This window comes from Sphingomonas sp. (genome assembly GCA_019635535.1).
In the GTDB taxonomy this organism is placed as follows: domain Bacteria; phylum Pseudomonadota; class Alphaproteobacteria; order Sphingomonadales; family Sphingomonadaceae; genus Allosphingosinicella.
Window position 1 is genome coordinate 1 of sequence record JAHBZH010000001.1, and the last position, 224,171, is coordinate 224,171.

233 protein-coding genes, 3 tRNA genes and 1 other RNA gene (1 of these 237 running past the window's edge) are annotated in these 224,171 nt (G+C 67.9%); 131 read left to right on the forward strand and 106 right to left on the reverse strand.

Annotation, left to right across the window (positions count from 1 at the left end; genetic code table 11):
- From KF780_00005 to bfr, 4 genes are all read left to right on the forward strand, one after another.
- On the forward strand, positions 1–487 hold a 487-nt coding region (locus KF780_00005; GenBank protein MBX3560172.1), incomplete at its 5' end, for a hypothetical protein.
- A 47-nt stretch (positions 488–534) separates the two neighbouring features.
- The gene (locus KF780_00010) at positions 535–948 is read left to right on the forward strand and encodes a DUF3052 family protein (GenBank protein MBX3560173.1); all 414 of its coding nucleotides are present in this window, start codon (positions 535–537) and stop codon (positions 946–948) included.
- A gap of 44 nt (positions 949–992) precedes the next feature.
- On the forward strand, positions 993–1,163 hold the full coding sequence (locus KF780_00015; GenBank protein MBX3560174.1) for a (2Fe-2S)-binding protein: 171 nt from the start codon (positions 993–995) through the stop codon (positions 1,161–1,163).
- 185 nt (positions 1,164–1,348) lie between these two features.
- Positions 1,349–1,828, forward strand: a complete 480-nt coding sequence (gene bfr, locus KF780_00020) for a bacterioferritin (protein ID MBX3560175.1) — start codon at positions 1,349–1,351, stop codon at positions 1,826–1,828.
- A 148-nt stretch (positions 1,829–1,976) separates the two neighbouring features.
- On the opposite strand, the gene KF780_00025 is transcribed toward bfr, so the two are convergent.
- The 4 genes from KF780_00025 to KF780_00040 all read right to left on the reverse strand — a co-directional run bounded on the left by KF780_00025 (position 1,977) and on the right by KF780_00040 (position 6,123).
- The gene (locus KF780_00025; GenBank protein ID MBX3560176.1) at positions 1,977–4,433 is read right to left on the reverse strand and encodes a TonB-dependent receptor; all 2,457 of its coding nucleotides are present in this window, start codon (positions 4,431–4,433) and stop codon (positions 1,977–1,979) included.
- Positions 4,434–4,529: 96 nt separating this feature from the next.
- Positions 4,530–5,423, reverse strand: coding sequence for a hypothetical protein (locus KF780_00030; GenBank protein ID MBX3560177.1), 894 nt, complete (start codon positions 5,421–5,423; stop codon positions 4,530–4,532).
- 3 nt (positions 5,424–5,426) lie between these two features.
- Complete coding sequence (locus KF780_00035; GenBank protein ID MBX3560178.1) at positions 5,427–5,831, reverse strand: hypothetical protein; 405 nt, start codon at positions 5,829–5,831, stop codon at positions 5,427–5,429.
- Between the two features lie 115 nt (positions 5,832–5,946).
- A complete protein-coding gene (locus KF780_00040) occupies positions 5,947–6,123 on the reverse strand; it encodes a hypothetical protein (protein MBX3560179.1) in 177 nt (58 codons plus the stop codon).
- 596 nt (positions 6,124–6,719) lie between these two features.
- On the opposite strand from KF780_00040, the gene KF780_00045 reads away from it, so the two are divergent.
- Complete coding sequence (locus tag KF780_00045) at positions 6,720–7,787, forward strand: energy transducer TonB (protein ID MBX3560180.1); 1,068 nt, start codon at positions 6,720–6,722, stop codon at positions 7,785–7,787.
- A gap of 25 nt (positions 7,788–7,812) precedes the next feature.
- Positions 7,813–9,084, forward strand: coding sequence for a DUF418 domain-containing protein (locus tag KF780_00050; protein ID MBX3560181.1), 1,272 nt, complete (start codon positions 7,813–7,815; stop codon positions 9,082–9,084).
- Here KF780_00050 and KF780_00055 read toward each other — a convergent pair.
- From KF780_00055 to KF780_00090, 8 genes are all read right to left on the reverse strand, one after another.
- A complete protein-coding gene (locus KF780_00055; protein MBX3560182.1) occupies positions 9,078–9,827 on the reverse strand; it encodes a hypothetical protein in 750 nt (249 codons plus the stop codon). The genes KF780_00050 and KF780_00055 overlap by 7 nt on opposite strands.
- 49 nt (positions 9,828–9,876) lie before the next feature.
- Positions 9,877–10,305 (reverse strand): Hpt domain-containing protein, encoded by a 429-nt coding sequence (locus KF780_00060; GenBank protein MBX3560183.1) that lies wholly within the window; start codon positions 10,303–10,305, stop codon positions 9,877–9,879.
- A 73-nt stretch (positions 10,306–10,378) separates the two neighbouring features.
- A complete protein-coding gene (gene der, locus KF780_00065; GenBank protein MBX3560184.1) occupies positions 10,379–11,752 on the reverse strand; it encodes a ribosome biogenesis GTPase Der in 1,374 nt (457 codons plus the stop codon).
- 21 nt (positions 11,753–11,773) lie between these two features.
- On the reverse strand, positions 11,774–13,153 hold the full coding sequence (locus KF780_00070; GenBank protein ID MBX3560185.1) for a PQQ-binding-like beta-propeller repeat protein: 1,380 nt from the start codon (positions 13,151–13,153) through the stop codon (positions 11,774–11,776).
- The gene (locus tag KF780_00075) at positions 13,150–13,899 is read right to left on the reverse strand and encodes a tetratricopeptide repeat protein (GenBank protein MBX3560186.1); all 750 of its coding nucleotides are present in this window, start codon (positions 13,897–13,899) and stop codon (positions 13,150–13,152) included. The genes KF780_00070 and KF780_00075 overlap by 4 nt, the downstream gene beginning before the upstream one ends.
- Before the next feature lie 128 nt (positions 13,900–14,027).
- Positions 14,028–14,882 carry a 3-methyl-2-oxobutanoate hydroxymethyltransferase gene (gene panB / locus KF780_00080; protein ID MBX3560187.1) on the reverse strand — a complete coding sequence of 285 codons (855 nt, stop codon included), beginning with the start codon at positions 14,880–14,882 and terminating at the stop codon, positions 14,028–14,030.
- A gap of 35 nt (positions 14,883–14,917) precedes the next feature.
- Complete coding sequence (locus KF780_00085) at positions 14,918–15,562, reverse strand: cell wall hydrolase (GenBank protein ID MBX3560188.1); 645 nt, start codon at positions 15,560–15,562, stop codon at positions 14,918–14,920.
- 218 nt (positions 15,563–15,780) lie between these two features.
- Positions 15,781–16,299, reverse strand: a complete 519-nt coding sequence (locus KF780_00090) for a hypothetical protein (protein ID MBX3560189.1) — start codon at positions 16,297–16,299, stop codon at positions 15,781–15,783.
- A 73-nt stretch (positions 16,300–16,372) separates the two neighbouring features.
- On the opposite strand from KF780_00090, the gene KF780_00095 reads away from it, so the two are divergent.
- Both KF780_00095 and KF780_00100 read left to right on the forward strand, forming a co-directional pair.
- Complete coding sequence (locus KF780_00095) at positions 16,373–16,777, forward strand: EVE domain-containing protein (GenBank protein MBX3560190.1); 405 nt, start codon at positions 16,373–16,375, stop codon at positions 16,775–16,777.
- Between the two features lie 396 nt (positions 16,778–17,173).
- Positions 17,174–17,794, forward strand: a complete 621-nt coding sequence (locus tag KF780_00100) for a hypothetical protein (GenBank protein ID MBX3560191.1) — start codon at positions 17,174–17,176, stop codon at positions 17,792–17,794.
- A 14-nt stretch (positions 17,795–17,808) separates the two neighbouring features.
- Here KF780_00100 and KF780_00105 read toward each other — a convergent pair whose 3' ends face one another.
- The 3 genes from KF780_00105 to KF780_00115 all read right to left on the reverse strand — a co-directional run bounded on the left by KF780_00105 (position 17,809) and on the right by KF780_00115 (position 21,343).
- On the reverse strand, positions 17,809–18,582 hold the full coding sequence (locus KF780_00105) for an HNH endonuclease (protein ID MBX3560192.1): 774 nt from the start codon (positions 18,580–18,582) through the stop codon (positions 17,809–17,811).
- Positions 18,583–19,019: 437 nt separating this feature from the next.
- Positions 19,020–20,849, reverse strand: a complete 1,830-nt coding sequence (gene typA / locus KF780_00110; GenBank protein ID MBX3560193.1) for a translational GTPase TypA — start codon at positions 20,847–20,849, stop codon at positions 19,020–19,022.
- 68 nt (positions 20,850–20,917) lie between these two features.
- Entirely contained in the window at positions 20,918–21,343 is a 426-nt protein-coding gene (locus KF780_00115) for a MarR family transcriptional regulator (GenBank protein MBX3560194.1), read from the reverse strand.
- A 72-nt stretch (positions 21,344–21,415) separates the two neighbouring features.
- Between KF780_00115 and KF780_00120 the strand changes: the two genes are divergently transcribed.
- On the forward strand, positions 21,416–21,793 hold the full coding sequence (locus KF780_00120) for a VOC family protein (GenBank protein ID MBX3560195.1): 378 nt from the start codon (positions 21,416–21,418) through the stop codon (positions 21,791–21,793).
- A 3-nt stretch (positions 21,794–21,796) separates the two neighbouring features.
- Here the strand turns inward: KF780_00120 and KF780_00125 are convergent, their stop codons facing one another.
- Positions 21,797–22,990: a GNAT family N-acetyltransferase gene (locus KF780_00125; GenBank protein ID MBX3560196.1), complete on the reverse strand. Its 1,194-nt coding sequence runs from the start codon at positions 22,988–22,990 to the stop codon at positions 21,797–21,799.
- Between the two features lie 126 nt (positions 22,991–23,116).
- Between KF780_00125 and KF780_00130 the strand changes: the two genes are divergently transcribed.
- Positions 23,117–24,931 carry a DUF885 family protein gene (locus tag KF780_00130; GenBank protein MBX3560197.1) on the forward strand — a complete coding sequence of 605 codons (1,815 nt, stop codon included), beginning with the start codon at positions 23,117–23,119 and terminating at the stop codon, positions 24,929–24,931.
- A gap of 138 nt (positions 24,932–25,069) precedes the next feature.
- Here the strand turns inward: KF780_00130 and KF780_00135 are convergent, their stop codons facing one another.
- The 6 genes from KF780_00135 to soxR form a co-directional block, all read right to left on the reverse strand.
- Complete coding sequence (locus tag KF780_00135) at positions 25,070–26,809, reverse strand: tetratricopeptide repeat protein (GenBank protein ID MBX3560198.1); 1,740 nt, start codon at positions 26,807–26,809, stop codon at positions 25,070–25,072.
- 192 nt (positions 26,810–27,001) lie between these two features.
- The gene (gene cydB / locus KF780_00140) at positions 27,002–27,997 is read right to left on the reverse strand and encodes a cytochrome d ubiquinol oxidase subunit II (GenBank protein MBX3560199.1); all 996 of its coding nucleotides are present in this window, start codon (positions 27,995–27,997) and stop codon (positions 27,002–27,004) included.
- Positions 27,997–29,409 (reverse strand): cytochrome ubiquinol oxidase subunit I, encoded by a 1,413-nt coding sequence (locus KF780_00145; GenBank protein ID MBX3560200.1) that lies wholly within the window; start codon positions 29,407–29,409, stop codon positions 27,997–27,999. The genes cydB and KF780_00145 overlap by 1 nt, the downstream gene beginning before the upstream one ends.
- 99 nt (positions 29,410–29,508) lie before the next feature.
- Positions 29,509–30,426 carry a glutaminase gene (locus KF780_00150; GenBank protein MBX3560201.1) on the reverse strand — a complete coding sequence of 306 codons (918 nt, stop codon included), beginning with the start codon at positions 30,424–30,426 and terminating at the stop codon, positions 29,509–29,511.
- A gap of 139 nt (positions 30,427–30,565) precedes the next feature.
- The gene (locus tag KF780_00155) at positions 30,566–31,987 is read right to left on the reverse strand and encodes a phospholipase (GenBank protein ID MBX3560202.1); all 1,422 of its coding nucleotides are present in this window, start codon (positions 31,985–31,987) and stop codon (positions 30,566–30,568) included.
- A gap of 40 nt (positions 31,988–32,027) precedes the next feature.
- A complete protein-coding gene (gene soxR / locus KF780_00160) occupies positions 32,028–32,483 on the reverse strand; it encodes a redox-sensitive transcriptional activator SoxR (GenBank protein MBX3560203.1) in 456 nt (151 codons plus the stop codon).
- Positions 32,484–32,566: 83 nt separating this feature from the next.
- Between soxR and KF780_00165 the strand changes: the two genes are divergently transcribed.
- The 4 genes from KF780_00165 to KF780_00180 all read left to right on the forward strand — a co-directional run bounded on the left by KF780_00165 (position 32,567) and on the right by KF780_00180 (position 34,543).
- On the forward strand, positions 32,567–32,938 hold the full coding sequence (locus tag KF780_00165; GenBank protein MBX3560204.1) for a VOC family protein: 372 nt from the start codon (positions 32,567–32,569) through the stop codon (positions 32,936–32,938).
- A 68-nt stretch (positions 32,939–33,006) separates the two neighbouring features.
- Positions 33,007–33,702, forward strand: coding sequence for a helix-turn-helix transcriptional regulator (locus tag KF780_00170; protein MBX3560205.1), 696 nt, complete (start codon positions 33,007–33,009; stop codon positions 33,700–33,702).
- Positions 33,703–33,776: 74 nt separating this feature from the next.
- Entirely contained in the window at positions 33,777–34,133 is a 357-nt protein-coding gene (locus KF780_00175; GenBank protein MBX3560206.1) for an antibiotic biosynthesis monooxygenase, read from the forward strand.
- Complete coding sequence (locus KF780_00180; protein MBX3560207.1) at positions 34,130–34,543, forward strand: amino acid-binding protein; 414 nt, start codon at positions 34,130–34,132, stop codon at positions 34,541–34,543. Before KF780_00175 ends, KF780_00180 begins: the two co-directional genes overlap by 4 nt.
- Positions 34,544–34,581: 38 nt before the next feature.
- Here the strand turns inward: KF780_00180 and KF780_00185 are convergent.
- Positions 34,582–34,655, reverse strand: a tRNA-Gln gene (locus tag KF780_00185).
- A gap of 153 nt (positions 34,656–34,808) precedes the next feature.
- Between KF780_00185 and KF780_00190 the strand changes: the two genes are divergently transcribed.
- Both KF780_00190 and KF780_00195 read left to right on the forward strand, forming a co-directional pair.
- Positions 34,809–35,882 (forward strand): Ppx/GppA family phosphatase, encoded by a 1,074-nt coding sequence (locus KF780_00190; protein ID MBX3560208.1) that lies wholly within the window; start codon positions 34,809–34,811, stop codon positions 35,880–35,882.
- Positions 35,879–36,538, forward strand: a complete 660-nt coding sequence (locus KF780_00195) for an RlmE family RNA methyltransferase (protein MBX3560209.1) — start codon at positions 35,879–35,881, stop codon at positions 36,536–36,538. The genes KF780_00190 and KF780_00195 overlap by 4 nt, the downstream gene beginning before the upstream one ends.
- On the opposite strand, the gene KF780_00200 is transcribed toward KF780_00195, so the two are convergent.
- The 3 genes from KF780_00200 to KF780_00210 form a co-directional block, all read right to left on the reverse strand.
- Complete coding sequence (locus KF780_00200; protein ID MBX3560210.1) at positions 36,535–37,254, reverse strand: DsbA family protein; 720 nt, start codon at positions 37,252–37,254, stop codon at positions 36,535–36,537. The two genes, KF780_00195 and KF780_00200, sit on opposite strands and share 4 nt — an antisense overlap.
- Entirely contained in the window at positions 37,254–38,612 is a 1,359-nt protein-coding gene (locus tag KF780_00205; protein ID MBX3560211.1) for a M48 family metalloprotease, read from the reverse strand. Before KF780_00205 ends, KF780_00200 begins: the two co-directional genes overlap by 1 nt.
- A gap of 106 nt (positions 38,613–38,718) precedes the next feature.
- Positions 38,719–41,169, reverse strand: coding sequence for a ribonuclease E/G (locus KF780_00210; GenBank protein ID MBX3560212.1), 2,451 nt, complete (start codon positions 41,167–41,169; stop codon positions 38,719–38,721).
- A 407-nt stretch (positions 41,170–41,576) separates the two neighbouring features.
- Here KF780_00210 and KF780_00215 point away from each other — a divergent pair, with 407 nt between their 5' ends.
- The 4 genes from KF780_00215 to KF780_00230 all read left to right on the forward strand — a co-directional run bounded on the left by KF780_00215 (position 41,577) and on the right by KF780_00230 (position 46,911).
- Positions 41,577–42,422, forward strand: coding sequence for an N-acetylmuramoyl-L-alanine amidase (locus tag KF780_00215; protein MBX3560213.1), 846 nt, complete (start codon positions 41,577–41,579; stop codon positions 42,420–42,422).
- 48 nt (positions 42,423–42,470) lie between these two features.
- Positions 42,471–44,984: a PBP1A family penicillin-binding protein gene (locus KF780_00220; protein ID MBX3560214.1), complete on the forward strand. Its 2,514-nt coding sequence runs from the start codon at positions 42,471–42,473 to the stop codon at positions 44,982–44,984.
- 107 nt (positions 44,985–45,091) lie between these two features.
- Entirely contained in the window at positions 45,092–46,219 is a 1,128-nt protein-coding gene (gene prfB, locus KF780_00225; protein MBX3560215.1) for a peptide chain release factor 2, read from the forward strand.
- Positions 46,219–46,911 (forward strand): methyltransferase domain-containing protein, encoded by a 693-nt coding sequence (locus KF780_00230; protein ID MBX3560216.1) that lies wholly within the window; start codon positions 46,219–46,221, stop codon positions 46,909–46,911. The genes prfB and KF780_00230 overlap by 1 nt, the downstream gene beginning before the upstream one ends.
- Before the next feature lies 1 nt (position 46,912).
- On the opposite strand, the gene KF780_00235 is transcribed toward KF780_00230, so the two are convergent.
- Positions 46,913–47,287: a DNA repair protein gene (locus KF780_00235; GenBank protein ID MBX3560217.1), complete on the reverse strand. Its 375-nt coding sequence runs from the start codon at positions 47,285–47,287 to the stop codon at positions 46,913–46,915.
- Positions 47,288–47,392: 105 nt separating this feature from the next.
- Here KF780_00235 and KF780_00240 point away from each other — a divergent pair, with 105 nt between their 5' ends.
- The 6 genes from KF780_00240 to KF780_00265 are packed head-to-tail and all read left to right on the forward strand — an operon-like array spanning position 47,393 to position 53,613.
- Positions 47,393–48,187: a thymidylate synthase gene (locus KF780_00240; protein ID MBX3560218.1), complete on the forward strand. Its 795-nt coding sequence runs from the start codon at positions 47,393–47,395 to the stop codon at positions 48,185–48,187.
- Positions 48,184–48,675 (forward strand): dihydrofolate reductase, encoded by a 492-nt coding sequence (locus tag KF780_00245; GenBank protein ID MBX3560219.1) that lies wholly within the window; start codon positions 48,184–48,186, stop codon positions 48,673–48,675. The genes KF780_00240 and KF780_00245 overlap by 4 nt, the downstream gene beginning before the upstream one ends.
- Before the next feature lie 32 nt (positions 48,676–48,707).
- Positions 48,708–49,649, forward strand: coding sequence for a bifunctional riboflavin kinase/FAD synthetase (locus KF780_00250; protein MBX3560220.1), 942 nt, complete (start codon positions 48,708–48,710; stop codon positions 49,647–49,649).
- A gap of 11 nt (positions 49,650–49,660) precedes the next feature.
- Positions 49,661–52,624, forward strand: coding sequence for an isoleucine--tRNA ligase (gene ileS / locus KF780_00255; protein MBX3560221.1), 2,964 nt, complete (start codon positions 49,661–49,663; stop codon positions 52,622–52,624).
- Positions 52,617–53,198 carry a signal peptidase II gene (gene lspA / locus KF780_00260; GenBank protein MBX3560222.1) on the forward strand — a complete coding sequence of 194 codons (582 nt, stop codon included), beginning with the start codon at positions 52,617–52,619 and terminating at the stop codon, positions 53,196–53,198. Before ileS ends, lspA begins: the two co-directional genes overlap by 8 nt.
- Positions 53,199–53,202: 4 nt before the next feature.
- Positions 53,203–53,613: a DUF3035 domain-containing protein gene (locus KF780_00265; GenBank protein ID MBX3560223.1), complete on the forward strand. Its 411-nt coding sequence runs from the start codon at positions 53,203–53,205 to the stop codon at positions 53,611–53,613.
- Between the two features lie 7 nt (positions 53,614–53,620).
- Here KF780_00265 and KF780_00270 read toward each other — a convergent pair whose 3' ends face one another.
- On the reverse strand, positions 53,621–54,367 hold the full coding sequence (locus KF780_00270; GenBank protein MBX3560224.1) for a TorF family putative porin: 747 nt from the start codon (positions 54,365–54,367) through the stop codon (positions 53,621–53,623).
- An 85-nt stretch (positions 54,368–54,452) separates the two neighbouring features.
- Between KF780_00270 and KF780_00275 the strand changes: the two genes are divergently transcribed.
- Positions 54,453–54,809, forward strand: coding sequence for a hypothetical protein (locus KF780_00275; protein ID MBX3560225.1), 357 nt, complete (start codon positions 54,453–54,455; stop codon positions 54,807–54,809).
- Between the two features lie 3 nt (positions 54,810–54,812).
- Here KF780_00275 and metC read toward each other — a convergent pair whose 3' ends face one another.
- From metC to KF780_00295, 4 genes are read right to left on the reverse strand one after another with little or no spacing between them, the layout of a single operon-like run.
- The gene (metC, locus tag KF780_00280) at positions 54,813–56,039 is read right to left on the reverse strand and encodes a cystathionine beta-lyase (protein MBX3560226.1); all 1,227 of its coding nucleotides are present in this window, start codon (positions 56,037–56,039) and stop codon (positions 54,813–54,815) included.
- Entirely contained in the window at positions 55,994–56,836 is an 843-nt protein-coding gene (gene sseA / locus KF780_00285; protein MBX3560227.1) for a 3-mercaptopyruvate sulfurtransferase, read from the reverse strand. The genes metC and sseA overlap by 46 nt, the downstream gene beginning before the upstream one ends.
- Before the next feature lie 4 nt (positions 56,837–56,840).
- A complete protein-coding gene (locus tag KF780_00290; protein MBX3560228.1) occupies positions 56,841–58,331 on the reverse strand; it encodes a peptidase S10 in 1,491 nt (496 codons plus the stop codon).
- A gap of 45 nt (positions 58,332–58,376) precedes the next feature.
- Positions 58,377–59,441, reverse strand: coding sequence for an AI-2E family transporter (locus tag KF780_00295; protein MBX3560229.1), 1,065 nt, complete (start codon positions 59,439–59,441; stop codon positions 58,377–58,379).
- Positions 59,442–59,639: 198 nt separating this feature from the next.
- Between KF780_00295 and KF780_00300 the strand changes: the two genes are divergently transcribed.
- From KF780_00300 to KF780_00315, 4 genes are read left to right on the forward strand one after another with little or no spacing between them, the layout of a single operon-like run.
- Positions 59,640–60,251: a L,D-transpeptidase family protein gene (locus tag KF780_00300; protein ID MBX3560230.1), complete on the forward strand. Its 612-nt coding sequence runs from the start codon at positions 59,640–59,642 to the stop codon at positions 60,249–60,251.
- Between the two features lie 51 nt (positions 60,252–60,302).
- Entirely contained in the window at positions 60,303–60,569 is a 267-nt protein-coding gene (locus KF780_00305) for a zf-TFIIB domain-containing protein (protein ID MBX3560231.1), read from the forward strand.
- 36 nt (positions 60,570–60,605) lie between these two features.
- On the forward strand, positions 60,606–61,052 hold the full coding sequence (gene queF / locus KF780_00310) for a preQ(1) synthase (GenBank protein ID MBX3560232.1): 447 nt from the start codon (positions 60,606–60,608) through the stop codon (positions 61,050–61,052).
- On the forward strand, positions 61,045–62,097 hold the full coding sequence (locus KF780_00315) for a 2-dehydropantoate 2-reductase (GenBank protein ID MBX3560233.1): 1,053 nt from the start codon (positions 61,045–61,047) through the stop codon (positions 62,095–62,097). Before queF ends, KF780_00315 begins: the two co-directional genes overlap by 8 nt.
- Here KF780_00315 and KF780_00320 read toward each other — a convergent pair whose 3' ends face one another.
- The 4 genes from KF780_00320 to hflK form a co-directional block, all read right to left on the reverse strand.
- The gene (locus tag KF780_00320; protein MBX3560234.1) at positions 62,098–63,654 is read right to left on the reverse strand and encodes a DUF853 family protein; all 1,557 of its coding nucleotides are present in this window, start codon (positions 63,652–63,654) and stop codon (positions 62,098–62,100) included.
- A gap of 26 nt (positions 63,655–63,680) precedes the next feature.
- Positions 63,681–65,240 carry a Do family serine endopeptidase gene (locus KF780_00325; GenBank protein MBX3560235.1) on the reverse strand — a complete coding sequence of 520 codons (1,560 nt, stop codon included), beginning with the start codon at positions 65,238–65,240 and terminating at the stop codon, positions 63,681–63,683.
- A gap of 122 nt (positions 65,241–65,362) precedes the next feature.
- Complete coding sequence (locus tag KF780_00330) at positions 65,363–66,226, reverse strand: protease modulator HflC (protein MBX3560236.1); 864 nt, start codon at positions 66,224–66,226, stop codon at positions 65,363–65,365.
- Positions 66,223–67,335: an FtsH protease activity modulator HflK gene (gene hflK, locus KF780_00335; GenBank protein MBX3560237.1), complete on the reverse strand. Its 1,113-nt coding sequence runs from the start codon at positions 67,333–67,335 to the stop codon at positions 66,223–66,225. Before hflK ends, KF780_00330 begins: the two co-directional genes overlap by 4 nt.
- 70 nt (positions 67,336–67,405) lie before the next feature.
- Here hflK and KF780_00340 point away from each other — a divergent pair, with 70 nt between their 5' ends.
- Positions 67,406–68,389, forward strand: a complete 984-nt coding sequence (locus KF780_00340; GenBank protein MBX3560238.1) for an Mrp/NBP35 family ATP-binding protein — start codon at positions 67,406–67,408, stop codon at positions 68,387–68,389.
- Positions 68,390–68,399: 10 nt separating this feature from the next.
- Entirely contained in the window at positions 68,400–68,828 is a 429-nt protein-coding gene (locus tag KF780_00345) for a CoA-binding protein (GenBank protein ID MBX3560239.1), read from the forward strand.
- Positions 68,829–68,837: 9 nt separating this feature from the next.
- Here the strand turns inward: KF780_00345 and KF780_00350 are convergent, their stop codons facing one another.
- The 4 genes from KF780_00350 to ubiA form a co-directional block, all read right to left on the reverse strand.
- Positions 68,838–69,806, reverse strand: a complete 969-nt coding sequence (locus KF780_00350) for an aspartyl protease family protein (GenBank protein ID MBX3560240.1) — start codon at positions 69,804–69,806, stop codon at positions 68,838–68,840.
- 95 nt (positions 69,807–69,901) lie between these two features.
- On the reverse strand, positions 69,902–70,663 hold the full coding sequence (locus tag KF780_00355; protein MBX3560241.1) for a 3'(2'),5'-bisphosphate nucleotidase CysQ: 762 nt from the start codon (positions 70,661–70,663) through the stop codon (positions 69,902–69,904).
- A complete protein-coding gene (locus KF780_00360) occupies positions 70,656–72,002 on the reverse strand; it encodes a TldD/PmbA family protein (protein MBX3560242.1) in 1,347 nt (448 codons plus the stop codon). The genes KF780_00355 and KF780_00360 overlap by 8 nt, the downstream gene beginning before the upstream one ends.
- Before the next feature lie 37 nt (positions 72,003–72,039).
- Positions 72,040–72,978, reverse strand: a complete 939-nt coding sequence (gene ubiA, locus KF780_00365; GenBank protein MBX3560243.1) for a 4-hydroxybenzoate octaprenyltransferase — start codon at positions 72,976–72,978, stop codon at positions 72,040–72,042.
- 168 nt (positions 72,979–73,146) lie between these two features.
- On the opposite strand from ubiA, the gene KF780_00370 reads away from it, so the two are divergent.
- The 3 genes from KF780_00370 to KF780_00380 all read left to right on the forward strand — a co-directional run bounded on the left by KF780_00370 (position 73,147) and on the right by KF780_00380 (position 75,729).
- On the forward strand, positions 73,147–73,917 hold the full coding sequence (locus tag KF780_00370) for a 16S rRNA (uracil(1498)-N(3))-methyltransferase (protein MBX3560244.1): 771 nt from the start codon (positions 73,147–73,149) through the stop codon (positions 73,915–73,917).
- 26 nt (positions 73,918–73,943) lie between these two features.
- Positions 73,944–74,909 (forward strand): prolyl aminopeptidase, encoded by a 966-nt coding sequence (gene pip / locus KF780_00375; protein MBX3560245.1) that lies wholly within the window; start codon positions 73,944–73,946, stop codon positions 74,907–74,909.
- A gap of 85 nt (positions 74,910–74,994) precedes the next feature.
- Entirely contained in the window at positions 74,995–75,729 is a 735-nt protein-coding gene (locus tag KF780_00380) for a PPC domain-containing protein (protein MBX3560246.1), read from the forward strand.
- Positions 75,730–75,743: 14 nt separating this feature from the next.
- Here the strand turns inward: KF780_00380 and KF780_00385 are convergent, their stop codons facing one another.
- Positions 75,744–77,063, reverse strand: coding sequence for a protein-S-isoprenylcysteine methyltransferase (locus tag KF780_00385; GenBank protein MBX3560247.1), 1,320 nt, complete (start codon positions 77,061–77,063; stop codon positions 75,744–75,746).
- Between the two features lie 212 nt (positions 77,064–77,275).
- Between KF780_00385 and KF780_00390 the strand changes: the two genes are divergently transcribed.
- The 3 genes from KF780_00390 (at position 77,276) to pepN (ending at position 81,744) form a co-directional block, all read left to right on the forward strand.
- Positions 77,276–77,902, forward strand: a complete 627-nt coding sequence (locus tag KF780_00390) for a PilZ domain-containing protein (protein ID MBX3560248.1) — start codon at positions 77,276–77,278, stop codon at positions 77,900–77,902.
- A gap of 128 nt (positions 77,903–78,030) precedes the next feature.
- The gene (locus KF780_00395) at positions 78,031–78,693 is read left to right on the forward strand and encodes a transposase (GenBank protein MBX3560249.1); all 663 of its coding nucleotides are present in this window, start codon (positions 78,031–78,033) and stop codon (positions 78,691–78,693) included.
- Between the two features lie 468 nt (positions 78,694–79,161).
- Positions 79,162–81,744 carry an aminopeptidase N gene (gene pepN / locus KF780_00400; GenBank protein MBX3560250.1) on the forward strand — a complete coding sequence of 861 codons (2,583 nt, stop codon included), beginning with the start codon at positions 79,162–79,164 and terminating at the stop codon, positions 81,742–81,744.
- A gap of 9 nt (positions 81,745–81,753) precedes the next feature.
- Here the strand turns inward: pepN and KF780_00405 are convergent, their stop codons facing one another.
- The 4 genes from KF780_00405 to KF780_00420 are packed head-to-tail and all read right to left on the reverse strand — an operon-like array spanning position 81,754 to position 85,233.
- Positions 81,754–82,335: a membrane integrity-associated transporter subunit PqiC gene (locus KF780_00405; protein MBX3560251.1), complete on the reverse strand. Its 582-nt coding sequence runs from the start codon at positions 82,333–82,335 to the stop codon at positions 81,754–81,756.
- A 2-nt stretch (positions 82,336–82,337) separates the two neighbouring features.
- The gene (locus tag KF780_00410) at positions 82,338–83,330 is read right to left on the reverse strand and encodes an MCE family protein (GenBank protein ID MBX3560252.1); all 993 of its coding nucleotides are present in this window, start codon (positions 83,328–83,330) and stop codon (positions 82,338–82,340) included.
- Positions 83,330–84,124, reverse strand: coding sequence for an ABC transporter ATP-binding protein (locus tag KF780_00415; GenBank protein MBX3560253.1), 795 nt, complete (start codon positions 84,122–84,124; stop codon positions 83,330–83,332). The genes KF780_00410 and KF780_00415 overlap by 1 nt, the downstream gene beginning before the upstream one ends.
- Positions 84,124–85,233, reverse strand: coding sequence for an MlaE family lipid ABC transporter permease subunit (locus tag KF780_00420; protein ID MBX3560254.1), 1,110 nt, complete (start codon positions 85,231–85,233; stop codon positions 84,124–84,126). Before KF780_00420 ends, KF780_00415 begins: the two co-directional genes overlap by 1 nt.
- Before the next feature lie 79 nt (positions 85,234–85,312).
- On the opposite strand from KF780_00420, the gene KF780_00425 reads away from it, so the two are divergent.
- On the forward strand, positions 85,313–86,005 hold the full coding sequence (locus KF780_00425) for an HAD-IB family phosphatase (GenBank protein MBX3560255.1): 693 nt from the start codon (positions 85,313–85,315) through the stop codon (positions 86,003–86,005).
- A gap of 36 nt (positions 86,006–86,041) precedes the next feature.
- On the opposite strand, the gene KF780_00430 is transcribed toward KF780_00425, so the two are convergent.
- From KF780_00430 to lgt, 6 genes are all read right to left on the reverse strand, one after another.
- Positions 86,042–87,346 carry a cystathionine gamma-synthase family protein gene (locus tag KF780_00430; protein ID MBX3560256.1) on the reverse strand — a complete coding sequence of 435 codons (1,305 nt, stop codon included), beginning with the start codon at positions 87,344–87,346 and terminating at the stop codon, positions 86,042–86,044.
- Between the two features lie 144 nt (positions 87,347–87,490).
- Positions 87,491–88,258 carry a peptidoglycan editing factor PgeF gene (pgeF, locus tag KF780_00435; protein MBX3560257.1) on the reverse strand — a complete coding sequence of 256 codons (768 nt, stop codon included), beginning with the start codon at positions 88,256–88,258 and terminating at the stop codon, positions 87,491–87,493.
- Positions 88,255–88,767, reverse strand: a complete 513-nt coding sequence (locus tag KF780_00440; protein ID MBX3560258.1) for a GNAT family N-acetyltransferase — start codon at positions 88,765–88,767, stop codon at positions 88,255–88,257. The genes pgeF and KF780_00440 overlap by 4 nt, the downstream gene beginning before the upstream one ends.
- The gene (locus KF780_00445; GenBank protein ID MBX3560259.1) at positions 88,764–89,249 is read right to left on the reverse strand and encodes a GNAT family N-acetyltransferase; all 486 of its coding nucleotides are present in this window, start codon (positions 89,247–89,249) and stop codon (positions 88,764–88,766) included. The genes KF780_00440 and KF780_00445 overlap by 4 nt, the downstream gene beginning before the upstream one ends.
- 145 nt (positions 89,250–89,394) lie before the next feature.
- Entirely contained in the window at positions 89,395–90,303 is a 909-nt protein-coding gene (locus tag KF780_00450) for an SAM-dependent methyltransferase (protein ID MBX3560260.1), read from the reverse strand.
- A gap of 55 nt (positions 90,304–90,358) precedes the next feature.
- Positions 90,359–91,228 carry a prolipoprotein diacylglyceryl transferase gene (lgt, locus tag KF780_00455; GenBank protein MBX3560261.1) on the reverse strand — a complete coding sequence of 290 codons (870 nt, stop codon included), beginning with the start codon at positions 91,226–91,228 and terminating at the stop codon, positions 90,359–90,361.
- Positions 91,229–91,316: 88 nt separating this feature from the next.
- On the opposite strand from lgt, the gene KF780_00460 reads away from it, so the two are divergent.
- Genes KF780_00460 through KF780_00470 form a run of 3 tightly spaced genes read left to right on the forward strand, consistent with a single transcriptional unit; the run spans position 91,317 to position 93,800 of the window.
- A complete protein-coding gene (locus tag KF780_00460) occupies positions 91,317–92,984 on the forward strand; it encodes an acyl--CoA ligase (protein MBX3560262.1) in 1,668 nt (555 codons plus the stop codon).
- A 52-nt stretch (positions 92,985–93,036) separates the two neighbouring features.
- Positions 93,037–93,396: a hypothetical protein gene (locus KF780_00465; protein MBX3560263.1), complete on the forward strand. Its 360-nt coding sequence runs from the start codon at positions 93,037–93,039 to the stop codon at positions 93,394–93,396.
- Positions 93,393–93,800: a hypothetical protein gene (locus KF780_00470; protein ID MBX3560264.1), complete on the forward strand. Its 408-nt coding sequence runs from the start codon at positions 93,393–93,395 to the stop codon at positions 93,798–93,800. Before KF780_00465 ends, KF780_00470 begins: the two co-directional genes overlap by 4 nt.
- A 4-nt stretch (positions 93,801–93,804) precedes the next feature.
- Here the strand turns inward: KF780_00470 and KF780_00475 are convergent, their stop codons facing one another.
- Together KF780_00475 and rarD are read right to left on the reverse strand one after the other, a co-directional pair.
- Positions 93,805–94,398 (reverse strand): YdeI/OmpD-associated family protein, encoded by a 594-nt coding sequence (locus KF780_00475; protein ID MBX3560265.1) that lies wholly within the window; start codon positions 94,396–94,398, stop codon positions 93,805–93,807.
- 31 nt (positions 94,399–94,429) lie between these two features.
- The gene (rarD, locus tag KF780_00480) at positions 94,430–95,344 is read right to left on the reverse strand and encodes an EamA family transporter RarD (protein MBX3560266.1); all 915 of its coding nucleotides are present in this window, start codon (positions 95,342–95,344) and stop codon (positions 94,430–94,432) included.
- Between the two features lie 92 nt (positions 95,345–95,436).
- Here rarD and KF780_00485 point away from each other — a divergent pair, with 92 nt between their 5' ends.
- The 3 genes from KF780_00485 to KF780_00495 all read left to right on the forward strand — a co-directional run bounded on the left by KF780_00485 (position 95,437) and on the right by KF780_00495 (position 97,043).
- Positions 95,437–95,952, forward strand: a complete 516-nt coding sequence (locus KF780_00485) for a hypothetical protein (GenBank protein ID MBX3560267.1) — start codon at positions 95,437–95,439, stop codon at positions 95,950–95,952.
- Positions 95,953–95,979: 27 nt separating this feature from the next.
- Complete coding sequence (locus KF780_00490) at positions 95,980–96,366, forward strand: ribose-phosphate pyrophosphokinase (GenBank protein MBX3560268.1); 387 nt, start codon at positions 95,980–95,982, stop codon at positions 96,364–96,366.
- A gap of 68 nt (positions 96,367–96,434) precedes the next feature.
- Positions 96,435–97,043 (forward strand): hypothetical protein, encoded by a 609-nt coding sequence (locus KF780_00495; protein ID MBX3560269.1) that lies wholly within the window; start codon positions 96,435–96,437, stop codon positions 97,041–97,043.
- Between the two features lie 15 nt (positions 97,044–97,058).
- On the opposite strand, the gene KF780_00500 is transcribed toward KF780_00495, so the two are convergent.
- The gene (locus KF780_00500) at positions 97,059–97,469 is read right to left on the reverse strand and encodes a hypothetical protein (protein MBX3560270.1); all 411 of its coding nucleotides are present in this window, start codon (positions 97,467–97,469) and stop codon (positions 97,059–97,061) included.
- A 181-nt stretch (positions 97,470–97,650) separates the two neighbouring features.
- On the opposite strand from KF780_00500, the gene KF780_00505 reads away from it, so the two are divergent.
- The 9 genes from KF780_00505 to KF780_00545 all read left to right on the forward strand — a co-directional run bounded on the left by KF780_00505 (position 97,651) and on the right by KF780_00545 (position 103,376).
- Entirely contained in the window at positions 97,651–98,460 is an 810-nt protein-coding gene (locus tag KF780_00505; protein MBX3560271.1) for a hypothetical protein, read from the forward strand.
- Positions 98,460–99,011 carry a TIR domain-containing protein gene (locus KF780_00510; GenBank protein MBX3560272.1) on the forward strand — a complete coding sequence of 184 codons (552 nt, stop codon included), beginning with the start codon at positions 98,460–98,462 and terminating at the stop codon, positions 99,009–99,011. Before KF780_00505 ends, KF780_00510 begins: the two co-directional genes overlap by 1 nt.
- 45 nt (positions 99,012–99,056) lie before the next feature.
- A complete protein-coding gene (locus tag KF780_00515; GenBank protein ID MBX3560273.1) occupies positions 99,057–99,635 on the forward strand; it encodes a hypothetical protein in 579 nt (192 codons plus the stop codon).
- A gap of 125 nt (positions 99,636–99,760) precedes the next feature.
- On the forward strand, positions 99,761–100,138 hold the full coding sequence (gene crcB / locus KF780_00520) for a fluoride efflux transporter CrcB (protein ID MBX3560274.1): 378 nt from the start codon (positions 99,761–99,763) through the stop codon (positions 100,136–100,138).
- The gene (locus tag KF780_00525; protein MBX3560275.1) at positions 100,135–101,232 is read left to right on the forward strand and encodes an RluA family pseudouridine synthase; all 1,098 of its coding nucleotides are present in this window, start codon (positions 100,135–100,137) and stop codon (positions 101,230–101,232) included. The genes crcB and KF780_00525 overlap by 4 nt, the downstream gene beginning before the upstream one ends.
- Positions 101,232–101,819 carry an FMN-binding negative transcriptional regulator gene (locus tag KF780_00530; GenBank protein MBX3560276.1) on the forward strand — a complete coding sequence of 196 codons (588 nt, stop codon included), beginning with the start codon at positions 101,232–101,234 and terminating at the stop codon, positions 101,817–101,819. Before KF780_00525 ends, KF780_00530 begins: the two co-directional genes overlap by 1 nt.
- On the forward strand, positions 101,816–102,478 hold the full coding sequence (locus tag KF780_00535; protein MBX3560277.1) for an HAD-IA family hydrolase: 663 nt from the start codon (positions 101,816–101,818) through the stop codon (positions 102,476–102,478). The genes KF780_00530 and KF780_00535 overlap by 4 nt, the downstream gene beginning before the upstream one ends.
- The gene (locus KF780_00540) at positions 102,475–102,699 is read left to right on the forward strand and encodes a hypothetical protein (GenBank protein MBX3560278.1); all 225 of its coding nucleotides are present in this window, start codon (positions 102,475–102,477) and stop codon (positions 102,697–102,699) included. Before KF780_00535 ends, KF780_00540 begins: the two co-directional genes overlap by 4 nt.
- Positions 102,696–103,376: an ATPase gene (locus KF780_00545; GenBank protein MBX3560279.1), complete on the forward strand. Its 681-nt coding sequence runs from the start codon at positions 102,696–102,698 to the stop codon at positions 103,374–103,376. The genes KF780_00540 and KF780_00545 overlap by 4 nt, the downstream gene beginning before the upstream one ends.
- On the opposite strand, the gene KF780_00550 is transcribed toward KF780_00545, so the two are convergent.
- Together KF780_00550 and gmk are read right to left on the reverse strand one after the other, a co-directional pair.
- Entirely contained in the window at positions 103,373–103,942 is a 570-nt protein-coding gene (locus KF780_00550) for a hypothetical protein (protein ID MBX3560280.1), read from the reverse strand. The two genes, KF780_00545 and KF780_00550, sit on opposite strands and share 4 nt — an antisense overlap.
- Positions 103,943–104,013: 71 nt before the next feature.
- A complete protein-coding gene (gene gmk / locus KF780_00555) occupies positions 104,014–104,646 on the reverse strand; it encodes a guanylate kinase (GenBank protein ID MBX3560281.1) in 633 nt (210 codons plus the stop codon).
- 72 nt (positions 104,647–104,718) lie between these two features.
- Here gmk and KF780_00560 point away from each other — a divergent pair, with 72 nt between their 5' ends.
- Positions 104,719–105,255, forward strand: a complete 537-nt coding sequence (locus KF780_00560; GenBank protein MBX3560282.1) for a DUF1697 domain-containing protein — start codon at positions 104,719–104,721, stop codon at positions 105,253–105,255.
- A complete protein-coding gene (locus KF780_00565) occupies positions 105,252–105,824 on the forward strand; it encodes a DUF2585 domain-containing protein (protein MBX3560283.1) in 573 nt (190 codons plus the stop codon). The genes KF780_00560 and KF780_00565 overlap by 4 nt, the downstream gene beginning before the upstream one ends.
- Positions 105,825–105,831: 7 nt before the next feature.
- Here KF780_00565 and KF780_00570 read toward each other — a convergent pair whose 3' ends face one another.
- The 4 genes from KF780_00570 to KF780_00585 all read right to left on the reverse strand — a co-directional run bounded on the left by KF780_00570 (position 105,832) and on the right by KF780_00585 (position 109,037).
- Positions 105,832–106,257: a two pore domain potassium channel family protein gene (locus tag KF780_00570; GenBank protein ID MBX3560284.1), complete on the reverse strand. Its 426-nt coding sequence runs from the start codon at positions 106,255–106,257 to the stop codon at positions 105,832–105,834.
- Positions 106,258–106,264: 7 nt separating this feature from the next.
- A complete protein-coding gene (gene fumC, locus KF780_00575) occupies positions 106,265–107,662 on the reverse strand; it encodes a class II fumarate hydratase (GenBank protein MBX3560285.1) in 1,398 nt (465 codons plus the stop codon).
- A gap of 81 nt (positions 107,663–107,743) precedes the next feature.
- Positions 107,744–108,469, reverse strand: a complete 726-nt coding sequence (locus KF780_00580; GenBank protein ID MBX3560286.1) for a serine protease — start codon at positions 108,467–108,469, stop codon at positions 107,744–107,746.
- A gap of 85 nt (positions 108,470–108,554) precedes the next feature.
- Positions 108,555–109,037: a hypothetical protein gene (locus tag KF780_00585; GenBank protein MBX3560287.1), complete on the reverse strand. Its 483-nt coding sequence runs from the start codon at positions 109,035–109,037 to the stop codon at positions 108,555–108,557.
- 89 nt (positions 109,038–109,126) lie between these two features.
- Here KF780_00585 and KF780_00590 point away from each other — a divergent pair, with 89 nt between their 5' ends.
- On the forward strand, positions 109,127–109,504 hold the full coding sequence (locus tag KF780_00590; GenBank protein MBX3560288.1) for a histidine triad nucleotide-binding protein: 378 nt from the start codon (positions 109,127–109,129) through the stop codon (positions 109,502–109,504).
- 304 nt (positions 109,505–109,808) lie between these two features.
- Complete coding sequence (locus tag KF780_00595; GenBank protein MBX3560289.1) at positions 109,809–111,386, forward strand: amino acid permease; 1,578 nt, start codon at positions 109,809–109,811, stop codon at positions 111,384–111,386.
- A 72-nt stretch (positions 111,387–111,458) separates the two neighbouring features.
- Here KF780_00595 and KF780_00600 read toward each other — a convergent pair whose 3' ends face one another.
- Positions 111,459–112,454, reverse strand: a complete 996-nt coding sequence (locus KF780_00600; GenBank protein MBX3560290.1) for an adenosine kinase — start codon at positions 112,452–112,454, stop codon at positions 111,459–111,461.
- A gap of 178 nt (positions 112,455–112,632) precedes the next feature.
- Here KF780_00600 and KF780_00605 point away from each other — a divergent pair, with 178 nt between their 5' ends.
- The 3 genes from KF780_00605 (at position 112,633) to metK (ending at position 116,484) form a co-directional block, all read left to right on the forward strand.
- The gene (locus KF780_00605; protein MBX3560291.1) at positions 112,633–113,688 is read left to right on the forward strand and encodes a sterol desaturase family protein; all 1,056 of its coding nucleotides are present in this window, start codon (positions 112,633–112,635) and stop codon (positions 113,686–113,688) included.
- Positions 113,689–113,733: 45 nt separating this feature from the next.
- Positions 113,734–115,212, forward strand: coding sequence for an apolipoprotein N-acyltransferase (lnt, locus tag KF780_00610; protein ID MBX3560292.1), 1,479 nt, complete (start codon positions 113,734–113,736; stop codon positions 115,210–115,212).
- 69 nt (positions 115,213–115,281) lie between these two features.
- The gene (metK, locus tag KF780_00615; GenBank protein ID MBX3560293.1) at positions 115,282–116,484 is read left to right on the forward strand and encodes a methionine adenosyltransferase; all 1,203 of its coding nucleotides are present in this window, start codon (positions 115,282–115,284) and stop codon (positions 116,482–116,484) included.
- 251 nt (positions 116,485–116,735) lie between these two features.
- Here the strand turns inward: metK and KF780_00620 are convergent, their stop codons facing one another.
- The gene (locus KF780_00620; GenBank protein ID MBX3560294.1) at positions 116,736–116,891 is read right to left on the reverse strand and encodes a hypothetical protein; all 156 of its coding nucleotides are present in this window, start codon (positions 116,889–116,891) and stop codon (positions 116,736–116,738) included.
- Positions 116,892–116,977: 86 nt separating this feature from the next.
- On the opposite strand from KF780_00620, the gene KF780_00625 reads away from it, so the two are divergent.
- A complete protein-coding gene (locus tag KF780_00625; protein MBX3560295.1) occupies positions 116,978–118,378 on the forward strand; it encodes an AMP-binding protein in 1,401 nt (466 codons plus the stop codon).
- A gap of 133 nt (positions 118,379–118,511) precedes the next feature.
- On the opposite strand, the gene KF780_00630 is transcribed toward KF780_00625, so the two are convergent.
- Both KF780_00630 and KF780_00635 read right to left on the reverse strand, forming a co-directional pair.
- The gene (locus tag KF780_00630) at positions 118,512–119,732 is read right to left on the reverse strand and encodes a mechanosensitive ion channel (GenBank protein MBX3560296.1); all 1,221 of its coding nucleotides are present in this window, start codon (positions 119,730–119,732) and stop codon (positions 118,512–118,514) included.
- 98 nt (positions 119,733–119,830) lie between these two features.
- Entirely contained in the window at positions 119,831–120,205 is a 375-nt protein-coding gene (locus KF780_00635) for a hypothetical protein (protein ID MBX3560297.1), read from the reverse strand.
- A gap of 35 nt (positions 120,206–120,240) precedes the next feature.
- Between KF780_00635 and KF780_00640 the strand changes: the two genes are divergently transcribed.
- Both KF780_00640 and KF780_00645 read left to right on the forward strand, forming a co-directional pair.
- Complete coding sequence (locus KF780_00640) at positions 120,241–120,921, forward strand: tRNA (guanine(46)-N(7))-methyltransferase TrmB (protein ID MBX3560298.1); 681 nt, start codon at positions 120,241–120,243, stop codon at positions 120,919–120,921.
- Between the two features lie 39 nt (positions 120,922–120,960).
- Entirely contained in the window at positions 120,961–121,395 is a 435-nt protein-coding gene (locus KF780_00645) for a hypothetical protein (GenBank protein MBX3560299.1), read from the forward strand.
- Here KF780_00645 and KF780_00650 read toward each other — a convergent pair.
- A complete protein-coding gene (locus KF780_00650) occupies positions 121,370–122,521 on the reverse strand; it encodes a PQQ-dependent sugar dehydrogenase (GenBank protein ID MBX3560300.1) in 1,152 nt (383 codons plus the stop codon). The two genes, KF780_00645 and KF780_00650, sit on opposite strands and share 26 nt — an antisense overlap.
- Positions 122,522–122,628: 107 nt before the next feature.
- On the opposite strand from KF780_00650, the gene KF780_00655 reads away from it, so the two are divergent.
- Complete coding sequence (locus tag KF780_00655) at positions 122,629–123,219, forward strand: hypothetical protein (GenBank protein ID MBX3560301.1); 591 nt, start codon at positions 122,629–122,631, stop codon at positions 123,217–123,219.
- A gap of 9 nt (positions 123,220–123,228) precedes the next feature.
- Here the strand turns inward: KF780_00655 and KF780_00660 are convergent, their stop codons facing one another.
- Positions 123,229–123,969, reverse strand: a complete 741-nt coding sequence (locus KF780_00660) for a glutathione S-transferase family protein (protein ID MBX3560302.1) — start codon at positions 123,967–123,969, stop codon at positions 123,229–123,231.
- A 120-nt stretch (positions 123,970–124,089) separates the two neighbouring features.
- Here KF780_00660 and KF780_00665 point away from each other — a divergent pair, with 120 nt between their 5' ends.
- Entirely contained in the window at positions 124,090–125,694 is a 1,605-nt protein-coding gene (locus KF780_00665; protein MBX3560303.1) for a winged helix-turn-helix domain-containing protein, read from the forward strand.
- Positions 125,695–125,728: 34 nt separating this feature from the next.
- Here the strand turns inward: KF780_00665 and KF780_00670 are convergent, their stop codons facing one another.
- Complete coding sequence (locus KF780_00670) at positions 125,729–127,303, reverse strand: hypothetical protein (protein ID MBX3560304.1); 1,575 nt, start codon at positions 127,301–127,303, stop codon at positions 125,729–125,731.
- A gap of 288 nt (positions 127,304–127,591) precedes the next feature.
- Between KF780_00670 and rimP the strand changes: the two genes are divergently transcribed.
- The 17 genes from rimP to KF780_00755 all read left to right on the forward strand — a co-directional run bounded on the left by rimP (position 127,592) and on the right by KF780_00755 (position 141,157).
- Positions 127,592–128,146: a ribosome maturation protein RimP gene (rimP, locus tag KF780_00675; protein ID MBX3560305.1), complete on the forward strand. Its 555-nt coding sequence runs from the start codon at positions 127,592–127,594 to the stop codon at positions 128,144–128,146.
- Positions 128,147–128,150: 4 nt separating this feature from the next.
- The gene (nusA, locus tag KF780_00680; GenBank protein MBX3560306.1) at positions 128,151–129,773 is read left to right on the forward strand and encodes a transcription termination/antitermination protein NusA; all 1,623 of its coding nucleotides are present in this window, start codon (positions 128,151–128,153) and stop codon (positions 129,771–129,773) included.
- Positions 129,774–129,804: 31 nt separating this feature from the next.
- Positions 129,805–130,449, forward strand: a complete 645-nt coding sequence (locus KF780_00685) for a DUF448 domain-containing protein (GenBank protein ID MBX3560307.1) — start codon at positions 129,805–129,807, stop codon at positions 130,447–130,449.
- Positions 130,450–130,463: 14 nt separating this feature from the next.
- Entirely contained in the window at positions 130,464–132,980 is a 2,517-nt protein-coding gene (gene infB, locus KF780_00690) for a translation initiation factor IF-2 (protein ID MBX3560308.1), read from the forward strand.
- Positions 132,977–133,168 carry a hypothetical protein gene (locus KF780_00695; protein MBX3560309.1) on the forward strand — a complete coding sequence of 64 codons (192 nt, stop codon included), beginning with the start codon at positions 132,977–132,979 and terminating at the stop codon, positions 133,166–133,168. The genes infB and KF780_00695 overlap by 4 nt, the downstream gene beginning before the upstream one ends.
- A 9-nt stretch (positions 133,169–133,177) precedes the next feature.
- Positions 133,178–133,579, forward strand: a complete 402-nt coding sequence (rbfA, locus tag KF780_00700) for a 30S ribosome-binding factor RbfA (GenBank protein ID MBX3560310.1) — start codon at positions 133,178–133,180, stop codon at positions 133,577–133,579.
- Entirely contained in the window at positions 133,569–134,309 is a 741-nt protein-coding gene (locus KF780_00705; GenBank protein ID MBX3560311.1) for a hypothetical protein, read from the forward strand. The genes rbfA and KF780_00705 overlap by 11 nt, the downstream gene beginning before the upstream one ends.
- Entirely contained in the window at positions 134,306–134,869 is a 564-nt protein-coding gene (locus KF780_00710) for a GNAT family N-acetyltransferase (protein MBX3560312.1), read from the forward strand. The genes KF780_00705 and KF780_00710 overlap by 4 nt, the downstream gene beginning before the upstream one ends.
- Before the next feature lie 28 nt (positions 134,870–134,897).
- Positions 134,898–135,245, forward strand: coding sequence for a hypothetical protein (locus KF780_00715; GenBank protein ID MBX3560313.1), 348 nt, complete (start codon positions 134,898–134,900; stop codon positions 135,243–135,245).
- 42 nt (positions 135,246–135,287) lie between these two features.
- A complete protein-coding gene (locus KF780_00720) occupies positions 135,288–135,923 on the forward strand; it encodes a thymidine kinase (protein MBX3560314.1) in 636 nt (211 codons plus the stop codon).
- Positions 135,924–135,982: 59 nt separating this feature from the next.
- On the forward strand, positions 135,983–136,144 hold the full coding sequence (locus tag KF780_00725) for a hypothetical protein (GenBank protein MBX3560315.1): 162 nt from the start codon (positions 135,983–135,985) through the stop codon (positions 136,142–136,144).
- A gap of 31 nt (positions 136,145–136,175) precedes the next feature.
- Positions 136,176–137,057, forward strand: a complete 882-nt coding sequence (gene truB / locus KF780_00730; protein ID MBX3560316.1) for a tRNA pseudouridine(55) synthase TruB — start codon at positions 136,176–136,178, stop codon at positions 137,055–137,057.
- 15 nt (positions 137,058–137,072) lie between these two features.
- Positions 137,073–137,342 (forward strand): 30S ribosomal protein S15, encoded by a 270-nt coding sequence (rpsO, locus tag KF780_00735; GenBank protein MBX3560317.1) that lies wholly within the window; start codon positions 137,073–137,075, stop codon positions 137,340–137,342.
- Positions 137,343–137,493: 151 nt separating this feature from the next.
- Positions 137,494–139,824, forward strand: coding sequence for a polyribonucleotide nucleotidyltransferase (gene pnp, locus KF780_00740; GenBank protein ID MBX3560318.1), 2,331 nt, complete (start codon positions 137,494–137,496; stop codon positions 139,822–139,824).
- Between the two features lie 177 nt (positions 139,825–140,001).
- Positions 140,002–140,535, forward strand: coding sequence for a hypothetical protein (locus KF780_00745; protein ID MBX3560319.1), 534 nt, complete (start codon positions 140,002–140,004; stop codon positions 140,533–140,535).
- A 71-nt stretch (positions 140,536–140,606) separates the two neighbouring features.
- A complete protein-coding gene (locus KF780_00750) occupies positions 140,607–140,864 on the forward strand; it encodes a type II toxin-antitoxin system ParD family antitoxin (GenBank protein ID MBX3560320.1) in 258 nt (85 codons plus the stop codon).
- Positions 140,861–141,157: a type II toxin-antitoxin system RelE/ParE family toxin gene (locus KF780_00755; protein MBX3560321.1), complete on the forward strand. Its 297-nt coding sequence runs from the start codon at positions 140,861–140,863 to the stop codon at positions 141,155–141,157. The genes KF780_00750 and KF780_00755 overlap by 4 nt, the downstream gene beginning before the upstream one ends.
- On the opposite strand, the gene KF780_00760 is transcribed toward KF780_00755, so the two are convergent.
- The 5 genes from KF780_00760 to KF780_00780 form a co-directional block, all read right to left on the reverse strand.
- On the reverse strand, positions 141,158–142,450 hold the full coding sequence (locus KF780_00760) for an Nramp family divalent metal transporter (GenBank protein MBX3560322.1): 1,293 nt from the start codon (positions 142,448–142,450) through the stop codon (positions 141,158–141,160). It abuts the gene before it with no gap.
- 50 nt (positions 142,451–142,500) lie between these two features.
- Complete coding sequence (locus KF780_00765; protein ID MBX3560323.1) at positions 142,501–142,749, reverse strand: hypothetical protein; 249 nt, start codon at positions 142,747–142,749, stop codon at positions 142,501–142,503.
- A gap of 74 nt (positions 142,750–142,823) precedes the next feature.
- Positions 142,824–143,201: a transfer-messenger RNA gene (gene ssrA / locus KF780_00770) on the reverse strand.
- A 13-nt stretch (positions 143,202–143,214) separates the two neighbouring features.
- Positions 143,215–143,595, reverse strand: coding sequence for a nuclear transport factor 2 family protein (locus KF780_00775; protein MBX3560324.1), 381 nt, complete (start codon positions 143,593–143,595; stop codon positions 143,215–143,217).
- A complete protein-coding gene (locus tag KF780_00780) occupies positions 143,592–144,041 on the reverse strand; it encodes a VOC family protein (protein ID MBX3560325.1) in 450 nt (149 codons plus the stop codon). The genes KF780_00775 and KF780_00780 overlap by 4 nt, the downstream gene beginning before the upstream one ends.
- Before the next feature lie 48 nt (positions 144,042–144,089).
- On the opposite strand from KF780_00780, the gene KF780_00785 reads away from it, so the two are divergent.
- On the forward strand, positions 144,090–144,668 hold the full coding sequence (locus KF780_00785; protein MBX3560326.1) for a TetR/AcrR family transcriptional regulator: 579 nt from the start codon (positions 144,090–144,092) through the stop codon (positions 144,666–144,668).
- Positions 144,669–144,845: 177 nt separating this feature from the next.
- Here the strand turns inward: KF780_00785 and mscL are convergent, their stop codons facing one another.
- Complete coding sequence (mscL, locus tag KF780_00790) at positions 144,846–145,274, reverse strand: large conductance mechanosensitive channel protein MscL (GenBank protein ID MBX3560327.1); 429 nt, start codon at positions 145,272–145,274, stop codon at positions 144,846–144,848.
- Positions 145,275–145,348: 74 nt separating this feature from the next.
- Between mscL and KF780_00795 the strand changes: the two genes are divergently transcribed.
- The 5 genes from KF780_00795 (at position 145,349) to KF780_00815 (ending at position 148,708) form a co-directional block, all read left to right on the forward strand.
- Positions 145,349–145,933 carry a LemA family protein gene (locus KF780_00795; protein ID MBX3560328.1) on the forward strand — a complete coding sequence of 195 codons (585 nt, stop codon included), beginning with the start codon at positions 145,349–145,351 and terminating at the stop codon, positions 145,931–145,933.
- A 10-nt stretch (positions 145,934–145,943) separates the two neighbouring features.
- Positions 145,944–146,771, forward strand: a complete 828-nt coding sequence (locus KF780_00800; GenBank protein ID MBX3560329.1) for a TPM domain-containing protein — start codon at positions 145,944–145,946, stop codon at positions 146,769–146,771.
- The gene (locus tag KF780_00805; protein MBX3560330.1) at positions 146,771–147,451 is read left to right on the forward strand and encodes a hypothetical protein; all 681 of its coding nucleotides are present in this window, start codon (positions 146,771–146,773) and stop codon (positions 147,449–147,451) included. The genes KF780_00800 and KF780_00805 overlap by 1 nt, the downstream gene beginning before the upstream one ends.
- The gene (locus KF780_00810) at positions 147,448–147,975 is read left to right on the forward strand and encodes an NUDIX hydrolase (GenBank protein MBX3560331.1); all 528 of its coding nucleotides are present in this window, start codon (positions 147,448–147,450) and stop codon (positions 147,973–147,975) included. Before KF780_00805 ends, KF780_00810 begins: the two co-directional genes overlap by 4 nt.
- 187 nt (positions 147,976–148,162) lie before the next feature.
- A complete protein-coding gene (locus KF780_00815) occupies positions 148,163–148,708 on the forward strand; it encodes a DedA family protein (protein MBX3560332.1) in 546 nt (181 codons plus the stop codon).
- A gap of 98 nt (positions 148,709–148,806) precedes the next feature.
- Here KF780_00815 and KF780_00820 read toward each other — a convergent pair whose 3' ends face one another.
- Positions 148,807–149,085, reverse strand: a complete 279-nt coding sequence (locus KF780_00820; GenBank protein ID MBX3560333.1) for an ETC complex I subunit — start codon at positions 149,083–149,085, stop codon at positions 148,807–148,809.
- Between the two features lie 137 nt (positions 149,086–149,222).
- Between KF780_00820 and KF780_00825 the strand changes: the two genes are divergently transcribed.
- Genes KF780_00825 through KF780_00845 form a run of 5 tightly spaced genes read left to right on the forward strand, consistent with a single transcriptional unit; the run spans position 149,223 to position 154,251 of the window.
- On the forward strand, positions 149,223–151,451 hold the full coding sequence (locus KF780_00825; protein ID MBX3560334.1) for a xanthine dehydrogenase family protein molybdopterin-binding subunit: 2,229 nt from the start codon (positions 149,223–149,225) through the stop codon (positions 151,449–151,451).
- Entirely contained in the window at positions 151,448–152,419 is a 972-nt protein-coding gene (gene hemH, locus KF780_00830) for a ferrochelatase (protein MBX3560335.1), read from the forward strand. Before KF780_00825 ends, hemH begins: the two co-directional genes overlap by 4 nt.
- A gap of 35 nt (positions 152,420–152,454) precedes the next feature.
- Positions 152,455–153,177 carry an acetoacetyl-CoA reductase gene (gene phbB, locus KF780_00835; protein ID MBX3560336.1) on the forward strand — a complete coding sequence of 241 codons (723 nt, stop codon included), beginning with the start codon at positions 152,455–152,457 and terminating at the stop codon, positions 153,175–153,177.
- 26 nt (positions 153,178–153,203) lie between these two features.
- Complete coding sequence (locus KF780_00840) at positions 153,204–154,022, forward strand: hypothetical protein (GenBank protein MBX3560337.1); 819 nt, start codon at positions 153,204–153,206, stop codon at positions 154,020–154,022.
- Positions 154,023–154,026: 4 nt separating this feature from the next.
- Complete coding sequence (locus tag KF780_00845; protein ID MBX3560338.1) at positions 154,027–154,251, forward strand: ribbon-helix-helix domain-containing protein; 225 nt, start codon at positions 154,027–154,029, stop codon at positions 154,249–154,251.
- 109 nt (positions 154,252–154,360) lie between these two features.
- Here the strand turns inward: KF780_00845 and KF780_00850 are convergent, their stop codons facing one another.
- The 3 genes from KF780_00850 to KF780_00860 all read right to left on the reverse strand — a co-directional run bounded on the left by KF780_00850 (position 154,361) and on the right by KF780_00860 (position 160,841).
- The gene (locus KF780_00850) at positions 154,361–159,019 is read right to left on the reverse strand and encodes an NAD-glutamate dehydrogenase (GenBank protein ID MBX3560339.1); all 4,659 of its coding nucleotides are present in this window, start codon (positions 159,017–159,019) and stop codon (positions 154,361–154,363) included.
- A gap of 92 nt (positions 159,020–159,111) precedes the next feature.
- Positions 159,112–159,483, reverse strand: a complete 372-nt coding sequence (locus KF780_00855; GenBank protein ID MBX3560340.1) for a cupredoxin domain-containing protein — start codon at positions 159,481–159,483, stop codon at positions 159,112–159,114.
- Positions 159,484–159,551: 68 nt separating this feature from the next.
- Positions 159,552–160,841: a hypothetical protein gene (locus KF780_00860; protein ID MBX3560341.1), complete on the reverse strand. Its 1,290-nt coding sequence runs from the start codon at positions 160,839–160,841 to the stop codon at positions 159,552–159,554.
- A 139-nt stretch (positions 160,842–160,980) separates the two neighbouring features.
- On the opposite strand from KF780_00860, the gene KF780_00865 reads away from it, so the two are divergent.
- Positions 160,981–161,056: transfer RNA gene (locus KF780_00865), tRNA-Thr, on the forward strand.
- Between the two features lie 101 nt (positions 161,057–161,157).
- Here the strand turns inward: KF780_00865 and KF780_00870 are convergent.
- Positions 161,158–161,838, reverse strand: coding sequence for a TetR family transcriptional regulator (locus KF780_00870; protein ID MBX3560342.1), 681 nt, complete (start codon positions 161,836–161,838; stop codon positions 161,158–161,160).
- Between the two features lie 206 nt (positions 161,839–162,044).
- Here KF780_00870 and KF780_00875 point away from each other — a divergent pair, with 206 nt between their 5' ends.
- The 10 genes from KF780_00875 (at position 162,045) to KF780_00920 (ending at position 175,644) form a co-directional block, all read left to right on the forward strand.
- Entirely contained in the window at positions 162,045–164,312 is a 2,268-nt protein-coding gene (locus KF780_00875; protein ID MBX3560343.1) for a TonB-dependent receptor, read from the forward strand.
- A gap of 5 nt (positions 164,313–164,317) precedes the next feature.
- Complete coding sequence (locus KF780_00880; GenBank protein MBX3560344.1) at positions 164,318–165,283, forward strand: fumarylacetoacetate hydrolase family protein; 966 nt, start codon at positions 164,318–164,320, stop codon at positions 165,281–165,283.
- Positions 165,284–165,310: 27 nt separating this feature from the next.
- Positions 165,311–165,844, forward strand: coding sequence for a cupin domain-containing protein (locus tag KF780_00885; GenBank protein ID MBX3560345.1), 534 nt, complete (start codon positions 165,311–165,313; stop codon positions 165,842–165,844).
- 1 nt (position 165,845) lies between these two features.
- Positions 165,846–167,669 (forward strand): acyl-CoA synthetase, encoded by a 1,824-nt coding sequence (locus tag KF780_00890; GenBank protein ID MBX3560346.1) that lies wholly within the window; start codon positions 165,846–165,848, stop codon positions 167,667–167,669.
- A complete protein-coding gene (locus KF780_00895; protein MBX3560347.1) occupies positions 167,666–168,637 on the forward strand; it encodes an MBL fold metallo-hydrolase in 972 nt (323 codons plus the stop codon). Before KF780_00890 ends, KF780_00895 begins: the two co-directional genes overlap by 4 nt.
- A 344-nt stretch (positions 168,638–168,981) precedes the next feature.
- Positions 168,982–169,428: a nuclear transport factor 2 family protein gene (locus KF780_00900; GenBank protein MBX3560348.1), complete on the forward strand. Its 447-nt coding sequence runs from the start codon at positions 168,982–168,984 to the stop codon at positions 169,426–169,428.
- A gap of 543 nt (positions 169,429–169,971) precedes the next feature.
- Positions 169,972–171,090, forward strand: a complete 1,119-nt coding sequence (locus tag KF780_00905) for a histidine kinase (GenBank protein MBX3560349.1) — start codon at positions 169,972–169,974, stop codon at positions 171,088–171,090.
- Positions 171,087–171,890 carry a response regulator transcription factor gene (locus tag KF780_00910; GenBank protein ID MBX3560350.1) on the forward strand — a complete coding sequence of 268 codons (804 nt, stop codon included), beginning with the start codon at positions 171,087–171,089 and terminating at the stop codon, positions 171,888–171,890. Before KF780_00905 ends, KF780_00910 begins: the two co-directional genes overlap by 4 nt.
- Positions 171,891–171,975: 85 nt before the next feature.
- Positions 171,976–172,380, forward strand: a complete 405-nt coding sequence (locus KF780_00915; protein MBX3560351.1) for a hypothetical protein — start codon at positions 171,976–171,978, stop codon at positions 172,378–172,380.
- A gap of 273 nt (positions 172,381–172,653) precedes the next feature.
- Complete coding sequence (locus tag KF780_00920) at positions 172,654–175,644, forward strand: TonB-dependent receptor (protein ID MBX3560352.1); 2,991 nt, start codon at positions 172,654–172,656, stop codon at positions 175,642–175,644.
- A 66-nt stretch (positions 175,645–175,710) separates the two neighbouring features.
- On the opposite strand, the gene KF780_00925 is transcribed toward KF780_00920, so the two are convergent.
- Together KF780_00925 and KF780_00930 are read right to left on the reverse strand one after the other, a co-directional pair.
- A complete protein-coding gene (locus KF780_00925) occupies positions 175,711–176,256 on the reverse strand; it encodes a PadR family transcriptional regulator (protein MBX3560353.1) in 546 nt (181 codons plus the stop codon).
- Positions 176,257–176,350: 94 nt separating this feature from the next.
- Entirely contained in the window at positions 176,351–177,139 is a 789-nt protein-coding gene (locus KF780_00930) for a hypothetical protein (protein ID MBX3560354.1), read from the reverse strand.
- A gap of 277 nt (positions 177,140–177,416) precedes the next feature.
- On the opposite strand from KF780_00930, the gene KF780_00935 reads away from it, so the two are divergent.
- Positions 177,417–178,247 carry a helix-turn-helix transcriptional regulator gene (locus KF780_00935; protein ID MBX3560355.1) on the forward strand — a complete coding sequence of 277 codons (831 nt, stop codon included), beginning with the start codon at positions 177,417–177,419 and terminating at the stop codon, positions 178,245–178,247.
- Positions 178,248–178,253: 6 nt separating this feature from the next.
- Here KF780_00935 and KF780_00940 read toward each other — a convergent pair whose 3' ends face one another.
- Complete coding sequence (locus tag KF780_00940; protein ID MBX3560356.1) at positions 178,254–178,613, reverse strand: hypothetical protein; 360 nt, start codon at positions 178,611–178,613, stop codon at positions 178,254–178,256.
- A gap of 111 nt (positions 178,614–178,724) precedes the next feature.
- Here KF780_00940 and KF780_00945 point away from each other — a divergent pair, with 111 nt between their 5' ends.
- The 6 genes from KF780_00945 to KF780_00970 all read left to right on the forward strand — a co-directional run bounded on the left by KF780_00945 (position 178,725) and on the right by KF780_00970 (position 183,027).
- Positions 178,725–179,072 (forward strand): hypothetical protein, encoded by a 348-nt coding sequence (locus KF780_00945; GenBank protein ID MBX3560357.1) that lies wholly within the window; start codon positions 178,725–178,727, stop codon positions 179,070–179,072.
- A 39-nt stretch (positions 179,073–179,111) separates the two neighbouring features.
- Positions 179,112–179,396: a hypothetical protein gene (locus tag KF780_00950; GenBank protein MBX3560358.1), complete on the forward strand. Its 285-nt coding sequence runs from the start codon at positions 179,112–179,114 to the stop codon at positions 179,394–179,396.
- Positions 179,397–179,484: 88 nt separating this feature from the next.
- Positions 179,485–179,877, forward strand: a complete 393-nt coding sequence (locus KF780_00955; protein ID MBX3560359.1) for a MerR family transcriptional regulator — start codon at positions 179,485–179,487, stop codon at positions 179,875–179,877.
- Positions 179,874–181,550: a copper resistance system multicopper oxidase gene (locus tag KF780_00960; protein MBX3560360.1), complete on the forward strand. Its 1,677-nt coding sequence runs from the start codon at positions 179,874–179,876 to the stop codon at positions 181,548–181,550. The genes KF780_00955 and KF780_00960 overlap by 4 nt, the downstream gene beginning before the upstream one ends.
- Positions 181,547–182,581: a copper resistance protein B gene (locus tag KF780_00965; GenBank protein MBX3560361.1), complete on the forward strand. Its 1,035-nt coding sequence runs from the start codon at positions 181,547–181,549 to the stop codon at positions 182,579–182,581. Before KF780_00960 ends, KF780_00965 begins: the two co-directional genes overlap by 4 nt.
- The gene (locus KF780_00970) at positions 182,572–183,027 is read left to right on the forward strand and encodes a DUF411 domain-containing protein (protein ID MBX3560362.1); all 456 of its coding nucleotides are present in this window, start codon (positions 182,572–182,574) and stop codon (positions 183,025–183,027) included. The genes KF780_00965 and KF780_00970 overlap by 10 nt, the downstream gene beginning before the upstream one ends.
- Here the strand turns inward: KF780_00970 and KF780_00975 are convergent.
- Positions 182,987–183,736 carry a PepSY domain-containing protein gene (locus tag KF780_00975; protein MBX3560363.1) on the reverse strand — a complete coding sequence of 250 codons (750 nt, stop codon included), beginning with the start codon at positions 183,734–183,736 and terminating at the stop codon, positions 182,987–182,989. The two genes, KF780_00970 and KF780_00975, sit on opposite strands and share 41 nt — an antisense overlap.
- A gap of 40 nt (positions 183,737–183,776) precedes the next feature.
- On the opposite strand from KF780_00975, the gene maiA reads away from it, so the two are divergent.
- Entirely contained in the window at positions 183,777–184,424 is a 648-nt protein-coding gene (gene maiA, locus KF780_00980; GenBank protein MBX3560364.1) for a maleylacetoacetate isomerase, read from the forward strand.
- A gap of 56 nt (positions 184,425–184,480) precedes the next feature.
- Positions 184,481–185,269, forward strand: a complete 789-nt coding sequence (locus KF780_00985) for a class II aldolase/adducin family protein (protein ID MBX3560365.1) — start codon at positions 184,481–184,483, stop codon at positions 185,267–185,269.
- On the opposite strand, the gene KF780_00990 is transcribed toward KF780_00985, so the two are convergent.
- The 3 genes from KF780_00990 to KF780_01000 are packed head-to-tail and all read right to left on the reverse strand — an operon-like array spanning position 185,266 to position 189,747.
- Positions 185,266–186,543, reverse strand: coding sequence for an MFS transporter (locus KF780_00990; GenBank protein ID MBX3560366.1), 1,278 nt, complete (start codon positions 186,541–186,543; stop codon positions 185,266–185,268). The genes KF780_00985 and KF780_00990 overlap by 4 nt on opposite strands.
- Before the next feature lie 10 nt (positions 186,544–186,553).
- On the reverse strand, positions 186,554–188,884 hold the full coding sequence (locus tag KF780_00995; GenBank protein MBX3560367.1) for a TonB-dependent receptor: 2,331 nt from the start codon (positions 188,882–188,884) through the stop codon (positions 186,554–186,556).
- 11 nt (positions 188,885–188,895) lie between these two features.
- Positions 188,896–189,747 carry an alpha/beta hydrolase gene (locus KF780_01000; protein ID MBX3560368.1) on the reverse strand — a complete coding sequence of 284 codons (852 nt, stop codon included), beginning with the start codon at positions 189,745–189,747 and terminating at the stop codon, positions 188,896–188,898.
- Between the two features lie 388 nt (positions 189,748–190,135).
- On the opposite strand from KF780_01000, the gene KF780_01005 reads away from it, so the two are divergent.
- From KF780_01005 to KF780_01025, 5 genes are read left to right on the forward strand one after another with little or no spacing between them, the layout of a single operon-like run.
- Positions 190,136–190,759 carry a TetR/AcrR family transcriptional regulator gene (locus tag KF780_01005; GenBank protein ID MBX3560369.1) on the forward strand — a complete coding sequence of 208 codons (624 nt, stop codon included), beginning with the start codon at positions 190,136–190,138 and terminating at the stop codon, positions 190,757–190,759.
- Positions 190,756–192,237: an AMP-binding protein gene (locus KF780_01010; GenBank protein ID MBX3560370.1), complete on the forward strand. Its 1,482-nt coding sequence runs from the start codon at positions 190,756–190,758 to the stop codon at positions 192,235–192,237. Before KF780_01005 ends, KF780_01010 begins: the two co-directional genes overlap by 4 nt.
- Entirely contained in the window at positions 192,234–193,187 is a 954-nt protein-coding gene (locus tag KF780_01015; GenBank protein MBX3560371.1) for a 2OG-Fe(II) oxygenase, read from the forward strand. Before KF780_01010 ends, KF780_01015 begins: the two co-directional genes overlap by 4 nt.
- Positions 193,184–193,927 carry an NUDIX domain-containing protein gene (locus KF780_01020; GenBank protein ID MBX3560372.1) on the forward strand — a complete coding sequence of 248 codons (744 nt, stop codon included), beginning with the start codon at positions 193,184–193,186 and terminating at the stop codon, positions 193,925–193,927. Before KF780_01015 ends, KF780_01020 begins: the two co-directional genes overlap by 4 nt.
- A gap of 5 nt (positions 193,928–193,932) precedes the next feature.
- Entirely contained in the window at positions 193,933–194,664 is a 732-nt protein-coding gene (locus KF780_01025) for an extensin family protein (protein ID MBX3560373.1), read from the forward strand.
- Between the two features lie 6 nt (positions 194,665–194,670).
- On the opposite strand, the gene KF780_01030 is transcribed toward KF780_01025, so the two are convergent.
- Positions 194,671–194,745 (reverse strand) — tRNA-Glu (locus KF780_01030).
- 41 nt (positions 194,746–194,786) lie between these two features.
- Positions 194,787–196,562 carry a single-stranded-DNA-specific exonuclease RecJ gene (gene recJ / locus KF780_01035; GenBank protein ID MBX3560374.1) on the reverse strand — a complete coding sequence of 592 codons (1,776 nt, stop codon included), beginning with the start codon at positions 196,560–196,562 and terminating at the stop codon, positions 194,787–194,789.
- 85 nt (positions 196,563–196,647) lie between these two features.
- On the opposite strand from recJ, the gene KF780_01040 reads away from it, so the two are divergent.
- Both KF780_01040 and KF780_01045 read left to right on the forward strand, forming a co-directional pair.
- Positions 196,648–197,931 carry a type VI secretion protein ImpB gene (locus KF780_01040; protein ID MBX3560375.1) on the forward strand — a complete coding sequence of 428 codons (1,284 nt, stop codon included), beginning with the start codon at positions 196,648–196,650 and terminating at the stop codon, positions 197,929–197,931.
- Positions 197,932–198,030: 99 nt separating this feature from the next.
- Positions 198,031–198,435 (forward strand): hypothetical protein, encoded by a 405-nt coding sequence (locus tag KF780_01045; GenBank protein ID MBX3560376.1) that lies wholly within the window; start codon positions 198,031–198,033, stop codon positions 198,433–198,435.
- A gap of 33 nt (positions 198,436–198,468) precedes the next feature.
- Here KF780_01045 and glpX read toward each other — a convergent pair whose 3' ends face one another.
- The gene (glpX, locus tag KF780_01050; protein ID MBX3560377.1) at positions 198,469–199,455 is read right to left on the reverse strand and encodes a class II fructose-bisphosphatase; all 987 of its coding nucleotides are present in this window, start codon (positions 199,453–199,455) and stop codon (positions 198,469–198,471) included.
- Positions 199,456–199,538: 83 nt separating this feature from the next.
- Here glpX and KF780_01055 point away from each other — a divergent pair, with 83 nt between their 5' ends.
- The 4 genes from KF780_01055 (at position 199,539) to clpS (ending at position 203,179) form a co-directional block, all read left to right on the forward strand.
- Positions 199,539–199,892, forward strand: coding sequence for a hypothetical protein (locus KF780_01055; GenBank protein MBX3560378.1), 354 nt, complete (start codon positions 199,539–199,541; stop codon positions 199,890–199,892).
- A 56-nt stretch (positions 199,893–199,948) separates the two neighbouring features.
- Positions 199,949–201,757, forward strand: coding sequence for a class I poly(R)-hydroxyalkanoic acid synthase (gene phaC / locus KF780_01060; protein ID MBX3560379.1), 1,809 nt, complete (start codon positions 199,949–199,951; stop codon positions 201,755–201,757).
- Positions 201,758–201,897: 140 nt separating this feature from the next.
- Positions 201,898–202,644 carry a phasin family protein gene (locus tag KF780_01065; protein MBX3560380.1) on the forward strand — a complete coding sequence of 249 codons (747 nt, stop codon included), beginning with the start codon at positions 201,898–201,900 and terminating at the stop codon, positions 202,642–202,644.
- A 181-nt stretch (positions 202,645–202,825) separates the two neighbouring features.
- Complete coding sequence (clpS, locus tag KF780_01070) at positions 202,826–203,179, forward strand: ATP-dependent Clp protease adapter ClpS (GenBank protein ID MBX3560381.1); 354 nt, start codon at positions 202,826–202,828, stop codon at positions 203,177–203,179.
- 6 nt (positions 203,180–203,185) lie between these two features.
- On the opposite strand, the gene KF780_01075 is transcribed toward clpS, so the two are convergent.
- On the reverse strand, positions 203,186–203,923 hold the full coding sequence (locus tag KF780_01075) for a Crp/Fnr family transcriptional regulator (protein MBX3560382.1): 738 nt from the start codon (positions 203,921–203,923) through the stop codon (positions 203,186–203,188).
- 162 nt (positions 203,924–204,085) lie between these two features.
- On the opposite strand from KF780_01075, the gene murA reads away from it, so the two are divergent.
- On the forward strand, positions 204,086–205,369 hold the full coding sequence (gene murA, locus KF780_01080) for a UDP-N-acetylglucosamine 1-carboxyvinyltransferase (protein ID MBX3560383.1): 1,284 nt from the start codon (positions 204,086–204,088) through the stop codon (positions 205,367–205,369).
- Positions 205,370–205,379: 10 nt separating this feature from the next.
- Here the strand turns inward: murA and rnk are convergent, their stop codons facing one another.
- The 5 genes from rnk to KF780_01105 all read right to left on the reverse strand — a co-directional run bounded on the left by rnk (position 205,380) and on the right by KF780_01105 (position 213,209).
- Complete coding sequence (rnk, locus tag KF780_01085) at positions 205,380–205,787, reverse strand: nucleoside diphosphate kinase regulator (GenBank protein ID MBX3560384.1); 408 nt, start codon at positions 205,785–205,787, stop codon at positions 205,380–205,382.
- Positions 205,788–205,960: 173 nt separating this feature from the next.
- Positions 205,961–207,307, reverse strand: coding sequence for an amidohydrolase family protein (locus KF780_01090; GenBank protein ID MBX3560385.1), 1,347 nt, complete (start codon positions 207,305–207,307; stop codon positions 205,961–205,963).
- Between the two features lie 274 nt (positions 207,308–207,581).
- A complete protein-coding gene (locus KF780_01095) occupies positions 207,582–208,847 on the reverse strand; it encodes a DUF445 domain-containing protein (GenBank protein MBX3560386.1) in 1,266 nt (421 codons plus the stop codon).
- 45 nt (positions 208,848–208,892) lie between these two features.
- Positions 208,893–211,964, reverse strand: coding sequence for an efflux RND transporter permease subunit (locus KF780_01100; GenBank protein MBX3560387.1), 3,072 nt, complete (start codon positions 211,962–211,964; stop codon positions 208,893–208,895).
- Positions 211,965–212,009: 45 nt separating this feature from the next.
- Entirely contained in the window at positions 212,010–213,209 is a 1,200-nt protein-coding gene (locus KF780_01105; GenBank protein MBX3560388.1) for an efflux RND transporter periplasmic adaptor subunit, read from the reverse strand.
- A 209-nt stretch (positions 213,210–213,418) separates the two neighbouring features.
- Here KF780_01105 and KF780_01110 point away from each other — a divergent pair, with 209 nt between their 5' ends.
- Both KF780_01110 and KF780_01115 read left to right on the forward strand, forming a co-directional pair.
- Positions 213,419–213,682, forward strand: coding sequence for a GlsB/YeaQ/YmgE family stress response membrane protein (locus KF780_01110; protein MBX3560389.1), 264 nt, complete (start codon positions 213,419–213,421; stop codon positions 213,680–213,682).
- 96 nt (positions 213,683–213,778) lie between these two features.
- Positions 213,779–214,498, forward strand: coding sequence for an SIMPL domain-containing protein (locus KF780_01115; GenBank protein MBX3560390.1), 720 nt, complete (start codon positions 213,779–213,781; stop codon positions 214,496–214,498).
- A gap of 54 nt (positions 214,499–214,552) precedes the next feature.
- Here KF780_01115 and KF780_01120 read toward each other — a convergent pair whose 3' ends face one another.
- From KF780_01120 to KF780_01130, 3 genes are all read right to left on the reverse strand, one after another.
- Positions 214,553–214,813, reverse strand: a complete 261-nt coding sequence (locus tag KF780_01120) for a GlsB/YeaQ/YmgE family stress response membrane protein (GenBank protein ID MBX3560391.1) — start codon at positions 214,811–214,813, stop codon at positions 214,553–214,555.
- A gap of 156 nt (positions 214,814–214,969) precedes the next feature.
- On the reverse strand, positions 214,970–215,269 hold the full coding sequence (locus KF780_01125; GenBank protein MBX3560392.1) for a DUF1153 domain-containing protein: 300 nt from the start codon (positions 215,267–215,269) through the stop codon (positions 214,970–214,972).
- 148 nt (positions 215,270–215,417) lie between these two features.
- Positions 215,418–215,663: a hypothetical protein gene (locus tag KF780_01130; protein MBX3560393.1), complete on the reverse strand. Its 246-nt coding sequence runs from the start codon at positions 215,661–215,663 to the stop codon at positions 215,418–215,420.
- Positions 215,664–215,751: 88 nt separating this feature from the next.
- Between KF780_01130 and mnmA the strand changes: the two genes are divergently transcribed.
- A complete protein-coding gene (gene mnmA / locus KF780_01135; protein MBX3560394.1) occupies positions 215,752–216,858 on the forward strand; it encodes a tRNA 2-thiouridine(34) synthase MnmA in 1,107 nt (368 codons plus the stop codon).
- On the opposite strand, the gene KF780_01140 is transcribed toward mnmA, so the two are convergent.
- The 9 genes from KF780_01140 to KF780_01180 form a co-directional block, all read right to left on the reverse strand.
- Positions 216,831–218,114 (reverse strand): APC family permease, encoded by a 1,284-nt coding sequence (locus KF780_01140; GenBank protein MBX3560395.1) that lies wholly within the window; start codon positions 218,112–218,114, stop codon positions 216,831–216,833. The genes mnmA and KF780_01140 overlap by 28 nt on opposite strands.
- Positions 218,115–218,169: 55 nt before the next feature.
- Positions 218,170–218,658, reverse strand: a complete 489-nt coding sequence (locus tag KF780_01145; GenBank protein MBX3560396.1) for a hypothetical protein — start codon at positions 218,656–218,658, stop codon at positions 218,170–218,172.
- Positions 218,659–218,661: 3 nt separating this feature from the next.
- A complete protein-coding gene (locus tag KF780_01150) occupies positions 218,662–219,234 on the reverse strand; it encodes a demethoxyubiquinone hydroxylase family protein (protein ID MBX3560397.1) in 573 nt (190 codons plus the stop codon).
- Positions 219,198–219,716 carry a disulfide bond formation protein B gene (locus KF780_01155; GenBank protein ID MBX3560398.1) on the reverse strand — a complete coding sequence of 173 codons (519 nt, stop codon included), beginning with the start codon at positions 219,714–219,716 and terminating at the stop codon, positions 219,198–219,200. The genes KF780_01150 and KF780_01155 overlap by 37 nt, the downstream gene beginning before the upstream one ends.
- Before the next feature lie 8 nt (positions 219,717–219,724).
- A complete protein-coding gene (locus KF780_01160; protein MBX3560399.1) occupies positions 219,725–221,062 on the reverse strand; it encodes a S41 family peptidase in 1,338 nt (445 codons plus the stop codon).
- Positions 221,063–221,137: 75 nt separating this feature from the next.
- Positions 221,138–222,292: a peptidoglycan DD-metalloendopeptidase family protein gene (locus KF780_01165; GenBank protein ID MBX3560400.1), complete on the reverse strand. Its 1,155-nt coding sequence runs from the start codon at positions 222,290–222,292 to the stop codon at positions 221,138–221,140.
- Positions 222,293–222,295: 3 nt separating this feature from the next.
- The gene (locus KF780_01170; protein ID MBX3560401.1) at positions 222,296–222,718 is read right to left on the reverse strand and encodes a 23S rRNA (pseudouridine(1915)-N(3))-methyltransferase RlmH; all 423 of its coding nucleotides are present in this window, start codon (positions 222,716–222,718) and stop codon (positions 222,296–222,298) included.
- Between the two features lie 7 nt (positions 222,719–222,725).
- Entirely contained in the window at positions 222,726–223,121 is a 396-nt protein-coding gene (gene rsfS, locus KF780_01175; protein ID MBX3560402.1) for a ribosome silencing factor, read from the reverse strand.
- A complete protein-coding gene (locus tag KF780_01180; GenBank protein MBX3560403.1) occupies positions 223,111–223,785 on the reverse strand; it encodes a nicotinate-nucleotide adenylyltransferase in 675 nt (224 codons plus the stop codon). Before KF780_01180 ends, rsfS begins: the two co-directional genes overlap by 11 nt.
- 76 nt (positions 223,786–223,861) lie before the next feature.
- Between KF780_01180 and KF780_01185 the strand changes: the two genes are divergently transcribed.
- Positions 223,862–224,171, forward strand: the 5' end (the start) of a protein-coding gene (locus tag KF780_01185; GenBank protein ID MBX3560404.1) for a DUF3667 domain-containing protein. It continues 785 nt past the right edge of the window; only the first 310 of its 1,095 coding nucleotides appear in the window; its start codon is at positions 223,862–223,864; the stop codon falls past the right edge of the window.

Below are 224,171 nucleotides of genomic sequence, written 5' to 3' on the forward strand. Positions count from 1 at the left end.
CATCAGGGAAGGACCGTTCATGCTCCAAAGCCTCGCCAAACCCATCGCCCTCGCCACCCTTGTCGCCGGCGCGCTCGACATCGTCTTCGCCGCCGGGCTCACCCTCTATTACGGCCGCCCGGTGGCCGGGATGCTGCGCTTCGTCGCCTCCGGTCCCGTTCCGTCCGCGACCGAATGGGGCGCCGCCGGCGCCGCCTTGGGCCTCGCCGTCCACTTCGCGCTGATGGCCGCGATGGCCGCCGCCTACATGCTCGCCGCCGCGCGGCTGCCGTCGCTCGCCGACCGGCCGCTCATATGGGGCGTCGCCTACGGCCTCCTCACCTATGCGGTCATGAACCTGATCGTCGTGCCTTTGCGCTTCCCCGCCGCCTTTCCGCCCTCGCCGGTCTCGGTCGGCACCCAGCTCTTCGCCCATGTCGCGCTGGTCGGCCTGCCCATCGCGCTGATCGCCGCGCGCCATTTCGGGGGCCGCGTCCATCCGGCCTGACCGCGCGCCGCAAATCGGCTAATATGCGCGCCGGAGGAGTAAGGCCGATGACCACCGGCTATTCCGGCACGCCGCTGGCGCGCAAGCTGTCGCTGAAGGACGGGCTGCGCGTCTGGTGGGAGGATATGCCCTCCTCCGTCCGCGCCGAGATCGAGGAGCATGGCTACGAGCTCGTCCATCTCGTCTGGCCCGAGCCGCCGATCGAGGCCGGCCACATCTTCGTGAGCTGGCGCAGCGACCTGGAAACGGCGCTCGCCCGCCTGCGCCCGCTCCTCGCCTCGGACGGCTTCCTGTGGGTGAGCTGGCCGAAGCAGGCGGCGAAGCGCCCCGGCGACGTCACCGAGGACGCGATTCGCGAACTAGCGCTGCCGCTGGGCTTGATCGACGTGAAGGTCTGCGCGGTGGACGACATCTGGTCCGGCCTCAAGCTGATGATCCGCAAGGAATTGCGCGGGAATTGATCGTAACTATTGCGAACGTGTCGCATTATCGCTAGCTCGGCTCCATGATCGTCTGCGTCTGCAACGCGATTCGCGAAACCGAGGTGCGCCAGGCGGCGCGCGAGGGCGCGTCCTGCCCGACCAGCGCCTATCGCTGCTACGGCCGCAAGCCGCGCTGCGGCCAATGCTTCACCTTCGCGCGCGAGATCATCGACTCCGAACGCACCGCCGCCTGACGGCCGGCTGTTCCGCCTATCGAAAATGACTCGCGCTCGCGCCGCGCATCCCGGAATCGCGCGTCATCTACGAACGCGAACGCTTAGCAATATCGCGTAATTTTTCGCGGTTTTCCGCCATTTTTTGGTGCTTTTTAAGCCTTTGCGCGTTACACTGCGCGCGATCATCCATTGGAGGCTCACCCATGAAGGGCGACGAAAAGGTCATCGAGTTCCTGAACGAGACGCTCAAGAACGAGCTGACCGCGATCAACCAATATTGGCTGCATTACCGGATGCTCGACAATTGGGGCGTGAAGCGGCTCGCCGAGTACGAGCGGCACGAATCGATCGACGAGATGAAGCATGCCGACACGCTCGCCGAGCGCATCCTGTTCCTCGACGGCCTGCCCAATTTCCAGCTCCTCGGGCGCCTGCGCATCGGCGAGAATGTCGAGGAGATACTGAAGGCCGATCTCGATCTCGAGCACGAGGCGCGCGAGCAGCTGCGCGGCGCCGTCGCCCATTGCGAGAAGGTGCGCGACTATGTCAGCCGCGAGATATTCGAGCGCATCCTGGAAAGCGAGGAGGCGCATATCGACTTCCTCGAGACCCAGCTCGACATGATCGCGCGGATGGGTTTGCAGAACTATATCCAGCTGCAGAGCAAGCCGGCGGAGGACTGAACGGGGCGGATGGGCTCGGTTAATCGCCGTCCACACTAAGTCTGAAATTCAACTCCGGGTACCATAGCGTTCACCGGTCACCGCCGCGGGCTGGATAGTGGCCGGAACCGCACAAATGATAAACCGGGCCGGGGCAATAAGCGTAGATCTAGAAGACCTTGCGGAGGGTAACGCTGAGCAGCCTGCCAATGGGGTCGAGATAGGCGGGTTGATAGCTGAGCGGCGTTGATCCGATGGAGTCCCGAACCTGGAGGCGGCTGTCGAACAGGTTGGTGATGCCGAAGGTCAGTCGCAATCCCCTGAGCCATTGAGGTGCATTGGCGCCCCCGAAACGGTCCTGGAGGTTCGCGAAAAGGTTGATGTTCACAATGGCGAGATCGGAGAAGAACAAGTCGTTCGTCGAGGCCCCGCCACCTCCGCTGAGGCTTATGCCGCTTTGCCAATTGAACTCGACACGAGCGCCGAGGCCGCCTTTATAGACGCCCGCTTGCACTTCGATCTCGTGACGGCGTGTGCCGCCGCGCAGATCGATGGCGGCGCCGTCAAGCAGGTCGAGCGTTGGGCCGTCGAAACTGGGGACGATCTCGTCCTGAAATCGCCAGGTGTGGAAGATGCTGACGAACAACCGGCTGGCAAGGTTCTCGAAGCGTCGGGCGAGAGCGCTGCCCGGTTGGACCATCGTGACCATGCCTGCGGGTCCAGTCGCCGCGCGCGCCTCCGCCTCGCTCGCGTAGGTGCGCACCGGGGCGGCGCGCATCCATGGCTCGATCGTCCCGAGTGGCCGGACGAAGCTGAATCCCCAGCGCAGGCGTTGCTGGCGGGCACTATCGAAGTTCAGCGGACGGGCGTCAATCTGCACGAGCCGGCCGTCGGCGGCACGCGTGAAGCGGTCCGGGAAAGCGGTTTCGAGCTGCGGCGTCAGCAGCGGGAAGGGGGCGATCGGGTCGTTAATACGGGTCGCGACATAATCCGCGCTAATGGTAAGGTCGGTGGCGTGGAGCGGCCGGACGGTGAGACCGAGCCTGAAGACCCGGCGCTCCTCCGATCGAAGGGCCGGGTTACCACCGGTGATCCGGGTGATGTCGACGACCTCGCGCCGGGCGAGGTCGAAAGTGCGCAGGTTGGCGGTCGCGAGCAGCGGCGCGCCCAACTGTTCGAGCGTCGGTGCCGCCTCTCCGGTCGTGAAGGAGGCGATGAGGTTGATGGCGGCGATCGGGGACCAGTTGAGGCCCACGCCATGACCGTACAGCGTGTCGTAGTCCGACAGCCTCGTCACCTCGACGTTGGCATTGATGGACAGATCGCCGAGCGCTGCCGCGCCACGACCGCCCGCGCGGGCAATCGGCAGGTTGAGACTCACCTGAACCGCGCTGCTATCGCGGGACATATCCGCCCGCCGGTCGACCCCCTTTCGCAACGAAACGCTGCTGTAATCCCACCGCTCGAAACTGCCGCGAACGATCGTCGAGAGCGGACCGGCAGGCAGACGCAGCGGTGCGCCGCTCAGCAGCAGGGTGGCGTTCGCGGAGGCATTAGCCGAGTGGGCCTGGTCCCGCATGTTGGCCGCTGCACCGCTATCCGTGACGATGTCGGTCGCCAAGTGATTATAGCGGCCCGTGAAGGTCCACAGCCAACGGCCAATCTGTCCGTGCAGGGCGGTTCCCAATTCCACGGTGCGGGTGCCGGAGTCTCGTGTCAACGCGTCGCTGCCGATCCTGCCCAGCAGCGACTGGAAGCCGCTCGCTTCGAACCGGCCGGTCAACGTCGTCGCCACCGTGTCGAACAGCGTGCCGCCAACCAGACCGCTCACGCTGAGCCGCTCGGTTTCGGGCAGCAAGGTGCGGAACCGGCCAGCGTCCAGCGTGGCGTCGAGCTGCGCCACGTCGCGATCGCTCTCCAACAGCGCGGACGACCGGTTATAGTCAAAGCCGAAGTCGAGCCGGGTGTTTCCCCTGATCGCGAAATAATTGGCCCGGACGCTTCCCGCCGCATAGCCGCCCGCAGCCGAGGCGATCGCACCAAGCTGGCCGAGGTAGGAACGAAACCGTTCGTAGGTGACGATGTTGACGACCTTCTGGTCCGGCCGATACCCATATTGGAGAGCCAGTTCTTCAGGGAAAACCTCGACTCGTTCGATCGCCTCGCTGGGGATTTCGGCGATTTCGGAAAAGCTCGACACACGCCGCCCGTTCAGCAAAGTCACCGGTCCGCTCCCCTCCCGCCCGCCATTGCTGCGCATCTGAGGGTTCAGCGCCTGTAGGAGCTCTCCGACATTACCGGCACCATAGGCGTTGATCTCGAGCGCGCTGAAGGTTCGCTCCGGCGGGATGTCGCCGGTAACGGAGCCGCGCGGCCGCTGGCCCTCGACAACTATGGCGCCGTCGCCGGTCGACCGTGCGGGACTGACCGGCGTGGCAGGACGGTCGGGCGGCGAATGGCTCCTCAGCCGCTCCTGCAATTCCCGCTGCAGCTCTGGCGGCACCGGATTGCCGTCGCGATCGAGAATGACAGGCGGTGGTGGGGTCGTCGGGACAGGCGGGACGCTTTGCGTATCCGCGGGCGGCTGGGGCTGGGCTAGAGCCGGGTGCAAGAAGGGCGCGAACATTGGAGCGCTGACCATCAACGCCGTGACCGCGCGCCGCCTGATTCGTCCGGAATGCGATCGCTCCTGCAGGATTCTTTCTGAGCGCATCTTACTGCGTCATCGCGAGCAGGGTTCGTTCGTACGAGTGGCTCGCTGACCGGACGGACCGCCGTACCCGGCGCCCGAAGCGATCCAGTTCTGGAAATCGCGGTCCAGCGCATCGATTCCGCGCGCCGCGTCGGCATAGCCGGTGCGGGCGAGCAGCCATGGTTCGACCGGCTCCCCGCGACGTACCACCGCAGCCAGATCGGCGATGATGGCGGCATTTTCGGTGCGCGCGACCAGGAATTCATAGAAGGCGGCGGCCATGGCATAGAAGCTCGCGGTCTCATCGGACGCCGGGTCAAATGCGGCACCGAGCCGGCCGTCTGTATCTGGTATCGATCCCGCCGCCATTTCCGGATGGACCATGTTGAGGAATCGGTGCAGCGGGATCAGCTTCCCTTCCTGCGCGACGTGTACGATCGAGCGACGCCGCAGCGAGCGCAGCGGCTCGCCTTCGAACGCGATCGCTGCCATCTCGTCGAGCCAGTCGGGCGCATCGCCGCCATATTGGCTGGAGCCTGTGCTGGGCACGAGATAGCGGATGAACAAGTCGTGCCCGATCTCGTGGCGCAGCAGGTAAGCGGGCGGGGGCTGCGAACGTCCATCGGCACTTTGCCTGAACGGCCAGACGTAGGTCGGGACGCCTTCGGATGAGCGTTCGCCGAAACGCCTCGGCGAGTCCTGCGCCTCGACGATGTCAAACCGCACATCGGCAAGCCCGAGCACGGTGCGCGCGGTCACATGGGCGGCTTCCCCTTCCACGATCGCAGCAGCGACATCGGCGGCATCGACCTGTACATGGCCGAACGATGTCGGCGTCCTCGACAACACCGAAGCGGGCGACCTCTCAGGATCAATCAGAGCGGCGAAGAGCAGAAATGGGACAACCGCGATGGTCGGCCACATCGATCAGGGCGCCCGCGCCGCGGAGAACGGCACAACGCCAACACCATCGACCGTGGCCGTGCCGGACAGGCTTCGACCGTCGGCATTAAGCTCCAGCGCGAAAATGATTCTAGGGCTGGAGACGAAGCTGAACGACACCGCGCGCCCGGATACCATCAACTCGGTCAGTGCGTGCCAATCGCGTCCGTCGCTGCGCATATAGCGTCCCGACCAGCGGCCGTTCTGATGAGAGAATTCGAACGTCCAGTATCTCTGAAGGAAGCTACCCCTCCATGCGCCGGTCCCAATGGTCTGCTCGGACGTATCGGCCGCGGCTGATGTGGTCGTTTCGGCTATCCCCGATTCACTCGGCGCCGAGACCAGAACCATGGCTATAGCCATAGCAGCCGTACTCGACATCACGAACATTGATCCTCCTCTGGCGAGCGCTCCGGCCCGGCCTGAAGCAGCCAAGTATGATCGAACTTGCATTGGGGTCGGCGCCTATTCCTGACGCCGCCCCAAGATCGACGATTAGCTCGGATTAGAGCACACCGCCTTGCGGAATGCAAAGGAGCCCCACAACCTGTTCACCGTCAATTTCGATGATGATGGGGATGCAGACCGACTGCTTGGTTTCCACCGAAGCAGGTGTCGCTTGAACAGCAGCCGGGGCAAGCGCGCAAAACAACGCGGCCAACACGATAGACGTGCGCCTCATAGTAATCTCTCCTGTTGTTTAACGTTACACGCGATGACTCATTATCATCACGCCAGCCTATATTGGTGATTAGGAGACCTAGTGTCAATAAAGATTAATCCTCCACGACATTATTGATAAATCACGATATATACCTTTCGTAAGGGAGAATTAAACATCAACTAATGAAATAATTTTATTCATTGACGGTTTCGGCCACGCTTTACTCGACGCTTAACATGGCGCTGATCACAGGGGATATGGCGCGGCGTAGCTGATGCCACACGGCGAACGGCCGCTTTCGAGCAATCTGAAACCGGCCGGCAACGTCGTGGATGGGCGCATAGCCGTCGCTATGCCGATTCACCGCCGAACCGGGCGCCATCTTCTCGCCCCGCTTGCAAAGTAGGATTTCCTCTGCCTTATCCTGCGCGATGGGCGCAGTCCGCTGCCGACTCGTCACGTTCCCGCCGCGCGCCATGGCCCGCCGGCGGGGCGGTGGTCGGGGCGCGGAAACGGACTTGCCCCTGTAGGGCGTCAACTTCGTCAACTTCGCCGGCGCGCACCGGGTGCGATATGGGTGAAGTTGCTGAATTTCGGGCTGGGGGGTTCGCCGGATGACTGAAGCCGTATCGCCTGCTGTGCAGCCCGCCGCGCCGGCCCTTGCCGCCGCCACGCCGTCCGATCGCATCGCCACGCTCGATATCCTGCGCGGCATCGCGATGGTGGCCGTCCTGGCGGTTGCCGCACCCGCAATCGCGGCCGACGCGCAATCGGGCGGGGCTTCGGATCGGCCGGCTGTCGTCGCACCGCTTCCCGTGGCGCCGCCGGCGCCGGACCAGGCGATGCGCCGCTACCCGGTCGGCGACATTGCCAACGCGGAGCTTGCGGTGCAGCGATCGGGGGCGATCATCAGCGGCCCCGACTGGTCCGATTTCGGAATCTACCCGGCCGCCGCCTTGCGTCGCAATCAGGAGGGCGCTGTGTCCTTCTGGCTGCTGCTGGACGCGGCCGGGCGGCCCGCTGCCTGCGGCATCCGTCAGTCTTCCGGTTTCGTCGAGCTCGATGACGGGACCTGCGATCTCGCCATGCGGATTCGCTTCCGCGCGGCCGACGGCGCGACGAACGCGATCTATCGCGCGCGCGTCACATGGATGCTGGCCGATCCCACGCTGATGCCCCTGGCCAGCTCAGCGTCGCGCTCACGTTGCGCGCCGGGCGGGTTACGGACTGCCAGCTCAGCGAGCACGGCAGCGTGCCTCCGGAATGGAGCCGGGCAGCGTGCCGGATCATCGCGGGGGATCCGGGATATTTCCTGGCCGACAACCGCGCGCGGGCCAGGCGCGCGACCGTCGCCATCACGCTGCGCCCGGCGGGAGACGCCACCGATTGGCCGCGGCCGGCGGGGCGTCTCGTCGCCTCGCGCCGGACCGAGTTCATGCTGGTGGAGGACGGCAACCCCGAGGAGTGCCGCGCGACCCGCGATGACGGTTTCGGCCGTCGCTCCTTCGACTATTCCGGCCCCTGCGGGCTGTTCCTGTCGCAAACCTGGCTCGACAGGGGCGCCGGGGAGCTCGATTCCGCACCGTCCGCGGTCGAGATCGACGTTTTTGCCGTGCCCTGAGGAGGCGGGCCGCGCACAACGCCATTGCCAGGATATGCAAATGGGATATCTGGAAGCGTGAAGACCGTTCGGGAGGGGGATGCCGAATGACCGACGCCGTTCAGACCGACGATCCGGGCCCGCTTTTCGCTCCCCCCGATCGCATCGCCACGCTGGATATCCTGCGCGGCGTCGCCGTGATGGGCATCCTGGCGATGAACATCGTCGCCTTCGCCATGCCCTTCCAGGCCTATATGAACCCGCTCGCCTACGGGCTGGAGAGCCAGGCCGATCTCGCCTCCTGGCTGGTCAGCTTCATCCTGATCGACGGCAAGATGCGCGGCTTCTTCTCCTTCATGTTCGGCGCCTCGACCCTGCTGGTCATCGAAAGCGCGCAGGCGTCGGGCGGCTCGCCGGCGCGCGCCCATTATGCGCGGATGGGCTGGCTGCTCGTCTTCGGCCTGCTCCATTTCTACCTGATCTGGTTCGGCGACATCCTCGCCGCCTACGCCTTGTGCGGCCTGATCCTCTATGCCTTCCGCAACCTGTCGGTGCGGGCGTTGGTGATCTGGGGCATCGTGCTGGTGATCCTGCAGATGCTGCTGATGGGCTTCGCTTCGTTCGGCATCGCGATGCTCGCCGCCGCCGCCGCGATGCCGGACGCGAGCGCGGAAACGCTCCGGTCGTGGCACGATCTGCAGCGCGATTTCGGCGGCACCGAGGAAGCGATAGCGACCAGCCTCGCGCTCTATCAGGGCGGCTATGCGGGCATTGTCACAGAGCGGTTGACCAACATGGCGGCCACGCCGTTCGTGAACACCCTGTTCTTCGGCCTCGAGACGCTGGGCTACATGGTCCTCGGCATGGCCGCATTCAAATCCGGGTTCTTCCGCGGCGCATGGGACGAGACTCGCTACCGCAAATGGGCCGTCACCGGCTTTGCCATCGGGCTGCCCGTCTATGCGCTGTTCGCCTGGGCTTTGCTCAGCGACGGCTTTTCGGTGCCGATGGTGTTCGCGATCTCGATGACCGCGACCGGCCTCGTCCGCCCGCTCATGGTAATGGCATTGGCCGCGCTGGTGATCCTGCTGACCCGCAAGGGCGGCGCGCTGACGGATCGCATCGCCGCCGCCGGCCGCGCCGCCTTCACCAATTATCTCGGCACGTCGATCCTGATGACGACGCTCTTCTACGGCTACGGCTTCGGCCTGTTCGGCCATCTCAGCCGGATCGAGCTGTGGATCCCGGTAATCGCGGTCTGGGCGCTGATGCTGCTCTGGTCGAAGCCCTGGCTCGATCGCTTCCGCTACGGCCCGTTCGAATGGCTGTGGCGCAGCCTGGCGCGCTGGCAGCTCCAGCCGATGCGCAAGGCTCAGTAGATGGCGGGGCCCGGCTCGGGCCGGCCGCGCCAGACGAGCAGGGCCTCGATCGGGGCGGCGCGAACGATCCGCGACACGTCGTTCTCGCGTCCGGCGTCGATTTCCGGCAGCGTATAGCCGTCCTGGGTGAAGCTGCGCCCGCGATAGCCGTGCCGGCGATCGCCCTCATAACGCACGCAGATCGTCTCGTCCTCGGTGGCGAGAATGGTCATGCGAAACAGCGCCGGCAGCAACTCGTCGTCTTCACCTTCCGGAGAATCGGGGATTTCGTAGAGAATCGCCTGGTCGAGATTGCTGTAGCAGGCCGCGTCCCGGCGCCGCTCGACCCGGGATCGGGCGGCGAAGACATAGCGTGCGGACAAGTGGACGAAATCGACCTGCCCGCCCGGCAGCAGCGCGGCTTCGCGGCCATAGGTGTCTGCGATCCGCCAGTGACGCGGGACATATTCGCCGATCGGCCGGTCGGTGAGGATGCTGACGCTGTCGTCGGCGACGGAACTGGTCAGGAAATAATAATTGTCCGCGCCCATCGCGCGGAGGTCCGCATCGGGATCCACGCCGCCGACGTCCCAGCCTTCCACCCGTTCGCCCCGCCGCAGCATCAGCGCGCGCATTTCCGCGATCGCTGCCTGGAATTCCGCCAGCAGCTCCGCCTCGGTGGCCTCCTGCGCGACGACGGGCATGGCGACGACCGGCGCAATTACGAGCGCGGCGGCGAGAAGCAGGATGCGAAGACCGGGCATGGGCATAGCTAGGCGGGTCGCGACGGGCGAGGCAAATGGAATCTGGGGCTCAGAGCCGACCGAAATCCTGATTGCTCGCCGCGCGCCCGAAGGGCCGGCGGCGCTGAGCGAGCGGGTTTGTCTCGCGCTCCAGCAACTCGATCGTGCGCAGATAGAGCGGCCGCAGCTTCGCCACTTCGGGGACGATATGGTCTGGGAAGAGATGCGATTCGAGCGCGCGGCGCGCTGCCACCTCGATCTCCTCGGCGAGCATGCCCAGCTGTTCGGCGCCGAACTGGCGCGCTTCGGACTTCATCGTATGCGCAGGCAGGACCAGCGCGGCGACATTGCGCTCGTGCATCGCCTCCTCGATCCGTCCGACGGCCTTTTCGCCGTCCTCGCGAAAATAGCTGAGGATGCGCACGAAATTGGCGCCAAGCTCGGCGCGCGTACGTTGAAATTCCGTCCAGACGACGAGCTGTGCGGCAGCGTTTTCCAACGCGGTAAGTCCTTCCTGGTCCAACCCCGCCGTGATTCTAGCGCGCGCCAAGTAAATATGCGGTTGATGAAAATCAGTTTTTGAAACCGGCGCGGTCGAAGGGGTTGCGCGATGCGCGAACCTGGAGCCGTACCGGCACCGCGCCGAAGTCGAGCTCGCGGCGGATGCCGTTGACCAGGTAGCGCAGATAGGAATCGGGAAGTTGATCGACCCGCGTGCCGAACAGCACGAAACTGGGCGGGCGGGTGTTCACCTGGGTGATGTACCTTAGCTTGATCCGCTTGCCGCCCGGCGCGGGTGGCGGATTCTTCTCCACCGCGCTCTCGAACCAGCGGTTGAGCTGACCGGTCGAAACGCGCCGCGACCAGACCTCCCGCACTTCGAACGCGGCAGTTAGCAGCTGGTCGATGCCCTTGCCGGTCTTGCCCGACACGGTGAGCAAGGGCACGCCGCGCGCCTGCGAAAGCCCCTCGTCGAGCGCCGCCTTGATGCCGTTGAACAAGGCGCTGGCATTTTCCGCTACGTCCCATTTGTTGATCGCGACGATCAGCGCGCGGCCTTCCTGCAGCACATTGTCGGCGATCCGCAAATCCTGTGCCTCGAGCCCCCGCGTTCCATCCAGCAACAGCACGACGACCTCGGCGAAATCGACCGCGCGCCGCGCATCGGCGACGGACAGCTTCTCCAGCTTGTCCTCGACCTTCGCCTTCTTGCGCATGCCGGCGGTGTCGATCAGACGGACGGGGCGTCTTACCCCTTCCCTGTCCGCCCAGTCCCAGTCGATCGCGATCGAATCGCGGGTGATGCCGGCTTCCGGCCCGGTGATCAGCCGGTCCTGGCCCAGCATCCGGTTGATGAGAGTTGACTTGCCGGCATTGGGCCGTCCGACGATGGCGAGCTTCAGTGGTCCCTCGCCATCCTCTTCGTCCTCATCCGCGACCACGTCGCGCTCGACATGCGGGCGCAGCTGCTCGAACAGATCGACGACGCCCTCGCCATGCTCGGCGCTGATCGCGATCGGATCGCCCAGCCCCAGCGCATAGGCCTCAAACATGCCCGCCTCCGCGGCACGCCCCTCGGCCTTGTTGGCGGCGAGGATCACCGACGTCGATTCCGATCGCAGCCAGCGGGCGATTTCCTCATCCAGCGGTGTGACGCCGGCTCGCCCGTCGATCAGGAACAGTGCGGCATCCGCTTCGCGCACTGCGGCGATGGTCTGCGCGCGCATCCGCCCCGGCAGCGTTTCGGGGTCCTCGTCCTCATAACCGGCCGTGTCGATCACCCGGAATTCGAGACCGAGCAAAGTGGCGTCGCCCTCGCGCCGGTCGCGGGTCACGCCCGGCCGGTCGTCGACGAGCGCAAGCTTCTTGCCAACCAGCCGGTTGAACAAGGTGGACTTGCCGACGTTCGGACGTCCGACGATCGCGACGATGGGGAGTCTGGCCATAAGGCCAGCCGCCCTGCCCGCTTACCTCCAGGCGGTCAACCGCCCGCTGTCGTCCAGCAGGTAGAGCGTGTTGTTCGCCACCACCGGCGGGAGCGAGAAGCTGGTACGCGCATCGCTGATCGACAGGATCGATCCGTCGCGCGGCGAGACATAGGCGATTTGCCCTTGCGAACTCACCAGCACGAGCCGGTTGCCGGCGAGGACCGGGCCCCGCCAGAAGATCGGATCCTGCCCCGGCCGCACCCGAATCTGTCCGGTGGTGCGATCGGGACGCTCATCGCGCCGCTCCGGCCGGCGGAAAGCCGGAAGCTGCGCGATCCAGCGGATGCGGCCGGAGGCGCGGGCGACGGCGATCAGCTGGGCGCGATCGGTGACCACGAACACCCACTCGCCTGCCACCCAGGGGGTCGAGATGCCGGCGATGTTGAGCTCCCAGGCGCGCTGGCCGGTGATGAGCTCCACGGCGACCATGCGACCGCCCTGCCCGACCGCGAAGACGCGGCCATTGTCGATCACGGGATCGGCGTCGATGTCGGAAAGCTGGCCGACCTGGGTGGAAACGCCGGTACGGGCCAACGCATCCTGCCACACCACCTGGCCGTTCTCGTAGCGATAGGCGGTCAGCTCGCCGGACGAGAAGCCGGCGACGACCGTGCTCTGCGCGAAAGCGGGCGCGGCGGTGCCGAACACCCCGGCCAGCTCGAACGAGGCCGCCCCGCTCCAGCGCGTCGCGCCGGTATCGGGATTGAGCGCGTAAAGCTGATTGTCCTGGCTGATCGCATAGATCGCATCGGCAGCGATGGTCGGCGCGCCGCGCAGCGGACCGCCGGGCTTGGTCAGCCAGACCACTTCACCGTTGGCGGCGTTAAGCGCGGCGGCATCGCCCGCGCCGTTGGTCGCGTAGACGCGGCCATCTTCCGTCGATACGGCGACGCCGCCCCCGAACAGCGTTTCGCGCGGGCTGTTCTCGCCGCGCACCTGGCGCTCCCAGATCACGGCGCCGGTATCGGCGTTGAAGGCGCGCACCGTGGCCCGCGTGTCGATCGTATAGACCCGCCCGCCGGCGACGACCGGTTCGGCGGCGAGGCGGGCGCGGTTGCTGCCGCCCTCGCCGATGCTGACGCTCCAGGCCTGGCTCGGCGAATCGCCCAGCGCGACGTGGATCATGACCTTCTCGGCATTGCCGCCGGGCTGCGGCCAGTCAGGATTGGCGACCGCCATCGGCACGGTGACCGGAATGTCGGCCAGCGCCGGATCGGCCTCCACCTGCCCTTCGCGGCCGAGCACCGGGATGCGCTCGCCGACCGTCGGCGTGACGGGGCCGCGAGAATTGCCGCGGTTCAGGACGTTGCAACCGGCGAGCAGGCTCAGCGCGGTCAGCGCGAAAACGATACGCTTCATTCGGCAGATTCCCTGGCTGCGGGGGCGGCGGACGCCGCCTGATTCGCGCCCGCGTCCGCGCCGTCCGGCTCGTCGAGGGCATTGACGCCGAGCGACCCGGCCATCTGGATCGCACGGGTGCGGATCGACGGCGGAACGGCCTCGTCGCGGCCGATCTGGCCGAAAAGCTGGCCGGCAAGATCGGCGCGATTCATCTTGAGATGGGCGATGCCGACCAGCTCGCCGGCGCTGCCGAACCAGGGTTCGCCGGCACGGGCGAGCGGCCCGAGGCGTTGGATCACGGCCTGTGGCTGAAGCGTATCGAATTCGAGCGCGGTCTGCCGCACCAGGGCGGCGTTGCGATAGGTTTCGTCCAGCCCCTGATCCTCGGCGATGCTGCGCAACGTCGCGATCGCGGCCACATTGTTGTTGGCCTGCAATTCGGCATTTGCCCGCGCGAACAGGGCGGCGGCGCGATAGCCGGGGATGCGGCTCTCGGCGAGTTCGGCGATCTTGGGTTGTGCGTTGGCGGCACCGCCGCTTTCCAGTGCGTCGAGCGCTTCGAGCAGCGTCTCGCCCTGCGCGGAAGCGGCCTCCGCCTGGCGATGCTGCCACCACAGCCAGCCGCCGATCGAACCCAGCACGAGCACGACCGCAGCGATGATCGCCCATCCATAGCGCGCCACGAAAGTGTTTATCCGCTCCTTGCGCAGCTCCTCGTCGACTTCGCGCAGGAACACATCGCCATCGCTCGGCTTGATCGCCAATCTATATCTCCAAACTCATCGGGTGCCGTGCGGCGCCCGTCCCTTCCCACCTGAGCGGCGCCCGCCGGGCGCGCCGGCTGGCGCCCCCTGCCGCTCCTTACCGATGCCGGGCGCGAAGGAAAAGACCCTCACTTGGGGCGGTAGATCTGCTCGTCGGTCGGAAAGGCCCGGCTTTTCACGTCCGCCGCATAGGCCTCCGCCGCCTTGCCGACCTCGGCGGCGAGATCGCCGAACCGCTTCACGAAGCGCGGCGTCCGCTCGAACAGGCCCAGCATGTCCTCGGTTACGAGGATCTGGCCGTCGCAGCGCGCCGAGGCGCCGATGCCGATCGTCGGGCAGGCGACCAGCGCCGTCGCCTCGTCCGCGATCTCTTCCATCACGCCTTCCAGAACCAGCGCGAAGCAGCCCGCATCGGCCACCGCCCGGGCGTCGGCGAGGATCTTCGCCTTCTCCGCATCGTCCCGGCCGCGCGCGCGATAGCCGCCCAGCGCGTTCACCGCCTGCGGGGTCAGCCCGACATGGCCGATCACCGGAATGCCGCGCTGCACCAGAAAGGCGATGGTCTCCGCCATCGCCTCGCCGCCTTCCAGCTTCACCGCCGCCGCGCCGGTCTCCTTGAGGACGCGCGCGGCATTGTCGAACGCCTGCGCCGGGCTCGCCTCGTAGGAGCCGAACGGCATATCGACCGCGACCAAAGCGTGCCACGAACCGCGCACCACCGCCGCGCCGTGCGCGCACATCATGTCGAGGCTGACCGGAATGGTGGACGGCAGGCCGTAGATCACCTGGCCCAGGCTGTCGCCGACCAGCAGCAAGTCGCAATGCGGATCGAGCAACTGCGCCATGCGCATCGTGTAGGCGGTGAGCGCGACGATCGGCTCGCCACCCTTGCGCGCCATGATCGCCGGGGCGGTGAGCCGCTTCATCGGCGCCGGGCTCGGCGTCGCCCGGCTGGTCGCGGTGTCGATCGTGTAGGTGGACATGGAGCGAAGGCTTAGCCGATCCGCCCGGTCCCGCGCTAGCTGTAGAAGATGTGCGCGCCGATCCGCGTCGTGCGCGCCAGCCGCCGGCCCCAGGAGGGCGAGACGTAATGCGCGTGATACCAGAGCACGCCTTCGGAGAGCAGGCGCGGCTCGCCGATCTCGGCGATGCGCGCCACCGCGACGGCGCGGCGCCAGGCCGGCGAATTGCGATCGGCGCGCGGGATGACGCCGCCCCGGACGAAGGAGAATTGGGCGCGCTGGCGCACCACCGCGCAGATGCCGTCCGGATAGCGGCCGGAGCGGGTGCGGTTCAGCACCACTTCGGCGACCGCGAGCTGCCCCTCCAGCGACTCGCCGCGCGCCTCGAAATAGACGGCGCTGGCCAGGCAATGCTGCTCGGCATTGGCGGTCTCGCCGGTCGCCTTGCGCTCGACCAGGGTGGAGAGCGGCGGCGGGGGCGGCGCGACCGGCACCGGGTCCGGCTCCGGCGCGGCTTCCGGCAGCGTCTCGTTGAGGCCCAGATCGCCCACCTCCGCCGGTGCCGCGGCATGGGTCAGCCAGGAGGTGGCGGGCGTCGGAATGCCGTCGCCCTGCCAGGCGCTGAGCGGGCCGTCCCACAAGGTGGCCGCCGCAACGAAAGCGGCCGCGGCGAAGCCCGCGGCGCGAACCGTATGGAACATGAAGGAGACGTACCCAGTGCGGCGCCGCGATCCCGTCGGGCGCTCCCCGCGCCCGGTCCATCAACCTGCCGACTTGCTTGCGGCCGCCCGCGCTCATGCGCTTCGGCGGCCAAGCTCGTTGAACCGTTCCGGCCTCATTGTGCAGCGCAGCGAAACGAATCAAGCTTTATGCTGCAATGCAGCGACGAATCGAGCCCCGGGCGGGACGAACCGCGCAACTATTGCGCCGGCGCGTCTCCGGCGGAAAGCTGGTGCGGCACGCCGGAGACGAGCCGGACGAGATTGCTCGGCACCCAGCCGGCCGCGCACGGCCCTTCGTAATTGGCCCGCCGGCCGATCGGCGCGGAGACGCCGCAGCGCTCCGCCGCGACCCCGCCCGAATCATAGACGATGCCGAACCAGCGCTGGTCGTGGCTGCGCGAGCAGATGAAGAATTCCGCGCCGGCCGGCAGCCGGTCGATCTCCTCGGCCGGATCGAACGGCGCCGGGCGCACCGGCACGTGATCCGCACCGGCGCGCTCGCGCGTCGCGCCGCGCGCGTTGCAGGCGGCGAAATTGGGGCCGAGTTCGCCGATCCGCACCGGCGTCACCATCCCGCCCTGCAGCGGATCCTCCGCCTCGGCGCGGACATATTCCGGCGTGGAGGAGCCCTGCCCTTCCGGCAGCGGCGCGCGCTCCCCGCCGCAGCCGGCGAGAAACAGCGCGAGGGAGCAGGCGAGGATGCGTTGAGCCGTCATGCCTTATCCTCTAGGCGGACAATGACGAGGCGGCAACTTTCGGCCCGCCGTCCGCGCGAGGGAGCCCCGATCCATGGCCAAATGGCTGATGAAGTCCGAACCGCACGTCTACAGCTGGGACGATCTGGTCCGCGACGGCGAGACGGACTGGGACGGCGTGCGCAACAATGCCGCGCGCCTGCATCTGCGCGCCATGGAGCCGGGCGACGAGGCCTTCTTCTACCACAGCAATGAAGACAAGGCCGCGATCGGCATCATGCGGATCGCCGGCGCGCAGAAGCCGGACGGCGAGGACGGCGCGTGGGTGAAGGTCCCCGTGACGCCGGTGCGCAAGCTCGCCCGCCCGGTGACGCTCGCCGAGATCAAGGCCGAGCCAGCACTGGCGAAGATGGAACTGGTCCGCCAATCGCGCCTCTCCGTCGCCCCGGTGCGCGAGGAGGAATGGGCGCGGGTGCTGGCGATGAGCGCCCGAGCGTAGCGACGCCGGCCGCCCTGGCGCGGAAGTTGACGAACCTGACGCCCCGTGAGGAGGCATCGCCCCCTCGGCGATGCGGCGCCGCCGGGGCGCGCGGCGCACCGGGAGGCCGTGGCGGGACACCCGGATTTCGTTCCGGACTTGCCGAAGGGCGGCGTCTTTCCTGCGCATGATCTAGCCTCCTCAAGCCGGGGTGAACCGGCCAGCTTATGCCTTAAGGAGGGGGCTGTAGGAAAATAGTTTGTTTGCATTTTGTTCTTGCTCTCTGAGCCAAGCCCCTGACTGGACCCGCATCACACGAAGAATATTACCTGGTTTTCGTCCTGGTTTGTTTCTTTCCTGTTCTAGCTATGGGAGTTGATATGTAGTTCTCGACACGACTTCCGGGAGGGGACGAAATTGAGGATATTAGTTGCTTGCGAGTTCTCTGGTACCGTGCGCAACGCCTTTCTCGATCACGGCTATGATGCGTGGTCGTGCGATCTTTTACCTGCCGAGGATCGGAGCAACCGGCATATCACCGGTGACGCGCGCGACGTTCTTGATGATGGGTGGGACTTACTGATCGTTGCTCACCCGCCATGCACACGACTTTGCAACAGCGGGGTTCGCTGGCTGCATGTTCCCCCTCCCGGTCGAACGCTGGAGGAAATGTGGCGCGAGCTAGATGAGGGTGCTGAGTTGTTCTCAGCTTTCTGGAATGCTCCGATTGAGCGGATTTGCGTGGAGAATCCGGTAATGCATCGCCATGCCAAAGAGCGGATCGTCAACTATGTCGAGCCAGCGCAGAGCGTGCAGCCGTGGCAGTTCGGGCACGGTGAAACCAAGCGGACCTGCTTCTGGCTCAAAAATCTCCCGCCGCTCGCTCCAACGAACATCGTCGCCGGCCGTGAGCCGCGCGTTCACCATGCCTCCCCAAGTCCTGATCGTTGGAAAGAACGCAGCCGCTTTTTTACGGGAATCGCCGAGGCGATGGCGGATCAATGGGGCGACTATGCGATGGACAATCTCGCAGCTTGACCCCGCAAGACTGGTTAATCGAGCAGCCTTTGATTGTGCTGTCGGAGCAATGCTTCATCCAGTGCCACATGTGTGGCCATCCGAAGAGAACGCCCCTCGTATGGCGCAAAGAAGGCCTTAGTTTCCTTGCTCTTGCTCTGTAGAAGCTGCTTCGACAAACGGACTTTATGATCAGGCGTGACCGTCATTAGGCAACGATCAAAAGCTCGGTCGAACGTGGCAGAGAGGCACAGCCCGTTTCGTGGATTGTGACGGTTAGCAACATCCGTTGCCCACGGAGAGATGTGGCTGGCGTTGAGAAGACGGCGATCGGCAATGCCAGTGACACAACAGCTATCTTCGAAGTTCGCCATCACGGCCCGTCGAAAGAAAGCCTGACCAACCCTTTGCTCGATTTCTCTGGATTTGGCAGTCACCCCGTCGGGTGGTTCGTACCTGAAGTCAAAGGGCGCATCGCAGACCTTGTTCCGATCTGAGGGTTGCAGCACTCCCTCGCGCATACTGAGTTCCGTGACGAGTTTGGTCCAGTCGCTGTGAAACTCGTCCCAAACCTTGCGGTCGAGCGCAGACGCCCCTTCCAGCCCTTTCCGTCCACTTTCTACGATCTTCGGGTCGAGGCTCGCGAAATTAGCGAGCTTCATGGCCACCGACGAGGGCGTTCGATCCAATGCCGCAGCGAGCGCGATGATCTCAGGATTCCTCTGGTGCAACTTCCCAAAAGGAAGCTGGAAGTAGAGATAGAGCGCGCGCTTAGTCTGATCTTCTGTCCAGCGAACTGAGGTCGTCATTCCATCCCCCGACTAGAAGGCTGATATGTTATCGCTTCCTCAAACCGGAACAAGAGAGAAGCACCCCGACAGGTTTCTAAGATGCTCGGCAGATCTTCACCGATCTTATGGATTCCGGAGTCTCTTCATCACCGCGCGCCGTTGCTAGCGCGTCGTTCGACCGGCGCCAGTCTCTACACGCTGTGTCGGCCGCGTTCCACGTCGCCCCCTCCACCCCCTGCGGGTGGCCGTCCACGCCTCGATTTCGAAAAAAGGGGGGAGGAAATCATGCGGCGCGGTGGAAGCCTTTCACTCCAGCGGTTCTGCGGGGACGTCACGGGACCATTGTCCCGTGACGTCAGTCCTGTCGTCTCTGCGGACGCAGGCTGGCCGGCGCAAACTGTCTCTACGCGCTGCTCCGGCGGAGCGTGCCGCGCCGGCGTCGCTACGCTCGGCAGTTACGCGGCCTCCGCCTTCCGGCTCTGCCTCTTCCTTTCATGCGGGTCCAGATACCGCTTCCGGATCCGCACCACCTTCGGCGTCACCTCGACCAGCTCGTCGTCCTGGATGTAGGCGATCGCCTGTTCCAGCGTCATGCGGCGCGGCGGGGTGAGGCGGATGCCTTCGTCCTTGCCGCTGGCGCGGAAGTTGGTGAGCTGCTTGGACTTGAGCGGGTTCACCTCCAGGTCCTGCGGCTTGGCGTTTTCGCCGATCACCATGCCTTCGTAGAGCTTGTCGCCCGGCGAGATGAACATGATGCCGCGATCTTCGAGCGCGTTGAGGGCGTAGGCGACCGCCTCGCCCTGCTCCATCGAGATGAGGACGCCGTTCTGACGGCCCTCGATCCGGCCCTTGTAGGGGCCGTATTTCTCGAACAGGCGGTTCATGATGCCGGTGCCGCGCGTGTCGCTGAGGAACTCGCCATGATAGCCGATCAGGCCGCGCGAGGGGGCGGAGAAGGTGAGGCGCGTCTTGCCGCCGCCGCTGGGGCGCATGTCGGTCATCTCCGCCTTGCGCAGCGCCATCTTCTCGACGACCGTGCCCGAATGTTCGTCGTCCACGTCGATGACGACCGTCTCATAGGGCTCCTCACGCCCGTTGGGACCGTCGCGGAAGAGGACGCGGGGGCGGGAGATGGAGAGCTCGAAGCCCTCGCGCCGCATCGTCTCGATGAGGACGCCCAATTGAAGCTCGCCGCGGCCGGCGACCTCGAACGCGTCATTGTCGTGCGCGGCGGTGACGCGGATCGCGACGTTCGTTTCCGCCTCGCGCTCCAGCCGGTCGCGGATGACGCGGCTCTGCACCTTGTCGCCGTCCTTGCCCGCATAGGGGCTGTCATTGACCGCGAAGCTCATCGCCAGCGTCGGCGGATCGATCGGGCGGGCGGCGACCGGATCGGCGACGCCGGGCGCCGCGATCGTGTTGGAGACGGTCGCCCTGGTGAGGCCGGCGATCGCGATGATGTCGCCCGCCTGCGCGCTGTCGACCGGCACGCGCTCGAGGCCCCGGAAGGCGAACATCTTGGTGGCGCGGCCCGCCTCCACGGGATTGCCCTCCACGTCGATGGCGTGGATCGGGGCGTTGACGTCGAGGCGGCCGCTCTCGATCCGGCCGGTGAGGATGCGGCCGAGGAAGGGGTCGCGGTCGAGCAGGGTGGCGAGCATCCTGAACTCGCCCCCGGTGTCGAGGCCCGGGGCCGGAATGTGGCTGACGATGGTCTCGAAGAGCGGGGTCAGATCGCCGGAACGCACGTCGTCGGTGCGGCCGGCATAGCCGTTGCGGCCCGAGGCGTAGAGGGTCGGGAAATCGAGCTGCTCGTCATTGGCGTCGAGGCTGAGGAACAGCTCGAAACATTCGTCGAGCACCTCGGCGGCGCGGGCGTCCGGGCGATCGATCTTGTTGACGACGACGATCGGCTTCAGCCCGCGGGCGAGCGCCTTGCCGGTGACGAACTTGGTCTGCGGCATCGGGCCTTCCGCCGCGTCGACGAGCAGGATGACGCCGTCCACCATCGACAGGATCCGCTCCACCTCCGCGCCGAAATCGGCGTGGCCGGGCGTGTCGACGATGTTGATCCGGGTGGTCTCGCCGCCATGCTCCCACTCGACGCTGGTGCATTTGGCGAGGATGGTGATCCCGCGTTCCTTCTCCAGGTCGTTCGAATCCATCGCCCGCTCCTCCACGCGCTGATTGTCGCGGAAGGTGCCGGACTGGCGGAACAGCTGATCGACAAGGGTGGTCTTGCCGTGATCGACGTGGGCGATGATCGCCACGTTGCGAAGGCTCATCTTATATACTCTCGCGGGAGGAAATGTGGCGCGCACATAGCGGCTTCGCTGCGCCGCAACAAGGCGTCTTAGCGCGTGATCCGCTCCAGCAGCTCCGCGCCCCGGGCGAGCGCGCGGCGTTCATAGTCGGTGAGATCGCGCAGCCGCTCGACGAGCGCTCCCACCCGGCGGGCGCGGCCTTGGTCGAGCAGGCGGCGGCCCGGCTCGGTCGCGGCGATGCGGACGCCGCGACGGTCGTCGGGGTCGGGATCGCGTGTGACCAGGCCGGCCTTCACCAGCGCATCGACGATCCGGCTCATCGTCGGCGGGCGGACCTGCTCGGCCTCGGCCAAGGCGGCGAGCGAGAGCGGGCCGGCGAACACGATCACCGACAGGGCCGACAAACGCGGCGCGGTGAGGCCGCTGCCGTCATCCTCGCGCCGCAAAGTGCGCAGCAGCCGGATCGACGCCGAATGGAGCCGCCCGGCAATGTCGCGAATTTCGTCCTCGACCATGTTTACGCTCATACTTAGCTATGCTAATAATTGTTCGAATCGAATTGTTAGCATGAAGGGAGTCGGGACGCCATGCCGCTCAATCCATCGCATGTCGCGCAGGTCGCGATTCCCGTCCGCGACCTGGAGCGCGCCCGCGCCTTCTACCGCGACACGCTCGGCCTCGCGCATCTGTTCGACGCACCGCCGTCGCTGAGCTTCTTCCGGTGCGGCGAGACGCGGCTGATGCTGAGCCCGCCGGAAGGGCCGGAGACGGCGAGCGCCTCGATCCTCTATTATGCGGTGACGGACGCCCAGGCGGCGGAGGCCGAGCTGGCGGCGGCGGGCGCGGCGATCGAGCAGGAGGCGCATTTCATCGCGCGGGTCGCGGACCGGGACATCTGGCTCGCCATCGCCCGCGACAGCGAAGGCAATCTGATCGGCCTGATGAGCGAGCAACCGGTGGCTTGAGCCCTATTCGATGAAGGCGGCGGCGGCGGCGGCCATGCCGAGGCTGGCGATCAGCGCCTGTTCGGTGCGGCCCAGCCCTTCGACGGGCACGGCCGGATCGCCGTCGCCGGGCGGCAGCTTCCATTTGGTGCGCAGGATCGCGGCGAGCGCGCGGCCGCGCACGAACAGGCAATCGACGATCTCGGAGCCCGCCTCGGCGCCGATCTCGCGCTTGTAACCGCCGTCGCCCGCGCCCCAGTCCACCTGCGTCACGCCGCGCGCCAGGCTTTCGACCAGGTGGTGGTGGGTGACGATATGGCCGGGCGCGAAGGCCGACCAATCCGCGTCATAGGAACTGGCGATGCCATATTGCAGGGCACCGACGGTGAGATCGAAGGTGAAGGCGACCGGCTTGCCCGCGACATCGAGCACCACCGCCGAGAACATATCGGCCAGCACCGGATCGGCGAGCGCGCGACGCCAATAAGCGCGCTGGTCCTCGGTCAGGAACTTGGCGCCGCTGCCGTCGGTGGATTTGCCCACCCAGCTGCGCGCTTCGATGTCGCCAAGCTCTCCCAGCAGCGCATCGCTCCACGCCGCCCCGCGCACGAAGCGCAAGCCATACCCGCCCTGCGCGTCAAGCTTGTGCCGTGCCGCGCGCACCCTGCGCAGCTTCGACTTGCGCGGCCATTGGCCGGCGGCGCTCGCGGCGCCGATATCCTGCACGAAGGTGGTGCCCAGGCTGCGCTTCAGCACCGTCCACCCGGCCTTGCGCGCGGCCCTGACCAGTAATTTCGTCGCCGGATCGGCCCGATAGACCGGCCCGAGGCGCCAGACCCGCCCCAGCACGGCGCGCGCGGCATCGCAGGACAGCAGATCGGCCAGCTCCCCCTCCTCTGCATCCTCCGTGACGGGGAAGAAGCGATAGGGCCAATAGGCGCCCGGCACCGTCCGTGCCGCCGCGACCGCGGGGCCGACCGGCAGAGTCGGGATCGCCGCGAAGGCGGTGCCGTCCGCGCGCCGGCCGACCAGAGTGACCGCCCCCGCATCGCCCGAGCCGGCGAACCAGGCGCGGCGCAGGAAGCGACGGGCGGGCGCTGCCATCGCGGCCACGGCGTCGATCGCGTCCGGATAGCCCGGCAGGACATGCGCCATCGGCTCCGCCGTGGCGGAAATTGCCGAATCCGTTTCGATCGCCTGCGCGGCCACGCCCTTCAAACCGTACCTCCCCTTCGCCGCCCCCCTATCGGCGAAAAGCTACCATCGGGTTAGGGACGTGCGGTTGCGTCCGTCGGAGCCGGTCGTTACGCAGCTTTCCCAAATCAAATCAGGGAGGTTGCCACCATGCTCGATCGCCGCACATTCCTCGCCAGCTCCACCGCCATGGGCCTGCTGACGCTGACCGGCTCGGCCCGCGCACAGGGAACGGCGAATGCGCGCGATGGCGAATTGCACAATCTGCTGGAAGGCTGGTTCGAGCATGATCTCGACGAAGCGCCGACCTTCGCCACCAATCTCGGCCTCGACACGGGCGCGCGCGCGGCGCTGCGCGGCCAGCTTTCGGAAAGCTCGCTCGAGGAGGTGCGGCGTGACCGGGTCCGCGCGGTGGCGCGCGATCGCCAGCTCACGGAATTCGGCCGCGACGGCCTGTCGAGCGACGGGCAGCTCAATTACGACATCGCTGCCTTCCGCTGGTCGGTCTCGGCGCAGGGCGCCGGGTTCAATTATGGCGGCGCCGGCGGACGGCCCGCGCCCTATGTCGTCAGCCAGCTTGGCGGCGCTTATTATTCGATGCCGGATTTCCTCAACACCCAGCATCCGGTGCGCACGGCGGAGGATGCCGAGGCCTATCTCTCGCGCCTCGACGCCTTCGGCCGCAATCTTGAGCAGGAGGCGGAGCGCATCCGTCACGACGCGTCGGTCGGCGTCGTCCCGCCCGATTTCGTGATGGACAAGGCGATCGCCAACCTCGAGGCGCTGCGCGCCACGCCGATCGCGGAAAGCGGCCTAGTCCGCGCGCTGACCCGCCGGGCCAGTGAGGCTGGACTGGGCGATTACACGGCGCGCGCCTCGGCCATCGTCTCCGGCCGGATCGCCGCCGGGCTCGACCGCCAGCTCGCGGCGCTACGCGAAATCCGTCCGCAGGCGGTGCACGATGCCGGCTGCTGGCGCCTGCCGGACGGCGAGGCCTATTACGATTGGGGCATCCGCGCCAACACCACGACGACCATGTCCGGCGCGGAAATCCATCGTGTCGGCCTGGAGCAGGTCGCGGACCTGCAAAGCCGGATCGACGTGCTGCTGCGCGCGCAGGGCATGACGCAGGGCAGCGTCGGCGACCGGATCAACGCGATGAACCGCGATCCGGCGCGCAGCTTCCCGAACACGGACGAGGGTCGCGCCGAGCTGCTCGGCTGGCTTAACCGGCTCATGGCCGAATTGCAGCCGCTGCTGCCGCGCGTGTTCAACCGCATCCCCACCGCTCCGGTCGAAATCCGCCGGGTGCCGCCGGCGATCGAGGCGGGTGCGCCGGGCGGCTATTACCAGGCGGCCAGCCTCGACGGCTCGCGCCCCGGCGCCTATTACATCAATCTCGGCAACACGGCGGACTGGCCGCGTCATTCGCTGCCGACACTCACCTATCACGAAGCCTCGCCCGGCCATCATTTCCAGATCAGCCTGGCACGCGAGGCGGGCGAACTGCCGCTCTACCGCCGCACGACGGGCTTCTCCGCGTTCAGCGAGGGCTGGGCGCTCTATTCGGAGCGGGTGGCGGACGAGCTGGGCGTCTATGCGGACAATCCGTTCGGCAAGATCGGCTATCTCCAGGCCTATCTGTTCCGCGCCGTCCGGCTGGTCGTCGATTCCGGCCTGCACCATCATCGCTGGAGCCGCGAGCAGGCGATCCAATATATGGTGGAGAACAGCGCGCGGCCCGAAGGCTCCGCGATTCGCGAGATCGAGCGTTATGCGGTCTGGCCGGGCCAGGCCTGCGCCTACAAGATCGGCCAGACCGTGATCGGCAATCTGCGCGACGAGATCGAGCGCCGCCAGGGCGCGGCCTTCGACATCAAGGCGTTCCACGACACGGTCCTGCTGGGCGGCGCGATGCCGCTCAGCGTGCTGGAGCGCCGCGTGCGGGACTGGGCGGGGGCGTGAGGCGGGCGACCGGAGCAGGTTGAACCACATTCCGTTCGGGCTGAGCTTGTCGAAGTCCTGCCCTTCTCTTCTGCCTTAAGAAAAGACAGCCCTTCGACAGGCTCAGGGCGAACGGAGGGGGTGTTTACTCCACCTGTTCTAAAGCCGGTCCATCCTGAGCCAGCGCCGGTCGCCCAGCCAGGCGCGCTCGAGCGCCGCCTGCGCCGCCGCCGCTTCGGCGCGATGCCCGAGCGCGCGTTCGGTTTCGGCGAGGCCGTAAAGCGCCCAGCCATTGTTCGGCGCGCGCACCAGAGCGGCGCGGAACGCGGCGCGCGCCTCGTCCGGCCGGCCGGCCCGGAACAAGGCGGCGCCGAGCGACTGCTGGACCGGATAATACCAGAAAGGCGGCTCCATATAGGGAATCTCCGCCTCGACTTCCGCGGCCGCCGCGAAAGCCTGCGCCGCCGCATCGAAGCGGCCGGCGGCCAGCTCCCAGCGGCCGCGCGCCACCTGCTCGGCGATGGTCAGCAGATCGCGGGCCGGCACGTCCTGATCGACCAGCGCCTGTATGTCCGCGCCCTCGCGGATCGCGCGCAGGGCGGCCAGTTCGCGGTCGAACTCCGCGCGATCCCGCTGCGCCGCGCGGGCCACGGCGCGCGCATAATGGCGGATCGCGACGACATAGGGCAGGCGCGCGTCCGCCTCCGGCAGGGTCAGGATGCGCTCCGGCGCGCCGAACTGGGCATAGGCCATATAGGGCGCGGCCTGGACCGGCTGGAGCCAGCCGATCTGGGCGGAGACTTCGGGATTGAGAATGGCGGCGAGCCGGCGCGTCTCGCCGATCGCGGTCGCCATGTCGCCCGCCATCTGCGCCGAGGCGAGGATGAAGTGGACATTGTGCGGATAATAGCCGAACCGATAGGCCGGGTTCGGCCCGGCCGTCGCCAGATAGGCCTCGTCGGCGCGCGCCGCGGTCACATTGGCGCGGATCGAATCGGCGAAGCGGCCCAGCCGGAAATAGATATGCGCCGGCATGTGGACGAGATGGCCGGCGCTGCGGAGATCGGCGGCGGCCAGCCGATCGGCCGCGGCCTGAGCGCGGGCCGGATCGGCGCTCGCCTCCAGCAGGTGGATGTGGAGATGCTGCGCCTGCGGATGGCCGGGGCTGCGCGCCAGCACGGTCTCGATCAGGCCGATCGCCTCGCCGATCCGGGGCTGCGGCGTGCGCCCGTCCGCCTCCCAATAATCCCAGGGGCGCGTGTTCATCGCCGCTTCGGCCGCGATCACCGCGATATCGTCGTCGCCGGCGAAGCGCCGGGCGGCGGCGAGCATCGCGTCGGCATAGCCGGCTTCCGGCCCGGCGCGGTCGTCGCCGGCATAGCGGCCGGACAGCGCCTCGATCAGCGCCCGTTCCGCCGGCGACGCACCCTCGCGCAGCGCCATCGCCCGGGCGAGCGCGGCGCGCGCCTGGGGCAGCGCCTCCGGCGTCATCGGCGCGTTGATGTTCGGACCCAGCGCATAGGCCTCGCCCCAGAAGCAGAGCGCGCAGCCGGGATCGCGCCGCTGCGCCGCCTGAAACTCGGCGATCGCCGCCTCGTGATTGAAGCCGTAGGCGAGCAGCAGCCCGCGCCGGACATGGTCCCGAACCGCCGGATCGGCGCTCGTCACCGCCAGCCGGATCGCGTCCGGGACCGGCGTGGCCAAGGCGGGCGCGCTCGCCCCGCCTTGCGCGAACGCGGCGGCGAGGCGGAGCCGGGCCCGGAGCGCGCCATCGGCATTGCGCGAACCGCACATGGCGCCCGCCAGCCGCGTGGGATCGAGCATCGCGACCGTCTCGGGCGAAACGGCTTGCGCGGGCGCCTGCGTATCGCCCACGAGACCGGCCGCCGTGACGGCCATCAGAGGTGGCAGGATCAGCCTGTTCATCGTCGCTCCCCTCAGGCAACCGACTCAAACAAGAATAAACCTTTGCGCGCTCTAGGCCAAGGCGACCTCAGCCAAGCCACCAACGGATCACGAGCGCCACCGTCCCCACGCACGCCACGCCGGCCAGCCACAGGCCGACGAACCAGGCGAGCTGCCGCGCGCGGATCAATGATAGCCTTCCTCGTCCACCTTGCCGCGGAACACCCAATAGGCCCAGGCGGTGTAGCCGAGGATGACCGGCACGAGGATGCCGGCGCCGACCAGCATGAAGAGCTGGCTGTCATAAGGCGCGGCGGCCTCCCAGATCGTCACCCGGCCGGGAATCACGTCCGGCCAGATCGAGATGCCGAGGCCGACCATGGTCAGCGCGAACATGCCGAGCGACGCGGCGAAGGGCAGCCAGTCCTTGCCGCGCCTTATCCCCTCCCACGCCACCAGAGCGGTGAGGCCGAAGAAGAAGGGCATCAGGCCGGTGACGATCAGGCCCGGCCACTGGAACCAGCGCTGATGATATTGCTCCTCCAGGAAGGGCGTCGCCAGGCTGACCGCGCCCACCACAGCCAAGAAGGCCGGGAGCAGCCAGGTCGCATAGCGCCGTGCATCGTCGTGCAGCCGCCCTTGCGTCTTCCAGATCAGCCAGGTCGCGCCGAGCAGGGCATAGGCGACGACGAGGCTGGCGCCGGTCAGCAGGCTGAACGGGGTCAGCCAGTCCCACCAGCCGCCGGCATAGGCCCGCCCCTCGATCGCTATGCCCTGCAGCAGCGCGCCCAAGGTGATGCCTTGCGCGAAGGTGGCAATGAGCGAGCCGAGACAGAAGGCGACGTCCCACGCCTTGCGATGACCGGGGTCGCGCCAGCGGAATTCGAAGGCGACCCCCCGGAAGACGAGGCCGAGCAGCATCGCGATCAGCGGCGCGTAGAGCGCGGGCAGCACGATCGCGTAGGCGAGCGGAAAGGCCGCCATCAGCCCGCCGCCGCCCAGCACCAGCCAGGTCTCGTTGCCGTCCCAGACCGGCGCGATCGCATTCATCGCCTGATCGCGTTCCTTGCCGACCGTGAAGCCGGGGAAGAGGATGCCGATGCCGAGATCGAACCCGTCCATCAGCACGTACATGGCGACGGCGAAGGCGATGATGATCGCCCAGATGACGGTGAGGTCCATCACTCCCTCCCCTCGTCCGGCCGCTCCACCGCCGGCGCGGGCGTGATGCCGGCGGTGCGGATCGGCAGCTCGGGCGTGGCGCTCTCGCCCTCGGCCGGGGTCCGGCTCATCAGCCTGAGGATGTAGAGCGTGCCGGCGCCGAACACGATGAAATAGACGATGACGAAGGCGGTGAGCGACGTCGCCACCGCCGGGGCGTCGATCGGCGCCACCGCGTCGGCGGTGCGCAGCACATTGTAGATCACCCAGGGCTGGCGGCCGACCTCCGTCGTCACCCAGCCGGCGATCACCGCGACGAAGCCGGACGGGCCCATGACCAGCGCGTAGCGGTGCAACCAGCGCCAGTCATGCAGCCTGCCTCGCACGCGGGCGAGCAGGCTCAACAGGCCGAGCCCGAACATCAGGAAGCCGAGGCCGACCATGATCCGGAACGACCAGAAGACGATGCCGACCGGCGGCCGGTCCTCCGGCGGAACCGTGTCCAGCCCGTCCAGCGGCGCGTTGAGATCGTGCTTCAGGATCAGCGAGGAAAGCTTCGGGATTTCCACCGACCAGCGCACCGTCTCGGCCTCTGAATCGGGGATGCCGAACAGGATCAGCGGCGCGCCGTCCGGGTGGCTTTGATAATGGCCTTCCATCGCCATCACCTTGACGGGCTGATGCTCCAGCGTGTTGAGGCCGTGCAGGTCGCCGACGAAGATCTGCACCGGCGCGACGATCGCCAGCATCCACATCGCCATGGAGAACATCGTCTTCGTCTCGGCGGTCTTGCGCCCCTTCAGCAGGTGCCAGGCCCCCACTCCGCCGACGACGAGCGCGGTGGTCAGATAGGCGGCGATGACGGTGTGGACGAGGCGATAGGGGAAGCTGGGATTGAAGACGATGGCCCACCAGCCGTCCGCCGGCACGAACTGGCCGACATCGTTCAGCGCCCAGCCGACCGGCGTCTGCATCCACGAATTGACCGAAAGGATCCAGAAGGCCGAAATGAACGTGCCGATCGCCACCATGAGCGTCGCGGTGAAGTGGAGCCCCTTGCCCACCTTGTTCATGCCGAACAGCATGACGCCCAGGAACCCCGCCTCCAGGAAGAAGGCGGTGAGCACCTCATAGGCCATGAGCGGCCCGATCACCGGCCCGGCGCGGTCGGAGAAGACCGACCAGTTGGTGCCGAACTGGTAGGACATGACGATGCCGGAGACGACGCCCATCGCGAAGGCGAGCGCGAAGATCTTCAGCCAATATTTGAAGAGGTTGAGATATTTGTCGTCGCCGGTCTTCAGCCACAGCCCCTCGAGCACGGCGAGATAGGAGGCGAGCCCGATCGAGAAGGCCGGGAAGATGAAATGGAACGAGACCGTGAACGCGAACTGGATTCGCGCCAGCAGCAATGCGAGTTCGGCGTCGGCCACCCTGTCGCTCCTTTGCGGGGCCTCTAGCCGATCGTTTCGCGATCGTCATCCCCGACCGGATGCGGATCGGGTATCGACAAGTGCAATTTCTGCAATCGACTAGACGAACACCGACCAGCCGGTGCGCTGGACGAAATCCTCCAGCATCGCCGCGCCCGCCGCGCTGGTGCCGGCCGCGTTGAGGCCGGGCGACCAGACGGCCAGGCTGCCATGGCCAGGCGCCACGGCGAGGATGCCGCCGCCGACCCCGCTTTTGCCGGGCAGCCCGACGCGGAAGGCGAATTCGCCCGAATTGTCGTAATGGCCGCACAGCATCATCACGCTGTTGATCCGCCGCGCGCGATGGTTCGGGCAGACCTCCACGCCCGTCTCGGGATCGCGCCCGTCGAAGGCGAGGAACAGGCCGGCGCGGGCGAGCTGGCGGCAGCTCATCGCCACCGCGCATTGCCGGAAATAGGCGCCGAGCGCCTGCTCGACCGGATTGTCGAGCCGGCCGAAGCTCTTCATGAACCAGCCGAGGCTGCGGTTGCGCGCGCCGGTCTCGGCCTCGGACCCGGCGACCTCCTCGTCCACCGCCACGCGATCGTCGCCGGCCCGGGCGCGCAGGAAGGCGACCAGATCGTCCACCGCCGCGTCGGCCGGGCGATCGCCGATCAGCGCGTCGGTGACGACGATCGCGCCGGGATTGATCAACGGATTGCGCGGCTTGCCCCGCTCATGCTCGAGCTGGACGATCGAGTTGAACGGATCGCCCGACGGCTCACGCCCCACCCGGTCCCACAGCTGCACGCCGACCCGCTCCAGCGCGAGCGCCAGCATGAACACCTTGGAGATGGACTGGATCGAGAAAGGTTCGTCGCAATCGCCCGCGCCGTGGACCGCGCCGTCCGGCCCGGCGAAGGCGATGCCCATCCTGCCGGGATCGACCGCCGCCAGCGCGGGAATATAGTCGGCCACCTTGCCGCTGCCGCGATGCGGCTCGGCCGCCGCCAGCACCTCGGCGAGAATGCGGTCCATATGCCCTCCTCTTATCGCCCCGCTTCCTATCACCCAATTACGTCATTGCGAGTGTAGCGAAGCAATCCAGAGCGGTCTTCGAAGCCCGCTGGATTGCCGCGTCGCTACGCTCCTCGCAATGACGATTTGTGGCGGGGGCTCAGCGCCGCCGCAGCCCGGGGAAGCGGCGGAGCAGCTTGCCGCTCGAGAAAGGCTCGAACAATTCGTCGGGATTTTCCGGGTCGAGCGCCTGATTTTCGGCCAGCGCCTGTTCCACTTCGTTGAGCTCGGGCGGTTCATAGGCGCGCAGCGAGCGGCCCGGCCCCTGCAGCCGCGCGATCGTGTCGATCAGCGAGCCGGTTTCGGCGAACACGTTGGCGACGCGCTCCGCCGGGCAATTGAGATGCTCGGCCATCAGCCCACAGCGGATCGCGGCGATCTTCTCGCCCAGCGCCGGATCGTCGATCGTCACGTCGCATTCGGTGTCGAGCCGCAGCGAGCGGTTGTTCCAGTTGGACGAGCCGACGCGCAGCACCTCGTCGTCGACGATCATGATCTTGGCGTGGACGTAGACGGAATCGCCGGCGGCGGTGAACGGATGATAGATGCGGAAGCGTTGCCGCGCGTCGCATTTGCCGATCGCCTCCCAGAGCAAGGCGCGGGCATTGTCCATCGCCACCTGCTCCAGCCAGCCGTCCGCCTGCTCCGGCCCGACCAGCACGATCTCCGGCGGATCGGGCTCGGCCATGCGTTTCGCGATCGCCTCGCCGATCCGGCGCGAGGCGAAATACTGGTTTTCCGCATAGATGAAGCGCCGCGCCCGGGCGATGAAGGAGAGATAGAGGGATTCGATCTCGTGGACCGGGGTGAGTTCGGCATGGTCCGGCCGGGTGCGGGAGATGGCGACGTCGACATTCTCGAAATCCGGCACCAGGTCGCGCGGCCAGGGATCGCCCTCGCCATGCGCGGGCGCCAGCTCCTGCTCCGTCGCGCAGCGCCACCGCTCGCGCGCCAGCTCGCCGAGCGCCGTCGCGACGGGACCGGAGAGCGCCATGGTCGCGTCGTGCCAAGGCATGGTCGGCTTGCCGTTGGGGCCCATCCGGCGCGGATCGTTGTCGCGGTGGGCGCGCGTGTCCCAGCGCCCCTCCGTCATGTCGATGCCCCCGCAAAAGGCCATCTCGTCGTCGATCACGACGATCTTCTGATGGTGCGAGGCGCCGGGCGGATGCATCGCATCGAGCTGGACATGGATGCGATCGTGCCGCCACCAGCGCAGCAGGATGAAGGGCGTCGCACCGCGGAACATCGCCTTCACCGCGCCGAAATCCCAGCGCAGCAGGTAGACGTCCAGCTCGGGATTGCGCTTCACCAGCCACAGGATGAAATCGCCGACCCGCGCCGGCGCGCCGTCCCGCCCGTCGCCGATCCGGATGCGGGCGTCGAAATCCCAGCCGATCAGCATGATCCGCTTCTTCGCCGTCATCATCGCGGCGCGCACGGCGGCGAAATAATCGTCCGCATCGACGATCAGCCGCGCCCTGTCCGCCCGCTCGATCCGCCAGCAACCGTCCCCCGGGATCATGCACGCCCTTTCACCGAATCCGGCGCATCATAGCAGAGCGTCAGCCCTCGGCGACATCGCCGAGCAGCAGCCGGGCGCCCGGCCCCCGCGCGCGCAGCCGGTCGCCCGGATTGTAGAGCGCGCAGGTGCGCAGCGAGAGGCAGCCGCAGCCGATGCAGCCGTCGAGCCGATCGCGCATCCGCTCGATCATCTTCATCCGTTCGTCCAGCACCTCGCGGAAGGCGCGGCTGATCCGCGTCCAGTCCGCTTTGGTCGGCGTGCGCCCCTGCGGCAACGCGGCGAGCTGGGCGGCGATCTCCTCGATCGAGAAGCCGAGCTGCTGGGCGATGCGGATGAAGGAGAGGCGCCGGATGTCGGAGCGCAGGAAGCGCCGCTGCCCACCCGCGCTGCGCAGCGCGGAGACCAGCCCGCGCGTTTCGTAGAAACGGATCGCGGAGACCGACAGCCCGGTTCGCCGGGCGAGATCGCCGATCGCCATCAGCTCCGAACCGCGCATCGAAATTCCTCCTTGATCTCAACTTAAGGTGAGGAATTAGAGGAAGGGAATCAACCTTGAACCTGAGCGAAGGAAGATTCGAAATGAGCATCGGAACGCTGGAGCATGTGAACGTCACGGTCGCCGATCCGAAGCGCACCGCGCAGATGCTGTGCGACCTGTTCGGCTGGCACATCCGGTGGCAAGGGCCGGCCAAGGCGAACGGCTTCACCGTCCATGTCGGCGCCAACGACAATTATCTCGCCGTCTATGCCTATCCGCCCGGCGGTGCGCCGGCGCTGGACGGCGGCCGGCTCAACCATATCGGCGTGGTCGTCGACGATCTGGACGCGGCCGAGGCGAAGGTGGTCGCGGCCGGCTGCACCCCATTCAATCACCGCGATTACGGACCGTGCCGGAGCTTTTATTTCGAGGACGAGAACGGCATCGAGTTCGAGGTGGTGAGCTACGCCTGAGCATCATTTCCGCGACATTTCGGGTTTCGACGAATGATCTTCATTCATGGTTCGGCTATGATCGAACCATGAATGAAGGGCCGGATATCACCCGGATCGCCGCGCTGATCGGCGAGCGCGCGCGGGCGAGCATGCTGATGGCGCTGATCGGCGGCCGGGCCCTCACCGCCAGCGAGCTCGCGGCGGAAGCGGGAATCACGGCGCAGACCGCGAGCGGGCATCTGGCCAGGCTCCACGAAGGCGGACTGCTGCGGTCGCGCAGACAGGGGCGGCACAGATATTTCTCCCTCGCGTCGGCCGAAGTGGCGGAAACGCTCGAGGCGCTGATGGGATTGGCGGCGCGCAGCGGTCATCTGCGCAGCCGCCCCGGCCCGATGGACAAGGCGCTGAGGCAGGCCCGGCTCTGCTACAATCACCTGGCCGGGGAGCTTGGCGTGCGGATGTTCGACAGCCTGGTCTCCCGGGGCCGCCTGGCCTTCCGCGACGGAGATTTGACGCTGACCGGAGCCGGGCGTGCGTTCGCCGCGGATCTCGGCATAGATGTGGACGCCCTGAAGCGGCAGCGCGCGGCGCTGTGCCGCGAATGCCTCGACTGGAGCGAGCGTCGTTCGCATCTGGCCGGGAGCCTTGGGCGGGCGTTGCTGACCCGCTTCATTGAGCTGGGCTGGGCGCGGGCCGACAGGGCCACGCGCGTCGTGCGGATCACCGCGCCCGGCGCGCGTCGTTTTCAGGAGCTTTTCGGGCCGCCGGCGCCGGCCGATTGATCACGCTTCGGCCGATGCCGAAACATCCGGCTCGCCACGTCGATAGATCGTCCGGGTCCACAAGGGAGGACCAGATGATCGTGATGGTATTCGAATTCACCGTCGAACCGGCGGAATATGAGGCTTATCTGGAGGAATCGTCGGCGCTGCGCACGCAGCTCGCGCGAATCGACGGATTCATCTCGGTCGAGCGGTTCGCGAGCCACAGCGAGCCGGGCCGGTTCGTCGCGATCGGCTATTTCCGGGACGAGGAGGCCGTGCGCCGCTGGCGCAACCTGCCCGAGCACCGGCGGGCGCAGATGCTGGGCCGCGACCGGTTCTTCTCGGAATACCGGCTGGTGATGGCCGAAGCCTTGCGGGATTATTCCCGCCGGCGGCGCGACACCGCTCCCGAGGACAGCAATCGCGCGCACATTCCGGGAGACGCATGACCATGTTCGATCTTGAAATCCATCTCGACGACCAGCCCGGCGCGCTGGCCGCCATGGGGCGCGCCCTCGGCGCCGCGGGCGTGAGCGTCGAAGGCGGCGGCGCCTGGGTCGTGGACGGCAGGGGCATCGCGCATTTCCTGTTCCACGACGGCCGGGCCGCGCGGCGGGCGCTGGAGAACGCGGGCATCGCCGTCGCGGCCTGCCGCGCGACGGTCATGCTGCGGCTGAAGCAGGAAGTGCCCGGCCAGCTCGGCGAACTGACCGGACGCATGGCCGCGGCCGGCGTGAATATCGCGGTCCTCTACAGCGACCATGACCATCGGCTCGTCCTCGTCGTGGACCGACCGGATCGCGCCCGCGAGATCGCGCGGCAATGGGGCGGGCCAGAGAATCCGGACATGGGAGAATGATCGCGCGAAACGGAACGCGACTGTCGGCCGGAAGGGAGTGGATGCCCGACGAGGATTCGAACCTCGATTGACGGAGTCAGAGTCCGTAGTCTTACCATTAGACGATCGGGCAATCGGAAGGGCCGCGAGATAGGCAGGCGGGCGCGGCCTGTCAACGCCGCTCTGGGGGCGCCGCTTGCCGCCAAAACCCCCTTTGTGTACAACGGCATCAAGTCAAAGGGCGGTTTCGGCCGCCCGCAACGAGAAGATAAGAGAAGTGCGTTCGATGCCGCAGCAAGCCGCCTCGGCGCCGCAGGCGCCGACACCGGAAGCAACCCCAGAGGGGGACAGTCCCCTCAACGGTCGCGCCAATGGTCTTCCCCAGCGCCGCTGGACCTCCCGCCACACTTATGGCGCGATCGATCTCGGCACCAACAATTGCCGCCTCCTGATCGCGCGCCCGACCGAAGAGGGCTTCACCGTCATCGACGCATTTTCGCGCGTCGTCCGGCTCGGCGAGGGCATGGCGACCAGCGGCAAATTGTCCGATGCGGCGATGGACCGCGCCGTCTCGGCCCTGTCGGTCTGCGCCGAGAAGCTGAAGCGCCGTCATGTCAGCCTCGCCCGCTCGGTCGCCACCGAAGCCTGCCGCCGCGCCGTCAACGGCCGCCATTTCGTCGAGCGGGTGCGCCGCGAGACCGGCATCCGGCTCGAGATCATCGCGCCTGAGGAAGAGGCGCGGCTCGCGATGCTCGGCTGCCACCGGCTGCTCGAACCAGGCGACGGACCGGCGCTGATCTTCGACATCGGCGGCGGATCGACCGAATTGGTGTTGATCGACACCGACAGCGGCGAGCCCCGGATCAAATGCTGGTGGAGCGCACCCTGGGGCGTCTATTCGCTGACCGAGAGCGAAGGCCGCGATTTCGCCACCGCCGAGGAGCGGCTCGCCGCTTATGGCCGGATGCGCGAGCGCGTCCGCCATGCCTTCCGCCGCTTCACCGAGCTGCTCCCTTCGAACCGCGAGGGTATTCGCCTGATGGGGACGAGCGGAACGGTGACGACGCTGGCCAGCGTCCATCTGGCACTGCCCAGCTACGACCGGCGCGCAGTGGACGGCCTTCAGGTACCCATCGCCGCGATGCGCGAGATCAGCGAGACCATGTCGCGCCTCGACCGCGCCGGCCGCGCCGAATTCCCTTGCATCGGCCAGGAGCGGGCCGACCTGGTGGTCGCCGGCTGCGCGATTCTGGAGGCGATCATGGACATCTGGCCGGCCGAAACGCTGGGCATTGCTGATCGCGGCATCCGCGAGGGCATATTGCGCGCGCTGATGGCCAAGGACGGGCACCTGCTATGAGCCGGTCCGGCGGCGGGCCGCGCACGCGGGTCCGCACCGCCAAGGGCCGCCGGGTGAGCTCGACCCGCTGGCTGGAGCGGCAACTGAACGATCCCTATGTGAAGCGGGCGAAGGCAGAGGGCTATCGCAGTCGCGCCGCCTACAAGCTGATCGAGCTGGACGAAAGATTCGGCTTCCTGAAGGGCGCAAGGAAGGTCGTCGATCTCGGCATCGCGCCGGGCGGCTGGACCCAGGTGGTGCGCCAGCGATTGCCGCAGGCGGGCGTGGTCGGCATCGACCTGCTGCCGACCGATCCGATCGATGGCGCCATTATCCTGCAGATGGACTTCATGGACGATGCCGCACCCGACCTGCTCAAGGAGGCGCTGGGCGGCGAGGCCGATCTGGTGCTGTCCGACATGGCGGCCAACACGGTCGGCCACCCGCAAACCGATCACCTGCGCACGATGGGCCTGGTCGAAGCCGCGCTGCTGTTCGCGACCGAGATCCTGCGCCCCGGCGGTGCGTTCGTCGCCAAAGTGCTGGCCGGCGGCGCGGACGCGAACCTGGTCGCCGAGCTGAAGCGCCAGTTCACGTCCGTCAAGCACGCCAAGCCGCCGGCCAGCCGCAAGGGCTCGTCCGAATGGTATGTCGTGGCGCAGGGGTTCAAAGGCTAGGAAGACGACCGCGCCGCGCGGATCGCATCCCGCAACGCCTCGTAGCCAACCGCGCCCTCCAGCACGCGATCGCCGATCACGAAGGTCGGCGTGCCGGTGGCGCCGACGGCGCGGCCCAGCTCGAAATTGCGCTGCAATTCGGTGCGCGCTTCGACGTCGAGCGGGGCGGGCGCGAGGCCGAGCGAGCGGCCGGCGGCGGCGATCGTCGCCTCGCTCGGGCGGCCGGCGGCGAACATCCGGTCGTGAAAAGGCCGAAACTGGCCGGCGCGCGCCGCCGCGAGGCTGGCGGCGGCGGCGGCTTCGCTCGCCGGGCCGAGCACCGGATAATCGCGCCACACCACCTTCAGCCGCGGATCCTCGCGCAGCAGCCGTTCGATGTCCGGATTGGCGGCGCGGCAATAGCCGCAGGCATAATCGAAGAACTGGACGAGCACGACGTCGCCATCCTCGGCTCCGGCCCAGGCGCCATGATAGGGAGTCTCGAGCGCGGCCCGGTGCTGCGACACCGCCGCCGACGCCTGACGCTGGCGCAGCCGCTCCATCGCCTCCGGCAATATCTCGCCATTGTTCAGGATATAGTCGCGCACAATCCGCTCGGTGGCGACGCGATCGGGCTCGCGGAAGCCATACCAGCCGGCCACGGCGACCGCGCCGATCAGCAGCCCGGCCAGGCCACCGACCAGACCCTGCTTCCAGCCCCCCTCTTTGCCCGCCATCAGCGCCGATTCCGCCGCTGCCGTTCGACCGCGGTGCGCGACACCATCGCGATGTCCTGAGCGCGCAGCCAGTCGGACGTGCCGACCTGCAGGCCCATCATCGCCTGCTCGGCGTTGGGCAGGGCCAGCTGCGGCTGGCCGGTCAGGCTGTAACGCTCGGCGGTCGCCAGCGCGGCGCGCGGCTGATCGCCCTCACGGTCGTAGATGATGCCGAGCTGATACCAGGCGAAGGGGTTGGAATTGTCCCGCTGGACCGCGGCACGCAGCACGCGCTTGGCCTCTTCGAAATTCTGCGAATCCTCGGTCGCGATCAGGGCATGGCCGAGGAGCGAGCCGATCAGCGGCTGATCGGGCGCGCGCGCGACGGCCTCGCGCAACGAAGCGAGCGCTTCGAACGGGCGGCCGGATTCGAGCTGAATCTGCCCTCTCAGTTCCAGGAAATAGGGATCGTGCGGCGCGGCGACGAGCAGCGCATCGACTTCGTTCATCGCCCGGTCCGGATGCGCGGTGCGATGCAACGCATAAGCGCGGGCATAACGGGCCGGCACGCCCGTATCCCGCTCGGGATAGCGGTTGAACACCTGCCGCGGCTCGTCGATATAGCCGGACAGCTTCGCGCGGACCCGCTGGAAGCGCGCTTCCAGCTCGGGATCCGTGGGCCTATCCCAGGCCGGATCGGCCATATAGTTCGCTTCCAGGCGCGCGATGCGCTCGCCGGTCAGCGGGTGCGTGCGCGCATAGCCATTGTCCTGCGGGATGTTCAGCCGGAATTCGAGATTCTGGAGACGGCGGAAGAAGGCGAGGCTGCCGCGCCCGCTGATTCCGGCCCGCTGGAGATAGAGCGCGCCGGCCTGGTCGGCGCTGTTCTCCTGCACCCGGCTGAAGGCGAGGAACTGGCCCATCGCGGCCTGTTGCCCGGCGGCGAGCACGCCCATCCCCGCCTCTCCAGCGCCGGCGACGATCGCGGCCGCACCCAGCAGCAGCGACAGGATCATGATCCCGGTCGCCTGCTGGATGCCTTCCTGAAGGCGGATGATGTGGCCGCCGGTGACATGACCGAGCTCGTGGGCGATCACGCCCTGCACCTCGTTGGCATTGTCGGCGGACGTGATCAGGCCGGAATGAATGTACACGATCTGGCCGCCCGCGACGAAGGCGTTGATCTCCGGATTGCCGATGAGGACGATCTTGACGTCTTCCGGCCGCAGCCCCGCCGCCGTCACCAGCGGCCGCGACAGATCGTGGAGCAGCGCCTCGGTCTCGGCATCGCGCAGGATCATCTGCGCCTGCGCGGGCCGCGCCATGACCGTCATGCCGAGCGCGGCGATCATGATCAGCCGGACGACAAAGGCGGCCATTCCCCTGCGCATCGCGGATGTTTCAGCCATGGCGCCCTATCCGTCCCGTCGCCTGAACCCCGGATGAAATGTCGCGAGCTTCATCGCCGTGCCGCCGGCGCCCGGTTCAGGCGCCGAAGGTCCGCTGCCACCAGCCACGGCGCGGACCATCGCCTTCGTCGGCGCCATCGCCGGACGGTTCGGCAGCGTCCGCGGCCCGCTCCTCGGCCGATCTGGCATCCGTTTTCTTGCGGCGAGTCCGCTTCGGCCTTTCCGCCGGCGCGTCCGCCCCGGCATCGTTGGCCGCCGCCGGAGACGCTTCAGGCGCGTCCTGGGCATCGGCGCCCTTCTCGGCCGGCTCGGCATCCGCCTTCTTGCGGCGCGGCCGCTTCGGCTTTTCCGCCGGCGCGTCCGCCGCGACGGCGGGTTCGGGCGCCGACGCGGCCTCGGCGGGCTCGACCGCTTCGGTCACATCCACGGCTTCGTCGCGCTTGCGCGCACGGGGGCGGCGGCGGCTCTTGCGCGCCGGTGCTTCGTCCTCGGGGGCCGGCTCGGCATCCGCCGGCGCTTCGGCGTCCTGCGGGACCCTTTCGGCGTCGTCCTCGACCTCGCCCTCGGCGCGCTCGCGGCGGCGACCGCCCCGGCGACCGCGACGGCGGCGGCGGCGGCGGCCGTCGCCGCGCTCCTCGTCCTCGCCCTCGGCGCGCTCGCGGCGGCGTAGCGCGGCCCCTTCCCGTGTTTCCTCCTCTTCCTCTTCGATCTCCTCGTCATCGGCGACGATCTCGTCATCCTCGTCCTCGACGATCGGCGCGACCGGCGCGGCGCGCGGGCGCTCGGCCGGCGGCGGGCCGACCGATTCGACCGCCATGCGGGCGCCTTCGAACGCCTCCTCGATGATCACCTCGATCGCGACGCCGTAGCGCGCCTCGACCTCGCCGATCTCGGCGCGCTTCTTGTTGAGCAGATAGATCGCCGCTTCACGCCCGGCGCGCAGCACGATCCGGCTGCCCCGGCCCCGCGCGGCCTCGTCCTCCAGCATGCGCAGCGCCGACAGGCCCGCCGACGCGGCGGTGCGCATCAGCCCGGTGCCCTCGCAATGCGGGCAGGCGCGGGTCGAGGCTTCCAGCACGCCGGTGCGCAGCCGCTGGCGGCTCATCTCCATCAACCCGAACGAGCTGATCCGGCCGACCTGGATGCGGGCGCGGTCGTTCTTGAGCGCCTCCTTCATCGCCTTTTCGACCTTCCGGATATGGCCGTTCGATTCCATGTCGATGAAATCGATCACGACCAGGCCGGCCATGTCGCGCAGGCGCAGCTGGCGCGCGATCTCGTGCGCCGCCTCGATATTGGTCGAAAAAGCGGTCTGCTCGATATTGTGCTCGCGGGTCGATCGGCCCGAGTTGATGTCGATCGACACCAAAGCCTCGGTCGGATTGATGACGATATAACCGCCCGACTTCAACTGCACGAGCGGCTGGTACATCGCCGAAAGCTGGTCCTCGACGCCGTGCCGCTGGAAGAGCGGAACCGGATCGACATATTGCTTCACCCGCCGGACATGGCTGGGCATGAGCAGCTTCATGAAGCTGCGCGCGTCCTTGTAGCCGTCATCGCCCTCGACGATCACCTCGTCGATCTCGCGATTGTAGACGTCGCGGATCGCCCGCTTGATGAGATCGCTGTCCTGATGGACGAGCGATGGCGCGGAGGATTTGAGCGTGTTCTCGCGGATCTCGTCCCACAGGCGGGCGAGATAGTCGAAATCGCGTTTGATCTCGACCTTGGTGCGCTGGAGCCCGGCCGTCCGCACGATCAGGCCCATGCTGACCGGCAAGGCGAGGTCCGCCATGATCTGCTTGAGACGCTTGCGGTCGGAGCCGTTGGAAATCTTCCGGCTGATCCCGCCGCCATGCGACGTGTTGGGCATCAGCACGCAATAGCGGCCGGCGAGGGAAAGATAGGTGGTCAGCGCCGCGCCCTTGTTGCCGCGCTCCTCCTTCACGACCTGGACGAGCAGCACCTGCCGGCGGCGGATCACATCCTGGATCTTGTAGCGGCGGCGCAGATTCTGGCGCTTGCGGCGCAGATTCTCGGCGGCGCTCTCCTCGGAGCCGTTCTCGGCTTCCTCGGCCGGCGCGGGTGCGATCTCCTCGCCCTCCGCCTCGGCTTCCGCTTCCTCGTCGCTGTCGGCGGTCACCGTCTCCGCCTCGATCGGCTCGATATCGGCCTCGACGACCTCGGCCTCCTCGCGGTCGAACTCGGCGGCGCGCAGCCGCGCCTCCTCCTCGGCATGCTCCGCTTCCTCGCGCAGCAGCGCCTCGCGATCCTCTTTCGGGATCTGATAATAATCCGGGTGGATTTCGCTGAACGCCAGGAAGCCGTGGCGGTTGCCGCCATAATCGACGAATGCCGCCTGCAGCGACGGTTCGACGCGGGTTACCTTGGCGAGATAGATATTCCCCTTGAGCTGCTTGTGCTCGGCGGATTCGAAATCAAATTCCTCGATCCGGTTCCCTTTGATCACGGCCACCCGGGTCTCCTCCTGGTGGCGCGCGTCGATCAGCATGCGCATGGTCATTGATGTCACTCCACGCACGCGCCGCTGCCCTGAGGGCTGCGCGGCCCGCGCGCTCGAATATGGACGGCCGCGCGGGCCTGAAGAGCCGCGCGTCATATGTCCGGGTTGAAAGATAAGGTGTCGCGTCCGCCGCCTGCGGCAGGCCGGTCACAAGCGCCGGCCGGCGCAGCCCGCCAAGCACGCCGTCGCCCGAAGGGCGGCGCGTCGACTTGGGGGAGAAATACCACATTCGGCGTCAACCTGATTGGCCGGCGCGATGCCGGCAAAAGATCATATCCCACCGCCAAGGCGCGGATTCCCGCCTGTTTCGGTGCGATGACAGGCTGCTAGCACCGCCCGGGGCGAGCGGCAACCGCCGCGGGCCTTTTTTGCTGGACCGGTGTGGCGGCGAGACGGCAAGACAGGGCATGACATGGTTGCTGATGGTCGCCGCCGCGATCCTGCCCTTTCTCGGTGCGGACGAAAGCGGGACGGTGCAAGGCGTGACGATCCCGCTCGCGCCGCCTTCCGCCGATGCGCACGGCGCGCTGCCGCCGGTCACACGGGCGCGCGGCGAGGATCCGCCGCTTGTGGTGATCGATCCCGGCCATGGCGGGCGCGACGGCGGCGCTTCCTCCCCCTACAGCTCGATGCCGGAGAAGGACGTGACGCTGGCGCTGGCCCGCGCGATTCGCAACGCGCTGGCACGCACTGCCCGCGTCCGCGTCGCTTTGACCCGCGACGACGATACCTATCTCGTGCTGGAGGAACGCTACGAGATCGCCCGGCGGCTTGGGGCGGACCTCTTCATCTCGATCCATGCCGATGCCGCACCGTCCAATGACCAGGCGCATGGCGCGACCATCTACACCCTGTCCGAAGTCGCCTCGGACCGGGAGGCCGCCTTGCTCGCCCGGCGCGAAAATGCGGCGGGCCTGCTGCCGGCACAGATGAACCCCGACCCGAACGTGAACCTGATCCTGATCGACCTCGCCCAGCGCGAGAGCATGGACCGGTCGGCCGAGTTCGCGCGCCTGCTCTATCGCGAGGCGGGCACGACCTTCCCGTTCCGCCCCAACTGGCACCGCTTCGCCGCCTTCGTCGTGCTGAAGGCGCCCGACATTCCCTCGATCCTGTTCGAATCGGGCTATCTCACCAACGAGCGCGACGCCGCCTATCTCCAGTCCGAGCAGGGGCGCGGCCAGATCGCCGACGGCATGCGCCGCGCGATCGAGGCGCATTTCGCCCGGAGGTTTCTGGGTGCGGCGGGCTGAGCCCGCACCGGCTTCACGCTGCCCGGCCATTCGGCTAGACCGGCCGCGATGAGTGCCGATCAAGCCAGCGAGCGTATCGTCCTGAACCGCGGATCCGGGCGCTTCGACGCGCTTCGCGCTGCCGTCCGCGCCGCCTGGCGCAAGCGCTGGGTGAAGGCGGCGGCGATTCTCGCCGCCCTGCCGATCCTTGCCTATTTCATCCTGTGGCTGCTGTTCGCGCGCGGCCTGCCCTCGCCCGAATCGCTGCTCGTCTACGAGCCGGACCTGCCATCCTACGTCCGTGACGTGAACGGCGAGCCGGTGCAGACTTTCGCGCGCGAGCGGCGCGTCCAGCTCGCCTACAGCGAGTTCCCGCCGCAGCTCATCAACGCTTTCCTCGCCGCCGAAGACCGCACCTTCTTCAGCCATGGCGGGCTCGATTATCCCGGCGTGGTCGGCGCGATCTGGGACTATATCAGCAAGAGCGGCACCGGCGAACGGGCGCGCGGCGGATCGACCATCACCCAGCAGGTCGCCAAGATCTTCTTCGTCGGCGACGAATATTCGGTGACGCGCAAGATCCGCGAGGCCTTCCTCGCCCGGCGGATCGAGGCGACGCTGACCAAGCAGCAGATTCTGGAGCTCTATCTCAACCAGATCTTCCTGGGCCGGAACGCCTATGGCGTGCAGGCCGCGGCGCGCGCCTATTTCGGCAAGGACGTGGGCGATCTCACCGTCGCCGAATCCGCGATGCTTGCCGCCTTGCCGCGCAGCCCCAGCAATTACGATCCGGTGCGCCGGCCGGAACGCGCGTTGGGCCGGCGCAACTGGGTGCTGAGCGAGATGCTCCGCAACAATTTCATCACCCGCGCCGAGCATGACGCGGCGCGCGCCCAGCCGATCGCGACGGTGCGGGGCGTGCAGGACAATGTCCGCAATGTCGGCGGCTATTTCATGGAGGAGGTCCGCCGCGACCTCATCAACCGCTTCGGCGAGAATGCGGAAGCCGGGGCGAACAGCGTCTATGCCGGCGGCCTGTGGGTGCGCACCTCCTACGATCCCGCGATGCAGCAGGCGGCCGAGACCGCGCTGCGCGACGGGCTGATGCGCTACGAGCGCGGGCGCGGCTGGCGCGATCCCGGACTCAGCGTCGACATGTCGCGCGACTGGCGCTCGCAGCTTGCCGTCGCGCCGTTCGGCGCCGGCTACGACAATTGGCGCATCGCCGTGGTGATCTCGAAGGAGGGCGGCAGCGCGACCATCGGCTTCACCGACGGCTCGACCGGGACGATGCCCGCGTCGCTGGCCTCGATGCCGCGCCGGGGCTCCGGCGAGCCGGCCTTCGCGGCCTTGCGGCCCGGCGCGATCATCGCGGTCGAGCAGGAAGCAGGCGGCTGGGCGCTGCGCTCTATCCCGGAGATTTCCGGCGCGATCGTCGTCGAGGAAGTCGGCACGGGCCGCATCCGCGCGATGCAAGGCGGCTTCGATTCCCGCCTGTCGGATTTCAACCGCGCCACCCAGGCGCAGCGCCAGCCCGGCTCCTCGTTCAAGCCGGTCGTCTATGCTGCTGCGCTGGACGGCGGCATGACGCCGGCGACGATGATCGTCGACGGTCCGTTCTGCGTGAACCAGGGCCGGCCGGGCCAATATTGCTTCCGCAATTTCTCCGGCGGCTATGCCGGGCCGCAGACGATGCGCTGGGGGCTGGAGCAATCGCGCAACCTGATGACGGTCCATGCCGCCAATCAGGTCGGCATGGACCGGGTGATCCGCATGGCCCGCCAGCTCGGCGTCGGCGATTATTCGCGCACGCCCTATCTGCCGATCTCGCTCGGCGCCGGCGACACGACCGCCATGGCGCTCACCAACGCCTATGCGATCATGGCCAATCAGGGCCGCGCCGTGGAGCCGACCCTGATCGATTATGTCCAGGACCGGCGCGGCCGGGTGATCTGGCGCGCCGACACCCGGCCCTGCGAAGGCTGCAACGCGCCCGACTGGGACGGCCGGCCGATGCCGCGTCCGCCGCTGCGTACCCGCCAGGTGATGGACCCGATGACCGCCTATCAGGTCGTCCACATGCTGGAAGGTGTCGTCCAGCGCGGCACTGCGACCATCCTGCGCGACCTCAATCGCCCGCTGTTCGGCAAGACCGGCACGACCACCGGGCCGACCAATGTCTGGTTCGTCGGCGGCTCGCAGCAGATCGTCGCCGGCGTCTATATGGGCTTCGACCGGCCGCGGTCGATGGGCGGCTATGCTCAGGGCGGCACGCTCGCCGCGCCGATCTTCCGCCAGTTCGCGAGGGAAGCATTCGAAGGCATGCCCGTCCTCCCCTTCCGCGCGCCGCAGGGCATCCGCATGGTGCCGATCGACCGGCGCACCGGCCGGCGCGCCTTCGGCCTGTGGCCGGGCACCGATCCGCGCGCGGCGGTGATCTGGGAGGCGTTCAAGCCGGAGAGCGAGCCCCGCCGCACCGCGACCCGCGAGGAGATCACCGCGCCAACCGAGACGCGGCGGGCATCCAATGGCGGCGAACGGCGCGACAGCGATTTCTTGCAAAGCCAGGGCGGCATCTACTAGGTCGCAACCGACAGGTTGCGGCCGTGTCCCGGCGAAGGCCGGGATCCCGCGACAAGGGACTCCTGGACCCCGGCCTTCGCCGGGGAACAGTCAAAAAGGACTTATTGATGCGCGCCGAAGCGCAAGCCTCGATCGATCAGATCAATGCCGCCCTCGACCTGCTCCGCCGTTTCCTCGACTGGGACCGCGCGCTGAAGCGGCTCGGCGAGCTCAACGCGCGCGTCGAGGATCCGACCCTGTGGGACGATGCCAAGGCCGCGCAGGAGGTGATGCGTGAGCGCCGCCGGCTGGACGAGGCGATCGGCGCGACCCGCGCGATCGAGAAGGAGCTGGCCGACACCGCCGAACTGATGGAGATGGCCGAGGCGGAAGGCGACGAAAGCCTGGTCGACGATGCGGTGAAATCGCTCGCCGAGCTGGCCGAGCGCGCCGAGCGCGACAAGGTCGCCGCCCTGCTGGCCGGCGAGGCGGACGGCAACGACACCTATGTCGAGGTCAATGCCGGCGCCGGCGGCACCGAGAGCCAGGACTGGGCGGAGATGCTGCAGCGCATGTACACGCGCTGGGCCGAGCGGCACGGCATGAAGGTCGAGATCATCGATTATCATGCCGGCGAGCAGGCGGGGATCAAGTCCGCCACCCTGCTCATCAAGGGCGAGAACGCCTATGGCTATGCCAAGACCGAAAGCGGCGTGCACCGGCTCGTCCGCATCAGCCCCTACGATTCCAACGCGCGCCGCCACACCAGCTTTTCGAGCGTGTGGGTCTATCCGGTGGTCGACGACGACATCGACATCGAGGTGAATGACGGCGATCTCAAGATCGACACCTATCGCGCGTCCGGCGCGGGCGGGCAGCACGTCAACACCACCGACAGCGCGGTGCGGATCACGCACCTGCCCACCGGCATCATCGTCGCCTGCCAGAACCAGCGCAGCCAGCACAAGAACCGCGCCGAGGCGATGAAGCAGCTGAAGGCGCGCCTCTACGAGGCCGAATTGCAGAAGCGCGAGGCCGAGGCGATGGCCCAGCATGCCGCCAAGAGCGACATCGGCTGGGGCCATCAGATCCGCTCCTACGTCCTCCAGCCCTATCAGCTCGTGAAGGACCTGCGCACCGGCATGACCTCCACCGCCCCGTCCGACGTGCTCGACGGCGATCTCGACCGGTTCATGGCCGCGGCCCTGTCGCAGCGCGTGACCGGCGAGAAGGTGGACGTGGAGGACGTGGACTGATGCGCGCGGCGGTCGCTGCCCTGCTCGCGCTGGCGCTGCTCGGCGGCTGCCGCGAGCAGGAGGCGCAGAACGCCGCCTTCCCCGCGCCGCAGCGCCCGGTCGCGCCGATCACCTCGTCCGAATATCGCGACGAGGACGCCCGCGACAGCGTCGGCGAGTTCGAGACGGTGATGCGCCTTGCCGAGATCGGCGAGGGTATGTCGGTCGCCGATATCGGCGCCGGCCAGGGCTATTACACCGTCCGCCTGTCGCCGATCGTCGGTCCGCAGGGCCGGGTGCTGGCCGAGGACATCGTGCCGGAGACGATCCGCGCGCTCGCCCAGCGCGTGCAGAACGAGCGGCTCGACAATGTCGCGATCAAGCTGGGCGAGGCCAACGATCCGCAGCTTCCCGACCGGTCGTTCGATCGGATCCTGATGATCCACATGTATCACGAGATCGCCAGCCCCAGCGAGTTCCTTTGGCACCTGCGTGACGATCTCACACAGGGCGGCAAGATCATCGTCGTCGATGCCGACCGGACGACCGACCGTCACGGCACCCCGCCGCGCCTGCTGGTCTGCGAGTTCAGCGCGCTCGGCTACGAGCTGCGCCGCTTCGAGCGGCTGAGCGACAGCGAATCCTATTTCGCCTCGTTCGAACCGCGCGGCCCGCGCCCCGAGCCGGGTACGATCCGTCCCTGCGCGCTCTGAGCTAGAGCAACCCCAAAGCGCGGAAGCTGCGGCAGTCGCCGGCGGCGAAGATGAGGTGATCGTGCAGGCGGATGTCGAGCCGCTCCCCCGCCTCGGCCAGCCGGCGGGTGGCCGCGATGTCGGCCGGGCTGGGGCTGGGATCGCCGCTCGGGTGATTGTGCGCGATCACCAGCCCCGCCGCGTCCCGCGCCAAAGCGGCGGCGATGATGTCGCGCACCGGCAGCGCCATCGAATCCGCGCCGCGCGCCACCTCCTCGTCCAGCGCCAGCAGGCGCCGCCCGGCATCGAGATGCGCCACCGCCAGCTTCTCGCCCCGCGCGTCGGCGAAAAGCGGGCGCAGCAGATCGGCGGCGGCGCGGGCGGTGTCCACGATCATCGCCGCCTTCTGCCATCGCCGGCGCGTGCGATGGCGCACGAAAGACTCCGTTTCGGACGCCATTTTGGATTGGAAACGCCGCGCCGGACGGGCCATAGCATGGCCATGCGCGCCTATCTCGATCTCCTGAGCCTGATCCTCGACGAAGGCGTCGAACAGCAGGACCGCACCGGCACGGGCACCCGTTCGGTGTTCGGCCACCAGATGCGCTTCGATCTGTCGAAGGGCTTCCCGCTGCTCACCACCAAGAAACTGCACCTGCGCTCGATCATCGTCGAATTGCTCTGGTTCCTGCGCGGCGACACCAATGTGCGCTGGCTGCAGGACCGCCGTGTGAGCATCTGGGACGAATGGGCGGACGAAAGCGGCGAGCTCGGACCCGTTTACGGCAAGCAATGGCGGCATTGGGAAACGGCCGACGGGCGCGAGATCGACCAGATCGCGGGCCTGATCGACCTCATCAAGCGCGATCCCGCCTCGCGCCGCCAGATCGTCACTGCCTGGAATCCCGGCGATCTGCACCGGATGGCGCTGGCCCCCTGCCACTGCCTGTTCCAGACTCAGGTGGCCGGCGGCAAGCTCCACCTCCAGCTCTACCAGCGCAGCGCCGACGTCTTCCTCGGCGTCCCCTTCAACATCGCCAGCTATGCGCTGCTGACCCACATGCTCGCCCAGCAATGCTCCCTGGAGCCCGGCACCTTCGTGTGGACCGGCGGCGATTGCCACCTCTACGCCAACCATCTCGACCAGGCCCGCGAGCAGCTCGCCCGCGACCCGCGCCCGCTCCCCCGCCTCCACATCCTGCGCCAGCCGGACGCGATCGACGCCTACGAATATGAGGATTTCGAGATCGTGGATTACGATCCTCATCCACATATCAAGGCGGAGGTGGCGGTTTGACCCGACCGCAGATCACCCTCGTCGTCGCCCGCGCCGACAATGGGGTGATCGGGCGGGACGGCGGCCTACCCTGGCATCTGCCGGCGGACCTCAGGCGCTTCAAGCGGCTCACCATGGGCAATCCGATGATCATGGGCCGCCGCACCTTCGAAAGCCTGCCCGGCCTGCTTCCCGGCCGCCGCCATATCGTGCTGACCCGGGCCGCGGACTGGCGGCCGACAGGCGCCGAGATCGCACGCACGCCGGAGGAGGCACTTGCCCTGGCCGGCGGCGGCAAGGTTTCGGTCATCGGCGGGGCCGAAATCTTCGCCCTGTTCGCGCCGCGCGCCGATGCGGTGGAGCTGACCGAAGTGCATGGCGAGATCGCCGGCGACACGATCCTCCCGCCCTTCGATCCCGCAATCTGGCATGAAGTATCGCGCGAGGATCACCCGGCGCAAGGCGATGTCCCGGCGCACAGCTTCGTCCGGCTCGAACGCACGCGCTAGGCAGGGCGCGCGGCGCTTCCTATAGAAACGCCATGGAGCGCCTTGACGGGGGCTCGGCGGTCCCGGCCCCTTTGCGCGGCGGCATCGTCGCGCTCGGCAATTTCGACGGGTTTCACACGGGCCACCAAGCGGTGGTGGGCCGCGCCGTCGCGCGCGCCCGGGCCGAAGGGCGCCCGGCCTTGGTCGCGACCTTCGATCCGCATCCGGCGCGCTTCTTCAAGCCCGACCTGCCGCCTTTCCGCCTCACCACGCTCGACCAGCGCGAGCGGCTGTTCGCCGAAGCCGGGGCGGACGCGATGCTGGTCTTCCGGTTCGACGCCGATCTCGCGTCCGTCACCGCCGCCGATTTCGTCGCCGATCATCTCGCCAGCCGGATCGGCGCGGCGGGCGTCGTCACCGGCGAGGATTTCACCTTCGGCAAGGGCCGGGGCGGCGATGTCGATGTGCTGAAGCTGCTCGGCCAGGCGCAGCGCCTGTCGGTCGACGCGGTGGCACCGGTCTCTGACGAGGACGCGCCCGTCTCCTCCAGCCGCATCCGCGATGCGTTGGCGGCGGGCGATTGCGCCACCGCGACGCGCCTGCTCACCCGCCCGTTCGCGATCGAAGGCGTTGTGGAGCATGGCGACAAGCGCGGACGGGAGCTGGGTTTTCCGACCGCCAATGTCGGTCTCGGCAATTATCTGCGCCCGCGCTTCGGAATCTATGCGGTGCGCGGGCGGCTGCCGGAGGGACGGACAGTGGACGGCGTCGCCAATCTCGGCATCCGGCCGATGTTCGAGTCCGCAAAGGAACTGCTCGAGCCCTGGTTCTTCGATTTCGACGGCGATCTTTACGGCGCGACCATCGAGGTCGAGCTGATCGCCCATCTGCGCGACGAAGCCGCCTTCGACGGGCTCGACGCGCTGAAGGCCCAGATCCGCCGCGATGCGGCGGCGGCGAAGGCCGCGCTTGCCGCCGCCCCGCCCCTCGCCTAAGTCCGCCCGCAATGTCCGACAAACCCGATTACAGAGACACCGTCTTCCTGCCGAAGACGGACTTCCCGATGAAGGCCGGCCTCGCGCAGAAGGAGCCGGCCATCCTCGCGCGCTGGGAGGAGCAGAAGCTCTACGAACAGCTCCGCGCGGCGCGCAGGGACCGCAAGCGCTTCATCCTCCACGACGGCCCGCCCTACGCCAATGGCGACATCCATATGGGCCATGCGATGAACAAGATCCTGAAGGACATCATCGTCCGTTCGGCGACCCTGCGCGGCTTCGATGCGCCCTACATCCCCGGCTGGGACTGCCACGGCCTGCCGATCGAATGGAAGATCGAGGAGCAGTACCGCAAGAAGAAGCTCGACAAGGACGCGGTACCCAAGCCGCAATTCCGCGCCGAATGCCGCGCCTATGCGGACCGGTGGGTCGGCGTCCAGATGGCACAGTTCCAGCGCCTCGGCGTGATGGGCGAGTGGGACGATCCCTATCTCACCATGAAGTTCGAGGCGGAGGCGGCGATCGTCGCCGAGCTCTTGAAATTCGCCGAAAGCGGCCAGCTCTATCGCGGCGCCAAGCCGGTCATGTGGAGCCCGGTCGAGAAGACCGCCCTGGCCGAGGCCGAGGTGGAATATGAGGATATCGTCTCGACCCAGATCGACGTGGCGTTCGAGATCGTCGAAAGCCCGATCCCGGCGCTGGTCGGCGCCCATGCGGTGGTGTGGACGACGACGCCGTGGACGATCCCGGTCAACCAGGCTTTGGCTTATGGGCCGGAGATCGATTATCGTTTGGTCGAGTGGGCAGACAAAAAGCTTCTGATCGCTGACTCATTGGTTACGGCTGCATGGTATCGGTTCCGGGGTTCGAAAACGATCACAACCGTATCGGATGAGTCCGGGCCATACTTGGAAGTCGTGGAATACAATGACTCGGACCCGTTACCTCTCGGCCTAAAGATCAAAGGCTCCGACCTCGCCGGCACTATCGCCCGCCACCCGATGCACCATCTCGGCGGCTTCTTTGCCAGGCCCCGCCCCTTCCTGCCCGGCGAGTTCGTCACCACCGACACCGGCACCGGCCTCGTCCACATGGCGCCGGATCATGGCGAGGACGATTTCGAGCTGTGCAAGGCGCACGGCATCGATCCGGTCTTCGCGGTCGCGGACGACGGCAAGTATCGCGAGGACTGGGAATGGCTCGGCGGCTTGGGGTCCGTGATCAACGCGAAGTTCAACGCGCCGGACGGCCCGATCTGCTCGGACCTGCGCGAGGCCGGCGCCCTGCTCGCCGCCAGCGCGGATTACCAGCACAGCTATCCGCACAGCTGGCGCTCCAAGGCCAAGGTGATCTTCCGCTGCACGCCCCAGTGGTTCATCCCGATGGACAAAAACCCCTCTCCCCTTGCGGGAGAGGGACAGGCACGCGCAGCGGGCCAGGGTGAGGGAATGGCGGATGCCGCTCCCCCTCACCCCAACCCCTCTCCCGCAAGGGGAGAGGGGCTTAGGGCCACCGCCCTCGCCGCGATCGACGAGACGCGCTGGGTGCCGGAGAAATCGAAGAACCGCATCAAGTCGATGGTCGAAGGCCGCCCGGACTGGGTGATCTCCCGTCAGCGCGCCTGGGGCGTGCCGATCGCGCTCTATGTGGACCGCAAGACCGGCGCGTACCTCAACGATCCCGCCGTCAACGCCCGCATCGTCGCGGCCTTCCGCGCGGGCGGAGCCGACGCCTGGTTCGCGGCGGACCATCAGGCCCTGCTCGGCAACAGCTATCGCCTGGAGGATTACGAGCCGCAGCAGGACATCCTCGACGTCTGGTTCGATAGCGGCTCGACCCACGCTTATGTGATCGAGGCCCGCTACGGCGAGGGCGTCCGCGCCGATCTCTATCTCGAAGGCTCCGACCAGCATCGCGGCTGGTTCCAGTCCTCTCTGCTGGAATCGAGCGGCACGCGCGGCCGGGCGCCTTATGAGGGCGTGCTGACCCATGGTTTCGCGCTCGACCAGAACGGGCGCAAGATGTCGAAGAGCCTCGGCAATGTCGTCGATCCGCTCGCCATCATCCGCGACAACGGCGCGGACATATTGCGCCTCTGGGTCGCCTCGACCGACTATTTCGAGGATGTGCGGATCGGCAAGGAGGTGCTGGCCGGCACGTCCGACGCCTATCGCAAGCTCAGGAACACCTTCCGCTACCTGCTCGGCGCGCTCGACGGGTTCACCGAGGAAGAGCGCGTCGCGGACGTGGCGGCGATGCCGGAGCTGGAGCGCTGGGTGCTCCACCGCCTCGCCGCGCTCGACGCGGAGCTGCGCGAGGCGGCCGAGGGCTATGAGTTCAACCGCTACACGCGCGCGCTCATGGCCTTCGCCAATGACGATCTTTCCGCCTTCTTCTTCGATATCCGCAAGGACAGCCTCTATTGCGACGCGCCGGCCAGCCCCAAGCGCCGCGCCTATCGCACCGTCCTCGACCACATCTTCCACGCCCTCGTCCGCTGGGCGAGCCCGATCCTGTGCTTCACGGCGGAGGAGGTGTGGGGCACGCGCTATCCGGCGGCGGGAAGCGTGCATTTGCTGGACTGGCCGGAGGTGGAGGCCGGGTGGCGAGATGATGAGCTTGGCACGAAGTGGTCGCTAATCCATCGGGTTCGTTCGATAATCACGTTCAACCTCGAACGGCAGCGTAGAGATAAGGAAATTGGCTCCAGTCTGGAAGCAGCCCCTACCGTTCGCTGCTACAATCAAGCTGAGCACGCCGCAATTTCCAGTCTTGGAGAGGATGGATTTGCTGAGGTTTGCATTACTTCAGGTTCGACAATCCTGCCGTTCGTACCCGGTGCCGAGGAGGACGGGATTCATGTAAAAACGACGAGGGCATCTGGAAACAAATGCGGCCGCTGCTGGCGGCATCTGCCCGAAGTGACGGAAGACGGCGATCTCTGCGGTCGCTGCGACGAGGTGGTGAATGGCTGAAACCGAAACGCCCGCCGCCGAGCCGGCCCCGGCGCCTGTCGCGCCGCCCGCCGCACCGGACGACTGGAAACTGAAGCGCAACCGCTCGGTCGCCTTCGTCATCGCCTTCCTGGTCTTCGTCTTCGATCAGGCGGTGAAGTGGGTCGTCATCCATCCGCTGAACCTGCGGAACCAGCCCGACGGCGTGATCGGCCTTGTCTCCTTCTTCGATCTGCGCTGGGTGGAGAACCGGGGCGTCTCGCTCGGCCTCTTCTCGGCCGGGACGGACGGCGGACGCTGGCTGCTGGTCGCGCTCACCGCCGCGATCGCGATCTTCGTCGCCGTCTGGATGTGGAAGGAGAAGCGCCGCGACGATTCGGCGGCGCTCGCCCTCGTGCTCGGCGGCGCGCTGGGGAATATCCTGGATCGGGCACGCTTCGGCTATGTCGTCGACTATGCCGATCTGCATTTCGGCGAATGGCGGCCTTTTTTGGTCTTCAATGTCGCCGACGCCGCGATTACCATCGGTGTGCTGCTTTTGCTTGTCCGCGCGCTCCTGATGCGCGATGGCAAGGACAAGAAGAAGGAATCGTAAAGCCATGCGTCTCGCTCATCTCGTCCTGGCCGGCGGCGTCGCCGCGATGCTCGCCGGTTGCGCCGGCGGCGGTCCGTTCAACCGTAACCGCCCCGACGAATTCGCGGTGGCGCGCAATCCGCAGCTCGTCGTCCCGCCCGAATTCGCGCTGACCCCACCCCGTCCGGGCGAGGCCGATCAGGGGGCCGATCCGCGCGCCCAGGCGCTCCAGGCGCTGTTCGGCGGACCGCAGCCGCGCAGCGCGGTGGAGAACAATCTGCTCCAGCAGGCCGGCGTCGATCGTGCCGCGCTCGGCGCCCGCTCGGTCGCCGGCGATCCGCGGACCGCCGTGGTCAATCGCGGCGCGCTGGTCCAGACCATGCTCCAGCTGCCGCAGGGCGATGGCCAGGAAGCGGCGGTCAGCACCCCTCAATAAGCGGCGACTAGAACCGCAGCGACAGCGAGGCGACCAGTCCCGCATCCTGCCCGCGCGTCGCGGGCAGATCCGTATCCACATAGCTGAGGCCGATTTCGGCGGCGGGCAGGCCCAGCACGCTGAGCTGGTGCCGGACGCCCAGCGTCCAGTTCCAGTAGCTGCCGAACGCACCCCAGTCCTGCCGCCCGGCCTGCGCGGTGAAGCGCCACGGGCGGAAGGGCACGCTCACGTCCACCTGTCCGAACAGATAGAGCATGTCCTCGCCGCCCGTCCCATCCTGCGCGGGCGCATATTTGGCGCCGCCGGTGAGCTGGGCCGGGCCGATCAGCCAGGACAGCGACGCATAAGGCTCGACATGGTCGGTCGCCCCCTCGCCCCCGGCGAAGGCGTAGTAAAGCAGCCCCGCGTCGAGATCGAAGCCGCCGCCAAGGTCGGCGCGCCAGCCCGCATAGAGATCGAGCTGGACGTCGCCCAGATCGCCGAAACCCGGATCGCGGGCGCGGAACGGATCGGTCCCCTTCAGGGTGGTACCGCGCGCGCCGGCATACAAGCCGCGGTCGTGGGCGAGGGTGAAAGAGACCTGCGCCGCCGGATCCTCGTCCGACCGGGAAATGCCCCGAAAGCGATAATCGGTGACGACCAGGGCCTCCCCGGACAGGGCGAAACCGCCCGTCGATCCGGTCGGTTCCGCCTCCTGCGCGAAGGTGGGCACGGCGCCAAAAAAAAGGGCGGCGAAGGTGTAGGCGCGAAACATGACGAAAGTGCAGGTGCCTCAGCCGTGCTTCCCGCGCAATGGGCGTTAGGGCTTCGTTAGCGGTGCGCGGGTAGCCTGCCGGGTTATGACGCATCAGGCGCCTCTTCCTCCGGCCTCGCCCGGCGCCGGCCCCGGCGGCCAGGTCGCGCAGCTGCGCGAGGCGTTGCGGCTCGTCGAGCAGCTCGCCGATCGCCCGCCCTCGGGCGGGCAGGACGAAGCGCTCGACGAAGCGGCACGACTCAGCGCCGCTTATGACCGCGCCGCGCCCGTCGCCCGCCGCCGCTTCGACGCGCTGGCGGCGGAAACCTCGATCTGGGCGGCCGCCGGTGTGGAGGCGCTGCTCGCCGCCAATGACGCGGCCGAACCGCCCCGCCGCGCCGCAGGTCGCCTCGCCGAGGCGATCGAGGAAGCGCTGGGCGACCTGTCCGAATTGCTGGACTGAGGCTCAGCCCAGTCGCGCCAGACCCGCGGCGAGATCGGCGATCAGGTCGTCGGGATGCTCCAGCCCGATATGGAGCCGCACGATCGGCCCGGCCCAGTTGCGCGCGGACGCGGTCCGTTTCGGCGCAGCCGGGCAGACCAGGCTTTCATAGCCGCCCCAGCTATAGCCGATGCCGAACAGCTCCAGCCCGTCGATCAGCCGCGTCGCACCCGCCGCGTCGCCGCCGTCCAGCACGAAGGCGAACAGCCCGGTCGCGCCCTTGAAATCGCGCGCCCAATATTCGTGACCCGGACAATCCGGCAACGCCGGATGCAGCACCTGCGCGACCTGCGGCTGATCCTTCAGCCAGCGCGCGACCTTCAGTGCATTCTCCTCGTGCCGCCGCAGCCGCACGTCGAGCGTGCGCAGGCCGCGCAGCGCCAGCCAGGCATCGTCCGGGCTGGCCGCCTGCCCGAGCGCGCGGCTGCTCTTTGCCAGCCGGTCCGCGTAAGCCTCGCTTACCGTCACCGAGCCCAGCATCAGATCGGCATGGCCGCCGATATATTTGGTGCAGGCGAGGATGGAGACGTCCACGCCCGCCGCGATCGCCGGGAAGAAGAGCGGCGTCGCCCAGGTATTGTCGATGAGCGTGACGAGTCCGCGTTCCTTCGCCACCGCGCAGATCGCCGGCACGTTTTGCACCTCGAAGGTCAGCGAGCCCGGGCTTTCCAGGAAGATCGCCTTGGTCTTCTCGCCGATCAGGCCGGCGATATCGGCGCCGATCAGCGGATCGTAGTAGCGCGTCGTCACCCCGAAGCGCTTGAGCAGCGTGTCGCACAAATTCCGCGTCGGCCCATAGGCGCTGTCGACCATCAGCAGCTCGTCGCCCGCCTCCAGCACCGCGAGCAGCGCCGCCGCCACCGCTGCCGCGCCGGACGGATAAAGCTGGGTCGCCGCCGCGCCCGGCTCCAGCTCCGTCAGCGCCTCGCGCAGGGCCCAGGTCGTCGGCGTGCCGCTGCGGCCATATTGCAGCGTGCCGACGCGCGGCGGCTCAGCCGCCTGCATCTCCGCCACGCTGTCGAACAGGGTGGTGGAGGCGCGCCATACCGGCGGATTGACGATGCCGCCCTTCCCGCCCTCCAGATGCGTCCATTCCCGGCGGCGTCCCGCCTCGATCAGGCGCGTCTCGGGCCTGTGCTCGTCGTTCATGCCGCGCCTTTCGCCTTGGGGGTGTCGCGATCCGCCCCCCATTCCGACCAGCTTCCGTCATAGAGCGCCACGTCGCTCTTGCCGAGCAGCTGCGCGCCCAGCAGCAGCACGGCGGCGGTGACGCCGGAACCGCAGGTCGTCACCATCGGCTTGGTGAGGTCCACGCCCGCCGCGTCGAAAGCCGCCCGCAGCTCCGCGCCGCGCTTCATGCTGTTGTCGGCGTTGAACAGGCTGCCCTGCGGCAGGCTCCGCGACCCCGGAATATGGCCGGGCGTCACGCCGGGACGCGGTTCGATCCCCTCGCCCGCGAAGCGCGCCGCCGAACGGGCATCGACGATGACATGGCTCTCGACGCCGACGAGTCCCAGCACGTCCGCCTTGTCCTTGACTAGTGCCGCGTCGAGCACGGGCGTGAAATGGCCGCGCCGCGCTTCCGTCACGCCGGCCTCCACCGGCCGCCCCTCGGCCGTCCATTTCTGGAAACCCCCGTCCAGCACCGCGACATGGCGCGCGCCGAACGCTCTCAGCATCCACCAGGCCCGCGCGGCGCTGTGCAGCGGCGAATTGTCATAGACGACGATCCGGTCCCCATCGCCCAGCCCCAGCGCGCGCGCGCGGCTGGCGAAGAGATGCGCCGGGGGCAGCATGTGCGGCAGCGGGCTGTCCGGATCGGCGATCGCGTCGATGTCGAAGAACATCGCGCCGGGAATGTGCGCCGCTTCATATTCAGCCCGCGCGTCGCGCCCCGAACCGGGCAGGAAGAAGCTCGCGTCGAGCACGCGCAGGTCGGGCGCGCCCGATTCGGCCGCCAGCCGGTCGGTCGAGACGAGCGGGCCCATCGATTCAGCGCGCCCGGATGAAGGCCCGGATGTCGCGCGACAATTGCGCCCGGTCCTGCTCGCGGACGTACATCATGTGGCCGGATTCATAATAGGCGAACTGGATGCGGTCCTGCGGAATGCCGGTACGCGACAGCGCATATTCGGCGGCGTAGAAGGGCGTGGCGAAATCGTAATAGCCCTGACCGACGAAGACTCGCAGGCCGCTATTCTCCCGCATCGCGCGCCCGATATAGGGCGTGACGTTGAGATAGACGTCGTTGTCGCGGCCGCCGCCGATCCGCCAGTCCCAGGGCTGGACCGAGCCGATCGTCACATAGGAGCGGTCGGTGCGGTAGCCGAGAAACTCGCGGGCATGCTGGTTGATCGCCGCCGTATAGCCGGCATCGATGCCGAAGAAACTGGGGTCGTTGTCGGGCCGTTCGCCGGCATTGTCATAGTCGCGCCCGGTATAGCGACTGTCGAGCCGCCCGACGGTCAGTCCCCGGTCGCGCAGCAATTCCTTGTAGAAGCGCGATGGCAGGATGCGCAGGTCGGCATTTTCGATGAAGGTTTCGGAAAGGCCGGTGAAGCGCGCCAGCTCGCGACGCACCGACGCACGCTCCTCGGCGCCCAGCGCCTGGCCCTGGAGCAGGGCATGGGCATAGGGGCCCCGCGCAAAGCGCCGCGCTTCCTCGACGAAGGATGCGACCGAGCTCGCCTGCGCCTTGCCGTGATAGAGCGCCGTGGCAGCCATGGTCGGCAGGTTGAGGATGTGCGTGACCTCGTTGCCCGGCGTGTCCGCCCCCGCGCCGAAATCGAGGATGGTGGAGATGAGCAGCAGGCCGTTCAGCGACACGTCGTTATACGCGCCCTCGAGTTGGTTCACGACGGCGGCGGTGCGGGTCGTGCCATAGCTTTCGCCGCCCAGATATTTGGGCGAGTTCCAGCGGCCATTGTCGTTCAGCCACAGCCGGATGAACTGGGCGACCGACTGGGCATCGCGGGTGACGCCCCAGAAGTCCTGCGGGTTGGTGTCGCCCAGCGCGTGGGAGAAGCCGGTGCCGACCGGATCGATGAAGACCAGATCGGTGACGTCGAGCAGGCTGTGGGGATTGTCGACGATCGGATAAGGCGGCGCGCCGTCGTCGCTCCCATCCGAGGGAATCGCGACGTAGCGCGGGCCGAACGCGCCCATGTGCAGCCAGACCGAGCCGGAGCCGGGCCCGCCGTTGAACAGGAAGGTGACGGGCCGATTGGGATCGCGCGGCTCGCGGACATAGGAGGTGGAGAAGATCGCGGCGCGCGGCGTCCCGTCCTCGGCGCGCAGGAAGGTTTCGCCCGCCGTCGCGACATAGCTGATCCGCTGGCCGCCGAACGTGCCGGTGTGGCGCGTGACCGAGACATTGGGCTCGCGGTCGGCGGGCGGCCCCTTGGTCGCGGCGCGCGCTTCGCCCGAAGGCTGGGCGGCGACAGTGCCGGCGAGGCCGCCGGACAGGGCGAGGGCGGCGAGGATGGCGAAGCTGCGCTTGTTCAAAAGTCTCTCCCTGTTTTCGTCGGATCAGCGAGCCGGAATCCGGCCGGCCGGCCGCTTCATGTAGAATTCGCCGTAATAGGCTGCGGCGAAGGCTGCCGCCGGGGTCGCGACGATCGCGCCGATCAGCCCGAAGGCGAGCGCGAAGGCGAGCGTGAAGAAGATGATCAGCACCGGATGGACCTGCATCGTCGCGCCGCGAATCTTGGGCGCCACCACGCTACCGAGGATCTCGTTGCTGACCACGTAGAAGACCGCGATCCACACTGCCGTCATCGGCCCCTGGCCCAGCGCCAGCACGACCGGCGGGAAGGCCATCACATAGCCGCCGATGCGCGGTATGAAATCGGCGAAGAAGGCGAGCGCCGCCCAGACCAGCGCGCCGGGCACCTCCATCCAGGTGAGGAAGATCAGCACCGCGATCGCCTGCAGCGCGCCGACCACGAAGCTCGCCCGCGCCCAGCCGACCACCGAGCGCGCCGCGCGGCGATAGGCGCGCACGCCCGCCGCGCGATGCTCGACCGGCAGGCTGCCGATATAGGCTTTCACGATCGGCTCCGGGTCCAGCACGATATAGGCGATGGTGCTGAGGAAGATGATCGTCACCGCGATGCCGCCGACCAGCGAGAGCGAGAAGGTGCCGACGCCGGAGAAGATATTGAGCGCCGTGGGCACCAGATTGGCGCCGCTGCCGTCCAGCCGCGCGAAGCCCTGCAGGTCGGGATAATTGGCGAGCAGTCCGGCGATCTCGCGCTCAACCTCGCGGATCAGACCGGGCAGCCCGTTCACCAGCAGCACGACCTGCTCGACCAGGCGGGGAATGACCAGCCAACCCAGCAGCACCAGCGACCCGAAGAAGAGCAGCAGCACCAGCGGCGCGGCGAAATGGCGCGACATGCCCCGCCGCACGAACCAGTCGACCGGCGCGGCGAGCGCGATCGCGACCACGGCGGCGAAGAAGAGCAGCAGGATCGCCATCGCGATCTTGGCGAGGAACCACAGGACGACGACCGCCGCCGCGCCCGCCACCACCAGCCCCACCGCCGAGACGGCGGGGCGCTGCGCTATCGGTTCCGGCGGCGCTTTGGGCATGGCGATGGCTTAGGGTCCGCACTCGATATCCGCAATGGTCGTGATCGTCCCTCCGGCCGGGAAGATTTCGCCCCCGCCTGTCCCGATCGGGCACAGCCGGGACAAGGCGCTTGCCCCGGCGACTGAGGCGGCGTGAAAGTTGGCCGCATGACCAGCGCGCTGACGAGTCGGAATCTGTGGATCGCGGTGAAGCTCGCCATGTTCGCGGTGGGCGCCGCGCTCCTGTTCCAGTCCGCGCCGCAGCTCGTCTCCGCCACAAATCCCGCACCGCAGGCTGTCCCCGCACCGGCGCCGGCGCAGCATGTCCACACCGCGTCCGCAGAGACGCCCGCCGGCACGCCGCGCCTCACCGGCATCGACGTCCGGCAGGAGCTGGACGTGCCGCACTGGCTCGGTCCCGGCGAATATGTCTGGGCGGGGGAGACCGCGCCGGCCGAAGGCGAGACGATCGTCGTCGTCAACCTGCGCGCCCGGGTCCTCTCCGTGTATCGCGCCGGGGTCGAAATCGGCCGCTCCAGCCTGATCTACGGCGCCGACAACAAGCCGACGCCGACGGGCAGCTTCCCGATCCTGCAGAAGCGTGCCGATCACTGGTCCAACCTCTACGACGCGCCGATGCCGCATATGCTGCGCCTCACCTGGGACGGCGTCGCCGTCCACGGCTCGCCCGCGCTGGCCGACGACATGGCGACGCGCGGCTGCGTCGGCCTGCCGCGCGATTTCGCCCGGCTGCTGTTCGATGTCGTGAACGTGGGCGACCGCGTGGTGATCTGGGACGGCGAAACCGCGCTCGACGTGTCGCAGGCCTGATCCGGCGCGGGCCCGCTTGACAGTTTTCCGGCCTCTCTCCACATCCCGCGCATGACCAACGAACCGATGCTCTGCCCGCTCGATCGCACCCCGCTCACCATGTCGGAGCGGCAGGGGATCGAGATCGATTATTGCCCCACCTGCCGCGGCGTCTGGCTGGACCGGGGCGAGCTCGACAAGATCATCGAGCGCAGCAACGCGTCCCTCGCCCCGCCGCCGCGCCAGCCCGAGCCGCGCCACGGCCGCGACCCGTATCGCGACGACGACCGCCGCTATCCGAAGCGCCGCAAGTCCTTCCTCGAAGAGCTGTTCGACTAGGGTGCGTTTGGCACCGCGACGCTCTACAAGGCGGGCATGACGCTCACCCATCTCGGCCAGCACAGCCCGCTGCCCGCCTCGCCGGACGAGGCGGTGCTGGATTATGTGCCCAATCCCCGCGCGAACGCGCTGTATCTGGTGCGCTTCGCCGCGCCGGAATTCACCTCGCTCTGCCCGGTCACCGGCCAGCCCGATTTCGCCCATCTCGTCATCGATTACGCGCCCGGCGAGACGATCGTCGAATCCAAGTCGCTGAAGCTGTTCCTCGCCGCCTTCCGCAACCATGCCGGCTTCCACGAGGCGGTGACGGTCGGCATCGCCGAGCGGCTGGCGGCGGAGATGCGGCCGCGCTGGCTGCGCATCGGCGGCTATTGGTATCCGCGCGGCGGCATTCCGATCGACGTGTTCTGGCAGTCCGGCGCCGCGCCGGAGGGGCTGTGGGTGCCGGACCAGGGCGTCGCGCCCTATCGCGGACGTGGTTGAGCCTCCCGCCGATCCCCAGATCGTCGTCCACGGCGCCGGCTCGGTCGGCTGCTGGATCGGCGGTGCGTGGCTGGCCGCGGGCCTGCCCGTATCCTTCGTCGGCCGCCCAAGCGTCCGCGACGAGATCGCCGCCAACGGCCTGACCCTGACCGATACCGAGCGCCGCCGGATCGAGCTGCGCCCCGACGAGGTCGGTTTCGCGGTCAATCCCAAGGCGCTGCGCAAGGCCGACATCGTCGCGCTGTGCGTCAAGAGCAGCGGCACCCAGGCCGCGGCGAAGGAGATCGCCCGCCATGCCCGCAAGGGCATCACCGTCATCAGCTTCCAGAACGGCGTCAGCAATGCCGATACGCTGCGCGCCGCACTGCCCCATGCGAAGGTGTTGGCCGGGATGGTGCCGTTCAACGTCGCGCGAATGGGTAATGGCCGCTGGCACAAGGGCGTTGCCGGCGCGCTCTGGGCCGAGGAGCATGACGCGACGCGCGCGCTCAACGACCGGATCGGCGACAAGCCCGGCAAGATGATCCTGTCCGGCGACATGCCCGGCGTGATGTGGGGCAAGCTGCTCGTCAATCTCAACAATGCGGTGAACGCGCTGTCGGGCCGCCCGTTGCTCGAGGAGCTGGCGAACCGCGACTATCGCCGGGTCTGGGCCGCCGCGCAGATCGAGGGGCTGGAGCTGCTCAAGGCGGCGGGGATCGAGCCGGCCAAGCTGGGCCCCTTCCCGCCCCGCCTCTTCCCTCACATCGTCGGCGCGCCGGACTGGCTGTTCCGGTCGACGGTGCTGAAGCTCTACAGGATCGATGCCGACGCGCGCTCCTCGATGGCCGACGATTTCGCCGCCGGCCGGCCGACCGAGATCGACGCGCTCAACGGCGAGATCGTCGCGCTCGCCCGCAGGCTGGGGCGCAAGGCCCCGGTCAACGAAGCGATCGTCGCGCTGGTCCGCCAGGCCGAGGCCGGCGTCGAGCGCGCCTGGGATGGCAAGGACCTGCGCGACCACGTGCTGGCCGGTCATAGGAGCGCGGCCGGATTCGGCTACTGATCAACGCCCTCGGAACAGCCCGCCGAGCAGGCCGCGCACGATCGAACCGGCCATGCGGTTGACCACCTGGCGCTGGACTGTCTTGCCCAATTGCCGCGCCACCTGCTCGTGGATCGGCGGATTGCGGCGGCGCTCGCGCTCCAGCCGCGCCGCCTCGCGCTCCTCGGCGATGCGCGCTTTTTCCGCCGCTTTCTCCTCGGCGATCCGCGCTTTCTCCGCATCGGCCGCCGCCTGCGCCTCGGCGGCCTGGGTCGCCGCCTGCTCGGCGCGCGCCTTCAGTATCTCGAACGCGCTCTCGCGGTCCACGACAGTGTCATAGGCATCGCCGATCGGCGAGATCGACTGGATGATCGCCCGCTCCTTCGGTGTCAGCGGGCCGAGCCGCGAGCAGGGCGGGCGCACGAGCGTCCGCTCGACCGGGGTCGGCGCGCCTTTCTCGTCGAGCGTCGAGACCAGCGCCTCGCCGGTCTTCAATTCGGTGATGACGGTGCGGACATCGACGGCCGGATTGGTGCGGAACGTCTCCGCCGCCGCCTTGATCGCCCGCTCGTCCTTCGGCGTGAAGGCGCGCAGCGCGTGCTGGATGCGGTTGCCGAGCTGGCCGGCAATGTCATCCGGAATATCCACCGGATTCTGCGTCACGAAAAACACGCCGACGCCCTTCGAACGGATCAGCCGCACCACCTGCTCGATCTTGTCCTGCAGCGCCTTGGGCGCGTCGTCGAACAGCAGGTGGGCCTCGTCGAAGAAGAAGACGAGCTTGGGTTTCTCCGGATCGCCAACCTCGGGCAGCTCCTCGAACAGCTCGGAGAGCAGCCAGAGCAGGAAGGTGGCGTAGAGCCGGGGGCTCTGCATCAATTTGTCGGCGGCGAGGATGTTGACGGTGCCGCGCCCCTGATCGTCGGTCTTCAGGAAATCCGCGATGGTCAGCGCCGGCTCGCCGAAGAAATGGCCGCCGCCCTGCGAATCGAGCTGGAGGAGCTGGCGCTGGATCGTGCCGACGGAGGGCCGCGTGACATTGCCGTAGCGCGCCGAAAGATCGGCGGCATTCTCCGCGCAGAAGGCGAGCATCGACTGGAGATCGTCGAGATTGAGCAGCAGCAGTCCCTGCTCGTCGGCGACGCGGAAGGCGATCGAGAGCACGCCCTCCTGCGTCTCGTTGAGGCCCATCAGCCGGGCGAGCAGCAGCGGCCCCATTTCGGAGACGGTTGTACGCACCGGATGGCCCTGCTCGCCGAACAGGTCCCAGAACACGACCGGGAAATCGGCATAGGCGTAATCGGTCAGCCCGATCGCCTCGGCCCGCTCGATCAGCTTGGCATGGGCGGGCGCGCTCGCCGAGCCGGGCATCGCCATGCCGGCCAGATCGCCCTTCACGTCGGCCATGAACACCGGCACGCCGGCGCGCGACAGACCTTCGGCAAGGACCTGCAGCGTCACCGTCTTGCCGGTGCCGGTCGCCCCGGCGATCAGGCCGTGGCGGTTGGCGAGGCGGAGCAGCAGGTGCTGCGGCCCGCCTCCGCCCTGGCCGACGAAGATGCGGTCCGGCTGATCCATACGCCTACCCCCTGTTCATTCCGGCATCAGCGCGCCCGGACGAGATCGACCCCGACATAGAAAGGCGGCGCATTGCCGCGCCGCACGAGCAGCAGCACGGTGTTGCGACCGGCCCGGCGCGCGGCGGCGATGATGTCGTTCAACGGTTCGGTGGTCGGCGTCGCCGTCTGATTGACCGACAGGAGGATGTCGCCGGGGCGCAGCCCTTTCTGGCCGGCATCGCTGTTGGGATCGACTGCGGTAATCACCAGCCCGCGCACGCTGGCATCGGCGATCTGGAGCTGGCGGGCCAGCGCCGGCGTCAGCGGCTGGAGCGTGAGGCCCAGGCTGGCGCGCGCCGATTCCTGGCCGGCGCTGGGCCGGTTTTCATCTTCCTTGGTGGCGTCGTCGGCCTGCGCGTCCGGCTCGCCGCCGCCCAGCCGCGCCAGCTCCTCCTCGCTCGGCCGCTCGGCGATCTGCACGGTCGCGGTGCGCCGCTGACCGCCGCGAATATATTCGAACGGCACGCGGGCGCCGATCTGCTGCTGCGCGACGAGATAGCCCAGCGTCTGGTCCGGCGTCACAGGCTGCCCCCCCACCGAGACGATCACGTCGCCCTGGCGGATGCCGGCGCGTTCGGCCGGGCCGCCGGGCGACACGCTGCGGATCAGCGTGCCGCGATTGCGCTCGATGCCGAGCGCGGCGGCGACGCCTTCGTCCACGTCCTGCATGCCGATGCCGATATAGCCGCGCCGGACGCGCTCGCCGCGCCGCAGCGCCTCGACGATGGGGCGGACCTGCTCGGCCGGAATCGCGAAGCCGATGCCGACATTGCCGCCGGTCGGCGAGATCAAGGCGGTGTTGATGCCGATCACATTGCCGTTGACGTCGAACATCGGGCCGCCCGAATTGCCCGAATTGATCGAGGCGTCGGTCTGGATGTAGCGGTCGTAAAGGCCGGCATTGATGTTGCGGTGGAGCGCCGAAACGATGCCGGCGGTCACGGTACCGCCCAGGCCGAACGGATTGCCGATCGCGACCACCCAGTCGCCGACCCGGACCCGGTTCGAATCGCCGAAGCGCACGAAGGGCAGGGCGCCGCGCGGAATGACCTTCAGCACCGCGATATCGGCGACCTGGTCGCGCCCGACCACCTCCGCCTCATATTCGGTGCGGTCCGAAAGGGTGACCGTGATCTGCTCGACCACCGCGTCGGGCCGCGCGGGCGCGACGACATGGTTGTTGGTGACGATATAGCCGTCGGCCGAGATGATGAAGCCGGAGCCCAGCGATCCGCCGCGCTGCGTGATGGTGCCGCCGTCGCCGCCGCCTTCGGGGACCGGCGCGCCGAAGCGGCGGAAGAATTCCTCGAAGCCCGGCGGCATCTGGCGCTGGCGCACCTGGATGCTCTGGCGGGTGGAGATGTTGACCACCGCCGGCTGGAGCTGTTCGACCAGATCGGCGAAGCCGGGGGCGCCGCGCGCCGGCGGCGGCGTGATCGCCCCGGCCTGGTTCTGCGCGGTCTGCGCGCCGACCGGGTTGAGGGTCAGGGTCGCCGCGGCGCCGCCGAGCAATATGGCGGCGGAGATCCCATAGACGTAACGCACCTTAACGATCCTTCCTTGACTGTCGCCCGCCCAGTGGCGCGCGCGGCCCGGACGGGCCCGCGACGCTCACGCTAGGCGGTCCGGCTGAATGGAATTTGAATGACTGCGACAAATGTGGCGCATCAGCGCTGCCCCCGGAACTGCCGCAGATACTGGTTGTCGGGCGACAGGATCACGCTGGTCCGCCCGCGCGGATTATCCGCCGTGCCGCCAGCCGAGAAGCTCGCGTCGTAGGACTGCATCGCCCGATAGAAATCGTAGAAAGCGGGATCCTGGTTGAAGGCGCCGGCATAGGTCGCCGCCGCCTCGGCATCGGCCTCGGCGCGGATGATCTGCGCCTGCTTCAGCCCCTGCGCCTGGATCGAGCGGGCCTCCTGCTCGCGCGCGGTGCGCATCCGCTGATAGGCGGATTCGAGCGGGGTGCCGTCCGGCAGGTCGGCGCGTTTGATGCGCACATCGACGATCTGCGCGCCATATTGGATGGCGACGCGGTTGAGCGCGTTCTGGATATTGTCCATCATCTGCCCGCGCTCGGGGCTCAGCAAGGCCGCGAAGGGCCGCCGGCCGAGCTCGTTCCTCAGCGCGGAACCCAGAATGGGTCGCAGCGCGTCGGACACCCGCTCCTCCGTCTGCGCCGCCCGGTACATCTGCAGCGGATCGACGATCCGGTAGCGGGCATAGGCATCGACCTGGAGCCGGAGCTGATCGGTCGAGAGCACCTGCTGATTCTCCATGTCGATGGAGAGGATACGCTTGTCGATCCAGATGATCTGCTCGGCGAACGGGATACGCGCGGTGAGCCCGGCCCCGCTCTGCCCGAACGTCTCGTTCGGCCGGTAACGATTGATGATGCGGTCCGGTTCGCCGAAGCGGACGATCACCGCCTGCTTCGTCTCCGGCACGATCGCGAAGGTGCTGCCGACCACGACCAGCAGAATGATCGCGGCGAAGGCGAGCGCGAGGGGATTGCGGAAGAAGCGGGTCATCGGCCCTGCCCTCCCTGCTGCGCCTGCGGCTCGGGCGCGGCCTGGACCTGGCCCTGACGGCGCGCAACCTCCGGCAAGGCCAGATAGGGCGTGACGCCGGGCGCCTCGACGATGGTGGTGTCGACACGGCTCAAGATTCGCTCCATCGTCTCGTAATACATGCGCCGCCGCGTCACTTCGGGCGCGACGCGATATTCGGCATAGACCTTCTCGAACGCCGCCGCGTCGCCCTGCGCCTTGGCGGTGATCTGCAGCGCATAGGCGCGCGCGTCGTTCATGTAGCTCTGCGCCTGCTGCTGCGCGGCCGAGACCTGGAGAAAGGCCTCGTTGACCGCCGAGGGCGGCACCGACTGGTTGATCGCGACGCCCTGGATACGCACGCCCGCGCCGTAATCGTCGAGGATCTGCTGCATGATCTGCTCGACATTCTGCTCGATCTGGGAGCGGCCGGCGCCGATCGCGTCGTCGAGGCTGACCCGGGCGACGGCGGCGCGCATCGCGCTTTCCGCGACCTCGCGGATCGTCACTTCCGGCTCGGCGATCCTGAACAGGTAGAATGCCGGCTCCTTGATGTTCCAGCGCACCGAATAGGCCAGATCGATAACGTTCTGGTCGCCGGTGAGGATCAGATTCTCGCTGCCGGTCGCATCGGGAACGCTCGTGGTGCGGATATTCTCGATATCGATCTTCTGCACCCGGCCGATCGGCGCGGGCCAGGAAAAGCCGATGCCCGGCTGGATGGTGTAGGAATATTCGCCGAACACGGTAACGACGCCACGCTCCTGCGGGCTGACCCGGTGGACGCTGGTGAGCCCCAGCCACAACAAGGCGAAGACGATCAGGCCATAGAGCCAGTAGGGACGTCCGTCCGACGGCGGGAAGCGGCCGCCGAACCGGTCGCGGCTCTTCTTCAGGAAATCGTCGAGCGAAGTGATGTCACCCCCGCCGCCGGTCCTGCGCCGGCGCGGGCCCGGCCCGCTTTGGCCGCCCCAGGGGTTGCGCGGACCGCCGCCCCCCGAACCGCCATCGTCTCCTCCACCGCCGTTGCCGCCGCCCCAGGGGCCGCCGCCGCGATTGTCGCTCAATACCCAGCCGAATATGCGTCTCATGAGGCCCTTATAGGAAGCGTTTCGCGGAAAAACAGTGCCAAGCCTTGCCTGATTGCCTATCGGAACGGCGATGAGCGACCCGAACGACCCGATCGCCGCGGCGATCGCCGACATTCCCGACCCCGCCGGCCGGGGCAATCTCGCCGAATCCGGCCGCATCGCCATGACCCGGGTTAAGGACGGCAAGGCGACGATCGTGCTCGACGCGACCGGCCTCACCGCCGATCAGCGCGCCGGGCTCGAGCGGCGGGTCCGCGCCGCCACGGTCGCACTGCCCGGCGTCGATGAAACGCGGGTGGCGATGACGGCGGAGCGGCTGGAACGGACCATCGTCGCGGTCGGCAGCGGCAAGGGCGGCGTCGGCAAATCGACCGTCGCCGCCAATCTCGCCGTCGCGCTGGCCCGGCTGGGCAAGAAGGTCGGCCTGATCGACGGGGACATTTACGGCCCCTCCCAGCCGCGCATCATGGGCCAGGCGAACCGGCCGGAGATGATCGACGAACAGATCGTGCCGCTTCCCGCGCACGGCGTCCGGATGCTCTCGATGGGCCAGCTGATCGAGCCCGGCACCGCCGTCGCCTGGCGCGGGCCGATGACGGCCAGCGCCTTCACCAACCTGATGGAAGCCGACTGGGGCGATTGCGAGCTGCTGATCGTCGATCTGCCGCCCGGCACCGGCGACATCCAGATGACGCTGATCCAGAAGTTCCGGCCGGCGGGCGCGGTGATCGTCTCGACGCCGCAGGATCTGTCGCTGATCGACGCGACCCGCGCGATCGACATGTTCCGCAAGATGGACGTCGGCATATTCGGCCTCATTGAGAACATGGCCGGCTATGCCTGCCCCCATTGCGGCGAGATCAGCGATCCGTTCGGGACGGGCGGCGCCGAAGCGGCGGCGAAGACCATGGGCATCCCCTTCCTGGGCCGCATCCCGCTCACCATGTCGATCCGCAGCGATTCCGATGCCGGCCGCCCGCCCGCGGCGGGGGAAGGCGAGGAAGCCGCCACCTTCCGGGCGCTCGCGCTCCGGCTGCTGGAGCAGGTAAGATAGGAGTGAGGCCATGCCGCTGACCCGCGACGAGGACATTTACGCGCTGCTGGCCGATGCCCGCACGATGGCGATGATCGGCGCGTCCGACCGGCCCGACCGGCCGAGCTATGGGGTGATGAAGTTCCTCCAGGACCACGGCTACCGCGTCATCCCGGTCAATCCGCAGATCACCGGCGAGCATGTCCACGGCGAATATGTCTGGCGCGAGCTGGCCCAGATCGGCTTGGCCGTAGACATCGTCGACATCTTCCGCAACGCGGCGGCGGCCGGCGATGCGGTGGACGAGGCGATCGCGGCGGGCGCGAAGGCGGTGTGGATGCAATTGGGCGTGATCAACGAGGCGGCCGCCGCCCGCGCCGAGGCGGCCGGTCTCAAGGTGGTGATGGACCGCTGCCCGAAGATCGAGATCCGGCGCCTCGGCGTTCCGCCGGTCGGTTGAAGCCGAATCCTAGGGCGCGGCGGACGCCATCCGGATCGGCGGATCGAGGCGCGACGTCCCCGGCATCATCACCCGCACGCGCCGGTTCGCGAAATCGACCGAAACCCGGTCGAACAGCCGCAAGGCGTCCATGCCGAGCAGGATCGCCGGGCGATTCTCCAGCCGCAGCTGGCGGAAGGGATGCGCGTCGGCGAAAGCGATGGGCAGATCGACGATGTCCACTCCGCCGATCTTGATGCGCCGCGCGACGCTCGCCTCGGCGGTGAAGCGGGTGCCGGTGACGCTCAGCAGCGAGACCGGCATGATCGGCCCGAGCTGGTTGCGGCGGGCGAGCGCGCGGCGCAGCGCTCCGTTGCCGACCGTCATCTGTGCGCCGGTATCGATGATCACATGGACGCGCTGGCCATCGACCGAGGCATCGACCAGCACGAGCCGGCCGAACAGGCTGCGGCCGGTGATGACGATCGTGTCGCCGTCCCAGCGTTCCTCGCGCTGTCGCGACGGCGTGATCGTCATCACCTCACGCGCGAAATCGAAATCGACGCGCTGCGACTGGAGGCTGTCCACGCCGAGCATGCCGGCGGCGCCGAGATTGCGCCGGGCGAGCGCGGGCGCGTGGATGTCGTCCATCCGCCGCGCGCCGACCTGAAGGCCGGGCACGATCACCGTCGGAATCCGGCTCACCTCGGTCATGCTGTGCACCGTCGCGATCCGCCCCGCGCCGAGACCGAGCTCGCGCGCCAGCTCGTGCGAGATCACCGTGCGCTCCGATCCGGTATCGACGATGAAATCATAGGGCCCGCGCCCGGCGATGCTGACCGGCACGGTCATCCGCTGGGTGTCGTCGAGCAGATAGTCCAGCGTCTCCGCCTCGTCGGCCGGCGGCGGGGGCCCCGCATCCTGCGCCGGCAGCGGCGGCGCGAGCGCGATGGCCATCGCCAGACCGGCCGCGCGCAGGGTCGAAAAGCCCACCTGCATGTCGCTCTCCCGTTTGTTATCCGCGGGACAGGTAACGCAGACCGCCGCCAGGCGCGACGCCGCTTCGACGAACGTCACATATCGGGCCGCCAGCGTCAGACGACGGCGAGCGCGCGTTCCCGGAGCCGCTCGACGGCGGCGGCGTGGATGCCGGGCGTGGCGACGAGCACGCCGAACGCCTCGCCCGAGGCGGTGTTGAAGGCGAGCGGCTGGCCGAGCGCGCCGGTGACGGTGGCGCCCGCCTCCTCGGCGATCAGGGCGGCGGCCGCGATGTCCCATTCGAAGCCCCAGCGCAGGGTGGCGAGCAGGTCCGCCTCGCCGGCCGCGACCATCGCGATCCTGAGCGCGATCGAATTGGGCTTGGCGACGGCGGCCAGATCGGCATCGACCGTGGGCAGGCTGTCCGCCGGCACCCGCGCCCCGGCCAGCTTTGTGCGGGGGGCGACGCGCAGCCGCTGACCGTTGCGCCAGCTCCCCTGCCCGCGCGCGGCGGTCCACAACTCGCCGCGCATCGGCGCGGCCAGCGCGCCCAGCACCGGCACCCGATCCTCGACCAACGCGATCGAGACCGCCCAGCCCGGCCGCTCGCGAACATAATCGCGGGTGCCGTCGATCGGATCGACCACCCACAGTCGCCGTCGCTCGATCCGGTCGGACAGGTCCACCGTCTCCTCGGACAGCCAGCCCGCCTGCGGATCGAGCGCGGCCAATTGCGCGCGCAGATAGGCGTCGACCTCCAGGTCCACGTCGCAGACCGGCTGGCCGGGCACTTTCTCCCAGCGTCTGAAATCGGTGCCGAACCGGCCGGCGGCGATTCGTCCCGCGGCCTCGGCGATGGCGGCGACGTCCTCAAGCACCGGCGACCATCATCCCTTCGATGCGCAGGGTGGGAACATTGACGGCGCGGCGATGTTCCAGGTCGTTCGCGGGGACGAGCGCGCGGAACATGTCGATCAGGTTGCCGGCGATGGTGATCTCCGCCACCGGCGCGGCGATCTCGCCGTTCTCGATGAGGAAGCCGGATGCCCCCCGGCTGTAATCGCCGGTCACCGGATTGACGCCCTGGCCGATCAGCTCGGTCACATAGACGCCGCGCTTCACGTCCGCCATCAGCTCGGTCGGGCTCAGCGCGCCCGGCTCCAAATGGACGTTGGTCGCCCCCGCGCCCGGCGCGCCGCCGGTGCCGCGCACGGCATGGCCGGTCACGTCCAGCCCGAGCTGGCGCGCGGCGGCGGCGTTCATCAGCCAGCCGGTCATCCGCCCATTGTCGATCAGCCGGCGCGCGACGGTCGCCACGCCCTCGCCGTCGAACGGCTTGGATTTGAGCCCGCGCGGCCGGTGCGGATCGTCGACGATGACGATGCCGGGCGCGAACAGCGTCTCCTCTTCCCGCCCCAGCAGAAAGCTCGACTTGCGCGCCACGGACGGCCCGTTCAGCGCGCCGACCAGATGGCCGATCAGGCTGCCGCCGATGCGCGGATCGAAGATCACCGGCATCGCCCCGCTCGGCAGGCGCGCCGGATTGAGCCGCTTCACCGCCCGTTCGGCGGCCAGCCTGCCGATCGCCTCGGGCGCGTCGAGATCGACGAAATGGCGAACCGAGTGGCTGGCATGATCGCGCTGCATCCCCGCGCCCTCGCCGGCGATCACGCTCGCCCAGCCGCCATAGCCGCTGGTCGTATAGGCGCGCGCGAAGCCGTGGCTGGTGGCGAGCCCGACGACGGTGCGCCCGGCGCTCATCCCGCCGCCTTCGCTGTTGGTGATGCCCGGATGGGCACGCGCCGCATCCTCGGCGGCCAGCGCCAGCGCCTTCAATTCCACCGGCGAGGGATCGGCGCCGTCGTCCGCCTCGATCCCGGCCATCGCGCCGGTCAGCAGCCGTTCGGCCGGCGCGAGTCCGGCATAGGGATCCTCCGGCGCCTCGCGCGCCATCGCGGTGGCGCGCTCGACCAACGCGGTCATCGCATCGTCGGACAGATCGGAAGAGGAAACGCTCGCGGACCGGCTGCCCACGAACAGCCTGAGGCCGATCTCCTCGCCCTCGGCGCGGGTCACGTCTTCCAGCTCGCCCAGGCGCACCTGCACGCTGGTCGCGGCATCGCCGACATAGAGCGCATCGGCGGCATCGGCCCCGGCACGCATCGCGGCCTCGACGAGCGCGGCGGCACGCTGCTCGGCTTCATTGACACTAAGCATCAGGAGCACCTAGGGCCGCGCCCCCCAAAAGCAAGCCTCAAGCGGTCCCCACCACATAGCAGGCGGCGAACATCAGCAGGCCGGCGAAGCGGTTCGAGCGGAACCTGGCGAGCGCATCCTCCCCGTCGTCGATCCGCAAGGTCGCGACCTGCCAGCCGAGATGCGCCGCCATCGGCAGCAGCGCCAGCAGCGCGAACCATTCGATCCGCACCAGTTGCACCGCCGCCGCCCAGCAGGCGAGCGCGACGAGGTAGCAGACGGCCACCCCCATCTTGGCATGGCGCCCCAGCGCCCGCGCCGAGGATTTGACGCCGACCAGCGCGTCGTCCTCCTTGTCCTGCAGCGCGTAGATCGTGTCGTAGCCGATCGTCCAGAAGACCGACCCGGCATAGAGCAGCAGCCCCGGCACCGCGATCCCGCCCGTCACCGCCGGCCAGGCGACCAGCGCCGCCCAGGAGAAGACCAGCCCCAGCCAGGCCTGCGGCCACCAGGTGATCCGCTTCATGAAGGGATAGGCCGCGACCGGCGCGAGGCTGGCCAAAGCGATGCCCTGCGCCATCGGATCGAGCCGGAGCAGCACGACCAGCCCGATCAGGCTCATCGCCACCAGCAGCGCCCAGGCCGCCCTCAGCGACACCCGCCCGCTGGCCAGCGGGCGCAGCCGGGTGCGCGCCACCGCCTTGTCTAGGTCCTTGTCGACGATGTCGTTATAGACGCAGCCCGCCGATCGCATCGCGAAGGCGCCGAGCGCCAGCCAGCCGATCAGCGCCCAGCCCTGGGTCCCCGCGCCGCCGCCATTCATCCCCGCCAGCGCCACCGCCCACGCCCCCGGCCAGAAGAGCAGCCACGCGCCGATCGGCCGGTCCAGCCGGATCAGCGAGGCGAACGGCCGCACGGGCGCCGGCAACGCGCCGATCAGCCCGCGCCGCTCGCTGTCGGGAACGATGTCCGAAATATCCGATTTGTCGGCCAACATTTGGCTACACCTAACGACAGGTCGCGACTTGTCGAAGGCCATTTCCACCAGATTCTCGTCACCCCGGGCTTGACCCGGGGTCCACCTTTCAGCCTTTGCTTGTGCCGTAAGAAGGTGGATGCCGGGTCAAGCCCGGCATGACGTACAAGAATCGTCGAGGAGCTGACTATCCCCGCCACCCCCGCCTGGCCCCCGCAAAGCCTGCCGCGCCTGTTCGTCGAGACCGGGCTGGCCGAGGGCATGGCGCTCACCCTCGACGGCCCGCCCGCAAACTATCTCGCCAACGTCCTGCGCCTCGGCCCCGGCGCGCAGGTGAAATTGTTCGACGATGCGACCGGCGAATGGCTCGCCGAAATCGCCGAAGCCGGCCGCAAGCGCGTGACCCTTGCCGTCGGCCGGCAGCTCCGCCCCCGCGAAACCGTCCCCGATCTCTGGCTCCTCTTCGCCCCGATCAAGCGCGGGCGGATCGACTGGCTGGTCGAGAAGGCGACCGAGCTGGGCGTCGCCCGGCTCCGGCCCGTCCTCACCCGGCGCACCATCGTCGACAAGCTCAACCTCGAACGCCTGCGCGTCCACGCCATCGAGGCCGCCGAGCAATGCGAGCGCACCGCGCTCCCCGCGCTCGACGCCCCGGAGAAACTGGAGCGCCTGCTGCGTGACTGGCCCGCCGACCGCATCCTCTATTTCGCCGACGAGGCCGGCGGCACGCCGCTCGCCGAAGCCGCGACGCCCGGCCCCGCCGCCATCCTGATCGGCCCGGAGGGCGGCTTCACCGATGCCGAGCGCGCCGCGATCCGCACCGTGCCCCAGGCCCGCCCCATCGGCCTCGGCCCCCGCATCCTGCGCGCCGACACCGCCGCGCTCGCCGCGATCAGCCAGTGGATGGCGCTGGCCGGCGACCACGCCCTTCCCCCGCGCGCGCCGGCGTGCAAGGATTGACGCACACCGACAAGGAGACCCCCCGCATGGCCGAAGCGCCGATCGCCCAGCGCCGCACTCTTTACCCGCCGATCGAGCCTTATGAATCGGGCATGCTCGACGTCGGCGACGGCCACCGCCTCTATTGGGAGCGCTGCGGCACGCCGGGCGCCAAGCCGGTCGTCTTCCTCCATGGCGGGCCCGGGGCGGGGTGCAGCCCCGATCATCGCCGCCAATTCGATCCGGCGCGCTACGACATATTGCTGTTCGACCAGCGCGGCTGCGGCCGCTCCGAGCCCTATGCCAGCCTCGAGGCCAACACGACCTGGCACCTCGTCGCCGATATCGAGCGGCTGCGGGAGCTGGCGGGCGTCGACAAATGGATGGTCTATGGCGGCTCCTGGGGCTCGACGCTGGGCCTCGCTTACGCCCAGACCCATCCCGACCGCGTCACCGAGCTCGTCCTGCGCGGCATCTTCACCTTTCGCGAGAGCGAGCTGGACTGGCTCTACAAATGGGGCGCGTCCGAAATCTTCCCGGACAAATGGGAGGAGTTCCTCGGCCCCATTCCGGAGGCGGAGCGCGGCGATCTGGTCGCCGCCTATCACCGCCGCCTGACCGGCGACGACGAGGCCGAAAAGCTGACCGCCGCGAAGGCCTGGAGCAAATGGGAGGCGGAAACCGTCACCCTGCTGCCCGATCCCCATGTCATCGAATCCTTCACCAGCGACGAATTCGCCATCCCCATCGCCCGGATCGAAAATCACTACATGCTGGGCAGGGGCTGGCTCGAGGAAGGCCAGCTCATCGCGAACGCGGGCAGGCTGAAGGACATTCCCGGCGTCATCGTCCAGGGCCGCTACGATTGCTGCACGCCGCCGGCCACCGCCTGGGACCTCTCCAGGGCCTGGCCGGAGGCGAAGCTGGTCATCGTCCCGGACGGCGGCCACCTGTTCAACGAGCCGGGCGTGCTCGACGGCCTCATTCGCGCCACCGACGCCTTCGCCGCCTGATCCGACATCTGGGGGGCTGGCGCGCGCCACCGCGACACCGTAGCTTCGTTTCGAATGCGATCCTTTGCTTTGGGGAGTAACGATCATGCGCCTGGCTCTTCGCACTGTCCTCGCCGCCTCGGCCGCCGCCGCCATCCTCGCCACGCCGCTCGCCGCCCAGCCAGCTCCGGCGCCGAACCGGCCCTTCACCGCGACCGGCACGCTGCAGGGCTGCAACCCCCGGGCCGGCGATCATGCCGTCCGCCTCACCGCCGGCACGCGCTACACGATCCGGGCCGCGTCAGAGGATTTCGATACGATCCTCGCGCTCTACCGGACCGACAGCAACGAGCCGGTCGCCCAGAATGACGATGCGGACGGCAGCCTCAATTCGCGGATCGGCTACACGGCGAGCGAGACCGGCACCTATTGCCTGCGCGTCACCGGCTATGGCGGCGGCGCCGGCGGCAGCTACACGGTGAGCGCCGAGGTCGCGCCGCCCGCGCCGCCCGCCAATGCGACGCCGACCCGGACCGAATCGACCGAATGGCGCGTGTTCGACGGCGAGCTGGCCGGCGACGGCGCGCCGCGCGACTATGCGCTGACCCTGGCCGAGGGCCAGATCGCGATGATCAGCCTGGAATCCGACGCTTTCGATCCGGTCGTCGAGGTCCGCCGCGCCGACGATCCGGACGGCGATGCCATCGAGATGGACGACGATGGCGGCTCCGGCCTCAACTCCTTCCTCGTCTTCTCCGGCGAGGCGGGCGACTATCTGGTCCGGGTGCGCGCCTACAGCTCCAGCGGCGAAGGCGCCTACACGCTCAAGATCGGCCAGTAATCATTCGCCGATAATCATTCGGCCGCGACCGGGCCGGCCTCGCCGGCCCGGCCCGGCCTGAGCCGCCGGATCAGCCTTGGGATGGGACCGTTGCGGTCCATCCATTCGGCATAGTCGACATAGGCCGGGTCTTCGGAAAGGTGCTGCTCCTCGGTCTTCGCGCGCCAGTAATAGACGCCGCTGACCAAAGCGAGCACCGCCGTGTTGCGGATCATGTCGACCGGATTGCCGCTGGTCGCGAGGAAGGGCAGCACCGCGCACCACCAATAGAGGTTCTTGGCCACATAGGCCGGATGCTTGGTCCAGGCATAGGGTCCGTGGGTCAGGATGCCGCGATGGGTGAGGTTGGAGAAGCGCAGCCCGAACGCCACCGTCGCCCAGGCATAGACACCGGTCAGGAAGGCCAGCCACAGCCCCATCAGCGCCATGGCGAGCGGATGGTCCGCCAGCCAGTGTGTCCATTCGCCCGATCCCATATGATAATCGAGCGGCCCGCCCGGGTTCATCAGGATGAAGGGCGGATAGCAGATGAGCGCCGCCGTCCACCCCGCCGCATAGGGGTTCGCGGAGCGGATATGGGCGTCGAGCGGCTTCAGCGTCAGCACATAGCCGACGGTGGCGAAGGTCACGTCCACCAGGAACATCGCGCCGATCAGCCAGAGCGCGAGATTGACCGGGCTGGCCGCGATCCACGCGGAGTCCGCCGCGATCGTCACCTCCCAGTTTCCCGGCACGATCGAGATCATGAAGGCGAGGAAGAAGCCCTTCACCGCCCAGGCGCGCAGGAATTCGTGCACCTGTTCGCGCTCCGCCTCGCCTGGCCGGCCGATCAGCATCAGCCCGAAATGCCAGGCCCCGTCGCGCGGCTCGGCCAGCCGCCGGTCCAGCCAGATCACATAGGGGATCGAGGCGACGGCGAAGGGGATGATCGCCACCCCGATCACCTGCATGGCGAAGAGATAGGCGCCGTCCCAATACCAGCGCGCGATGCAGTAGCAGGCGCCGATCGCCGCCCAGATGCCCCACAGGCCGGCGATCTTGACGATGCTGATGTCGATGCTGTCCTTCAGCGGCCGGCACGGCATCGCCCAGTCGATCCCGGTCGTCGCCCTGCGATGCACCTTGTCGACGATCAGCGACCAGGCGACCATCGGCACCGCGCAGGCCAGCAGGGCGACGAGCGCCGCCAGCGGCCCGGCCAGGCCGAAGGCGCGCGCCGCCGCCACCCAGGCGACCAGCCCGGCCAGGCCGACCAGCCCGACCATCGTGCTCACCGCGGATTGCGGGCGCGGATCGTGGCGCGCGTCCGGCGCGATCTTCACCTCGGCATTCATCGCCGGCCGCTCTGGCACACAAGTCGTAAGCAAGCGGTGAAGAGGTGGGACGCATCGACATCAAATCCCCTCTCCCCGCCGGGGAGAGGGAGCATGGCACCGCCGCGATCTCGCCTTCCTGCGGCAATAACGGGGGCGCAAGTAAGGGATTCTTAAAGTTATTTCTGCGCAAATCATGTCCGGGGAAAGCCGTGTCGACGGCGGGGATGGTGATGTTTTTACAGGAAAACGTCGTGGAGACGAGCTTCTCCTTTTCCAGCCAGGTTCCGCAACCGCCCGAGCGGCGGCAGGCGGAGCGCCATATCAAGATCCTGCGCGTCGGCACGCTGGTGATCGACGGCCGGCGCGAGCTTTGCCTGATCCGCAACGTCTCGGCCGGCGGGCTGATGGCCCATGTCTACAGTCATGTCGCGCCCGGCCAGGCAGTGATCGTCGAGCTCAAAACCAATCAGCAGGTCGCCGGCCGCATCGCCTGGGTGCGCCAGTCCAATGCCGGCATCGCCTTCGACAACGAGGTCGATATCGAGGAATTGCTCGCCAATCCCCGCGTGCTCGACAATGGCTGGCAGGCTCGCGCCCCGCGCATCGAGGTGGACCGCGCCGCGGCCCTGCGCGCCGGCGCCCGCACGCACCGCACCCGCACGCTCGACATCTCCCAGAGCGGCATCAAGCTCGACACCGACGCGACGTTCGAGCCCGGCGACGAAGTGGTCGTCACCCCGGAGGATTTCCGCCCCCTCGCCGGCGTCGTCCGCTGGCAGAACGGCCGCCAGTGCGGCGTCGCCTTCAACCAGATCGTGCCGCTGTCGGAGCTGATCGGCTGGCTGAAGCGGCGCTGAGGCGGCGGGCGGCGATGCCCGCCATCGAAGTATCGGCACGCATGCTCACACGTCCCGCGCCGTCATGCCGACTTAAAATGGGGACAGTATATATTTAATTCCCAGTTCCGACCTGCTATCGCCCGCTCATGCCGCGCCTTGCCCGCCTCGTCGTCCCCGGCCTCCCGCACCATGTCACGCAGCGCGGCAATCGCCGCCAGCCGACCTTCTTCGGCGAGGAGGATTACGCGCTCTATCTCGATCTGCTGCGGCGCTGGTGCGCGAAGGCGGGCACGCGGATCTGGGCCTGGTGCCTGATGCCCAATCATGTCCACCTGATCCTCGTGCCGGCGCATGAGGACGGGCTGCGCGCCGCGCTCGGCGAGGCGCACCGGCGCTACACGGCGCACGTCAACGCGCGGGAGGGCTGGCGCGGCCATCTGTGGCAGAGCCGCTTCGCCTCCTTCCCGATGGACGAGGACTGGCTGATCGCCTGCGCGCGCTATGTCGAGCTCAATCCGGTCCGGGCGCGGCTGGCGAAGCGGCCGGAGGACTGGCGCTGGTCGAGCGCGCGGGCGCATCTCGCCCTGGCGCAGGACAATGTGACGGAGACGGCGCCGCTGCTGGAGCGGATCGGCGACTGGCGCGCGCTGCTCGACGGCGGGCTGGACGACGAGGCGCGCGAGGCGATCCGCAGGCGCGAGCGCAGCGGACACGCGCTCGGCGGCGACGCGTTTCTGGACGGTCTGGCGGCGATGCTGGGCCGCGAGGTCAGACCCCGCCCGCGCGGCCGCCCCCGGCGAAGCGAATAAATATATACTGTCCCGGTTTTTTCCGAGATCAGCAGCCAATAAGGCGTTCCCTCCCACGCGCGTCCCCCGGAGATTGCGGCCTCATGCCGCCCTCACAAGGCAACCGACGATCAGGGGTTTGCGCGCATGCCTCCTGACCCCATTAGGCCGATGCGCGATGGAGTGGGCGTCCGCAACAGGTCGGAAGTGATCCTCTGCCCCGCCCGCTTCCAATGTAGGAAATGCTCTGCCACGCTTGCCCCGACTCGGGGCCCATGCCCCGGTTCGCCGGCTCTTTGAATCGTCCGTTTCGCCCAAAAAATTTCGTAGGCACACCGTCGCGCATATGGGTGAAGATGCTGAAGTTTCGCGCTCTTGCCTTCCGCCCTTCGACCCCGCCAAAACACCCCTCACCCTGTCAACTTTGTCAACTTAACAGAGAGGGACGCCCTGATTGCGCGGCGGTGGCGGCGGGCCTAAATTCGCCCGATGCTCGACGCCCTCTCCGCACCCGCCGCGCCTCATGTGATCCGTCGCGAGGAGTATCGCGCGCCGGACTGGCTGGTGCCCGAAATCGCGCTCGAATTCGATCTGGACGCGGCGCGCACCATCGTCCGCGCCGCGCTGACCGTCGAGCGGTCGGGCGATCACAAGCTCCCCGTCCGGCTCGATGCCGAGAATCTGCGCCTGATCCGCGTCGCGGTGGATGGGCAACCGGTCAATTATTGGTTCGAAGGCGATGTGCTGAAGGTGCCGGTCGAGGGCGACCGCGCGGTGATCGAGACCGAGGTCGAGATCTCCCCGCGCGCCAACACCCAGCTCATGGGCCTCTACGAATCGGGCGGCCTGCTCTGCACCCAGTGCGAGGCCGAAGGCTTCCGCCGGATCACGCCCTTCCCGGACCGCCCCGACGTGCTCAGCCGCTACCGGGTCAAAATGACCGCCGACAAGGCGCTCTATCCGGTGCTGCTGTCCAACGGCGATCCGGTCGGCGCCGGCGAGCTGGACGGCGGCCGCCACTGGGCCGAATGGCGCGATCCCTTCCCCAAGCCCTGCTACCTCTTCGCCCTGGTCTCCGGCGATCTGGTCGCCAATCGCGACAGCTTCACCACCCGTTCGGGCCGCACGGTCGATCTCGGCATCTGGGTCCGCGACGGCGATGCCGAGCGCACCCGCCATGCGATGGACTCGCTCAAGGCGGCGATGAAGTGGGACGAGGAGGTGTTCGGCCGCGAATATGATCTCGATGCGTTCAACATCGTCGCGGTCGCCGATTTCAACTTCGGCGCGATGGAGAACAAGGGCCTCAACGTCTTCAACTCGCGCTACATCCTGGCCGATCCGGACACCGCGACCGACATGGATTACGACGCGATCGCCGGCGTCGTCGCCCACGAATATTTCCACAATTGGTCCGGCAATCGCGTCACCTGCCGCGACTGGTTCCAGCTCTCGCTAAAGGAGGGCTTCACGGTCTTCCGCGACCAGCAGTTCAGCGCCGACATGGGCAGCCGCGCGGTGAAGCGGATCGAGGATGTCCGGATGCTGCGCGCCGCCCAGTTCCCGGAGGATGCCGGTCCGCTCGCCCATCCGGTGCGCCCCGATTCCTATATCGAGATTTCGAACTTCTACACCGCGACCGTCTACAACAAGGGCGCCGAGCTGATCCGGATGATGCACACCATCCTCGGCCCCGAGCGGTTCCGCGCCGGCTGCGATCTCTATTTCGAGCGGCATGACGGCCAGGCCGTCACCTGCGAGGATTTCGTCAAGGCGATGGAGGAGGCGAGCGGCGCCGATCTCGGCCAGTTCCGCCTCTGGTACAGCCAGGCCGGCACGCCCAAGGTCACCGCCCGCCTCGCCCGCGACGGCGATGCGGTGACGCTGGAGCTGGCGCAGGAGGTGCCCGCCACGCCCGGCCAGCCGGCCAAGCAGCCCATGGCGATCCCCCTCAAGGTCGCCCTGCTCGACGAGGCGACCGGCAAGGCGGTGGACGAGCGGCTGGTGATCCTCGACGCCGGCCAAGCCAGCATCCCGCTGGCCGGCGCGCCCGTCAGGCCGGTCCTCTCGATCAATCGCGATTTCTCCGCGCCGGTGATCGTCGAGACCGACCGCGCCGCCGCCGATCTCGCCTTCCTCTCCGGCTGCGACGACGATCCCTTCGCCCGCTACGAGGCGATGCAGCAGTTGATGCTCGACACGCTGATCGCAGGCGTCACGTCCGGCGCGGGCGATCATGGCGCGGTGGTCGATGCCGTCCGCCGCACGCTGACTGACGAGGCGCTCGACCCCGCCTTCGTGGCCGAGACCGTCCTGCTCCCCAGCGAATCCTTCGTCGGCGACCGGATGGCGCAGGTCGATCCCGAAGCCATCCACCGCGCCCGCGAGGCGCTGCGCGCCGATCTCGGCGCGGCGCTCGACGACATCTGGCGCGGCGCCTATGCGGCCAGCGTCGCCAACCGATATGAATACAATCCCGCCGCCAAGGGCGCGCGGCGCCTGCGCACCATCGCGCTCGGCTATATCGCCGCAACCGGCGCCGCCGATGCCCCCGCTCTGGCCAAGCGCCAGTTCGACGAGGCGGACAACATGACCGACCGGCAGGGCGCGATGGGCGTCCTCGTCAACGGCGATGCGCCGGAGCGGGCGGCGGCGCTGGCCGCCTTCTATGATCGCTACCGCGACAACGCGCTGGTGATCGACAAATGGTTCACCACCCAGGCGCTCGCCACCCGCGCCGACACGCCCGCGCTGGTCGAGGAGCTGGCGAAGCACCCGGATTTCACCCTTGCCAATCCGAACCGGCTGCGTTCGCTGGTCGGCGCCTTCTCGGTCAACCAGCGCGCCTTCCACGACGCCTCGGGCCGCGGCTACCGCTTTCTCGCCGACATGATCCTGGCCGAGGACAGGCTCAATCCGCAGACCGCCGCCAAGCTGGTCCCGCCTTTGGGCCGCTGGCGCCGCTTCGACGAGGGCCGCGCCGCCCTGATGCGCGCCGAGCTGGAGCGGATCGTCGGGACGGACGGCCTCAGCAAGGACGTGTTCGAACAGGCCAGCAAGAGTCTGGCCTGAGGCGTCCCGTTACTGCCCGATCCAGGCGGCGACCTGATCGGCCACCTGGTTGGCGGCCTGGTTGAGCGCCGGCGCGACCGCCTCGGCCGTCGCCTCGGCGACCGGCACGCGCGCCTCGAAACGGTTGGCCGCGACGCTGCCGCCCGCCTGGGGAATCGTCGCGTCATAGACGACCACCGCCTCCATCGCATTGGGATCGAGCCCGAAGCGGGCGAGATGGCCGGTCACGCGGGTGCCGGGATCGCGGGCATATTGGGCGGGATCGAGCACCACCCGGCCGGTCCGGACCGCGATCGTCTCGCCGAGCAGGCGGGCGAAAAGCGGACCGGGATATTCGACCCAGGCGGCGCCGGTCAGATACTGGATCGTCGTTTCGTTCACATAGACCGGCACGCGCGCCGTGCGCAGCGCCTGCGGCACGGTGGGCTCGGCGACGGTGACGGCGGCGCCCTGCCCGGCGGTGCGCGGGCTCGCCGCCGGCCGCGTCTCGGCGGAGGTCAGGGTCAGCAGCCGGTCCGGCCCCTTCGACCCGCCGAAGCAGGCGGAGAGAGAAAGGGCTGCGGCCAAGGCGGCCAGGGCTTTCACGCGCATCGTCAATTCCCCCTTCCGGGCCGATAGTCTGGCAGGCGCTGCCCGCCGATCACGCCCCCGACGCCGCGCTGGTTGAGCCGGTCGGTGATCTCGCGCAGCGATTCCGAGGTCGCGCGCAGATCGCGGATGAGCTGACCGACCTCCGGGAGCGTCTGCGTCGAGAAGGCCTGGATGCCCGGCCGCGCATCGCCGATCGCGCCTTCGAGCTGGCGCATGCTCTGGTTCGCAGCGCGCAGGGTCTCGCGCAAGTCGGCGAGCAACGGGCGGCCATCCTGTTCGACCAGGTTGCCGGTCGTTTCGGCGAGCTGGCCGATCCGCTCCGCCGCCTGCCCCGCCTGTGCGATCGCGACCCGCGCCTCGGCCAAGGTCGCCGCGATCTCCGGCGAGCGCTCGTTGAGCGAGCGCGTCACGCCCTCGATATTGTCGAGGATCGCGGCGAAGCTCTCCTGGTTGCGGTCGGACAGCAATTCGGTCAGCCGCTCGGTCAAGGTCGTCACCCGCTCGAGCAGCTCCGGCGCGGTGTTGAGCAACTGGCCGAGCGCGCCTGGCCGGGTCGGGATCACCGGATAGCCATAAGGGCATTCGGATTCCGGGTTTCGCTCGGGGCAGCGTATCTCGGCCACCGGCTGCCGATCCCCCGCGCGTTGCTCAGGCGGATCGAGTTGTATCTGGGAGACGCCGGTGAAACCGACGCCCCGGATCGTCGCGGTCGTTCCCTCCAGTACAGGCGTGTTGTTGCTGACCGTGATCCGCACCCGGATGAATTGCGGGCTGCGCGGCTCCAGGTTGATCGAGTGGATCTGCCCCACGGGAACGCCCCGGAAGGTCACGCCCGATCCCTTGGCGAGACCCTCGACCGATTGCTGGAAGAAGACGTCGTAGGTCTTCTGCCCGCCTTCGCCGAACTGGCCGAGCCAGATGATGAACGCGATCATCGCCGCGACCAGGCCGAGCACCACGCTGCCGACGAGGATTTGGTTGGAACGTGTCTCCATCAGCTCCCGGCCTCTTCGCGTTCATTGATCGTCGCCGCCGCGCGCCCGCGCGGCCCCTTGAAGTAATCCTGAATCCACTGATGGTCCAAAGCCAATAATTCCGGAATCGTTCCGATGGCCACTACCTTGCGGTCGGCCAGCACCGCGACCCGGTCGCAAACCGCATAGAGCGTGTCCAGATCGTGCGTGATCAGGAAGACGGTGAGCCCGAGCGCGTGCCGCAACTCCTTGATGAGCTGATCGAACGCCGCCGCACCGATCGGGTCGAGTCCCGCCGTGGGCTCGTCCAGGAACAGCAATTCCGGATCGAGCGCCAGCGCGCGCGCCATGCCGGCGCGCTTCTTCATGCCGCCGGATAGCTCGGCCGGATAGCGCGTGGCGGCCAGGGCCGGCAAGCCGGTCATCGAAATCTTGTAGGCCGCGATCTCGTCGAGCAGGTCGCGATCGAGGCCGTGGAAGAATTCGCGGATCGGCACCTGGACATTCTCGGCGACGGTCAGCGTCGAGAAGAGTGCGCCGCCCTGGAACAGGACGCCCCAGCGGCGGCGGACATGCTTGGCCTCCTCCTCGTCGCGGCCGACCATCGGCTCGCCGAACACCTCGATCTCGCCGGCCTCCGGCGTCTGCAGGCCGATGATCGCGCGCATCAACACCGATTTGCCGGTGCCCGATCCGCCGACCACGCCCAATATCTCGCCGCGCCGGACGTCGAGGTCGAGCCCGTCATGGACCACCTGCTCGCCGAACGCGTTGCGCAGCCCCCGCACCGAGATGATCGGATCGGCGTGTTCCATCAGGTCCAGCCGATCGAGGTGAAGAAGACGGCGAAGAAGGCGTCGAGGACGATGACCAGGAAGATGCCCTGGACGACGGCGGTGGTGGTCCTGAGGCCGACCTCCTCGGCATTGCCGCGCACCTGGAGGCCCTGATAGCAGCCGGCCATGGCGACGATCATGCCGAAGACCGGCGCCTTTATCAGGGTGCGGTAGATGTCGGTCATCGGCACGATTTCCTGCACCCGCTGAAAGAAGGTGACCGGTGGAATGTCGAGCACGGTCCAGCAGAAGAACCCGCCGCCGACGATTGCGATGACGGCGGCATAGAAGCCCAGCAAAGGCATCATCAGCACCGTCGCCAGCACGCGCGGCAGCACCAGCGCCTCCATCGGCGAGACGCCGATGGTGCGCATTGCGTCCACCTCCTCATTGAGCTTCATCGAGCCGAGTTGCGCGGCGAAGGCGGAGCCCGAGCGCCCTGCGACCATGATCGCGGTCATGAGCACGCCCAATTCCATGAAGGCGGCGCGCGCGATCAGGTTGATCGTATAGACTTCCGCGCCGAACTGGCGGAGCTGCACCGCGCCCTGCTGGGCGATGACGATGCCGACCAGGAAGCTCATCAGGCCGATGATGCCCAAGGCGTTGACGCCGACCATCTCGAAACGCGTCACCACCGCATTGAAGCGGAAGCGGCGCGGATGCTTGATCAGGTGCCAGACCGAGATGCACAGCGCGCCGAAAAAGCCGAGCAGGCCGACCAGCGTGGTCAGCGCTGCCTTGGTTGCCGCGCCGACATCGGCGACCATGCCGAGCATCTGCGGCTCGGGCTCGGCGCGGACCTGCATCGGCTGGTCCGCCTTGGCGACCTGGTCGAGCAGCAATTGCTGCTCCTCGCTCACCCCTTCAATCCGCGCGCCGCGATCGCGCGCCAGCTTGTGGATCAGCCAGGCGCCGACCGTGTCCATCCGCTCGACGCCGGACAGGTCGACCAGAATGTCGTTGGCAGTGATCGCGTCCAGCTCCTCGGAGAGCTTGCGCAGCCGCAGCAAGGTGAGACTGCCGGTGAAGCGCAGGACGCACCGGCCATTCTCGACATTGCTGCTGAATTCGGCGGTGACGCTCATGCAAGGAGACTGCTTCAATTCCCGGGATGCGGCAAGCAACCATGGACAATGTTCAAGCTTTCATGTTCGAGGAGGTTCCATGACCGAGGCGCTCGCCATCTACGATATGGACAAGACGGTGACGCGACGGCCGACCTTCACGCCGTTCCTGATCCATGCCTGCGCGCGGCTCGCACCGTGGCGGGCGGTGCTGCTGCCGGTCGTCGCATTGACCGTGCTGGCCTATGGGATGCGGCTGATCGACCGAGGCCGGCTCAAGGAGCTGAACTACCGGCTGCTGATCGGCCGGCCGACGCCGGAGGCGCTGGAGCCCGTCATCCACAGCTTCGCCGACCGGCAGGTCGCGACCAACATCCTGCCCGGCGCGCGGACCCGCCTTGCCGAGGACAAGGCGGCCGGGCGTCGGCTGGTGATGGCGACCGCCTCCTACCGGCTCTACGCCGCTGCGATCGCCGCGCGGCTGGGCTTCGACGACGTGATCGCCACCGACACCCTGGCCGACCGCAAGGGGCGGATCGTCGCCCGGATCGACGGCGCCAATTGCTACGGCCTCGGCAAGCTCGACATGATCGAGGCCTGGCTCCAGCGCGAGGGGCTGGAGCGCGAGGCGGTCCATATCCGCTTCTATTCCGACCACATCTCCGATTCGCCGGTCCACGCCTGGTCGGATGAAGCCTTCGCCACCAACGCCCACGACCGGCTGGTGCGCCTGGCCACGGACGAAGGCTGGGAAGTGCTCGACTGGCGCGACCGGAAACGGGCGCGGCGCTAGTTTCCTCCCCGCGATTTCGCGAGGAGGAAAGGGGCTCTAAACCGCCTTCAGCGCCTGGTCGAAATCGGCGATCAGGTCGTCGGGGTCCTCCACCCCGATCGAGATGCGGACCAGATTGTCGGTGATGCCGAGCGCCGCCTTGCGCTCCGGCGGGACCGACAGGTGCGTCATCGCCGCCGGCGCGCTGGCCAGCGTCTCGGTGCCGCCGAGGCTGACCGCGAGATGGGCGATCTTCAGCGAATCGAGGAAGGCGAAGCTCTCCGTCTCGCCGCCCTTCAGGTAGAGCGAGAAGGTCGATCCCGCGCCGGTGCAGTGCCGGCGGTAGATGTCCGCCTGCCGCCCGTCCTTCAGGAAACCGAGATAGCCGACGCTCTCCACCTTCGGATGATCGCGCAGGAATTCGCACACCTTCTCGGCATTCTCGCCGGCGCGGGTCATGCGCAGCTCCAGTGTCTCGAGGCTCCTGAGCAGCATCCAGGCGGTGTTCGGATCGGTGATCGTGCCGATCGTGTTGCGGAGCATCCGGATCGTGTTGATGAGTTCCTTCGACCCCGTGATGCCGCCCGCGACCAGATCGCTGTGTCCGCCGGCATATTTGGTGAGGCTGTAGACGCTGAGGTCCGCGCCGTGGCGCAGCGGCTGCTGCCAGAGCGGGCCCAGGAAGGTGTTGTCGATCGCGATCGGCGGGCGCTCCCCTTGCGCGAACATCTCGTCGCGCACCTTGCGCACCGCCTGGATATCGACCAGCGCGTTGGTCGGATTGGCCGGGCTCTCCAGATAGATGAGCGGGACGCGGCCCTGCGCCTTCGCCTGCTCGACCACGGCGGCGATCTCCGCCTCGGTCGCGCCGGCGGGGAAATCGAGCCAGGCGACGCCGAAGCGGCCGAGGATGCGGCCGATCAAGGTCTCGGTCGCCGCGTAGAGCGGGCCGGAATGGACGACCACGTCGCCCGGCTGGACGAGCGCGAGCAGCAGGGTCGCGATCGCCGACATGCCGGAGGAGAAGGTGAGCGCGTCCTCGGCATCCTCCCAGAGGCCGAGCCGGTCCTCGAGAATCTCCTGATTCGGCCCGTTGAAGCGCGAATAGACCAGGCCCTCGGCGCCGCCGGGGCGCTTGCCGGTCACGCCTTCGAAATGGCGCTTGCCGGCCGCCGCATTCTCGAAGACGAAGGTGGAGGTGAGGAAGATCGGCGCCTTCAGCGAGCCTTCCGACAAGGCCGGATCGAAGCCATGGCCCATCATCAGCGTCGAAGGCTTCAGCTTGCGCCCGCCGATTTCGAGCACGTCGGGCTTGGGGCGGCGGCGCGGGGTCGCGCCCGTCAGTTCGGATTCGTCTGCCATTCTTCGTCTCCTTCCGCTGCACGCGGATGCTGTGTGGAGACCGAGCCTGTCGCGTCGGGACAGGCTCAAGGCCGGCTCGTCCGAGCGGCCCAGGGGTGAGGTCCGTTGCCCGCCGCTGCTCTAGCCGAACTTGGCGATGCGCCGCTAGCCCCGAAGCGCGATCAGCGAGAGCTGGCGGCCGTAATCGGGCAGCCCTTCATGGGTCGCGCGGCGGTAGCTGAAGAAACGGTCCGGCTGGGAATAGGTGTCGAGGCCCAGCGCTTCCACGCGCCCCACCCCGGCGGCGGCCAGCCGGGCGGCGGCATAGCCTTCCAGGTCGAACTGGTGGTAGCCGTCGCGCCCGGCGGTGAAGAAGCGGTCGTTCTCCGGATCGGCCTCGACGAAGCGGCGGTGGAAGCCATCGTCCACCTCATAGGATCTGCGGGCGATGGCCGGGCCGATCGCCGCGACGATGCCGCCGCGCGCCGCGCCCAGTTTCTCCATCGCCGCCAGCGTCGCTTCGATCACGCCGCCGAACGCGCCCTTCCACCCCGCATGGGCCGCGCCGATCACGCCCGCGCCCATGTCGGCGAACAAAACCGGTGCGCAATCGGCGGTGAGAATGCCGAGCGCAAGGCCTGGCCGGTTCGTCACCAGCGCGTCGGCATGGGGCCGCGCGTCGTCCGGCCAGGGCGCGGCGGCGAAGATCGCATGGGGCGAATGGACCTGGTGCACCGTTGCCAACCGCGCGCCCGGCGCCACAGCCGCAACCGCGCGGCGGCGATTCTCGGCGATCGCCTCCCGCTCGTCGTTCGAGCCGAAGCCGACATTGAGGCCGGCGCACGCGCCTTCGGAGACGCCGCCGCGCCGGCCGAGAAAGCCGTGCGGCAGGTCGCCCAGCACGGCGGCCCGGATCGCCTCGACCGCGCTCACAGGTCGCGCCGCATGACGGGATCGATCATGACCGACGCGCCGAGCGTGAAGGGCGCCGATCCCGCGATCTCGAAGCCATGCTTGCGATAGAAGGCGATTGCCCGCGCGCCCTTTTCCCAAACGCTCAGGAACAAAGCCGGCGCGCCGCGTTCGCGCGCGGCTCCGATCGCCCAGTCCATCAGCGCCGCCGCGATGCCCGCACCCTGCCAGGGCGTCAAAATATAGAGCTGCCTGATCTCCAGCGAACCTGTCGGATGATCGACCGGCAGACCCATCGGCATCAGCTTCAGGTAACCGGCAATCTCGCCGTCCGCCTCGGTCATCCACACGCGACAGGCGGGATCGTCGAGATCGGCGGGCAGGCCGCCGGGGCCGAAGCTGCGGTCGAGATGAAGCGCCATGTCGTCCGGCGCGAAATGGGGGCCGAAGGTTTCGGCGAAGCAAAGCCGGCCCACAGCGGCGAGCGCCTGGTCATCCGCCCGCGTGGCGAGACGATAAGTGACGCTCACAATTTCAGCCGCATGACGATGTCCTCGTCGGCATGGGTGCCGACCATGAAGTCGTAGCGCCCCACCGCCTCGAACCCATAGCGACCATAGAAGCGCCTGGCACGCGCATTGTCGATGAAGACGGAGAGATAGAGCTCGGCGGCGCCCTGCGCGCGCGCCCGATCCAGCACCCAGGCCATCAGCACCGGCGCGATGCCCTCACCGTGCCAGGGCTTCAGCACATAGAGCTGGCGCAACTCCGCGCTCGGCCCCTCCGGCTTGAACGGCAGCGAGGGCGGGCCGAGCTTGGCGAAGCCCGCCGCCTGCCCGTCCGCCTCGGCGATCCGGATCGCGTAACGCGGATCCTCAAGCTCGCGGCGCCAGGTCGCCTCGCTGTGATTTTCGAGGAAGGCGGCGAGATTCTCCGGCGTGTAGAGATGGCCGAACGTCTCGGTGAACGTACGAACGCCGAGCGCGGACATCAACGCCGCATCGTCGACCATGCCGTCGCGATAGGTGATGTGGGACATTCCGGTGCGCCGCCTTTTCCATAACCGTTCGGGCTGAGCCTGTCGAAGCCCTGCCCTTTCTTGCGCACTAAAGAGAAGAACAGGGCTTCGACAAGCTCAGCCCGAACGGGATTTTGGGTCACAATCCCGCAGGCCGCGGCCAGTTCGACGCCAGTACCGCCATCGCCTTGAACAATCGCCCCATCTGTTCCGGCGCGGTGAGGCGCAACCGGGCGGCCTCGATCTCCTCGGTGCGCGACGGCACGGCGCGGGCCAAGGCGGCGGCGCGCAGCGCGATGCCCATCGCGTCGAGCCAGTCGCCCTGCCCCACCGGTCCCGCGATCCGCGCGCCGCTTTGTCGCGCGGCGGCACCCAGCGCATGGAAATCGACATGGGCGGTGAGATCGCGCGTGCCCGGCGCCATCCACGGATCGGCATATTCATGCCCCGCCACCGCCTGGAGCGTGTCGCCCCGGCCGGGCCGGTCATGACCGTAATCGACGATCAGCATCGCTCCACCCTGCGTGGCGAGCCGTTCGGCCAGCGCGCGCACGATATCCAGCGAGGCGGGCGAGATCTCGGTTTCGACCGCGCCGTCCCGGGCAAAAGCGTCATCCGCCAACGCGACCCGAAGCTCGCGTCCATCGGCGGCGAACTGGCATATCGGCAGCGCATCGAAGAATTCGTTGGCGACGATCAGCAGCGGCCGGTCCGCCGGCAGGGTCGCGATATCGTCATGCCAGAGCGCACCGGGCACCCGCTCGGCCTGCGCGCCGCGCAGCAGCGGGCTCGTTTCGACGAAATGGACCGCAGGGGCGAGGCCCGCCGCCTTCATCGCCCGCAGCGCGTCGGCGGCGAGCGTGCCGCGACCCGGCCCCAATTCGACATAGGCGGCTTCGGCGGGCGCGCCGGCGCGGGTCCACAGGTCCGCCAGCCAGACGCCGATCAGCTCGCCGAACATCTGGCTGATCTCCGGCGCGGTGGTGAAATCGCCCTTCACACCGAGCGGATCGCGGGTCGCGTAATAATGCGCGTTGGCCGCCGCCATGTAATCGGCGACGCTGATCGGCCCTTCGCGCGCAATCCGGGCCCTCAGCGCCGCGTCAGGCGCCGGCATCGGCCGGGACCGGCCGCACCCGGTCGGCGCGCCGGCCGGCGGTCAGCACCAGATAGAGGCCGCCCAGGATCATCGGCAGCGATAGCCATTGGCCCATGTGAAGCTGACTTCTCTCGGCGAAATCCACGAGATGCGCGTCCGGCAGGCGGACGAACTCAACGGCGAAGCGGCTGAGGCCGTAGACGAGCAGGAAGACGCCGACGAGCATCCCGGGCCGGTAGCGGGCGCGGGTCTTCCAGAACATGACCGCCAGAATCAGGAAAAGCAGGATGCCTTCCAGCGCCGCTTCGTAAAGCTGGCTGGGATGGCGGGGCGGACCGAGCACCAGCATGCCGTCCACGACTTCCGGAAAACGCACCGCCCAGGGCACGTTCGTCACGGAGCCCCACAATTCGGCATTCACGAAATTGGCGAGGCGGCCCAGGAACAGGCCGGCGGGGATGCAGCAGGCGACATAATCGTGGATGCGCAGCCAATCGAGCCCCTGCCGCCACGCCATCCAGAAGATGCCGAGGCTGACGCCGATCACGCCGCCGTGGAACGACATGCCGCCGTCCCAGAGTTGCAATATCTCGATCGGGTGATGAAGATAATGAAGCGGTTTGTAGAAGAGGACATAGCCCAGCCGGCCGCCCAGGATGACGCCGAGCGTCGCATAGAAGACCAGATCGTCGGCATGGCGACGCGCCATCGGCGCGGCGGGCTGGGCGATAAGCTTCAGCAGATACCACCAGCCGAAGACGATGCCGGCCAGATAGGCCAGGCTGTACCAGCGGAGCTGGAACCAGCCGAGATCGAGCGCGATCGGGCTGAGGCCGAGATCGACATAGCTGATCGCCCCGCCATGTGCTGTCATTTGTGTAAATAGGGCGTCGATCAAGGCTTCCCCCTTCGGGCTTGCGCCTTCATAGTGGGGGCACAAGAAAAGGCAAAGAGGAGCGAGGATGCCCAGCGAGCTGGACCGACGATATGACGCGGCGCTGGCCGTGGTCACTGGCGAAGGCGGCAGGATCCAGGTCGGCCGCGACGAACAGGGCCGCGCCGTCGCCGCGCAGCTGCCGCCGACCCTTCCGCTGCTCTTCGATTTCTTCTGCATGCTCCACGCCGATGTCGAGGCGGTGGTCGCCGGCGACGAGCGGTTCACCTTCTCCCAATTGCATGGCCATGCCACCACGCTTGCCAGGGCGCTGGCCGGCGCCGGCATCGCCAAGGGCGACCGGGTGGGCATCGCGATGCGCAACTGCCCGGCCTGGATCGTTTCCTATATCGCGATCGCCAAGGCGGGCGGCGTCGCCGTGCTGCTCAACGGCTGGTGGGAAGCGGACGAGCTGCGCCATGCGCTGAATCTGGTCGCGCCGAAGCTGGTGATCGCCGATGCGGGCCGGGCCAGGCGCATCGCCGCGACCGGCCTCGGCCTCAACGTCACGACCCTGCCGGTCGACGCGCCGATCGCCGAGGCGATCGCGCCCTTGCTCGGGACCGAAGGCGAGCTGCCGCAGGTCGCGCCGAGCGACGACGCCACCATCCTCTTCACCTCGGGCTCCACCGGCCTCGCCAAGGGCGCGGTCTCGACCCACCGCGCCGTCACCACCGGCGTCTATGCCTATGCGACCGGCCTCGCCGTGCTGCGCGGCCTCCGGGAGGCGGCGGGCGAGACGGTTCCCGACCCGCGCACCCTGGTCAACGTGCCGCTCTTCCACGTCACCGGCGAGGTGCCGGTGATGCTCAACAGCTTCGTGATCGGGCGCGGCATGGTGCTGATGCCCAAATGGGACGCGGGCGAGGCGCTGCGGCTGATCGAGGCGGAGAAGATCACCTATTTCGTCGGCGTGCCGACGATGAGCCTGGAGCTGATGCAGCATCCGGACCGCGACAAATACGATCTTTCGACCATGACCGACATCGCCGCCGGCGGCGCGCCCCGCCCGGTCGCCCATGTCGAGCGGCTGGAAGATGCCTTCACGGGCGCGCAGCCGGCTTTGGGCTATGGCCTGACCGAGACCAACGCGGTCGGCTGCGGCAATTACTGGTCCAATTATCACGACAAGCCGGCCTCGACCGGCCGCGCCCAGGCGCCTTATGTCGAGCTCGCCATCATCGGCGAGAACGGCGCTCACCTGCCCACCGGCGAGGTGGGTGAGATCGCGATCCGCTCGGCGGCCAATATCCGCGGCTACTGGCGCGACGAGGCGGCGACCGCCGCCGCCTTCACTGCCGACGGCTATTTCAAGTCCGGCGACCTCGGCTATCTCGACGAGGCCGGCTATCTCTTCATCGTCGACCGCAAGAAGGACATCATCATCCGCGGCGGCGAGAACATCTCCGCGCAGGAGGTGGAGGCGGCGATCTACACCCATCCGGCGGTCTCGGAAGTCGCCGTGTTCGGCATAACCGACGAGCGCTTCGGCGAAGTGCCGGCGGCGGTCGTCTATTGCGAGGAGGGCGGGCTGGACGACGAAGGGCTGATCGCCTTCCTCGCCGGCCATCTCGCCCAGTTCAAGCTGCCGGCGCGCTGCTGGTTCGTCGATGCGCCGCTGCCCAAGCTCGGCACCGGCAAGATCGACAAGGTGGAGCTGCGGACGCGCTACCGGGCGCTTGCCGCGGCGGAATGATCGCGCAACCGATGGCCCGGCCGATCATTATAGCCGCGTAAGGAGAAGATCGATGCGCGCATCATTGATTCCGCTCGCGGCGCTGGCGCTCGCGGCCTGCCAGGGACAGGCTCCGGAGCCACATAACGAGGCCGCCGGGACCGCCGAAGCCACCGCGACGCAGAACCAGATCGAGGCGATGCCGGAAGGCCAGCGCAATGCGGTCTTCATCCGGGCCCTGCTCGATGCCCGGCAGGATTGCCAGCATGTCGATCAGTCCGTCCGGGCCGGCGATCATGAAGGCTTCCCGCTCTGGTCGGTACGCTGCGATAACGGGCGGGCCTATACGATCGCGATCGGCAATGGCGGCGAGGCGCAGATCATCGACAATCCGGTGGCCCAGCCCGGCACTGCTCCGGATTCTGGCCAATGAGAGCAGCTCTCGCGCTGGCATTCGGATGCGCCGCGCTGGCGCTCGCCGGCTGCGAGGACGGCCGGCCAGTCGAGAACCGTACGCAGATCAAGGTCGAAAATCCGCACCACGACCGGCTCGCCGCCTTGTCCGCTCCGATGCAGCGGCTCGGCATCATGCGCGCCATCCGCGACAGCGGCAGGCGCTGCACGCGGGTCGAGGCGACGGCGCACCAGGAGACCTATCGCGGCATGGAGATGTGGGTGGCGCTGTGCGACGACGGCCGCCACTGGGCCGTCTTCATCGCCCCCAACGGCGACATCCAGACGCGCAATTGCGACGAGCACGCCCAGCTCGACCTGCCCCAATGCCGCCCGGTGGCGCCGGCCGTGCCGGAATCGGACGGAAATGGCGTGACCTTCTAACCGCTCAGCAATTCTCGTATTTCCAGTTCCGCCGCTTGCCTTCCGCCAGCCATTCCACCGTCTGGGCCAGGCGCTTCGCGCGCGTCTCGTCGCGCTTCGCCTCGGTGACCCATTCGACATATTCGCGTTGACAGCTCGGCGGGAAGGCGTCGAACGTCGCCTTGGCGGCGGGGTCCGCGTCGATCCCGGCGCGCAGGTCTTGCGGCACGGTCAAGGGCGGCTTCTTCGCCGTCGCGCGCGGCGGCTTCGCGCCCGTTTCGATCAGCGCCATCGACTGGCGGGTGAGATCGATCAGGGTCGCGCGCGATGGCAGGTCGTCGATGCTCGTCAGCCGGCCGAACTGGCCCATCGCCGAACGGTTCTTCTCGTCCTGGCCCAGCATCGCGTCGTTCCAGTAGCCGAAGGTCGCATGCGCCTTGAACGCGGCCATGCCCGCCAGGATCTTCCCGCGCCACATGAAGCTCGGCATGCTCCACTTCAGCGTCTCCTCGGCCTCCGGACAGGCCTCGTGGATCATGGCGCGCAGATGCTCCAGGATCGGCCGGGCGAAATCCGCGCGCGCGGCGATATAGGCGTCGATTCTGGGATCGGTCTTCATGGCCGTTTCATCCTCCGGCCCCGGCAAGGCGTCAAGCGATCTCCGCGGCGGCGATCCGGGCGCGGTGCGCGGCGCGCAGCCCGTCGAAGGTGAACAGGGCCAGCGCCGTCCAGATCGCGCCGAAGCAGATCGCATGGGCGCGGGTCAGCGGCTCACCGAAGGCCAGCACCGCGAGCAGGAATTGCAGCGACGGCGCGAGATACTGGAGGAAGCCCAATGTGGAGTAAGGCAGCCGGCGCGCGGCGGCGGTGAACAGCAGCAACGGCACCGCCGTGACCGCGCCGCCCAAAGCGAGGAGGAGCGCGGTGGTCGGGCCGGCGGCAAGGAAGCTGCCCGTCCCGGCCTGCTGGAGCCACAGCACCCAGCCGAGCGCGAGCGGGGCGAGGATCACGGTTTCGATCGACAGACCCTCCAGCGCCTCGACCGGCGCGATCTTGCGGAGGAAGCCGTAGCTGGCGAAGCTGACCGCCAGCACCAGGCTGATCCACAGCCCCGATCCCGCCCCGGCGGCGAGCGCCACCACACCCGCTCCCGCGATCAGAGTCGCCGCGACCTGAAGCCGGCTCAGCCGCTCCTTCAGGATGACGACGCCGAGCAGGATGTTGACCAGCGGATTGAGATAATAGCCGAGGCTGCCCTCCAGCACATGGCCGCTGACCACGGCATAGATGTAGACCAGCCAGTTGACCGCGATCAGCACCGAGGTGACGGCGAGCAGCAGCATCGCCCGGCGATTGGCGAGCGCGGCGCGCACCGCCGGCCAGCGCCGCCACAGGGCGATCAGCGCGCCTAGGAAGACCAGCGACCAGAGGATGCGGTGCGCGACGATCTCGACCGGGCCGACATGGGTCAGCGCCTTGAAATAAAGGGGCATCACGCCCCACAGCAGATAGGCGCCCACGCCGAACATCAGCCCGGCGCGCCGCTGGCGTTGACCTTCATCCATGGCGCGCGCCTAGAGGAGCCGGGACGGCGCGGCAAGCGGCGCATTGTGTTATCTGTATAATACAGCTAAAACAGCCTGAAAGGAGAGCTTCGATGACCAAGGCCAGACTGATTCCGGCGATCGCCGCCGTCGCCTTGCTTGGCGCTTGCGAGGCGCGTTTCGGCAACGATGCCGCCCCGGTCGCCGAGAATGCGACGGCGGCAGGCCGCGCCGAACCGGGTCGCCTCACGATCGAGGCGCCGGGCTTCAATCTCCAGCTCGACATCCCGGAGTCGATCCTGAACCGCGCCGACATGGACGGCGACAATGCCCTGATCTACCCGGATTCGACGTTCGGCGGCATCCACGTCCAGGGCAATCGGCCGGAAAGCGACACTGACGAGGTCGAGCTGCGCTTCTCGACCGGCGACGAGATCGGCCGGGTCGCGGCCTGGTATCGCGATCCGGCGCGGCGCGGCTCCTTCACCATCGCCACCGACGCGGCCGAGGGCGCGGGCTTCGTGATCGCCGGCACCGGGCGGCGCGACGGCGAGCGGTTCACGCTGCGCATCGCCCCGCGCCAGGGCGGCGGCACCGAGGCCCGGCTGTTGTTGAGCGACACGAACTGATAGCCCTCCCGGCCGGGAGGGCATGTCGTGAGTCTGTTCGCCGATCCGAAGGAAGTACACGCTCATCTCGTCGCCGCGGCGAGGGCCGGGACGGCCTTGTCCTATGGCGAGCTGCTCGAGCATCTCGGCTACCGCTTCACCCGGCCCAAGATGCGCGCCTTGTGCGCCATGCTGGGCGAGATCGACCGGGACGCCGAGGCGCGCGGTGAGCCTGAGCTCGCGGTGCTGGTGGTGCGTGCCAGCGACGGAATACCCGGCCAAGGCTGGTGGGTTAGCGGCGGGGCGCGGTCGCGCGGCTATGGAGGGCCGTGGGAAGGCCCGGAAGCCGTGCATTTCATCCGCTCCGTGCAGGCCGAAACCTTCGCCTGGTGGCAGTCCCAAGACGGGACAGAGGGGCAAAGCGCCCCGGATTAACCATTTCATCTCACCCATAAGGGCGCGGAATCGGGCATAGCGGCGCGGACCCCGAAAGGACTCCGCGCATGCCGACCCGTCTCGCTTCCGCTCTTCGCGCCGCCCCGCTTGCCGGGCTGATGCTGCTCGCCGCCTGCTCCGGGCGGAACGAGGTGGCCGAGCTCGACAACGAATTGCTCGCCAATGGCGCGGACCCGGCGCTGACCAGCGCGCTGGAGGATCAGATCCTGGTCGATCCCAACCTGGTCCAGCAGGCCAATCCGAACAGCGCCCGCCGGCCCGAGACGCCGGTCCAGGCGCAATATCCCGCCGGCAGCGCCCAGAACGCCGCCGCGCGGATCGGCGCGGACCTGCAATATGGGCCGGAATGGGCGCAGCGCCTGCCGGCCGAGTTCACCCTGTATCCCGGCGCGCGGCTGACCGAGGCGGCGGGCAGCAACCGCGACGAGCGCCGGCTGCGTGTGGTCACCTTCCGCACGGGGGACCGCTACGAGCGGGTGATCGCCTATTACCGCGCCGCCGTGACCCGCGCCGGCTACAATGCCGAACAGCAAAGGCGCGGCGCCGATCATGTGCTGGGCGGCGTCAACGAGCAGAATGACGGCGCCTATTACCTGATCGTCACGCCGACCGATGCCGGCTCGGACGTCGCGCTGATCGTCAATAACGGGCGATAGCGGGCGACCCAAAAGTTAGGGAAAAGTTAGCCCAAGGAATTGTCCAGGCGGACGCGAATGTTCACGAATGTTCGCACTGGCCTGGCAGTTTTTCAGGCGCGCGATGCGGGTGCCGAAATCATCAAAGGCAAATGTGCGCGCGGAGGCGCGGAGGCGCTGGCGACGTGAAAGCCGTCCTGAGCCGAAGCCGCTCGACGCCCCAACCGGCACGAGTGGCACAATCGGCACGACTGGCACGAATGTCACATGGAATCGCAGGGGATCCTTGTCCCCGATGCGCCGCTGCCGGGGCGCGCCGGTATGCTCCGATTCGAGGATCGGGAGCGGATCGAGCAAACGATGCAAAGAGCCGTGCCCGGGGCCGAACCCCGAGTCGCGGCGCAGCATGACAGATTGCGGGCGTGTAGGAAAATGGGCATCAGCCACGCTGGGCTTTGGGGGGTAAGTAATTCGAGGCTTAAGCAACCTGTCGCCGCAGTCCGTCTCGCCTCTGTCGTTTCGCGAGAGGTTGCCATTGGCACGATGTAATGGCACCTTTCTCGATCGGGGCCGGGGATAGATGCTAAACGTATTAAAGTCGCTGAACGCAGGCGTCCGCCGCCGGTGGATGCCTGGCCTGCGCGCCGTACTCGGATCCCTTGGCGCTATCTGGCTACTAACTGAGATCGCCGACTTTCTATTCGAAGGCGCACAAGACTGGTTCAGGGCCCAAACCGCACTCTATATCGGGTCGATTTCCACCGTTGCTCTTCTGACATTCCTAGTCCGCGTGTATGAGCCTCGCTCGGTCCAGTTCGCTATCCCCACAACGAACACTCACCTGAACATCAAGTATGGCAATTTGTTTGATGAGCAGGCCGACCTGATTGTCGCAGTGAATGAGTTCTTTGATGGGGATATCGGTCAAGTTGTCTCGCCGGATTCCGTGCATGGACAATTCATAGCTCGATACTTTCAATCCCATGCCCCAACCTTTAGAGCGGTCGTGGACCCCTTGCTGGCCCTGCACCTCGGCGAGGATGTAACGCGCCCCAATCTGCCAGCCACGAAGTACCCGATAGGGACGACGCTGATGGTTCCGATCGGTGCTCAACATGCCTTTGTGGTGGCTCTCGCCACTACAGATATCCAGACGCACCGTGCATCCACCACGGTCGCCAATTTCTGGTTGGCGGTGACAAACGCGCTGGAAAGCGTCTATCACCTCAACAATGGTCGTCCCCTCGCGCTTCCCCTGATTGGCAATGGACGATCCAGCTTGAATCTGGAGCCCCAGCATCTCTTGCGGCTCCTTGTGCTGGCCATCATAGATACTGCAAGGAAGATGCAACTGCCTGAAAAGATTACGATAACACTGCCGGAAGCCTGCTTTGATAAGCTCGATCTTCGGGAGATCGCGGGTACTTGGAGAAAGTGATGGCCTATCGGAATGGAACTTATATCGCGTTCCACGCTGAGGGGATCACTGATCCAACGGCGTCTGATATCAAGTACTTCAACATAATGAAGGCTTGGCATGAGAATGATGATATCTCATTTCGATTTATTAATAGTCACGATAAGGTTTATGCTGTCAGAGACAGTAGCAAAATGGAGACTCTTAGAAGGAGTCTGGTAGAGCGGCTCAATAATTCAAAGAACATGGTGTTGATCGTCGGCCCGCGAACTAGATACGATTTGGACTGGGTTCCGTTCGAGATCAATTATGCGGTCGAAAAATGTGGGTTGCCGATTATAGTGACCTATCCCGGCTATACATCTATAATGAACCCGAAGGCCCTCTCCGAACTTTGGCCGAAAGCGCTTGCAAACCATATTGGAACCGGCGCTGTGCGCGCGATTCACGTGCCTTTCCAAAGGAACGCCATAGACGCAGCGATCCGCCAATATGACCTAAACAAAAAACCTGGCTCCAGCCTTGATTATTGGAGCGCTACGGCTCACCGAAGCTTTGGAATAAACGTGTAAGCGCTTTGAGGATTTCCACAAACCGACCGTCACACCGGAGGAAATATGCGGAGATCAAAACTTGTGGATGCCGCAGCAATTCTCTCGACGGCGGCAACATTCCCGGTTTCATCGGTGTCTTCACAGCAGCCAGGCAATACTGACAGCGTCCTGCGTGAGATCGGCGCCGAGTCCGTCCGCGAAATTAGCGCCGACATCGCTCTTCCTGCAACGGCTGAGGAGTATGAAGCACTCGGAAGGCACGCGATTATGATGGTGAGATCGTCGAGCGCGATCTCGACCGAACTTCCGCTGCGGTCAGTTTACGTGATGCATCGGAATGTTCGAATACCGCTCCATCGCATTCTTCTCCTGGACAAGCAGGTGGACGCCCCCAACTCCCGTGCCGTCCAAGTGTCATTCTACCTCATCCCCATCCAGTTAATGAAAGTCGACTCGCAGATCCTGGCCGATTTTAGCGGTGACCGCCGAGGGTTCAGTTTTTTGCGTTTTACGGAGGTGGAGGGCCTCGGCCCCGGCGCCCCGGCCTTCGCGCGACTTGACGCCTACGACACACCCACCGACCCTGACCCATCCGCGATAGCTGAGGTGCTTGCCCGCGAATTTCCTGGACAGTTCCGGTAGCGGTTAACTCCGGGCGACAAGTCCAACACTCGCTTCGTAAGTGCCTTGCAATTGAGGTGACAAGTATTGTCTGCGCGATCCCGGCCACTGGCGCCTCCCCGCCCCGCCCGCTAAACGCTCTCCCCATGCCTCATCTCCTCCTAGTCATGATCGGCGGCGCGCTGGGCGCGGGAGCGCGTTATGAGGTGGGGCGGTGGACGCTGCGGCACCTGGCGACGCCCTATCCCTGGGGGACGCTGACGGTGAACCTCGTCGGCGGGCTGCTGATGGGGCTGCTCGCGGGCTTCTTCTTCGGGCGCAATCCGGCGGACCAGACGCTGTGGCTGTTCCTTGGCGTCGGCGTGCTCGGCGGCTTCACCACCTTCTCGGCCTTCAGCTTCGACATGTTCGCGATGATCGAGCGCGGGCAGTGGGCGGGCGCCGCTTCCTACGCGCTCGTCTCGGTGATCGGCGCGCTGGCGCTCTTCTTCCTCGGCTTCTGGCTCGCGCGGCTGGCGGCATGAGCGCGGACGTCCGCCAGTTCACTGTTTCCGAGGAGGATGACGGCATCCGGCTCGACCGCTGGTTCAAGCGCAACCTGCCGGACGCCAGCTTCGGCCAGGTGTCGCGCTGGGCGCGCACCGGCCAGCTGCGCGTGAACGGCAAGCGCGCCACGCCCGGCGACCGGATCGAGGCTGGCCAGATCATCCGCGTGCCGCCGCAAGGCGAGGACGCCGCTCCGGCCGCCAGTACCCGGCCGCAGCGTCAGCGGGAAATCCTGAGCGAGGACGAGATCGAGTTCGTCCGCGCCATGGTCATCCAGTCCGATCCCGCCGGCATCGTGCTCAACAAGCCGCCGGGCCTCGCCACGCAGGGCGGGACCAGGACGAAGGACCATCTCGACCGCCTGCTCGAAGGCCTGGTCGACGTGGGCCAGCCGCGCCCGAAACTCGTGCACCGGCTCGACAAGGACACGTCCGGCGCCCTGCTCGTCGCCCGCACGCCGCGCGCGGCGGCGTTCTTCTCGAAGAGCTTCTCCGGGCGGACGGCGCGCAAGGTCTATTGGGCGCTGGTCACCGGCGTGCCTTCGGTCGAGGACGGGATGATCGACCTGCCGCTCGCCAAGCAGCCGGGCACGGGCGGCGAGAAGATGCATGTGGACGAGGCGGAAGGCCAGCCGGCGCGCACCCGCTACCGGGTGATCGAGCGGGCCGGCAACCGCGCCGCCTGGGTCGAATTGCAGCCGCTGACCGGGCGCACGCACCAGCTTCGCGTCCACATGCTGGCGATCGGCCATCCGATCGTCGGCGACGGCAAATATGGCGGGCAGGACGCCTTCCTGACCGGGACGATCAGCCGCAAGCTGCACCTCCACGCCCGGCGCCTGCGGATCGACCATCCCGACGGCGGGCGGATCGACGCCATCGCCGAATTGCCCGAGCATTTCGCGGCGAGCCTCGCCAGCCTCGGCTTCGATCCCGCGCTGGGCGACGCGCTGCCGCTCGACGAGGTGAAATATTCCGAGACGGCGGAGGGCAAGCGCAAGGCCGCGTCCGCCGCCGCCAAGGCGAAGCGCCGCGAGCGCAAGGGCGAGCGCCGCTCGCGCCGGCGCGGCTGATGCATCCGAACCGCGCCTTCGCCTGGGCTGACCGCGACGCGCTGCTCGCCTTCGTCGCCGACATCTCCTTCGCGACGATCGCGGTGGACGGGCCGTTCGTGGTCCACACGCCGGTCGTCGTCGCCGGGCCGAACCGGCTGCGTTTCCATGTCGCGCGCGGCAACCGGGCGGCGAAGGCGCTGGACGGCGCGCGCGCCCTTGCCTCTTTTCTCGGCCCCGACGCCTATATCAGCCCGGACTGGTACGGCACGCCGGATCAGGTGCCGACCTGGAATTATCTCGCGGTCGAGGCGGAAGGTCCGCTCAGGCGGCTCGACCCAGACGAGCTCGCCGACCTGCTCGACGATCTGAGCGCGGCGCATGAGGCCCGGCTCGCGCCCAAGCCGGCCTGGACCCGCGCCAAGATGGCGCCCGGCCGGTTCGAGGGGTTGCTGAAGGCGATTGTCGGCTACGAACTGCGGATCGAGGCGCTGCGCGGGACGCGCAAGCTCGGGCAACACAAGAACGAGACTGAGCGAGCCGGCGCGGCAGCTGGGCTGATACCCTACGCGCCGGAACTCGCCACGCTGATGCAGGGCCCGCAATAGTGACCCGCCTCGCCATCTTCGATTGCGACGGCACTCTGGTGGACAGCCAGCACAATATCTGTGCGGCGATGGCGTCCTGCTTCGCCGCGGCCGGGCTGGCGCCGCCGCCGCACGCGCAGACCCGCCGCGTCGTCGGTCTCAGCCTGGTCGAGGCGATGCGCGCGATGCTGCCCGAGGCGGAGCCGGATTTCCACGCCGCGCTCGCCGAGGATTACAAGCGCGCCTTCCAGGCGATGCGCGCGCGCGGGCTGGACGAGGAGCCGCTCTATGAAGGCATCGCCGGGCTGATCGATGCGCTCGAAGCGGACGGCTGGCTGCTCGCCGTCGCGACCGGCAAGTCGGACCGGGGGCTCAATCTCTGCCTGGAGCATCACGGGATCGCCGGCCGTTTCGTCAGCCTGCAGACCGCCGACCGCCACCCGTCCAAGCCGCACCCGTCGATGATCGAACAGGCGATGGCGGACGCGGGCGCCGTGCCCGAACGCACGGTGATGATCGGCGACACCAGCTACGACATGGCGATGGCGCGCGCCGCCGGGGTAAGCGCGATCGGCGTCGCCTGGGGCTATCACGACGCGTCCGAGCTAAGCCGCGCCGGCGCGCATCATGTCGCCGAGACACCCGGCGAGATCATCGCATATATGAGGACATGGGCATGACGGGACAGGACGATATCTGGCGCAACCGCTTCATCGCGATGAACCTGCTCAGGATCGGCGCGACCTTCGTCGTGCTGTTCGGCATCCTCTTGTGGCAGAGCGACGTGATCGTCGAGGGCGGCAATGTGATCGGCTTCCCGCTCGCCTTCATCGCGCTCGTCGTCAGCTTCTTCGGGCCCAAATGGCTGGCCGGGCGCTGGCAGCGGCCGCCCGACGCGTGAAACGCTTCTACCAAGAGGCCGCGGCGGCCGACGATCGCCGCATCCTGCTCGACGGCCGGCCGGTGCAGACGCCGGGGCGCGCCGATCTGGCGGCGCCCAGCGCCGCGCTCGCCGAGGCGATCGCGGACGAATGGAACGCGCAAGGCGAGACGATCGACCCGCGCGCCATGCCGCTCACCGGCCTCGCCAACGCCGCGATCGACCGGATCGCGCCGGACCGGGAGAACTTCGCGCGCGGCCTCGCCATTTATGGCGAAAGCGACCTCACCTGTTATCGCGCCGAGGGACCGGCCGGTCTCGTCTTGTGCCAGTCGGAACGGTGGGACCCGATCCTCGCCTGGGCGCGCCGCCGCTACGACGTGGACTTCGAGATCGCCACCGGCGTCATCCACAAGGCCCAGCCGGCGCACACGATCGCGCGGCTCGCGCACGCGGTCGCGGTGCGCGATCACTTCCAGCTCGCCGGGCTGTCGCCGCTGGTGACGGTGTCCGGCTCGCTGCTGATCGCGCTGGCGCTCGCCGAGAACGCGTTCGACCTGGAGACGGCCTGGGCCGCCGCCTCGCTGGACGAGGAATGGCAGGCCGAGAAATGGGGCGAGGACGCGGAGGCCGCCAGGGCGCTCGCCAACCGGCGGGCCGACTTCGAAGCGGCCTATCGATTCCTGAACCTGATCTAGACGTCGGTCGGCATGTCGGCCGGAGCCCCGCGCACGCTGGGCAGGAACCAGGCGAGGATCAGCCCCGCGACGACCAGCATCGTCGTGTCGGCGACGAAGGCATAGACCGCGTTCGCCCAGTCGTGGTGATAATAGACCGGCCGGCCAAGATGCCCGAAAATGGTTGCTCCCAGGGGGAACAGCACGGCCAGCCGGACGCGCACGGCGGAATCGGCCACGAAACCAAGCGCCAGGCCGATCAGCAGCGCGACGATGAAATTCAGCGCGAGTCCGCCGATCAGCGCGCCCGAATCCATCGCCGCGAACCCGCCGATATTGTAGTGGACCGTGGCGATCGGCCCTTGCCCGTACATCACGGTCTGCGCCGCCGACCCATCCGGATCCGGCACGAAATAGGTGCCGGTATGCGGCAGGTTCGCCGCCAGCGCCTGCTGAACCGCCGCCGCCTGCGTATCGTCAAGGCTGGCGGAACCGAGGCGCGCCAGCGGCGTCGCGAAAAAGATGAAGCCGATGACGAACATCGCAATGGTCGCCGCCGCCGCCCCGATCACGACGCGCCCAAGCATCTTGCCCATCGCCATCCTCCCTGTTGCGCTCACGCCATCCTAGGCGAAATCCGCGAGCCGGGCGAAAGGTTTCAGCCGATCAGCTCGCGCACGAAGTCGTGGAGGAAGACGCGCCGCGTCGCCTTCAGCCGCTCGGCCTTCAGGATGTTGTGAACGAGTTCGCGGCATTTCTCCGCATCGTTGTTGATCAGCACATAATCATATTCGGCCCAGTGGCTGATCTCCGCCGCGGCGCGCTCCATGCGTTTTTCGATCACCGCGTCGCTGTCCGTGCCGCGCCCGCGCAGCCGGCGCTCCAGCTCGGCCATGGAGGGCGGCAGGATGAAGACCCGAACGATGTCCGGATCGACCTGCTTCAGCTGCTGCGTCCCCTGCCAGTCGATGTCGAGCAGCACGTCGCGGCCGGCCTCGATCGTCTTCAGCACCTCGCTCTTCAGCGTGCCGTAGCGATGGCCGAAGACATGCGCCCATTCGAGGAATGCGCCCTCGGCGACCATCTCCTCGAACCGCGCTGTGCTGACGAAATGATAGTCGCGTCCGTCCACCTCGCCGGGACGGATCGGGCGGGTGGTGGCGGAGACCGACATGGCGATGCCGTCATCGACGGCCATCAGCATGCGCGCGATCGTGGATTTGCCCGCGCCCGAGGGGCTGGAAAGGACGAAGAGCAGGCCCCGTCGCTTGAACGCGCTGGCGATTTTCATGAGGGCTAGTGGCGTGGCCGGACGGCGCGCGTCAAGGGGAGACATGCGCGCGGATGCTGCTAATCTTGTGCCATGGGGCGGATGGTCGCGTTGCTGCGGGCGGTGAATGTGGGCGGGCGCAAGCTGCCGATGGCGGAGCTGCGCGCCGATTGCGCCGCGCTCGGATGGCGCGACGTCGCCACCTATATCCAGAGCGGCAATGTGGTGTTCGACGCCGATGCGGCGCCCGCCGAGGCCGAGACGGCGCTGGAGGCGCTGATCGCCCGCGAATATGGCTACGAGGCGCCGGCGATCGTGCGCACCGCCGCGCAATGGGCCGCCTATGCGCCGGGCTGCCCCTTCCCCGAAGCCGCGCGTGACGAGCCGAACCGGCTGCTCCTGCTCGTTTCGAAACATCCGCCCGTCGCGGGCGCCGTTGCCGCGATCCAGGGCCGCGTCGCCGCCGGAGAGAAGGTCCGCGCGGCGGGCGACGCACTGTGGATTCACTATCCAGAGGGCTCGGGCACGTCGAAGCTCACGCCGGGCATCATCGACAAGGCGATCGGCTCGCCCGCGACCAGCCGCAATTACCGCACCGTGGTCACGCTGGACGAGATGCTGCACGCATGACCAACGCGCCGCTCATCCCACGCGGCTACTGGCTGATCGCCTTCGGGCTGGTCGCGGTCATGGCGGCGATCCTGCTCTGGATGGGCCGTTCGCCGATCTGCGAATGCGGCACGGTGAAATTGTGGGTGCCGACCGTCCACGGCCCAGACAACAGCCAGCATCTCGCCGACTGGTATACGCCCAGCCATATCATCCACGGCTTCCTGTTCTACGCGCTCGGCTGGTTCTTCCTGCGCCGCAACCCGCCCGGCGACCGGCTGATCGCCGCCGTCGTGATCGAGGCGGCGTGGGAGATATTGGAGAACAGCCCGATCATCATCGATCGCTACCGCGAGGCGACGATCGCGCTCGGCTATACCGGCGACAGCGTGATCAACTCGGTGGCGGACGTCGCCTGGATGATCCTCGGCTTCGCCATCGCGCGGCGGATTCCCGTCTGGGCGACGATCGCCATCGCCCTCGCCTTCGAGCTGCTGACCCTGATCGTCATCCGCGACAATCTGACGCTCAACGTGCTGATGCTGGTCTGGCCGGTGGACGCGATCCGGGTCTGGCAGGCGGGCGGCTGAGAGAGCCTCAATGCTGGTGCCGGCGCGCGGCGACCGTGACGATGAACGCGATCGACCAGCCGAGCAGTACGATGCCGTTGATGCCCTCGATCGCGGCTACGAGACGCCAGCCGGACGCGATGCCCTCATCGTCATAGCCGACCGTCCCGTAGGTGATCGTCGAGAAATAGAGCGACGTGTGCAGATCGGGCAGGGCGCCGACCAACCAATACAGGAAGGCATAGCACCAGATTTCTATGCCGTGCAGCGCGAACAGGCCTAGAACGAGGAACAAGGCCAATATCATGCCGCGCGGCGAGAGAGGCTGCACCGGGATATCGCCGGCGTGCATCGCTTCCAGCCGCAGCGCGCGGCTGAGCGCATAGAGCCCGAGCGCATGGATGAACGCCGTCAGCAGCACCATGAAGGTTGCGACGGCGAGCTCCTCGATCATCCTCTGCTCACCGCCCCAGCATGTTCTCCGGGATCACCACGCGATCGAAGGTCGCCTCGTCGACCAGGCCCAGCTCGATCCCCGCCTGCTTGAGCGTCAGCCCTTTCTTGTGGGCGTGCTTGGCGATGTTGGCGGCATTGTCGTAGCCGATCTCGGGCGCCAGCGCCGTCACCAGCATCAGCGATTCGTTCATCAGGTCGGCGATCCGCGCCTCGTCCGCCTCCATGCCGTCCAGGCAACGCGCGGTGAAGCTCTCCATGCCGGTCGAGAGGATGTCGATCGAGCGCAGCACGTTGGCGCCGATCAGCGGCTTGAACACGTTCAATTCCATATGGCCCTGGAGGCCGCCGATCGTGACCGCGACATGATTGCCCATCACCTGCGCGCAGACCATGGTCAGGCTTTCCGCCTGCGTCGGATTGACCTTGCCCGGCATGATCGAGCTGCCCGGCTCGTTTTCGGGCAGCCGCAATTCGCCAAGGCCGCAGCGCGGACCGGAGCCGAGCAGGCGGATGTCGTTGGCGATCTTGGTCAGCGACACGGCGATGACGTTGAGCACGCCCGAAAGCTCGACCAGGGTGTCGTGGGTCGCCAGCGCCTCGAACTTGTTGGGCGCGGTGACGAAGGGCAGCCGCGTCAGGTTCGCGATCTCGGCGGCGAATTTCTCGCCGAAGCCCTTCGGCGCGTTGAGGCCGGTGCCGACCGCGGTGCCGCCCTGCGCGAGCTCATGCAGGCGCGGCAGCACCGCCTCGACGCGGGCGATCCCCATCTCGACCTGATGGGCATAGCCGGAAAATTCCTGGCCCAGGGTCAGCGGCGTCGCGTCCTGGAGATGGGTGCGGCCGATCTTGACGATCCGGTCCCACCCTTCCGCCTGCTCCTTGAGCTTGCGGTGGATGACGCGCAGCGCCGGCAGCAACCGCTGGTGGACGGCGCGCGCGGCGGCGACATGCATCGCGGTCGGGAAACTGTCGTTGGACGATTGGCCCTTGTTGACATGATCGTTCGGATGGACGGGCGACTTGCCGCCGCGCTGGCCGGTGAGGATCTCGTTGGCGCGGCCGGCCACCACTTCGTTGGCGTTCATGTTGGACTGGGTGCCCGAGCCGGTCTGCCAGATGACGAGCGGGAACTGGTCGTCATGCTCGCCGGCGGCGACCTCGCCGGCCGCCTGCTGGATCGCCTCGGCAAGGCCGGCGTCGAGCCCGCCCTCGCGCGCGTTCACCCGCGCCGCGGCCTGCTTCACGAAGCCGAGCGCGTGGACGATCTCGATCGGCATCCGCTCCTGTGGCCCGAACGGGAAGTTCTCGATCGACCGCTGTGTCTGTGCGCCCCAATAGGCATCGGCCGCGACCTCGATGGGGCCAAAGCTGTCGGTCTCGGTGCGTGTGTTGGCGACGTTCATCCTGTCCCCCTCGAAGCGACTCTTTGCCGCTCGTAAAGCGATCGCGCCGGGAGGTGAAGGGGGCGCGAATATGACGGGACGCTATTGCTCGCCGACCACCGCCGCAATCCATTCGGCATGATCGGCGACTCTCGTATAGGCCAAGGCGGGTTCGGCGACAGCGCAGCCAGTGCCGAGGCTGAGAATTCCGATCAGTCGATCGTCTCCGCCGGGGCGCGGCGCGACAAGCGGGCCGCCCGAATCCCCGACGCAGGCATCCACGGACGGCGCGCCGAAGCAAAGCTGGCGGCTGTCCTCGATCTTGCCGAAATCGGCGAGCGGCGTGCAGCGCGCGGGATCGATCCGCCGCACCTGCGACTGACGCAGGCGATACGAGGTCTGCGAAGTCGGAGACCCGGATGCCGAAAGCGCATTGGCGGCCAGGCGGCCCTCGTAGAAGCTGCCGAAGCCCAGCGCCGTGGCGGCGGGCGCATCTCCGTCACGCAAGGTCGCCAGCGCGGCGACGAGGGGCCCCGCGATCGTATCCAGCCGAACCAGCGCGATATCGCTGTCCTGTGATGCGGGATCGTAGCCGGGATGGAGAATGACGCGGTCGATGCCGATCCGCGCCTCCTTGTCCAGCACGTCCAGGCGATCGCGTCCGACCACCGCCGACAGCCCGGCTTCGCCGATCCACTGTCCGTCCCGCGTGAAGAAGCAATGCGCCGCGGTGACGATCCAGCGCGGTGCGACCAGCGCGCCGCCGCAGAAGAAGACCGAATCCGCCTCCGCCCCGCGCGCGAGCGCCGCGACATAAGGATAGCGCACTGCGTCAGCCGGCGCGCCCGCGGGCTGGGCATGGGCGGTGCCGGCCGACAGAGCGGCCGCGGCGAGAGCCGCCAGGCTCCGCCCGCTACTTCTTGCGGCTGAAATCCACCGAAACGACATTGGAGCCGTCCTCGACAGGCTCGGCGGCCGGGGGATCGTTCTCGGCCTGATCGTGCTCCTCGAAGCCCGATTCCTCCGCCTGCGCCTGGAACTGGAGCGCGAAATTGACCGCCGGATCGACGAAGCCGGTGATCGCCGAGAAGGGGATGACGAGCCGTGCCGGCGACTGGTTGAAGCTGAGGCCGACCTCGAACCCGTCCTCGCGCACTTTCAGGTCCCAGAAGCGGTTCTGGATGACGATCGTCATCTCGTCCGGGAATCGCTCGGTCAGGTGCTTCGGGATATCGACGCCGGCGGCGGCGGTCTTGAAGGTGATGTAGAAATGATGCTCGCCCGGTAATTGCCCGGTCGCCTCGATCTCGCCCAGCACCCGCCCGACGACCGCGCGCAGGGCTTCCTGGACGATCTCGTCATACGGAATCAGGCTGTCGGGCGTCTCGTCGCTCATCAGGGCGACTCGTAACGCGCGGGACATGAGGGTCAAGCGCGTTGCTCGCGCCGCCCCGCGCGCTTATCCGCTTGGCGAGGAGGACCGCCATGCCGATCGACGCCACTTTGCCCTATGACGACGCCAACATCTTCGCCCGCATCCTGCGCGGGGAAATACCGGCGAAGCGGGTGTACGAGGACGAATTCGCCCTCGCCTTCCACGACATCAATCCGCAGGCGCCCACCCATATCCTGGTGATTCCGAAGGGCGCCTATGTCTCCTGGGACGATTTTTCCGAGCGCGCCCCGGCCGAGGAAATCGCCGGCTTCGTCCGCGCGGTGGGGAAGGTGGCGCGCGATGCCGGCCTGGTCGCGCCGGGCTACCGCCTGCTCGCCAATGTCGGCCCCGACAGCGGACAGGAGGTGCCGCATCTGCACGTCCATCTCTTCGGCGGGCGCGGCCTGGGCCCGATGCTGGCCGGATAGGCCCGCGCCGCGATTCCTATTCGATTGCAATGTAGGATTTCTTCTGCGCGAGTCCCGGAATGGATCGCGCCGCTTTTCCCGTCGTCCCGCCTTGTTCCCGCCCGGATCGGCAAACGTCGCCTTGCGGGCTTCGCGGGGAGGGGCGTCGGTCCCCGACGTGGCGTCAGGTTCGTCAACTTCCGCGCCCGCTTCCCGCGCGACAACATGAGCCGATTATGAGGCTTGCGGCGACGGATTTAGCGGTTAGGCTCCGCGCCAAACATAAAGGAGCGGCCAAGGGAGCCGCAGGTTCAGGGGAAATTCCATGATCTTAGGGCGCGTTAAGCCACTCGACGCCATTCTTGCCACCGCCGAAAAAAAATCGCTGCATCGCTCGCTGGGGCCGATTCAGCTCATCCTGTTCGGCGTTGGCTGCATCATCGGCACCGGCATTTTCGTGCTGACCGCGGTCGGCGCGCAGAAAGCCGGCCCCGGCCTGATGATCGCCTTCATGGTCGCCGGCGCGGTGTGCGTCGTCGCCGCGCTCTGCTATTCCGAGATCGCCTCGATGGTCCCCGTCGCCGGCTCGGCTTACACCTATACATATGGCGCGTTGGGCGAGCTGCTCGCCTGGACGGTCGGCTGGGGTCTGATCCTCGAATATGCCGTCGCGGCCAGCGCGGTCTCGGTTGGCTGGTCGGGCTATTTCGTCGGAACGATGGACCAGTTTCTGGGGATACAGGTCCCCGCCGCTTTGGCCGCCGGGCCGGCGGCGCTGGGTGGCTCGCCGGACGGCTTGATCAACCTGCCCGCCGTCTTCATCGCCGGTCTCATCACCTGGCTGCTGATGATCGGCACCACCGAATCCGCGCGCGTCAACGCCGTGCTGGTGGCGATCAAGATCATCACCCTCACCGCCTTCATCGCGCTGACCCTGCCGGCGGTCGAGATGGAGAATTTCAATCCCTTCCTGCCGGCCGGCATGTTCGGCGGCTTCGGATCGGGTATCGGCGTGGTCGGCGCGGCCGCGACGATCTTCTTCGCCTATGTCGGCTTCGACGCGGTCTCGACTGCGGCGGAGGAAACCAAGAATCCGCAGCGTAACGTACCGATCGGCCTGATCGGCTCGCTGCTCGTTTGCACGATCTTCTACATCCTGGTCGCCGCCGGCGCGATCGGCTCGCTCGGCGGCCAGCCGATCATGGGCCCGAACGGCGTTCCGTTCCCGGCGGGTTCCGAGGCGCTGGCCCTGCAATGCGCGATGCCGGAATACAGCCAGATGCTGGTCTGCTCGAACGAGGCGCTGGCGCATGTGTTGCGCCAGATCGGCTTCTCGGGCTTCGGCAACCTGCTCGGCATCGCCGTCTTTGTCTCGATGCCCTCGGTCATCCTGATCCTGTTGTTCGGCCAGACGCGCATCTTCTTCGTGATGTCGCGCGACGGCCTGTTGCCGGAGAAGCTGTCGACCGTGCATCCGAAGTGGAAGACGCCGTATATCGTCACTGCGATCACCGGCGGTGTCGTGGCCTTCGCCGCGGCTTTCCTGCCGGTCGGCCAGCTCGCCGACATCGCCAATGCCGGCACGCTCTACGCCTTCTTCATGGTGGCGATCGTCGTGATGGTGCTGCGCCGCACGGATCCGGCCCGGCACCGGCCGTTCCGCACGCCGGCCATCTGGCTGATCGGGCCGCTGACCATCGCGGGCTGCCTGTTCCTGTTCCTCAACCTGCCGTTCAAGGCGATGTTGGTGCTGCCGATCTGGACCGCGATCGGTCTCGTCGTCTATTTCCTCTACAGCTACCGCAACAGCCATCTCGGCCGCGGCCTGGTCGAGGTGCACGAATCGGAGATTCAGGACATCGAGCCCGGCATCCCCGGCGTGGACGACGCCGACCGGAACTGAGGCCCGGCCTCAAGGCAAAAGAAAGGGGAGGCCGAGGCCTCCCCTTTTTCGTTCCGGGATTGGCGTGGGGCGTCAGCCGAGCCGGGCCGCGACGAGCGCCTTCAGGTCCGCTTCGGGCCGCGCGCCGTAATGCGAGATCACTTCGGCGGCCGCGATCGCGCCGATGCGCAGCGAATCTTCGAGGTTCCAGCCCCGCATGTGGCCGAACAGGAAGCCGGCGGCGAACAGGTCGCCCGCGCCGGTCGTGTCCACCACCTTGGCCACCGGTTCGGCCGCGACCTCGGCCCGCTCGGCGCCGGCGAGGGCGATCGCGCCCTTCTCGGAACGGGTGACGACGAGAATCTCCACCTTGTCCTTCACCGCCGCGACAGCGGTCTCGAAATGGGCGACGGCGGCGAGCGACTGGATCTCCGCCTCGTTAGCGAAGAGGATGTCGATGCGGCCTTCGTCCAGCAGCGTGTTGAAGCCGTCGCGATGGCGATCGATGCAGAAGGTGTCGGACAGGGTGAACGCGACCTTCCGGCCGGCGCGCCGCGCCACGTCGATCGCCTTCACCATCGCGTAGCGCGGCGCCTCGGGATCCCAGAGATAGCCTTCCAGATAGAGCACGCCCGCGTCGGCGATCTGCGCCTCGTCAAGCGCGGCGGCCGGCAGGAGCTGGGCAGCGCCCAGAAAGGTGTTCATCGTGCGGTGCGCGTCGGGCGTCACCAATACCATCGAGCGCGCCGTCGGCTCGCCCAGATCGGCGGCCGGGGTGGTGAATTCGACGCCGGTGGCGGTGAGGTCGTGACGGTAGAATTCGCCGAGCTGATCCGGCGCCACCTGGCCGATGAAGCCGGCCTTGCCGCCAAGCGCCGCGATCCCCGCCGCCGTATTGCCGGCCGAACCGCCGCTCATCTCGCGCGCCGGGCCCATATGATCGTAAAGCCGGGTCGCCTCCTCGGCGTCGATCAGCCGCATCATCCCCTTGGTCAGCCCCTCACGCGCCAGAAAGGCATCGTCGCAATCGGCGATGATGTCGACGATGGCGTTGCCGATGCACAGCACGTCGAGGCGGGTTCCGGTCATTGGGCGCTCCTGGCGGGAAAGCGAGCGCCCTAGGGCGTACACTCATGATTGGCAACGGCCAGGATCGTTGGAGGCAGGCCGGATCGCGCCGGTTTCATGCTGGATTCATCTTCTCCTGGCCAGAGGGTTGCCCGGGGAGGGCGCCAGAACCGAACTGCAACAGCGCCGGAGCCGTGTCATGAGTATCGAGACCCTCACGCCATTTATCGCCAATCCGGAATTCGCGGCGGCGGCGGACACCGTTCGCGGCGTCTTCGGCAAACTGTTTTCGCGTTTCCACTGGACATCCTTACTTTCGGCGACGTTGATCGCGTTCGGTGTGTGGGCGTGGCGTGCACGATCGGAACCTGCGGTGCGCGCGCAGGGCTTCCTGGGTTTCTTGTTTCCCAGGGATGTGTGGCTGCATCGCTCGGCGCTGCTCGACTATCGCTTCGTGCTGTTCGACAAGGTGGCGCTGGGCGTGCTGGTCGGCCTGGTCGCGATCCTGGCCTCGCCCCAGCATGTCGAGGCGGTGGCGAAGGGTGGGCGCTGGGCGGCGGACAATGCCGCGCAGGCGAGCCTAAGCGTGGTCATCGCCTATACGGTCGCCCTGCTCTTCGCCGAGGACTTCTTCCGCTACTGGGCGCACCGGCTGATGCACTGGAGCCCGTTCCTGTGGCAGTTCCACAAGGTCCACCACAGCTCCGAGACGCTGGTGCCGGTTTCGCAGCTGCGCAACCATCCGGTCAACGGCCTGGTCAATCTCGGCCGCAGCCTGATCGCCGTGCCGATCGTCACCGGCGCCTTCCTCATCGCCTTCCCCGGCCAGCTCACCGTCATGTCGATCCTGGGCATCAATGCCGGCCGCTTCGCCTTCGACATGCTGGGCGCCCAGCTGCGTCACAGCCATATCTGGGTCGCCTTCCCGCAATGGCTGTCGCGCCTCGTCATCAGCCCGGCCATGCACCAGATCCACCACAGCCGCGCCGAAAAGCACTGGGACCGCAATTTCGGGTCGCAATTCGCTTTGTGGGACTGGCTGTTCGGGACGATCTACGTGCCCAAGGAGCGCGAGGACCTCTCCTTCGGCATCGACAAGCGCGACACCGAGCGCATGCGGACCGTCGCCTCGCTCTACATCGTTCCGTTCAAGGATGCGTGGAATGTGGTGAGGGCGCGACGGCGGGACAAAGCCATCGTCGCGCGCCGGAGCAAGCCGCCCCTGCGGGAGCTGACCCGGCGCCACGCCGCCTGATCGGCCATTGACGCCGGCCATCGCCGGTCCGCATAGCGTGGGGCGATGCCGCCTCTCGCCCTCGCCTTTCTCGCCGGCCTCGTCTCGGCGCTCGGCTTCGCGCCGGTGGAGTTCTGGCCGCTCACGCTCGTCGCCTTCGCCGGCCTGCTGTGGCTGATCGACGATGCGCCGAGCCTGCGTTCCGCGCTGGCGCGGGGCTGGTGGTTCGGCTTCGGTCAGTTCGTGCTGGGCCTGAACTGGATCGCGACCGCTTTCACCTATCAGGCGGCGATGCCGGCCTGGCTCGGCTGGCTCGCCGTGCCTTTGCTGTCGCTCTATCTCGCGATCTTCCCTGCGGCGGCGGCCGGCCTCGCCTGGCGCTGGGGACGCGCTGGCCCGCTGACGCTGACGCTCATCCTCGCCGCCGCCTGGATCGTCACCGAATGGCTGCGCGCTACAATGTTCACCGGTTTCGCATGGAATCCGGTGGCGGTGGCGCTGATGCCGAGCGGGCTGGCGGGACTGGCGCGGTGGATCGGCACTTATGGACTGTCCGGTGTCGCGGTGCTCATGGGCGGGGCCTTCCTCCTCGTCCTGCGCGGCGCCAGGACCGCCGGGGCGATCGCTATGCTGGCCGTAATCGGCGGCGGCACCTTGGCCTGGATGGCGGTCCCGGCTCTGTCCGGCGCCGGCCCGCTGATCCGCGTCGTCCAGCCCGATATCGGCCAGCAGAACAAGTGGGATCCGAATTTCGAGGCCGAGAATTTCCGCCGGCTCGCGCGGCTGACCGGGGAGCCGTCCGACACGCCGCGCCTCATCCTGTGGCCGGAGGCGGCGACGCCCGATTATCTCTCCGTCCAGTCGCGCGCGCGCCAGCGCATCGCCGCGTTGATGGGGCCGGACGACATGATGCTGCTCGGCGGGGTCGAGCTGGTCTTCGGCGACGACGGCTATGCCACCGCCGCCTATAACAGCCTCTTCATGATCGACCCGCAGGGCCGGTTGGGGCCGCGCTACGACAAGGCGCATCTCGTGCCCTATGGCGAATATCTGCCGATGCGCCCGTTCCTCTCCGCGCTCGGGCTCAGCCGGCTGGCGCCGGGCGATCTCGATTTCCATGCCGGGCCGGGACCGCGTACGCTGGCCGTGCCCGGCTTCGCCCGCGCCGGCATCCAGATCTGCTACGAGATCGTCTTTTCCGGCCAGGTCGCGGATCGCGCCGACCGGCCGGACTTCATCTTCAATCCCTCCAACGACGCCTGGTTCGGCGCCTGGGGTCCGCCCCAGCATCTGGCCCAGGCGCGGCTGCGGGCGATCGAGGAGGGCCTGCCGGTGGTCCGCGCGACGCCGACCGGCATTTCGGCGGTGATCGACGCGCATGGCCGGGTGCTGGAGAGCATTCCCTCGGGCGCCGGCGTGATCGACACGCACCTGCCAGGGGCGGCGCTCCCCACCCTCTTCGCCCGCTTCGGCAACGCCCTCCCCCTCGCCTTCGCGCTGTTGCTCGTCGCAGGGGCGATTGCCCTGCGCCGTAAGGCGCGCTAGGAAGCGCGCCGCACATAAGGATATCTTTATATCCGCATTCCCTTTCTCCAGAAGGATCGTCGTTCCGCGATGCGCAGCACCTATCTCTTCACGTCCGAATCGGTGTCCGAAGGGCACCCCGACAAGGTCAGCGACCAGATTTCCGACGCGATCGTCGATCTGTTCCTGTCCAAGGATCCGGAAGCGCGCATCGCCTGCGAGACGCTGACCACCACCCAGCTCGTCGTCCTGGCCGGCGAGATCCGCTGCAAGGGCGTCTATGAGAACGGCGAATGGGCGCCGGGCGCGCAGGAAGAGATCGAGCGGACGGTCCGCGAGACGGTGAAGCGGATCGGCTACGAGCAGTCCGGCTTCCATTGGGAGACTTTGCGCTTCGAGAACAATCTCCACGGCCAGTCCGCGCATATCGCGCAGGGCGTGGACGAGAGCGGCAACAAGGACGAGGGCGCGGGCGACCAGGGCATCATGTTCGGCTATGCCACCGACGAGACGCCGGACCTGATGCCGGCGACGCTCTATTACAGCCACAAGATCCTCGAGAAGATGGCCGCCGACCGCCATGCCGGCGCCGCGCCCTTCCTGGAGCCGGACGCCAAGAGCCAGGTGACGCTGAAGTTCGAGAACGACAAACCGGTCGCCGCGACCGCGATCGTCGTCTCGACCCAGCACGCCAAGGGCTATGACGAGGGCGACAAGGAAGCCGAGCTCAAGGCCTATGTGAAGCGGGTCGTCGCGGACGTGATTCCGGCGGAGCTGCTGTCCGACCGGACGGTCTACCACATCAACCCGACCGGCAGCTTCGAGATCGGCGGGCCGGACGGCGATGCGGGCCTGACGGGCCGCAAGATCATCGTCGACACCTATGGCGGCGCGGCCCCCCATGGCGGCGGCGCGTTCAGCGGCAAGGACCCGACCAAGGTCGATCGTTCGGCCGCCTATGTCAGCCGCTATCTCGCCAAGAACATCGTCGCCGCCGGCCTCGCCCGGCGCGCCACGATCCAGCTTTCCTACGCGATCGGCATCGCCGAGCCGCTGTCGCTCTATGTCGATCTGCACGGCACCGAGCTGAACGGCGCGACCGCCGAAAAGCTGGAGGAGGTTCTGCCCCGGCTGGTGCGGCTGACGCCCAAGGGCATCCGCACCCATCTCGGCCTCAACAAGCCGATCTATTCGCCGACCGCCGCCTACGGCCATTTCGGCCGCAAGGCGGAGGGCGATCATTTCTCCTGGGAGCGGACCGACCTGGTCGACGCGCTGAAGCAGGCGGTCTGACCCGATTCGATAACCTCGCGCACGGCCTCCCTTCCCTTTCGGCAAGAGGGATACCGAGCCGCGGAAGTTGACTAACCTGACGCCACGTCGGGGGTGAGTCCCCCTCCCGCAAGAACATTCAGAGCAGAAAGAACGGGAGGGGCGAGGCCGACGGCCCTGGATCATGATATGCTCCGTGTCGCGGCGACCCTGACAGAGCAAATCCTACATTCCAATGGGCTGACGCAGCCGAACGTCGATGCGGCCTGGGGTCAGCGCCGCCGTCGCCGCGACATCGAGAGGGCGATCGCGAAGACGAGGCCGATCGCAATGCCCGCGCCGATGCTGTCAAACATCAGCCCGATAGCGATGCCGACGGCGAGGCCGATCGCAATGGCGCCGCCGTCCAGTGATGCACGTTTCTCCATGCCCGGCAGATGGCGACGCGCGGCACCAGCGCAAGCGCGGACGGGACGAAGCGCTTGGCTGGCGCGGCGGTTGCCGCGATAGAGCGATGATGGACGCGAACCTCTGGACCCTGATTGCTTCGGCGGCGAAGGCCGCCGGCGATAGGCCTGTCTTCGTCGAAAAGAGTGAGGTCCGCCTGCGTTACGACGAGCTGGACGCGGCCGTCGCGGGCTGGGCAAACGCGCTGGCCGCGCGCGGTGCGAAGCCCGGCGACCGGATCGTGGTGCAGGCCGAAAAGTCGGTCGACAATGCCCTGCTCTACCTCGCCAGCCTGCGCGCCGGCCTTGTCTATGTGCCGCTCAACACCGCCTATACGACGGCGGAACTGGACTATTTCATCGAGGATGCCGAGCCTTCGGTGGTGATCGCGCCGGGCCATCTCGACCTCGCCGATCTCGCGCCCGCGCCCGGTCCGTTCGAGACCGTGGCGCGCGACCCCGGCGATCTCGCCGCCATCCTCTACACGTCCGGCACCACCGGCCGCTCCAAGGGGGCGATGCTCAGCCACGAAAATCTGTCGTCCAACGCGCTGGTGCTGAAGGATTATTGGCGCTGGCGGCCGGACGACGTGCTGATCCACGCTCTGCCCATCTATCATGTCCACGGTCTGTTCGTGGCGCTGCACGGCGCGCTGCTGGGCGGCTCGACGATGCTCTGGCACAGAAGCTTCGACGCCGATGCGGTGATCGGCGACCTGTCCCGCGCCACGATACTGATGGGCGTGCCGACCTTCTACGTGCGACTTGTCGCGCATGACCGGCTGACGCGGGACGCCGTAGCGAATATGCGGCTGTTCATCTCGGGATCGGCGCCGCTGCTGGAGGCGACCTTCACCGGTTTCGAGGCGCGGACCGGGCATCACATCCTGGAGCGCTACGGGATGACCGAGGCGGGGATGATCTGCTCCAACCCCTATGACGGGGATCGCATTCCCGGCACGGTGGGCTTCCCGCTCCCCGGCGTCGAGGCGCGCATCCGCGACGAAGTGCTCGAAATCCGCGGCCCGAACCTGTTCAAGGGTTATTGGCGCAATCCCGAAAAGACCGCCGAGGAGATGCGCGCCGACGGCTTCTTCATCACCGGCGACATCGCGACCATGGCCGAGGACGGCCGCGTCGCGATCGTCGGGCGGGCCAAGGACCTGATCATCGCCGGCGGACTCAACATCTATCCCAGAGAGATCGAGCTGGCGATCGACGCGGTGCCGGGCGTCGGCGAAAGCGCGGTGATCGGCGTGCCGCACCCCGACCTGGGCGAGGCCGTGGTCGCGGTGGTGACGCGCGCCGATCCGGCGCTCGACGAGGCGGCGGTGCTGGCCGGCATCACGTCCCTCGCCCGCTTCAAGCAGCCGCGCCGCATCCTCTTCGCCGACGCGCTGCCGAGGAACGCGATGGGCAAGGTCCAGAAGGTGGCGCTGCGCGAGGCGCATAGCGGGCTGTTCGGGTAGGAGAGTTTGACGCAACGCTCCGTTCGTCCTGAGCCTGTCGAAGGACTGTCTTTTCCTTGGAACAAAGAGAAGGACAGGGCTTCGACAGGCTCAGCCCGAACGGAGGGGAGATTCAAGACAGGAGAATCCGGCTCTAAGCCGCCTCCCGTGCCTCTCCGAAACCCCGCTGGAAATCGAGGCCGGTGGGCTGCTGGAACAGGCGCAGGCCGAATTCCGGCAGGGTCGCGATCAGGTGATCGAAGATATCCGACTGGATGTCCTCATACTCGCCCCAGGCGGTGGTCGCGGTGAAGCAGTAGATCTCGATCGGCAAGCCCTCCGGCGAGGGGCTGAGCTGACGCACCAGCATCGTCATTTCGTTGGTGATGCCCGGATGCGCCTTCAGATAGGCGGAGATATAGGCCCGGAAGGTGCCGACATTGGTGAGCCGCCGCGCGTTCACCGCATCCGACGCGCGATCCGGGCTGGCGCGGTTCCATTCCGCGATCTCCGCTTCCTTGCTCTCCAGATAGGGCCGGATCAGGGCGAAGCGATCGAGGCCGTCCGCCTCCTCCCCGCTCAGGAAGCGCACGCTGTTCTGGTCGATCATCAGCGGGCGCTTGATCCGCCGGCCGCCCGATTCCGACATGCCGCGCCAGTTCTTGAACGAATCCTCGATGAGCTTGTGGGTCGGGATCGTGGTGATCGTCTTGTCCCAGTTCTGCACCTTCACCGTGTGCAGCGCGATGTCGATGATGTCGCCGTCCGCGTCATATTTGGGCATCTCGATCCAGTCGCCGACCCGGATCATGTCGTTGGAGGTGAGCTGGACCGAGGCGACGAGCCCCAGGATCGTGTCCTTGAACACCAGCATCAACACCGCCGCCATCGCGCCGAGGCCGGACAGGAGCAGGATCGGCGACCGGTCGATCAAGGCGGCGACGATCAGGATCGCGGCGGCGCAGAAGATGACGATCTTGCCGACCTGCACATAGCCCTTGATCGGCCGCGACCCCGCGTCCGGGCGGCGGGCATAGACATGGTTGCCCAGATCCATCGCGGCGCCGATCGCCAGCGCGACGGTGAGGATCGCGAAGCCGGTCGCGACGTTGCGGACCAGCACCGGCGCCCAGCCGGGCAAATGCGGGACCGCGAGGATGCCGGTGCTGACGATGAGGGTGGGAACCAGATTCGCCAGCCGCTTCACGATCCGGGTGACGGCGCCCGCTTCCTCGCCGATCGGCGAATGGGCGATCAGCCGCCCGATGACCTTGAGGACGATCTTCTTGGCGATCCAGTTGCCGATCCAGGCGATCAGGATCAGCACGGACAGCGAGATCAGGGTTTGCAGCCAGGCTTGGTCGGTGACGGTCATTCCGATCAGGTCGGCGATGAGAGCCTCCTTCGAGCGATGATTTGGGGATGAGCCACCCTAACGCGCCCGCGGGGGAAATTCACCCCCCTCCCGCGACCCTAGCCGCTTTCCTGGCAGCGCACCCGCCATTGCCGGCCGCGCAGGATGAGGATGCCGGCATAGCCCGTTCCGGCCCGCCGGGTGTCGAGGCGCGCGATACGCTCGTCGGCATTGCCGTCGAGGATGTCGAGCTTGAGCTGGTCGCGGTCGAGCCAGGACTGGGCGATCATCGGCGCGCCCGCGCCATCGCCGGTGGCGAGGGACCGGCCGCCTTCCGCCAGCCGCGCCTGGACGATGCCGCCCGCGCCGACGACCAGCGACAAGGCCGGCCCGTCCGTCGGGCTGGTGGTCGAACGGCACGATATCGTGCCGGTGGCCAAGGCGGGCGGCGCGGCCGCGAGCAGGGCCGCGGCGATACAGCTTGCGAGTCTCATGGGAAGCGCGATAGCAGCGCGGCACTGGCCGAACCATGAACGATCCCACCACCATCCGCCGTCTCTACGGCCGTTCCAAGGGCCGCCCGCTCCGCCAGGGCCAGGCGGCGCTGATCGAGGAGCTGCTGCCCGCGCTCAGCGTGCCGGAGGACGGGCCGATCGACGCGGCGAGCCTGTTCGGTCATGATTGCCCGCTCCATTTCGAGATCGGCTTCGGCGGCGGCGAGCATCTCGCCTGGCGCGCCGATCTGCTGCCGGATCACGGCTTCATCGGCTGCGAGCCGTTCCTGAACGGCGTCGCGACCGCGCTCGGTCATATCCGCGACCAGCGGCTCGCCAATGTCCGTCTCCATATGGGCGACGCGCTGGAGGTGCTGGCGCGGTTGCCGGACGCGAGCCTGCGCTTCGTCTACCTGCTCCATCCCGACCCCTGGCCCAAGGCGCGGCACGCCAAGCGGCGCATGGTCAATCCCGGCCCGCTCGACCTGATCGCGGCCAAGCTGCAGCCGGGCGGCGAGTTCCGGCTCGGCACCGACGATCCGACCTATTGCCGCTGGGCGATGATGGTCATGAACGGCCGCCGCGACTTCGAATGGCTGGCCGAGCGCGCGAAGGACTTCCTCGTCCGTCCCGGCGGCTGGCCGGAGACGCGCTACGAGGCGAAGGCCCGGCGCGAGGGCCGCGAAGTCTGGTATTTCCGCTATCGCCGCATCTGAACTATAATCGCCGCCGTCATCACGGGGTCAGGGGGCGATATGGCTGCGGTCTGGACTTGTCAGGATACGACCTGCGGACGCACCGTCGATACGAAGAGCGACGCCTGCCCCAAATGCGGCGGGGCGATGAAGAAGATCGGGGAATCGCCGATCCGCGCCTGGGCCGCGATCGTCTGCGGCGTGCTGCTGATCGGCCTGATGGGCACGATCCTTCTGGCCCTGGGACCGGCGCTCAATCAGACCGTCGCGACGGGCAGTTCCGAGAATTTCACCGGCACCGCCGAGCAGGCGCAGGCGGTCCTGCACCTTTTCTATGTGGTCATCGCGTTCGGTGTTCTCGCCCTCGTCAACGGCATCTACATGCTGGTGACGGGATCGCAGCACCGCGCGTTCATCATCGTGACGTTGCTGATGGTGCTGGTGCTGTTCTACGTCCTCTACCGGACGTTCAGCCTGCTGTCGGCGTCAGCCTGAGCAGCCGCCCGCCCGATCCCTCGCGCTGGTCCTCGAGCAGGTAGATCGACCCGTCCGGCCCCTGCTCCACCTCGCGGATGCGCTGGCCCATGTCGAACCGCTCCGCCTCGCGGGCATTGTCGCCGTCGAAGGTGACGCGGACCAGCGAGCGGCTGGACAGACCGCCGATCAGCGCGCTGCCCCGCCATTGCGGGAACATGTCGCCCGAATAGAAGATCAGGCTGGAGGGCGAGATGACCGGCGTCCAGGTGATCTTCGGCGCGGCGAATTCCGGCCGCGTGTCGTGGTTCGGGATCGGGCGGCCGTCATAATGATCGCCGTTGGAGACGGTCGGATAGCCGTAATCGGCGGCGCGCTCGACCAGGTTCAGTTCGTCGCCGCCCTGCGGTCCCATCTCGACATTCCACAACCGCCCCTGCCCGTCGAAGGCGAGGCCGAGCGGGTTGCGATGGCCGAGGCTCCAGACCTGCGAGATGATCCGGCCCTGATCGTAGAAGGGATTGTCGGACGGGACCATGCCGGTGTCGGTCAGCCGCACGATCTTGCCGGCATTGGAATTGCGGTCCTGCGCCGGATCGAATTGCTGGCGCTCGCCGGAGCTGATGTAGAGGAACTGGCCGTCGGGCGAGAAAGCGAGGCGGTGGCCGTAATGGCCGCGCCCGGTGAAGCCCGGTTCCTGCCGCCAGATCACCTGGAAGCCGTCGATCCGCGCATTGCCGCCCTCGACGACCAGCCGGCCCCGGCCGACCGCCGCATGGCGGGTGCCGCCCTCGCCCGCTTCGGCATAGCTCAGATAGACGATGCTGTTGTTGGCGAAATCGGGATGGACGATCACGTCGCCGAGCCCGCCCTGCCCGCCATATTCGACCGCCGGCACGCCAGCGACGTCGATCGCCGCGCCGCCGACCGTCCACAGCTTCAGCGTGCCCGCCTTCTCGGTGATCAGCGCCTGGCGGCCGCCGGGCAGAAAGGCCATCGCCCAGGGTTCGCGGAACTGCGCGATCTCCTCCACCGCGAACGGCCGCCCTTCCGACGCCGTCGCCTGGCCGGCATTGCCTGCGTCGCTGGCGGCGGTGCAGCCGATCAGGACCAGAGCGGGAAGCAGGACGGTGCGAATAGCGCGCATGGGAAAGCTCCTGTGTGGCTGGTGCCGGGGCAACGCTCCGGCTCGCGGGATGGCTCCTGATAGCCAGCCGATTTGCATTGTGCGACCCCCGCGATAGGTTGGGCGCCATGAAACAGGCCCTTTCGCTCATCGCCGCCGCTGCGGCCGTCGCCCTTCCCGCCTGCGCCACCGCCCAGGGAAGCTCCGATCCACAGGCCGAATTCATGGCCGCGCTCAACGCCCTGTGCGGCAACGCCTATGAAGGCCGGGTCGTGACCAATGACGAGGCGGACCGCGATTTCGCGGCCAGCCGGCTGGTCATGCATGTCCGCCAGTGTGCGCCGGACGATGTGCGCGTCCCCTTCCATGTCGGCGAGGACCGGTCGCGCACCTGGGTCATCACCCGCACCGCCGACGGGCTGCGCCTCAAGCACGACCATCGCCACGAGGACGGGAGCGAGGACGTGCTCACCCAATATGGCGGCGACACCGCCAATGCCGGCACCGCGACGCGGCAGGAATTTCCGGCCGATCAATTCTCCCGCGACCTGTTCGTCGCGCGGGACATCCCCCAGTCGGCGACCAATGTCTGGGCCGTCGAGGTCGTGCCGGGGCGGATCTACGCCTATGAGCTGCGCCGGCCCAATCGCTTCCTGCGCGTCGAATTCGATCTCACCCGCCCGGTGACGCCGCCGCCGGCGCCCTGGGGCCACGAATAGGGGCGAAGCCTAAAGGGCCATGATGCCCTTGCGGGGCTCGCGCGTGCCAAGAGTGTCGGCGGCCAGCGGGGCGCCGGCGGCGAGCAAGGCGGCCCGGCGCCCCTTCGCATCGGTGCTGAGCTGCGCCTGCTCGTATTTCAGAAAGCGGTGGATGCAGTCGTGCGCCAGCGTGCGCGCGACCCATCCGGCCGCTTTCGGCCAGCGCGCGGCGTCGATCTCGAAGCCGGCATAGGCGGCGTTGCGGAAGAAGCAGGCGATCGCGATGTCGGCGAGGCCGATCTGGCCGAACAGGAAACCCGAATCCGGCGCCTCGCCTTCCAGATAGTCGAGCGCGGCGGGCAGCCCCTCGGTCAGCGTGCGCTCCACCCGCGCCGCGTCCGTCGCCTCGCCGAACACCATCGGGCCGACGATCTTCTGGTAGAACAGGCCCCAGATGGCGAGGTCGCCGAGCCGGGTATCGGCATATTCCTCCAGCCAGCGCGCCCTGACGCGGTCGGCCGGATCGGCGGGGAGCAGGGGATGGCCGGAAAAGGCCTCGTCCAGCCAGGCGCAGATCACGGTGGAATCGTTCAGCACCAGATCGCCGTGGAGCAGCACCGGGATGCGCCGGAGCGGCGACAGCCGTTGAAACGCCTCGCCGCCGAAAAAGGGCGTGATCGGATCGATCTCGTAATCGTCGATCCCTTTCAGCGCCATGCAGGCGAGCACCTTGCGGACATAAGGGGAGACATAGCTGCCGATGATCTTCATGGCCCAGCTCCTGCCAGATATCCGGCGGCGCCACCATGGACGATTCACGCGCCCCGCATCGAGACTCGCCTTTGCCGAAGGCCGCAGATACGATACCCGTCTGGGGCGGGGAGAAGAGTGTTGGGCGAGGAAACGCGCTCGATCAAGCTGGCGCAGGTGCCGCCGTTCCGGCTTGGCGAAGTGCTGGTCGATCCGCCACGCCGGCGGGTGTCGCGCGATCACCGCGCCGTGATCCTCGAACCCCGGGTGATGCAGGTGCTGGTGCTACTCGCCAAGGCCCGGGGCGCCGTGATCTCCCGCGACGAGCTGATCGAACGCTGCTGGGGCGGCCGCATCGTCGGCGAGAACGCGATCAACCGCGTGATCTCCCGCATCCGCCAATTGGCGGCGGAGCTCGGGGTCGACTCCTTCCTGCTCGAGACCATCACCAAGGTCGGCTACCGCATGGTCGTGATGGGCGAGGCGGAAGCCGTGGGCGTGCCCGATTTGTCGCCGCCCTGGCCGGTGGGCAACCGCGAACCGCCCCCCATGGCCCTCGCCGATGTGGAAGAGAACGACCAACCCACGCCTCCCCGCCTGACACGACGGCGGTTCGTCGCCGCCGGCGCGGCGCTGGCCGGGCTCGGCGCGGCGGGAACCTGGCTGTGGCGCGGCAGACAGGGCCATGTGCCGCATCCCAGGGCGCTGGAATTCCACCGGCGCGGCCAGCTCGCGCAGCGCCAGGGCGTGCCCGAGCAGGTGCGCCAGGCCATCTCCTTCTTCCGCCAGGCGACCGAGATCGATCCGCTCTATGCCGATGCCTGGGGCGGACTGGCCTTGTCCTACCGCCATGTCCTGGAAGGCTATGCGGACGGCGAGCTGGACAGCCTGCCGGGCCTGATCGAATCCGCCGCCAACCGGGCGCTTGCGCTCGATTCCGGCAATGCCGACGCGGCGACCGCGCTGGCCATGATCGACCCCTATTTCCGCAACTGGGCGCGGATCGAGCGCGACCTGCTGCGCATCGCGCGCGATCATCCCGATCACTGGTTCGTGCAGGGCCAGCTCGGCCTCATCCGCTACGAGACCGGGCGGTGGCGCGACGGCCTGCCGCATACCGAACGGCAATTGGAGATCGAGCCGTTCATCCCGATCCCGCATGTCTCGCACGCCCGCGCCTTGTGGGGCGTGGGCCGGCTGCACGAGGCGGAAACTGCGCTCGATGCCGCCGTGGCGCGCTGGCCGGGCAATTTCCTTCCCTGGAACCTCAAGTTCAGCTTCCTGCTGTTCAACCGGCGGCCGGCCGCCGCCGCCGCCTTCGTGATGAATCCCGAGATGCGGCCCGAGCAGCTCCGGGAGGACGGCATCCAGGCCCGGCTGGTGCTGGCCCGCGCCGTCGAACGGGGCGATCCCGCCGACATCGCCGCGAGCCTGGCCGACCAGCGCGCGATGCTGCCGTCGATCGGATCAATGCCGATGACAGCGCCCGTGCTCGTCCTGTTGGGGCAGCCTGACCTGGCGATGGCGGCGATGGAGCGCTATTTTCTGGGTGGCGCGGCGAGCGAAATCGGCCCCGCGATCGCCCCGCCGACCCGCTACGAACGCCGCTACACGCATTTCCTGTTCATGCCCAACATGGCGCGGCTCTGGCCCGAGCCGCGCTTCGCGGCCCTGCTCGAAAGCATCGGGCTGGAGCCTTACTGGCGCGCCACCGGAACCGTGCCGGACCATCGCCGCACCGCCTGAGCGGGCGGAGCCGGGGCCCCGCCCGCCTTTCGGGTCAGAATTCCCCCGCCACGCCGGCGCGGAAGGCATTGTTGCGATTGCCGGCGAAGGAAAAACCCAGGCCGATCGCGAACGGCACGTTCGTGTCGAGCCGATGGACGATGGACCCGCCGAGCGCGAACTCGCCCCGGAAGGTGGAGCCGTTGAGGACGTAGGAGGTCCGCCCCGGCGCCGAGGGCATCGGCGCATGGCCCATCGCGACGGCCGCCGCAACGCCCTGGCGCATGTCGCGGCGATCAAGATCGCGCAGATCGAACAGGTCGTCGATCTGGGTGGCCATCAGGCTCTGGGCGGCCTGCAGCGCGCCCACATTGGGCAGCACGGCCGAACTGCGGCCGACCACGCCATTGGCATCGACGGTCATCACCGAGACGGTGCCGCTCTGCGCGGCGGTGCTGGCGGCGATGTCGCCGATCCGGACGGCGCTGCCGTTACCGCCCAGCGCCACCTGGTTGACGGCCGTGGTCGCCGCGCCCGCGCCGACCGCCGTCGATCCGGCGAAACTCGCGCTGGAGCCGGCACCGACCGCCGTCGCGCCGTCCGCCGAGGCCGCCGCCAGACGGCCGACGGCGGTGGCACCGAGCGCGGTCGCCTGGGCGCTGACGCCGAAGGCAGACGCCGCCAAGGCGGTCGCGCGGCTGTTGTGGCCGACCGAGGTTGAGGCGATCGCCGTCGCCTGCGATCCCTGACCCATCGCCGTCGAGTTGAGACCCGACGAGATCGTGGAATCGCCCACGGCGATCGCGCCCTGCCCGGAAGCGGCGGCGATATTGCCGGCGGCGAGCGACTGGGCACCGCTCGCCGACGCAGCCCAGCCAAATGCCTGCGCGCCGGCGGCGGAGGCGACCGCGCCGCCGCCGACTGCCGTGGCGTGGAAGCCGGAGGCCACAGCATTGCCGCCGACGGCGACGGCATCCTCATCCGTGGCCTCGGCAAGCTGGCCAAGCGCGACGGCATTGCCAGCCGAGTCCGGGTTGCTGCCGTTGGTCGCGATCGCGCCGGCGCCGATCGCGATCGAGCCGGTTGACGACGCCGTCACGCTGCGCGTGGCCATGGCGCCGGCCGGAAGGGCTTCGCCGCCGATCGCGATCGTCCGGTTCGCCGTTGCCTGACTCCTGCCGCCGACGGCGATGGCGCCGGTCGCGGCGGCGGTCGCGTTAGGTCCGATGGCGGTCGCCGCCAGCCCCGCCGCGGTGGTCGTGGCGCCGGCGCCGATCGCGACGCTGACCGTGCCTTGGGCGCTGGTCGCCTGTCCCGAAACCGGATTGACGCCGCCGACGGCCACCGCGCCCGGCGCCGTGGCGCTGGCGCCGGCGCCGTTGGCGGTGGCATTGGGACCGGAGGCCGTGCTGTTCTGCCCGGTCGCCGTGGCGCCGGGTGCGGAAGCGGTGGAATTCGTGCCGCATTCGGTCGAATTCGGCGCGGGCCCGTCGTTGCATTCGGGCGTTGGATCGGCGCGGGCTTCGCCGGGCAGCGTGAGCGTCATGATCGTGGCGCCGAGCATGGCGCCGCCGAGCAGCCTGGAACGCGCCGTCCGGGCGCGGGCGAAATTGTTGGATATGTTCGTCATTTCCACCTCCCTGTCGCATGTCGTCATGCCGGCGCAGGGTGGCGGGGATGGGCCGGAGGCGGCTACACCGGCACGGTGATGAAAGCGTGATGAAGTTGTGATTTGTGCGATTTTGCGCCGGGAAGACCGTGCCGACGGCGCGCGGCATGGGCGACGGCCATTCCCCGCTTGCCCCCTTCCGTCGCCTCCCCTATATGGCTTGTGCCTTTCTCGACATCGTCAAACATGTTGAGGCTGGTCCCGGAAACGGGGCCGGCGCGGAGGCGCTTTACTTTTGCAGGAACGCGCATGGCGGACATCGCCGCAGTGACGAGGATCATCGAGCCCGAGGTGGAAGCCGAGGGTTTCGCGCTCGTGCGCGTCAAGATGATCGGCGGCAAGGACGATCCGACATTGCAGGTGATGGCCGAGCGGCCGGACACCCGCCAGCTCGACCTCGCCGATTGCGAGCGGTTGTCGCGACGACTGTCGGAGCGGTTCGACGCGCTGGAGGCGGAAGGGGCCGACCCGATCGAGGGCGGCTACCGGCTCGAGGTCAGCTCGCCGGGCATCGACCGGCCGCTCACCCGGCCGCGGGATTTCGCCGACTGGCGGGGCCATGAGGCGCGGATCAACCTCGTCGAGAAGACGGACGGCCGCAAACAGTTTAACGGCGCGCTGATCGGCTGGGACGACGGCGCGATTCTGGTCGATGTGCCCAATCTGGGCGAGACCCGCGTGCCCTTCGCCAATGTCGCCGGGGCCAAGCTGGTCCTGACCGACCGTCTTATTCGGGCCACCGCTCCGCTCAGCACGGACGGCGCCGATACATTCGAAGAACTTCAGGAAGAAGGACAGGACTGACATCATGGCCACCGAAGCGCCCGGCGCCGTTTCCGCCAACAAGGCCGAACTGATCGCCATCGCCGACGCCGTCGCGCGCGAGAAGCTGATCGACAAGGGCATCGTCATCGAGGCGATGGAGGACGCGATCCAGCGCGCCGCCCGCGCCCGCTACGGCGCCGAGAACGACATCCGTGCCAAGCTCGATCCGCAATCGGGCGATCTGCGCCTGTGGCGCGTCGTCGAGGTGGTCGAGGAGGTCGACGACTATTTCAAGCAGGTGAACCTGGAGGATGCGCAAAAGCTGCAGAAGGATGCGGCGCTGGGCGACTATATCGTCGATCCGCTGCCGCCGATCGAGTTCGGCCGCATCGCCGCCCAGGCCGCCAAGCAGGTCATCTTCCAGAAGGTCCGCGACGCCGAGCGCGAGCGCCAGTTCGAGGAATTCAAGGATCGCGGCAACGAGATCATCACCGGCGTCGTCAAGCGCGTCGAGTTCGGCCATGTCGTCGTCGATCTCGGCCGCGCCGAAGGCGTGATCCGCCGCGACCAGCAGATCCCGCGCGAATTGCTCCGCGTCGGCGACCGGGTCCGCTCGATCATCCTGCGCGTCGTGCGCGAGAATCGCGGCCCGCAGATCTTCCTGTCGCGCGCCCATCCCGAATTCATGAAGAAGCTGTTCGCGCAGGAAGTGCCGGAAATCTACGACGGCATCATCGAGATCAAGGCCGCCGCCCGCGATCCGGGCAGCCGCGCCAAGATCGGCGTGATCAGCCATGACAGCTCGATCGACCCGGTCGGCGCCTGCGTCGGCATGAAGGGCTCGCGGGTTCAGGCCGTGGTGCAGGAACTCCAGGGCGAGAAGATCGACATCATCCCGTGGAGCGAGGACACCGCGACCTTCATCGTCAACGCGCTGCAGCCGGCCACCGTCGCCCGCGTCGTGATCGACGAGGAGGAGAGCCGGATCGAGGTGGTCGTTCCCGACGACCAGCTCAGCCTCGCCATCGGCCGCCGCGGCCAGAATGTCCGCCTCGCCAGCCAGCTTACCGGCTCCGCGATCGACATCATGACCGAGGCGGATTCGAGCGAGAAGCGCCAGCGCGAGTTCGTCGAGCGCTCCGAGATGTTCCAGAACGAGCTGGACGTGGACGAGACGCTGGCCCAGCTGCTCGTCGCCGAAGGCTTCGGCGCGCTGGAGGAGGTCGCCTATGTCGAGGCCGAGGAGCTGTCGACGATCGAGGGCTTCGACGAGGAGCTGGCGGCCGAGCTGCAGAATCGCGCCGCCGAGGCGCTGGAGCGGCGCGAGGCGGCGAACCGCGAGGAGCGCCGCGCGCTCGGCGTCGAGGACGCGCTGGCCGAAATGCCCTATCTCACCGAAGCGATGCTGGTGACTTTGGGCAAGGCGAACATCCGCACGCTCGACGATCTGGCCGATCTCGCCACCGACGAGCTCATTCAGAAGAAGCGCCCGGAGCAGCGCCGCCAGCGCGAGCCGAACAACCGGCCCGAGGACAAGGGCGGCGTGCTCGGCGAATATGGCCTGACCGAGGAGCAGGGCAACGAGATCATCATGGCCGCCCGCGCCCACTGGTTCGAGGACGAGGACGTCAAGGGGGAGGACGCGGTTGCGGAAACTCCCCAATGATCGCCTGAGCGAAGGACATTCGCCTGAAAGGATGTGCGTCCTGACCCGGGAAACCGGGGCGCGGGACGCGTTGATTCGTCTTGCCTTGTCTGCGGACGGCGAGGTCGCTCCCGATGTGCGCGCCAAGGCGCCCGGGCGCGGTGCATGGATCGGCGTCGATCGCGCGGCACTCGATACCGCTTTGGCCAAGGGCAAGCTCAGGGCGGCGCTGGCGCGGGCGTTCAAGACGAACGATCTCGCCGTCCCCGCCGATCTGGGCGAGCGGATCGAGGACGCATTGCGGCAGGCCGTGCTCGACCGGCTCGGGCTGGAAGCGCGGGCCGGCAATGTCGCGACCGGCAGCGAGAAGATCGAAACCGCGGCGCGGCGCGGGCAGGTTCGCCTGCTGCTCCACGCCGCCGACGCGGGCGAGGAAGGCAATCGCAAGCTGGACCAGGCCTGGCGCGTCGGCTCCGAAGCCGAGGGTTCCGGGCAACGGGGGTTGGTTTTGCCCCTGCCGAGGGCCATATTGTCGTTGGCGCTGGGCCGCGACAACGTGGTACATGTCGCCATAGTGGATGGAGCCGCCGCGAAGCGTGTTTCGCACGCGATTGCGCGGTGGCGCGCTTTCATCGGACGTGATGCTGGGCTAGAGGCCGTTTCCGCGGATGCGGCGGCTGCGTCCGATATTGAATGAATGAAGGATTTCGAGTGAGCGATTCGACGGACAAGCCGAAACTGGGAACGCGGGCGCCGCTGGGCCTGAAGCGCACGGTCGAGACCGGCAAGGTGAAGCAGAGCTTCAGCCATGGCCGTTCGAACACCGTCGTCGTGGAGGTCAAGAAGCGCCGCATCCTGGGCCGCCCGGGCGAGGCCGAGGCGGCTCCCGCGCCGGAGCCCGTCGCGCCGCCGCCCGCGCCCGCCGCCCGCGCGCCCGAACCGGCGCCCAAGCCCGCGCCCCAACCCGCCCCTTCGACCGAGACCCGCAAGGAGCTGCAGGAGCGGCTGCTGCGCGAGGCCGAGGAGGCACGCCTCTCGTCGCTCGAGGAGGCCCGCCGGCGCGAGGACAAGCAGGCCAAGGCGGCGACCGCGGACGAGAAGCGCCGCGCGGAGGAGAACAAGCGCGCCGAGGAAGAGGCCCGGATCAAGGTCGAGGAAGACGCCAAGCGCGCCGCGGAGGAAGCGGCGCGCGCCGCCGAGGCCCCCGCTCCGGCGCCCGAAGCCGCGGACGAGGAGGGCGATCGCCGCCCCGCTCATGGCCGGCCGCCGCGCCAGGCCTTCACGCCGGTCAAGCGCCCCGAGCCGGCCCGTCCGGCGCGCGGTCGTGAGGATCATCGCCGCGAACGTGGCAAGCTCACCGTCACCCGCGCGCTCGACGACAGCGGCGACGCCCGCGCCCGGTCTCTCGCCGCGCTCAAGCGCGCCCGCGAGAAGGAAAAGCGCGCCCATATGCAGGCCGGTCCATCCGCCAAGCAGGTCCGCGACGTGGTGGTGCCGGAGAACATCACCGTCGGCGAGCTCGCCAACCGCATGGCCGAGCGCGGCGCCGATCTGGTGAAGGCTTTGTTCAAGATGGGCGTGGTCGTCACCGTCAACCAGACGATCGACCAGGACACGGCCGAGCTGCTCGTCACCGAGTTCGGCCACAACATCAAGCGCGTCAGCGAAAGCGACATCGACATCCAGACCGAAACCGACGTGGATGCCGAGGACACGCTGAAAGCCCGTCCGCCGGTCGTCACGATCATGGGCCATGTCGATCACGGCAAGACCAGCCTGCTCGACGCGATCCGCGGCGCCAATGTCGTTTCCGGCGAGGCCGGCGGCATCACCCAGCATATCGGCGCCTATCAGGTGACGCTGAAGGACAAAGCGAAGCTCACCTTCCTCGACACGCCGGGCCACGAGGCCTTCACCGAGATGCGCGCGCGCGGCGCCAACGTCACCGACATCGTCATCCTGGTGGTGGCGGCCGATGACGGGCTGAAGCCGCAGACGATCGAGGCGATCGCCCACACCAAGGCGGCCGGCGTGCCGATGATCGTGGCGATCAACAAGATCGACAAGTCCGGCGCCAATGCCCAGAAGGTCCGCGAGGAGCTGCTCCAGCACGAGGTCGTCGTCGAGGCCATGGGCGGCGACGTGCAGGACGTCGAGGTCTCGGCGCTCAAGCAGACCAATCTCGACAAGTTGCTCGACGCGATCGCGCTGCAGGCCGAGATTCTGGAATTGAAGGCCAATCCGGATCGCGCCGCCGAAGGCGCCGTGGTCGAGGCCAAGCTCGACAAGGGCCGCGGGCCCCTTGCCACCGTACTCGTCCAGCGCGGCACGCTTCGGGTGGGGGACATCTTCGTCGCCGGCCCGGTGTCGGGCAAGGTGCGCGCGATGATCGACGATCATGGGCGCCAGGTGAAGGAAGCGGGGCCGAGCGTCCCGGTCGAGGTGCTGGGTCTCGGCGGCGTGCCGTCGGCCGGCGACACGCTGACCGTGGTCGAGAACGAAGCGCGCGCGCGCGAAGTCGCCGCCTACCGCCAGAGCGTGATCGACAAGAAGCGCACCACGTCCGCGCCGGCGAGCTTCGACACGATGTTCTCCGCGCTGAAGGAGAAGCAGGCGGTCGAGTTCCCGCTGGTCATCAAGGGCGACGTGCAGGGCTCGGTCGAGGCGATCGTCGCGGCGGTCAACAAGATCTCCAACGAGGACATCAGGGCGCGCGTGCTCCATGCCGGCGTCGGCGGCATCACCGAGAGCGACGTGACGCTGGCGGGCGCGTCGGGCGCGCCGATCATCGGCTTCAACGTCCGCGCCAACGCCAAGGCGCGCGAGATCGCCGAGCGGCAGGGCGTCGCGATGCAATATTACGACGTCATCTACGATCTCACCGACGCGGTGAAGGCGGCGATGGCCGGCAAGATCGGCCCGCTCATCATCGAGAATGTCGTCGGCCGGGCGGAAATCCGCGAGGTCTTCTCCGCCGGCAAGCATGGCCGCGCGGCCGGCCTGCTGGTCGTCGAAGGCTATATCCGCAAGGCGCTGAAGGCGCGCATCATGCGCGATGACGTGATCATCTACAACGGATCGATCGCCTCGCTCCGCCGCTTCAAGGACGATGTGCCCGAAGTGCGCGCCGGTCTCGAATGCGGCGTGACCTTCGAAAGCCACACCGACATCAAGCCGGGCGACTTCCTCGAGACCTTCGAGATCGAGGAACGCGAACGGACGCTGTGACGGAAGAGGCGGGCGAACGGCGGCACTGGCGCGTCCGGCGCAAGCGCAAAGGCGGGCGCGACCCTCATCTCGAAACAGCGGGCGGAGAAGCGGTCGAGACGATCGGCTGCTGCTTTTTCGAGTTCGTGGCCGCCTCCGCATTGATGCTGGGTCTGCTCGTTCTTCCGGTCTGGATCTGGGTGGTTTGAAGGCGCGTCATGGCAAGGCACAACGAAACCCCCGAAGGCCGCTCCGTCCGGCTGCTGCGCGTCGGCGAGCAGGTGCGTCATACACTGAGCGACATTCTGATGCGCGGCGACGTGCATGACGCGACTTTGGCCAGCCACAGCGTCTCGATCACCGAGGTGCGCATGTCGCCGGACCTGCGCCACGCCACGGCCTTCGTCATGCCGTTGCTCGGCGGCGATGCCGAGGCGGTGCTCAAGGCGCTCCGGACGAACACCGCCTATCTCCAGAGCGAGGTCGCGCGGCGGGTGAACACCAAATATGCCGCCCGGCTCAAATTCCTGCTCGACGAGAGCTTCGACGAAGGCGGCCATATCGATGCCCTCTTGCGCTCGCCGGCCGTCGCGCGCGATCTTGGCGAGCATGAAGATTAGGGTCGCCTTCGCCGTCATGTCGCTCTGCGCCGCCGGCGTGGCGGCGGGCCAGGAGCTTGCAATCCCGCCGGCGCGCTATCCGGATCTGCCGCCGGCCGCGCGCGACGCGGCGGGCTTCGTACCATCCGGATGGGTGATCGCCGCGCGCCGGCAGGGAGATCTCAACGGCGACGGAGCTGCCGATCTCGTTCTCCTGCTCAGGATGGCCGATCCGGCGAACGTGCTCGCGGTGGAAACCGACGACGAGACCGTGGCGTTCGACACCAATCCGCACATGCTCGTCGTCGCCTTCGCCGAACCGGACGGCGGCTTTCGGCGCATCGCAGGCAATCGCGGCCTTTTTCTCCGGCCCGAACGGCCCTTTACCGGCGACGTGCCGCCGAACGAGGACACGATCCGCCTCGAACACGGCAGCCTGGTCGTCTTCCTCGAATATCTGCGCGGCTGGGCCAGCTACCGCTTCCGCTGGCAGGACGGGGCGATGCGGCTGATCGGCTATGACGATGCCGGAGCCTCCGGCGGCTGCATGACGCGCACCAGCATCAACTATCTCACCGGTCGCGCCCGGCTCACGGCGGGCTATGTCGACCAGGATCGTACCCGCACCGGATGGCGGCGGCTGCGCCACCTCCGGCGGCCGTCGCTCGACGAGATCGACCTGACCGAATTCTCCCCCGAGGAGGCGATCGCCGGCGAGCCCCTGTGGTGCCGGGCGCGCGACGAGGAATGAAGCTCGGCGCGGCGATGGCGGACGGCGATGTCCGGCTGGAGCCGCTCGCCGAGGCGCATCGCGCCGCGCTGAAGGCCGCCTGCGCCGAGGATCGCGACATCTGGGCGATCTATTCCGTCTCCTTCGATCCCGACCGGTTCGACGCCGGCTTCGATGCGATCCGCGCGAAGGACGACTGGCGCTGCTTCGCCTTGTTCAAGGACGGGGCGCTGGCCGGCATGTCGAGCTTCATCGGCATCGAGGCGGAGCGCGGCGTGCTGGAGATCGGCTGCACCTATTGCGTTCCGGCGCTGCGCGGCACCGGCTTCAACGCCCGGGTGAAGGGCCTGATGCTGGCCCGCGCCTTCGTTTGCGGCTTCCGCCGGATCGAGTTCCGCGTCGATGCGCGCAACGGCCGCAGCCAGGCGGCGATGGCCAAGCTCGGCGCCGCGCGCGAGGGCGTGCTGCGCGCCGACCGGATCACCTGGACCGGCCATGTCCGCGACACCGTGCTCTTCTCGATCCTTGCCGACGAATGGCCGCGCTCAGGCGCCGTTCATGCGGGGGAAAGGATAATCTGAGTCGAACCGCGAACAGGAGTTCCCGTCCATGATCGCCCGCTCCGCCCTGGCCGCCGTCCTTGTCGCCGCTTTGGCGTCTCCCGCCATCCCCACCACCCCGGAAGCACCGACCGAAGTCCGCATCCGCAATATCGGCGCAATGCTGGAGACGGTCACGAATCCGGGCCAGGGCGTCTATATCCGCGCCTATGACGGGCGCTGGTATTATGCCCGTGTGCGGGAGGAATGTCCGCGGCTGACGGCCTCGGCACGGATCGGCCTCAACGCGTCGCCGGGCGGCCGCTTCGACCGCGACAGCACGATTTCCGCCGATGGCTGGCGCTGTTTCGTGGACAGCGTAACCTTTTCGGAGGGGCCTCCCGGCCGCCGCGACTGATCGCGTCTTCCCAAGCCGGCCGCGCACGCTAAAAATGCGCGCGTGGCCAAGCTCTACTTCTACTACGCCTCGATGAACGCGGGGAAATCGACCACGCTGCTGCAGGCCGATTTCAACTATCGCGAGCGCGGCATGGACACGATGCTGTGGACCGCGGCGCTCGACGACCGGGCGGGGCGCGGCATGATCGCCTCGCGGATCGGGCTGGACGCCGGCGCCCATGCCTATGAGCGCGGCACCGACATCCGCGCCGATGTTGAGGCTGAGCTGAAGAAGCGGGAATTGCACTGCATCCTGATCGACGAGGCGCAGTTCCTGACCCGCGCCCAGGTCGTCCAGCTCGCCTCGATCTGCGACGAGCTGGGCGTGCCCGTCCTCGCCTACGGCCTGCGCACCGATTTCCAGGCGAACCTGTTCGAAGGGAGCGCCCATCTGCTCGCGCTCGCGGACAGCCTGGTCGAGCTGAAAGCGGTCTGCGATTGCGGGCGTAAGGCGACGATGAACCTGCGCGTCGATGCGGACGGGCGCGCGGTGAAGCAGGGCGCGCAGACCGAGATCGGCGGCAACGACCGCTATGTCTCGCTGTGCCGCCGTCACTATATGGACCGGATCGCCGAGGTGGATGGCGAGCAGCTTCGTCTCACCCTCACCCGCGCCGCCGCCGAAGCCACCCATTGAGTCATTGAAGAGTCGCGAAAGGGCCCCATATCGCGTCAGCGTCTTGGGGGATTCGTGTCATGGTCAGTCCGCTTTTCACCGCACTCGCGCTCATCGCGACCGGCCAGGCCAAGGTGCCGCCGCTGCCGGCCGAGCTGGCCACGCCCGCCGGCATCCGTCGCTCCATCGACGCGGACGAGGCGGAGACGCCCAAGCCCGACGATTCCGACCGCAATAGCTGACTTGCTTGGCGACCGGCGCTAAGGCGCCGGCATGCATGGCTGGCTGATCCTAGACAAACCGGTGAGCACAGGCTCGACCCAGGCGGTCGGCGCGGTCAAGCGCGCGCTGCACGAGGGCGGCTACCCCAAAGTGAAGGTCGGCCATGGCGGCACGCTCGATCCGCTGGCGAGCGGCGTGCTGCCCGTCGCGCTGGGCGAAGCGACCAAGCTCGCCGGGCGGATGCTGGACAGCGACAAGGCCTATGAGTTCACGATCCGCTTCGGGGAGGAGACGGACACGCTCGATGCCGAGGGCGAGATCGTCGCAACCTCCGGCAGACATCCCACGCTTGCCGAAGTGGAGGCGATCCTGCCCCGCTTCACCGGCCCGATCGCACAAGTGCCGCCCGCCTTTTCCGCCCTGAAGGTGGACGGCAAGCGTGCCTATGACCTGGCGCGGGCGGGGGAGGAGGTGAAGCTTGCGAGCCGTGATGTGGTCATCCATGCCTTGACCATCGCAGGGACGGACGCGGACAGCGCTACCCTCTCGGCCCGTGTCTCCAAGGGCACCTATATCCGCTCCCTCGCCCGCGACATCGCCCATGCGCTCGATACGGTCGGCCACGTTACCATGTTACGGCGGACCAGGGCCGGGCCGTTCGGGCTCGAACAGGCGATTTCGCTGGACAAATTGAGCGAAGCCGCTAAGGGCCGCACCCTTGAACGACACCTCCTGCCACTGACGGCGGGGCTGGACGACATCCCGGCTCTCTCCGTCACCCCCGATCAGGCAGGGGCGCTCCGCCAGGGGCGAAAGCTGATCGGGATCGCCGCCAGGCCAGGGCTTCATCTTGCGACGGACGGACAGGTTCCGGTCGCGCTTGTGGAGCTTAGCGAAGATGGTCTTCGCGTGGTTCGCGGATTCAACCTCTGATTTAAGGAGTGAACGATGTCGGTGACTGCCACGCGCAAGCAGGAAATCATCAAGGACAACGCCCAGAAGAAGGGCGACACGGGGAGCCCCGAGGTGCAGGTCGCGATCCTCACCGAGCGGATCGTCAACCTCACCGAGCATTTCAAGACGCATGCGAAGGACAATCATTCGCGCCGCGGCCTGCTGATGCTGGTCAACAAGCGCCGCTCGCTGCTCGACTATCTCAAGCGGGAAGACGAAGCGCGCTACACCGCACTGATCGCGAAGCTGGGTCTTCGCAAGTAACGCCAAGCGGCCCTGCGGGGCCGCTTCGCACATCCGGCGTCCGCAATCCGGCGGGCGACGGGAACGGGCCATAGGGGTCCGGCACAAACGGGCATGATGCCCGCACATGAGGCCCCCGCCGCATCGGGCGCGCGGGAGGTAAGGAAAACAGATGTTCAACATGAAGAAAGTCGAAATCGAGTGGGGCGGCAAGACGCTGACGCTCGAAACGGGCCGCGTTGCCCGCCAGGCCGACGGCGCGGTGCTCGCGACCTATGGCGAAACGGTCGTCCTGTGCGCGGTCACCGCCGCCAAGTCGGTCAAGGACGGGCAGGATTTCTTCCCGCTCACCGTCCACTATCAGGAAAAATTCTCGGCCGCCGGGCGCATCCCGGGCGGCTTCTTCAAGCGCGAGCGCGGCGCCACCGAGAAGGAGACTCTCACGAGCCGCCTGATCGATCGGCCGATCCGCCCGCTCTTCCCGGAAGGCTTTTACAACGAGATCAACGTCATCGCCCAGGTGCTGAGCTATGACGGCGAGACCGAGAGCGACATCCTGGCGATGATCGCGGCCTCCGCGGCGCTGACCATTTCCGGCGTGCCCTTCATGGGCCCGATCGGCGCGGCGCGCGTCGGCTACAAGGACGGCGAGTACAGCCTGAACCCGTCGATGGACGAGGTGAAGGAAGGCGCGCTCGACCTGGTCGTCGCCGCCACCCACGACGCGGTGATGATGGTCGAATCCGAAGCCAAGGAGCTGTCGGAAGAGGTCATGCTCGGCGCCGTGCTGTTCGCCCATGACGAGATCAAGAAGGTCGTCGGCGCGATCATCAGCCTGGCCGAGAAGGCCGCCAAAGACCCGTGGGAAATGGCCGAGCAGGCCGATCTCAGCGCGGCCAAGAAGAAGCTCAAGGATCTGATCGGCAAGGACATCGCGGCGGCCTACAAGCTGACTGACAAGTCCGCCCGCTCCAATGCGCTGAACGAGGCCCGCGCCAAGGCGAAGGCGGCGTTCGCCGATGCGACCCCGCAGGACCAGATGGCCGCGCTCAAGCTCGGCAAGAAGCTCGAGGCCGAGATCGTCCGCACCGCCATCCTGAAGGACGGCCAGCGGATCGACGGGCGCACCACGACGCAGATCCGCCCGATCGAGGCGATCGTCGGCTTCCTGCCGCGCACCCACGGCTCCGCGCTGTTCACGCGCGGCGAGACCCAGTCGATCTGCACGACCACGCTCGGCACCAAGGAATCCGAGCAGATGATCGACGGCCTGACCGGCCTCTCCTACGAGCGCTTCATGCTCCACTACAACTTCCCGCCTTATTCGGTCGGCGAAGTGGGCCGCTTCGGCGCGCCGGGGCGGCGCGAGGTCGGCCACGGCAAGCTGGCGTGGCGGGCGCTGCACCCGGTGCTGCCCACGCATGAGGAATTCCCGTACACGATCCGCGTCCTCTCCGACATCACCGAGTCCAACGGCTCCTCGTCCATGGCGACGGTCTGCGGCGGCTCGCTATCGATGATGGACGCCGGCGTGCCGCTGAAGCGGCCGGTGTCGGGCATCGCCATGGGCCTGATCCTGGAAGGCAAGGACTTCGCCGTCATCAGCGACATCCTGGGCGACGAGGATCATCTCGGCGACATGGACTTCAAGGTGGCCGGCACGTCCGAAGGCATCACGACGATGCAGATGGACATCAAGATCGCCGGCATCACCCGGGAGATTTTCGAGACCGCGCTCAACCAGGCCAAGGAAGGCCGCGCCCATATCCTGGGCGAGATGGCCAAGGCGCTCGATCACACCCGCGAGGAGCTCAGCGCCCACGCGCCCCGGATCGAGACGATGCAGATCGACAAGGCGAAGATTCGCGACGTCATCGGCACCGGCGGCAAGGTGATCCGCGAGATCGTCGCCACCACCGGCGCCAAGGTCGATATCGACGACGAGGGCGTGATCAAGATCAGCTCGTCCGATCTCTCGCAGATCGAGGCGGCCCGCGTGTGGATCGCCGGCATCGTCGAGGAGGCGGAAGTCGGCAAGATCTACACCGGCAAGGTGGTCAACATCGTCGATTTCGGCGCGTTCGTGAACTTCATGGGCGGCAAGGACGGCCTCGTCCACGTCTCCGAGATGAAGAACGAGCGGGTCGAAAAGCCGACCGACGTCGTCTCCGAAGGCCAGGAAGTGAAGGTCAAGGTTCTCGAGATCGATCCGCGCGGCAAGGTCCGCCTGTCGATGCGCGTCGTCGACCAGGAGACGGGCGAGGAGCTGGAGGACACGCGGCCCCCGCGGGAGCCGCGCGAGCGTGGCGATCGCGGGCCGAGGCGTGACGGGGATCGGGGTGGCCGTGGTGGCGGCGACCGTGGCGGTCGCGGCCGTGGCCCGCGTCGCGACGGCGAACGTTCGGAGCGCGGCGACCGGGGCGACCGCCCCCGGCGCGACGGCGGCGACAACGGGCCGGAGCCCGAGTTCGCGCCGGCGTTTCTGACGCGGGATGATGATTAAGCCTGCCTGTTCCCCGGCCCTTCGGCGTTGCTCAGGATAAACCTCGGTTTCGCCGAGGGCCGGGGTCCAGCCTGAAACGAGAAGCCCCGCCAGCGATGGCGGGGCTTTTTGTATTCCACGGAAAAGTAACCGCCGCTCTATTAAGCCGGCAGCATGACCAGATTGAAGGAGACAATATTGATTCTTCTGGCGGCAGGCCTGACCGCAAGCTGTATTCACGCCCCGCCGGAAATCATGGTTGCCGATCGGACCTGGGCTCCCAATCGTACCGGGTATACATTTCGTGCCGGCTATTTTTCCGAGCCACAGGTTTACGACGCCCGTTGGGAGCAAGGCCGGCTCCGGATGATGCGGGAGCAAGGGGCCAGCTGTGGTCCGATCAGAGGGAGAATAGTTCGCCGCGACATCCGTTGGTATGCAGCGACGCCACAAAGCGGTCGGCGATGCGCCGCCCTTGTTTACACCGTGTCATGCGGCCGCGAAAATCCACTGGTGCGACGCACGGCCGAAGAGATGCGCAGAGAGCTTCTGGCCGTCGAACCCCGGCGACCGATCGAACCGGAATGCGGCATCAAGGATTATTACTTCTTCCATCCGGAGGATTGCCCCGCCGTCCAATACGCTCCCGCCGGTTGCCGCCACCATCCCCGCGAAGAGCCAGCGGAAACCACGCCCGAGATGGCGGAGCCATCGCAACCCATTGAGCGGTAAGTTGCCTCGACATTTTGCCATTTGATAACAGTTGATAAATCGGCTATAATATTCGCAAAAGAGGCATTCCCATGATCAGTGCAGACCTCGGTCAAAAACTGGAAAGCTTTGTCGCCGATCTCGTGGCGACGGGACGCTACAACAGCAAGAGCGAAGTCCTGCGCGAAGGCGTCCGCCTGATTCAGGAGCGGGAGGCGCGGTTGGCGGCGCTGGATGCGTCGATCGCGCGGGGGCTGGCCGATGCCGAGGCGGGGCGGACGGTGCCCGCCGAAGAGGTGTTCGACCGGCTTGAGGGCAAGTATCGCGCACTGGCCGCCGGCCGGAAATGATCGTCCGGCTCACGGCCGAGGCCGAGCGGAACCTGGAGGCGATCGGCGATCATATCGCCGCCGACAATCCGGCGCGGGCCTTGAGCTTTCTCGCCGAGCTGCGCGCTGCCTGTCTGGGGCTGGCCGAGTTTCCCGAGCGGTTTGCGCTGGTGCCGCGCTACGAAGCGCTGGGCGTGCGCCACCGGGTGCATGGCAATTACCTGATCTTCTACCGTGTGGGCGAAGGCCAAGTGGACGTGCTGCATATCCTGCACGGTGCGATGGATTATGCGGCGATACTGTTTCCGGACTGATCAGAGCAGCGACCAGACCTGATGCACACACAGCACCACGAACAAACCGCTCGCCACCGTCAGCAGGGCGTTGGAGAGCCAGCCGGAACGCCATTGCGCGGGGACATGGCTTGAATTGAGCAACCACATCAAAGTGAGCGCCAGGAAGGGCATGAAGAAGGCCCCGAAGGCGCCATAGGCGATGATGAGGGCGAAGGGCTGGCCGAGCAGCAGCAGCGTCATCGGCGGGATTGTGAGCCACAGGACGTAGAGGCGGAAGGGCGTGGACCTGTCGAGATCGTCGGGCGCGGCGCCGGCCTCGCCCGGGGCATGGCGGAGGCTGCGCACGAAATCGGCGAAGAGGAGCGAGACGCCCTGCCACACGCCGAGCAGCGAGGAGAAGGTGGTCGCCGCGAAGCCGATCAGGAAGATGGTGGCGATGGTGGGGCCGAAGCGATCGGCCAGCACGGCGCCGAGATCGAGCAGGCCGCGATCGCCGCCCGCCAGCGCGATCTGCGCCGCATGGAGCAGCTCCGCGCCGACGATCAGCATGGCGATCACGAAGAGGCCGGTGGCGGCATAGGCGACGCGGTTGTCGAGCCGCATCATCCCGATCCATTGCGGCCCGCGCCACCCCTTCGCATTCACCCAATAGCCGTAGGCGGCGAGCGTGATCGTGCCGCCCACCCCGCCGATCAGCCCCAGGGTGAAGATCGCCGAGCCGGGCGGGAGCGTCGGGACGAGGCCGGTCGCCATGTTGCCGATATTGGGTGCGACGAGGACGGCGAGGCCGACGACGATCACGAACATCACGGCGATGAAGAACTTCATCACCGCCTCGAACACGCGGTAGCGGTTGAAGAGGACGAAGGTCGCGCCGAGCAGGCCGGCGGCGGCGCCCCAGGCCCAGAAGGGGAGCAGATCGGGGAACAAGGCGGCGAGCGGCAGCGCCGTCGCGCTCATCGCCGTGCCGCCGTACACGAAGCCCCACAGCACGATGTAGATGCCGAAATACCAGCTCGTCCAACGGCCCAGCGCGCGCCAGCCCTCCAGCATGGTGGAGCCGGTCGCGAGGTGATAGCGGCCCGTGCCTTCGGCGAGCGCGATCTTCAGGATGCAGCCGGCGATCGCGGCCCAGAGCAGGGCATAGCCGAAACGCGAGCCGGCGACGAGCGTCGCCACCAGATCGCCCGCGCCGACGCCGGTGACTGCGACGACGATGCCGGGACCGATCAGCTTCCAGCGGGCGAGGCCGGCGGGCGGGGCGTCCGGGGCGGACGCCATGGCTTCAGCCTGTCCGTCCGCTCCCGCCATCACACTCCCCTCGCCGTTTCGGCCAGTCTGGCACGGATCGGAGGAAGCGCCTAGTTCGCGGCGTTCGCATCCGCCGGCTCGGCCTCGGCGGGGGCGGGACCGTTCGCCAGCGCGTCGATCTCGCTTTGCATCCGCGCCTCGATGGCGGCGACGCGGTTTTCCACCTCGGCCTCCAACGCGTTCGCCCGGTTCTCGATCTCCGCGTTCATCGCTTCGGCGCCGTTGGCGATGGGCGCCTCGGCCTGGCGCGAACAGGCGGCGAGCAAAGTGAGGGCGACGAGGGGAAGGAAGCGCGTCATGCGCGCCATTCTAGGAGGACGAGCGCGAAAGAGGAAGGTGGGAGGCTTCTGTTGCCCGGTGCCTCCCGTACCGCTGGAATCCGCTTCTGTTGCCCGGTGCGGCCCGACCGCGCTTTTGTCCTTGTAACCTAGACCGTGAGGTCATTGGTTACGCGGCAATCGCGAGCGCCTCGTTATCGTTGGCACTTGTGTGATGAGCCGTCGCGGTGGCCCCTTCCGAGCGAAAGTCGGTGCTTTTCAACACACGTCGATCCTGGTTCGGCCCCATCAGAAGCAGAGAGTCGCAAAGCCGACACATATGAAGCGTGCCGCCTATGCGGACTCAGCTCTTGGTGGAGCCGCCGGGTACTGCCCCCGGGTCCGCTGTGCCTATTGCACACCGTCGTTTATCGCCATAGCCGGGCGAACCCGGCAGGGCCTTATATAGGCGTGCGGGCCTTAATGTGAAGTGAGCGGCCGCGACGATCAGGCCGACTCGGCCGCCGGCGTCAGATGGGTCAGCACGCAGCGCCAGCGCCCGTCCTGCCGATGATAGACGTCGGTGATCCATTCGTCGGCTTCCATCGGCTCGCCCCGGAAGGTACCGGTATTCCGGCCTCGGCCGGTGACCGTCGCGACATCGCCCATCTGGTGAATATGATGCGTGGTCTTGACCATCCAGTCATGCGTCAGCGCGCCGCTCTCAATCGCCGCCAGGACATGCGCCCCGGCGACCGGGCCACGCTCCGGCGTGACCAGCACCCAGTCGGGCGTGATGCACGCGCGAATTCGGACGACTTCGTTGGACACCATCGCCTCGTTGAAGCTCCGCTCGGCCGCCTCCAGCGCATCCCGGTCGGCGCTCATGCCGATGTCTCCGCTTCCCAGCGGCGCTGCATCTCGTCCGGTGAGACCTCCTCGATCCGCTGATTCAGGGTCCAGCGATGGCCGAACGGATCGAGCACCTGCGCCACCCGCTCGCCATAGCTCTGGTCGGCGGGCGCGCGCAGCAGGGTGGCGCCGTCCGCCACCGCCCGGCGGACCAGCTCGTCGACCGCATCAGTGGTCAGCACCATGGTGACGGGAGACCCGCCGATCGTATCGGGCCCGAGCGCGCCGAAATCCGGATATTCGTCCGCGATCATCACGATCGTGTCGCCGAAGCGCAGCTCGGCATGACCGACCCGTCCGTCCGCCGGATCGGTCATCCGGAAAATTTCGGTGGCGCCGAAGGCGTGCCCGTAGAAGGCGATGGCGTCGGCCGCGCCGTTCACGACCAGATAACAGGTGGCGTTCGTAACCTGAGCGTTCAACAGAACCTCCTTGACCCGAATCACATTTACGTTACGTACCGTTTTGTAATGAGTCAATCGACCGGAGCGAAAAGGGCCCGCGGCCGGCCGCGCAACGAGGTCGGCATCCGGCGCGCGCTGGAAGCGGCGCGCGACATCCTGCTCGCCGAGGGCTTCGGCCGGCTCACCATGGAAGCGGTCGCGGCGCGGTCCGGAGTCAGCAAGCCGACCCTCTATCGCCACTGGGCCAATGCGCAGGAACTCGCCATGGCGGCGTTGCTGCCGCCGGCCGCTGCCGCCGACCCCGCCGGCCCGACCGCCAGGGCGCGGCTCGTCTCCCATATCGAAAGCCTGATCGAGGTCTTCGCCACCACGAGGGGGCGGCAGATCGCGCGCACCCTCGCCTCCGCCGATCCCGACAGCGAATATACCCGCGCCTTCCGCAACCGCGTGATCCTCGCCAGCCGCGAGAACGGCCGCGCGATCCTTCGCGAGGCGGTCGCGGCGGGGGAGATCGGCGCGCCGGCGGATGAGGAGGCGCTGCTCGACATGCTCTACGGTCCGGTCTTCTATCGCCTGTTCATGGGCCACCAGCCGCTCGAACGGGCGCTGGCGAAAACTCTGGTGGAACTGACCTGGCGCGGGTGAAAGGGCGTTGGCGGTTCCGCGAAACGCGCGGGTCAGGCCAGCCCGGAGATCGGTGACGGTCGCGCCCGACTGCACGCCCACGCCGCTCCAGCATCACCTCCGGCCGGGCACCGAGCGCGGGTGGCGGGGCGTTGACGCAGCCCGCCAGCGCCAAGGCACAGGCGATACGCGCCTCGTTCAGCCCTTCTTCTTCAACTCGTCCCGGATCTCGCGCAGTAGCACGATATCGGCGGGATCCTCGGCCGGTGCTTCCTCCTTCTGCGCGACGATCTTGTTGGCGGTGCGGATCAAAAGGAAGATGATGAAGGCGAGGATCAGGAAGTTGATCACCACGGTGATGAACTGGCCGTAGCCGAGCACCGGCGCGCCGGCTGCCTTCAGCGCGGCATAATCGTTGACCGACCCGGCATATCCTTCCGGCACCGGGCCCAGGAGGACGAAGTAGCTGGAGAAATCGAGCCCGCCGAAGATGGCACCGATCACGGGCATGATCATGTCCTCGGTCAGCGAAGTCGTGATGGTCGCGAAAGCCGCGCCGATGATCACCGCCACCGCCAGATCGAGCACGTTGCCGCGCGCGATGAACGCCTTGAATTCCTGAAGCATCGCTTCCTCCCGTTGCGGAGCCGTAGCCGAATGCTTACGTCGCGAACGACGCCTTGCAAAGAAGAGGATTGCCGATGCGTGCCCGTCTTCTCGCCCTGCTCGCGCCGATGGCGCTCGCCCTGTCCGCCTGCGGGATCAACTCGATCCCGACCGCCGAGGAGAATGCCAAGGCGCGCTGGGCCGACGTGCAGAGCCAGTATCAGCGCCGCGCCGATCTCATCCCCAATCTGGTGAGAACGGTCGGCGCCTTCGCCGACCAGGAGCGCGAGGTGCTGACCCAGGTGACGGAAGCAAGGGCACGGGCTGGAACGGTCCAGGTCGATCCGACCAATGCGCAGGCCGTGCAGAATTTCGCCAATGCGCAGGCCGAGCTTGGATCGGCCCTCAGCCGCCTGCTGGTCACCGTGGAACGCTATCCCGAGCTGCGCTCCAGCGAGCAATTCGCGACTTTGATGAGCCAGCTCGAAGGCACGGAGAACCGCATCCAGATCGCCCGGCGCGACTACAATGCCGCCGTCCAGGCCTACAACACCCGCATCCGCACCTTCCCCGATTTGGTCGGCGCGCGTGTGATCTACGGATCGGAGCCGATGGTGCCGTTCGAGGCACAGGAAGGCGCCGAACGGGCGCCCACCGTCGATCTCGGCAACCGGCAGTAAAGCGGCGCCCTTGCGGCTCCTGCTCCTCTTCCTCGCGCTCGTCGCGGCCGCGCCGGCGGCAGCGCAGACTTTCCCGGAGCTGACCGGCCGGGTGGTGGACAATGCCGCGCTGCTCGACGCGGCGCAGGAGGAGGCACTGACCGGCCGGCTGGCGGCGCTGGAGCAGGCGACGACCCGCCAGCTCGTCGTCGCGACCGTGCCGGACCTGCAAGGCTATCCGATCGAGGACTATGCCAACCGCCTGTTCCGGCACTGGCAACTGGGCCAGGCGGACGCGGACAACGGCGCGCTGCTGCTCGTCGCGCTCGCCGAGCGGCGGATGCGGATCGAGGTCGGCTACGGGCTGGAGCCGGTCCTGACCGACGCGCTGGCCGGGCGGATCATCCGCGACGACATCACGCCGTTTTTCCGGGCGGGCGACTATCCCGGCGGCATCGCGGCCGGCGCCGACGCGATCATCGCGCAGCTCCAGGCGTCGCCCGAGGAAGCCGAGGCGCAGGCCGCGGCGGCGCTGGCCGCCGCGACGGCGGACCGCGAGCGCGGCGACGGCTCGATGCTGCCGATCTTCATGTGGATCGGCATTATCGGCCTGGTCCTCCTCGCGCTGGCGAGCCGGGCGGCGAAAGGCCGTTCCTATCGCACCGGCAACAGCCTGGGCTGGATCATCCTGTGGGAACTGCTGGAGGAGGCCAGCCGCAACAACGGCTCTTCGGGCGGCTCTTCCTGGGGAAGCGGCGGCTCCTCCTGGGGCGGCGGTGGCGGCGGCTGGAGCGGCGGCGGCGGCTTTTCGGGCGGTGGCGGATCGTCCGGCGGCGGCGGTGCTTCGGGGGGATGGTGATGCGGGCGGTGCACCTGTCGGAGGAGGATCACGAGCTGGTCACCGCCGCGATCGTGGCGGCGGAGCGGGAGAGCAGCGGCGAGATCGTCACCGTCGTCGCGGCGCGGTCCGATGCCTATCACGATGTCGGGCTCCATTATGCGGTGCTCGCCATGCTCGCCGTGCCGGGCATCATCGCGATCCTGCCCGAAGCCTGGGTGACCGGCGCGATGGCCTGGTGGTTGGGCTGGAACGGCGAGCCGACGCGCGGCGGGCTGATGCTGGCTTTGTTCGTCGCGATGATTCTGGCCTTCCTGATCGCGCGCTACGCGCTCGCCTGGATGCCGCTCCGGATGGCGCTGACGCCGGGGCGCACCAAGACGCGCCGTGTACGCCGCCGCGCGATCGAGATTTTCCGCACCGGCGCCGAGCAGAAGACATTAGGCCGCACCGGTGTGCTGGTCTATCTCTCGCTCGCCGAGCATCGCGCCGAGATCGTCGCCGACCGGGCGATCCATTCGAAGGTCGAACCCGAAATCTGGGGCGAGGCGATGGCCGTGCTGATCGCGGAGACGAAGGGCGACCGGCCGGGCCAGGGCATGGCGCTCGCGGTGGCGAAGATCGGCGCGGTCCTCGCGCAAATCCTGCCGCCAGAGGAAGACAATCCTAACGAATTGCCGGACAGAGTGGTCGAATTGTGAGACCCACGCCCGACGAACCCGAACGCATCGCATGGGAAGGCAAGTTCCTCGCCGCCAAGACACGCGGGACATGGGAATATGTGTCGCGCACGCGGGGCATCGGCGCCGCCGTGATCCTCGCCTTCGACGCCGGTCATGTCCTGCTCGTCGAGCAATATCGCGTGCCGCTGGGGCGCAACTGCCTCGAGCTGCCGGCCGGACTGGTCGGCGACGAGGAGGTCGGCGAGGAAGCGGCGACGGCGGCGATCCGCGAGCTGGAAGAAGAAACGGGCTATCGCGCCAGTTCGATGACCGACCTCGGCCGGTTTCACAGCTCGCCCGGCATGACTTCCGAAGGCTTCACGCTGCTACGCGCCGAAGGGGTGCGCAAGACCGGCGACGGGGGCGGCGTGGCGGACGAGGACATCGTCGTGCACCGCGTGCCGGTGGAGGATGTGCATCTGTTCGTGAAGGCCAAGCGCGAAGAGGGCTGCGCGATCGACGTCAAATTGCTCCTGCTGCTGAGCGCGGAACTGCTGGCCTGATATCTCGCCGGATTTGACTTACTCACGCGCGCGCCCCTAGCTAACGGGTGCCCCGCGCGATTTTCCCTAACGGACCGGGACCCTTGTGAGCACGACCTTTGCCGCCGATCTCGCGGCCTTTGTTTCCGAGCATCGCCTGTGGGCCGGCCCGATCATCGGCGCCCTCGCCTTCGCCGAATCGCTTGCCATGGTCGGGCTGCTGGTGCCGGCGACCGCGATCATGATCACGTTCGGCGGACTGGTCGGCACCGGCGTGCTCGATCCGCTGCCCATCTATCTGTGGGCTGTGACGGGCGCGATATTGGGCGACTGGGTTTCCTACCTGATCGGGCGGCGCATCGGGCCCTCCGTCCAGCGCTGGCGGATCATGCAGAAGCACCGCTCCACGGTGGCACGCGCGCGGCTCTTCTTCCAGAAATATGGCGTGGCGGCGGTGTTCCTGGGCCGCTTCCTGGGGCCGATCCGCGCCACCATCCCGCTGATCGCCGGTGCGATGGGCATGGGGCACTGGCCGTTTCAGGTCGCCAATGTGCTGTCGGCGATCGTTTGGGTGCCAGTGCTGCTCGCGCCGGGCTATCTGGCTGCGCGCAAGATGGGATCGATCGACGACATGCCGATCGAGTATCTGGTCGGCTTCGGCGTGCTGATCGTCGCCATGACGCTCGGCGCGGGCGCAATTTCCGCCTGGCTGGTCGGCGGCCGGCGCAAGCGGCGTGCGGCGGAGCGGACCTAGTGCGGTTTGCGATCTGATCGAACAGATCGCCCGCTCCAGGTTGTTGTTTCACCGCGATTTTCGACTCGTCAGACGAGTCCGTCTGACTGGAAATCGCTTTAGCGGAAATTGTCGGCGTAGGCCTGGAGCTTGAGCTTCGGCGCGGCAGGCGGGACGATGTGGGCATCGATGCCGTTGCGTGTCGCATAGGCCTGCGCCGCCTCCAGCGTCGGGAAGGTGAGGCGCACCTGTTCCTGCGTATCGGCGCCGCCGGCCCAGCCGGTGAGCGGATCGGGGCGCTTGGGCGCGCTCGATTCGAATTGCAGCACCCACTGGCCGACAAGGGCCTTGCCCGACTGCATCGCATTTTTCGAACGCTGGTAGATTCGCGCGGCCATATCGCTCCCTCTCGCCTGCCAGTGCCGAATCCGGGAGAGGGAATCAAGATCAAGCACCTCCCCGTCATTCCAATGAAGGCCGGAATGACGTGGGTTGGGGCCTAGCCCGCTTGGCTTCGCCCCTCTATCACCGCCGCATGACGCGGCGTGGCGAGCGGAGAGGCATCAGCCGGCGGACCTTCCTGGTCGGCGGCGGCGCGGGTGTGGGGCTGGTGCTGGCCTGGACTTTGTGGCCGCGCACCTACGCGCCCAATTTGCGCGCCGCCGAGGGCGAAAGCCTGTTCAACGCCTTCCTGAAGATCGGGCGGGACGGGCGGGTGATCGTCGCCGTGCCGCAGGCAGAACTGGGCCAGGGGACGTGGACCGCCCTTCCCCAGATCCTCGCCGACGAGCTGGGCGCGGACTGGCGCACCGTCTCCGTCGAGCCGGCGCCGATCGGGCCGCTCTATGCCAATCTGCTCGCCGCCGAGGAGGCCGCCGACGCCAGCCTGATCCCCGCCACGTTCGGCATGGATCACTGGGCGGCGCGCGAATATGCGACGCGCAATGCGCTGATGCTGACCGGCGGATCGACCTCGGTGCGCGGTTTCGAGGCGCGGTTGCGCGAGGCGGGCGCGGGGGCCCGTGCTTTGCTGTGCGTCGCGGCGGCGGCGCGCTGGCAGGTGGACTGGAGCGAGCTGGATACCCGCGACGGCTTCGTCTGGAACGGCGAGCAGCGCATCGCCTTCGCCGAGCTGGCCGAAGCGGCGGCACAGGCCGAGCTTCCGGGCGAATTGCCGGCGCGGGGCGGCATCGATTACCGGCTGACCGGCCAGGCGCTGCCCCGGCTCGACCTGCCCGCCAAGATCGACGGCACCGCGATGTTCGCCGCCGACGTGCGGTTGCGCGACATGGTCTTTGTCGCGGTGCGCGGCGCGCCGCCGGGAAGCCGGCGGGTGAGCGTGGACTGGGACGCCGCCGACCGGGTGCCGGGCACGATCAAGCTGATCGAGAATCCGGACTGGATCGCGGTGGTGGCGAGCAATGGCTGGGCGGCGGGCAAGGCGCTCAGCGCGCTCAATCCGCGCTACGAGGTTCCGGCCGGGCTGCCCGCCAGCCGCGACATCGCGGCCGCGATGACCGCCGCGCTCGACAGCGGATCGGCATCGACCCTGTTCGAGACGGGCGATGTCGATGGCGATTTTCCGGGCGCGAGCCGGATCGACGCGGTCTATGCGGTCGGCCCGGCGCCGAGCGCGGCGATCGAGCCGCTCGTCGCCACCGCCCGATTGATCGACGGCCGGCTGGACATCTGGGCGCCGATCCAGGCACCGGGCATGGCCCGCGCGGCGGCGGCGCGGGCGGTGGGCATGGCCGAGGGCCGGGTGACGCTCTATCCGACGCTGGCCGGGGGCGGTTACGGCCGCAAGCTGGAGGCGGATGCGATCGTCCAGGCCGCCGTGATCGCGCTGAAGATGGAACGTCCGGTGCAGGTCATCTGGCCGCGCATCCACGAGATCCAGGCCGACGCCTTCCGTCCGCCGGCGGCGGCGCGAATGAGCGCCTGGGTTGCGGGCGGGCGCATTCAGGGCTGGCAGGCGCGGATCGCCGCAGCCGACGCTTCGGCGGCGCTGGCGCGGCGGCTGGGCGTGCCGGCCAGCTTCCTGCGCCCCGACGGCGGCCCGGCGGCGGGCGCCCCGCCGCCCTACGGCATCGCGCATGTCCGGATCGACCATGTCGACGCCGATACCGGCATCGCCGCCGGCATCGCCCGTGGCGGCGCGCGCTCCTATACCTCCTTCTTCACCGAATGCTTCGTCGACGAGCTGGCGCGTGCGGCGGGGATCGATCCGCTTACCTTCCGCATGGGCATGCTGGGCGGCAATCCACGCCTCGGCCGCTGCCTCGTCGCCGCCACCGCGATCGGCGGCTGGGACGGCGGCGCGCCGGGCAGCAATATGGGGATCGCGGCAGTGAGCGCCTATGGATCGCATATCGCCGCTCTGGTCGAAGTCGAAACGACGACGGACCAGCGCGTGCGCGTCACGCGCGCGGTCTGCGCGGTGGATTGCGGCCGGATCGTCAATCCGGAGCTGGTGAAGCAGCAGATCGAAGGGGGGCTGATCCATGGCATCTCCCTTGCGACCGGTCGGCCCCTGTTGTTCGAGGGCGGGCTGCCGACCGCGCGGACGATCGACGATTACGGCCTGCCCCGGCTGCGCGACGCGCCCGAAGTGAGCGTCGAGCTGATCGAGAGCGAGGACGATCCGGGCGGCGTCACCGAGCTCGCCGTGCCGGTCGCCGCGCCGGCCGTCGCCAATGCCTGGTTCGCGCTGACCGGCAATCGCGTTCGCGCGCTGCCGATTCGGGTGGGGCAAGGCGGATGAGCATCGGCGTCCTTCTCGTCAATCTCGGCACGCCGGACGCGCCGGACCCGGCGGCGGTGAAGCGTTATCTGAAGCAATTCCTGTCCGATCGGCGTGTCGTCGAAATCCCGCCTTTCGTCTGGCAGCCCCTCCTGCGTGGCATCATCCTCAACACGCGGCCGAGGAAGTCGGCCCATGCCTACAAGCAGGTGTGGACCGAAGAGGGCTCACCGCTCGCCGCGATCACGCGGCGGCAGGCGGCGGCGCTGGCGGGCGCGTTCGGCGCGGGCGCGATGGTCGATCATGCGATGCGCTACGGCAATCCGTCCATCGCGTCGCGGATCGACGCACTGATGGCACAGGGCTGCGAACGCATCCTGATCGCGCCGCTTTATCCGCAATATTGCGGGGCGACGACCGCGACCGTGGCGGACGCCGCCGCCGCCCATCTCGTCACATTGCGCCGGCAGCCGGCGCTGCGCTTCCTGCCGCCCTATCATGACGACCCGGCCTATATCGGCGCGCTGAAGGAATCGGTCGAAGCCTCGCTCGCCGCGCTCGATTTCCAGCCCCAGGCGATCCTCGCCAGCTTCCACGGCATGCCGGAGCGCAGCCGGACGCTCGGCGATCCCTATCACGACCAGTGCCAGACGACCGCGCGGCTGCTGTCCGATGCGCTGGGGCGCGAGCTGATCGTCACCTTCCAGTCGCGCTTCGGCCGGGCGAAGTGGCTGGAGCCGGCGACCGACAAGATGCTCGCCGAGTTGCCGGGCAAAGGCGTTACCGATATCGCCATCGTCGCGCCGGGCTTTTCGGCCGATTGCCTGGAGACGCTGGAGGAGCTGGCGATCCGGGGGAAGGCGACGTTCGAAGCCGCGGGCGGCAGGCGCTTCGCCTATCTGCCTTGCCTCAACGATGCCGAGCCCGGCATGGCTATGCTGCGCACGCTGATCGCGCGCGAACTTGAAGGATGGCTGCCCGCGTCATAAGCCTGCTCTCACAGAAAAGATCAGGAGAGCGATTCATGGCACGCGTAGCAGTGGTCACCGGCGGATCGAGAGGCATTGGCGAGGCGATCAGCATCGCGCTCAGGGACGTGGGGCTAACCGTCGCGGCCAATTATGCCGGCAATGACGAAAAAGCGCGGGACTTCACCGACCGGACCGGCATCAAGGCCTATAAATGGGACGTCTCCGATCTCGACGCCTGCCTGACCGGCGTCGCGCGGATCGAAAGCGAGCTGGGTCCGGTGGACGTGCTGGTCAACAATGCCGGCATCACCCGCGACGGCACGATGAAGCGGATGGACCGGCAGGCCTGGGACGATGTGATGGACATCAATCTGGGCGGCTGCTTCAACATGGCCAAGGCGGTGTGGAACGGCATGAACGACCGCAAATATGGCCGCGTCGTCAACATCGGATCGATCAACGGCCAGGCGGGCCAGTACGGCCAGGTCAACTATGCCGCCGCAAAATCCGGCATTCACGGCTTCACCAAGGCGCTCGCCCAGGAAGGCGCTCGCGCCGGCATCACGGTGAACGCGATCGCGCCGGGCTATATCGACACCGACATGGTCGCCGCCGTGCCGCCCGAGGTGCTGGAGAAGATTGTGGCGAAAATCCCGGTCGGACGTCTCGGCAAAGCCGAGGAAATCGCGCGCGGCGTCGTCTTCCTGACCGGCGAGGATGCGGGCTTCGTGACCGGCAGCACCCTGTCGATCAACGGCGGCCAGCATATGTATTGAGAATGGATCATGTCGGGGACATCGAGATGAACGATAATGATCGTCCAAGTTATACCGAGCAGTGGATCAAAGGTTTTCATAGCCCGCACACAATCCCAGGATCGCTGGCGGAGCAACAAGGGCAGGACGTTGCCAAGTCGAGACTGGAGAAGACCAATTCTACGGGAGGCGGATTTGGTGTCTTAGCCGTTCTCGGAATTGCGCTGCTTTTTATTCCAAGCGTCCTCGCAACCATCTCTATCATGATCGCAAGTTTGGCGGCATCTGTGGTTACACTTCCCCTGCTTGCCTTTGCACGACGTGGGGCGGAAAAAGGCGCCTCGCTCGGCAGCCTGTTCTGGCGATCCGCGCTGGCGAATGGCGCAGGCGCTCTCGGTTTTTTCTGGGTTGCTTTCACCTCTATACACCGAGCGGCCGTGCCCGCTTCCGCAATCAAGGAACCGGCACTGAGCGAAGCGACCATGACCTTTTCCCATGCCGTGGCCGGCGCTTCGGTCTGGATGATACAGCATCTCTTCGCATTGCTGCGGCGTCGTTTGCCCGGCGAATCCGCCTATCGCGGACCTGCTCCGGAATATGCGACAACACTGAATCAGGTTCCGCCCGAAGAGACCTCACAGTTCGTGCAGAGTATCGGAGGTACGCTGGGGTGGACTGTTGCGTTGCTCATGATCGGCTTGCCGATGATCCTGTATGCGCTTGCCATCAGGCGATACTGTGGAATTTACCGCGCGATCCCGCTCGCCTTGCTCAACCAAGGCGCTCTGGCTTTCGCGAGTCTGTTCATGTTGGGGTTGCTCTTGTTCGACTATTCCATCGGAATAATCGACGGCATTGCCGAATAATCGAATGAGTCCCATCAAACGATCGATCATGATCGCGGGTCACGCGACCTCGATCAGTCTGGAGCCGGTCTTCTGGGACGCCTTGCGCGAGGCGGCGGCGGCGGACGGGCTGCCGGTGAACGCGCTGGTGGCGCGGATCGACGCCGAGCGCATCGCGATGCCCGATCCCCCCAACCTCGCCAGCGCGATCCGCGTCTGGCTGTTCGCGCGGGCGACCGCCACGCCCTGACAGGGGAGGGCAAAGGTGAGCGCGAGCGCGGCGAACCCTGCGCCTGAAGACAGGGCGCCTGACGGCGCCGCCCACCCCCTCCCCTCCCTTGCTGGGAGGGGAGACGATATCACCGCCCCAGCAGCACCCGGGCCTGCGTCGCGATCTGGGCGAGCATCGGGGCGGTGGTGGTCGCCGCCGCGCGGGCGCGGTCGACGGTGCGGCGGAACTGGTCGATCCGGGCGCCCTGATCGGCCACCCATTTCTCCACCGCCGCATTCGGGTCCGCACTCTTGCGCCGGGCGAGGAAATCGAGCCGGAGCTGCTCGAAATCGCGGGCCAGGCCGGCGGTGAGCAGCCGCTCCCACTGATCGGTCGCCTGGAAATGAGTGGCGGCGTTCTGGGCCCAATCGAGCCCCAGCGCCTCGCCGAGCCGCGTATAGGCCCGGGTTAGCGCCACCTCATCGACGCCGAGCTTGCGGCCGAGCACGGCGAGGCCGACCGCGCCGTTCAGTTCGAACAATCGCACGATCCGCGCCGCGAGCGCGCGCGTCGTACCCATCGCCTCCAGCGCGGCGCGGCGCTCGCTTGCCTCCGCTTTGGGCTCGGCGCGCAACAGGTCGTCGACCGCGGCCGCGAGCTTGTCGAGGCCGGGCCGGATCTGCGCCACGATCTCGCCAGGCTGCTCGTCCGGCGACGTGCAGCGCAGCAGATCGGCGATGTGATGCTGCAGGCCGGTTCCGGCGTGCTCGAACAGGGCCAGACGCACCTGCTCGGGCAGATCGGCCCGGTCGAGCTCCGCCCACAAAGCCGGCATGTCGAACAGCCGCTCGGCCGCGACGAAGGCCGCCGCGGCCTGGCCGAAGGCAGCGCCTTCCTCCTCGGTCAGCGCGAAGGGCGCGACGATGCCGAGCCGGTTGACGATGCGGTTGGCGATCTTGGTCGCGATGATCTCGCGCCGCAGCCGGTGCGCCAGGATCGCGTCCCGGTGCCGCTCGCGCATCGCCGGCGGGAAGGCGGCGAGCAGCTCCGGCTCCAGCGTCGGATCGCTCGGCAAATCCGCCGCTTCGATCGCCGCCTGGAGCTGCATCTTGGACGTCGAGAGCAGGACCGCCAGCTCCGGCCGGGTGAGACCGTGATTCTGCTGGGCGCGACGGAGCAGTTCCTCGTTGCTCTCCAGCCCCTCCACCTCGCGGTTGAGCCGGCCGCTCTCCTCGAGCAGTTCGATCACCCGGACGAAGCGCGGCAGGGCCGCCGAACCGCCGCGCTCGGCGATCGAGAGCGCCAGCGTCTGCAGGCGATTGTCCTCCAGCACCAAAGCGGAGACGTCGTCCGTCATCTCGGCGAGCAGCGCGTTGCGCGCGTCCATGCCGAGCCGGCCTTCGATCACCTCGCGGTTGAGCGGGATCTTGATATTGACCTCGTTGTCCGAGCAATCGACGCCGGCCGAATTGTCGATGAAGTCGGTGTTGACCCGCCCGCCGGCTTCCGAAAATTCGATGCGCGCGGCCTGGGTGACGCCGAGATTGGCGCCTTCGCCGATCGCCTTGGCGCGCAGCTCGGCGGCGCTGACCCGGATCGCGTCATTGCCGGGATCGCCGACCTCGGCATTGCTCTCGTGGCTGGCCTTCAAATAGGTGCCGATGCCGCCGAACCAGATGAGGTCGATCGGCGCGCGCAGGATCGCGCTGATCAAAGCCGCCGGCTCCATCTCCTTCGCCTCGACGCCGAGCAGGGCACGGATCTCGCGGCTCAGCGGGATTGATTTCTGGCTGCGCGGGAAGATGCCGCCGCCCTTGGAGATCAAATCGGCGTTGTAGTCGGCCCAGCTCGAGCGCGGCAGATCGAACAGGCGCTTGCGTTCCTTCCAGCTTGTCGCCGGGTCCGGATCAGGATCGAGGAAGATGTGGCGGTGATCGAAGGCAGCGACCAGCTTAATCGCCTTGCTGAGCAGCATGCCGTTGCCGAACACGTCGCCGGACATGTCGCCGACACCGGCGATCGTGATCGGCTCCTTCTGTACATCGACGCCCATTTCGAGGAAATGGCGCTGAACCGAGACCCAGGCACCCTTGGCGGTGATGCCCATCGCCTTGTGGTCGTAACCCTGGCTGCCGCCCGAGGCGAAGGCGTCGCCCAGCCAGAAGCCGCGCTCCACCGCGATCGCGTTGGCGATGTCGGAGAAGGTCGCCGTGCCCTTGTCGGCGGCGACGACGAAATAGGGATCGTCGCCGTCGCGGATCGTCACGTCGGCTGGATGGACGACCTTGCCGTCGACGATATTGTCGGTGACGGAGAGCAGGGCGCGCATGAAGATGCGGTAGCTTTCCGTGCCCTCCGCCAGCCAGGCGTCGCGATTTTCGGCCGGGTTGGGAAGCTGCTTGGGATAGAAGCCGCCCTTCGCGCCGGTCGGCACGATCACCGCGTTCTTGACGAGCTGCGCCTTCATCAGGCCGAGGATCTCGGTGCGGAAATCGTCGCGCCGGTCGGACCAGCGCAGGCCGCCGCGCGCGATCGGACCGCCGCGCAGGTGGATGCCCTCGATGCGCGGCGAATAGACCCAGATCTCGCGCCAGGGGCGCGGTGCCGGCAGGCCGGGCACGGCGGCGGAATCGAGCTTGAAGGACAGCGCCTCGCGGCCCGCGCCGGCAAAGGCGTTGGTGCGCAGCACCGCGCCGATCACGCCGCGGATCAGCCGCAGGATGCGGTCCTCGTCAATCGCGGCGACCGCCGCGAGCCCCTTCTCGATCCTCTTGTCGGCGGCGGCGACCGTTTCCTCGCGGCCTTTGCCGAGCGCCGGATCGTGATGCGCGCCGAACAACTCGATAAGGCCGCGTGCGACGTCCGGCGCCTTGCGCAGCGCCTCGACGACAGTGACGAGGCCGTAGGAGAGGCCGGTCTGGCGCAGATAACGGAACCAGGCGCGCAGCAGCACCACGCCCCGAGGATCGAGGCCGACTGAGACGAGAAGCTGGTTGAACGCGTCATTCTCGTCCCCGCCCTCCAGCACGTGGGCGATCGCCTCCTCGATGACATCGGCGCGCGCCAGTAGCGGCACGACCGAAACGCCATCGGGCAGCGCCACGGTGAATTCGTGGATATGGCCGGTGCTGCCACCCTCCAGCCGGGTCGGCGCTTCCTTCAGCACGTTGAAGCCGAAATTCTCCAGCACCGGGACGACGTCCGACAGCGAAAGCAGCCCCCCCATCCGGTAGATTTTCAGCCGGAGCTGATTGTCCGGATCGATCGGCAGCCGGTAGAAACGCGCCGAGCGCGCCTTGTCGCCACCCAGCGCGTCGAGGCGCAATATGTCTTCCGCCGCGTCGTCGATCGGGTAGCGGGCACGATAAGCGGCGGGGAAGGTGGCGGCGTGGGTGAGCGCGAGCCGCGCGGCACGATTGGTGCCAACCCGTTCGGCAAGCAAGGCCTCCACGGCCGGCTCCCAGCCGCGCACCATTTCGTCCAGCCGATGATCGAGCGCCGCCGAATCCGGCGTGGGCGACCGGGTCGATACACCGAGCGTATAGCGTACCAGCGCCAGATCGCCGTCGCCCAGCTCGACCGACCAGCTGCCGATCACGCCCTTGGCGGCCTTCTCGATCATCTCGCCGATCTCGACCCGGCGCCGCGTGGTGAGCTCATCGCGCGGCAGCCAGACGAAGGCGAAGAGGTGCCCTTTCAGGATCGAGCGCACCAGGATCAGGGTCGGGCGCGGCCGATCGGCCAGCGACATCTGGGTCAGCACCAGCGACTTCACCGAATCCCGGTCGAGATTGACCAGCAGATCATGCGGCAGCGAGGTGAAGGCGTGGCGCAGCGCCTTGCCGCTATGCCCCTTCGGATCGAAGCCGAACTCGGCCTCCAGCTCGGCGAGACGACGGCGCAGCACCGGCACGTCCTCGACCGGGGCACTGAGCGCCTGGCTGGTCCACAGGCCGGCATGGACGCCGATACCGCTGATCTTGCCGCCTTCCCGGATCGGCACCGCGACCAGATCGAGCGGCACGCGGCGATGGACGGTCGACTTGCGCTCCGCCTTGGCCGACAGCGGCACCGTGCCGCCTTTCTCGAAATAGCGGATCGCGCCTTCGGAGCCGCCTTCCTCGTCAGGAGGGCTCGGCGAGCGATAGACGCCGAGCCCTTGGGAGGAGGCCATGTCGGGCCGTTCGACCTCGAAGCCGAGCATCGTCATCGCCCCCTCGGCGAACCATTCGAGCAGGGCGCGTCCCTCCGCATCCTCGATCGAGGCGGCGTCGGCGCGCATCTGCGCCTGCATGGCGGGCCAGTCCTCGACCGCCGCACGCACGTCGGCGAGCGCCTGGTGCAGCTCGACCGTAAGCTCGGCGCGGCCGCGCGCGTCGGCGCGATCGATCTCCAGATACATCAGCGATTCGCGCGCGCCCTTGCCGGCCGGCGCGACCGACATCAGCATCCCGTCCGCGTCGCGGCTGGCGGCAATAACCGGGTGCAGCAGGCGATGGATGATGAGCCCGCGCGCGGCGATCGCGGCGGCGACCGAATCGACCAGGAACGGCATGTCGTCATTGGCGATGCACAGCCGCATCCGCCGGCGCCCAATTTCGGTGCCCGCGGATTCGAGACGGACGATCGCCAGGCCGGGCGGGCGCAGCCGCGCAGCCTCGGCGATGAACGCGGCGGCCTCGCGCCGCTCTTCAACGGGAAAGTCCGCGAGCTCGCCGGGCAATGCCTCGTCGCACAGGACGCGGACGAGCTCCTCCGTCAGACGCCGATGATCGGCGCCCTGCGCTGACTTGCCGTGGGATTGCATATTCGACCGCTCCCGGAACCGGCCGAAAGTGGCCGACCATTTTGCCGTGGCCTATAGCCTCGCCGCGCGCGCGCGGGCAAGGCTTGCCGCGGTCATTCGACGACGATCTCGCCGCGCATCCCGAACGCCGTATGGAGGATATGGGTGCAGCGCAAAACGTAGCGGCCCCGCGCCGGGGTCAGCGCGATCTCGATACTGCCGCGCGCGGGCACCTCGATCGCGCCTCGCGCGACGATAGCGCCCTGTCCGGGCGCTATCGTCACGGCGGCGAAGAATTCGGGCGCGGAGAAATTGTGGCCGCCACTCCCGGCATTGACGAGCCTGAGCGTGACCGGCGCGCCGGCGCGCAGCCGCAATGTCTCCGGCGCGAAGGCGAAACTGGAAAGCTGGACCTCGATGACGGGAGGCCGCGTAGAAACCGGCGCGGCGGCGAAAAGCAGAACGGCAAGCGGAAAGAAACGCATGAAGGCCTCCGCGAAAGCCCCGCGCCCGACTTCATATCATGATTGCGCTGACTGGGGCCAGCACGGGATCAGGCGGATTTGCGGATCGCCTGTTCGACCAGCTTCGGATCGGCGACCGGCGCGACGATGGCGAGACCATCCGCCTCACGGCGCGCGACCAGCAGGACGAAATCGTCTTTGCCTGCGACCGAAACAGCCACCTTGGCCAGCGGCGGCCGGGCATGCAGCTCGGCACGGATCTCCGCCCAGCGGTCGGGCTTGGTCGGGCGCCGGCGAAAGGCGCGTTCCGCGGCGACGATGCCCTTGAGGCCGCCTTCATGGCCCTCGATCAGCTCGGCGAGCGCACCGGCGGGAACCCCGGTGCGGTCCGCCCAGGAGAGCGCGGCGGCGAATTCGGTGAGGCGGGTCTTGTCATAGCCGATGCCGAAGACGAGCTTCACGATCGGCGTCATCGGGGCGCGCGCCTGGACCTTCAGCCCGGCATCGTCGAGCAATTCGGAATAACCGTCCGGATCCTCGTCCGCCGCCAGCGCGAAATCGTAAGCGAGGCCGAGCGCGCGGTAGAGCGCGGCGCGGCTGCGCTGATCGGCACCGAGCGCCGCCTCCGCGCCTTCGCGCGCGGCGACCAGCCGGTCGGCGAGGCCATCGGCATCGGACCACAGGCTCAGCGTAGCGTCGTCGGCAGTCGGCGCATCCGCCTCGGCCGCCGCGTCGTCGGGGAATTCGGCGAGGCCGGCGCTGGGGCCATCCGCCCAGACCGCGCCCTCGGAAGGCGATTGTGCCGCAGCCACGGCCCGGTCGACTTCGCCGGCGATGCCGTCCAGCATCTCGCTGTCCGCCATCTCCTTCCAGTTGATGACGCCGTAGATGAAGTCGATCGCCTCGCCGTTCGACGACAGCGGCATCAGGATGCCGCGATAGAGCATGTTCTTGCCGAGATCGCTGACGAACTCGGCCTCGAAGCCGATCGGCGCTCGATTGGCGATGATCTGGAGATAATGGTCGGTCAGGCGGGACAGGAGCGAGCGCGCCGGCACCTGGCTGATCGACTGGATGTCGCGCTCCAGCGCACACTCAGCGCGCAGCGCAGCGCCCAGAAAGGCGATGCCGGGGTCATGTTCGTTGCGCGAAAAATCGAGCAGCACGCTGTTCGGCCCGAAATCCCCGATCGTTTGGGGATCAACGTCGCCGATCGACGGATAGTCGCGCCCGTTGAGGAGCGACACCCAGTAATTGTAGGCGCGCACGTGCATCCGGCGCTCATCCACGCCGATCTCCGGCGGAGCCTCCATCCTCGGCTCCTCCTCCGGTATCGGCGTCAGCGCCGCATCGTCCTCGAAGCCCCGAAAACTATCCATGCCGGCGCCACGCTCCCGCCACTCTTCACGAAGGACGAACTTGCACCGATCGTGGTTGAGATATGGTTAAGCCTGACCCCGCTCCGCCCGCTTGTCTTTCGCCGGACGCACTGATAATGGCCCGCTCTTTCCCGGGCGCGCCGCTTTAGCTCAGCCGGTAGAGCACATCATTCGTAATGATGGGGTCGTCGGTTCGAGTCCGACAAGCGGCACCACCACTCAAAGCAGGAAACGCAGGGCGCAGCGGCGGAAGGGTCGTTCGCTGCTTCCAGCCCCACTCTATCGCAAACCGCAGTCCATAAGCGGCCAGCCGGCCTCAGGCTTTTTGGCCTTGCCGGTGGCCATTCGCCGGCCAATCCGGCGCGATGACGGCCGAGAAACCCGCAATCAGGAATTTGACCAGCCTGTCGCAAACCTGATCGGAATCCAGCAGGCTTTCCGTTTCCCCGGTGACGCGTCCCACGCGTCTGGCGGAATGATCCGAGCAAGCGTCGATCATCGCAGCGATCATGAAACGGTAGCCATGGGCGATATCGACCCTATGGGCCGACGGTGCGGCGTCCTGCAGCCAACCGAGCAGTTCGGCGGAGATCGGATCGGTCAAGTCGGCGATCTGCGCCGCATGATCCTTGTCGTGCGCATACATCATCCGCCCTAGCAGGCCGATATAGCTGTGCCATTCCTCGTCGCCGCGCAGCGCTCGATCGACAAACGGCTCGACGATGCATCGGATCACATCGTGGAGGTCCGGCGTCCTCTCGGCGCGAATTGCCCGATATTTGTCGCGGCGCATTTCGCCGAGCGCATGGAAGCGGCGGCGTACGACTTCACCCAGCAAGGCGTCCTTACTGCCGAAATGATAGCTGAGTGTCCCGATCGTATCGCCCGAGCGTGCCGCGATATCGCGTATCGACGTGCCGTCGAACCCTTTCTGCGCGAACAGCTTTTCCGCGGCGTCCAGCAGCCGTTGCCGTGATCCGCCCTTGGGCGCCGCCATCCCGTATCCTTCCTCTTCCCGGCCCGTGCGGCGGCGGGAAAGCCATCGCACAGATAGAAACCGCCTGCCATGACATGCAATCTTGACAGTTAGTCAGTCGAACGACATACTCTCTATGAAATTGCGGGACCCCCGTAAAGCGGTTCCGGGGGCAGATGGCGTAAAGCCGCGCCCGTCATGGGCCTCCAGGGCCAAGGGAGGGGAGAATGTCGCACTTCATTCATCGTGCGCTCGGCGCTGCGGCACCCGCCGTTTTGCTGGCGGCTTGGGGAATGCCGACACAAGCGCAGGAGGTCGTCCCGGACGGCGCGGGCGCGTCCGAAGATTATGGCAACGCCATCGTTATCACCGCGCAAAAGCGCGAGACCGACCTTCAGGAAACGCCGGCTTCGGTCTCGGCGGTTTCCGGCGACACGCTCCAAGAGCGCCAGATCGTCGATATCGAAGGACTCGCCCAACAGCTTCCGAGCGTCAATTTCGGCCAGACTACGGGCAATGCGCGTATCGCGATCCGCGGCGTGGGCTTCGACAATACGACCGTCGGCAACGAAGGCCGCGTCGCCTACCATCTCGACGGCGTATTCATCAGCCGGCCCGCGGCGGCACTCACCGGCTTTTACGACGTCGAGCGGGTCGAGGTGCTGCGCGGGCCGCAAGGCACTCTCTATGGGCGCAATGCGACCGGCGGCGCCATCAACGTCATTCCCCGCGCGCCGGGCCGCCAGCTCAACGGCTACGTCGACGCGAGCTACGGCAATTATGACGCCTTCCGGATCGAAGGCGCGGTCGGCGGTCCGCTCGGCCCCGGCATAGGCGCGCGGCTCTCTTTCCAGATCAACGAACGGGACGGCTTTGGCACCAATCTCACCAACGGCCGCGATGTCGACGATCTTTCCACGCGCGCGATCCGCGCCCAGCTCCATTTCGATCCCGCCGACAATTTCGAGATCCGTCTGGCCGCCGACTGGTTCGACCAGAGTGACCATGCCTACAGCTTCCACTATCTGGGGCAGGGCAGCCGGCCCGATCCGAATTCCACCCCGCCCTTGCCCGGCCAAGAGCTGACCGGCATCCGTGCCGGCGGCGTCGTGCCGACGAACCTGCGCGATTCCACGTCCGATTCCGGCCCGGAGAACGAGCGCACCTTCTGGGGCCTCAGCGCCAATCTGCGCTGGGATCTCGGGCCGGTCGAGATCGTCTCGGTCACCGGCTATCGCGACAACGATTTCCAGGTCACCTCCGACCTCGACGTCACCAGCGCGCCGCTCACCGTCTACGACCAGTTCGAGCGTTCGGACCATTTCAGCCAGGAGCTGCGCCTCGCCGGCGATTTCGGCCGGGGCGACTGGATGATCGGCGGCTATTATTTCACCGAATCCCTGTTCGGCGGCACCCGCATCGCGCTCGATCCGGTCGTGCTGTCACCCGCGCCGGTGCTGCCGCCGCTCACAGGTTACCGCCAGGGCTATTATGGTGTCGGCCAGCTCGACACCGACGCCTGGGCGGTTTTCGCGAACCTTCGTTTCGAGCTCACCGATCGCCTCGCGATACGGCTCGGCGCGCGCTATAGTGAAGAGCGGCGGCGCGTGGACGAAGAGCTCAAGCTCGATTTCGCCACCCCATGGCCGCCCTTCGTGCCGCAATTCCCGCCGACGCCGCCGGGCGTGCGCCGTCAGGCCGAGGACGACTGGTCGTCCTTCACGCCTTCGGCGACGCTGGAATATCGCGCGAGCGACGATGTATTTCTCTACGCCACCTGGTCGCGCGGCTTCAAAAGCGGCGGCTTCAATCTCGGCGTCGTACAGGCGCCTTATGCACCGGAGCGGCTCGACGATTATGAAGGCGGAATCCGTGCCCAATGGCTCGGCGGACGCCTGACCACCAACCTGTCCGCCTTCTATTACGATTATTCCAACCTGCAGGTGACCAAGATCGTCGGCACCGCGGTGGTGATCGAGAATGCGGCGAGCGCTCGCATCATGGGGCTGGAGGCGGAGATTCTTTTCCGACCAGTGCGCGGTTTGCAGATCGATGCCGCGATCTCGCTGCTCGACACGGAATATCGCGACTATGCGTCCGCGGACCCGGCCCGGCCGCAGCTCGGGGTCATCGACCTGTCCGGAAACGAGCTCACCCAGTCGCCCACTTACACGATCAATCTCGGCGCCAGCTATACCTGGGAAACCGGGATCGGCGAGATCACGCTGCGCGGCGAAGGACGGTTCGTCGACCGGATCTGGTTCACCCAGTTCAACGTCGATTACGTCTCGCAGCCCGCCTACCAATTGTTCAACGCCTATCTCACCTGGCGCAGCCCCGACGAGCGCTTCAGTGCGACTGCTTTCATGCGGAACATCGGCAACGAGACGATCGTGTCGGCGGGTTTCATCGGGTCGAGCCTGGTCGGCTCGCCGCTGCTCGGCTCGTTCGAGCCGCCACGTACCTATGGCGTGACGCTCGGTGTCAGGTTCTGACGCCGATGCGGCTGGTTACGTTCACAGGTGTAAACGGCGAACGCGTGGGTGCGCTCGCGGGCGAAGGGGAGCTGGTCGATCTGGGCGCCGCCGCTGTGGCGAGAGGGCTCGCTTTTCCGCGCTCCATGCAGGCGTTGATCGAGGCGGCTCCAGACGCGCTGGCGCTGGCCCGGGATCTTGCCGAGACACCTCCCAACGAGGCGATCCTGCCGCTCAGTGCGGTGACGCTCCTTGCGCCGCTGCCACGTCCGGTGCGCCTGCGCGATTGCTGCCTGTTCCTGGAACATATGGAAAAGGCGCTGGACAAGCTGGCCCGCCAACTCGCCGCTGGGGAAGACGATCCGGAGGCAGCGCTGGAGCGGCTGCGCGCGAGTGGAAAATACAGCATCGGGCCGGTCTTCCGGGACGAGGTGATCTACTACAATGCCGATCATCTCCATATGATCGGCCCGGACGCGGATATCGCCTGGCCGTCCGCTTCGGACTGGATGGACTATGAGCTCGAATGGGCTTGCGTGATCGGCCCGGGCGGGCGCGACATCCCGCCGGAACGCGCCCGCGACCACATTTTCGGTTACACGATCTTCAATGACTGGTCGGCGCGTGACACCCAGATTCGGGTGATGGGCGCCAATCTCGGCCCCGGCGAGGGCAAGGACTTCGCCAACGGCCTCGGCCCCTGCATCGCCACGCCGGACGAATTCGACGATCCCTACGCGCTCGCCATGACCGCGCATGTGAACGGCGAATTGTGGTCGCGCGGCTCGACGGCAAGCATGCACCATCGCTTCGAGGACGCCATCGTCCAGTTCAGCCGCGAGCGCGATCTGCATGCGGGTGAAGTGATCGGCTCGGGCACTGTTCTGTCCGGCTGCGGCTTCGAACTCGACCGGCGGCTGGCCGGGGGCGACCTCGTCGAACTCACCGTCGAGGGGATCGGGACGCTCGCCAACCGCATCGTCCGGCGCTGACCATCATCCAGGCAAGGGAGTATCGCCATGGCCCATCAGGTAAGACGCATCGTGACCGGCTTCGGGCCCGACGGCCGCTCCCGGGTCACCTTTGATTCCGCCGCGTCGAACGTCCTGCCCATCGGTGGCTGGAAGGGCGCCTTCGTCACTGAATTGTGGACCACCGAGGAAATGCCAGTCGACAATAAGGGCGATGCCGATCGCGGCGCCCGGCCGATTCGCCACGATCCGGGACCAGGCGGCACGATCTTCCGCGTCGTCGAGATTCCGCCCGACGCCGCCGGCGGCATCGATGTCGACGCGGCGTTCGATTCGCTCGGCAGCCACAACCGCCCCTCCGAGGAGGACAGTAAGACCCACGGATCGATGCATTATACCGACTCGGTAGACTATCTGATCGTGATCAAGGGCGAGATGGCGATGGTGATGGAGGACGGCGAAGTGACGCTGCGTCCGGGCGACTGCATCGTCCAGCGCGCGACCAAACATGCCTGGGTCAATCGCGGTACCGAGCCGTGCGTGATCGCCGCCGTCCTGGTCGATGCCAAGCCGATGGGCTGACATGGAACGCTTCGCCGGACCGGATGACGTTCGCGCAGTCGAGGCGGTGCCACTCGAAGAGCGCATCCCGGTCCGCACAATCGACGCCATGCTGCGTGTGAGCGCGGCGCGGGCGCCCGACGATCCGGCATTGATCTGGCTACCGGACGGGCGCGCCGGAGACCGGCCGGAGACCGTGACCTTTGCGGAGCTGGAAGCACGCATCATTGCCGCCGCCAACCTCTTCCACGCGCATGGCGTCCGGCCGGACGCGGCGGTGTCGATTCTGCTGCCCAACCTGCCCGAGACCCATTACGCCTTGTGGGGCGGATCGCTGGCCGGGGCCGCCAATCCGGTCAACCCGCTGCTCCGGCCCGAGCAGATCGCGGCGATCATGGCGGCGGCGGGAAGCCGCGTGCTCGTCACCGGCGGCCCCGGCACCGCATTCGACGTCACCGCCAAGGCGGCTGCGGTGCGCGCGCTTTACCCGGCGCTGGAAACGGTGATCGCGGTCGGTGCGGCGATGGACGGGGCCGTCCCCTTCACGGCCGGCTGTGCCGGTCAGCCCGGCGACCGGCTGGTCAGCGGGCGGTGCGTCTCGGGCGACGATGTGTCGGTCTATTTCCACACGGGCGGCACCACCGGCACGCCCAAACTCGCCCAACAGACCCACTGGAACCAGGTGTTCATGGCCTGGACGGCAGGCTTTGTGTTGGGCCTGACGCGTGAAGACCGTATCCTCACCGGCCTGCCGCTTTTCCACGCCAATGCCGCGGTCGCGACCGGGCTGGGCGGCATCTACTGGGGCGCGGCTTCGATCCTAACCGGCCAGCAGGGCTATCGCGACAAGGCGATGATGGCGGATTTCTGGGGGATCGTGGCGCGCCATCGCGCCACTCTGTTCAGCGCTGTGCCCACCATCCTCGCCGGGCTTTTGGACATCCTGCCGGCGGCGCACGACATCGCCTCGCTGCGCTTCGCCATGTGCGGCGCCGCACCGATGCCCGTTCCACTCTTCGAGGCGTTCGAGGCGAAGACGGGCCTGCGCATCCTCGAGCTTTACGGCATGACCGAGGGCGCCGCGCTCAGCACCGCCAATCCGCGCGATGGCGAGCGGCGGATCGGCTCGATCGGCTTGCGCCTGCCTTACCAGGGCGTCCGCCCGGCCATCCTCGACGAAGAGGGAGCTTATGTGCGCGATTGCGCCGGCGACGAACCCGGCAACCTGCTGCTCAGTGGCCCCAATCTCTTTCCAGGCTACCGCCAGGCCGAGCGCAACGCCGGAATCTGGCCGCTGCCCGGCTGGCTTGACAGCGGCGACCTCGCCCGGCGCGACCCCGATGGCTATGTCTGGCTGCTCGGCCGCGCCAAGGACCTCATCATCCGCGCCGGCCACAATATCGATCCTGCGATGATCGAAGAGGCACTGCACCGGCACCCCGAGGTCGAGCTCGCCGCGGCGGTCGGCAGGCCGGACGCTTATGCCGGCGAAGTCCCAGTCGCCTATGTCGCGCTGACGCCCGGGGCAAATGTTACTGCCGAAAAGCTGCGCGAATTCGCGCGCGAGACGGTCGCCGAGCGCCCGGCCGCGCCGGCGGAGGTCATCATCCTCGATGCCATTCCTGTCACCGCCGTGGGCAAGATCTTCAAGCCGGCGCTGCGGCGGGATGCAGCCGAGCGCGCGATCGCCGCTGCGCTCGACGGAATGGACGCCGTCGTCGAGGTCATCCTTGACGACCGGCGCGGCATGATCGCCCATGTCCGCTGCCCGGCCGGCTCGGGCGAGATGTCGAAGGCGGCACTGGCCGGCTTCGCCATCATGGTCGAGATCGAGGAGACAGCATGAAAGCCTGGCCGCTGCTCGCACTGGCGCTCTGGTCGGCAGGCGCGGCGGCGCGCTGCCCGAACGACGGCGGCGCGCAATGGGTAACGCTCGGCACGGGCGGCGGACCGCTGGAGCGATATGAGCGCGGGCAGCCCGCCAATGCGCTGGTCATCGGCGACGCGGTCTATCTGTTCGATACCGGTGACGGCGTTGTGCGGCAAATGGCGGCGGCCGGCCTCGACTTGGCCCGCATCCGCGCCGTCTTCCTCAGCCACCAACATGTCGATCACATCGCCGGACTGGGGCCGCTGCTGCTGCGGCGCTGGGTCCTGCAACAGCATCGCATCCTGCCGGTCTGGGGTCCGCGCGGAACCGTCCGCATGGTGCGAGGCCTGACCGACGCTGCCCATGCGGCCGAACGCGCGCCGGTAATGCCTGGAGCACCCATCGTCCCGCTTGCCGGGACGGTGAGCGGATATGATATTCCGTCCGGCGAGGACGGACCGCATCTCGTCTATCGCGACAACGCGGTCGTCGTGACGGCACTCACCAATACTCACTATCATTTTCCGGCTGGCAGCGTGGCGGCGCGCTATGCCCGCTCCTACGCCTACCGGATCGAGGCAGGCGGACGGACCGTCGTCTTCACCGGCGACACGGGTCCGTCGGATCGGCTGGCCGAGTTCGCGCGCGGGGCCGACCTTCTCGTCTCGGAAGTGATCGATCTGGCGGGATCGCGCGAAACCCTGTCGCATGCGCCTGGCCTGGCTGGCGCGCGTTTGGACGCGTTGATGGCCAATCTCGCCGCCGATCATCTGACCTCGGACGCCGCCGGCCGCCTCGCCGCGGCGGCGGGCGCAGGCTGCCTGGTGCTGACTCATGTGGCACCCGGCCGGGATGGCGAAGCCAGCGCTGCCCCCTATCTGGATGGAGCGCGAGCCCATTTCGCCGGACCCGTGTTCCTGGCTTCCGATCTTGTGCGATATTGAACACATATCGCGAAACCATGTCCTCAGCCGTTTGAGACATGCTTCAATCCGCGGCGGTTTTCCCGAAGGTCGGCCTGTCCGCTTCAGGCCAGCACGCGCCGTCCGGCGTCCGGTCGTTCTCTTCATGGCTGTAGAGACCGGTTCGCTAGCGACTGCGTCGCACGCCATTCTTTTCCGTCACCTTGCCTGCTCGGCGAAGCGACGTTCGGCTGCATCGCCGGGCGGCCCGGTGGATAGGTGATTGCGCCGATCCGGCAAGTTCGGACATTGAGGGGCGAAGGGCTGCGAGGGAGCGTGAAATGACAAGCCGATGCCGTACGGAAAAGCGCACGTTCAGGCGCGGCATGGCAGGGACCGCGCTCGCGGCCGGATTGCTGAGCATTGCGCCGGACCTGGCAGTGGCGCGCGACGGCTGCACCGTGACGCTGCGCGAGGCCGGTGACCGTTTCGACCGCGCGCAGATCGAGGGGGATCGCGCCGTGCTCGAGACGATGACCGCCGACGAGCTCGTCTTCGTCGGCAGCGATGGCGCCCGCCAGGACAAAATCGCCTTCATCGCGGGCTGGACCGATCCAGCCATCCGCTTTGACCCCGTCACGATACTCGACCCCTATATTGTCTCGCTCGGCGCGGATGCGGGGATCGTTGGCGGCGAAGTGGTGCTCAGCGGCACTGCCGGCGACCGGGCGTTCGCGAGCCGCATCCATTTTGCCGACACGTTCCGGCGGATCGACGGCTGTTGGCGCGCAGTGCACGTCCAGGCGACGCGCATGCCGCCGCGAGCGGACTGAACGTCCGTCGGACCGTTCAACGGCTTCATAGCGACGCTTGGCGGCAACCGGCTGGCCCTGGCTTGTGGCCGCCACGATCATGAGCGGAATGAACGACAAATGCCTGATGAGCGAGGCAGGCGCGGCCGCACCGCCCCTGCGGATGGGCGATTGGCCAATGGTGCGTCGCCATGACGGACCGCTGGAGACCGCTTCATTGCATCGCATCGCTGGCGCCGGCGGGGGGAATGGCCCCGCTTCGATCCGGCCCGAACGCCCGGCTCCACGTCCCGGCCTCTACTGAAGAGGAATGCGCGCAAAAAATGGGAGGCGGGTTCAAACCCGCCTCCCTGAAGTGAGCCGCCGACGCACATCGAATGCTAGGGGGTATCCGCAAACACCGGTAGCTGACTTCAAGGATGCCGCGCGATGCGGATGACGCAAAGCGCGCCGCCCGCGAACGCGTGGACTGGACGGCTGGAGAGGCGATCATGCCGCCGAACGTCGATTGCATCCGGTCGAACGTCGCTCGACCTTCGCCGCCCGCTCGCCCATATTCCGCCGATGCCGCAGCTTGTCATGGATCAGATCGAGGAGCCGCCCGCGCGGCGCGGCACGGCGTGGTTCGCCATTCGCCTGAAACCGCGTATCCGCGCGATTCTGCTGCTCACCGTCCTCTTCTGGCTTTCCAATTTCGCGATCCTGACCGGCGGGGCCGTGGCGAGCGGCGCGGAGTGGCTGCTCGCCATCGCCGCGCTGCGCGCCATCCTCGCCCTGTTCGGCGTCATCCTGTGCTTCGCTATCCACTTCACGCTGGAGCGTTTCGCCGCGCCGACCTTCCGAGGTCAGGCGCTGCTCGCCATCCTTCTCGCCCCCGTGGCGGCCGAGATCTATGCCTGGATCGTCTATTTCGGCTTCTGGATGGTCGGCCCGCCCGGCTGGTCGCCCACGATCAACTGGGCATCGGCGATCACCAGCCTGTCTTATTATATGTGGTTCTTCCTGGCCTGGACCGGTCTCTATCTCGCGCTCAATTACAGCTTCGATATCCAGGCGGAAAAGCTGCGCTCGGCGGAATTGCGCACGCACGCGCAAACGGCGCAGTTGCGCGCGCTGTACAATCAGGTGAATCCCCATTTCCTGTTCAACAGCCTTAATTCGATCTCCGCGCTGATCACGGAGGGGCGCAATACCGACGCGGACCGAATGGTCGGGAAGCTCGCCACCTTCTTCCGTCAATCTCTTTCGATCGATCCGTTCGAGGACATCCCGCTGACGCGCGAGCTCGATTTGCAACGTGCCTATCTGGAGATCGAGCAACTGCGCTATCCCGATCTCAAGCTTGACATCGATTTCCCTCCAGAGCTCGCCAATGTCGCCGTACCGGCACTGATTCTGCAGCCGCTCGTCGAAAATGCCGTGAAATACGGCGTCGCGGGATCGGCGCCGCCGGCGCGGATCGCCATTTCGGCACGCGCACGCGAAGACCTGCTGTCGATCGCCGTGACCGATGGCGGAACCACGCCACCCACGCCGGAGGGAAATGCCGCGGGTCTTGGCCTCAACAATGTGCGGCAACGGCTGGAGCAGCGGTTCGGTCGGAACCACGCGCTCGATACGCGCTGGAACGATCCCGGCTTCACCTGCACGATCACCCTCCCGCTTATAATGGCATCGGCATGAGCCCCCTGCGCGTTCTGACCGTTGACGACGAGATTCTGGCGCTGCGCCGGCTGCGGCACGCGCTCACCGCGCTCGACGATGTCGTGCTGGTCGGGGAGGCCGATGGCTGCGCCGCGGCGATCGACATGATCAAGCGGCTCGCGCCCGACATCGTCCTGCTCGACATCCGGATGCGCGACGGCAGCGGCTTCGACCTTGTCGATGCCTTGCCCGCCGACCAGCCGCCCACGATCATCTTCGTCTCGGCCTTCGATCATTATGCCGTGCGCGCCTTCGAGGCCAATGCGGCCGATTATGTGCTGAAACCGATCGAGACGGAACGGCTGGCCGCGGCGATCGCGCGGGCGCGGGAACGCTGCGAGACGGAAAGCGCTCGGGAACGGATGGGGGAGCTTCAAGCCGTCATCGCCAGCCTGCGCGAGGAGCTGCGCCATCAGGAGGACGGTACGCGCTACGAAACCGAATTGTGGATCCGCAAATCGCTCGGCGGCTATGTGCGCGTCGCGATCGACAGCATCGACTGGGTGAGCAGCGAAGACGATTATGTCCGCATCCATACTGGCGCCGGTTCCTATCTGCTGCGCGGCTCGATTCGGACTTTCGAGCAACGCGTCGATCCGGACAAGTTCACGCGCATCCACCGCCGCACCCTGGTCCGCACCGACGCCGTCCGCGAAGTGGTGGCGCCGCGGCTGGGCGGGCTCGAAGTGGTGCTGGCTTGCGGCGAGCGGCTGAGGGCCGGCCGGATCTACGCGAAGCGCGTCCGCACTTTCCTCAACGGCCCGCGCGCCGAAGACTGATACGCGACATTCACCCGCACGGCGGCGGCGTTCGGCGGATGCGCGCTTGCGCGGCCGCGCCTGAATGGGGAGGCACCGACAGGACATGTTGTTCCTGTGCCTCTGCTATTTCGATCGCGACGCGCCAGTGGACCGCGATACCGGTCGTCACGCGCCAAGCGGGCGCGACCGGGCAAACGCTGTGATTATCGAGGGGCAGATCGGCGAGTCCGGCCTGTCCCTGACCGTGGGGGGCAGCCGGGCGGCGCGGCGCGAAGACGGCCTGCCGGCTGAGGGTGAAGCGCGAGTTGGCGCCTTCCTGCTCGTCCATGCTGAGACGATCGACGAGGCCGCCGAGGTCGCATTAAAGCATCCGCCTCTGGGCTACAGAAGGCACGGTGCGGGCATCGAGATCCAACCGATCGACACTTACGAGATACCGGGCCGCCCCCCGGCACCAGCATGTCTCGCACCTGATGAATTGGAGCGTATCGTACCAACTGCGTTCTGATTTTGGGACGATTTTCGCACAAGCAGTGCGCTACCTATGTGGCAGCGCTGCAACAGCACAAGGCAGGAAGTACGAAACGTACTAATTTAAGCTTGTGAGAGCGGCGACACCGGCTAAACATCAGCGTCATCGACGGGGTCCGCGCCGCACACAGGCGGCTAGGGCGCCGGGCCAGGTGCGTCGCGCCCAGGCTCCCACCCATTCGAGGGACATCGACCGCGACATCGAACAGGAGGATGAGGAATGAGAAGCAAGGATTTCACGGCGCGCGCCATGCTGCTGAGCACGGCCGCGTGCCTTTTCGCGGCGACGCCGGCGTTCGCGCAGGACGACGACGGGGCCACGACGACGGCGGCTGACGACGACGCCGGCCAGGCGATCGTCATCACCGGCTCGCGCATCGCGCGCCGCGACCTCACCTCCACCAGCCCGCTCACCGTGGTCAGCAGCGAAGAGTTCACGCTGTCCGGCGCGGTCAATGTCGAACAGGTGCTCAACACGCTGCCCCAGGTCATTCCGGGCCAGACCGCCTTCTCGAACAATCCGGGCGGCCAGGGCGCCACGCTCAATCTGCGCGGCCTCGGCGCCATCCGTAACCTCGTCCTGGTCAACGGCCGGCGCTGGGTCAATTTCTCGGCCGCACAGACGGTCGATCTCAACACCATCCCGACCTTTCTGATCGACAGCGTCGATGTCGTCACCGGTGGTGCCTCGGCCGTTTACGGTTCCGATGCGCTCGCGGGCGTCATCAACTTCCGCCTGCGCCGCGATCTCGACGGCATCATCATGGGCGGCCAGTACAACATCACCGAGGAAGGCGACGGCCGGCGCTACGGCGGGCATATCGCGATCGGCACCCAGTTCGCCGACGGCCGCGGCCATGTCACGGTCTATGGCGAATATTTCAATCGCGGCCAGATCATGCAGGCCGACCGCGATTTCGGTTTCTTCGCGCTGGGCGAGCCGACCGTCGGCGGTGTCCTCGATCCCACGCAGCTGATCCCGCTGGGCTCGGCCGCGACGCCGTTCGGCCTGATTGTCGCCCCCGCCACGGTGACGGTCGGCCCCGGCGCCAGCTGCGGCGGCACCGGCAATCCGCCGCGCAACGCCGGTTGCTTCGACATCGCCGCCGGGACCAACTATGCCGGCAGCGGCGCCTATTTCGCGGCGCCCGGCGCCAGCCGGCCGTACAACCCGAACACCGACAGCTACAATTACGCCCCGGCCAACTATCTGATGGTCCCGCAGGAGCGCTGGCTGCTCGGCGGCTATGGCGAATATGAGATCGCTCCGGGCATCAACGCTTATGCCGAGATGACGTTCATCAACAATCGCGTCGCCAACGAGCTGGCCGCAACGCCGATCGGCGGCAATGTCGATATCAACCTGGCGGCGGTCCAGCCGCTGCTGTCGGCGGCCGATTTCGCCCAGCTCCAGCAGATCGCGGCCAACCAGCAGGCCGCCAATGCGGCCGCGATCGCCGCCGGCGTGGCGCTGCCGTTCAACAATTTCACGATCGGCACCACGCCGCAGGCCGGCGTGCCGCTGCCCGCGACGCATGTCCGGCTCAACGTCAACACGCGCGTCACCCAGGTGGGCTCGCGCAACACGCTCGACGAGCGCAATTCGTGGCGGACCCTGGTCGGCGTGCGTGGCGACATCACCGACACGCTGAACTACGACGTCTACTACATGTTCTCGCGCAACCGGACGTCGAACGTCCAGGACGGCAACATCTCGCGTTCGGCGTTCAACCGGCTGGTCGCCAACGGCACCTGCAACGTGTTCGGCGAGAACCAACTCTCGCAGACCTGCATCGACCAGATCTCGATCCTGGCGCAGAACACCAATATCGGGCAGATGCAGGTGGCGCAGGCCAGCATTTCCGGCCCGCTCTTCACCTTCGGCTCGGCCACCGATCCGGTCGCCTTCGCGGCGGGTGTCGAGTGGCGGTCGATGAGCGGCGAGTTCATCCCCGACACGGCCCTGTCGTCGGGCGACGTGGTCGGCTTCAACGCCGGCCAGCCGACCGCGGGCGCCTATGAAGTCAAGGAGGTGTTCGCCGAGCTTCGGGTGCCGATCGTCCAGGACGGCTTCATCCACCGCCTGGAGCTCAACGGCGCGGCCCGTTACTCCGACTATTCGCTCGCCAATGTCGGCGGCGTGTGGACCTATGCGGTCGGCGCCGAGCTGGCGCCGATCCGCGACATCACCTTCCGCGGCCAGTATCAGCGCGCCATCCGCGCGCCGAGCGTCGCCGAATTGTTCGGCGGCCAGGCCCAGGGCTTCCCGGCGGCGACCGACCCCTGCTCGAGCCGTTTCCCGACGGCGCTACGGACCGAGACGGTTCGTCAGCTTTGCATCGCCACCGGCGTCCCGGCGGGCGCGGTCTGGACCGGACCGGTTCAGCCCAACGCCCAGATCCAGGGCCTTTTCGGCGGCAATCCGAACCTGCAGGAAGAGGTCTCCGACACCTGGACGGTGGGCGCGGTCATCCGGCCGCGCTTCATCCCGCGGCTCAACATCACCGTCGATTATTACAACATCACGATCGACCAGGCGATTTCCGCGACCGCGGGCGGCGTGAACAACATCCTGAACCTGTGCTACACGGCGGTCCAGGACGCGAACGCGCCCTTGTGCCGGCTGATCAACCGCAATCCGCTCACCGGCGTGATCGGCGGGGAGTTCGTCGTCGATGCCAGGCTCGCCAATCTCGGCGGGTTCGAGACGAGCGGCGTCGATTTCCAGATCGACTACAGCCTGCCGCTGAACTTCAGCGCGTTCGGCGCGGGCAATTCCCGTCTCAATTTCTCGCTCCTCGGCAACTGGATGGAGAAGTGGAGCTTCGTTCCGGTGGCGGGCCTGCCCAATGTGATCGAATGTGCCGGGCGCTTCGGCACCCTCTGCGGTGGCGTCATCATCGGCGCCCAAGGCGTGCGTCCGGAGTGGAGCTGGAGCAGCCGCCTGTCGTGGATTGATGGTCCGCTGACCACCAGCCTGCGCTGGCGGTACACCGGCCGGGTGCGGGACGACAACGACAATGTCACCTACTTCACGGAGACGATCCCGGCCTACCACTATTTCGACCTGGCCTTCGCGTTCAACGTGAACGACAACCTCACGTTGAACCTGGGCATCAACAACCTGTTCGACAAGCAACCACCGATCATCGGCGCCAACCAGGAGCAGGCGAACACCATCCCGGGCACCTACGATACGCTCGGGCGGGACTTCTTCATCTCGGCGAATCTGCGCTTCTGAAACCTGCCAGAGAGCAAATTCGGAGGGCGGCGGGCTTCGGTCCGCCGCCCTTTCTTTTGCCCGCCCTCAGCCCGGCTCGCCCTTCACGACCCGCTCCAGCAGCCGATCGAGCCAGTCCATCCGCCCGCGCAGGGCGCTGACGGCATTGTCGTGGACGGACTCGTGGAACGGCACGGTGACGCCCTTCCCATAGTCTTCGAGTTCGCGCAGCTTTTCGTGCAGGGCGGCCTTCACCTCGACGATCCAGGCGATCCGCTCCTCCCGGTCGAGCAGGCCGAGCGACTGGACCTTGGTGCGCAACGGGTCTTCCAGCAGGAGATGGTTGGCGCGGATCGCGCGGACCCAGGCGCGCACCGCCTCGCGGCCCGCATCCGTGCACAGCAGCACCTCGGAGCCGCGCGCATCGCCCTCCACCGGGCGTTTCTCGACCAGCCCCTGCTCCGCGAGCCGGCGGATCATCGGATAGATCTTTCCCTTGCTGGTGTTGAAGTTGCTGACCGGCGAATCTTCGTAGATGCGGCTGATCTGATAAGCGGTCGCGGGCTGGATGCGCAGGACGAGCGCCAGGAAGGCCCCTTCATTGTCGGTCAGCTCGATCCGCCGCCGCGTCACTGCCTGCCCCCGCCACGCATCGCGCGGCGGTAGCAGGCGGACCGGCGGGGCAGCAAGCGCAAGCGAGGAAGGCTCGGCCCGTCCGCGTCCGCGCCTAGCGCGCGGGGGCCGATCTGCGGGCCCTGATCCAGCTCAGCTTGCTTCCTTCGCCCGGCCCCGCATGGGCCGCGATGCCGGTCCTGAGAATCCAGGCCGCGCCGGCGAGCGAGACGGCGATGAACAGCATCGCCCATTCCATGTGGCTGGCGGGATCGCCGATCACCCGGGGAATGTGGACGAGCAGCGCGAACGAGGCGACCATCGCCGTGAACAAGGCGGCGGCGAGCCGCGACAGCACGCCCGAGGCGAGGCTGGCCGCCGCCGCGATATGCGCCGCGCCGGTCAGCGCCGCCAGGAAATGGCGCCCGGGCATCCAGGCCGGAACCATGCCGGCTGTGATGTCCAGATAGACGAAATGGCAGAGCCCGAAGACGAAGGCGCAGCCGGCGAAGACGATGCGCGCCGCGCGCATCGCGACCGGGCGCGCGCCTCCCGTCAGCAGCAATGCCAGCACCGCGCCGCCGACGGCGAAGGTCACCACCTCGGTGAAGGCGAGCCACACCCCCGCGTTGAGCGGATGCGCCGCGAGTCGCGCGGCATGGACGACGATCGCCCACAGTCCGTAGCTCCCGGCGAGCAGCAATGCTCCCCACAGCGCCAGCGGCCGCCACAGCAGCATCGCGCCGCCGGCGACGAGCAGCGCATTGGAGAACAGCGCCAGCGGCGCCCGCGCCGGCAGGCTTTCGGGCACCAGCTGCCATTGCAGCCAGAAATCGCCGTGGAGGAAGCCGGCCAGTCCGAAGCCGATCGCGCCGATCGCGAAAGGTAGCGCGATAAAGGTCATGTTGTCGGATCTCATGGCTCTCCACCTGTCGGACATGCCCGCCGCAGCCGGGATATCCGGCCCAACCGACGCGTGCTTGGGGGATATTGCTGCAACAAGAATCAGGCCGAGCAGGCCGCCAAAGCCGAGACCTGTGGGCCCGGCGCCTTGGAGGAGCGCCGTCGGCTGCATCGCTTCGTACATGAATATGCGCATATCGTCGAAACGGCATGGCGCGCTTGGCGGATATTGCTGTAGCCGTCCCGGCGGGCTGCGAGACGAGGAAGCGACTGGGGCGATGATCCAGGCGAACGAGTTCAGGGTCGACACGACCGGGCCTCAATTGCCGCGGCGTGGCGCGCTTTACGGCGCCGGCGAGGACGCACGAACCGGATATGCCGGCGGTGTCTTCGAGAAAACCTACCTTGGGCCGGTGATCGGCGTCGTCGAATCAGGCGCTTTCCGCTACCGCGGGGAAAGCGGCGAAACGCTCGCCATCCCCGGCACCATATTGTTCGGCAATGCCGGTGAAGGTTTCCAGTGCGCGCATCTCGATGCGGCCGGAAACCGGCGCTCGATCGTCGCCTTTTCGCCGGGGCTGCTCGACGAGGCCGCCGAGGATGCGGGGCTGTCGCGGGGCCGCTTTCCCGCTCCGGCCGCGCCGCCGGGGCCTGGCAGCCTGACGATGCAGGCGGCGATCCGCCGCCTGGCGCGCAGCCGCGAGACGCATGAGGATGTGCTGCTGGGCCTGCTCGCCGACGCCTTCGGGACGGCGCGACGCAGCGATCCGTCCCCGTCCGACCGGGAAACCCGCCGGATCCTGGAGAGCGCGCGCTTCCTCGAAGCCCGCTATCGCGAGCCGCACAATCTCGCGGAGCTGGCAGCGGCGGCCGGCCTCAGCCGCTTTCACTTCCTGCGCCGGTTCCGCGCGCTGACCGGCGTCAGCCCCCACCAGTATGTCATCGCCTTGCGCCTGCGCGCGGCGGCCCGGCGGCTGGAGGACAGCGCCGCGCCCGTCACCGCCATCGCGCTGGAGGAGGGCTTCAACGACATCTCGCACTTTAACCGGCTGTTCCGGCGCGCTTTCGTCATGTCGCCGGTGAAGTGGCGCCGGCAGCGGCGGCCCTGACCGTTCCTAACGCCGCCCGGGGGCGCCGAAATGCCCGAGCGGGGCGGGCTTGCGTCCCATCGCGGTGGCGAGTTGGACAGTCGCCGGATGCAGTGGCGTGACGAATTCGAAGCCCGCCTGACCATCCTCGATCCAGGCGACGCGGCTATGCTGCGGTTCCATCCCAGCCAGCTTCAGCCAGGCGAAGGACCCCGTTTCGAGCGTGACCGGAACCCTGGCCATGAAGCCGTCGGTGGACAGATTGACGATATCGACATCGACGATCCGCGCGCCAGGATCGCGCAGGCGAGCGGCGAGATTGACGATACGACGTTCCGCCCGACGGCCGTTGCGAGCAGGAAGAAAGGCCAGTTGCGCCATGGTCACGCTCATTTCTCCTTCGTCGGCCACGATGCGCGCCAATGCCTAAGCAAGGCTTAAGGAGATGCGCGCCCGCACCGATTGCGCGATCGGCCGTGCCAGTTTAATCTCGCGCTCGTGACGACCGCGCGCCGCCTTCTGCCGCTGATCGCGATCTTCGCCCTGCTCGTCGCGCCGTTCGGGCGGATAGGCATGGCGGAGGCCGCCGCGACGCTCCACCATGCTGCGCCGATGGCGATGGCCGGCCATTGCGAGGACATGGCCGCACCGGATCATGGCCCGACCGGCAAGGCCGGCAAGGCCGCGATCGATTGCATGATCGCCTGCGCCGCGGTCGCGCCGATGCCGCTGTCGCAAATCGCGCTGATGATCGTGCCGGCCGCCATGCCCGGCGACGGCGGTGCGCCCGCCGCCTTCGATGGCCTCCACCCCGGTGCCGATCCACCGCCTCCGCGCTTCGCCTGACGATCCGATTCCAAACAATCCGATAGTCAGGAGACCGAAATGAAAATCCTCATCCTGGCGGCCGCCTTCGCGGTCGCCGCGCCTGCCATGGCGCAAAATGCCCCGCAGCCCGCTCCGGCGCCATCGCACCAGAGCCACGACCGGCAACAGCATGGCGATCATCAGGGCCATGGCCAGCATGACGGCCATCGCGGCGAATGTTGCCCCCGCGATGCCGACGGGCGCATACCCGAATGCTGCGCCGAGGGCGAGGACGGTCATCGTCACGCCTGCTGCGAAGACAGGGACCGGCAGGACGCGCACGCGGACCATCGCGCCGAATAAGGAGGAAGGGCGGCGGCAATGATCGCCGCCGCCCCGAATCCGCCCATGCTTGACCTTCCAGTTACTGGAAGGCACAGGAGGCATAGACATGAACATCGGTGAAGCGGCCCGGCGCAGCGGACTGCCGGCCAAGACCATTCGCTATTACGAGCAGATCGGGCTGGTCGCGCCGGCGCGACTCCACAACGACTATCGCGATTATGGCGACAGGGACGTGCACGAACTCTCCTTCATCGCCCGCGCCCGCGGCCTCGGCTTCGGGATCGGCGAATGTCGCCATTTGCTCGCACTCTACCGCGACGGCGAGCGTTCCAACCTGGAAGTGCGTGCCGCCGCCGAGGCCCAAATCGCGGAAATCCGCGGCAAGATCGGAGAATTGAAACAGATGGAACGGACGCTGAGCAGCCTCGTCACGGCCTGCCGAAGCAATATGCGTCCCGATTGCCCGATCCTGGACGGGCTGGCGGGGGACCAGACGTGAGCGGCACGCCCGTCATCGGCCGCCGTCAGCTTCTCGCCGGGGCGCTGGGCCTCGGCGCCGCCGGCCTGTTCCCCGCCTGGGCGACGAGCGGCAGTGCCGGCATCGGCGCCACTCTGTCCGGCGAGGACATCCGCCTTGCCATCGGCCACAGCACCTTCGCCACCGGCGGGCGCAGCGGCCATGCGATCACCGTCAACGGCACCCTGCCCGCCCCGCTCATCCGACTGCGCGAGGGGCAGACCATACGCCTTCACGTCGCCAATCATCTCGACGAGGACAGCTCGATCCACTGGCACGGCCTGCTCCTGCCGTTCGAGATGGACGGCGTACCCGGCATCAGCTTCCCCGGCATCCGCCCGCACGAGACCTTCACCTACGAATTCCCGGTGCGGCAGGCTGGGACCTACTGGTATCACAGCCATTCGGGCCTGCAGGAGCAGCAGGGCCATTACGGGCCGCTGGTCATCGACCCGGCCGGCGCCGATCCGGTCCGGTACGACCGCGAGCATGTGATCGTGCTCAGCGACTGGAGCTTCCTCCATCCCCACCGGATCATGGCGAAGCTGCGCCAGCAGGCCGGCTATTTCAACCGGCGGCGCCAGACCCTGGCCGGCGACGGCGGCGCCCGCCTCTCCGCGTCCGAACGGGCAATGTGGGCGCGCATGCGGATGGATCCGACCGACATCCTGGACGTCAACGCGACCACCTACACCTATCTCGTCAACGGCCACGGGCCGGAGGAGAACTGGACCGGCCTGTTCGCGCCGGGCGAGCGGGTGCGCCTCAGGATCATCAACGCCAGCGCGATGACGATCTTCAACGTCCGCATCCCGGGCCTGCCCATGACGGTCGTCAACGCCGACGGGATCGACGTGCGCCCCGTGGAAGTGGACGAATTCCAGATCTCGGTCGCCGAAACCTATGACGTGATCGTGCGGCCGGGGGGGCCAGAGGCCTACACCTTCGTCGCGGAAGCGATGGACCGTTCCGGCCTCGGCCGCGCCACGCTGGCGCCAGGGCTGGGGATGGAAGCGGCGGTGCCGCCGCTGCGCGAGCGCCCGCTGCTTTCGATGGCCGACATGGGCATGGGGCATGGCGATCACGGCGGCATGGACCATGACATGCGCGACGGCGCCACCGCGCCGCAAGTCGATCTCAACCCCGGCGTCGACATGATCGCGCCGATGCCGATGGACCGCACCGGCGAGCCCGGCCTGGGCCTCGAAAATGCCGGCCACCGGACGCTCACCTATCGCGATCTCGTCTCGCTGAACCCGAACCCCGATCCGCGCCCGCCCGCGCGCACCGTCGAGGTCCACCTGACCGGCAATATGGAGCGCTTCATGTGGTCGTTCGACGGCCTGCGCTTCAGCCAGAATCCCGAGCCGCTGCGCTTCGAGCGGGACGAGCGGGTCCGCGTGCGCCTGATCAACGACACGATGATGGCGCATCCCATCCACCTGCACGGCCATTTCTTCGAGCTGGTGAACGGTCATGCCGGCCACCATCCGCTGAAGCATACGGTGAACGTGCTGCCCGGCGGCATCGTCGAATTCGATCTCACCGCCGACGCGCCCGGCGACTGGGCCTTCCACTGCCACCTGCTCTACCACATGCATGCCGGGATGATGCGCAAAGTCACCGTCCGGCCGATGGACGGAGAGGCGACATGAGACGGCTCCTCCCCCTCCTCCTCGCCGCCGCCGCGACGCCGGCGCTCGCCCAGGGGCACGGCCAGCATCACGGGCACCACCCCGCCCCGCCGCCGCCGGCCGCTCCCGATCCCCATGCCGGGCACCGGGCGGAGCCCCCCGAAACGCCGCCGGACCCCCATGCGGGCCACGACATGCCCCCGCCGGCGCACGATCCGCACGCCGGACACCGCATGGAACCGTCCGGGACCACGCAAGATCCCCATGCCGGCCACGACATGCCGACCCCGACGACGGCACCGCCGGTCGCCCCGCCGCCGCCCGGCGCGCTCGGCGGACCGACCCATGCCGCCGACACGGTCTTCGATCCCGCGCGGATGGCCGGCGTCCGCGCCGCCGTCGCCGCCGAGCATGGCGGCATGCGGACCTCACGCTTCCTGATCGACCGGCTGGAAGCCTCGGTCCGGCGCGGCCGTGACGGCTATGGCTGGGAGGGCGTCGAATTCTGGTACGGCACGCCCACCGACCGCTTTGTCCTCGCCAGCCGGGGCGAAGGCACGTTCGGCGATGGCGTGGAGGAGATCGAGGCACAGGCGCTGTGGAGCCACGCCATCGACCCCTGGTTCGATCTCAGGCTCGGCGTGCGCGCGGATTTCCGCCGGGGCGCGGATCGCGCATGGGCGGTGCTCGGCATCAACGGCCTCGCGCCCTACTGGTTCGAGGTCGCGGCCGCCGCCTTCATCTCCGAAAAGGGCGAGTTCACCGCGCGCTTCGAGGCCGAATATGACCTGCGCCTCACCCAGCGCCTGATCCTGCAACCCACCGCGGAGATCGAATTGAGCGCACAGGACGTGCCGGAGCTGGGCCTCGGCTCCGGCCTCGCCAAGGCCGAGGCCGGGCTGCGGCTGCGCTACGAGTTCGTGCCCGAATTCGCGCCTTATGTCGGGGTCGAATATGAACGTGCCTTTGGCGGCACGGCCGATTATCGCCGGCTGGCGGGCGAGCGCGCCGGCGGCTGGAACCTGTTGGTGGGAGTGAGAGCATGGTTCTGAAGATCGAAACCGTCTCGCGGCGCTTCGTGCTGCTCGCGCCCCTCGCCCTGGCCGCCTGCGCCGCCGCGCCGCGCCCGCGCGTGATCGAGGTGGTGAAGACGCCGACCTGCGATTGCTGCACCGGCTGGATCGAACATCTGCGCGCCGCCGGCTTCACGGCCAATGTGACCGACGTGCCGAACCTGCATCCGGTCTCGCAGCGGCTGGGCGTGCCGGAACAATTGCATTCCTGCCACACCGCCAGCATCGGCGGCTATGTGGTCGAGGGCCATGTGCCGGCCGCCGATATCGTGCGCCTGCTCGACGAGCGGCCGGACATCCTCGGTATCGCCGTGCCGGGCATGCCGATCGGGTCGCCCGGAATGGAGCAGGGCGACCGGCGCGAGCCCTATCAGACGATCGCCTTCACGCGGGACGGTCGCCTGTCGGTATTTGCCTCGCATTAAGCCTGTCCGCCCGGCGCCGGCGGCGCCAGGCGGTATAGCCCAGCCGGCTCGGCAGCATGACAATGCCCGAGACGATGACGACCAGGCCGAGCGCGGTCGAAACGATCAGCAGCCAGGTGTTGAAATCGGTGCGGCCGCGCCAGTCCATGATGTGCAGGCCCCAGAGAAAATCGAAGGTCCGCCACAAGGTCGAGCGCCGCGCCGTAACCTGCCCGCTGTCCGCAGCGACATAAAGCGCGCGGTTCGCGCCGTCGTCGAAGGCGACGCGCCAGGCCGGCACGGCGCCGCGATATTCTCCGCCGGCTTCTCTGATCAGCTCCACCCGCGCCGCACGCGCGTCGCCGGCATGATCGGCCTCGGCGATCCGCACCGCCAGTTCCATCGGGATCGGCGACAGCGGCTCACCGCTGGCGAGATCGAACAGGCGCGGTCGCTCCTCGCCGCGATGGACGAGCAGCACCGGCCGGTCGAGCAAGGCGCGGATTTCCAGCCGCTCGCCGGTCACGCCGGCCGAGCCCAGCCGCAACAGCCCGTCCGCCGCCACGTCGAACGGCACCGGCGCCGCCGCATGCTCGGCGATCATATGCTCCGAACGCACCCGCTCGATCGGCACCACGGCGAAAAACAGCCCGCTTCCGAACCAGAACAGGATCTGGATCGCCATCGCCAGCGCCAGCCATTTGTGCATCTTCGCCCACAATCCGTTCACCGACATTCCCCGCGCGCTCCCCGGCAGCTATGCTGATCCCATGACGAAACCGATCCTCTACGATTATTGGCGCTCCTCGGCGAGCTATCGCGTGCGCATCGCGCTCCATCTCAAGGGCATCGCCTTCGAGCGCGTGCCGGTGAACCTGCTGGAAGGCGAGCAGCGATCGGACGAATATCGCGCCCGCAATCCGCAGGGTTTCGTGCCGATGCTGGAGCTGGGCGGGATGCGGCTTACCCAGAGTCTGGCGATCATGGACGCGCTCGACCATCATGTCTGCGAACCCCGGCTGGTGCCGGAAAACCTGGCGGCGCGATCGCACGTGATCGCCATGGCGCTGACCATCGCCTGCGACGTGCATCCGCTGAACAATCTGCGCGTGCTCAAATATCTCGCCGATCTGGGCATCGAGCAAGGCGCGCGCGACGACTGGTATCGCCACTGGGTCGCCGAGGGCTTCGACGCCCTGGAGGCGCTTGCCGCGCCCCGGGCCGGGACCTTTCTCTGCGGCGATACGCCGACGCTGGCCGACATCTGCCTGGTGCCGCAGGCCTATAATGCTCGCCGCTTCGACATGAACCTGAATCGCTGGCCGACGCTGGCGCGGGCAGACGCCAATGCACAGGAGCTCGACGCCTTCGCCGCCGCTCATCCGGGCAGGGTCGCGCCGGACGCGGCGAAGGGCTAGGATCGGGCAATATTCGGGAGAGAGTCATGGGACGCATCGACACGATATCGCGCAACATGGCGGAGGCGCATGCGCTTTCGACCGTCGAGATCCCGCCGATGCAGGACCAGGTGAGCCCGGAGGAGTGGAAGATCCGCGTCGATCTCGCCGCCGCCTACCGCCTCGTCGCTTATTTCGGCTGGGACGATCTCATCTTCACCCACCTCTCCGCCCGCGTGCCGGGGCCGGAGCATCATTTTTTGCTCAATCCCTATCAGCTCATGTTCGAGGAGGTGACGGCCTCCAGCCTCGTCAAGGTGGACATGAACGGCAATCCGGTCGCGCCGACGCCGTTCATCACCAACGCGGCGGGCTTCACCATCCATTCGGCGCTGCACATGGCGCGCGAGGACGCGCAATCGGTGATGCACCTCCACACGCCGAACGGCCAGGCGGTCGCCGCCCATGCCGGGGGGCTGCTCCCCCTCACCCAGACCGCGATGGTGATCCGCGAGGAGATCGCCTATCACGATTATGAGGGCATCGCGGTCGATCTTTCCGAGCGCGAGCGGATCATCGCCGATCTCGGGACCAAGAGCGCGATGATCTTCCGCAACCACGGCACGCTCACCGTCGGCGAGACGGTCGGCGAGGCGTTCCTGAAGCTCTATTTCCTGGAGCGCGCCTGCGAGGCGCAGGTGCTGGCGCTGTCGGCCGGCGAGACCAATCTCAACAACCCGCCGCAGGGCGCACCGCAAGTCGCCGCCGAGCAGGGCCGCGCCAGCCTCAAGATGGGCGCCAACCTGCTCGCCTGGCCGGCGCTGCTGAGGAAAGCCTACCGGCTCGACCCGGGCTTCGCGACCTAGGCGACCCAATCCTTCGCCAGCCGCTTCGAGGCGATGAAGTAGAGCAGCGCACTCAGCAGGTAGAAGCCCAGCCCGTAGAGGATCGAATAGCGCAGCGCGTGCTCGCCATAGGTGGCGGTCATCGTGTCGGACATGAAGCCCAGGAAGAAGATGCCGAAGCCGATCCCGATCAGGTTGTTGATGAAGAGGAAGCTGGCCGAGGCGGTGGCGCGCATGTTGGGCGGGACGATATGCTGGACGGCGGCGATCACCGGGCCGAGCCAGGCCAGCGCCAGCATCTGGCCGATGGCGAAGAGAATCCAGCCGGTGACCAGCGATTCGGCGAAGAGGCCGAAGGCGAAGACCGGCGCGGTGACGACGAAGCAGATCGCCGGGATGCGGGCATAGGAGCCGGGGTCCGACGGCCCCGTCCGGTCGCCCAGCCAGCCGCCGAGCCAGGTACCGGCCATGCCGCCGATCAGCACGATCGAGCCATAGAACCAGCTCACCTCGATCAGCTCCAGCCCGTAGCTGCGCGAGAAGAAGCTCGGCAGCCAGAAGATCAGGCCGTAGCCGAGGATCGATCCGGACGCCGCGCCGAATGAGAGCAGCCAGAAGCTGGGCTTCCGCGCCAGCGTGGCGGCGACCAGCGCGAAGGGGGGCGCGGGCTCGGCGGCCTGCCCCGCTTCATTGTCGAAGGCACCGCGCGGCGGCTCCTTGATGCCGTAGCGGACCAGCAAGGCGGCCGGGATGCCGGCCAGCCCGACGATGATGAAGGCGGCGCGCCAATCGAGATTGGAGGCGATCCAGCCGCCGAAGAAGACGCCCAGCGCCGATCCGATCGGGATACCGAGCGAGAAGAAGGCCAATGCGCGGGCGCGGCGCTCCTTCGGGAAATAGTCCGAAACCAGCGCGTAGGAAGGCGCGACCCCGCCCGCTTCGCCGATGCCGACGCCCATCCGGGCGAGGAACAATTGCCAGAAATTCTGGGCGAGGCCGCAGAGCGCGGTGAAACCGCTCCACAAGGCCACCGACCAGGCGATGATCTTCACCCGGTTGTAGCGGTCGGCGAGCCAGGCGATCGGGATGGCGAGCCCGGAATAGAAGAGCGCGAAGGCGATGCCGCCCATCAGCCCGAGCTGGCGGTCGGAAAGCTCCAGCTCCGCCTTGATCGGCACCGCCAGGATACCGATGATCTGGCGGTCGACGAAATTGAAGATGTAGGCGATGAGCAGGATGAGGAGCACGCGCCCGCCCGGGCTTCTCTCCACGCTTGCGCTCCCGCTCCCCGCCATGATCGCTCCCTTAGAAATTGACGCCGACCGACAGGTAGACCTGACGCGGATTGCCGTAATAGGCGGTCAGCACGCCCTCCGCGCCGAGCGTCGGGATCAGAGCGCCTGTGCCGGTGCGGTTGAATGCGCCGGTGTCCGGATTTTGCGAGAGGAAATTGTAGCCGGACACGATGTAGCGCTTGTTGGTGAGATTGCGGCCGTGCAGTCCGATCGACCAGCGATCGTCGTCCGAACGCCACACCAGGTTCGCGTCCCAAAGCGCGAATCCGCCCTGGTCCAGCTCCGGTATGCTCAGCTCGAACTGCTGGCTGGCGCTGCGATAGGACAGGGTGGTGATGAAGTTCAGCATCCCGTCGGCGACCGGCGTGCCGTAGTTGAGCGTGCCGCTCAGCGTCCATTCCGGCGTATTCTGGATCGCCCGCCGGTCCGCCACGTCGATGCCGCGCGCATCGATGAACTCGCGATATTCGGCATCGAGATAGCCGAGCGACCAGGAGAAGTTCAGCGAATCCCCGTCCGTGCCGAAGCTGCGGGCGAGCAGCGCATTGCCTTCGAATTCCACGCCGCGGAACCGCGCCCTGGCGGCATTGGTGGTGACGCCGATGAAGGTCTGCTGCCCGTTGAGCACGGTGCCGACCGAACCCGGAATCTGCACGTCGGCATAATTGGCCTGGAACAGCGCCAGGCTGAAGCGCAGCCGCCGGTCGAGCAAAGCGGCGCGCCAGCCCAGCTCGTAGCTCGTCACCGTCTCCGGATCGAAGGACATGAATTCGAACAGCTCCTGCGAATTGCAGGCCCCGCCGGTCGGGTTGCGGCAGGCGGTGGAGACGCCGCGCGGATCAAAACCGCCGCCCTTGAAACCGCGCGAATAGCTCGCATAGATCGTGTGATCGCGGTTCGGACGGAAGCTCACCGAGGCGCGCGGCGTGAATTCCTTGAACGTCGCAGTGCCGGTGAAATCCGATTGCAGGACGATCGGAATACCGGTGCCGCCGAAGAAGGGCGAGCCGCCGCCGCCCAGATAGACCTGGCGCAGGATGTCGGAGGTGCGCTGGTCCCAGGTATAGCGGCCGCCGACCGAGACGCTGAACTGCTCGGTGAGATCATAGGAGAAGTCCCCGAACAGCGCCCAGGTCTCGGTATCGACATCGCCGAAGGTGAGCGCGGTCACGCCGCCAGGCAAGCGCACATCGAAGACGGTGTTCGCATTGGCGTCGAGATAATAAGCCCCCAACAGGCCGTTGAACCCGCCCGCATTGTAGAGCAGCTGCAGCTCCTGCGAGACTTGGCGATTCTCGTAGATCGCCGGCACGTCCACATCGACGGCGGGCAACGCGTCGAAATCGATCGGCGTACCGCTCTCGTCACGACGCCATGAGGTGATCGAGCGCAGCGTCACGCGTTCGGAGAGATTGACCTCGCCGGTCAAGGCGACGCCCCAGGCCTCGACATACTGATCGGGGTCGGCCAGCGCGCCGCGGCTGTCATAGACATCGGACAGCACCGGCGTGCCGGAGACGAGGCCGGGGATCAGCCGGTGGCCGCCACGCGCATTGCTGTTGTCGCGGGTATAATCGGCGGACAGGCGGAAGAAGATATTGTCCTCGTTATTGACCTCGGCCGACACGCGGCCCGCCCAGATATCGCGGTTGTAATTGTCTTCGCCGGTGGTGAGATTTTCGCCGAAGCCGCCGCGCGAAAGCCGCGCGACCGAGCCGCCGACGCGCAGGACGCCGGTGCCGACCGGGGCGCTGCCGCTGACGATCAGATCGGCCTGCTCGTAAGTGCCGACCGTGGCCCGGACGCGCAGCTCCGCGTCGCGCGGCAGGCGGCGGGTGACATATTTGACCGCGCCGCCGATCGTGTTGCGGCCGTAGAGCGTGCCCTGCGGCCCGCGCAGCACCTCGATCCGCTCGACATCGTAAATGTCGAGCACGGCGGCCTGCGGCCGGTTCAGATAGACGTCGTCGAGATAGAGGCCGACTCCCGATTCGAAACCGGCGACCGGGTCCTGCTGGCCGACGCCGCGGATGAAGGCGCTGAGCGTCGAATTGGTGCCGCGCGACACTTCCAGCGTCACGTTCGGCGTGGTCGCGGCGATATCGGTGATGTCCAGCGCGCCGCGCGCCTCCAGCTCCTCACCGGAATAAGCGGTGATGGACAGCGGCACGTCGAGGATACTTTCCGCCCGGCGCCGAGCGGTGACGATGATCGCGCCGTCGTCGCCGTTCTCGGCGGCGGCTGCTGACGGCGCCTCCTGCGCGTGGGCAGGGGCGACGGCGAGCGCGGCGAGCGCGACGCCGAACTTGAGGCCAGTGATGTGAATCCGGGTGCGGGACATGATGCTCCTCCTCATCGATGCGTTGTTTCCATGGTGGGCGCGCGAGACAGGCGCGCCGCGAAATCCTTGAGCGTGCGGTTGAAGGCCTCCGGCTCCTCCAGATGGGGGGCGTGGCCGGAATTGCCGAAGCGCACCGCCGCCGCCGCAGGCAGGGCCGCGACGAGATGATCGGCGGTGTCGTCGCCATAGAGGCGGCTGCGGCCGCCATGGACGATCAGGGTCGGGTGGGCGATGCCCTTGAGCAGGGCGCGCACGTCCTGCCGGACCAGCGAGGCCCAGACCGAGGCGATCGCCTTGGGATCGGACCGGGCGAACTCGCCGCCCGCCCAATCGGCCAGCCCGCGCAGATGCGCCGGCACCGGCTCGGCGAAGATGCCCTCGCCGGCATTGCGGGCGAAGCCGTCGAAATCGTCGCGAATCGCCTGGGATCGGGCCTCGCACGCCTCCGGCGACAGGCCGAGATCCCATTCGTCGTCGTTGCGCACCCGCGCGGTCATGTCGATCACCACCGCGCCGGCGAAGCGCGACGCGGCGGGTCCGGCGAGCACGTGCCAGAGCACGGTCGCGCCCAGCGACCAGCCGACACCGATCGCGCCCAGCAAGCCAAGCGCCGCGACCAGATCGGAAACGTCGGCGGCGATCCGCTCGACGCTCGCCTTGCCGTCCGGCGCCGGCGATTCGCCATGGCCGCGCAGGTCGATCGTCACCACCCGGAAATCCTCGGCCAGCGGCGCCTGTTCGCGGAAGAAGCCGCCATGCGCCATCAGCCCGTGCAGCAGCACGATCGGCACGCGGCCGTCGCCGGCCACTCCCGTGTCGCGATAGGCGATGCAAGCCCCGTCCGATGCGATGAAATGCTGCAAATATCCTCCCCCGGCCGCGCGCTCCTGTTCGGAATTCTGCGGTCCCCGCCTCCTGCCGCCATATGAATACCGAGTCAATGTTCAACTTGATATACGATTCAACTTTCATGTGAGTGTTGCATGAGTGCATCGCGCAGTCTCCGCCCGAGGCGAAAGCCGGGCGCTTCCAATGTAGGAAATCCTCTGCCACCCTGCCGGCATGCCTGAATCTGTCGCCCTTTCGCGCCGGAGCGGCTCGTTGGAGCCCTACGGCCCGTCGGGCAGGGGGCCTCGCTCCCCCACGTGGCGTCAGCTTCGTCAACTTCCGCGCCCCAAAGCGCCACGGTCCGGCATAGACCCTTGCGCCAAGTTGAAGCCTGGTTCAGCTTCGTATCCGGGAGACGGGTGAATGAACGATCTGGGGCATAATGCGGTTTCGGCCGACAAGGCGCCGCGCACGGAGCGGGGGCGGCGCACGGTGCGCAAGCTGCTCGAGGCGGCGGCGCGGGAATTCGGCGAACGCGGCTATCACGAGGCGGCGATCACCGGCATCACGGCGCGCGCCGGCGTCGCGCTCGGCACCTTCTACACCTATTTCGAAAGCAAGGAGGAGCTGTTCCGCGCGCTGGTCCGCGACATGAGCAACGCGACGCGCAGCCATGTCGCCGAGGCGGTCGCCGGCGCGCCGGACCGGCTCGCCGCCGAGCGGCTCGGCCTCGCCGCCTTCATCGCCTTCACCCGCCAGCATCCCGAGCTCTACCGGATCATCGAGGAAGCGCAGTTCGTCGCCGAGGACGCCTATCGCGCCCATTACCGCTCCTTCGTCGAGGGCTATCGCGAGGGGCTGGCGGCGGCGAGCGAGCGCGGCGAAATCGTCGAGGGGCCGGACGAGCTGCGTGCCTGGGCGCTGATCGGGATGAGCGTGTTCCTCGGCATGCGCTATGCGATCTGGGACAAGAGCGAGGATCCGGCCGAGATCGCCGACCGCGCGATCGACCTGGTCGCCGAGGGGCTGAGAAAGCGATCGCCATGATAAGCGCGATCCCCGACCTCGCCGCCAAGCGCGCGACACTTTCGCCGGGCGCGGTGGCGCTCGAAGAGCTGGCGACCGGCGCGACCCGCACCTATGCCGAGCTCGACGAGCGCGCCGCGGCGGTCGCCGCGATGCTGGCGGCATATGGCGTGCGCAAGGGCGACCGGGTGGCGATCCTGTGCCGGCAGCGCATCGCCTTCTTCGAAATCCTGTTCGGCTGCGCCAAGCTCGGCGCCGTGCTCGTGCCCCTGAACTGGCGGATGCCGCCGGCGGAGCTGGACGGGTTGATCGCCAATGCCGAGCCGGCGCTGCTGCTCCACGACGCGGCCGATGCGGACATTGTCGGGCGCCTCGCCGCCCCGCCTCCCTCTCTCGACCTCGACGGCGGCTACGAGACGGCGCTCGTCACGGCGCCGCCGCACCGCTCCCGCCTGTCCTGGCCGGCGTCATCGACCTGGTACCTGCTCTACACGTCCGGCACGACCGGGCGCCCCAAGGGGGTGATCTACACCTACCGGATGGCGCTGGCGAACCATGTCAATATCGGCTCGGCCATCGGCCTCACCGCCCGGGACACCACGCTCGCCTTCCTGCCCAATTTCCACACCGCCGGGATCAATCTCCATGCGCTGCCAACGCTGATCGCGGGCGGGCGCGTGATCCTGATGGAGACGTTCGAGGCCGAAGCGCTGGTCGGCCTGATCGAAGCCCGGCGGCTGGACACGGTCTTCGCCGTGCCGACCGTCTATCAGGCGCTGCTCGGTCATCCGCGCTTCGCCGCTGCGCCGCTCGATCATGTCCGCCACTGGGGCTGCGGCGGCGCGGCGCTGCCGGATGCGCTGGCAGAGCGCTATCGCGACCTGGGGGTGCGCGTCTGCAACGGCATGGGCATGACCGAGACCGGACCGACCGCCTTCCTGGTCGATCCGGCCGATGCCTGGGATCGGATCGGATCGGTCGGCAGGCCGCAATTGCTGTGCAGCGCCCGGATCGTCGATGCCGGGGGCCACGAGGTTGCCGATGGCGAAGTGGGCGACCTGCTCTTCTCCGGGCCGGGCGTGACGCCGGGTTATTGGCGCGACGAGGAGGCGACCCGCGCCGCTTTCACCGCGGACGGCTGGCTGATCTCCGGCGATCTCGCACGGCGCGATGCGGACGGCTTCTACTGGGTCGCGGGACGGCGCAAGGAGATGTTCATTTCCGGCGGCGAGAACGTCTATCCGATCGAGGTCGAAAATGTGCTGGCCGCGCATCCGGCGGTCGCCGCCGTCGCCGTGCTCGCCCGGGTCGACCCCAAATGGGGCGAAGTCGGCCGCGCCTTCGTCCAGCCGGCGAACGGCACCCCGCCCGATCGCGCCGAGCTCGACGCCTATTGCCGCGCCCGTCTCGCGCCCTACAAGGTGCCGGTGAGCTTCGAATTCGTCTCGGAATTTCCGCGCACGCCGGGGGGCAAGATCCAGAAGCACCTGCTGTCGTGAGCGTGCTCGATCGTGCCCGTGCCCTGTTCGAGCGGGGCGCAGCGGCCCAGGCTGCGACGGAGGTCAAGGCCGCCGCCGATGCCGACGACGCCGAGGCGCTGAACCTGCTGGCCAGTTGGCGATTGTTCGGCACCGTCGTCCCGCGCGATCTGGACGCTGCCCATGCCGGGCTCGACCGCGCCGCCGCGCTGGGCCATGTCGAGGCGGCCCGCACCCGCGCCTTCCTGATCGCCAATGGCACCGGCTGTGCCGCCGATTTCGACGCGGCGCGCGCGATGATGGAGCGGATCGCGGATGCCGATCGCTACGCCGCGTTGCAACTCGCCTTCCTGCTCCGCATGAAGACGCCCGAGGCCGTCGCGGCGGCGGCGCGCGAAATCCTGTCCGAATCGCCTTCGATCGTGCTGATCCGCAGCCTGTTGCTCCCCGAGGAATGTCGCTACCTCATGTCGATGGCGGCACCGCACCTGCAACCGTCACTGGTCATCGATACGACGACCGGCGAGCGCATCCCCAATCCGATCCGCACCTCGTTCGGCATGAGCTTCGGCCCGACGCTGGAAGATCTGGTCGTCAACACGATCAACCGGCGGATCGCCGACGCGACCGGAACCGGAGTGGGATGGGGCGAACCGCTGCACATGCTGCGCTATCGGCCGGGCGAGGAATATCGCCCGCATGTCGATGCGCTGCCGGGCGAGCGCAACCAGCGCGTCTGGACCGCGCTCGTCTATCTCAACCATGACTATCAGGGCGGCGAGACCGCCTTCCCGGAGCTCGGCTTCAAGGTACGGGGCGGCACGGGCGATGTCCTGGTGTTCGGCAACGTGCTCGAAGACGGTCGCGGCGACATGCGAACGCTCCATGCCGGACTGGCCGTCACCGCCGGCGAGAAATGGCTGGCGACACGCTGGATCCGTCAGCGCGACTATCATCCCTGGCTGACATGAGCGACCTTCCGCCGGCAATGCCCGCCGCCACGTTGGTGCTGATGCGCGAACGGCAGAATGGGCCGCCCGAACTCCTGATGACCGAGCGGACCGGCCGGATGGCCTTCGCCGCTGGTGCGCTCGTCTTCCCCGGCGGGCGGATCGACCCGGAGGACGAGATCATCGGCCGCGCCTTCCCCGCCTTGCCCGACGCCGCCGCCCGGATCGCCGCGATCCGCGAGACGATCGAGGAGACCGGTATCGCCCCGGCGATACACCCCGCTCCGCCCCTCGTGTTGCGCGAGGCCATGACGACGGGCGCGGATTTCGCGGCGCTGCTCGACCGTCACGGCCTGACTCTCGAGCTCAACGCACTCACGCCCTTCGCCCGCTGGTGCCCCAATTTCCACGAGACGCGCCGCTTCGACACGCTCTTCTATCTCGCCGAAGCCCCCGCCGGCGCCCCCACCCCGCTGGTCGCCGAGGCCGAGGCAGTGCGCGCTTTCTGGGCGAGCGCCGCCGACATCCTCGCCGAGCTTGATGCCCACCGCGCCCACGCCATCTTCCCGACCCGACGCAACCTGGAGCGGCTCGCCCGCTTCGCCTCGATCGAGGAGGCGCGCGCCGATGCCGCCCGTCATCCCGTGACCTGCATCACCCCTTGGGTCGAGGAACGGGCCGGCCGCATGTTCGTCTGCATTCCCGAAGGCATCGGCTATCCGGTGACGGCCGAGCCGCTGGAGACCGCGCGGCGGCGATAGGAAGGATGCGAAGACTGCGCCGGACCATCGTGACGATCCTCCTCCTGGCGCTGGCATGCCTCGGCGCGCTGCTGCTCTACGGCCATGCGCGCAAGCATCCGCAAGACATGCCCTGGACGTCTCTCGACCTCACCCAGCCCATCGGCCTGTTCACGGGCCGCAAGCTCGCCGATCTCGCCGGCGAGGGGCCGCGTTGCCGGGCGCTGCTGACGGAGGCCGGGGTGCGCCACACCGCTTTGCCGGCGCGTAGCGACGGCGCACAATGCGGTTATGCCGACGCGGTGCGCTTCACGAACGGCGGATCGCGCGAGATCGCCTGGCGGCCGGATGGGCTGGGCACGAGTTGCGCTGTCGCCGCCGCGCTGGCGCTGTGGGAATGGCATGTCGTCCAGCCGGCCGCGCGGCGCCATTTCGGCCGCGACATTGTCCGCATCGAACATTTCGGCAGCTACAATTGCCGCCGCCTCTACGGCCGCGACCAGGGGGCGTGGAGCGAACATGCCACCGCCAATGCGGTGGACATCGCCGCCTTCGTGCTCGACGACGGCACGCGCGTCTCACTGATCGGCGACTGGCCGGACGCGGGCGCCAGGGGGCGCTTCCTGCGCGAGGTGCGCGACGGCGCCTGCGACCTGTTCGCCACCGTGCTGTCGCCCGATTACAACGAAGCCCACCGCGACCATCTCCACTTCGACCAGGCGCAAAGGGGCGCAATGGGCTGGCGGGCCTGCCGGTGAAGGAGATGGTGACCCCTACGGGAATCGAACCCGTGTTTCAGCCGTGAAAGGGCCGCGTCCTAACCGCTAGACGAAGGGGCCGTGAAGGCGAGGTGGCGCCTTAGGGGCTGTCGGCGAGCCGGTCAAGCGTCGGCCCAGGCGGCGTCCTCCAGATGGAGCTCGGCCGAGACGCGGCCATTATATTCGTCCTTCTTCATCCGCCCGGCAAGCCAGAACCGGCGGTGCGGCGGCGCCCCGAGCAGCGCTTCGCCGAGCGGGCTGTCCGCCATGCGGAAGGCGATCGCCTTGATCCGCCGGCCGTCGTCGCCGGCGGCGATGACGCGCAGGTGATTGGCGCCGACCACGTCCGCCTTGACGATGGCGACCGGCCCGGCGGCCACGCGCGGTCCCGGCCAGCCGGCGCCATAGGGCCCGCCCGCCTCCAGCGCATCGCACAGATCGGGCGAGACGCCGCCGGGCGCGAGCAACGCGTCGAGCAGCAGCGCGCGATCCTCGCGCGCGCGCGCGACATCGGCGGCGAGCCGGTCGTCGAGAAAATCGGCAAACGCGTCCACCTTGTCGTCCGCGACGGTGAGGCCCGCCGCCATCGGATGACCGCCACCGGCGACGAGCAGACCGCTGTCCTTCGCCGCCAGCACCGCCGCGCCGAGATCGACCCCGAAAATCGAGCGGCCCGAGCCCTTGCCGAGCCCGTCCTCGCCAAGCGCGATCACGATGGCGGGGCGGCCCAGCCGCTCCTTCAGCCGCCCGGCGACGATGCCGATCACGCCGGGATGCCAACCCGGCGCGGCGACCAGAGCGACGGCGCGATTGCCCTGGGTCGCGGACAATGTCTCCGCCGCCTCCGTCACCGCCGCCTCGATCGCGCGGCGCTCCTCGTTGAAGCGGTCGAGCTCGGCCGCGATGGCCTGCGCCTCGGCGGGATCGTCGGTGGTGAGCAGGCGCACGCCGAGGTCCGACTTGCCGACCCGGCCGCCGGCATTGATTCGAGGGCCGAGCGCGAAGCCGAGATCGCGGCATTCGGGCGCGCGGGCGAGGCGGGCGGCATCGGCGAGCGCGGCGAGCCCGGCATTGCGCCGCCCGGCCATCACCTTCAGCCCCTGCGTCACGAAGGCGCGGTTGAGGCCGCGAAGTTGCGCCACGTCCGCGACCGTGCCGAGCGCGACGAGATCGAGCAGCTCGATCAGCTTCGGCTCCGCGCGGCTTGCGAAATAGTCTCGACCCCGCAGCGCGCGCAACAGCGCCGCGCCGAGCAGGAAGGCCACCCCGACCGCGGCGAGATGGCCGTGCGCGGCGGCCTCGTCCGTTTCGTCCAGCCGGTTCGGATTGACGATGGCGAAGCCGTCCGGGAGCGTCGCGGCGCATTTGTGGTGATCGACCACGATCACATCGACGCCCGTCGCCTTCGCCATGGCCAGCGCTTCGAATGCCTGGGCGCCGCAATCGACGGTGACGATCAGCCGCGCGCCGCCCTCGGCAATCCGCACCAAAGCCTCGCCCGACGGGCCATAGCCCTCCATCAGCCGGTCCGGGATATAGGCCGATGCTGCAAGGCCGAGCTGTCGGAGCAACCGGACGAGCAAAGCCGCCGAAGTGGCGCCGTCCACGTCATAATCGCCGAACACCGTCACCGCCTCGCCCGCTTCCACCGCATCGGCGATGCGGGCGGCGGCCTTCTCCATGTCGCGGAAGATGGCGGGATCGGGCATGAAGCCGCGCAGGGTGGGTACGCGATGCCGCTCCAACTCGTCGCGCGCCACGCCGCGGGCGAGCAGCAATTGGTCGATCAGGTCATCGGGTCGGAAGTCCACATCCTCCGTCGCCGCCCCGCGCCAGCGCCAGGGCTGGCCGAGGATCGAGCGCTCGACGCCGCAGACATGGATGGGAGAAGCCGGCATGGCGCCACCTTAGGCGATCCCGGCGGACGCGTGAATCGGTGATTTCCGATGGACTCCGCCGTGAATTATGTTCTTGATATGTTCCATGTCACCAATCGATTCGCTTGCCCGCAAGCCGCTGCGCTGCCTGTTCATCGACTTCAACAGCTATTTCGCGGCGGTCGAGCAGCATGACGAGCCGGCGTTGAGGGACAGGCCCGTGATCGTCGCGCCGCTCGCGTCCGAGCATAGCGGCGCGATCGCGGTGAGCTACGAAGCGCGCGACGCCGGCATCCGTCGCGGCACGCCGGTGCGCGAGGCGCGGCTGCTCTGCCCCGGCCTCGCCGTGCGCGTCGCCCGGCACGATCGTTATGTCATAGTCCACAATCTGCTGATGGATGAGATTAAGCGGCACCTGCCGGTCACGCGGATCTATTCGATCGACGAATGCGCCTGCCGGCTGAGCCGGGACGAGGCGGCGCCCGAGGCGGCGATCGCCAAGGCGCGCGAGATCAAGGCGGGGATCGCCGCCAATGTGGGCGCCGCCTTGCGCTGCTCGATCGGACTCGCGCCGACGCCCCTGCTCGCCAAGCTCGCCGCCGAATTGCACAAGCCGGACGGGCTGACCGTGCTGGAGGCGCGGGCGCTGCCGGACGCGCTCGTGGATCTGCCGCTGTCCGCGATCCCCGGCATCGGGCCCGGCGTCGCCCGGCGGCTGGAAAAAGCGGGGGTGGCGGACTTCATGGGCCTGTGGGCGCTGCCGCCCAAACATGCCCGGGCGATCTGGGGCTCGGTGGTCGGCGAGCGCTTCGCTTACGCCCTGCACGGCCACGATCTTCCCGACGAACCGCAAGGCGCCAAGGCGATGATCGGCCACAGCCGCGTGCTTTCGGCCGAGCACCGGCGCCCCGAACGGGCGCGGATCGTCGCGCGGGCCCTGCTGCTGCGCGCCGCCAGCCGGCTGCGTCATTACGGGCTCTATGCGGGCCACATCGCGCTGGCGCTGCGTGCGCGGCCGGAAGGGGGCGCCGCGCGCGACCGGGCGATCCCGGCGACCCAGAACAGCTGGGCTCTGTTGAAGGCGCTCGATCGTCTCTGGGCCGAGGCGCTGGCCGATCTGCCGGCGGGCAGCCGCGCGCGTCTCGCCACCGTCTCGGTCAGCCTGCACAGCCTTTCCCAGGCAGCGCCGATGGCCGATCTGTTCACCCCGCCCGCCGCGCGCGAGGCGGAGCTGCGCCAAACCCGCTTGTGGACCGAGATCGATGCCCTCAACCGACGCTACGAAAGTCAGGCGGTCGCGCTCGCCTCGCAGCGCGGGCTCGGCCTCGACTATCTCGGCGTCAAGATCGCCTTCAGCCGTGTCCCCGAGGCGGCCGAGTTCCTGTTCTGAGTAACAGGCTGAATCCTTTCCTAACCATAGGCCTTGGCGAAACCTTCAGGCCAGACAGGGCAGAGGCAGGCTGCCGAAATCCGGCATGGGAGGAATGTCATGCGACTCGCCGCCTCGATCCTGGGCCTCGCCGCGCTGGCCGGCGCGGGGATGGCCGTCGCCCAAAGCGCCGCGTCTGACACACCGGTTCGCACCGTCGATCTGGAACTGCGCGAGAATGGCCGCCTGATCGGTGCGCCGACCCTGACCGTCCAGCTCGGTCGCCCGACCGCGGTCGCGGTCGGCGGCGTCTATTCGATGCGGTTGCGGCTCGATGCCGAGCCCGATACCGACGGCGACGGCATCGTGCCGCTCGTCGTGCGCTCCAGCCTGTTCCGCCCCGGCGACGCCAATTGGGCGCGGGTCACGGCGCCGGCGACGACGGTGCTGGAAGGCATGCCGGCGCGCATCCGGATGGCCGGAGCGGACGGCAGCAACCTCTCGCTGGCCGTACTGGTACGCTGATTGACCGGGCGGCAAGAGCCGCCCCGCTTCTCCTCAATCGCAATGCTCTCCGGGCGCGCGGCGGTGCTCGCCCTTCACCCAGCGGACGGTGCCCGTGCTGGCGCGCATCACGACGCTTTCGGTGGTGACGCAGCTCTTGCGGCGCTTAACGCCTTCGAGCAGCGAGCCGTCGGTGACGCCGGTGGCGGCGAAGATCACATCGCCCTGCGCCAAATCCTCCAGCTGATAGATGCGGTCGAGATCGGTGACGCCCCATTGGGCGGCGCGGGCGCGCTCGGCGTCGTTGCGGAAGACCAGCCGGCCCTGGAACTGGCCGCCCACACAGCGCAGCGCCGCCGCCGCCAGCACGCCCTCCGGCGCGCCGCCCTGCCCCATATAGGCGTCGATCGTCGTGTCGGGATCGGTGACCGCGATCACCCCCGCGACATCGCCGTCCGGGATGAGATGGACGCCGCAGCCCAGCCCGCGCAATTCGGCGATCAGGGCGGCATGGCGCGGCCGATCAAGCACGCACACGATGATCTCGGACGGATCGACGCCCTTGGCGGCGGCGATGGCGCGGACATTGTCGGTCGGCGTCTTGGCGAGATCGATCACCCCCCTGGGATAGCCGGGCCCGACGGCGAGCTTGTCCATATAGACATCGGGCGCGTTGAGCAGGCAGCCCTGCTCGGCAATGGCGAGCACGGCGAGCGCATTGGGACCGGCCTTGGCGGTGATCGTCGTACCTTCCAGCGGATCGAGCGCGATGTCGATGCGCGGGCCAGTGCCGGGCGAAGTGCCGACCTTCTCGCCGATATAGAGCATCGGCGCTTCGTCCCGCTCGCCCTCGCCAATCACGACGGTGCCGTCCATGTCGAGCGTGTTCAGCGCCGCGCGCATCGCCTCGACCGCGGCATGGTCCGCCGCCTTCTCGTCGCCACGGCCGATCAGCTTGGACGCCGCGACCGCCGCCGCCTCGGTCACGCGCACCATCTCCATCACCAGCAACCGATCGAGAACGTGGCTTGCCTTGACCATTTCCTGTGTCATCCTCTCATCGCACGGGGGGTTGGGCGGCGGATTAGGCGAGGGCCATGACAAAGTCGAGACCGACTCCACGGATGTGGCTGGTTCCGGTGGCCCTGGTTATCGGCCCGTCGGCCGCGGCCGCGCAGGTCGATCCGGACGCATTGATCGCCCGACAGCGTCAGGAATTGCGCGAAGGCGCGCGCCTGGACTGCGCGCCGGGAGAGAATGACGAAATCACGGTTTGCGCCCGCCGCTACGGGCAAGCGCAGAATCCGCGCTCTCCTTTGCCATATGCGCCAGAGCCAGGCGCGGTCATACGCGGCGAACCGCCGGCCAATTTCGGATGCGACCGTTTGTGCCACCAGCCGGTCGGCATCGAGTTGTTCGAAGCGATCGGTCTGGTTGGCCTCGCGATCCGGAACCTGCGCGAGCGCGCGGACCGATAACCGCTCCCCTTTTGCTCTTCTCGCGCCTTCGCTAGACCCGGGGCGAGAGGATCGACATGGCCGACAATCGCAAGACGCCCGAAACGCCGCCCTTCGCCGCGCCCAGCCTGGAGGACATCCAGCACTGGACCTTCGTGACGGGCCGGGCGCAGCAGATGATGATGGAGCATCTCGTCCGGCAGATGGGCGATGCGGCGGCCAGGATACCGGCCGATGCGGACAAGGCGGTGGAAACCGCGGCGCACTGGCCGGGCGCGCACCTGTTCGGCGATCCCGCGAAGGTGATGCAACAGCAGGCCGAGATGTGGAACGAGGGCCTGGCGATCTGGCAACGGGCGCTGGGCCACGCGATGAGCGGCGCGCCGGAGACCGCCGAAATCTCGCGCAAGGCGGATCAGGACCGGCGCTTCGCCGCGCCCGAATGGCGCGACAACCCGCTCTTCGACACGATCCGGCAGACCTATATGCTCATTTCCGACCGGCTGCTCGGCGCGGTCGAGACGCTGGAAGGCGTGGACCCGAAGACGCGCGAGAAGATCCGCTTCAACACCCGCGCATTCGTCGATGCGATGGCGCCCTCCAATTTCGCGCTGACCAATCCGCAGGTCCTCGAAAAGGCGATGGCGACGAAGGGCGAAAGCCTGCTCAGAGGTCTCGATCACATGCTGAAGGATCTCGGCCGGGGCCAGCTCACCCATACCGATCCCGCTGCTTTCGAGGTCGGGCGCAACATCGCGACGACGCCGGGCAAGGTCGTCCACCAGACCCGGCTCTACCAGCTCATCCAATACGCCCCAGTAACGCGCGAGGTGCATGAAACGCCGCTCATCATCTTCCCGCCCTGGATCAACCGCTTCTACATCCTCGATCTCAATGCCAAGAAAAGCTTCATCCGCTGGGCGGTCGAACAGGGTCTGAGCGTGTTCGTCGTTTCCTGGAAATCGGCGGACGCGAGCCTCGCCGACGTGACGATGGACGATTATGTCCTCGCCCAGGCCGAGGCGATCGACCTGGTGCGCGAAGGACTGGGCGTCGAGAGCGTTCACACGATCGGCTATTGCGTCGCCGGCACCACGCTCGCCGCCACGCTGGCCTTGCTCGCGGCGCGGGGCGAGGCGGACAAGGTCGCCAGTACGACCTTCTTCACCGCCCAGGTGGATTTCTCCGAAGCCGGCGATCTCAAGCTCTTCGTCGGCGACGAGCAGCTGGAGCTGATCCGCCAGCTATCGGCCGAGACGGGCTACATGGACGGCCGCTACATGGCCGCGACCTTCAACCTGTTGCGCGGGCGCGACCTGATCTGGAGCTACGTCACCAGCAATTACCTGCTGGGCGAGGATTATCCGCAGTTCGACCTGCTCTACTGGAACGGCGACACGACCAACCTGCCGGCGAAATGGCATCAGGCCTATCTGACCGATCTCTACCGCGACAACCGGCTGGTGCAGCCTGGCGCGCTGACCATCGACGGCACGCCAATCGACCTCAGAAAGGTGAAGACGCCAACCTACGTCCAGGCCGGTCGCGAGGACCATATCGCGCCGCCGCAGAGCGTGTGGAAGATCACCCACCATTTCGCCGGGCCGCTGCGCTTCGTGCTGGCCGGCTCCGGCCATATCGCCGGCGTGGTCAACCCACCCGAGGCCGGCAAATACCAATATTGGACCAATGAGGGGAAGGCGGAGACGCTGGACGAATTCGTCGCCGGCGCGACCGAGACCAGGGGAAGCTGGTGGCCCGACTGGATCGGCTGGATCGAGGGCATATCGGACGAGAAGGTGCTCGCCGCCGGCGTGCGCGAACCCGGCAAGGGACGGCTGAAGGCGATCGAGGACGCTCCGGGCAGCTATGTGAAGGCGCGGTAGCGGCGCCCTTTCCATCCTTGCCGACAGCTAAATAATTGAAATCACTATCACATTACGTTTTTGTTGCGGTGCACAAAAAACACTTGCAATTCCGTTGCGGCGCAGCTATTTGCTGCATCGCAACATAGTGGAGCGTAACCATGGCCGAGCCGAAAGCCGCCGCACCGATCGTCGAATCCGTCCCGGCCAGCGCGCCGGCGCCGGAAGCCCCGGTCGCGGAGACGGCCGAAGCGCCCAAGGCCGAGACGCCGGCCCCTGTCGCCAAACCCGCTGAAGCGGTGGCGGCGGTGAAGCCGGTCCGGCGCAAGCCCGCCCCGAAAGCGGCGGCGCGGGCGAGGAAAGCGAAGCGGGCCGCTCCGGCGGTCGCGCGGAAGACGAAGAAGATCGTGAAGCCGGCACGGGCCGGCGTGAAGCAACAGATTCAAGGAGTGAAGAAAATGGCCACCAAGACCCAGACGCCGTTCGCCGGCACCGAGCAGTTCACCGCCGCTTTCGGCGACGTCAATGCGCGCGCCAAGGACGCGTTCGAGAAGGGTGCGAAGATCGCCGAGGAAATCGCCGACCTGACCCGCGGCAATGTCGAGGCGCTCGTCGCCTCCTCGAAGGTCGCCGCCAAGGGCGTCGAGACGCTGAGCCAGGACGCCGCCGAATATGGCCGCAAGAGCTTCGAGGACGCTTCGGCGGCCCTGAAGAGCTTCGCGGAAGTGAAGTCGGCCACCGACTTCTTCAAGCTGCAGAGCGATTATGCCCGCAGCGCCTTCGACGCCGCGGTCGCCGAGAGCGCCCGTGTCAGCGAAGCGTTCATCAAGATCGCCGGCGACGCCGCCGAGCCGATCACCAGCCGCTACACCGTCGCGGCCGAGCGCGTGAAGACCCTCGCCGCGTAAGGGACTTTTGTCCCCCAGGCAGTTTGCGTGAGGTCGCACCGTCGGCCGTGTAGGAAGGGCGGGCGCTCCCAGTCGGAGCGTCCGCCCTTTTCCTTTTCGGGCACGCATCCGTAGCCGAAACGTCCCCTTCACCCCTTGCGAGGCGCGTCCGCCTTGCCATATTCTCAGGGCTGAAATGGCGATGAGCGAAAGACGGACATTCGCGTCGGACGGCAATCGGACCGACGATGGCGACCAGGGCACGGGCTTGGGCGTCGCCACCAAGACGCGCACTCGGACCAAATCGCCCTCGCCCTACAAGGTCCTGATGCTGAACGACGACTACACGCCGATGGAGTTCGTCGTGCAGGTCCTTCAGAGCTTCTTCAAGATGGGGATCGAGGACGCGACGCGGGTGATGCTCCACGTCCACCAGCGCGGCGTCGGCGTGTGCGGCATCTTCCCCTACGAGGTCGCCGAGACCAAGGTCGCCCAGGTGATCGACTTCGCGCGGGCGAACCAGCACCCGCTCCAGTGCACGCTGGAAAAGGCGTAAACGACCCTAACGCGCCGGCGGCAGCCAGCTCGTTTCGATGGTCGTGCGATCGAGGAAATGCGCCTCGGCACAGAGCCGCGTCTCATCGAGCACGAGAATGCGGCCGTTCGCACGCGCGATCACCTGATCCTCGGCAAGGCCGCGCATCATGCGGTTGACGTGAACGGCGGTCAGCCCCGTCGCGTCGCCGATATCCTCCTGCGTGAGCGGCAGGCTGATCGGCCCGCCCTTGGGCGCGCCGAGCTCGCGCAGGCGCATATAGACCTCGCAGATCAGCGCGGCGACGCGCGCCCGCGCCGGGGTCCGGCCGATCGAGGCCAGCCGGTCCGCGAGCGTCACGCGCCCCGCCACCGCGAAAGCGAGCAGCAGCGCCGCGAGCCGGGGATGCGCGTCGATCAGGCCCGCCAGCCTTTCCCGGCCGAAGGGGCAGAGCGTCACGTCCGTCGCCGCCGTCACCGTTTCGGGCGAAGCCGGAAAGGCCAGCAGCGGCAGCCCCAGAAGATCGCCCTGAAAATGGAAGCGCATGATCTGGCGGCTGCCATTGCCAAGAACCGCGCTCGAATGCAGCCAGCCCGATCTCACGATGAACAGTTCGCGGACGGACTCGTGCTCGCGAATGATTACGGACCCGCGCCGAAATGGTCGTTCCTGGTCTTCCAGCCGATCGAGTGCGGCCTGTTCGGCGGCGGAGAGGCGCACATGCTGCGCAAATCGATCCGCGAGACAACTACCCCCCAAAGCCATCTTCCCTCGGCATATACGCAACCTTTACAGCGCCATGACTTTAGGAAGGAATTGTTCGCCCCGCCCTGATCGAAATCAAGAGAATTGACGGCATGACGCATTTTTGCCCGCCGGGCGCGCGCGGCTTGCACGCGGCCGGATATGGCGTAAACGCGAGGGCAAATGGACAGGATCATCATTCGGGGCGGACGCCCTCTTTCCGGCCGCATCGCGATCTCCGGCGCCAAGAACGCCGCGCTGACGCTGATGCCCTGCGCGCTGCTGACGGACGAACCGCTGACGCTGCGGAACCTGCCGCGGCTCGCCGATGTCGACGGCTTCGGCCATCTGCTGAACCAGCTCGGCGTCACCACGACGATCGAGGGCGCGCGCGGCGGCGAGTTCGGCCGGGTGATGACCTTGCGCGCATCGAAGATCGCCTCGACCGTCGCGCCCTACGACATCGTGCGCAAGATGCGTGCCTCGATCCTGGTGCTGGGGCCGCTGCTCGCCCGCGCCGGCGAGGCGACGGTGTCATTGCCCGGCGGCTGCGCGATCGGCAACCGGCCGATCGACCTGCACCTGAAGGCGCTCCAGGCGCTGGGCGCGGAGATCGAGCTTGCCGCCGGCTATGTGAAGGCGACCGCGCCGAAGGGTGGGTTGACCGGCGGCACGATCAGCTTCCCGACCGTGTCGGTCGGTGCCACCGAGAATGCACTGATGGCGGCGGTGCTCGCCAAGGGCACGAGCGTGATCGAGAATGCCGCGCGCGAGCCGGAGATCACCGATCTCGCCCAGTGCCTGATCGCGATGGGCGCCGAGATCGAGGGGCTGAGGAGCGACACGCTCACCGTGCATGGCAAGGAGCGGCTGCATGGCGCCACCTATGCGGTGATGCCGGACCGGATCGAGGCGGGCTCCTATGCCTGCGCGGCGATGATCACTGGCGGATCTCTGGAGCTGGTCGGCGCGCGCGAGGATTCGATGCATGCCATCCTGGCCGGGCTCAAGGATGCCGGCGCCGGGATCGAGATGCTGCGCGACGGCATCCGCGTCTCAGCGAACGGCGCCACCAGGCCGCTGTCGCTTTCCACCGCGCCCTTCCCCGCCTTCCCCACCGACATGCAGGCGCAGTTCATGGCGATGCTGGCGCTCGCCGACGGCACCAGCCTGCTGACGGAGACGATCTTCGAGAATCGCTACATGCACGTGCCGGAACTCAACCGGATGGGCGCCGATATCGAGGTGCGCGGCCGATCGGCGGTCGTGCGCGGAGTCGGCTCCCTGGTCGGCGCGCCGGTGATGGCGACCGACCTGCGCGCCTCGATGAGCCTGGTCCTGGCCGGCCTCGCCGCGAAGGGCGAGACCCAGGTCAACCGCATCTACCATCTCGACCGCGGCTACGAGCGGCTGGAGGAGAAGCTCCAGGCGGTCGGTGCCGATATCGAGCGCGCCGGCGGCGACTGAGTCCCGCCGGTCAGCCCGTCCGGCCCACCGACAGGATCCGCAGCCGCCTTGATCGGCCCGCCATGTCGGGCCAGTCGATCGCCTGGCCGACGGCCAGGCCGATCAACCCCGCCCCGACCGGCGTCAGGATCGACACCCGGCCCGCTTCGATATCCGCATGGGCGGGCAAAACGATGGTGACGCGGCGGTGCTGGCCGCTGCCTTCGTCGAGGAATTCGACCTCTGCCCCCAAGGTAACGACTTCGGCGGGTAGCGTGTCGATGCCATATATCTCCGCCCGATCGACTTCCTCGAGCAACAGGGCCGCGACGTCCGGCATGCGCGATTCGGCCTGCAACGCGAGCTGGGTGATGATGTCGGCCTGTTCGTCGATGAGGCGGATGCGCGGCCGCGCGCGCACGTCGGTATCGGTGGTCATGATCGGTCTTTCGGAAAGGCAGTGATGGTCGCGGACCCGGGCCGCGGCATACGGACCGGGCCTAGATGCGCGCGGCCGACTGCCCTCCATGGGCCCGGAAGCGAAGATAGATGTGCGCCGTCATCCCATCATGCTGGGCCAATGGAACGGCAAAGTCAAAGCCGAACGGGCGGTCAATCCGCGTCGGTGAGCTGCCGTTCGCCGCCGAGCTTGTGGACGCGGCCGTGGCGCATCACGAAGCCGACATTCTCCAGCAGCCGCACATTCTGCGTCGGATCGCCGGCCACCGCGATGATGTCGGCATCGCGGCCCGGCTCGATCGTGCCGATCCGGTCCTCGGCGCCGAGCAGGGTGGCGGCACCGACGGTGGCGGCGCGGATCGCCGCCATCGGCGTCATCCCGGCTTCGACCATCAGGGCGAATTCCTGCCCATTGTCGCCGTGACGGCTGACGCCGCTGTCGGTGCCGAAGGCGATGTTGATGCCTTCGCGGACCGCCCGGCGCAAGCTTTCCACCGCGCTCCCGGCCGCCTGCCGCGCCTTGTCATACTGGGCCGGAGTGAGCGCGCCCCGCTCGCCATCCGCCAGGGCAGCAGCGGGCGCCATCAGGGTCGGCACATAATAAGCGCCGGTGCGCCGATAGAGCGCGAAGCTCTGGTCGTTCGTGAAGGTGCCGTGCTCGATCGAATCGACGCCGGCCTCCAGCGCGGCATTGACCCCGTCCACGCCATGGGCGTGGGCGGCGACGCGACGGCCGAAGGTGCGCGCGGTTTCGACGATCGCGCGCATCTCGTCCGCCATCATCTGCCGGTTGAGGCCGCCGGCGACATTGCTGAGCACGCCCCCGGTCGCGGCGAACTTGATGACGTCGGCGCCGGCCGAAATCTGCTCGCGCACGGCGCGGCGGCAATCCTCCGCGCCGTTGCAGGTGTTGGTCGCGCGTTCCCGCGCAATGGCGGTGAGATCGCGGTTGAGCCCGTTGACCCCACCATGTCCGCCGGTGACGGAGATGCCGCGGCCGGCGGCATGGATGGACGGGCCCGTGAACTGTCCGGCGTTGATCGCGTCGCGCAGCGACGTGACGGTGCGCGGCTCGCCGCCGAGATCGCGCACCGTGGTGAAGCCGGCGAGCAGGGTGCGACGGGCATTGAGCAAGGCGGTATAGGCTTCGTCCTCATAATCCCGGCTCGCCGCCTGCAGCCGCGCCTGAAAACGGTCGTCCAGCCCGCCGAGATGGACGTGCATGTCGATCAGGCCGGGCAGCACATAGGAATCGCGCAAATCCACCACCCGCGCGCCGGGAATATCCACATAGCCGTCCCGCACCTCGGCGATCCGGTTGCCACGCACGACGATGCTCGCCTCGCGGCGTGGCGCGCGGCCCGGAACGGCCAGCAAGGTGCCCGCATGGATCACCGTCACCGCCTCCTCGCGCGTCTGGCCGGCGGGCGGCGTCTGCGCGGCGACGGGCACCGCAAGCGCGGACAAGGCGACGGCGGCGAGCAGGCTGGCGAATTTCATGGCGATCCTCCCTGTTATCGGCGCGCAAGAAAGACCAACAAACCGCGCCGCGCAAGCCGCCTCCACCGCAAAATCCTTCATTCGTGAAGATGCGATTCGATCTGAACGGAACGCGCGGAACTTGACGAACCTGACGCTATGTCGGGGACGAACCCCCTTCCCGCAAAGCGCGCCCGGCTTCCGGAAAGCATCGAGGCGAAGCAAGGGCGCCAGGGAGGGCATCGCGGCACCGTGCCAGACGATTTCCTACATTGCCAGCGTCGGCGTCTCGGCCTCAGATCAGCGTTTCGATCGTGTGGATGGCCAGGCCGACCAGACCGCCGACCAGGGTGCCGTTGATCCGGATATATTGCAGATCGCGTCCGACGGCATTTTCGAGGCGGTCCGAGATGGTGCGCGCGTCCCAGGAACGGACCGTCTCCGACACCAGTTTGACGATGCCGCCGCCATAGGAGGCCGAGACGCCCACCGCGGCGCGCCGGGCGAACTGGTTGATCGCGCGGCGCAGGCTGGGCTCGCGCTGGAGGGTCTCGCCAAGCTGGCGTAGCGCCTCGCCGAACTTGCCGGCGAGCGCCGCGTCGGGATCGCGCGCGCTCCTGAGCAGGCCGGCGCGGCTGTTCTCCCAGACGCCGGACAGCCAGTCGCCCACCGCCTTGTTCTCGATCATCTCGTCCTTCCACGCCTCGACCTTGGCGCGGGTCTCGGGATCGGACTGGAGACTGGCGGCAAGCCGGGCCAGGCCCTCCTCGGCCTTGGCGCGCAGCGGATGATGCGGATCCACCGCCATGTCGATGGTGAGCTTGCGAAGGCCATCGACGATCGCGTCGGCGAGCCGCGTGTCGAGGCCCGCCAGTTTCAGGATCCAGCCGGCCCGCTGGTTGACCATGTTGCGGATGATATCCTCATTGGCATCGAGCGTGCGGCCGGCCCAGGTGACGATGCCGTCCACCATCGGCACATGCCGCTCTTCCGTCATCGCCGCCTCGAGCGTCTGGCCGAGCAGCGGGGCGATCTCGATGGCGCGCATGCGGGAAACGACCGCGCTTTTCACCATCCCGCCCAATTTCTCCTCGTCGAGCGCTTCCAGGATGTCGGCGAGCAGGCGCGAGGCGCCCTCGCGCAGCCGCCCCTCGCCCGGCGGCTGGGCGAGGAAGCGGCCGACCGCGCCGGCCACGTCCACATTGCGCATCCGCCGCGCCACCACCGAGGGGGTGAGGAAATTGTCCTTGAGGAAATTGGCGAGCGCCGCGCCGATCCGGTCCTTGTTCTTCGGCACGATCGCGGTGTGAGGGATCGGAACTCCCATCGGATGGCGGAACAGGGCCGTCACCGCGAACCAGTCGGCGATGCCGCCGACCAGCCCGGCCTCGGCGAAGGCCCGCACGAAGCCCCAGGCGGGATGAACCCCGACGAGATTGGTGGCGGCGATGAACACCGCCAGCATCCCCGCCAGCATCGCCGTCGCCAGCGCCCGCATGCCGCGCGCGCCGCTCTGCACCGGATTGAAACGGCCGAGCGGCGACGGTTTGAGCGAACTCATAAGGCTATGAATAGCCGGCGGGCGGGTTGGTTCAACCCGCGCCGGCTATTCCGCGGGGCTGGGCGTCGGCGCCGCCGCATCCTTGCCGCCGGTGGTGAACCAGCGCTTGAACCTCGGCCCCAGCCGTTCCTCGACGCCCAGCGCGAGGCTGAACGTGCCCGGGAGGAGCACCAGGGTCAGCAAGGTCGACAGCAACAGACCACCGATCACGACCACGCCCATCGGCGCGCGCCAGGCAGCGTCGCCGCTGAGCGAGAGGGCGGTGGGGACCATGCCCGCGCTCATCGCCATCGTGGTCATCACGATCGGCTGGGCGCGCTTGTGGCCGGCATCGAGGATCGCCTCATATTTCGGCACGCCCTTGCCCATCTCCTCCAGCGCGAAATCGATCAGCAGGATCGAATTCTTGGCGACGATGCCGATCAGCATGAGCAGGCCGATATAGACAGGCAGCGAGATCGGCATGCCGAACATCATCAGCGCAAGCAGCCCGCCCAGCGGCGCGAGCAGCAGCGAGCCCATGTTGACGAAAGGCGGCAGGAAGCGATGGTAGAGCAGCAGCAGCACCGAGAAGACCAGGAAGATGCCGGAGCCCACGGCGATCATGAAGTCGCGGATCAGCTCCTGCTGCCAGCGATTCATGCCGAGCACCAGCTCGCGCACGCCGTCGGGCAGGTTGCGCATCGTCGGAAGCTGGCGAATCTTCGTCCAGGCCTGTCCGCTGACCACGCCGGGGGCGAGATCGGCGCCGATATTGATCCGGCGCACCTGGTTGGTGCGGTCGATCCGGGTCGGGCCGGCGCCGAAGCCGATCTCCGCGACCAGCCTCAGCGGCACCGAGCCGCCGGTCGCGGTCGGCACAGGCAGATTCTCGATCGTCGACAGCCGCTGGCGGGCATTCTGGTCCAGCGCCACCCGGATCGGGATCTGGCGGTCGTTCAGCGAGAAGCGCGCGCTGTTCTGGTCGATGTCGCCCAGGGTCGCGATGCGGATCGCGTTGCTGAGCGCGGCGGTGGTGACACCGAGATCGGCGGCGAGATCCAGGCGCGGGCGGATCGTGATTTCCGGCCGCTGGAGATCGCCGCTGATCCGCGGCGCCCGCAGCTCCGGCACGCCGGCCATCTCATCGATGATCCGCTGCGCGGTCTCGTTGAGCAGGACGGGATCGTCGCCGCCGAGCGTCAGCATCAGATCGCGCCCGCCGCCGCCCTGCTGGGAGCGGAAGAAGACGCGGGCGTCGGCGATATTGTTGAGCGCCGGCGCGGTGGCGCGTTCGAATTCGATATTGGTGCGGTCGCGGTCCTTGCGCAGTGCCGCCTCGATCGTCGCGCCGCCCACCCGCACGCGGGAGAAAACGCCCTCGACCTCCGATTGTTCGCGCAGAACCGCCTCGACCTGCCGGACCACCGCCCCGGTCTGCGCCAAAGTCGTCCCCGGCGCCATCTCCACATTGACCACGCTGCGGTCGAAATTGACGTTCGGCTGGAAGGTCTGCGGCAGCAGCATGAACATGAAGACGGTCGCGACCAATGACAGGACGCCGCCGGCCACAGTCGTCCAGCGATGCTTCAGCGTCCAGGCGAGCAGCGACATGTAGCGGTCCATCAGCCAGCCTTCGCCATGGCTGGCCGTGCCCTTCGCCTTCAGGAAATAGGCGGCGAACATCGGTGTTATCATGCGCGCGACGGCAAGGCTGGTGAGCACCGCGGCGACGACGGTGAAACCGAAATTCTTGAAGAACTGGCCGGCGACGCCGGGCATCAGGCCGACCGGCAGGAAGACGGCGACGATCGAAAAGGTGGTGCCGACCACGGCGAGGCCGATCTCGTCGGCGGCGTCGATCGACGCCTGCCAGGCGGATTTGCCCATGCGCATGTGGCGCACGATATTCTCGATCTCGACGATCGCGTCGTCGACCAGCACGCCGGCGACAAGGCTGAGCGCGAGCAGGGTCATGCTGTTCAGCGTGAAGCCGAGCAGGTCCATGAACCAGAAGGTCGGGATCGCCGACAGCGGGATGGCGATGGCCGAGATCAGGGTCGCGCGCCAGTCGCGCAGGAACAGGAAGACGACGAGGACGGCGAGCGCCGCGCCCTCGATCAGCGCCTTGATCGCCGATTCGTACTGGCTCTCGGTATACTGGACCCAGTTGGTGAGTTCGACGAAGCGGATGTTCGGATGGGATTCCTCGATCGCGCGCAGCCGTTCCTGCGCGCCGTGGAAAACCGTGACGTCCGAAGCGCCCTTGGCGCGCTGGAAACCGAATGCCAGCACCTGCTGGCCGTTCTGCGTCGCGTAGAAACGCTGTTCGGCATAGAGATCGCGCACATTGGCGATGTCGGCGAGCTTGACCGTGCGTCCGCCGCCGATCGAAATTTGCGTCTGGCCGAGCTGATAGGCATTGGCGGCGTTGCCGATGATCCGCATCGATTGTTCGGAGCCGGCGATCTCCGCGCGGCCGCCGGCGGCGTTGAGATTGACCTGGCGTAGCTGCTGGTTGACCTGGCTGGCGGTGATGCCGAGCGCCTGCAGCCGGGCCGGATCGAGGATGACGCGGATTTCGCGGCTGACCCCGCCGGTGCGCTCGACGGTCGCCATGCCCGGCACAGAAAGCAGCTCTCGCGCCACCGTATTGTCGACGAACCAGCTCAGCTGCTCCAGCGTCATTTCGGTGGACAGCACGGCATAGCTGGCGATCGTGTTGCCCGACGTGTCCTCGCGCCGGATCTGGGGTTCCAGGATGCCGTCGGGCAGATCGCCCCTGATCTGGGTGATCGCATCGCGCACGTCGTTGACCGCGCGATCGATCGGCGTACCGATATCGAGCTGGATGACGGTGGTGGAATTGCCCTCGCCGATCCAGGAATTGATCTCGTCGATGCCGGTGAGCGAGCGGACCGCCGCCTCGACGCGCTGGGTGACCTGCGTCTCAAGTTCCGACGGCGCCGCGCCGGGCTGCGAGATGGAGACTATGACGATCGGGAATTCGATGTCCGGATCGTTCTGCACCTCCATCTGCATGAAGCTGATGATCCCGGCGAGCGTCAGGAACATGAACAAGACGAGCGGCGGCACCGGATTGCGGATCGACCAGGCCGAGATGTTGCGGAAGTTCATCGACGTGTCCCGTGTTCCTGATTCACTTCAATGTCCGGCGCCGGCTCAGCGCCGCGCCTGTTGGCGATGCACTTCGGGGCGGACCCGCTGGCCCGGATTGAGGAAGGCACCGGCCGATTCGACGACCCGCTCATTGCCCTCCAGCCCGGAAACGATCGCCATGCCGCGGTCGCTGACTTCGCCGATTTGGACATCGCGCCGGACGATCGTGTCGTTCTCGCCGATGACATAGACGAAATTGCCCCGCGTATCGCTCTGCACCGCCGATTCCGGCAGCAGTGGCGCCGTCACCGAACCGGCGCGGATCTCGGCGCTGGCGAAGCCGCCGGGCCGAAGGTCGCGATTGTACGGCACCAGGATGCGCGCTTCGCCCTGGCGGGTCTGCGGATCGACGACCGGCGCGACCTGCCAGACCGTGCCCTGATAGCTCTGATCCGAACCGACCGGCGTCACGGTCGCGGGCACGCCGGGGCTCAGCCGTGCGAGATCGTTCTGCGACAGGCGCGCGCGCAGCTCCATTTCGCCGCCCTGCGCCATGCGGAAGACCCAGCCGGAACCGGCGCTCACCACCTGTCCGGCCTCGATGTTGCGATCGAGGATGAGGCCGGCGGTCGGGGCACGGACGTCGAGCCGGCCGATCCGGGCGCGGGCCGCGCCCAATTGCGCCTCGGCGACGCGCACGCGCGCGGCGGCGGCATCGCGGGTCGCGCGGCGGCGATCGAGATCGGCCTGGCTGATGAAGCCGCGCGGCAGCAATGCCTGGGCGCGCTGCAATTCGTTCTCCGCAAGCCTCAGATCGGCGCGGTTCACTTCGATCTGGGCGGCGAGCTGCGCCGCTTCCTGCGACTGGACCTGGCGATCGATCACGGCGAGCGTCTGGCCGGCGCGGACCCACTGGCCGGGCTCGGCGAGCACGCGCACCACCTGCCCGCCCTCGCCGGGCACGCCGACCGGCATGTCGCGGCGCGCGGACAGCGAGCCGGTGGCGGAAATCATCGCGACGATGTCCTGCCGCCCCGGGACCATGACGGTGACGGCCGGCAATTGCTGGCCGGCATCGCCCTTCGGCGCGGCCGCCTTTTCGCCACCGCCGCCGAACGCGAACAGGCCGGCGATTGCGAGCAGCAGCAGAACCACGGCGGCAATGATGATACGGCGGTTGCGGCGGCGGCGCGCCAGCGTCTCCTCGTCCACCACGACATCGTCGAGCGCCTCGCGGCGCCATTTGCTCGACTCGAAATTCATCGCTTTCATCGTCCCCACTCGGGCCATGCGGCCACATAGCTGAATGCCGCGCTGTATTATCCGAATATATCACCCGTAACAAGCCGGAAAAACAGGCCGCGCCCCAACGCCGACATGCGCCGTGCCTTTACAACCACTTGCCGCCCTTTACCATTGATGAATGAGGGATTCAGGGCCGCGCACGGCCCATCGCAAGGGAGATCGAGACGATGAGCGAATATCTTGCCGATTATGGCTGGGTGGCATGGATCCTGATCGGCCTGATCGCCGGCGCGATCGCCAAGACGCTGATGCCGGGCCGCGACCCGGGCGGTTGCCTGGTCACGATCGCGCTCGGCATCGGCGGCGCGCTGGTCGCCGGCTTCCTGGGGCAGCAGATCGGCTGGTATCGGGCCGGCGAGGGCGCCGGCTTCATCGCGGCGATCGTCGGCGCCATGCTCATCCTGTTCGCCTATCGGCTGGTCAGGCGCTGAACGCAGGCTTTCGGACCGGTTCAGCAACGATGAAGCGGCTGTCGCGTTAGGAGAGCACGAGGCCGCATCGGGCGGCTTCGTGTTCAGGAGTGTTGCATGATTCGCCCCCTTATCACCGCTTCCCTGCTGGCCGTGGCGGCCGTGCCGGTCGCCGTGCCCGCCTCCGCGCAGGACGCCGCCGCGCGGCCGATCGCCGGTACCCGCCTCGATGTCGTCGCGACCGGCGAGGTGCGCCGCGTGCCGGACATCGTCACGATCAGCGCCGGCGTCGTCACCCAGGCGCCCAGCGCGGTCGAGGCGATCCGGCAGAATGCGACGCGCATGGCGTCGGTGCGCCGGGCGCTGGAGCGCGCCGGCATCGCCGCGCGCGACATCCAGACCAGCAATGTCAGCCTCCATCCCGAATATCGCTATCAGGAGAATCAGCCGCCCCAGCTCGTCGGCTATCGTGCCTCGAACCAGGTCAATGTCCGTTTCCGCGACATCGCGGCGAGCGGCCGCATCCTCGACGCGCTGGTCGCCGAGGGCGCCAACCAGATCAACGGGCCGATACTGGGGATCGACCGGCCGGAAGCGGCGCTTGACGAGGCGCGCACCGCCGCGATCGCCAACGCCCGCGCCCGCGCCGATCTCTATGCCCGCGCGCTCGGCATGCGCGTGGTCCGCATCCTCGTCGTCAGCGAAGGCGGCGGGACGCAGATGCCGCCGGCGCCGGTCCTGCGGATGCAGGCGGCCGACGCCGCCGAATCGACCCGGATCGAGCCCGGCGAGCAGGTGCTGAGCGTCAGCCTGACGGTGAGCTTCGAGCTGGAATAGAACAAAAGGGCCGCCCGAATGGGGCGGCCCTCATTCCTGCCGCGTCGGACGCCCTCAGCGGACGCTGCCGCGACGGACCAGATTGACGATCGCCAGCAGGATGATGGCGCCGATCAACGCGACGAGGAACGGCTGGAAGCCAGTCGGCTCGACGATCACGCCGCGATAGAAGATCAGGCCTCCGATGAAAGCGCCCACGACACCGACGACGACATTAAGCAAAATCCCTTGCTGCGCGTCGGTTCGCATCACGATGCTGGCCAGCCAGCCGATGATCCCGCCAAGAACAACCCAGATCACGATGGTCCAGAGCATGGCTTCCCTCCTCCTGTTTTCGGCGCCGGCGACCTGAAGCCCGTTGCGGCGACCCGTTGCTAAGACGCGCCAACGGCGGTCTTGTTCCTGCCCGCCGGATTCGGCGCGGCACGAAGGAGTGTACGCTTCCGGCGTGACGCCGGAAGGGGGAATCCATCAATATTTCTGCTGGCGCTCGTAGAGCGTCTTGTAATGCTGGATGCGCGTGACGCGGAGGCCCGGCATGCCGGACCGGTCGACGGCGCGCTGCCAGCCGGCGAATTCCTCGAGGCTGAGGCTGTAGCGTTCGCACGCTTCGTCCACGGACAGCAGCCCGCCATTGACCGCGGACACCACCTCGGCCTTGCGGCGCACGACCCAGCGCGTCGTCGACGGCGGCGGCAGCGAATCGAGCGTCAACGGCTCGCCGAGCGGTCCGATCACCTGGGCGGGACGGATTTTCTGGTTCTCGATCATTCGTACCTCAGAACGAAACACACGGTTCGGCGATCGACGCCGCCACATTCCCCCCGGTACCTCCAGAGCATTGAAGGAACGCTAAAATGCGACGGTAAACATGTCGGTGAAGAGGGTGAATCAACGGTAAAGAGGGGAGCTGCGGGAATCACGGGCGACGCTCCGCTTCAGCACGGTTGAAGCAGCCCTGTTGCGCGTTCAGCGCCCGCCGCCAGCCCGGGCCGGCAAGCAGAATTTCAGTGATCGGATCTTCCTCGACCGGCGCGGGCGGCGCGCCCTGCCCGGCCTTCGCGGCGACGCCTGCCGCGCGCGCGGCGGCCAGCGCCGCGAGAAGCACCGCATGGTCGAGCGGCGCATCCTCATGCTCCGTCCTGGGGGGATGATTCATCTCCATCGCCCCCTCCCTATCGAAAGAGAGTGAAGAGGCGGTAAAGCAAGGCGGGGGTGGGCTTCGGCGCCCAGGCACCCTATCTAGCGCCGCGATGGACGCGGATTTCCAGCTCGGTCGCCCGGCGAAGGGCGCGCGGATCGTCGTCGCCATGTCGGGTGGCGTCGACAGCTCCGTCGTGGCCGCGCTCGCACATAAGAGCGGCGCCGAGGTGATCGGGGTGACGCTCCGGCTCTATGATCAGGGCGGGGCGGCGGCGCGCGCCAGGAGCTGCTGCGCGGGACGCGACATCCACGACGCCCGCGCTGTCGCCGACCGGCTCGGCTTCGCCCATCATGTCCTCGATTATGCCAGCCGCTTCAAGGACAGCGTGATCGACCGCTTCGCCGACGAATATGCGCGCGGTCGCACCCCTGTGCCGTGCATCTCGTGCAACCAGGGAGTGAAGTTCACCGACCTGCTCGCCTTCGCCCGCGAGCTCGGCGCCGATTGCCTCGCCACCGGCCATTATGTCCGCCGCCTCGTCGGCCCGGGCGGGCCGGAGCTGCGCCGCGCCGTCGATCCGGCGCGCGACCAGAGCTATTTCCTGTTCGCCACCACCCGCGACCAGCTCGATTTCCTGCGCTTCCCGCTCGGCGGCCTGCCCAAGCCGATGGTGCGCGAGCTGGCCCGCGAGCTGGCGCTGACCGTCGCCGACAAGCCGGACAGCCAGGACATCTGCTTCGTCCCCGACGGCGATTATGCGCGGGTCGTGAAGGAAGTGCGGCCCGAGACGGCGCGGCCCGGCGAGATCGTCGACCGGGAGGGGCGCGTGCTGGGCGCGCATCGGGGCCTCATCCACTTCACCGTCGGCCAGCGCCGCGGGCTGGAGCTCGGCGGGCAGGCCGAGCCGCTCTACGTGCTCCGGCTGGAGCCGGAGCATCAGCGCGTCGTCGTCGGCCCGAAGGCGGCGCTGGCGGTGCGCGCCGCGCGGCTCGACGGCGTCAACTGGCTGGGCGAGGCGCAGCGCGACGGGCTGACCGTCAAGGTCCGCTCGCTCGCCCGGCCTGCGGCCGCGCGGCTGGAGGGCGACCGCGTGCTGTTCGACGCACCCGAATATGGCGTCGCGCCCGGCCAGGCGGCGGTGATCTACGATGGCGATCGGGTGCTCGGCGGCGGCTGGATCGCCGAAACTCAGCCGGCGGAACTGGAACCGGCCTGACGCCGCGCGATCAGGCTGAGCACGAGGCCGAGCGCCAGCAGCCCGCCCAGCATCGCCCAGGACGTCCAGGCCGATTGCAGGGCGACCCAGCCGCACACCGCGAGCCCGGCCACCATCAGAATCATCATTCCGGCACCACCCGCCACGCCGCAGCGCCGCTGCGCCGCCGGCAACGCCGCGATGCTGACCGCATAGACGATCATCCGCGCCAGCGTGCTCACCACCGCCAGCCAGACGAAGCTGCCGCTCACCGCCAGCGCGATCGCGACCGCCGCCAGGAACATGATGGAATTGGCGGGCGTGGCATAACGCGCGCTGATGGCGCCGAACCAGCGCGGCAGCATTCCGCCTTCCGCCATCGCGAAGGTCACGCGCGGCGAGCTGGCGAGATTGCCGGTGAGATTGCCCGCGACCGACATCATCGCGATCAGCGCCAGCAGGATCGCCCCCGCCGGTCCGATCAGGATCTCGGCGAAGGCGGCCAGTGGCGCGTCCGGTTCCCCGCCGGCGGGCATCACCGATACGTAAGCGAGCTGCACGACGAAGTAGAGCATGACCGTGGCGACGATCGTGCCGATCATCGCGCGCGGGATCGTGCGGCCCGGGTCGCGCGTCTCCCCCGCCGGCACCACGCCGTTCTCGAAGCCAATGAAAGCATAGAGAATGAGCAGCGCCGCCGCCTCGATCGCGGAGAAAGCCGGCGGCGGCCCGGGCGCGGGAAGCGACGGCGCGCTGGCCAGTCCCCAGATCGCCAAGGCGAGCAGCGGCAGCGCCTTGAGCAGGGTCATGATGTCGATCGCCTGGATCGCCCGCCTGATGCCTGCCACATTGATCGACGCCAGCGAGGCGATCAGCACCACGACGGTGACGATCCGCCCGACGGGCCCGCCCAGCGGCGCCCACAGCCATGCCGCATAAGTCGCGAACACATGCGCGTTGGCGGCGAGCGACGTGACCTTCGCCAGATAGTAGAGCCAGCCGGTCTGGAACGCCACGAGCGGCCCGAAGGGCGCCGCGTAGAGGACGGGCCCGCCGGTACCGGAAAACAGGCTGGCAAGGCGCGCAAAGGGCAGCGCGAAGATAAGCACCAGCAGCCCGAAGATCGGGAACAGCCAGGGGCTGAAATTGCCGAACTGGAGATGGAGCGTCGCCGGCAGCGCAAAGATGCCCGCGCCGACGATACCGTTGAAGGACAGGAAGGCGGAGCCGGTGAAGCCGATGTCGCGGCGCAGCCCGGTTCGTTCGTCGTCCTTCATCGCGCCCCTCCCCTGTATGGTGTCTAGCTGCGGGATCGGCGCGACGGGCGCAAGATCATTCGGGCGGAATACCGGCCTCGCGGCGTTCCTCCTCGCGGCCTTCCTCCAGGATCTGCTGCTCCTGGCGCCGCAGGCGTTCCTGCCGTGCCTGATCGATCAGCTGGTTCCAGTTGATCCGCTCGTCGGTGGCGCGTTCGGCGCGGGCCTGACGGACCAGCTCGTTGAAGCATCCGGTCCAGCCGCCGGCACCGACCGTCGAACAGCTTTCCGTGCCGGTGCGGCCGACATAGGACAATTCGGTGGCACGGCGCGCCCAGCTCTGGTTGGACGGGCTGTTGGGATCGTTACGCAGATTGTCGGGGATGCGGAAACGTTCGTCCTCCGGCAGGCGGGCACAGACCGTGATCTCGTCGGGGTCGCCGCTTTCCGGGCAGGGATCGTCGCCATAGATGATGACCTGGCTGACCCGTGGCTCCGCATCGCCCTGCGCCAGAGCGGGCATCGCGATCAGGGCGGCCGGCAAGGCCAATAGGGCGTAGCGCATCGGTCAGATCCTCTTCGACAATTCGATCGCGAGGCGGCAACCGGCCCGGATCGCGGAATAGAGCACAGGATAGCCGAAGCTGTCTTCGGCGCCAGCTTCGATCGCCGCGTCGCGATGCTCGCGCTCGTCGGCCTGGAACTCGGCGATCGCCTCCGAAAAGGCGGGATCGCCATCGCCGAGCTGCGCGAGTTGCTCGGAATAATGCTGGTCGATCTCGTCCTCGACGGCGGCGGTGCAGGCCATCGCCGCCTGCGGGCTGATGAGGGCGGTGGCGGCGCCCAGCGCATGGCCGGCGACACGCCAGAACGGCTGCAGCACGGTGGGGCGGACGCCGCGGGCGGCCAGCATGGCGTCGAAATGCGTCAGATGGCGTCGCTCCTGCGTCGCCATGCGCGCGATCAGGCGGGAGGCGGGATGGCCTTCGCCCAGCACGGCGAGCTGGCCGGCATAGATGCGGGTCGCGCCATATTCGCCGGCCTGATCGACGCGCAGCATCGACGCGGCATCGGGCCGCGCGTCCCCTGGCCGCCAGGCGGGCGTCAGCCCCTGACAGGATTTCGCTTCAGGCTCAGCCATAACACCGTCAACGCGCCAAGTATGGAAAGGATCGCATTCCAGCCCGCCATCGAGATGCCGAACAGCGACCAGGGCACCTGATCGCAGCGAATCAATGGCGCGGACATGATCTGCTTCAGCAGGTCCTCCGGCGATCCGCCGCCGAGCGTCGAGGTGCACTGCGTGAGGCCGGTGAAGATGCCGGCCTCCACGCCGGCATGATAAGCGCCGATGCCGCCGCTCGCGAGGATGGCGAGCGCCGCCAGCCAGACGAAGGACCGGCCGCGATCCGGCAGCCGCCCGCCGGTGAAGGCGGCGGCGGCGAAGCCGAGCGCGGCCATATGCGCCCAGCGCTGCCAATAGCACATCTCGCAGGGCGGCAATCCGCCGATATGCTGGAACCCGTAAGCGCCCGCGAGCAACCCTGCCGGAACGGCGAATGCGATCAGCCTGGCCAGGCCGAGCGATCCCGGTGCCGGGGCGGCGGGAGCCTGGCTCGCCATCGCTCCGCTCAGCGGCTGGCGGTGCGGGCGGGCGCGGCGGCGGTCTGGACCCGGTCCAGCCGCGCGATCGTCTGCAGCGCGTAATGGAGCTGATAATCCTCGATGCCGCGCTGCTCCAGCTCCTCGGCGGTGGCGGCGAAGCGCGGATCGGGCCGGCCGTCGTCCTGGATCAGCTCGTCGCGCACCCCCGCCTCGTTGACGAGATGGCGCCTCAAATCGGATTCGCGCACCCGGTTGCGCGAGCGATAATCGGGATCGGACAGCTGCGGCACGACGATATCGGGCGAAATGCCGCCCTCCTGCACGGAGCGGCCCGACGGCGTATAATAGCGTGCCGTGGTGAGCCGCAGCGCGGTCTCCCCCCGACCGAGCGGCACGAGCGTCTGCACCGAGCCCTTGCCGAAGGTGCGCTCGCCCATCACGATCGCGCGGCGATGCTCCTGCAGCGCCCCGGCGACGATTTCCGAAGCCGAAGCGGTGCCGGCATCGACCAGCACGATCACCGGCGCGCCATGCGCCTCGTCGCCCGGACGGGCATAATAACGCTCGATGTCGGTCCGCCGCCGGCCGCGCTGCGAGACGATCTCGCCCCGCTCGAGGAACAGGTCGGCGAGCCCGACCGCCTGGTCGAGCAGTCCGCCGGGATTGGAGCGCATGTCGAGCACCCAGCCCAGCGGCTCGCCGCCCAGCTCGCGGCGGATGTCGGCCATGGCGCGGCGGGTCGCTTCCGTGGTGTTGCGGTTGAAGGTGGTGACGGTGAGCACGCCGATCCGGTCGCGGACCTCGGACCGCACGGCCGGGATATCGATGATCGCGCGCGTGATGTTCACATCGAACGGGCGATCGCGGCCGGGGCGGACGACGGTTATGCGCACGCTCGTCCCGGGGGCTCCGCGCATCCGCTCGACCGCCTCGTCGAGCGTGCCGCCGAAGAAGAGCTGCCCGTCGATATGCGTGATGAAATCGCCGGCCTTGATTCCGGCCTGGTCGGCCGGCGTCCCGCGCGTGGCGGCGATCACCTTCACGGCCCCGTCCTCCATCGTGACGGTGAGGCCGAGCCCGCCATAATTGCCGTCCGTGGTGGTCATCAGGCTGCGGAAGCCGCGCGCGTCGAGATAGGAGCTGTGCGGATCGAGGCTGGCCAGCATGCCGTCGATCGCGCCGCGGATCAGGGTCGCGTCGTCGACCTGATCGACATAATCGGCCTTCACCCGTTCCAGCACGCTCATGAACTGGTCGATCTCCCGATAGGAGGCGACATCGACCTGGGCGAGCGCGGCGGTGGTCGCCGGGATGAAGGCGACGGCGCCGACCAGGCCCAGGGAGCGGATGAGATCGTTGGCCATAAGGGGTCCTATTGAACGGATTTCGCGGCTATTACCGCGTTTCTATGCCCGCGAAAAGCAACGCGCGATGAACGATTAGCCGGAAATCAGCCGCGCGATCGGCACCGGGCGCCCCTCCCGGCGCAACTCGACGGTCACCTGCGGTGCGTTGCCCGCGCCGGCGCGGCCGATCCGGTCGCCCCGCCCGACATTGGCGCCGGCCGCGACATCGAGCCGGCCGAGATCGGTGATCACGCTCGTCCAGCCCCGGCCATGATCGAGGATCACGACCTGCCCGTAGCCGCGGAACGGCGCGGCATAGGCCACCCGCCCGTTGGCCGGCGCCACGATTTCCGCGCCCGCCGCGGTTTCGAAAGTGAGGCCGCGCGAATGGACGCCGCCGTCCGAAATCTCGCCGACTCCCGTGACGAGCCGACCGGCGACTGGCAGGCGATAGGGGATCGCGGCGGCGGCGCGTTCCGGGGCCGCACCGGGGCGCGGCACCGGGCCCGGGAGCGCGCCGAGCTCGGCGCTCAAGCGGGCGCGATAGGCGCCGGCACCGATCCGCCGGGCCAAGGCATGCGCTTCTTCGTCGAAGGCCAGCGCGCGATCCGATTCGGTCAGCGCGAGCCCGGACAAGGCGGAGGAACGCGCCCGCTCGCGCGCTTCGAACGCGGCCAGCTCGACCCGGCGCGCCCGGAGCGTCTCGCGGCTGGCGAGCAGCTCGGTCCGCGCCGCCCCCAGCCCGTCGCGCAGCGCGTTGGCGCGATCGACCTCGGCGCGCAGATCGGCGGTGCGGCGGCGGATTTCGGGCAGGGCGGCCTCGAGCAGCGCGCGGACATGAACGGTGTCGCCGACCGAGCCGGGCTGGACCAGGGCGAGCGCGGCGGGACGGCGCGCCATCGTCTGCAGGGCGCCGGTGAGCCGCATCAGCGGCTGCTGGCGCTCGGCGAGGCGGGCGCGCTGGGCGCTGCGCAGCGCTTCGATGACGACGATCCGCCGCTCGGCGGCGGTGAGATCCGCCTCCGCCGCCTCGATCCGCGCCGCCAGGGTCGCGCTCTCGGCACGGGCACGCTCGGCGGCGTCGGTGGCGGTGCGGGCGCGATCCTCGAGCGCGCGCGCGCGATCATTGGCCTGCGCCGCCTCGCGCTTGGCCTGGGCCAGCGCCCCGGCATCGCCGCCGCGCGCCGCGTGCGCCGCGACCCCGGCGGCGGCCAATGCGGCGAGAATGAGCAAGGGGAGCCCGCGCATGCCTTATCCTTCCCGATGATAGGGATGGTTCGCAAGGATGCTCGTCGCGCGGAACAATTGTTCCGCGAGCATCGCCCGGGCGAGGAGATGCGGCCAGGTCGCGCTGCCGAAGGCGAGCAGCAGGTCCGCGCCGGCCCGCTCGGCATCGCCGAAGCCGTCGGCCGCGCCGATCAGGAAGCGCGCCTCGCGGCGGCCCTCGTCGCGCCAGCGTTCGAGGCGGCGAGCCAGCGCCATCGAGGAGAGCTGCTCGCCTGTCTCGTCGAGGAGGATGGTGACGCCGTTCGGCGCCGGCTCGGGCATTTTGCCGCCCGCGTCGGGCAGCTCGGTGAACTTCACCGGCCAGGCGATGCGCTTCGCATAGCGTTCGACGAGATCGGCCTCGGGCCCGCGCCCGATCTTTCCCCGTGCGACGATATGAAGCAGCAAGGGACGGTCAGCTGGCCGCCGTCGCCGGCGCGGCACCGTCCTCGAACGCCCACATCCGCTCGAGATTGTAGAAGCTGCGCACTTCCGGGCGGAACAGGTGGACGATCACGTCCTCCGCGTCGATCAGCACCCAGTCGGCGACCGGCAGTCCTTCGACCCGCGCGGCGCGGCCGAGGTCGCGCTTGATCCGCTCGGTCAGCTTCTGCGCCATCGAGGCGACCTGCCGGGTCGAGTTGCCGCTCGCGATCACCATGTAATCGGCGATGTTGGATTTGCCGCCCAGCGGAATGGAAACGACGTCGAGCGCCTTGTCGTCGTCGAGGGAACGAAGCACGAGGTCATGCAGCGCCTCGGCCTGTTCATCGGCTCCGCCGGTCTGCGGAGCGGGTTTGTTAGCGGGCAAATTGCCTCCTTTGCTTGCGCGGCTCCGCGAGTTTCCGGCGCGTCACGCCGTCGCGAAGACCTTGATATTGAAACGTTTCGATGACGCTTTCGTGCCAATCGGGATCGGCGGCGCGGATGGCGGTCGCTGAAGTCGGGTCGGGCGGCAGGTCAAGCAGCACGAGCGACGGCAATCTCCAACACGTCCGGTTCCGAACCTCGGCCGCGGGGCGGACGAACCGCCGCAGCCAGCCCATGGCGGGCGCCTTCTGGGCGCGCGCATCATAACCCGGACGGGCGATGACGGCAATCGGGACCATCGCGGCGATCTTGCGCCAGTCGCGCCAGCGGTGGAACTGGGCGAGATTGTCCGCGCCCATCAGCCAGACGAAGCGGCGGTCCGGAAAGCGGCGGATCAAGGCGGCGAGCGTATCGACGGTGTAGCGCGTGCCCAGTTCCGCCTCGATCGCGGTGACGCGGATCGGCGCGCGGCGGGCCATCCGCCGGGCCGAGGCGAAGCGCGCGGCGAACGGCGCCATGCCCTTGGCCGGCTTCAGCGGATTGCCGGGCGACACCAGCCACCAGACCTCGTCCAGCCCCAAGCGGTCGAGTACGCCGAGGCTGAGCGCGCGATGGCCGCGATGGGCCGGATTGAAGGAACCGCCGAGCAGGCCGGTGAGCGTCATGTTCGCGCGATAGCATGCGCATCCGTGCATGCGAACGGTCTCGACGCCACCGTTTCGCTTCGCCATAACAGCGCCGATGAGCGGGATCGAAGGGGTCGGAGACGCGGTCACGGGCGGCATGCTCGCCCGCACGGCCGAGCCCGAAGCGGGCGAACATGCCGAGGAAGGCGACGGCACCTGCCTCAATTGCGGCGCTGAGCTGACCGGCCCCTATTGCCGGATGTGCGGCCAGAAGGCGCATCTCCACCGCACCATCTCCGCGATCGGCCACGATCTGATCCACGGCATCCTGCATCTCGACGGCAAATTCTGGCGTACCTTGCCGCTGCTCGCCTGGCGCCCGGGCGATCTCACCCGGCGCTACGTCCATGGCGAGCGCGCCAGGT

Bases quoted from the DNA above. Each gene is read 5' to 3' on its own strand.
- KF780_00010 (MBX3560173.1), top strand. From the start codon at position 535: ATGACCACCGGCTATTCCGGCACGCCGCTGGCGCGCAAGCTGTCGCTG.
- KF780_00015 (MBX3560174.1), top strand. From the start codon at position 993: ATGATCGTCTGCGTCTGCAACGCGATTCGCGAAACCGAGGTGCGCCAG.
- bfr (MBX3560175.1), top strand. From the start codon at position 1,349: ATGAAGGGCGACGAAAAGGTCATCGAGTTCCTGAACGAGACGCTCAAG.
- KF780_00025 (MBX3560176.1), bottom strand. From the start codon at position 4,433: ATGTTCGCGCCCTTCTTGCACCCGGCTCTAGCCCAGCCCCAGCCGCCC.
- KF780_00030 (MBX3560177.1), bottom strand. From the start codon at position 5,423: ATGTGGCCGACCATCGCGGTTGTCCCATTTCTGCTCTTCGCCGCTCTG.
- KF780_00035 (MBX3560178.1), bottom strand. From the start codon at position 5,831: ATGTTCGTGATGTCGAGTACGGCTGCTATGGCTATAGCCATGGTTCTG.
- KF780_00040 (MBX3560179.1), bottom strand. From the start codon at position 6,123: ATGAGGCGCACGTCTATCGTGTTGGCCGCGTTGTTTTGCGCGCTTGCC.
- KF780_00045 (MBX3560180.1), top strand. From the start codon at position 6,720: ATGACTGAAGCCGTATCGCCTGCTGTGCAGCCCGCCGCGCCGGCCCTT.
- KF780_00050 (MBX3560181.1), top strand. From the start codon at position 7,813: ATGACCGACGCCGTTCAGACCGACGATCCGGGCCCGCTTTTCGCTCCC.
- KF780_00055 (MBX3560182.1), bottom strand. From the start codon at position 9,827: ATGCCCGGTCTTCGCATCCTGCTTCTCGCCGCCGCGCTCGTAATTGCG.
- der (MBX3560184.1), bottom strand. From the start codon at position 11,752: ATGGCCAGACTCCCCATCGTCGCGATCGTCGGACGTCCGAACGTCGGC.
- KF780_00070 (MBX3560185.1), bottom strand. From the start codon at position 13,153: ATGAAGCGTATCGTTTTCGCGCTGACCGCGCTGAGCCTGCTCGCCGGT.
- panB (MBX3560187.1), bottom strand. From the start codon at position 14,882: ATGTCCACCTACACGATCGACACCGCGACCAGCCGGGCGACGCCGAGC.
- KF780_00085 (MBX3560188.1), bottom strand. From the start codon at position 15,562: ATGTTCCATACGGTTCGCGCCGCGGGCTTCGCCGCGGCCGCTTTCGTT.
- KF780_00090 (MBX3560189.1), bottom strand. From the start codon at position 16,299: ATGACGGCTCAACGCATCCTCGCCTGCTCCCTCGCGCTGTTTCTCGCC.
- KF780_00095 (MBX3560190.1), top strand. From the start codon at position 16,373: ATGGCCAAATGGCTGATGAAGTCCGAACCGCACGTCTACAGCTGGGAC.
- KF780_00105 (MBX3560192.1), bottom strand. From the start codon at position 18,582: ATGACGACCTCAGTTCGCTGGACAGAAGATCAGACTAAGCGCGCGCTC.
- typA (MBX3560193.1), bottom strand. From the start codon at position 20,849: ATGAGCCTTCGCAACGTGGCGATCATCGCCCACGTCGATCACGGCAAG.
- KF780_00115 (MBX3560194.1), bottom strand. From the start codon at position 21,343: ATGGTCGAGGACGAAATTCGCGACATTGCCGGGCGGCTCCATTCGGCG.
- KF780_00120 (MBX3560195.1), top strand. From the start codon at position 21,416: ATGCCGCTCAATCCATCGCATGTCGCGCAGGTCGCGATTCCCGTCCGC.
- KF780_00130 (MBX3560197.1), top strand. From the start codon at position 23,117: ATGCTCGATCGCCGCACATTCCTCGCCAGCTCCACCGCCATGGGCCTG.
- KF780_00135 (MBX3560198.1), bottom strand. From the start codon at position 26,809: ATGGCCGTCACGGCGGCCGGTCTCGTGGGCGATACGCAGGCGCCCGCG.
- cydB (MBX3560199.1), bottom strand. From the start codon at position 27,997: ATGGACCTCACCGTCATCTGGGCGATCATCATCGCCTTCGCCGTCGCC.
- KF780_00150 (MBX3560201.1), bottom strand. From the start codon at position 30,426: ATGGACCGCATTCTCGCCGAGGTGCTGGCGGCGGCCGAGCCGCATCGC.
- KF780_00155 (MBX3560202.1), bottom strand. From the start codon at position 31,987: ATGATCCCGGGGGACGGTTGCTGGCGGATCGAGCGGGCGGACAGGGCG.
- soxR (MBX3560203.1), bottom strand. From the start codon at position 32,483: ATGCGCGGTTCGGAGCTGATGGCGATCGGCGATCTCGCCCGGCGAACC.
- KF780_00165 (MBX3560204.1), top strand. From the start codon at position 32,567: ATGAGCATCGGAACGCTGGAGCATGTGAACGTCACGGTCGCCGATCCG.
- KF780_00170 (MBX3560205.1), top strand. From the start codon at position 33,007: ATGAATGAAGGGCCGGATATCACCCGGATCGCCGCGCTGATCGGCGAG.
- KF780_00175 (MBX3560206.1), top strand. From the start codon at position 33,777: ATGATCGTGATGGTATTCGAATTCACCGTCGAACCGGCGGAATATGAG.
- KF780_00180 (MBX3560207.1), top strand. From the start codon at position 34,130: ATGACCATGTTCGATCTTGAAATCCATCTCGACGACCAGCCCGGCGCG.
- KF780_00190 (MBX3560208.1), top strand. From the start codon at position 34,809: ATGCCGCAGCAAGCCGCCTCGGCGCCGCAGGCGCCGACACCGGAAGCA.
- KF780_00195 (MBX3560209.1), top strand. From the start codon at position 35,879: ATGAGCCGGTCCGGCGGCGGGCCGCGCACGCGGGTCCGCACCGCCAAG.
- KF780_00200 (MBX3560210.1), bottom strand. From the start codon at position 37,254: ATGGCGGGCAAAGAGGGGGGCTGGAAGCAGGGTCTGGTCGGTGGCCTG.
- KF780_00205 (MBX3560211.1), bottom strand. From the start codon at position 38,612: ATGGCCGCCTTTGTCGTCCGGCTGATCATGATCGCCGCGCTCGGCATG.
- KF780_00210 (MBX3560212.1), bottom strand. From the start codon at position 41,169: ATGACCATGCGCATGCTGATCGACGCGCGCCACCAGGAGGAGACCCGG.
- KF780_00215 (MBX3560213.1), top strand. From the start codon at position 41,577: ATGACATGGTTGCTGATGGTCGCCGCCGCGATCCTGCCCTTTCTCGGT.
- KF780_00220 (MBX3560214.1), top strand. From the start codon at position 42,471: ATGAGTGCCGATCAAGCCAGCGAGCGTATCGTCCTGAACCGCGGATCC.
- prfB (MBX3560215.1), top strand. From the start codon at position 45,092: ATGCGCGCCGAAGCGCAAGCCTCGATCGATCAGATCAATGCCGCCCTC.
- KF780_00230 (MBX3560216.1), top strand. From the start codon at position 46,219: ATGCGCGCGGCGGTCGCTGCCCTGCTCGCGCTGGCGCTGCTCGGCGGC.
- KF780_00235 (MBX3560217.1), bottom strand. From the start codon at position 47,287: ATGATCGTGGACACCGCCCGCGCCGCCGCCGATCTGCTGCGCCCGCTT.
- KF780_00240 (MBX3560218.1), top strand. From the start codon at position 47,393: ATGCGCGCCTATCTCGATCTCCTGAGCCTGATCCTCGACGAAGGCGTC.
- KF780_00250 (MBX3560220.1), top strand. From the start codon at position 48,708: ATGGAGCGCCTTGACGGGGGCTCGGCGGTCCCGGCCCCTTTGCGCGGC.
- ileS (MBX3560221.1), top strand. From the start codon at position 49,661: ATGTCCGACAAACCCGATTACAGAGACACCGTCTTCCTGCCGAAGACG.
- lspA (MBX3560222.1), top strand. From the start codon at position 52,617: ATGGCTGAAACCGAAACGCCCGCCGCCGAGCCGGCCCCGGCGCCTGTC.
- KF780_00265 (MBX3560223.1), top strand. From the start codon at position 53,203: ATGCGTCTCGCTCATCTCGTCCTGGCCGGCGGCGTCGCCGCGATGCTC.
- KF780_00270 (MBX3560224.1), bottom strand. From the start codon at position 54,367: ATGTTTCGCGCCTACACCTTCGCCGCCCTTTTTTTTGGCGCCGTGCCC.
- KF780_00275 (MBX3560225.1), top strand. From the start codon at position 54,453: ATGACGCATCAGGCGCCTCTTCCTCCGGCCTCGCCCGGCGCCGGCCCC.
- metC (MBX3560226.1), bottom strand. From the start codon at position 56,039: ATGGGGGGCGGATCGCGACACCCCCAAGGCGAAAGGCGCGGCATGAAC.
- sseA (MBX3560227.1), bottom strand. From the start codon at position 56,836: ATGGGCCCGCTCGTCTCGACCGACCGGCTGGCGGCCGAATCGGGCGCG.
- KF780_00295 (MBX3560229.1), bottom strand. From the start codon at position 59,441: ATGCCCAAAGCGCCGCCGGAACCGATAGCGCAGCGCCCCGCCGTCTCG.
- KF780_00300 (MBX3560230.1), top strand. From the start codon at position 59,640: ATGTTCGCGGTGGGCGCCGCGCTCCTGTTCCAGTCCGCGCCGCAGCTC.
- KF780_00305 (MBX3560231.1), top strand. From the start codon at position 60,303: ATGACCAACGAACCGATGCTCTGCCCGCTCGATCGCACCCCGCTCACC.
- queF (MBX3560232.1), top strand. From the start codon at position 60,606: ATGACGCTCACCCATCTCGGCCAGCACAGCCCGCTGCCCGCCTCGCCG.
- KF780_00320 (MBX3560234.1), bottom strand. From the start codon at position 63,654: ATGGATCAGCCGGACCGCATCTTCGTCGGCCAGGGCGGAGGCGGGCCG.
- KF780_00330 (MBX3560236.1), bottom strand. From the start codon at position 66,226: ATGACCCGCTTCTTCCGCAATCCCCTCGCGCTCGCCTTCGCCGCGATC.
- hflK (MBX3560237.1), bottom strand. From the start codon at position 67,335: ATGAGACGCATATTCGGCTGGGTATTGAGCGACAATCGCGGCGGCGGC.
- KF780_00340 (MBX3560238.1), top strand. From the start codon at position 67,406: ATGAGCGACCCGAACGACCCGATCGCCGCGGCGATCGCCGACATTCCC.
- KF780_00345 (MBX3560239.1), top strand. From the start codon at position 68,400: ATGCCGCTGACCCGCGACGAGGACATTTACGCGCTGCTGGCCGATGCC.
- KF780_00350 (MBX3560240.1), bottom strand. From the start codon at position 69,806: ATGCAGGTGGGCTTTTCGACCCTGCGCGCGGCCGGTCTGGCGATGGCC.
- KF780_00360 (MBX3560242.1), bottom strand. From the start codon at position 72,002: ATGCTTAGTGTCAATGAAGCCGAGCAGCGTGCCGCCGCGCTCGTCGAG.
- ubiA (MBX3560243.1), bottom strand. From the start codon at position 72,978: ATGTTGGCCGACAAATCGGATATTTCGGACATCGTTCCCGACAGCGAG.
- pip (MBX3560245.1), top strand. From the start codon at position 73,944: ATGGCCGAAGCGCCGATCGCCCAGCGCCGCACTCTTTACCCGCCGATC.
- KF780_00380 (MBX3560246.1), top strand. From the start codon at position 74,995: ATGCGCCTGGCTCTTCGCACTGTCCTCGCCGCCTCGGCCGCCGCCGCC.
- KF780_00385 (MBX3560247.1), bottom strand. From the start codon at position 77,063: ATGAATGCCGAGGTGAAGATCGCGCCGGACGCGCGCCACGATCCGCGC.
- KF780_00390 (MBX3560248.1), top strand. From the start codon at position 77,276: ATGTTTTTACAGGAAAACGTCGTGGAGACGAGCTTCTCCTTTTCCAGC.
- KF780_00395 (MBX3560249.1), top strand. From the start codon at position 78,031: ATGCCGCGCCTTGCCCGCCTCGTCGTCCCCGGCCTCCCGCACCATGTC.
- pepN (MBX3560250.1), top strand. From the start codon at position 79,162: ATGCTCGACGCCCTCTCCGCACCCGCCGCGCCTCATGTGATCCGTCGC.
- KF780_00405 (MBX3560251.1), bottom strand. From the start codon at position 82,335: ATGCGCGTGAAAGCCCTGGCCGCCTTGGCCGCAGCCCTTTCTCTCTCC.
- KF780_00410 (MBX3560252.1), bottom strand. From the start codon at position 83,330: ATGGAGACACGTTCCAACCAAATCCTCGTCGGCAGCGTGGTGCTCGGC.
- KF780_00415 (MBX3560253.1), bottom strand. From the start codon at position 84,124: ATGGAACACGCCGATCCGATCATCTCGGTGCGGGGGCTGCGCAACGCG.
- KF780_00420 (MBX3560254.1), bottom strand. From the start codon at position 85,233: ATGAGCGTCACCGCCGAATTCAGCAGCAATGTCGAGAATGGCCGGTGC.
- KF780_00425 (MBX3560255.1), top strand. From the start codon at position 85,313: ATGACCGAGGCGCTCGCCATCTACGATATGGACAAGACGGTGACGCGA.
- KF780_00430 (MBX3560256.1), bottom strand. From the start codon at position 87,346: ATGGCAGACGAATCCGAACTGACGGGCGCGACCCCGCGCCGCCGCCCC.
- KF780_00445 (MBX3560259.1), bottom strand. From the start codon at position 89,249: ATGGTCGACGATGCGGCGTTGATGTCCGCGCTCGGCGTTCGTACGTTC.
- KF780_00450 (MBX3560260.1), bottom strand. From the start codon at position 90,303: ATGGCGGCGGCCAACGCGCATTATTACGCGACCCGCGATCCGCTCGGT.
- lgt (MBX3560261.1), bottom strand. From the start codon at position 91,228: ATGACAGCACATGGCGGGGCGATCAGCTATGTCGATCTCGGCCTCAGC.
- KF780_00460 (MBX3560262.1), top strand. From the start codon at position 91,317: ATGCCCAGCGAGCTGGACCGACGATATGACGCGGCGCTGGCCGTGGTC.
- KF780_00465 (MBX3560263.1), top strand. From the start codon at position 93,037: ATGCGCGCATCATTGATTCCGCTCGCGGCGCTGGCGCTCGCGGCCTGC.
- KF780_00470 (MBX3560264.1), top strand. From the start codon at position 93,393: ATGAGAGCAGCTCTCGCGCTGGCATTCGGATGCGCCGCGCTGGCGCTC.
- KF780_00475 (MBX3560265.1), bottom strand. From the start codon at position 94,398: ATGAAGACCGATCCCAGAATCGACGCCTATATCGCCGCGCGCGCGGAT.
- rarD (MBX3560266.1), bottom strand. From the start codon at position 95,344: ATGGATGAAGGTCAACGCCAGCGGCGCGCCGGGCTGATGTTCGGCGTG.
- KF780_00485 (MBX3560267.1), top strand. From the start codon at position 95,437: ATGACCAAGGCCAGACTGATTCCGGCGATCGCCGCCGTCGCCTTGCTT.
- KF780_00495 (MBX3560269.1), top strand. From the start codon at position 96,435: ATGCCGACCCGTCTCGCTTCCGCTCTTCGCGCCGCCCCGCTTGCCGGG.
- KF780_00505 (MBX3560271.1), top strand. From the start codon at position 97,651: ATGCCTGGCCTGCGCGCCGTACTCGGATCCCTTGGCGCTATCTGGCTA.
- KF780_00510 (MBX3560272.1), top strand. From the start codon at position 98,460: ATGGCCTATCGGAATGGAACTTATATCGCGTTCCACGCTGAGGGGATC.
- KF780_00515 (MBX3560273.1), top strand. From the start codon at position 99,057: ATGCGGAGATCAAAACTTGTGGATGCCGCAGCAATTCTCTCGACGGCG.
- crcB (MBX3560274.1), top strand. From the start codon at position 99,761: ATGCCTCATCTCCTCCTAGTCATGATCGGCGGCGCGCTGGGCGCGGGA.
- KF780_00525 (MBX3560275.1), top strand. From the start codon at position 100,135: ATGAGCGCGGACGTCCGCCAGTTCACTGTTTCCGAGGAGGATGACGGC.
- KF780_00530 (MBX3560276.1), top strand. From the start codon at position 101,232: ATGCATCCGAACCGCGCCTTCGCCTGGGCTGACCGCGACGCGCTGCTC.
- KF780_00540 (MBX3560278.1), top strand. From the start codon at position 102,475: ATGACGGGACAGGACGATATCTGGCGCAACCGCTTCATCGCGATGAAC.
- KF780_00550 (MBX3560280.1), bottom strand. From the start codon at position 103,942: ATGCTTGGGCGCGTCGTGATCGGGGCGGCGGCGGCGACCATTGCGATG.
- gmk (MBX3560281.1), bottom strand. From the start codon at position 104,646: ATGAAAATCGCCAGCGCGTTCAAGCGACGGGGCCTGCTCTTCGTCCTT.
- KF780_00560 (MBX3560282.1), top strand. From the start codon at position 104,719: ATGGGGCGGATGGTCGCGTTGCTGCGGGCGGTGAATGTGGGCGGGCGC.
- KF780_00565 (MBX3560283.1), top strand. From the start codon at position 105,252: ATGACCAACGCGCCGCTCATCCCACGCGGCTACTGGCTGATCGCCTTC.
- KF780_00570 (MBX3560284.1), bottom strand. From the start codon at position 106,257: ATGATCGAGGAGCTCGCCGTCGCAACCTTCATGGTGCTGCTGACGGCG.
- fumC (MBX3560285.1), bottom strand. From the start codon at position 107,662: ATGAACGTCGCCAACACACGCACCGAGACCGACAGCTTTGGCCCCATC.
- KF780_00585 (MBX3560287.1), bottom strand. From the start codon at position 109,037: ATGAGCGACGAGACGCCCGACAGCCTGATTCCGTATGACGAGATCGTC.
- KF780_00590 (MBX3560288.1), top strand. From the start codon at position 109,127: ATGCCGATCGACGCCACTTTGCCCTATGACGACGCCAACATCTTCGCC.
- KF780_00595 (MBX3560289.1), top strand. From the start codon at position 109,809: ATGATCTTAGGGCGCGTTAAGCCACTCGACGCCATTCTTGCCACCGCC.
- KF780_00600 (MBX3560290.1), bottom strand. From the start codon at position 112,454: ATGACCGGAACCCGCCTCGACGTGCTGTGCATCGGCAACGCCATCGTC.
- KF780_00605 (MBX3560291.1), top strand. From the start codon at position 112,633: ATGAGTATCGAGACCCTCACGCCATTTATCGCCAATCCGGAATTCGCG.
- lnt (MBX3560292.1), top strand. From the start codon at position 113,734: ATGCCGCCTCTCGCCCTCGCCTTTCTCGCCGGCCTCGTCTCGGCGCTC.
- metK (MBX3560293.1), top strand. From the start codon at position 115,282: ATGCGCAGCACCTATCTCTTCACGTCCGAATCGGTGTCCGAAGGGCAC.
- KF780_00620 (MBX3560294.1), bottom strand. From the start codon at position 116,891: ATGGAGAAACGTGCATCACTGGACGGCGGCGCCATTGCGATCGGCCTC.
- KF780_00625 (MBX3560295.1), top strand. From the start codon at position 116,978: ATGATGGACGCGAACCTCTGGACCCTGATTGCTTCGGCGGCGAAGGCC.
- KF780_00630 (MBX3560296.1), bottom strand. From the start codon at position 119,732: ATGACCGTCACCGACCAAGCCTGGCTGCAAACCCTGATCTCGCTGTCC.
- KF780_00635 (MBX3560297.1), bottom strand. From the start codon at position 120,205: ATGAGACTCGCAAGCTGTATCGCCGCGGCCCTGCTCGCGGCCGCGCCG.
- KF780_00640 (MBX3560298.1), top strand. From the start codon at position 120,241: ATGAACGATCCCACCACCATCCGCCGTCTCTACGGCCGTTCCAAGGGC.
- KF780_00645 (MBX3560299.1), top strand. From the start codon at position 120,961: ATGGCTGCGGTCTGGACTTGTCAGGATACGACCTGCGGACGCACCGTC.
- KF780_00650 (MBX3560300.1), bottom strand. From the start codon at position 122,521: ATGCGCGCTATTCGCACCGTCCTGCTTCCCGCTCTGGTCCTGATCGGC.
- KF780_00655 (MBX3560301.1), top strand. From the start codon at position 122,629: ATGAAACAGGCCCTTTCGCTCATCGCCGCCGCTGCGGCCGTCGCCCTT.
- KF780_00660 (MBX3560302.1), bottom strand. From the start codon at position 123,969: ATGAAGATCATCGGCAGCTATGTCTCCCCTTATGTCCGCAAGGTGCTC.
- KF780_00670 (MBX3560304.1), bottom strand. From the start codon at position 127,303: ATGACGAACATATCCAACAATTTCGCCCGCGCCCGGACGGCGCGTTCC.
- rimP (MBX3560305.1), top strand. From the start codon at position 127,592: ATGGCGGACATCGCCGCAGTGACGAGGATCATCGAGCCCGAGGTGGAA.
- nusA (MBX3560306.1), top strand. From the start codon at position 128,151: ATGGCCACCGAAGCGCCCGGCGCCGTTTCCGCCAACAAGGCCGAACTG.
- KF780_00685 (MBX3560307.1), top strand. From the start codon at position 129,805: ATGTGCGTCCTGACCCGGGAAACCGGGGCGCGGGACGCGTTGATTCGT.
- rbfA (MBX3560310.1), top strand. From the start codon at position 133,178: ATGGCAAGGCACAACGAAACCCCCGAAGGCCGCTCCGTCCGGCTGCTG.
- KF780_00705 (MBX3560311.1), top strand. From the start codon at position 133,569: ATGAAGATTAGGGTCGCCTTCGCCGTCATGTCGCTCTGCGCCGCCGGC.
- KF780_00710 (MBX3560312.1), top strand. From the start codon at position 134,306: ATGAAGCTCGGCGCGGCGATGGCGGACGGCGATGTCCGGCTGGAGCCG.
- KF780_00715 (MBX3560313.1), top strand. From the start codon at position 134,898: ATGATCGCCCGCTCCGCCCTGGCCGCCGTCCTTGTCGCCGCTTTGGCG.
- KF780_00725 (MBX3560315.1), top strand. From the start codon at position 135,983: ATGGTCAGTCCGCTTTTCACCGCACTCGCGCTCATCGCGACCGGCCAG.
- truB (MBX3560316.1), top strand. From the start codon at position 136,176: ATGCATGGCTGGCTGATCCTAGACAAACCGGTGAGCACAGGCTCGACC.
- rpsO (MBX3560317.1), top strand. From the start codon at position 137,073: ATGTCGGTGACTGCCACGCGCAAGCAGGAAATCATCAAGGACAACGCC.
- pnp (MBX3560318.1), top strand. From the start codon at position 137,494: ATGTTCAACATGAAGAAAGTCGAAATCGAGTGGGGCGGCAAGACGCTG.
- KF780_00750 (MBX3560320.1), top strand. From the start codon at position 140,607: ATGATCAGTGCAGACCTCGGTCAAAAACTGGAAAGCTTTGTCGCCGAT.
- KF780_00755 (MBX3560321.1), top strand. From the start codon at position 140,861: ATGATCGTCCGGCTCACGGCCGAGGCCGAGCGGAACCTGGAGGCGATC.
- KF780_00760 (MBX3560322.1), bottom strand. From the start codon at position 142,450: ATGGCGGGAGCGGACGGACAGGCTGAAGCCATGGCGTCCGCCCCGGAC.
- KF780_00765 (MBX3560323.1), bottom strand. From the start codon at position 142,749: ATGACGCGCTTCCTTCCCCTCGTCGCCCTCACTTTGCTCGCCGCCTGT.
- KF780_00775 (MBX3560324.1), bottom strand. From the start codon at position 143,595: ATGAGCGCCGACCGGGATGCGCTGGAGGCGGCCGAGCGGAGCTTCAAC.
- KF780_00785 (MBX3560326.1), top strand. From the start codon at position 144,090: ATGAGTCAATCGACCGGAGCGAAAAGGGCCCGCGGCCGGCCGCGCAAC.
- mscL (MBX3560327.1), bottom strand. From the start codon at position 145,274: ATGCTTCAGGAATTCAAGGCGTTCATCGCGCGCGGCAACGTGCTCGAT.
- KF780_00795 (MBX3560328.1), top strand. From the start codon at position 145,349: ATGCGTGCCCGTCTTCTCGCCCTGCTCGCGCCGATGGCGCTCGCCCTG.
- KF780_00805 (MBX3560330.1), top strand. From the start codon at position 146,771: ATGCGGGCGGTGCACCTGTCGGAGGAGGATCACGAGCTGGTCACCGCC.
- KF780_00815 (MBX3560332.1), top strand. From the start codon at position 148,163: ATGGTCGGGCTGCTGGTGCCGGCGACCGCGATCATGATCACGTTCGGC.
- KF780_00820 (MBX3560333.1), bottom strand. From the start codon at position 149,085: ATGGCCGCGCGAATCTACCAGCGTTCGAAAAATGCGATGCAGTCGGGC.
- KF780_00825 (MBX3560334.1), top strand. From the start codon at position 149,223: ATGACGCGGCGTGGCGAGCGGAGAGGCATCAGCCGGCGGACCTTCCTG.
- hemH (MBX3560335.1), top strand. From the start codon at position 151,448: ATGAGCATCGGCGTCCTTCTCGTCAATCTCGGCACGCCGGACGCGCCG.
- phbB (MBX3560336.1), top strand. From the start codon at position 152,455: ATGGCACGCGTAGCAGTGGTCACCGGCGGATCGAGAGGCATTGGCGAG.
- KF780_00840 (MBX3560337.1), top strand. From the start codon at position 153,204: ATGAACGATAATGATCGTCCAAGTTATACCGAGCAGTGGATCAAAGGT.
- KF780_00845 (MBX3560338.1), top strand. From the start codon at position 154,027: ATGAGTCCCATCAAACGATCGATCATGATCGCGGGTCACGCGACCTCG.
- KF780_00850 (MBX3560339.1), bottom strand. From the start codon at position 159,019: ATGCAATCCCACGGCAAGTCAGCGCAGGGCGCCGATCATCGGCGTCTG.
- KF780_00855 (MBX3560340.1), bottom strand. From the start codon at position 159,483: ATGCGTTTCTTTCCGCTTGCCGTTCTGCTTTTCGCCGCCGCGCCGGTT.
- KF780_00860 (MBX3560341.1), bottom strand. From the start codon at position 160,841: ATGGATAGTTTTCGGGGCTTCGAGGACGATGCGGCGCTGACGCCGATA.
- KF780_00870 (MBX3560342.1), bottom strand. From the start codon at position 161,838: ATGGCGGCGCCCAAGGGCGGATCACGGCAACGGCTGCTGGACGCCGCG.
- KF780_00875 (MBX3560343.1), top strand. From the start codon at position 162,045: ATGTCGCACTTCATTCATCGTGCGCTCGGCGCTGCGGCACCCGCCGTT.
- KF780_00880 (MBX3560344.1), top strand. From the start codon at position 164,318: ATGCGGCTGGTTACGTTCACAGGTGTAAACGGCGAACGCGTGGGTGCG.
- KF780_00885 (MBX3560345.1), top strand. From the start codon at position 165,311: ATGGCCCATCAGGTAAGACGCATCGTGACCGGCTTCGGGCCCGACGGC.
- KF780_00890 (MBX3560346.1), top strand. From the start codon at position 165,846: ATGGAACGCTTCGCCGGACCGGATGACGTTCGCGCAGTCGAGGCGGTG.
- KF780_00895 (MBX3560347.1), top strand. From the start codon at position 167,666: ATGAAAGCCTGGCCGCTGCTCGCACTGGCGCTCTGGTCGGCAGGCGCG.
- KF780_00900 (MBX3560348.1), top strand. From the start codon at position 168,982: ATGGCAGGGACCGCGCTCGCGGCCGGATTGCTGAGCATTGCGCCGGAC.
- KF780_00905 (MBX3560349.1), top strand. From the start codon at position 169,972: ATGCCGCAGCTTGTCATGGATCAGATCGAGGAGCCGCCCGCGCGGCGC.
- KF780_00910 (MBX3560350.1), top strand. From the start codon at position 171,087: ATGAGCCCCCTGCGCGTTCTGACCGTTGACGACGAGATTCTGGCGCTG.
- KF780_00915 (MBX3560351.1), top strand. From the start codon at position 171,976: ATGTTGTTCCTGTGCCTCTGCTATTTCGATCGCGACGCGCCAGTGGAC.
- KF780_00920 (MBX3560352.1), top strand. From the start codon at position 172,654: ATGCTGCTGAGCACGGCCGCGTGCCTTTTCGCGGCGACGCCGGCGTTC.
- KF780_00930 (MBX3560354.1), bottom strand. From the start codon at position 177,139: ATGACCTTTATCGCGCTACCTTTCGCGATCGGCGCGATCGGCTTCGGA.
- KF780_00935 (MBX3560355.1), top strand. From the start codon at position 177,417: ATGATCCAGGCGAACGAGTTCAGGGTCGACACGACCGGGCCTCAATTG.
- KF780_00950 (MBX3560358.1), top strand. From the start codon at position 179,112: ATGAAAATCCTCATCCTGGCGGCCGCCTTCGCGGTCGCCGCGCCTGCC.
- KF780_00955 (MBX3560359.1), top strand. From the start codon at position 179,485: ATGAACATCGGTGAAGCGGCCCGGCGCAGCGGACTGCCGGCCAAGACC.
- KF780_00965 (MBX3560361.1), top strand. From the start codon at position 181,547: ATGAGACGGCTCCTCCCCCTCCTCCTCGCCGCCGCCGCGACGCCGGCG.
- KF780_00970 (MBX3560362.1), top strand. From the start codon at position 182,572: ATGGTTCTGAAGATCGAAACCGTCTCGCGGCGCTTCGTGCTGCTCGCG.
- maiA (MBX3560364.1), top strand. From the start codon at position 183,777: ATGACGAAACCGATCCTCTACGATTATTGGCGCTCCTCGGCGAGCTAT.
- KF780_00985 (MBX3560365.1), top strand. From the start codon at position 184,481: ATGGCGGAGGCGCATGCGCTTTCGACCGTCGAGATCCCGCCGATGCAG.
- KF780_00990 (MBX3560366.1), bottom strand. From the start codon at position 186,543: ATGGCGGGGAGCGGGAGCGCAAGCGTGGAGAGAAGCCCGGGCGGGCGC.
- KF780_00995 (MBX3560367.1), bottom strand. From the start codon at position 188,884: ATGTCCCGCACCCGGATTCACATCACTGGCCTCAAGTTCGGCGTCGCG.
- KF780_01005 (MBX3560369.1), top strand. From the start codon at position 190,136: ATGAACGATCTGGGGCATAATGCGGTTTCGGCCGACAAGGCGCCGCGC.
- KF780_01010 (MBX3560370.1), top strand. From the start codon at position 190,756: ATGATAAGCGCGATCCCCGACCTCGCCGCCAAGCGCGCGACACTTTCG.
- KF780_01020 (MBX3560372.1), top strand. From the start codon at position 193,184: ATGAGCGACCTTCCGCCGGCAATGCCCGCCGCCACGTTGGTGCTGATG.
- KF780_01025 (MBX3560373.1), top strand. From the start codon at position 193,933: ATGCGAAGACTGCGCCGGACCATCGTGACGATCCTCCTCCTGGCGCTG.
- recJ (MBX3560374.1), bottom strand. From the start codon at position 196,562: ATGCCGGCTTCTCCCATCCATGTCTGCGGCGTCGAGCGCTCGATCCTC.
- KF780_01040 (MBX3560375.1), top strand. From the start codon at position 196,648: ATGTCACCAATCGATTCGCTTGCCCGCAAGCCGCTGCGCTGCCTGTTC.
- KF780_01045 (MBX3560376.1), top strand. From the start codon at position 198,031: ATGCGACTCGCCGCCTCGATCCTGGGCCTCGCCGCGCTGGCCGGCGCG.
- glpX (MBX3560377.1), bottom strand. From the start codon at position 199,455: ATGGTCAAGGCAAGCCACGTTCTCGATCGGTTGCTGGTGATGGAGATG.
- KF780_01055 (MBX3560378.1), top strand. From the start codon at position 199,539: ATGTGGCTGGTTCCGGTGGCCCTGGTTATCGGCCCGTCGGCCGCGGCC.
- phaC (MBX3560379.1), top strand. From the start codon at position 199,949: ATGGCCGACAATCGCAAGACGCCCGAAACGCCGCCCTTCGCCGCGCCC.
- KF780_01065 (MBX3560380.1), top strand. From the start codon at position 201,898: ATGGCCGAGCCGAAAGCCGCCGCACCGATCGTCGAATCCGTCCCGGCC.
- clpS (MBX3560381.1), top strand. From the start codon at position 202,826: ATGAGCGAAAGACGGACATTCGCGTCGGACGGCAATCGGACCGACGAT.
- KF780_01075 (MBX3560382.1), bottom strand. From the start codon at position 203,923: ATGGCTTTGGGGGGTAGTTGTCTCGCGGATCGATTTGCGCAGCATGTG.
- murA (MBX3560383.1), top strand. From the start codon at position 204,086: ATGGACAGGATCATCATTCGGGGCGGACGCCCTCTTTCCGGCCGCATC.
- rnk (MBX3560384.1), bottom strand. From the start codon at position 205,787: ATGACCACCGATACCGACGTGCGCGCGCGGCCGCGCATCCGCCTCATC.
- KF780_01090 (MBX3560385.1), bottom strand. From the start codon at position 207,307: ATGAAATTCGCCAGCCTGCTCGCCGCCGTCGCCTTGTCCGCGCTTGCG.
- KF780_01095 (MBX3560386.1), bottom strand. From the start codon at position 208,847: ATGAGTTCGCTCAAACCGTCGCCGCTCGGCCGTTTCAATCCGGTGCAG.
- KF780_01100 (MBX3560387.1), bottom strand. From the start codon at position 211,964: ATGAACTTCCGCAACATCTCGGCCTGGTCGATCCGCAATCCGGTGCCG.
- KF780_01105 (MBX3560388.1), bottom strand. From the start codon at position 213,209: ATGAATTTCGAGTCGAGCAAATGGCGCCGCGAGGCGCTCGACGATGTC.
- KF780_01110 (MBX3560389.1), top strand. From the start codon at position 213,419: ATGAGCGAATATCTTGCCGATTATGGCTGGGTGGCATGGATCCTGATC.
- KF780_01115 (MBX3560390.1), top strand. From the start codon at position 213,779: ATGATTCGCCCCCTTATCACCGCTTCCCTGCTGGCCGTGGCGGCCGTG.
- KF780_01120 (MBX3560391.1), bottom strand. From the start codon at position 214,813: ATGCTCTGGACCATCGTGATCTGGGTTGTTCTTGGCGGGATCATCGGC.
- KF780_01125 (MBX3560392.1), bottom strand. From the start codon at position 215,269: ATGATCGAGAACCAGAAAATCCGTCCCGCCCAGGTGATCGGACCGCTC.
- KF780_01130 (MBX3560393.1), bottom strand. From the start codon at position 215,663: ATGGAGATGAATCATCCCCCCAGGACGGAGCATGAGGATGCGCCGCTC.
- mnmA (MBX3560394.1), top strand. From the start codon at position 215,752: ATGGACGCGGATTTCCAGCTCGGTCGCCCGGCGAAGGGCGCGCGGATC.
- KF780_01140 (MBX3560395.1), bottom strand. From the start codon at position 218,114: ATGAAGGACGACGAACGAACCGGGCTGCGCCGCGACATCGGCTTCACC.
- KF780_01145 (MBX3560396.1), bottom strand. From the start codon at position 218,658: ATGCGCTACGCCCTATTGGCCTTGCCGGCCGCCCTGATCGCGATGCCC.
- KF780_01150 (MBX3560397.1), bottom strand. From the start codon at position 219,234: ATGGCTGAGCCTGAAGCGAAATCCTGTCAGGGGCTGACGCCCGCCTGG.
- KF780_01155 (MBX3560398.1), bottom strand. From the start codon at position 219,716: ATGGCGAGCCAGGCTCCCGCCGCCCCGGCACCGGGATCGCTCGGCCTG.
- KF780_01160 (MBX3560399.1), bottom strand. From the start codon at position 221,062: ATGGCCAACGATCTCATCCGCTCCCTGGGCCTGGTCGGCGCCGTCGCC.
- KF780_01165 (MBX3560400.1), bottom strand. From the start codon at position 222,292: ATGCGCGGGCTCCCCTTGCTCATTCTCGCCGCATTGGCCGCCGCCGGG.
- KF780_01180 (MBX3560403.1), bottom strand. From the start codon at position 223,785: ATGACGCTCACCGGCCTGCTCGGCGGTTCCTTCAATCCGGCCCATCGC.